General features: G+C 64.7%; 199 protein-coding genes. 80 read left to right on the top strand and 119 right to left on the bottom strand.

Annotated features, from left to right (window positions below; translation table 11 throughout):
- Positions 1 to 203 precede the first annotated feature (203 nt).
- The 6 genes from AC1RQP_RS35035 to hpaR form a co-directional block, all read right to left on the bottom strand.
- Entirely contained in the window at positions 204 to 1,511 is a 1,308-nt protein-coding gene (locus AC1RQP_RS35035; RefSeq protein WP_492941797.1) for a methyl-accepting chemotaxis protein, read from the bottom strand.
- Complete coding sequence (locus tag AC1RQP_RS35030; RefSeq protein ID WP_239622306.1) at positions 1,489 to 2,007, bottom strand: PAS domain-containing protein; 519 nt, start codon at positions 2,005 to 2,007, stop codon at positions 1,489 to 1,491. The genes AC1RQP_RS35035 and AC1RQP_RS35030 overlap by 23 nt, the downstream gene beginning before the upstream one ends.
- Positions 2,008 to 2,247: 240 nt before the next feature.
- Positions 2,248 to 3,771: a UxaA family hydrolase gene (locus AC1RQP_RS35025; RefSeq protein ID WP_492941795.1), complete on the bottom strand. Its 1,524-nt coding sequence runs from the start codon at positions 3,769 to 3,771 to the stop codon at positions 2,248 to 2,250.
- Between the two features lie 95 nt (positions 3,772 to 3,866).
- Positions 3,867 to 4,643: an HpcH/HpaI aldolase family protein gene (locus AC1RQP_RS35020; protein ID WP_239622304.1), complete on the bottom strand. Its 777-nt coding sequence runs from the start codon at positions 4,641 to 4,643 to the stop codon at positions 3,867 to 3,869.
- Between the two features lie 162 nt (positions 4,644 to 4,805).
- Complete coding sequence (locus tag AC1RQP_RS35015) at positions 4,806 to 5,891, bottom strand: malate/lactate/ureidoglycolate dehydrogenase (protein WP_492941793.1); 1,086 nt, start codon at positions 5,889 to 5,891, stop codon at positions 4,806 to 4,808.
- 117 nt (positions 5,892 to 6,008) lie between these two features.
- On the bottom strand, positions 6,009 to 6,539 hold the full coding sequence (hpaR, locus tag AC1RQP_RS35010; protein WP_239622302.1) for a homoprotocatechuate degradation operon regulator HpaR: 531 nt from the start codon (positions 6,537 to 6,539) through the stop codon (positions 6,009 to 6,011).
- A gap of 111 nt (positions 6,540 to 6,650) precedes the next feature.
- Here hpaR and hpaH point away from each other — a divergent pair, with 111 nt between their 5' ends.
- From hpaH to AC1RQP_RS34980, 6 genes are all read left to right on the top strand, one after another.
- Positions 6,651 to 7,457: a 2-oxo-hept-4-ene-1,7-dioate hydratase gene (gene hpaH, locus AC1RQP_RS35005; RefSeq protein ID WP_239622301.1), complete on the top strand. Its 807-nt coding sequence runs from the start codon at positions 6,651 to 6,653 to the stop codon at positions 7,455 to 7,457.
- Between the two features lie 30 nt (positions 7,458 to 7,487).
- The gene (locus AC1RQP_RS35000) at positions 7,488 to 7,886 is read left to right on the top strand and encodes a 5-carboxymethyl-2-hydroxymuconate Delta-isomerase (RefSeq protein ID WP_239622300.1); all 399 of its coding nucleotides are present in this window, start codon (positions 7,488 to 7,490) and stop codon (positions 7,884 to 7,886) included.
- Complete coding sequence (gene hpaE, locus AC1RQP_RS34995; RefSeq protein ID WP_492941790.1) at positions 7,879 to 9,417, top strand: 5-carboxymethyl-2-hydroxymuconate semialdehyde dehydrogenase; 1,539 nt, start codon at positions 7,879 to 7,881, stop codon at positions 9,415 to 9,417. The genes AC1RQP_RS35000 and hpaE overlap by 8 nt, the downstream gene beginning before the upstream one ends.
- A gap of 113 nt (positions 9,418 to 9,530) precedes the next feature.
- On the top strand, positions 9,531 to 10,514 hold the full coding sequence (gene hpaD / locus AC1RQP_RS34990; RefSeq protein ID WP_492941788.1) for a 3,4-dihydroxyphenylacetate 2,3-dioxygenase: 984 nt from the start codon (positions 9,531 to 9,533) through the stop codon (positions 10,512 to 10,514).
- Positions 10,514 to 11,383: a fumarylacetoacetate hydrolase family protein gene (locus AC1RQP_RS34985; RefSeq protein WP_492941786.1), complete on the top strand. Its 870-nt coding sequence runs from the start codon at positions 10,514 to 10,516 to the stop codon at positions 11,381 to 11,383. The genes hpaD and AC1RQP_RS34985 overlap by 1 nt, the downstream gene beginning before the upstream one ends.
- Before the next feature lie 25 nt (positions 11,384 to 11,408).
- The gene (locus AC1RQP_RS34980; protein ID WP_492941784.1) at positions 11,409 to 13,037 is read left to right on the top strand and encodes a thiamine pyrophosphate-dependent enzyme; all 1,629 of its coding nucleotides are present in this window, start codon (positions 11,409 to 11,411) and stop codon (positions 13,035 to 13,037) included.
- A gap of 122 nt (positions 13,038 to 13,159) precedes the next feature.
- On the opposite strand, the gene alkB is transcribed toward AC1RQP_RS34980, so the two are convergent.
- The 4 genes from alkB to AC1RQP_RS34960 form a co-directional block, all read right to left on the bottom strand.
- Entirely contained in the window at positions 13,160 to 13,813 is a 654-nt protein-coding gene (gene alkB / locus AC1RQP_RS34975; protein WP_492941782.1) for a DNA oxidative demethylase AlkB, read from the bottom strand.
- A gap of 9 nt (positions 13,814 to 13,822) precedes the next feature.
- Positions 13,823 to 14,569 (bottom strand): 2OG-Fe(II) oxygenase, encoded by a 747-nt coding sequence (locus tag AC1RQP_RS34970; protein ID WP_492941780.1) that lies wholly within the window; start codon positions 14,567 to 14,569, stop codon positions 13,823 to 13,825.
- Between the two features lie 311 nt (positions 14,570 to 14,880).
- Positions 14,881 to 15,567: a DUF2848 domain-containing protein gene (locus tag AC1RQP_RS34965; protein WP_492941778.1), complete on the bottom strand. Its 687-nt coding sequence runs from the start codon at positions 15,565 to 15,567 to the stop codon at positions 14,881 to 14,883.
- Positions 15,560 to 16,909, bottom strand: a complete 1,350-nt coding sequence (locus tag AC1RQP_RS34960; protein WP_492941776.1) for an amidase — start codon at positions 16,907 to 16,909, stop codon at positions 15,560 to 15,562. The genes AC1RQP_RS34965 and AC1RQP_RS34960 overlap by 8 nt, the downstream gene beginning before the upstream one ends.
- A gap of 178 nt (positions 16,910 to 17,087) precedes the next feature.
- Between AC1RQP_RS34960 and AC1RQP_RS34955 the strand changes: the two genes are divergently transcribed.
- From AC1RQP_RS34955 to AC1RQP_RS34940, 4 genes are all read left to right on the top strand, one after another.
- On the top strand, positions 17,088 to 17,501 hold the full coding sequence (locus AC1RQP_RS34955; RefSeq protein ID WP_197967125.1) for a Zn-ribbon domain-containing OB-fold protein: 414 nt from the start codon (positions 17,088 to 17,090) through the stop codon (positions 17,499 to 17,501).
- A 3-nt stretch (positions 17,502 to 17,504) separates the two neighbouring features.
- Positions 17,505 to 18,644, top strand: coding sequence for a thiolase C-terminal domain-containing protein (locus AC1RQP_RS34950; RefSeq protein WP_492941774.1), 1,140 nt, complete (start codon positions 17,505 to 17,507; stop codon positions 18,642 to 18,644).
- Positions 18,645 to 18,772: 128 nt separating this feature from the next.
- The gene (locus tag AC1RQP_RS34945) at positions 18,773 to 19,687 is read left to right on the top strand and encodes an SDR family NAD(P)-dependent oxidoreductase (protein ID WP_131867235.1); all 915 of its coding nucleotides are present in this window, start codon (positions 18,773 to 18,775) and stop codon (positions 19,685 to 19,687) included.
- Between the two features lie 115 nt (positions 19,688 to 19,802).
- Positions 19,803 to 20,921 (top strand): SMP-30/gluconolactonase/LRE family protein, encoded by a 1,119-nt coding sequence (locus AC1RQP_RS34940; protein WP_492941772.1) that lies wholly within the window; start codon positions 19,803 to 19,805, stop codon positions 20,919 to 20,921.
- A 97-nt stretch (positions 20,922 to 21,018) separates the two neighbouring features.
- Here the strand turns inward: AC1RQP_RS34940 and ppc are convergent, their stop codons facing one another.
- On the bottom strand, positions 21,019 to 23,814 hold the full coding sequence (gene ppc / locus AC1RQP_RS34935; protein WP_239622287.1) for a phosphoenolpyruvate carboxylase: 2,796 nt from the start codon (positions 23,812 to 23,814) through the stop codon (positions 21,019 to 21,021).
- A 999-nt stretch (positions 23,815 to 24,813) separates the two neighbouring features.
- Between ppc and AC1RQP_RS34930 the strand changes: the two genes are divergently transcribed.
- On the top strand, positions 24,814 to 25,263 hold the full coding sequence (locus tag AC1RQP_RS34930) for a hypothetical protein (RefSeq protein ID WP_492941769.1): 450 nt from the start codon (positions 24,814 to 24,816) through the stop codon (positions 25,261 to 25,263).
- 79 nt (positions 25,264 to 25,342) lie between these two features.
- Here the strand turns inward: AC1RQP_RS34930 and AC1RQP_RS34925 are convergent, their stop codons facing one another.
- The 5 genes from AC1RQP_RS34925 to AC1RQP_RS34905 all read right to left on the bottom strand — a co-directional run bounded on the left by AC1RQP_RS34925 (position 25,343) and on the right by AC1RQP_RS34905 (position 31,064).
- On the bottom strand, positions 25,343 to 26,350 hold the full coding sequence (locus AC1RQP_RS34925) for a SphA family protein (protein WP_492941768.1): 1,008 nt from the start codon (positions 26,348 to 26,350) through the stop codon (positions 25,343 to 25,345).
- Between the two features lie 201 nt (positions 26,351 to 26,551).
- Positions 26,552 to 27,991, bottom strand: a complete 1,440-nt coding sequence (locus AC1RQP_RS34920) for a DUF1254 domain-containing protein (RefSeq protein WP_492941766.1) — start codon at positions 27,989 to 27,991, stop codon at positions 26,552 to 26,554.
- 147 nt (positions 27,992 to 28,138) lie between these two features.
- On the bottom strand, positions 28,139 to 29,569 hold the full coding sequence (locus AC1RQP_RS34915; protein WP_492941764.1) for a DUF1254 domain-containing protein: 1,431 nt from the start codon (positions 29,567 to 29,569) through the stop codon (positions 28,139 to 28,141).
- Positions 29,570 to 29,664: 95 nt separating this feature from the next.
- The gene (locus AC1RQP_RS34910; RefSeq protein ID WP_492941762.1) at positions 29,665 to 30,324 is read right to left on the bottom strand and encodes a hypothetical protein; all 660 of its coding nucleotides are present in this window, start codon (positions 30,322 to 30,324) and stop codon (positions 29,665 to 29,667) included.
- Between the two features lie 203 nt (positions 30,325 to 30,527).
- Positions 30,528 to 31,064 (bottom strand): helix-turn-helix domain-containing protein, encoded by a 537-nt coding sequence (locus tag AC1RQP_RS34905; protein WP_239622283.1) that lies wholly within the window; start codon positions 31,062 to 31,064, stop codon positions 30,528 to 30,530.
- A gap of 129 nt (positions 31,065 to 31,193) precedes the next feature.
- Between AC1RQP_RS34905 and AC1RQP_RS34900 the strand changes: the two genes are divergently transcribed.
- On the top strand, positions 31,194 to 32,195 hold the full coding sequence (locus AC1RQP_RS34900; RefSeq protein ID WP_239622282.1) for a helix-turn-helix transcriptional regulator: 1,002 nt from the start codon (positions 31,194 to 31,196) through the stop codon (positions 32,193 to 32,195).
- A gap of 103 nt (positions 32,196 to 32,298) precedes the next feature.
- Here AC1RQP_RS34900 and AC1RQP_RS34895 read toward each other — a convergent pair whose 3' ends face one another.
- The 4 genes from AC1RQP_RS34895 to AC1RQP_RS34880 form a co-directional block, all read right to left on the bottom strand.
- Positions 32,299 to 32,703, bottom strand: a complete 405-nt coding sequence (locus tag AC1RQP_RS34895; RefSeq protein ID WP_239622281.1) for a YccF domain-containing protein — start codon at positions 32,701 to 32,703, stop codon at positions 32,299 to 32,301.
- A gap of 299 nt (positions 32,704 to 33,002) precedes the next feature.
- Complete coding sequence (locus AC1RQP_RS34890) at positions 33,003 to 33,812, bottom strand: enoyl-CoA hydratase/isomerase family protein (RefSeq protein WP_492941759.1); 810 nt, start codon at positions 33,810 to 33,812, stop codon at positions 33,003 to 33,005.
- A 101-nt stretch (positions 33,813 to 33,913) separates the two neighbouring features.
- Entirely contained in the window at positions 33,914 to 35,458 is a 1,545-nt protein-coding gene (locus AC1RQP_RS34885) for an acyl-CoA synthetase (protein WP_492941757.1), read from the bottom strand.
- Positions 35,459 to 35,569: 111 nt separating this feature from the next.
- Positions 35,570 to 36,379, bottom strand: a complete 810-nt coding sequence (locus tag AC1RQP_RS34880) for a crotonase/enoyl-CoA hydratase family protein (protein ID WP_492941755.1) — start codon at positions 36,377 to 36,379, stop codon at positions 35,570 to 35,572.
- A gap of 105 nt (positions 36,380 to 36,484) precedes the next feature.
- Here AC1RQP_RS34880 and AC1RQP_RS34875 point away from each other — a divergent pair, with 105 nt between their 5' ends.
- Both AC1RQP_RS34875 and AC1RQP_RS34870 read left to right on the top strand, forming a co-directional pair.
- A complete protein-coding gene (locus tag AC1RQP_RS34875) occupies positions 36,485 to 37,357 on the top strand; it encodes an SDR family oxidoreductase (protein WP_370114691.1) in 873 nt (290 codons plus the stop codon).
- Positions 37,358 to 37,509: 152 nt separating this feature from the next.
- Complete coding sequence (locus tag AC1RQP_RS34870; RefSeq protein WP_492941753.1) at positions 37,510 to 39,087, top strand: fatty acid--CoA ligase; 1,578 nt, start codon at positions 37,510 to 37,512, stop codon at positions 39,085 to 39,087.
- Between the two features lie 119 nt (positions 39,088 to 39,206).
- Here the strand turns inward: AC1RQP_RS34870 and AC1RQP_RS34865 are convergent, their stop codons facing one another.
- Positions 39,207 to 40,481: an acyl-CoA dehydrogenase family protein gene (locus tag AC1RQP_RS34865; RefSeq protein ID WP_448042299.1), complete on the bottom strand. Its 1,275-nt coding sequence runs from the start codon at positions 40,479 to 40,481 to the stop codon at positions 39,207 to 39,209.
- 213 nt (positions 40,482 to 40,694) lie between these two features.
- Between AC1RQP_RS34865 and AC1RQP_RS34860 the strand changes: the two genes are divergently transcribed.
- Positions 40,695 to 41,474 (top strand): enoyl-CoA hydratase-related protein, encoded by a 780-nt coding sequence (locus AC1RQP_RS34860; RefSeq protein ID WP_492941750.1) that lies wholly within the window; start codon positions 40,695 to 40,697, stop codon positions 41,472 to 41,474.
- A gap of 329 nt (positions 41,475 to 41,803) precedes the next feature.
- Here the strand turns inward: AC1RQP_RS34860 and AC1RQP_RS34855 are convergent, their stop codons facing one another.
- From AC1RQP_RS34855 to AC1RQP_RS34845, 3 genes are read right to left on the bottom strand one after another with little or no spacing between them, the layout of a single operon-like run.
- Positions 41,804 to 42,181, bottom strand: a complete 378-nt coding sequence (locus AC1RQP_RS34855; RefSeq protein ID WP_239622273.1) for a DUF6285 domain-containing protein — start codon at positions 42,179 to 42,181, stop codon at positions 41,804 to 41,806.
- A gap of 3 nt (positions 42,182 to 42,184) precedes the next feature.
- Positions 42,185 to 43,171: a phosphotransferase family protein gene (locus tag AC1RQP_RS34850; RefSeq protein WP_492941748.1), complete on the bottom strand. Its 987-nt coding sequence runs from the start codon at positions 43,169 to 43,171 to the stop codon at positions 42,185 to 42,187.
- Positions 43,168 to 43,956, bottom strand: a complete 789-nt coding sequence (locus AC1RQP_RS34845) for an enoyl-CoA hydratase/isomerase (protein WP_239622271.1) — start codon at positions 43,954 to 43,956, stop codon at positions 43,168 to 43,170. The genes AC1RQP_RS34850 and AC1RQP_RS34845 overlap by 4 nt, the downstream gene beginning before the upstream one ends.
- 179 nt (positions 43,957 to 44,135) lie before the next feature.
- Between AC1RQP_RS34845 and AC1RQP_RS34840 the strand changes: the two genes are divergently transcribed.
- The 4 genes from AC1RQP_RS34840 to AC1RQP_RS34825 all read left to right on the top strand — a co-directional run bounded on the left by AC1RQP_RS34840 (position 44,136) and on the right by AC1RQP_RS34825 (position 47,788).
- Positions 44,136 to 44,915, top strand: a complete 780-nt coding sequence (locus tag AC1RQP_RS34840) for an SDR family NAD(P)-dependent oxidoreductase (RefSeq protein ID WP_492941745.1) — start codon at positions 44,136 to 44,138, stop codon at positions 44,913 to 44,915.
- Positions 44,916 to 45,045: 130 nt separating this feature from the next.
- Positions 45,046 to 45,426 carry a VOC family protein gene (locus AC1RQP_RS34835; protein ID WP_492941743.1) on the top strand — a complete coding sequence of 127 codons (381 nt, stop codon included), beginning with the start codon at positions 45,046 to 45,048 and terminating at the stop codon, positions 45,424 to 45,426.
- A 318-nt stretch (positions 45,427 to 45,744) separates the two neighbouring features.
- Positions 45,745 to 47,022, top strand: a complete 1,278-nt coding sequence (locus tag AC1RQP_RS34830; RefSeq protein ID WP_239622268.1) for an acyl-CoA dehydrogenase family protein — start codon at positions 45,745 to 45,747, stop codon at positions 47,020 to 47,022.
- Between the two features lie 148 nt (positions 47,023 to 47,170).
- Positions 47,171 to 47,788, top strand: coding sequence for a flavin reductase family protein (locus AC1RQP_RS34825; RefSeq protein ID WP_492941741.1), 618 nt, complete (start codon positions 47,171 to 47,173; stop codon positions 47,786 to 47,788).
- Between the two features lie 277 nt (positions 47,789 to 48,065).
- Here AC1RQP_RS34825 and yghU read toward each other — a convergent pair whose 3' ends face one another.
- On the bottom strand, positions 48,066 to 48,941 hold the full coding sequence (gene yghU / locus AC1RQP_RS34820) for a glutathione-dependent disulfide-bond oxidoreductase (protein ID WP_492941739.1): 876 nt from the start codon (positions 48,939 to 48,941) through the stop codon (positions 48,066 to 48,068).
- Between the two features lie 181 nt (positions 48,942 to 49,122).
- Positions 49,123 to 50,778 (bottom strand): flavin-containing monooxygenase, encoded by a 1,656-nt coding sequence (locus tag AC1RQP_RS34815; protein ID WP_492941737.1) that lies wholly within the window; start codon positions 50,776 to 50,778, stop codon positions 49,123 to 49,125.
- Between the two features lie 249 nt (positions 50,779 to 51,027).
- Between AC1RQP_RS34815 and AC1RQP_RS34810 the strand changes: the two genes are divergently transcribed.
- Together AC1RQP_RS34810 and AC1RQP_RS34805 are read left to right on the top strand one after the other, a co-directional pair.
- A complete protein-coding gene (locus AC1RQP_RS34810) occupies positions 51,028 to 52,161 on the top strand; it encodes a nitronate monooxygenase (protein WP_492941735.1) in 1,134 nt (377 codons plus the stop codon).
- 115 nt (positions 52,162 to 52,276) lie between these two features.
- Positions 52,277 to 53,791 (top strand): acetyl-CoA acetyltransferase, encoded by a 1,515-nt coding sequence (locus AC1RQP_RS34805; RefSeq protein WP_492941733.1) that lies wholly within the window; start codon positions 52,277 to 52,279, stop codon positions 53,789 to 53,791.
- 147 nt (positions 53,792 to 53,938) lie between these two features.
- On the opposite strand, the gene AC1RQP_RS34800 is transcribed toward AC1RQP_RS34805, so the two are convergent.
- From AC1RQP_RS34800 to ltnD, 8 genes are all read right to left on the bottom strand, one after another.
- On the bottom strand, positions 53,939 to 55,135 hold the full coding sequence (locus tag AC1RQP_RS34800) for an efflux RND transporter periplasmic adaptor subunit (protein WP_492941731.1): 1,197 nt from the start codon (positions 55,133 to 55,135) through the stop codon (positions 53,939 to 53,941).
- Positions 55,122 to 58,301 (bottom strand): efflux RND transporter permease subunit, encoded by a 3,180-nt coding sequence (locus AC1RQP_RS34795; protein WP_492941729.1) that lies wholly within the window; start codon positions 58,299 to 58,301, stop codon positions 55,122 to 55,124. Before AC1RQP_RS34795 ends, AC1RQP_RS34800 begins: the two co-directional genes overlap by 14 nt.
- A 169-nt stretch (positions 58,302 to 58,470) precedes the next feature.
- Positions 58,471 to 60,165, bottom strand: coding sequence for a methyl-accepting chemotaxis protein (locus tag AC1RQP_RS34790; protein WP_492941727.1), 1,695 nt, complete (start codon positions 60,163 to 60,165; stop codon positions 58,471 to 58,473).
- Positions 60,166 to 60,397: 232 nt separating this feature from the next.
- The gene (locus AC1RQP_RS34785; protein ID WP_492941725.1) at positions 60,398 to 62,590 is read right to left on the bottom strand and encodes a methyl-accepting chemotaxis protein; all 2,193 of its coding nucleotides are present in this window, start codon (positions 62,588 to 62,590) and stop codon (positions 60,398 to 60,400) included.
- 170 nt (positions 62,591 to 62,760) lie between these two features.
- Entirely contained in the window at positions 62,761 to 64,452 is a 1,692-nt protein-coding gene (locus AC1RQP_RS34780) for a methyl-accepting chemotaxis protein (protein WP_239622257.1), read from the bottom strand.
- A gap of 168 nt (positions 64,453 to 64,620) precedes the next feature.
- Positions 64,621 to 65,892 (bottom strand): 3-oxo-tetronate kinase, encoded by a 1,272-nt coding sequence (otnK, locus tag AC1RQP_RS34775; protein WP_492941723.1) that lies wholly within the window; start codon positions 65,890 to 65,892, stop codon positions 64,621 to 64,623.
- Positions 65,889 to 66,671: a 2-oxo-tetronate isomerase gene (gene otnI, locus AC1RQP_RS34770; RefSeq protein WP_492941721.1), complete on the bottom strand. Its 783-nt coding sequence runs from the start codon at positions 66,669 to 66,671 to the stop codon at positions 65,889 to 65,891. Before otnI ends, otnK begins: the two co-directional genes overlap by 4 nt.
- Before the next feature lie 15 nt (positions 66,672 to 66,686).
- A complete protein-coding gene (gene ltnD / locus AC1RQP_RS34765) occupies positions 66,687 to 67,604 on the bottom strand; it encodes an L-threonate dehydrogenase (protein ID WP_492941719.1) in 918 nt (305 codons plus the stop codon).
- Positions 67,605 to 67,708: 104 nt separating this feature from the next.
- On the opposite strand from ltnD, the gene otnC reads away from it, so the two are divergent.
- The gene (gene otnC, locus AC1RQP_RS34760) at positions 67,709 to 68,383 is read left to right on the top strand and encodes a 3-oxo-tetronate 4-phosphate decarboxylase (RefSeq protein ID WP_492941717.1); all 675 of its coding nucleotides are present in this window, start codon (positions 67,709 to 67,711) and stop codon (positions 68,381 to 68,383) included.
- A gap of 190 nt (positions 68,384 to 68,573) precedes the next feature.
- Here the strand turns inward: otnC and AC1RQP_RS34755 are convergent, their stop codons facing one another.
- The 6 genes from AC1RQP_RS34755 to AC1RQP_RS34730 form a co-directional block, all read right to left on the bottom strand.
- Positions 68,574 to 69,278: an ABC transporter ATP-binding protein gene (locus tag AC1RQP_RS34755; protein WP_492941715.1), complete on the bottom strand. Its 705-nt coding sequence runs from the start codon at positions 69,276 to 69,278 to the stop codon at positions 68,574 to 68,576.
- Entirely contained in the window at positions 69,262 to 69,993 is a 732-nt protein-coding gene (locus AC1RQP_RS34750) for an ABC transporter ATP-binding protein (protein ID WP_028178355.1), read from the bottom strand. Before AC1RQP_RS34750 ends, AC1RQP_RS34755 begins: the two co-directional genes overlap by 17 nt.
- Positions 69,990 to 70,973: a branched-chain amino acid ABC transporter permease gene (locus AC1RQP_RS34745; protein ID WP_492941713.1), complete on the bottom strand. Its 984-nt coding sequence runs from the start codon at positions 70,971 to 70,973 to the stop codon at positions 69,990 to 69,992. The genes AC1RQP_RS34750 and AC1RQP_RS34745 overlap by 4 nt, the downstream gene beginning before the upstream one ends.
- Entirely contained in the window at positions 70,973 to 71,851 is an 879-nt protein-coding gene (locus tag AC1RQP_RS34740; protein ID WP_492941711.1) for a branched-chain amino acid ABC transporter permease, read from the bottom strand. Before AC1RQP_RS34740 ends, AC1RQP_RS34745 begins: the two co-directional genes overlap by 1 nt.
- A 167-nt stretch (positions 71,852 to 72,018) precedes the next feature.
- Positions 72,019 to 73,263, bottom strand: coding sequence for an ABC transporter substrate-binding protein (locus AC1RQP_RS34735; RefSeq protein ID WP_492941709.1), 1,245 nt, complete (start codon positions 73,261 to 73,263; stop codon positions 72,019 to 72,021).
- An 89-nt stretch (positions 73,264 to 73,352) separates the two neighbouring features.
- Complete coding sequence (locus tag AC1RQP_RS34730; RefSeq protein ID WP_239622248.1) at positions 73,353 to 74,168, bottom strand: putative hydro-lyase; 816 nt, start codon at positions 74,166 to 74,168, stop codon at positions 73,353 to 73,355.
- 120 nt (positions 74,169 to 74,288) lie between these two features.
- Between AC1RQP_RS34730 and AC1RQP_RS34725 the strand changes: the two genes are divergently transcribed.
- The 4 genes from AC1RQP_RS34725 (at position 74,289) to AC1RQP_RS34710 (ending at position 78,609) form a co-directional block, all read left to right on the top strand.
- Positions 74,289 to 75,206, top strand: coding sequence for a LysR family transcriptional regulator (locus AC1RQP_RS34725; RefSeq protein WP_035673265.1), 918 nt, complete (start codon positions 74,289 to 74,291; stop codon positions 75,204 to 75,206).
- Positions 75,207 to 75,348: 142 nt separating this feature from the next.
- Positions 75,349 to 76,599, top strand: a complete 1,251-nt coding sequence (locus AC1RQP_RS34720; protein ID WP_492941706.1) for a Zn-dependent hydrolase — start codon at positions 75,349 to 75,351, stop codon at positions 76,597 to 76,599.
- A gap of 12 nt (positions 76,600 to 76,611) precedes the next feature.
- Positions 76,612 to 77,523, top strand: a complete 912-nt coding sequence (locus AC1RQP_RS34715; protein ID WP_028178362.1) for an NAD(P)-dependent oxidoreductase — start codon at positions 76,612 to 76,614, stop codon at positions 77,521 to 77,523.
- A 12-nt stretch (positions 77,524 to 77,535) separates the two neighbouring features.
- Positions 77,536 to 78,609, top strand: coding sequence for a malate/lactate/ureidoglycolate dehydrogenase (locus AC1RQP_RS34710; protein ID WP_492941704.1), 1,074 nt, complete (start codon positions 77,536 to 77,538; stop codon positions 78,607 to 78,609).
- A gap of 117 nt (positions 78,610 to 78,726) precedes the next feature.
- Here the strand turns inward: AC1RQP_RS34710 and AC1RQP_RS34705 are convergent, their stop codons facing one another.
- On the bottom strand, positions 78,727 to 79,800 hold the full coding sequence (locus AC1RQP_RS34705) for a tartrate dehydrogenase (protein WP_492941702.1): 1,074 nt from the start codon (positions 79,798 to 79,800) through the stop codon (positions 78,727 to 78,729).
- Positions 79,801 to 79,953: 153 nt separating this feature from the next.
- On the opposite strand from AC1RQP_RS34705, the gene AC1RQP_RS34700 reads away from it, so the two are divergent.
- From AC1RQP_RS34700 to AC1RQP_RS34690, 3 genes are all read left to right on the top strand, one after another.
- Positions 79,954 to 80,730 (top strand): SDR family oxidoreductase, encoded by a 777-nt coding sequence (locus AC1RQP_RS34700; protein WP_492941700.1) that lies wholly within the window; start codon positions 79,954 to 79,956, stop codon positions 80,728 to 80,730.
- A 121-nt stretch (positions 80,731 to 80,851) separates the two neighbouring features.
- Positions 80,852 to 82,270, top strand: a complete 1,419-nt coding sequence (locus tag AC1RQP_RS34695) for an amidase (protein ID WP_492941698.1) — start codon at positions 80,852 to 80,854, stop codon at positions 82,268 to 82,270.
- Positions 82,271 to 82,280: 10 nt separating this feature from the next.
- Positions 82,281 to 82,931, top strand: coding sequence for an aspartate/glutamate racemase family protein (locus tag AC1RQP_RS34690; RefSeq protein WP_492941696.1), 651 nt, complete (start codon positions 82,281 to 82,283; stop codon positions 82,929 to 82,931).
- Here the strand turns inward: AC1RQP_RS34690 and AC1RQP_RS34685 are convergent.
- A complete protein-coding gene (locus AC1RQP_RS34685; protein WP_492941694.1) occupies positions 82,928 to 83,575 on the bottom strand; it encodes a TetR/AcrR family transcriptional regulator in 648 nt (215 codons plus the stop codon). The genes AC1RQP_RS34690 and AC1RQP_RS34685 overlap by 4 nt on opposite strands.
- A 137-nt stretch (positions 83,576 to 83,712) precedes the next feature.
- On the opposite strand from AC1RQP_RS34685, the gene AC1RQP_RS34680 reads away from it, so the two are divergent.
- From AC1RQP_RS34680 to AC1RQP_RS34660, 5 genes are read left to right on the top strand one after another with little or no spacing between them, the layout of a single operon-like run.
- Entirely contained in the window at positions 83,713 to 83,922 is a 210-nt protein-coding gene (locus AC1RQP_RS34680; RefSeq protein ID WP_239622240.1) for a ferredoxin, read from the top strand.
- A gap of 50 nt (positions 83,923 to 83,972) precedes the next feature.
- Positions 83,973 to 85,193 (top strand): cytochrome P450, encoded by a 1,221-nt coding sequence (locus AC1RQP_RS34675; protein ID WP_492941692.1) that lies wholly within the window; start codon positions 83,973 to 83,975, stop codon positions 85,191 to 85,193.
- Between the two features lie 34 nt (positions 85,194 to 85,227).
- Positions 85,228 to 86,550: an MFS transporter gene (locus AC1RQP_RS34670; RefSeq protein WP_239622238.1), complete on the top strand. Its 1,323-nt coding sequence runs from the start codon at positions 85,228 to 85,230 to the stop codon at positions 86,548 to 86,550.
- A 3-nt stretch (positions 86,551 to 86,553) separates the two neighbouring features.
- A complete protein-coding gene (locus AC1RQP_RS34665) occupies positions 86,554 to 87,213 on the top strand; it encodes a sulfite oxidase-like oxidoreductase (RefSeq protein WP_492941689.1) in 660 nt (219 codons plus the stop codon).
- Between the two features lie 25 nt (positions 87,214 to 87,238).
- Positions 87,239 to 88,462: a bifunctional alpha/beta hydrolase/OsmC family protein gene (locus tag AC1RQP_RS34660; RefSeq protein WP_492941687.1), complete on the top strand. Its 1,224-nt coding sequence runs from the start codon at positions 87,239 to 87,241 to the stop codon at positions 88,460 to 88,462.
- Between the two features lie 2 nt (positions 88,463 to 88,464).
- Here AC1RQP_RS34660 and AC1RQP_RS34655 read toward each other — a convergent pair whose 3' ends face one another.
- The 16 genes from AC1RQP_RS34655 to AC1RQP_RS34580 form a co-directional block, all read right to left on the bottom strand.
- On the bottom strand, positions 88,465 to 89,544 hold the full coding sequence (locus tag AC1RQP_RS34655; protein ID WP_492941685.1) for a YeeE/YedE family protein: 1,080 nt from the start codon (positions 89,542 to 89,544) through the stop codon (positions 88,465 to 88,467).
- Positions 89,545 to 89,659: 115 nt separating this feature from the next.
- The gene (locus AC1RQP_RS34650; protein ID WP_492941684.1) at positions 89,660 to 90,664 is read right to left on the bottom strand and encodes a quinone oxidoreductase family protein; all 1,005 of its coding nucleotides are present in this window, start codon (positions 90,662 to 90,664) and stop codon (positions 89,660 to 89,662) included.
- Between the two features lie 51 nt (positions 90,665 to 90,715).
- Positions 90,716 to 92,047 carry a phenylacetate--CoA ligase PaaK gene (gene paaK / locus AC1RQP_RS34645; RefSeq protein ID WP_239622233.1) on the bottom strand — a complete coding sequence of 444 codons (1,332 nt, stop codon included), beginning with the start codon at positions 92,045 to 92,047 and terminating at the stop codon, positions 90,716 to 90,718.
- 40 nt (positions 92,048 to 92,087) lie between these two features.
- The gene (gene paaI / locus AC1RQP_RS34640; RefSeq protein ID WP_239622232.1) at positions 92,088 to 92,537 is read right to left on the bottom strand and encodes a hydroxyphenylacetyl-CoA thioesterase PaaI; all 450 of its coding nucleotides are present in this window, start codon (positions 92,535 to 92,537) and stop codon (positions 92,088 to 92,090) included.
- 101 nt (positions 92,538 to 92,638) lie between these two features.
- Positions 92,639 to 93,721: a 1,2-phenylacetyl-CoA epoxidase subunit PaaE gene (gene paaE / locus AC1RQP_RS34635; RefSeq protein ID WP_239622231.1), complete on the bottom strand. Its 1,083-nt coding sequence runs from the start codon at positions 93,719 to 93,721 to the stop codon at positions 92,639 to 92,641.
- A 136-nt stretch (positions 93,722 to 93,857) separates the two neighbouring features.
- A complete protein-coding gene (gene paaD / locus AC1RQP_RS34630) occupies positions 93,858 to 94,361 on the bottom strand; it encodes a 1,2-phenylacetyl-CoA epoxidase subunit PaaD (RefSeq protein ID WP_239622230.1) in 504 nt (167 codons plus the stop codon).
- Positions 94,355 to 95,131, bottom strand: coding sequence for a 1,2-phenylacetyl-CoA epoxidase subunit PaaC (gene paaC / locus AC1RQP_RS34625; protein ID WP_492941681.1), 777 nt, complete (start codon positions 95,129 to 95,131; stop codon positions 94,355 to 94,357). Before paaC ends, paaD begins: the two co-directional genes overlap by 7 nt.
- Entirely contained in the window at positions 95,131 to 95,418 is a 288-nt protein-coding gene (gene paaB / locus AC1RQP_RS34620; protein ID WP_015687593.1) for a 1,2-phenylacetyl-CoA epoxidase subunit PaaB, read from the bottom strand. The genes paaC and paaB overlap by 1 nt, the downstream gene beginning before the upstream one ends.
- Positions 95,419 to 95,428: 10 nt before the next feature.
- Positions 95,429 to 96,421: a 1,2-phenylacetyl-CoA epoxidase subunit PaaA gene (paaA, locus tag AC1RQP_RS34615; RefSeq protein WP_492941678.1), complete on the bottom strand. Its 993-nt coding sequence runs from the start codon at positions 96,419 to 96,421 to the stop codon at positions 95,429 to 95,431.
- Positions 96,422 to 96,497: 76 nt separating this feature from the next.
- Complete coding sequence (gene paaX / locus AC1RQP_RS34610; RefSeq protein WP_492941676.1) at positions 96,498 to 97,364, bottom strand: phenylacetic acid degradation operon negative regulatory protein PaaX; 867 nt, start codon at positions 97,362 to 97,364, stop codon at positions 96,498 to 96,500.
- Between the two features lie 91 nt (positions 97,365 to 97,455).
- Positions 97,456 to 98,226, bottom strand: coding sequence for an esterase/lipase family protein (locus AC1RQP_RS34605; protein ID WP_492941674.1), 771 nt, complete (start codon positions 98,224 to 98,226; stop codon positions 97,456 to 97,458).
- A 202-nt stretch (positions 98,227 to 98,428) separates the two neighbouring features.
- Positions 98,429 to 99,715 (bottom strand): DUF445 domain-containing protein, encoded by a 1,287-nt coding sequence (locus AC1RQP_RS34600; RefSeq protein WP_492941805.1) that lies wholly within the window; start codon positions 99,713 to 99,715, stop codon positions 98,429 to 98,431.
- Positions 99,716 to 99,907: 192 nt separating this feature from the next.
- On the bottom strand, positions 99,908 to 100,363 hold the full coding sequence (locus AC1RQP_RS34595) for a phasin (RefSeq protein WP_492941672.1): 456 nt from the start codon (positions 100,361 to 100,363) through the stop codon (positions 99,908 to 99,910).
- Between the two features lie 222 nt (positions 100,364 to 100,585).
- Entirely contained in the window at positions 100,586 to 101,179 is a 594-nt protein-coding gene (locus tag AC1RQP_RS34590; RefSeq protein ID WP_492941670.1) for a GNAT family N-acetyltransferase, read from the bottom strand.
- Positions 101,176 to 102,258, bottom strand: a complete 1,083-nt coding sequence (locus tag AC1RQP_RS34585; protein ID WP_492941668.1) for a PHA/PHB synthase family protein — start codon at positions 102,256 to 102,258, stop codon at positions 101,176 to 101,178. The genes AC1RQP_RS34590 and AC1RQP_RS34585 overlap by 4 nt, the downstream gene beginning before the upstream one ends.
- Positions 102,255 to 102,635, bottom strand: a complete 381-nt coding sequence (locus tag AC1RQP_RS34580; protein WP_492941666.1) for a hypothetical protein — start codon at positions 102,633 to 102,635, stop codon at positions 102,255 to 102,257. The genes AC1RQP_RS34585 and AC1RQP_RS34580 overlap by 4 nt, the downstream gene beginning before the upstream one ends.
- A gap of 166 nt (positions 102,636 to 102,801) precedes the next feature.
- Between AC1RQP_RS34580 and AC1RQP_RS34575 the strand changes: the two genes are divergently transcribed.
- Positions 102,802 to 103,716, top strand: a complete 915-nt coding sequence (locus tag AC1RQP_RS34575) for an alpha/beta fold hydrolase (RefSeq protein ID WP_492941664.1) — start codon at positions 102,802 to 102,804, stop codon at positions 103,714 to 103,716.
- On the opposite strand, the gene AC1RQP_RS34570 is transcribed toward AC1RQP_RS34575, so the two are convergent.
- The 6 genes from AC1RQP_RS34570 to AC1RQP_RS34545 all read right to left on the bottom strand — a co-directional run bounded on the left by AC1RQP_RS34570 (position 103,713) and on the right by AC1RQP_RS34545 (position 111,468).
- Positions 103,713 to 104,387 carry a spermidine synthase gene (locus AC1RQP_RS34570; RefSeq protein WP_492941662.1) on the bottom strand — a complete coding sequence of 225 codons (675 nt, stop codon included), beginning with the start codon at positions 104,385 to 104,387 and terminating at the stop codon, positions 103,713 to 103,715. The genes AC1RQP_RS34575 and AC1RQP_RS34570 overlap by 4 nt on opposite strands.
- Before the next feature lie 30 nt (positions 104,388 to 104,417).
- Positions 104,418 to 107,654 carry a bifunctional cytochrome P450/NADPH--P450 reductase gene (locus tag AC1RQP_RS34565; protein ID WP_492941660.1) on the bottom strand — a complete coding sequence of 1,079 codons (3,237 nt, stop codon included), beginning with the start codon at positions 107,652 to 107,654 and terminating at the stop codon, positions 104,418 to 104,420.
- Positions 107,655 to 107,806: 152 nt separating this feature from the next.
- Positions 107,807 to 108,802, bottom strand: a complete 996-nt coding sequence (locus tag AC1RQP_RS34560; protein ID WP_492941658.1) for an alpha/beta fold hydrolase — start codon at positions 108,800 to 108,802, stop codon at positions 107,807 to 107,809.
- 10 nt (positions 108,803 to 108,812) lie between these two features.
- Complete coding sequence (locus AC1RQP_RS34555) at positions 108,813 to 110,363, bottom strand: WS/DGAT/MGAT family O-acyltransferase (RefSeq protein ID WP_492941656.1); 1,551 nt, start codon at positions 110,361 to 110,363, stop codon at positions 108,813 to 108,815.
- A gap of 47 nt (positions 110,364 to 110,410) precedes the next feature.
- Positions 110,411 to 111,211: an esterase/lipase family protein gene (locus tag AC1RQP_RS34550; RefSeq protein ID WP_492941654.1), complete on the bottom strand. Its 801-nt coding sequence runs from the start codon at positions 111,209 to 111,211 to the stop codon at positions 110,411 to 110,413.
- Positions 111,211 to 111,468: a DUF6489 family protein gene (locus tag AC1RQP_RS34545; RefSeq protein ID WP_239622214.1), complete on the bottom strand. Its 258-nt coding sequence runs from the start codon at positions 111,466 to 111,468 to the stop codon at positions 111,211 to 111,213. The genes AC1RQP_RS34550 and AC1RQP_RS34545 overlap by 1 nt, the downstream gene beginning before the upstream one ends.
- Positions 111,469 to 111,772: 304 nt before the next feature.
- Here AC1RQP_RS34545 and AC1RQP_RS34540 point away from each other — a divergent pair, with 304 nt between their 5' ends.
- From AC1RQP_RS34540 to AC1RQP_RS34485, 12 genes are all read left to right on the top strand, one after another.
- Positions 111,773 to 113,368, top strand: coding sequence for an ABC transporter substrate-binding protein (locus AC1RQP_RS34540; protein ID WP_239622213.1), 1,596 nt, complete (start codon positions 111,773 to 111,775; stop codon positions 113,366 to 113,368).
- Between the two features lie 104 nt (positions 113,369 to 113,472).
- Positions 113,473 to 114,453, top strand: a complete 981-nt coding sequence (locus AC1RQP_RS34535; protein ID WP_492941651.1) for an ABC transporter permease — start codon at positions 113,473 to 113,475, stop codon at positions 114,451 to 114,453.
- An 11-nt stretch (positions 114,454 to 114,464) separates the two neighbouring features.
- Positions 114,465 to 115,436 (top strand): ABC transporter permease, encoded by a 972-nt coding sequence (locus AC1RQP_RS34530; protein WP_492941649.1) that lies wholly within the window; start codon positions 114,465 to 114,467, stop codon positions 115,434 to 115,436.
- A 13-nt stretch (positions 115,437 to 115,449) separates the two neighbouring features.
- Entirely contained in the window at positions 115,450 to 116,436 is a 987-nt protein-coding gene (locus tag AC1RQP_RS34525) for an ABC transporter ATP-binding protein (protein ID WP_492941647.1), read from the top strand.
- Complete coding sequence (locus tag AC1RQP_RS34520) at positions 116,433 to 117,422, top strand: ABC transporter ATP-binding protein (protein WP_492941645.1); 990 nt, start codon at positions 116,433 to 116,435, stop codon at positions 117,420 to 117,422. The genes AC1RQP_RS34525 and AC1RQP_RS34520 overlap by 4 nt, the downstream gene beginning before the upstream one ends.
- 81 nt (positions 117,423 to 117,503) lie before the next feature.
- Complete coding sequence (locus AC1RQP_RS34515; RefSeq protein WP_492941643.1) at positions 117,504 to 119,309, top strand: gamma-glutamyltransferase family protein; 1,806 nt, start codon at positions 117,504 to 117,506, stop codon at positions 119,307 to 119,309.
- 9 nt (positions 119,310 to 119,318) lie between these two features.
- Positions 119,319 to 120,029: a DUF1028 domain-containing protein gene (locus AC1RQP_RS34510; protein WP_492941641.1), complete on the top strand. Its 711-nt coding sequence runs from the start codon at positions 119,319 to 119,321 to the stop codon at positions 120,027 to 120,029.
- On the top strand, positions 120,026 to 121,015 hold the full coding sequence (locus AC1RQP_RS34505) for an ABC transporter ATP-binding protein (protein ID WP_492941639.1): 990 nt from the start codon (positions 120,026 to 120,028) through the stop codon (positions 121,013 to 121,015). The genes AC1RQP_RS34510 and AC1RQP_RS34505 overlap by 4 nt, the downstream gene beginning before the upstream one ends.
- Positions 121,015 to 122,121 (top strand): ABC transporter ATP-binding protein, encoded by a 1,107-nt coding sequence (locus tag AC1RQP_RS34500; protein ID WP_492941637.1) that lies wholly within the window; start codon positions 121,015 to 121,017, stop codon positions 122,119 to 122,121. The genes AC1RQP_RS34505 and AC1RQP_RS34500 overlap by 1 nt, the downstream gene beginning before the upstream one ends.
- 17 nt (positions 122,122 to 122,138) lie before the next feature.
- Positions 122,139 to 123,650 carry an ABC transporter substrate-binding protein gene (locus tag AC1RQP_RS34495; protein ID WP_492941636.1) on the top strand — a complete coding sequence of 504 codons (1,512 nt, stop codon included), beginning with the start codon at positions 122,139 to 122,141 and terminating at the stop codon, positions 123,648 to 123,650.
- 31 nt (positions 123,651 to 123,681) lie between these two features.
- Positions 123,682 to 124,623, top strand: coding sequence for an ABC transporter permease (locus AC1RQP_RS34490; protein ID WP_492941634.1), 942 nt, complete (start codon positions 123,682 to 123,684; stop codon positions 124,621 to 124,623).
- Between the two features lie 3 nt (positions 124,624 to 124,626).
- Positions 124,627 to 125,514 (top strand): ABC transporter permease, encoded by an 888-nt coding sequence (locus AC1RQP_RS34485; RefSeq protein WP_492941632.1) that lies wholly within the window; start codon positions 124,627 to 124,629, stop codon positions 125,512 to 125,514.
- A gap of 1 nt (position 125,515) precedes the next feature.
- Here AC1RQP_RS34485 and cnbZ read toward each other — a convergent pair whose 3' ends face one another.
- From cnbZ to AC1RQP_RS34440, 9 genes are all read right to left on the bottom strand, one after another.
- Positions 125,516 to 126,262 (bottom strand): 2-amino-5-chloromuconate deaminase CnbZ, encoded by a 747-nt coding sequence (gene cnbZ, locus AC1RQP_RS34480; RefSeq protein ID WP_492941630.1) that lies wholly within the window; start codon positions 126,260 to 126,262, stop codon positions 125,516 to 125,518.
- 9 nt (positions 126,263 to 126,271) lie between these two features.
- Positions 126,272 to 127,522, bottom strand: a complete 1,251-nt coding sequence (locus AC1RQP_RS34475; RefSeq protein ID WP_492941628.1) for an adenylate/guanylate cyclase domain-containing protein — start codon at positions 127,520 to 127,522, stop codon at positions 126,272 to 126,274.
- Positions 127,519 to 127,908 (bottom strand): response regulator, encoded by a 390-nt coding sequence (locus tag AC1RQP_RS34470; RefSeq protein WP_024340065.1) that lies wholly within the window; start codon positions 127,906 to 127,908, stop codon positions 127,519 to 127,521. The genes AC1RQP_RS34475 and AC1RQP_RS34470 overlap by 4 nt, the downstream gene beginning before the upstream one ends.
- Positions 127,905 to 129,965 carry a sensor histidine kinase gene (locus tag AC1RQP_RS34465; protein ID WP_492941627.1) on the bottom strand — a complete coding sequence of 687 codons (2,061 nt, stop codon included), beginning with the start codon at positions 129,963 to 129,965 and terminating at the stop codon, positions 127,905 to 127,907. Before AC1RQP_RS34465 ends, AC1RQP_RS34470 begins: the two co-directional genes overlap by 4 nt.
- A gap of 129 nt (positions 129,966 to 130,094) precedes the next feature.
- Entirely contained in the window at positions 130,095 to 133,190 is a 3,096-nt protein-coding gene (locus AC1RQP_RS34460; protein ID WP_239622198.1) for a MexW/MexI family multidrug efflux RND transporter permease subunit, read from the bottom strand.
- Positions 133,191 to 133,271: 81 nt separating this feature from the next.
- The gene (locus AC1RQP_RS34455; protein WP_492941625.1) at positions 133,272 to 134,462 is read right to left on the bottom strand and encodes an efflux RND transporter periplasmic adaptor subunit; all 1,191 of its coding nucleotides are present in this window, start codon (positions 134,460 to 134,462) and stop codon (positions 133,272 to 133,274) included.
- A 1-nt stretch (position 134,463) separates the two neighbouring features.
- Positions 134,464 to 135,165: a TetR/AcrR family transcriptional regulator gene (locus AC1RQP_RS34450; RefSeq protein WP_061878200.1), complete on the bottom strand. Its 702-nt coding sequence runs from the start codon at positions 135,163 to 135,165 to the stop codon at positions 134,464 to 134,466.
- A 137-nt stretch (positions 135,166 to 135,302) separates the two neighbouring features.
- Positions 135,303 to 135,893, bottom strand: coding sequence for a thiamine pyrophosphate-dependent enzyme (locus AC1RQP_RS34445; RefSeq protein WP_492941623.1), 591 nt, complete (start codon positions 135,891 to 135,893; stop codon positions 135,303 to 135,305).
- Positions 135,890 to 136,432, bottom strand: a complete 543-nt coding sequence (locus tag AC1RQP_RS34440) for a phosphonopyruvate decarboxylase (protein WP_028178284.1) — start codon at positions 136,430 to 136,432, stop codon at positions 135,890 to 135,892. The genes AC1RQP_RS34445 and AC1RQP_RS34440 overlap by 4 nt, the downstream gene beginning before the upstream one ends.
- A gap of 105 nt (positions 136,433 to 136,537) precedes the next feature.
- Between AC1RQP_RS34440 and AC1RQP_RS34435 the strand changes: the two genes are divergently transcribed.
- Positions 136,538 to 137,758: a cytochrome P450 gene (locus AC1RQP_RS34435; RefSeq protein WP_492941621.1), complete on the top strand. Its 1,221-nt coding sequence runs from the start codon at positions 136,538 to 136,540 to the stop codon at positions 137,756 to 137,758.
- 226 nt (positions 137,759 to 137,984) lie between these two features.
- Positions 137,985 to 139,199 (top strand): ornithine--oxo-acid transaminase, encoded by a 1,215-nt coding sequence (gene rocD / locus AC1RQP_RS34430; RefSeq protein ID WP_492941619.1) that lies wholly within the window; start codon positions 137,985 to 137,987, stop codon positions 139,197 to 139,199.
- Positions 139,200 to 139,758: 559 nt separating this feature from the next.
- On the opposite strand, the gene AC1RQP_RS34425 is transcribed toward rocD, so the two are convergent.
- A complete protein-coding gene (locus AC1RQP_RS34425) occupies positions 139,759 to 140,214 on the bottom strand; it encodes a hypothetical protein (protein WP_492941617.1) in 456 nt (151 codons plus the stop codon).
- Positions 140,215 to 140,226: 12 nt separating this feature from the next.
- Between AC1RQP_RS34425 and AC1RQP_RS34420 the strand changes: the two genes are divergently transcribed.
- Entirely contained in the window at positions 140,227 to 141,159 is a 933-nt protein-coding gene (locus AC1RQP_RS34420) for a Spy/CpxP family protein refolding chaperone (RefSeq protein WP_492941615.1), read from the top strand.
- Between the two features lie 114 nt (positions 141,160 to 141,273).
- Here the strand turns inward: AC1RQP_RS34420 and AC1RQP_RS34415 are convergent, their stop codons facing one another.
- From AC1RQP_RS34415 to AC1RQP_RS34375, 9 genes are all read right to left on the bottom strand, one after another.
- Positions 141,274 to 142,137, bottom strand: a complete 864-nt coding sequence (locus AC1RQP_RS34415; RefSeq protein WP_492941613.1) for a sugar phosphate isomerase/epimerase family protein — start codon at positions 142,135 to 142,137, stop codon at positions 141,274 to 141,276.
- The gene (locus AC1RQP_RS34410; RefSeq protein ID WP_492941612.1) at positions 142,137 to 143,327 is read right to left on the bottom strand and encodes a dihydrodipicolinate synthase family protein; all 1,191 of its coding nucleotides are present in this window, start codon (positions 143,325 to 143,327) and stop codon (positions 142,137 to 142,139) included. Before AC1RQP_RS34410 ends, AC1RQP_RS34415 begins: the two co-directional genes overlap by 1 nt.
- Before the next feature lie 130 nt (positions 143,328 to 143,457).
- Entirely contained in the window at positions 143,458 to 144,609 is a 1,152-nt protein-coding gene (locus AC1RQP_RS34405) for a Gfo/Idh/MocA family protein (protein ID WP_492941610.1), read from the bottom strand.
- A complete protein-coding gene (locus tag AC1RQP_RS34400; RefSeq protein WP_492941608.1) occupies positions 144,606 to 146,003 on the bottom strand; it encodes a hypothetical protein in 1,398 nt (465 codons plus the stop codon). Before AC1RQP_RS34400 ends, AC1RQP_RS34405 begins: the two co-directional genes overlap by 4 nt.
- A gap of 200 nt (positions 146,004 to 146,203) precedes the next feature.
- The gene (locus AC1RQP_RS34395) at positions 146,204 to 147,046 is read right to left on the bottom strand and encodes an ABC transporter ATP-binding protein (RefSeq protein WP_492941606.1); all 843 of its coding nucleotides are present in this window, start codon (positions 147,044 to 147,046) and stop codon (positions 146,204 to 146,206) included.
- A gap of 133 nt (positions 147,047 to 147,179) precedes the next feature.
- Complete coding sequence (locus AC1RQP_RS34390) at positions 147,180 to 148,172, bottom strand: ABC transporter substrate-binding protein (protein WP_492941604.1); 993 nt, start codon at positions 148,170 to 148,172, stop codon at positions 147,180 to 147,182.
- 73 nt (positions 148,173 to 148,245) lie between these two features.
- A complete protein-coding gene (locus tag AC1RQP_RS34385) occupies positions 148,246 to 149,055 on the bottom strand; it encodes an ABC transporter permease (RefSeq protein WP_239622187.1) in 810 nt (269 codons plus the stop codon).
- A 353-nt stretch (positions 149,056 to 149,408) separates the two neighbouring features.
- Positions 149,409 to 150,068, bottom strand: coding sequence for a TetR/AcrR family transcriptional regulator (locus tag AC1RQP_RS34380; protein WP_239622186.1), 660 nt, complete (start codon positions 150,066 to 150,068; stop codon positions 149,409 to 149,411).
- A gap of 204 nt (positions 150,069 to 150,272) precedes the next feature.
- Entirely contained in the window at positions 150,273 to 151,121 is an 849-nt protein-coding gene (locus AC1RQP_RS34375; protein ID WP_239622185.1) for a VOC family protein, read from the bottom strand.
- A gap of 212 nt (positions 151,122 to 151,333) precedes the next feature.
- On the opposite strand from AC1RQP_RS34375, the gene AC1RQP_RS34370 reads away from it, so the two are divergent.
- The gene (locus tag AC1RQP_RS34370) at positions 151,334 to 152,227 is read left to right on the top strand and encodes a sugar kinase (protein ID WP_131866928.1); all 894 of its coding nucleotides are present in this window, start codon (positions 151,334 to 151,336) and stop codon (positions 152,225 to 152,227) included.
- 17 nt (positions 152,228 to 152,244) lie between these two features.
- Positions 152,245 to 153,159, top strand: a complete 915-nt coding sequence (rbsK, locus tag AC1RQP_RS34365) for a ribokinase (RefSeq protein ID WP_492941602.1) — start codon at positions 152,245 to 152,247, stop codon at positions 153,157 to 153,159.
- Positions 153,160 to 153,163: 4 nt separating this feature from the next.
- Here rbsK and AC1RQP_RS34360 read toward each other — a convergent pair whose 3' ends face one another.
- Positions 153,164 to 154,384, bottom strand: a complete 1,221-nt coding sequence (locus AC1RQP_RS34360; RefSeq protein ID WP_492941600.1) for an NAD(P)/FAD-dependent oxidoreductase — start codon at positions 154,382 to 154,384, stop codon at positions 153,164 to 153,166.
- 227 nt (positions 154,385 to 154,611) lie between these two features.
- On the opposite strand from AC1RQP_RS34360, the gene AC1RQP_RS34355 reads away from it, so the two are divergent.
- Both AC1RQP_RS34355 and AC1RQP_RS34350 read left to right on the top strand, forming a co-directional pair.
- On the top strand, positions 154,612 to 155,406 hold the full coding sequence (locus tag AC1RQP_RS34355; protein ID WP_492941598.1) for an enoyl-CoA hydratase/isomerase family protein: 795 nt from the start codon (positions 154,612 to 154,614) through the stop codon (positions 155,404 to 155,406).
- On the top strand, positions 155,403 to 155,978 hold the full coding sequence (locus tag AC1RQP_RS34350) for a histidine phosphatase family protein (RefSeq protein ID WP_492941596.1): 576 nt from the start codon (positions 155,403 to 155,405) through the stop codon (positions 155,976 to 155,978). The genes AC1RQP_RS34355 and AC1RQP_RS34350 overlap by 4 nt, the downstream gene beginning before the upstream one ends.
- A 67-nt stretch (positions 155,979 to 156,045) precedes the next feature.
- Here AC1RQP_RS34350 and AC1RQP_RS34345 read toward each other — a convergent pair whose 3' ends face one another.
- A complete protein-coding gene (locus tag AC1RQP_RS34345) occupies positions 156,046 to 157,764 on the bottom strand; it encodes an IlvD/Edd family dehydratase (RefSeq protein ID WP_492941594.1) in 1,719 nt (572 codons plus the stop codon).
- A gap of 222 nt (positions 157,765 to 157,986) precedes the next feature.
- Here AC1RQP_RS34345 and AC1RQP_RS34340 point away from each other — a divergent pair, with 222 nt between their 5' ends.
- Entirely contained in the window at positions 157,987 to 158,913 is a 927-nt protein-coding gene (locus tag AC1RQP_RS34340; RefSeq protein WP_492941592.1) for a hypothetical protein, read from the top strand.
- Between the two features lie 411 nt (positions 158,914 to 159,324).
- Entirely contained in the window at positions 159,325 to 160,293 is a 969-nt protein-coding gene (locus AC1RQP_RS34335; protein WP_492941590.1) for a DUF6662 family protein, read from the top strand.
- An 18-nt stretch (positions 160,294 to 160,311) separates the two neighbouring features.
- Here AC1RQP_RS34335 and AC1RQP_RS34330 read toward each other — a convergent pair whose 3' ends face one another.
- Complete coding sequence (locus AC1RQP_RS34330) at positions 160,312 to 161,439, bottom strand: LysR family transcriptional regulator (RefSeq protein ID WP_492941588.1); 1,128 nt, start codon at positions 161,437 to 161,439, stop codon at positions 160,312 to 160,314.
- Between AC1RQP_RS34330 and AC1RQP_RS34325 the strand changes: the two genes are divergently transcribed.
- From AC1RQP_RS34325 to AC1RQP_RS34305, 5 genes are read left to right on the top strand one after another with little or no spacing between them, the layout of a single operon-like run.
- Entirely contained in the window at positions 161,347 to 162,159 is an 813-nt protein-coding gene (locus AC1RQP_RS34325) for an SDR family NAD(P)-dependent oxidoreductase (RefSeq protein WP_492941586.1), read from the top strand. The two genes, AC1RQP_RS34330 and AC1RQP_RS34325, sit on opposite strands and share 93 nt — an antisense overlap.
- Positions 162,160 to 162,189: 30 nt before the next feature.
- Entirely contained in the window at positions 162,190 to 162,723 is a 534-nt protein-coding gene (locus tag AC1RQP_RS34320; RefSeq protein ID WP_239622175.1) for a YkgB family protein, read from the top strand.
- A 50-nt stretch (positions 162,724 to 162,773) separates the two neighbouring features.
- Positions 162,774 to 163,220, top strand: a complete 447-nt coding sequence (locus AC1RQP_RS34315; protein WP_239622174.1) for a cupin domain-containing protein — start codon at positions 162,774 to 162,776, stop codon at positions 163,218 to 163,220.
- The gene (locus tag AC1RQP_RS34310; RefSeq protein ID WP_492941584.1) at positions 163,213 to 163,668 is read left to right on the top strand and encodes a carboxymuconolactone decarboxylase family protein; all 456 of its coding nucleotides are present in this window, start codon (positions 163,213 to 163,215) and stop codon (positions 163,666 to 163,668) included. Before AC1RQP_RS34315 ends, AC1RQP_RS34310 begins: the two co-directional genes overlap by 8 nt.
- Positions 163,669 to 163,711: 43 nt before the next feature.
- Positions 163,712 to 164,122, top strand: coding sequence for a cupin domain-containing protein (locus AC1RQP_RS34305; protein ID WP_239622172.1), 411 nt, complete (start codon positions 163,712 to 163,714; stop codon positions 164,120 to 164,122).
- Between the two features lie 7 nt (positions 164,123 to 164,129).
- On the opposite strand, the gene AC1RQP_RS34300 is transcribed toward AC1RQP_RS34305, so the two are convergent.
- Positions 164,130 to 164,954 carry an NAD-dependent epimerase/dehydratase family protein gene (locus tag AC1RQP_RS34300; RefSeq protein WP_492941581.1) on the bottom strand — a complete coding sequence of 275 codons (825 nt, stop codon included), beginning with the start codon at positions 164,952 to 164,954 and terminating at the stop codon, positions 164,130 to 164,132.
- 91 nt (positions 164,955 to 165,045) lie between these two features.
- Here AC1RQP_RS34300 and AC1RQP_RS34295 point away from each other — a divergent pair, with 91 nt between their 5' ends.
- Positions 165,046 to 166,014, top strand: a complete 969-nt coding sequence (locus AC1RQP_RS34295; RefSeq protein ID WP_492941579.1) for an SMP-30/gluconolactonase/LRE family protein — start codon at positions 165,046 to 165,048, stop codon at positions 166,012 to 166,014.
- A gap of 163 nt (positions 166,015 to 166,177) precedes the next feature.
- Here AC1RQP_RS34295 and AC1RQP_RS34290 read toward each other — a convergent pair whose 3' ends face one another.
- Together AC1RQP_RS34290 and AC1RQP_RS34285 are read right to left on the bottom strand one after the other, a co-directional pair.
- On the bottom strand, positions 166,178 to 167,608 hold the full coding sequence (locus AC1RQP_RS34290) for an aldehyde dehydrogenase family protein (RefSeq protein ID WP_492941803.1): 1,431 nt from the start codon (positions 167,606 to 167,608) through the stop codon (positions 166,178 to 166,180).
- Between the two features lie 300 nt (positions 167,609 to 167,908).
- A complete protein-coding gene (locus tag AC1RQP_RS34285; RefSeq protein WP_492941578.1) occupies positions 167,909 to 170,272 on the bottom strand; it encodes a thiamine pyrophosphate-binding protein in 2,364 nt (787 codons plus the stop codon).
- A 132-nt stretch (positions 170,273 to 170,404) separates the two neighbouring features.
- On the opposite strand from AC1RQP_RS34285, the gene AC1RQP_RS34280 reads away from it, so the two are divergent.
- Positions 170,405 to 170,866, top strand: coding sequence for an Lrp/AsnC family transcriptional regulator (locus AC1RQP_RS34280; protein ID WP_131866897.1), 462 nt, complete (start codon positions 170,405 to 170,407; stop codon positions 170,864 to 170,866).
- Between the two features lie 91 nt (positions 170,867 to 170,957).
- The gene (gene ppk2 / locus AC1RQP_RS34275) at positions 170,958 to 171,878 is read left to right on the top strand and encodes a polyphosphate kinase 2 (protein WP_239622168.1); all 921 of its coding nucleotides are present in this window, start codon (positions 170,958 to 170,960) and stop codon (positions 171,876 to 171,878) included.
- Between the two features lie 160 nt (positions 171,879 to 172,038).
- Here the strand turns inward: ppk2 and AC1RQP_RS34270 are convergent, their stop codons facing one another.
- The 11 genes from AC1RQP_RS34270 to AC1RQP_RS34220 form a co-directional block, all read right to left on the bottom strand.
- Positions 172,039 to 173,118: a zinc-binding dehydrogenase gene (locus AC1RQP_RS34270; RefSeq protein ID WP_492941575.1), complete on the bottom strand. Its 1,080-nt coding sequence runs from the start codon at positions 173,116 to 173,118 to the stop codon at positions 172,039 to 172,041.
- Positions 173,119 to 173,178: 60 nt separating this feature from the next.
- Positions 173,179 to 174,120: a DMT family transporter gene (locus AC1RQP_RS34265; protein ID WP_492941801.1), complete on the bottom strand. Its 942-nt coding sequence runs from the start codon at positions 174,118 to 174,120 to the stop codon at positions 173,179 to 173,181.
- 184 nt (positions 174,121 to 174,304) lie between these two features.
- Complete coding sequence (locus tag AC1RQP_RS34260) at positions 174,305 to 175,144, bottom strand: aldo/keto reductase (RefSeq protein WP_239622166.1); 840 nt, start codon at positions 175,142 to 175,144, stop codon at positions 174,305 to 174,307.
- Positions 175,145 to 175,265: 121 nt separating this feature from the next.
- Positions 175,266 to 176,162, bottom strand: a complete 897-nt coding sequence (locus AC1RQP_RS34255; protein ID WP_239629631.1) for an SMP-30/gluconolactonase/LRE family protein — start codon at positions 176,160 to 176,162, stop codon at positions 175,266 to 175,268.
- A 374-nt stretch (positions 176,163 to 176,536) separates the two neighbouring features.
- A complete protein-coding gene (locus AC1RQP_RS34250; RefSeq protein ID WP_492941573.1) occupies positions 176,537 to 179,242 on the bottom strand; it encodes a nitrate reductase in 2,706 nt (901 codons plus the stop codon).
- Between the two features lie 15 nt (positions 179,243 to 179,257).
- On the bottom strand, positions 179,258 to 180,475 hold the full coding sequence (locus AC1RQP_RS34245; protein ID WP_492941571.1) for an NAD(P)/FAD-dependent oxidoreductase: 1,218 nt from the start codon (positions 180,473 to 180,475) through the stop codon (positions 179,258 to 179,260).
- A gap of 10 nt (positions 180,476 to 180,485) precedes the next feature.
- Positions 180,486 to 180,914 carry a globin family protein gene (locus AC1RQP_RS34240; protein ID WP_492941569.1) on the bottom strand — a complete coding sequence of 143 codons (429 nt, stop codon included), beginning with the start codon at positions 180,912 to 180,914 and terminating at the stop codon, positions 180,486 to 180,488.
- A 129-nt stretch (positions 180,915 to 181,043) separates the two neighbouring features.
- Entirely contained in the window at positions 181,044 to 182,423 is a 1,380-nt protein-coding gene (locus tag AC1RQP_RS34235) for an MFS transporter (RefSeq protein WP_492941567.1), read from the bottom strand.
- Positions 182,424 to 182,764: 341 nt separating this feature from the next.
- Positions 182,765 to 183,559 (bottom strand): ABC transporter ATP-binding protein, encoded by a 795-nt coding sequence (locus AC1RQP_RS34230; RefSeq protein ID WP_492941566.1) that lies wholly within the window; start codon positions 183,557 to 183,559, stop codon positions 182,765 to 182,767.
- Positions 183,560 to 183,572: 13 nt separating this feature from the next.
- A complete protein-coding gene (ntrB, locus tag AC1RQP_RS34225; RefSeq protein ID WP_492941564.1) occupies positions 183,573 to 184,469 on the bottom strand; it encodes a nitrate ABC transporter permease in 897 nt (298 codons plus the stop codon).
- Positions 184,470 to 184,529: 60 nt separating this feature from the next.
- Positions 184,530 to 185,852: a CmpA/NrtA family ABC transporter substrate-binding protein gene (locus AC1RQP_RS34220; RefSeq protein ID WP_492941562.1), complete on the bottom strand. Its 1,323-nt coding sequence runs from the start codon at positions 185,850 to 185,852 to the stop codon at positions 184,530 to 184,532.
- Between the two features lie 675 nt (positions 185,853 to 186,527).
- On the opposite strand from AC1RQP_RS34220, the gene AC1RQP_RS34215 reads away from it, so the two are divergent.
- The 3 genes from AC1RQP_RS34215 to AC1RQP_RS34205 all read left to right on the top strand — a co-directional run bounded on the left by AC1RQP_RS34215 (position 186,528) and on the right by AC1RQP_RS34205 (position 190,432).
- Positions 186,528 to 187,367, top strand: coding sequence for a formate/nitrite transporter family protein (locus AC1RQP_RS34215; RefSeq protein WP_492941560.1), 840 nt, complete (start codon positions 186,528 to 186,530; stop codon positions 187,365 to 187,367).
- A 60-nt stretch (positions 187,368 to 187,427) separates the two neighbouring features.
- Positions 187,428 to 189,164 (top strand): bifunctional protein-serine/threonine kinase/phosphatase, encoded by a 1,737-nt coding sequence (locus AC1RQP_RS34210; RefSeq protein WP_492941558.1) that lies wholly within the window; start codon positions 187,428 to 187,430, stop codon positions 189,162 to 189,164.
- A gap of 212 nt (positions 189,165 to 189,376) precedes the next feature.
- On the top strand, positions 189,377 to 190,432 hold the full coding sequence (locus tag AC1RQP_RS34205) for an acyltransferase family protein (RefSeq protein ID WP_492941556.1): 1,056 nt from the start codon (positions 189,377 to 189,379) through the stop codon (positions 190,430 to 190,432).
- Between the two features lie 81 nt (positions 190,433 to 190,513).
- Here AC1RQP_RS34205 and AC1RQP_RS34200 read toward each other — a convergent pair whose 3' ends face one another.
- Entirely contained in the window at positions 190,514 to 191,431 is a 918-nt protein-coding gene (locus AC1RQP_RS34200) for an intradiol ring-cleavage dioxygenase (protein WP_492941554.1), read from the bottom strand.
- A 163-nt stretch (positions 191,432 to 191,594) separates the two neighbouring features.
- On the opposite strand from AC1RQP_RS34200, the gene AC1RQP_RS34195 reads away from it, so the two are divergent.
- A complete protein-coding gene (locus AC1RQP_RS34195) occupies positions 191,595 to 192,869 on the top strand; it encodes a serine hydrolase domain-containing protein (protein WP_492941552.1) in 1,275 nt (424 codons plus the stop codon).
- A 64-nt stretch (positions 192,870 to 192,933) separates the two neighbouring features.
- Here AC1RQP_RS34195 and AC1RQP_RS34190 read toward each other — a convergent pair whose 3' ends face one another.
- The 3 genes from AC1RQP_RS34190 to AC1RQP_RS34180 form a co-directional block, all read right to left on the bottom strand.
- Complete coding sequence (locus AC1RQP_RS34190) at positions 192,934 to 194,253, bottom strand: TRAP transporter large permease (protein ID WP_239622154.1); 1,320 nt, start codon at positions 194,251 to 194,253, stop codon at positions 192,934 to 192,936.
- Complete coding sequence (locus tag AC1RQP_RS34185) at positions 194,250 to 194,765, bottom strand: TRAP transporter small permease (RefSeq protein ID WP_239622153.1); 516 nt, start codon at positions 194,763 to 194,765, stop codon at positions 194,250 to 194,252. Before AC1RQP_RS34185 ends, AC1RQP_RS34190 begins: the two co-directional genes overlap by 4 nt.
- A gap of 82 nt (positions 194,766 to 194,847) precedes the next feature.
- The gene (locus AC1RQP_RS34180; RefSeq protein WP_239622152.1) at positions 194,848 to 195,846 is read right to left on the bottom strand and encodes a TRAP transporter substrate-binding protein; all 999 of its coding nucleotides are present in this window, start codon (positions 195,844 to 195,846) and stop codon (positions 194,848 to 194,850) included.
- Between the two features lie 379 nt (positions 195,847 to 196,225).
- Here AC1RQP_RS34180 and AC1RQP_RS34175 point away from each other — a divergent pair, with 379 nt between their 5' ends.
- From AC1RQP_RS34175 to AC1RQP_RS34145, 7 genes are all read left to right on the top strand, one after another.
- Positions 196,226 to 197,683 (top strand): sensor histidine kinase, encoded by a 1,458-nt coding sequence (locus AC1RQP_RS34175; RefSeq protein WP_492941799.1) that lies wholly within the window; start codon positions 196,226 to 196,228, stop codon positions 197,681 to 197,683.
- A 172-nt stretch (positions 197,684 to 197,855) separates the two neighbouring features.
- Positions 197,856 to 198,677: a FadR/GntR family transcriptional regulator gene (locus tag AC1RQP_RS34170; RefSeq protein WP_492941550.1), complete on the top strand. Its 822-nt coding sequence runs from the start codon at positions 197,856 to 197,858 to the stop codon at positions 198,675 to 198,677.
- Between the two features lie 150 nt (positions 198,678 to 198,827).
- Positions 198,828 to 199,649, top strand: coding sequence for an ABC transporter permease (locus tag AC1RQP_RS34165; protein ID WP_035670422.1), 822 nt, complete (start codon positions 198,828 to 198,830; stop codon positions 199,647 to 199,649).
- Positions 199,646 to 200,452, top strand: coding sequence for an ABC transporter permease (locus tag AC1RQP_RS34160; protein WP_492941547.1), 807 nt, complete (start codon positions 199,646 to 199,648; stop codon positions 200,450 to 200,452). Before AC1RQP_RS34165 ends, AC1RQP_RS34160 begins: the two co-directional genes overlap by 4 nt.
- Complete coding sequence (locus AC1RQP_RS34155; RefSeq protein ID WP_028177800.1) at positions 200,449 to 201,207, top strand: ABC transporter ATP-binding protein; 759 nt, start codon at positions 200,449 to 200,451, stop codon at positions 201,205 to 201,207. Before AC1RQP_RS34160 ends, AC1RQP_RS34155 begins: the two co-directional genes overlap by 4 nt.
- On the top strand, positions 201,204 to 201,536 hold the full coding sequence (locus AC1RQP_RS34150; protein WP_492941545.1) for a hypothetical protein: 333 nt from the start codon (positions 201,204 to 201,206) through the stop codon (positions 201,534 to 201,536). Before AC1RQP_RS34155 ends, AC1RQP_RS34150 begins: the two co-directional genes overlap by 4 nt.
- A 4-nt stretch (positions 201,537 to 201,540) precedes the next feature.
- Entirely contained in the window at positions 201,541 to 202,596 is a 1,056-nt protein-coding gene (locus AC1RQP_RS34145; protein WP_492941543.1) for an ABC transporter substrate-binding protein, read from the top strand.
- A 54-nt stretch (positions 202,597 to 202,650) separates the two neighbouring features.
- On the opposite strand, the gene AC1RQP_RS34140 is transcribed toward AC1RQP_RS34145, so the two are convergent.
- The 4 genes from AC1RQP_RS34140 to AC1RQP_RS34125 all read right to left on the bottom strand — a co-directional run bounded on the left by AC1RQP_RS34140 (position 202,651) and on the right by AC1RQP_RS34125 (position 206,079).
- On the bottom strand, positions 202,651 to 204,198 hold the full coding sequence (locus AC1RQP_RS34140; RefSeq protein WP_492941541.1) for a peroxidase family protein: 1,548 nt from the start codon (positions 204,196 to 204,198) through the stop codon (positions 202,651 to 202,653).
- Between the two features lie 261 nt (positions 204,199 to 204,459).
- Positions 204,460 to 204,732 (bottom strand): hypothetical protein, encoded by a 273-nt coding sequence (locus tag AC1RQP_RS34135; protein ID WP_492941539.1) that lies wholly within the window; start codon positions 204,730 to 204,732, stop codon positions 204,460 to 204,462.
- A 141-nt stretch (positions 204,733 to 204,873) separates the two neighbouring features.
- On the bottom strand, positions 204,874 to 205,605 hold the full coding sequence (locus AC1RQP_RS34130; protein WP_239622146.1) for a cytochrome c biogenesis CcdA family protein: 732 nt from the start codon (positions 205,603 to 205,605) through the stop codon (positions 204,874 to 204,876).
- A gap of 207 nt (positions 205,606 to 205,812) precedes the next feature.
- The gene (locus AC1RQP_RS34125) at positions 205,813 to 206,079 is read right to left on the bottom strand and encodes a hypothetical protein (protein WP_239622145.1); all 267 of its coding nucleotides are present in this window, start codon (positions 206,077 to 206,079) and stop codon (positions 205,813 to 205,815) included.
- Positions 206,080 to 206,562: 483 nt separating this feature from the next.
- Here AC1RQP_RS34125 and AC1RQP_RS34120 point away from each other — a divergent pair, with 483 nt between their 5' ends.
- The 3 genes from AC1RQP_RS34120 (at position 206,563) to AC1RQP_RS34110 (ending at position 209,140) form a co-directional block, all read left to right on the top strand.
- The gene (locus AC1RQP_RS34120) at positions 206,563 to 207,612 is read left to right on the top strand and encodes a LysR family transcriptional regulator (protein WP_492941536.1); all 1,050 of its coding nucleotides are present in this window, start codon (positions 206,563 to 206,565) and stop codon (positions 207,610 to 207,612) included.
- Between the two features lie 28 nt (positions 207,613 to 207,640).
- Positions 207,641 to 208,012 (top strand): helix-turn-helix domain-containing protein, encoded by a 372-nt coding sequence (locus tag AC1RQP_RS34115; RefSeq protein WP_020608151.1) that lies wholly within the window; start codon positions 207,641 to 207,643, stop codon positions 208,010 to 208,012.
- Between the two features lie 306 nt (positions 208,013 to 208,318).
- Positions 208,319 to 209,140 carry an enoyl-CoA hydratase gene (locus AC1RQP_RS34110; protein ID WP_492941533.1) on the top strand — a complete coding sequence of 274 codons (822 nt, stop codon included), beginning with the start codon at positions 208,319 to 208,321 and terminating at the stop codon, positions 209,138 to 209,140.
- Between the two features lie 158 nt (positions 209,141 to 209,298).
- Here AC1RQP_RS34110 and AC1RQP_RS34105 read toward each other — a convergent pair whose 3' ends face one another.
- The 9 genes from AC1RQP_RS34105 to AC1RQP_RS34065 all read right to left on the bottom strand — a co-directional run bounded on the left by AC1RQP_RS34105 (position 209,299) and on the right by AC1RQP_RS34065 (position 218,713).
- Positions 209,299 to 209,706 carry an ASCH domain-containing protein gene (locus AC1RQP_RS34105; RefSeq protein ID WP_492941531.1) on the bottom strand — a complete coding sequence of 136 codons (408 nt, stop codon included), beginning with the start codon at positions 209,704 to 209,706 and terminating at the stop codon, positions 209,299 to 209,301.
- 9 nt (positions 209,707 to 209,715) lie between these two features.
- Positions 209,716 to 210,795 carry an isocitrate/isopropylmalate dehydrogenase family protein gene (locus AC1RQP_RS34100; protein WP_492941529.1) on the bottom strand — a complete coding sequence of 360 codons (1,080 nt, stop codon included), beginning with the start codon at positions 210,793 to 210,795 and terminating at the stop codon, positions 209,716 to 209,718.
- Positions 210,796 to 210,925: 130 nt separating this feature from the next.
- Positions 210,926 to 211,993 carry an alcohol dehydrogenase gene (locus AC1RQP_RS34095; RefSeq protein ID WP_239622141.1) on the bottom strand — a complete coding sequence of 356 codons (1,068 nt, stop codon included), beginning with the start codon at positions 211,991 to 211,993 and terminating at the stop codon, positions 210,926 to 210,928.
- A gap of 82 nt (positions 211,994 to 212,075) precedes the next feature.
- Entirely contained in the window at positions 212,076 to 213,047 is a 972-nt protein-coding gene (locus tag AC1RQP_RS34090) for an ABC transporter ATP-binding protein (protein WP_492941527.1), read from the bottom strand.
- Positions 213,044 to 214,036: an ABC transporter ATP-binding protein gene (locus AC1RQP_RS34085; protein WP_239622139.1), complete on the bottom strand. Its 993-nt coding sequence runs from the start codon at positions 214,034 to 214,036 to the stop codon at positions 213,044 to 213,046. The genes AC1RQP_RS34090 and AC1RQP_RS34085 overlap by 4 nt, the downstream gene beginning before the upstream one ends.
- The gene (locus AC1RQP_RS34080) at positions 214,033 to 214,905 is read right to left on the bottom strand and encodes an ABC transporter permease (RefSeq protein WP_492941525.1); all 873 of its coding nucleotides are present in this window, start codon (positions 214,903 to 214,905) and stop codon (positions 214,033 to 214,035) included. Before AC1RQP_RS34080 ends, AC1RQP_RS34085 begins: the two co-directional genes overlap by 4 nt.
- Positions 214,892 to 215,842: an ABC transporter permease gene (locus tag AC1RQP_RS34075; RefSeq protein WP_492941524.1), complete on the bottom strand. Its 951-nt coding sequence runs from the start codon at positions 215,840 to 215,842 to the stop codon at positions 214,892 to 214,894. The genes AC1RQP_RS34080 and AC1RQP_RS34075 overlap by 14 nt, the downstream gene beginning before the upstream one ends.
- 7 nt (positions 215,843 to 215,849) lie before the next feature.
- Positions 215,850 to 217,385: an ABC transporter substrate-binding protein gene (locus tag AC1RQP_RS34070; protein ID WP_492941522.1), complete on the bottom strand. Its 1,536-nt coding sequence runs from the start codon at positions 217,383 to 217,385 to the stop codon at positions 215,850 to 215,852.
- Between the two features lie 131 nt (positions 217,386 to 217,516).
- Positions 217,517 to 218,713, bottom strand: coding sequence for a CaiB/BaiF CoA transferase family protein (locus tag AC1RQP_RS34065; RefSeq protein WP_492941520.1), 1,197 nt, complete (start codon positions 218,711 to 218,713; stop codon positions 217,517 to 217,519).
- A gap of 192 nt (positions 218,714 to 218,905) precedes the next feature.
- Between AC1RQP_RS34065 and glgA the strand changes: the two genes are divergently transcribed.
- A complete protein-coding gene (gene glgA / locus AC1RQP_RS34060; protein ID WP_239622134.1) occupies positions 218,906 to 220,321 on the top strand; it encodes a glycogen synthase GlgA in 1,416 nt (471 codons plus the stop codon).
- A gap of 126 nt (positions 220,322 to 220,447) precedes the next feature.
- Here glgA and AC1RQP_RS34055 read toward each other — a convergent pair whose 3' ends face one another.
- Together AC1RQP_RS34055 and AC1RQP_RS34050 are read right to left on the bottom strand one after the other, a co-directional pair.
- Positions 220,448 to 221,398: an oxygenase MpaB family protein gene (locus AC1RQP_RS34055; protein WP_492941518.1), complete on the bottom strand. Its 951-nt coding sequence runs from the start codon at positions 221,396 to 221,398 to the stop codon at positions 220,448 to 220,450.
- 78 nt (positions 221,399 to 221,476) lie between these two features.
- Positions 221,477 to 222,613: a DUF3734 domain-containing protein gene (locus AC1RQP_RS34050; RefSeq protein ID WP_239622132.1), complete on the bottom strand. Its 1,137-nt coding sequence runs from the start codon at positions 222,611 to 222,613 to the stop codon at positions 221,477 to 221,479.
- Positions 222,614 to 222,813: 200 nt separating this feature from the next.
- Between AC1RQP_RS34050 and AC1RQP_RS34045 the strand changes: the two genes are divergently transcribed.
- Positions 222,814 to 223,701, top strand: coding sequence for a LysR family transcriptional regulator (locus AC1RQP_RS34045; RefSeq protein WP_492941516.1), 888 nt, complete (start codon positions 222,814 to 222,816; stop codon positions 223,699 to 223,701).
- Positions 223,702 to 223,989: the final 288 nt, after the last annotated feature.

The following is a 223,989-nucleotide window of genomic DNA, read 5'->3' as shown; positions in this document are numbered from 1 at the left end:
CGCCGCAGCGGACCGAACCATGAACGACTGTTACCTATCCATCCGGTCTGGTTTGTTACCCATCCATCCGCTGGACAAGCAGAGCTACGCAGTCAGCCGCTCGCTGGACCATTTCGAGAGGATAGAGACCCCTCACCCGGCTTCGCTTTCAGCGAAGCCACCCTCTCCCACAAGGGGTTGGCGGCGTGCCGTCGCCGAAAGCCCTACGCCGCCGAGGTCAGCCGCTGCAGGAACTGCGTCACCTCGCGCCGGAGCGTCTCGACCTCGCCGTGGACGCGTTCGGAGGCGCTGTTGACGCGGCTTGCCACACGGCCGGTGTCGGCGGCGGCTTCGCTGATGCCGGTGACGTTGGAAGACACCTGCGTGGTGCTGGCCGAGGCCTGCTGGACATTGTGGGCGATCTCGCGAGTGGCGAGACCCTGCTGCTCGATGGAGGTTGCGATCGCGGCGGTGATCGCGTCGATCTCGGCGATGGTCTGCGCGATCGCCTCGACCGCCGCGACCGAGTTGGTCGTCGATTGCTGCATCTCGCCGACCTTGGCGCTGATCTCCTCGGTCGCCTTCGCGGTCTGGTTGGCGAGACTCTTGACCTCGGAGGCCACCACCGCGAAACCGCGGCCGGCTTCCCCTGCCCGCGCCGCCTCGATGGTGGCGTTGAGCGCCAGCAGGTTGGTCTGCTCGGCGATCTCGCTGATCAGCCTGACGACGTCGCCGATCCGCAGCGCCGCGTCGGCGAGCGAACGGATCTCGCTGCCGGCGCGATTGGCCTCGTTCACCGCCCGTCCCGTGCTCGCGGTCGAGCCGGCCACCTGACGGCCGATCTCGGCGATCGATGACGCCAGCTCTTCTGCCGCGCTCGCCACCGTCGCGACGTTGCTGGAGGCTTGATCGGACGCGCTGCGCACGCCGGAGGTCTGACGGTTCGTCGTCTCGGCCGCCGCCGCCATCTGGCCGGCGTCGGATTCGAGATCGGTCGCGGCGCTCATCAGGCCGCCTGCGACCTCATCGAGGTGGGTGCCGAACTGCTTGGCGAGCTCGGCGATCTCGACGACGCGGCGGCCGAGGCTGTCGGTGCCCGAATTGATCACGGTGGCCGAACGGCGGAACGAGCCGGGCAGCCCGCGCGCCAGGATCTTGCGAAAATGCTTGCCGCGGCTGGCATAGTCCATCGACGCCGAGGCTTCGCGGACGAAGGCATCGGTGATGTCGAGCATGTCGTTGACCGATTTCTGGATCGTTCCGATGCGGCCGGGCTGCCGATCGCTGAACACGCGCGCTTCCAGATCGCCATGGGCGGCCTTGCGGCACACCTCCGCGGCTTCATCGATGGCAGCCAGCGAACGGCGCTGATTCCAGAGCGTGTAGCCGAGCAGCGCGACGATGACGCCGAGCAGCACGCCGCCCGGGGCAGCCGTCAGGGCGCCAGCCACCGACAATGCAAGGGCCGCGGCGGCGAGCAGACAGGCAAGGCCGGCAGCGGCTTGCGCCTTAGAGAGAGAGCACAAATTCATCGTAGGCGACACCGTTTTGCTTGAGCAGGCCGACCATCATCTCGAAGCTCGCGCGCATGCCGTCCTTGGCGTTGGCGTGGCGCGCCTCTTCGGCGCACAGAGCCTTGTAGATCGGCTTGATGCGCTCGATCTGCGCCGGATCGGGTTTGCGGCGGTTGGAATGATAGCCGACAATGTCGCCGCGATCGTCGAGCGTCGGGGTGACGTGAGCGAGCACCCAATAATGGCTGCCGTCCTTGGCGAGATTGACGACGTAGGCGAAGATTTCCTGCTTGGCCGCGAGCGTGTCCCACAACAGCTTGAAGACACAGCGCGGCATGTCCGGATGGCGGATCAGGCTGTGGGGCGCGCCCATCAGCTCCTTCCAGGAGAATTTCGCCATGCGGATGAAGACGTCGTTGGCGTAGGTAATGCGGCCTTTGAGATCTGTCTTCGATACGATCAGTTCTTCCTCACCGAGGAGATTTTCCACCCCAGTGGGACGTATCGCTTGCATCTGTTCGATCCTCGACAAAGGCCGGCCCGCAACGTCGCGGAGGCGCATCACAGCCTGTCTACGACAACAGTGTTAACCAGATGTAATCCCGGGAACTCCTGCGGGAGGCCTTGCCTCCGTATCACTACCTATCGCACGATCGTTGCACCTTGGACCATCGCACGCGTTGCGGACATCATCGCCGGCCTCTGTTTGAGCGGCCTTTGATTGCGCTCGCGCGACGGCGCTCGCCCAACGCGACTACATTGTCGCGCCGAGCACCCAGGGCGCGAACTCGGCGCCGCCGAAATCGAAGCTCTCGCTCTTGGTCGGCTGTCCCGAAGCGGTCTTGAGAATGAGATCGAAGATGCGCTGGCCGCACTGCGCGACGCTCTCCTCGCCTTCGAGGATGGTGCCGCAATTGACGTCCATGTCATCTTCCATTCGCTTGTACATGGGCGTGTTGGTGGCGAGCTTGATCGAGGGTGCCGGCTTGCAGCCGAACACGCTGCCGCGGCCCGTGGTGAAGCAGACCAGATTGGCGCCGCCGGCGACCTGCCCGGTCGCAGCCACCGGATCGTAGCCGGGCGTGTCCATGAAGACGAAGCCCTTCTTGGTAACGGGCTCGGCGTAGCGCAGTACCTCCACGAGGTTGGTGGTGCCGGCCTTCGCCATCGCGCCGAGCGACTTTTCCAGGATCGTGGTGAGACCGCCGGCCTTGTTGCCGGGGCTGGGATTGGCGTTCATCTCGGCGCCTTCGCGCGTCGTGTACTCGTCCCACCAGCGCATCAGATCCACCAGCTTCTGGCCGACCTCGCGGCTGACGGCGCGGCGCGTGAGCAGGTGCTCGGCGCCGTAGGTCTCCGGCGTCTCCGACAGGATCACGGTGCCGCCATGGCGCACGATGAGGTCGCTCGCCGCGCCGAGCGCGGGATTGGCGGATACGCCGGAATAGCCGTCCGAGCCGCCGCATTGCAGGGCCACGGTGAGCTCGCTGGCCGGCACCGTTTCCCGCCTGACCTTGTTGGCGTCAGCCAGCGCCTCGCGCACGAAGGCAATGCCCGCCTCCACCGTCTTGCGGGTGCCGCCGACCTCCTGAATGTCCATCGCGCGCAGGCGGCCGGCGAGCTTCTGCTCTTCCATCAGGCCGCCGATCTGGTTCACCTCGCAGCCGAGGCCGAGCACGATGACATGGGAGAAATTGACGTGCCGCGCATAGCCGCCGAGCGTGCGGCGGAGCAGCGCCAAGGGCTCGTTCTGCGTCATGCCGCAGCCGGTCTTGTGGGTCAGCGCGACCACGCCGTCGACGTTGGGGAAGTCGGCCAGCGGGTTGTCGCCGGTGAAGGGATTCTTCTTGAAGACGTCGGCGACGAGGCTCGCGACATGCGCGCTGCAATTCACCGAGGTGAGGATGCCGATATAGTTGCGCGTGGCGACGCGGCCGTCCGGGCGGCGGATCCCTTCGAAGGTCGCCGGCAGGTCGAAATTCGGCGTCGGCTTGACGTCGGCGCAATAGGCATAGTCCTTGGCGAAATCGCCCATGCCGCAATTGTGCACGTGCACGTGCTGGCCCGGCGCGATCGGCACCGTGGCAAAGCCGATGATCTGGCCGTAGCGCTTGATCGGCTCGCCCAACGCAATCGGCTTGATCGCGACCTTGTGGCCGGAGGGAATGCGATCGACCGTGGTCACGCCGTCAGCCACGCTTGTTCCAGGCGGCAGGCTCGCGCGCGCGATCACCACACCATCATCGGGATGCAGGCGGATGACGGGGCTGATGGTCATGGGAGTCTCCTTCGGAGGCGAATAGCGAACGGTGAGGAGCGAATGGAAAAGGGAGCGGCGCCATCGCCCCTCCCTATTTGCCATTCGCCCAGAGCTCAGGCCTTGCCGCCCGAATCCTTGCGGGTGGCGTTCACCTGCATCTTGGCGTAGGTCGTCATCAGGCCGACCTCGTTGGACAGCGTCACCAGCTTGAAGCCCATGTTGATGGCGCGCGCCGCGCCTTCCGCGCCGCTGCAATGGATGCCCGGGTTCAGACCGCGCTTGCCGCACTCCTTGATGATCTTGTCGTAGATCGCGAGGATCTCGGGTTCGGTACGATCGAGCTTGGGCTCCAGGCCGTAGGAGAAGCCGAGATCGGACGGGCCGATATAGACCCCGTCGATGCCTTCGACATCGAGGATCGCTTCCATGTTCTCGACCGCGGTCCGGGTCTCCATCATCGGCAGCAGCACGATCTCGTCGTTGGCCGTCTTCTGGTAGGAGCCAGCGGTGCCGTACATGCCGGCGCGGATCGGGCCGTTGGAGCGGACGCCCTTCGGCGGGTACTTCGAATACGAGACGAGGTTCCGGGCTTCCTGCGGCGTGTTGACCATCGGGCAGATCACGCCATAGGCGCCGCCGTCGAGCACCTTGCCGATGATGCCGGGCTCGTTCCAGGGCACGCGGACCATCGGCGTGATCGGATGCTTGTCCATGGCCTGGAAGCACTGCACCATCGACAGATAATCCTGTACGCCATGCTGCATGTCGACGGTGACGCTGTCGAAGCCGCACTGCGCGATCATCTCGGCCGAGAAGCCGGAGGGTATCGCAAGCCACGCGTTGACGACCGCCTTGCCCGACTTCCAGATCTCTTTGACTTTATTCGCCACGTTGCCTTCCTTCTTTGTTGATCTCACTCACTGTCGTTGCGAGCCACCGGGTCCGCGCGAAGCGCGGCCCGATGACGGGCTCCGCGAAGCAGTCCAGAATTTCTCCGCGATGACACTCTGGATTGCTCCGTCGCTGGCGCGCCTCGCAATGACGAAACGCGTCTAAGCCGTCGCCCTCTGGATGCTGACTTCGCTGACACCGACCTCACGGGCGGTGTTCACTATTGCCGCCCAGGTGTCATCCGGCAAGGGGATGCCGTTCCGGGTCCGCTCAGCGCGGGTCTTTCGCTCCGGATCGCCCGGAATCAGCACCTGATCGACCCCGGCCATCGGCTTGGTGGCGCGGATGAAATCGACATAGCGCGACACTTCGGCGTCGAAAAGGTTGGAGGTGTCGACGACTTTCGGATCGACATAGAACGCCAGCATGCCGTTGGCAAAGCGCCGCCCACCCGAGGTGGCGCCGGTTCCGGTCAGCGCGCCGCCCAGGAGCTCGCACATGAAGGCGAGGCCCGATCCCTTGTGCTCGCCGAAGGCACGGATCGCGCCCGTTCCCCTGGTGTGATCGCGCGGCCCGTCCGGCGTGTAGGGGCCGTAGAGCACGGCCGGATCCTCGCTCAAGGTCCCGTCGGAATCGACCAGTGCGCCCTTCGGCAGCTTCTTGCCGCCGCGGCTCGCGACCAGCACCTTGCCCTCGGCGACGACCGAGGTCGCAAAATCCAGCACGATCGGGTCCTGGCCCTCACGCGGGATGCCGACGCAATACGGCGCGGTCGACAGCCGCTTCTCGACGCCGCCGAACGGCGCGACCAGCAGCGAGCCCGCGGCATTGACGAAATGCACGGAGACGAGACCTTCGGCCGCCGCCATCTCGGCCCAATCGCCGACGCGGCCGATATGGCCGGCGTTGCGCAGTGCGACCGCGGCAAGCCCGGCCTTCCTGCATTTCTCGATACCGATCCTGACCGCCTGCGGCGTCACGGTCTGGCCGTAGCCGAACTTGCCGTCGACCACCGCGAGCGAGGGCGTGTCGAGCACGAGCTCCGCGTTCTGATTTGGGACGACCGATCCGGTCTTCTGCCAGCGGATATAGACGGGAACGCGGATCACGCCGTGGCTGTCATGGCCGGTCAGGTTCGCCGTGGTCAGATAGGTGGCGATACGCCTGGCCTCTTCCGACGAGGACTGCGCATGCGCGAAGACTTCGGTGACGAAGTCGATCAGCTTCTGGACCTGAATGGTGACCATGACGGCCTGTCTGCCTCTCCCCGGCGCCGACTTTGCAGCGATCGGCTTCGGCGGCACTTGAGCGAAAAAATGCGACCATGTCCATGGCCGCTGCCGCATGGGAGCGCATATCTGCTCTCACTCCTCGGGACTTGCTTCCTCGCTGGCGCCGAGCCCCGCGAGACTCCGTTCGAGCTCGCCGAGCATCTCCTGCAATTCGGCAAGCTTGCGTACGCCAAAGCGGCGCGTGATCTCCGCGTAGATCGCTTCGGACGTCGGCGCAACGGAGGCCATCAGCTTCACGCCGTCTTTCGAGATCGAGACCATGCTGCGGCGTTGATCCGTCTTGGCGGTCTTGCGCTCGATCAGGTTGCGCGCTTCGAGATCGCGCAGGATGCGCGACAGGCTTGGCCCGAGCAGGAACGCCGTGCGCGCGAGTTCCGTGACCTCGACCGCCTCGATGGAAGCGAGCGCGCGCAGGATGCGCCATTGCTGCTCGGTCAAGCCGTGCTCGCGCAGCGAGGGACGAAACTGCCGCATCACCGCCTCGCGGGCCCGCAGCAGCGACATCGGCAGCGAGCGCGAGAAGTCGCGCATCGGCACCTGTCTTGCGGCAGGTCCTGCGGCAGGCGCGCCTCCGTTGGCGGGATCGGCGGGTTTCTTCGTCATGACGCCCCTTCAAGCCGCAGAATGTTTGCAGTGCAGCAAGCCCGAATTGTGTTTGACGCATTCACTTAACATGTTAAGTATCTCCGGGCACCACGATTTGTCAGACTAAAGATGGCGCTTTCCAACGACGATATCCGAGCTTGCGCGAGGCGTCTGCACCAGGCGGAGAAGACCCGCACGCAGATCCGGCAGCTGTCGCAGGAATTCCCTGACATCACCATCGCCGATGCGTACGCGATTCAGAAGGCCTGGGTCGAGGTCAAGATCGCCGAAGGGCGCATCGTCAAGGGCCACAAGATCGGCCTGACCTCGAAGGCGATGCAGAGCGCGCTCAACATCGACGAGCCCGATTCCGGCGTACTGCTCGACGACATGTTCTTTGCCGATGGCGGGATCGTTCCGACCGAGCGCTTCATCGCGACGCGCGTCGAGGCCGAGCTCGCCTTCGTCATGAGCAGGCGGCTCTCAGGCCCCGACTGCACGATGTTCGACGTCCTCAACGCCACCGATTTCGTCGTGCCGGCGCTGGAGATCCTGGACACGCGGATCGAACGCGTCGATCCGACCACGAAAGCGACGCGAAAGATTTTCGACACCATCGCCGACAATGCCGCGAATGCCGGCATCGTGCTCGGAGGACGGCCGATCCGTCCGCTGGACGCGGACCTGCGCTGGATCGGCGCGCTCTGCTTCAAGAACGGCCAGCTGGAAGAGACGGGCCTTGCGGCCGGCGTACTCAATCATCCCGCCACAGCCGTGGCCTGGCTCGCCAACAAGATCGCGCCGCTCGGCCTTGCGCTGGAGCCCGGGCAGGTCGTGCTCGCGGGATCCTTCATCCGTCCGATCGAGACCCGCAAGGGCGACACAATTCAGGCCGATTATGGCGCCTACGGCTCGGTGAGTTGCTACTTCGCTTAGGCCAACAAGAAGACAGGGAGTGAAACGGCGATGCCGCATTTCACGATCGAATATTCGGCCAATCTCGACGGCCGTCTCGACATCGGCACGGTGTGTGAGGTCGTGCGCAAGGCAGCCAGCGAGACCGGCATCTTCCCGCTCGGCGGCATCCGCGTTCGCGCCATCCGCTGCGAGCACTATGCGATCGCGGACGCCCGCCAGGACTACGGCTTTCTCGACATGGTGCTGCGCATCGGCGAGGGCCGCGATCTCAAGACACGTCAGAACGCCGGCGAGCACGTCTTCCAGGCGCTCTCGAAACATCTCGATCCCGTCTTCGCCGCCAGCAGGTTCGCCCTGTCGTTCGACATGCAGATCAACGACAAGGACACCAGCTGGAAGCGCAACAACATCCACGACGCCCTGAAAGCGGAGGCCGCCCATGGATAAGCCCACGCCGAATGCCGATGTGTTCCAGGCCAACCGCGACCGCGTCGCACCGCTCTTGAAGACGTTGCGCGCCGATGGCATCGGCCACATGATCGACGGCAGGGTCGTCGCCTCGATCTCGGGCGAAACGTTCGAGACGAAATCCCCGGTCGATGGCGCCGTGCTCGCAAGCATTGCCCGCGGCAATGCGGAGGACATCGACGCTGCGGCAACCGCGGCTGCGCTTGCGTTCAAGTCCTGGCGCGACATGGGACCGGCGATGCGGCGCAAGCTGCTGAATCGCGTGGCCGATGCGATCGAAGACAATGCCGAGGACATCGCGGTGCTCGAATGCATCGACACCGGCCAGGCCTATCGTTTCATGGCCAAGGCCGCGATCCGCGCCGCCGAGAATTTCCGCTTCTTCGCCGACAAAAGCGCGGAGGCGCGCGACGGCCTCAACACGCCGAGCGACGAGCACTGGAACGTCTCGACGCGTGTGCCGATCGGACCGGTCGGCGTGATCACGCCGTGGAACACGCCTTTCATGCTCTCGACCTGGAAGATCGCGCCAGCCTTGGCCGCCGGCTGCACCGTCGTGCACAAGCCGGCCGAATGGTCGCCGGTGACGGCTTCCATTCTGGCGAAGCTCGTCAAGGAAGCCGGCGTGCCCGACGGCGTGCTCAATACCGTCCACGGCTTCGGTGAAGAGGCCGGCAAGGCGCTGACCGAGCATCCCGCCATCAAGGCGATCGGCTTCGTCGGCGAAAGCGCGACGGGCTCGGCCATCATGATGCAGGGTGCGCCGACCCTGAAGCGCGTGCATTTCGAGCTCGGCGGCAAGAACCCCGTCATCGTGTTCGACGACGCCGATCTCGACCGCGCGCTCGATGCGGTCGTGTTCATGATCTACTCGCTCAACGGCGAACGTTGCACCTCGTCGAGCCGCCTGCTGATCCAGCAGAGCATCGCCGAGAGATTCGTGGAGAAGCTGGCCGCGCGCGTGAAGGCGTTGAAGGTCGGCCATCCCCTCGATCCCGCCACCGAGATCGGGCCACTGATCCACGAGCGGCACCTCGCAAAAGTCTGCTCCTATTTCGACGTCGCGCGCCAGGACGGCGCGACGATCGCGGTCGGCGGCAAGGCTTATGACGGGCCCGGCGGCGGGCACTATGTCGAGCCGACGCTGGTGACCGGCGCGCATGGCAAGATGCGCGTGGCGCAGGAGGAGGTGTTCGGGCCGTTCCTCACCGTGCTGCCGTTCCGCGACGAGACGGACGCGATCGAGATCGCCAACGACATCCGCTACGGCCTCACCGGCTATGTCTGGACCAACGACATGGGCCGGGCGCTGCGCGTGGCCGATGCGCTGGAGGCCGGAATGATCTGGCTGAACTCGGAGAACGTCCGCCACCTGCCGACGCCGTTCGGCGGCATGAAGGCCTCGGGCATCGGCCGCGACGGCGGCGATTACTCGTTCGACTTCTACATGGAAACCAAGCACGTCTCGCTGGCGCGGGGCACGCACAAGATTCAGAGACTGGGAGCTTAGAACCGCCGTCGTTCCGGGACGATGCGAAGCATCGGACCCGGAACCTCGATATTCCGGGTTCGGCTCTTCGAGCCGCCCCGGAATGACGGGGGGCCTAACGAGGGGAAACGCACATGCCCGTACCGCAACACGTCTTCGAGCCGCCGTTCAACATCATCAGGTCCAGCCACGTCGTGCTCGACGTCACCGATCTGAAGCTGAGCCGGGAGTTCTACGAGACCATCGTCGGCCTGCATGTCGAGGATGCCGACGACAATGTCGTTTACCTGCGCGCGGCCGAGGAGCACCAGCATCACTCGCTGGTGCTGCGCAAGGCGGCAGCGCCGGCCTGCGCGCGGCTCGGCTTCAAGGTCGGCAACGACAAGGATCTCGACAAGGCAGCGGCCTTTCTCTCCGAGAACGGCCTGGCCTACGCCTTCGTCGATCAGCCGTTCCAGGCCCGCACATTGCAGTTCACCGATCCCTTCGGCTTCCAGATCGAGCTCTACGCCTCGATGGACCGGCGGCCGCATATGCTGCGCCGCTACGACCTCTACCGGGGCTGCCATCCGCAGCGGCTCGATCATTTCAACGTCTTCGCTGCCGAGGTGCAGGACACGATGGAATTCTACGCCCGGCTCGGCTTCCGCCTCACCGAATACGCCGAGGAGGACGGCCCGAACGGGCGCATCGCCGCGGCCTGGATGCATCGCAAGGGCAACGTCCATGATTTCGCCATCACCAACGGCAAGGGTCCGCGCCTGCACCATTTCGCCTACTGGACGCCGACGGCGATGAACATCATCCATCTCTGCGATGTCATGGCCTCGCAAGGTTTCGTGAAGAACATCGAGCGTGGGCCGGGACGCCACGGCATCTCGAACGCGTTCTTCCTTTATGTGCGCGATCCCGACGGACACCGCCTCGAGCTCTACACCAGCGACTACTTCACAGGGGATCACGACCACGCGCCGCTGCGCTGGTCGCTGCGTGATCCGCGCCGCCAGACGCTGTGGGGCGCGCCCGCCCCGCGCTCCTGGTTCGAGCAGGGCTCGCCGTTTTCGGGCCAGGCCGTGCGCGAGCCGAAATTCGTGGCCGACGTGCTGGTGGCGGACTGATGACCCTCCCTCGCCTCGCCACCTATTCCGTCAAGGGTGCAACCCGCTACGGCGCCGTCGTGGACGGCGGCCTCGTCGATCTCTCCGCGCGTTACGGCAAGGACTATCCGACACTGCGCGAGGTGATCGCAGCAGGCAAGCTCTTGAACCTTGCCGAGGAAGCCGCGGGGCGCGCACCTGATCACGCGCCCAGCGAGATCACCTGGCTGCCGCCGGTGCCCGCGCCGGAGAAAATCATCTGCATCGGCGTCAACTATCCCGACCGCAACGCCGAGTACAAGGACGGCCAGGACGCGCCGAAATATCCGAGCATGTTCATGCGCTCGCCGCGCTCCTTCGTCGGGCACGACACGCCGCTGGTGCGCCCGCGCGCGTCCGCGCAGCTCGACTATGAGGGCGAGATCGTGCTGGTGATCGGCAAGCAAGGCCGGCACATTCCGGAAAGCGCCGCGCTCGATCACATCGCCGCGCTGACGCTCTGTAACGAGGGCTCGGTACGCGACTGGCTGCGCCATGCCAAGTTCAACGTCACCCAGGGCAAGAACTTCGACTCCAGCGGCAGCCTCGGCCCGTGGCTCGTGCCCTACACATCAGAATCGCAGATTGCGGACATTCGCCTCACCACGCACGTCAACGGCGAACTCAGACAGGACGATCGCACCAGCCGGTTGATGTTTCCGTTCCGCTATCTCGTGAACTATATCTCGACCTTCGCAACCCTCGTCCCCGGCGATATCATCGTCACGGGCACGCCGACCGGCGCGGGCGCGCGGTTCGATCCGCCGCGGTACCTGAAGCCCGGCGACGTCGTCGAGGTCGAGGCCGAGGGCATCGGCCTCTTGCGCAACGGCGTCGTCGACGAAGCCTGAACAATCATCGAAGTGGAATAGCCAGATGACCACCCTCACCGGCGGCGAAGCGATCGTAAGCGGCCTGGTCGCCCATGGCGTCGACACAGTATTCGGCCTGCCCGGCGCGCAGGTCTACGGCCTGTTCGACGCCTTCCATCAGGCCCAGCTCAAGGTGATCGGCGCACGGCACGAGCAGGCCTGCGGCTACATGGCCTTCGGCTATGCGCGCTCCAGCGGCCGGCCCGGCGTGTTCAGCGTCGTGCCCGGCCCCGGCGTGCTCAATGCCAGCGCCGCCTTGCTCACGGCGTTCGGCTGCAACGAGCCGGTGCTGTGCGTCACCGGCCAGGTGCCGACGCAGTTCCTCGGCAAGGGCCGCGGTCATCTGCACGAGATGCCGGATCAGCTCGCGACCTTGCGCACCTATGTAAAATGGGCCGACCGGATCGAATATCCCGGCAACGCGCCGACGGTCGTGGCGCGTGCGTTCCAGGAGATGATGTCGGGACGGCGCGGCCCCGCCTCGGTCGAGATGCCCTGGGACGTCTTCACCCAGCGCGCGGATACGGCGGCTGCTCAAGTGCTGGAGCCGCTGCCCGCGCCGCGGCCCGATCCCGATCTGGTCAGGCTGGCGGCCGCGCTCATCAAGACCAGCAAGGCACCGATGATCTTCGTCGGCAGCGGCGCGATCGAGGCGGGCGAGGAGATCCTCGAGCTCGCCGAGATGATCGATGCGCCCGTGGTTGCCTTCCGCAGCGGCCGCGGCATCGTCTCCAACGCGCACGAACTCGGCCTGACCATGGCCGCGGCCTACAAGCTTTGGCCGACAACCGATCTGATGATCGCAATCGGCACGCGCGCTGAGCTGCCGGCCTCGGGCTTTCGCTGGCCTTATCAACCGAGTGGACTGAAATCCATTCGGATCGATATCGACCCGGTCGAGATGCGCCGGATCACCTCCGATGCGGCCATCGTCGCCGATGCCCAGGCCGGTACGGCCGATCTCGTCGCGGCCGTGAAGAAAGCCGGCTATGCGCGCACCCGTGGCCGGCGGGAGGCGATCCGCGAGGCCACGGCGTCAGCGCAAGCCGAGATCCAGCGCATCCAGCCGCAGATGGCCTATCTCGACATCCTGCGCGAGGTGCTGCCGGCGAACGCGATCGTCACCGATGAACTGTCGCAGGTCGGCTTCGCCTCCTGGTACGGCTTCCCGGTCTACCAGCCGCGCACCTTCATCACCTCGGGCTATCAGGGCACGCTCGGCTCGGGCTTTCCGACCGCGCTTGGTGCGAAGGTCGCCAATCCCGACAAGCCGGTGGTCGCCATCACTGGCGACGGCGGCTTCATGTTCGGCGTGCAGGAACTCTCGACCGCCGTGCAGTTCAACATCGGCGTGGTCACGCTGGTGTTCAACAACAACGCCTATGGCAACGTCCGCCGCGACCAGCGCGAACGTTTCGACGGCCGCGTGGTGGCATCGGACCTCGTCAATCCGGATTTCGTCAAGCTCGCGGAGTCCTTTGGCGTGGCGGCCGCGCGCGTCACCGCGCCGGATCAGTTCAGGGCCGTGCTGGAGAAGGCACTTGCCCATGGCGGGCCGTATCTGATCTCGGTCGAGGTGACCAGGGATTCGGAAGTGAGCCCCTGGACCTTCATCCACCCGCCGAAGTCGTAATCCTCATGGTGAGGAGGCGCGCCAGCGCCGTCTCGAACCATGAAGGCCCCCCCGCTGCTGCAGCTCGGCCTTCATCCTTCGAGACGCGCGCAAGAGCGCGCTCCTCAGGATGAGGAGATGGATCAGCGCGTCCTGCGAAACGTCAGATTGATCCGCTTGCGTCCGAGCAGCGGATGCTCGCCATCGGCGAGCGGCGCCACGCCGTGATAGGCGAGCCTGCTCGGCCCGCCCCAGACCACGACGTCGCCATGGACGAGCCGGAAGCGGCGCGGCTTGTCGCTGCGCGCCAGGCCGCCGAACAGGAAGGTCGCGGGCAGGCCGAGCGAGACCGAGACGATCGGCGCCGAATAGTCCAGCTCGTCCTTGTCCTGGTGCAGCGACAATCGGGTGCCGGGCTCGTAGCGGTTGACGAGACAGGCATCGGGCGCGAAGCCGGCGAAACCGCCCTGCTCCGCAGCGCGGCGGGCGAGATCCCGGAACACAGGCGGCATCTCCGGCCAGGGCGCTCCGGTGCGCGGGTCGACGGGATCGTAGCGATAGCCGGTGTGATCGGTGATCCAGCCGCGCTCGCCGCAATTGGTCATCGCCACCGACATCTGGTAGCCGCCGGGCGTGGTCATCCGCCGGAACGGAGATTGCGCCGCGATGGCGCGCACCGCTTCGATCAGCTCGCTCTCGATCGGCTTGACGAAGCCGCGCAGCAGCACGGCGCCGTCGGCGATCTCCTCGCGAGACGGCTGTGCTTCGGCAACACTGTCAAACAGATCACCCGTCAATCGCAGCGCTCATTTGGCATCATGAAAGATCACGCCCAGCGTGTGGCGCTGGCCGGACCTGATGCGGCTGACACCATGGCGCAGATTAACGCGATAGGTGCCGCGTGTCCCCTGCACCGGGCGGTGATGCACAGCGAAGGCGACCGCGTCGCCCTGCGCGAGCGGCACGACCTCGGCGCGGGACTGCATGCGCGGGCGCTGCTCGGTCAGCACGAACTCGCCACCGGTGAAATCGCGGCCGGGCTCGGAGAGCAGGATCGCGACCTGGAGCGGGAACACATGCTCGCCATAGAGGTCCTGGTGCAGGCAATTGTAGTCGCCGGCTTCGTATTGCAGCAGCAGCGGTGTCGGCCGCGCCTGTCCGGCCTCATGGCAGCGCTTCAGAAAGGCCGCATGGCTTTCGGGATAGCGGATGTCGATCCCCATCGCCTCGTTCCAGCGATTGGCGACGCCTTGCAGATGCGCGTAGAGCGCCGGGCGGAGCCGCGCGATCAGGTCGGGCAGCGGATAGGAGAAGTACTTGTACTCGCCGCGGCCAAAGCCGTGGCGGCCCATGACGATGCGGCTGCGGAAGTGCGCGTCATCGGGATAGAGCGCGGCGATGGCGCTGCATTGATCGGGCGTGAGCAGGCCCTTCAGGACGGCGCAGCCCTGGGAGTCGAGCTCGGCGGTGATTTGCGGCCAGTCGAGGGCGTCGATGTGGGCGACGAGGTTGGTGAACGGCGCTTGGGGCGATTTGCGTGCGGTCATTGTCATAACAATCACCTTTGCAGCTCGACGTTCACCCCGCCACCCGATTTCCGATGACTATCTCCCCCGTCATTGCGAGCGCAGCGAAGCAATCCAGAGTGCCACCGTGGAATCAGTCTGGATTGCTTCGTCGCAAGGGCTCCTCGCAATGACGTGGAGAGAGTTGCGCCCGCAACGCAGTTTCGTAGGGTGGGCAAAGGCGCTCTTGCGCCGTGCCCACACCTTCGCAAGACGTGGGCACGCTTCGCTTTGCCCACCCTACGGGACCGTCGCTTATGAACCAACGATCCTTCCCCGCCCCCCAGGTGTGAACCGAGCTATCCCCGCACCGGCAGCGTCACCACCTCGTAGCCGTGCTTGATCGTGCGCTTCAGCACGGGATCCTCCAGCTCGAAGTCGAAGCGGTCGGCGGGGCGGATGCCGCCTTTGGCGGCGAAGGTGCCGCCGAACATGGCGCAGCCGTCGGGGAACTTTCCGCCCGGAAAACCGCGCGCGATGAGGTCAGCGACCGGCAGCATCGCATCCAACGTGCCTTCCTGGTAGAGCACGCGCTCGCCCTTGATGGTGGCGTAGGAGCGCAGGATCATCTTGTCCCAGTGGCCGATGACGTCTTCGAGCTCCCACAGGGTGGAGGCGATGGGCTTGTCGCACATCTGCTTGGACACCGTGACGCTGTAGGCCTCGACCTTGCGGTCGGTGTGGTCGGAGCCGCAGCCGACGAAGATGCGGCCCTGCCAGCCGATCAGCACGAACTCGACCTCGCCACTGGAATCGCCGCCGGTGCATTCGATGCGGTCTTCCTGGGTCAGTCGCCGCGCCGAAGCGCGATAGTAGATCGGCGTCGAGGCCGGGCGTGCGATGCCGACCGCCTCGAGCTCGGCGATGTGCTTGTCGCGGGCGACGGGATCGCGGCCGGTCCAGCCGGCGATGACCATCTGGTCGATCGCCAGCGTCAGCGGCGTGGTGGTGTCCTGGGCATCGACGGTGAAAGTCAGGTCAAACACGAATTGCGGTCTCCATGCCGGCAGCAAGCTCGAAAATGCGACGGTCTGATCCGCCCGCCCCCGCCAGCATCAGGCCGACGGGGACGTCGCCCTGGCGATGCGCAGGGATCGAGATGGCGCAGCCATCGATCATGTTGATCAGGGTGCAGTTGCGCAGCGCGCGCAGGTTTTCGGTGGTGAAGGCCTTGTCGTCGGCGAGATCGGCGATCTTCGGCGGCGTGTTGGCGGTGGTCGGCAGCACCAGCGCGTCATAGGACGCAATGCGCGCATTGACGCGGGCGATCAGCGAGCGGCGCTCGTTGAGAAGATCGATGTAATCGGCCGCGCTCTGTGACTCGCCGCGCATGATGCGCACGGCGACCCTGGGATCATAGACATCGCCCTTCGCCGTAATGAGATAGCGATGCCAGGCATAGCTTTCAGAGGCCGCAAAACCGCCTTTGGCGTTCATCGGGCCGACATCGTGGAACTCGGCCATCTCGATGCGCTCGATGATGGCGCCGTGATCGGCAAGCGTCTTCAGGGCGCGCTCGAAGGTCTTGGCCACTTCCGCGTCCAGGTCGTCGAGCGCGATCATGGTGGGCACCGCGAGCCGCATGCCCAGGATCGGCCGCGGCTTCAGCGCGACGATCGGCTCGTTCGCGAGCACGGCGTCGAGTATGGCACAGCAGCTGACCGATCGTGCCAGCGGGCCGATGCTGTCGAGCGAGAACGAGAGCGGCACGGAGCCGTCGAGCGGCACGCGGCGCTGCGTCGGCTTGTAGCCGACGATGCCGTTGAAGGCAGCCGGAATCCGGCAGGAGCCGCCGGTGTCGGTGCCGAGCGCGCCATGCGCCATGCCATCCAGCACCGAAACGGCCGCACCCGAGGAGGAGCCGCCGGGCACGTGCCCCTCGCTCCGGTTCCAGGCGCCCTTCGGCGTGCCGTAATGTGGATTGATGCCGATGCCGGAATAGGCGAACTCGGTCATGTTGGTGCGGCCGATCACGACGAACCCGGCCCTGCGCAGCCGCGCCACCGTTGCGGCATCCTGCTCGGCCGGCGGGGAATCGTCGAGCGCGCGCGAGCCGGCGCGCGTCACCTGGCCCTTGATGTCGAAGAGATCCTTGATCGAGATCGGAATGCCGGCATAGCGCGACGGCGCCGCCTTGGCCTTGCGCAAGCCGTCCATTGCATCGGCCGCCGCCAGCGCGGCGTCCTTGTCGACATGGATGAAGGCGCGCTGGCCTTCGCCGGCGGGATCGGCGATCCTGGCGATGCACGCCTCGACCAGCTTGCGGGCGGTCGTGCGGCCGCTTTCGAGGTCTTCGGCGAGCTTCGCCAGTGTCGGAAAATCAGGCATGTCTGTCTCACGGAATATTGGCGCGCGCAATCTATAGCGCTGGCTCAGTTCGACACAAGCATTGTGCGCATGATGGCATGCATGCGTATTGCTGGACCGTTGACGCACCATAGTCGATTGTCGCATCAAGATCGAAACAGCCAGGCGGGAAGCCTGTCTTTTGGGAGGAGCCCCCAAGATGGCCGAACCGCAGCGCGCGCGACCGAAACCAACGCCGGAGACCCAGCATTTCTGGGACGGCACGAAAGCGGGCGAATTGCGGCTGCAGCGCTGCGACGCCTGCGCGCATGTCTACTTCCCGCCGCGCCCGTTCTGCCCCTCCTGCGCCTCGCGCAAGGTCAGCATCTTCAAGGCGAGCGGCAGGGGCTTTCTCTACAGCTACGTGATCAACCACCGCCCCGCCGCGCCGGGCTTCACGCCGCCTTACGCCATCGCCGTGGTCGAGCTCGACGAGGGCCCGCGGATGATGAGCAACATCATCGACTGCCCGCAGACGCCGGAGGCACTCGAGCTCGACATGAAGCTCGAGGTCGCCTTCCAGGAGCTCGACGACAAGATCACCCTCCCCGTCTTCCGTCCGGCGAAGGGATAAGCCATGCGCAAGAACCAGGTTGCCGTCGTCGGCGCGGCCGAGACAACCGAGCTCGGCGTCATCCCCAACGCTTCGCAGCTCCAGCTCCATGCGGACGCCGCACTCAACGCCATCGCGGATGCCGGGCTGAAGCTGTCCGACATCGACGGCTTCGCCACCGCGGTCGAGACGCCGCAGCAGGTCTGCCACTATCTCGGCATCAAGCCGACCTGGGTGGATGGCACCTCGGTCGGCGGCTGCTCGTTCATGCTCCACGTCCGCCATGCCGCCGCGGCGATCGAGGCGGGCCTTTGCAAGACCGTGCTGATCACCCATGCCGAGAGCGGCAAGTCGATGATCGGCAAGCTGCCGCGCTCGACCCCGCCGGACAGCCTCAACGGCCAATTCGAGGCGCCCTATGGCGTCTACGGTCCGCCCAGCATGTTTCCGATCCCCGTGCTGCGCTTCATGAAGACCTGGGGCATCACCCACGAGCAGCTGGCTTCGGTGGCGGTGGTGCAGCGGGAATGGGCGGCGAAGAATCCGCGCGCGATGATGAAGGAGCCGATCACGGTCGCCGACGTGCTCAACTCGCGCATGATCGCGTATCCGTTCCGCCTGCTCCAGTGCTGCCTCGTCACCGACGGCGGTGGTGCGCTGATCCTGACCTCGGCGGACCGCGCCAGGGACTTTCCGCGCAAGCCCGTCTACATCATGGGCACCGGCGAGAGCGTTGAGACGCCGATGGTCAGCCAGATGGAGACGTTCAATTCCTCGCGCGCGTTCAAGACCGCGGGGCCGCTGGCCTTCAAGGAAGCCGGCATTGCGCATGAGGACGTCGACCATCTCATGATCTACGATGCCTTCGCGCATCTGCCGCTGTTCGGGCTCGGCGATCTCGGCTTCATGCCGTACGAAGAAACCGGCCAGTTCATCGCGGACGGCAACACGCGGCCGGGCGGCAAGCTGCCGCTCAACACCAATGGTGGCGGATTGAGCTACATGCATTCGGGCATGTACGGCATGTACGCGCTGCAGGAGAGCGTCCGCCAGATGCGCGGCATCGCGCCGGCGCAGGTGCCGAACGCGAGGATTTCGGTGTGCCACGGCGTCGGCGGCATGTTCGCCGCAAGTGGCACGATCGTGTTTACGAACGAGAGGTAATTTCTCGTGGTTCCGGGATGGTCCGAAGGACCAGACCACAGGTGCGCAATTGCGCACCGGGGAACCTCGAGATTCCGGGTTCGTGCTTCGCACGCCCCGGAATGACAGAGACAACAGGAGGCATCCACATGACGAAATCACTGCAAGACAAAGTCATCATCGTCACCGGCGCAGGCCGCGGCATCGGGCGCGAGATCGCACTGCTGTGCGCGGCGGAGGGCGCCAAGGTCGTCGTCAACGATCCCGGCAGCGCCGCGGATGGCGCCGGCGCGAACGCTGCTCCGGCCGAAGAGGTGGTCGAGGAGATCAAGAAGCGCGGCGGCACGGCGGTCGCCAATTTCGAGTCGGTGGCGGAAGCGATCCCCGCCAGCAAGATCGTGAAGACCGCGACCGATCATTTCGGCCGGCTCGACGGCGTCGTCAACAATGCCGGCATCCTGCGCGACATGATCTTCCACAAGATGAGCGTGGAGGCGTTCGAGGCCGTCATCAAGGTGCACCTGATGGGCTCGTTCTATGTCAGCCACGCCGCGGCCCGCGTCTTCCGCGAGCAGGAGTCGGGCTCCTTCGTGCATTTCACCTCGACCTCGGGCCTGATCGGCAATTTTGGCCAGGCCAACTACGCCGCCGCCAAGCTCGGCATCGTCGGGCTCTCCAAGTCGATCGCGCTCGACATGGGCCGCTTCAACGTCCGCTCCAACTGCGTCTCGCCCTTCGCCTGGACCCGCATGATCGGAACCATCCCGACCGAGACCGAGGCCGAGAAGGCACGCGTCGAGAAGATCAAGCAGATGGGGCCGGAGAAGATCGCCCCGCTCTGCGGCTATCTGCTCGGCGATTCCGCCAAGGACGTCACCGGCCAGATCTTCGGCGTGCGCATGAACGAGATCTTCCTGTTCAGCCAGAACCGTCCGATCCGCTCGGTGCAGCGGAGCGAAGGCTGGACGCCGCAGTCGATCGCCGAACACGGCATGCCGGCACTCAAGGGTTCGTTCTACAAGCTCGACCGCTCCGCCGACATCTTCACCTGGGATCCGGTCTAGCTGCATTTCCGGCATCCCTGCCCTGCGATCTCTGGTTGTCTCCGCCTGAGATCGCCCCGCTTTACGCCTGAATGGGGGCGAATGGTATCCTCCCAACAAACTTTGGGAGGAAACCATGACAAGAATACTGACCATCTCCGACGAGACGACAGCAAGCGAGCGCGGCGGCCTCGGCCGACGCGACCTCCTCAAGGGCGCGGCAACCGTCGCCGCATCTGCCGTGCTGGCCTCACAAGCCGATGCCCGCGACTTCGGTGCCAATACCGAACCGCAGCGTTACCCCGACCCCGACATCGTCGTGATCGATCCCAAACGCTTCAAGGCCAAGGTCGGCAACACCGCCATCAAGCGGCTCTACACCGGCTGCCTCTGGGCGGAAGGGCCGGCGTGGAATGCTCAGGGGCAATATCTGGTCTGGAGCGACATTCCCGCCAACCGGCAGCTTCGCTATCTTGATGATGACGGCCATATCTCCGAGCAGTTCCACAAGCCGTCGAACGAATCCAACGGCAACTCGTTCGACACCGAGGGCCGCCAGCTCAGCGCCGAACGCACTCGCCTCGTCCGTTACGAGCACGACGGATCGGTCACAACCCTGGCCGAGCAGGCGGGTGGCAAGCCGCTCAACGGCCCCAACGACATGGTGGTCCATCCCAACGACAAGGCGATCTGGTTCACCGATCCCGGCTATGGCGCGATCAGCATCTACGAAGGCAAGCTCGCCAAGACGGGCTCGCTCCAGCCCCACCAGAAGGAAGCGGTCTATCGTCTCGACACCCAGACCGGCCAACTCGCGAAGGTCGCCGACGAGCCGTTCAAGCCGAACGGCATCGCCTTCAGCCACGACTACAAGAAGCTCTATGTCTGCGACACCGGCATCACGCATTACCCGCAAGCGGAGAACGTGGTGTGGTCCTATGACGTGGACGGCCCAAAGCTGTCGAACCCGAAGAAGCTGATCGACATGAAGCTCGACGGCAAGTCAGGCTTTCCGGACGGCCTTCGCGTCGACACCGAGGGCAATATCTGGGTCGGCGCCGGCTGGGTCGGCCCCGGCTATGACGGCGTGCAGGTGTTTGCGCCAAACGACGGCGCGCGGATCGGGCAGATCCTGCTGCCCGAGACCTGCGCCAATGTCTGCTTCGGCGGCAAGAAGCGCAACCGCCTGTTCATGACCGCGAGCCAGTCGCTCTATGCGGTCTATGTGGAAACGCAGGGCGCGCATTTCTGTTGAGTGAGGCGCCGTCATTCCGGGATGGTCCGAAGGACCAGACCCGGAATCTCGAGGTTCCGGGTTCGATGCTTCGCATCGCCCCGGAACGACGGATGGGTTAGCCCGTATTCCGCAATCCCGCCGAGATGCCGTTGATAGTCAGCTGAATGCCGCGCAGCACCTGCTCGTCCGGGTTCTGCGCGCGGTGCTCCTTGAGGAGCTCGACCTGCACGTGGTTGAGCGGGTCGAGATAGGGGAAGCGGTGGCGCACGGAGCGCTCCAGCAGCGGATTGCCCTGGAGCAGCCGGTCCTGGCCCATGATGTCGAGCAGCGTCTCGATGCAGGAATGCCATTCGCGGCGGATACGGCCGAAGATCTTCTCGCGCAAGGCTTCGTCGGGCACGAGCTCGGCATAGCGAGAGGCGATCGCGATCGAGCTTTTCGCCAGCACCATGTCCATGTTCGACAGCAGCATGCGGAAGAACGGCCATTCCTGATAGAGCTCCTTCAGGAACGGCATGCCCTTGTCGGGATGCTCGGCGATCCATTGCTCGACCGCGCTGCCGAAGCCGTACCAGCCCGGCAGCATCAGACGGCATTGCGCCCAGGAGAACACCCAGGGGATGGCGCGAAGGTCCTCGATGGCGCGGGTCTTCTTGCGCGAGGCGGGGCGGCTGCCGATGTTGAGCGTCGCGATCTCGTTGATGACGGTGGAAGCCCAGAAATAATCGACGAAGCCTTCCGTTTCGTAGACCAGGCCGCGATAGGCCTTGAACGCCAGATTGGAAAGCTCGTCCATCGCGACCAGATATTCGCGGCGCGGTGCGCTCTGGCGCGGATGCAGGAGGCTTGCTTCCAGCGTCGCCGCGGCGAGGATCTCCAGATTGTTGCGGCCGACCTCGGCATTGGAATATTTCGACGAGATGATCTCGCCCTGCTCGGTGATGCGGATCTGGCCGTTCACGGCGCCGCCGGGCTGCGCGATGATGGCGTCATAGCTCGGACCGCCGCCGCGGCCGACCGAGCCGCCGCGGCCGTGGAACAGGCGCAGCCGCACGTGGTGGCGCTCGAACACCTCGACGAGGCCGATCTCGGCCTTGTAGAGCTCCCAGCCCGAGGTGACGAAGCCGCCGTCCTTGTTCGAGTCGGAATAGCCGAGCATGACCTCCTGCACGCTGCCGCGGCTGTCGACCAGCCGGCGGTAGTCGTGCAGCGACAGCATGCGATCCATGATGCCGGATGAGGCCTGCAGATCCTCGATGGTCTCGAACAGCGGCACGATGTTCACGGCGCTGCGGCCGGAGGGATGGACGAGGCCGACCTCCTTGAGCAGCACGGCCACTTCCAGCATGTCCGACATGCCCTTGCACATCGAGATGATGCATTGGGGAATGGCGTCCGAGCCGAACTTCGCATGCGCTTCCGCGGCGGCATGGAAGAGGTTGAGCTCACCCATGGTCTCGTCGCTGTATTTGACGAAGGGCGAGACCAGCGCGCGCGTCGAGCGCAATTCGTTGGTGAGCAGCGAGATGCGCGCGTCCTCGCCGAGCGCGAGATAGGACATGCCGGGATTGGCGGCGTCCATCAGCTCGGCGATCGTGCGTTCGTGCACGGCCGAGTTCTGGCGGATGTCGAGCCGGGCGAGATGGAAGCCGAAGCAGTCCACCGCGCGTCGCAGCAGCCGCAGCCGGCCGCGGGCGATGACGCGGGCGTTGTTGGAGATCAGCGAGCGGTGCAGCACGTCGAGGTCGGCCTGCAGCTCCTTGACGCTGGCGTAAGGCGCCGCTTTGCCGACCGGCCGGCGTGTGATCTCGACCTCCAGCATTTCGGCCGTTGCGGCGAGCCGGGCATAGATGCCGGACACCGCGAGGCGATAAGGCTCGCCGCTCCGGTGCGGCGAGGTGTCCGGCGAGCGCTCCGCCAGGTTGCGCAGTTCCTCGGAGACATCGGCGAGATGAGCCGCGATCGACAGCTCGGAGCCGAGCACGTGCAGCTCGTTCAGATAGAACTGCATCACCCGGCTCGACTGCAGCCGCAGCGTGCCGCGCATGACGTCGGCGGTGACGAAGGGGTTGCCGTCACGGTCGCCGCCGATCCAGCTGCCCATGCGCAGGAACGAGGCGAGCTCGCCGGCAGCCTGTGCGCCGTCCTCCTCCAGCCGGTCTTCGAGCGCGTTTACGAGCCGCGGCACCTCGCGCAGGAAGGTGTAGTCGTAGAAGGACAGGCCGTTGGCGACCTCGTCGAGCACGGTCAGCTTGGTCCGGCGCAAGAGATTGGTCTGCCACAGCGTCAGCACCTCGCGGCGAAGCTGCTCGTCGCTGGCGGCCGCCTCCTCTGCGGTCAACGCGACCCGCTCGCGGCGATCGAGCAGGCCGGCGACCTCCATCTCGCGGTCCATGGTGCTCTTGCGTCGGACTTCGGTCGGATGCGCGGTCAGCACCGGGCTGACCAGCGCGGTCTTGAAGAAGTTGCGGAGCTGATCGGGACCAACGCCCGCCGCCTTGGCATGGGCCAGCGTGTCCGCCAGCACGCCGGAGCCGCTGCTTTTAGCAGCGCGCGCGCGCATCTGGCGAATGTTGTTCTGGTCCTCGGCAATGTTGGCAAGGTGCGAGAAATAGCTGAAGGCACGGACGATCCGCACCGTCTCGGAGGTCGACATGCTGTCGAGGATCTGCTCGAGCTCACGGCGGGCGAGCCGGTCCTCGTCGCGGTGGAACCGGATCGAGGTCTGCCGGATGCGCTCGACCAGGTCGAACACGTCGGCGCCCTCCTGGTCGCGCACGGTGTCGCCGAGGATGCGCCCGAGCAGGCGAATGTCGTCCCGCATGCGCGCGTCGGCCTCAAGCGCCTGGACGTCCTCAGGGCGGTTGGGGCGAGGTTCAGTGCTGTCGGATGGTACGGTCTGGAGGGACATGGCTCGCTCCTTGGTTCGAGCTCGCTTGGATGCCCGGCAACGGCGAGTGTGCGATATTTTTCCGCCGCAGTGCAAGATGAACTTGGTGGCGGCGCGGCAGGACTGGGGTGATGATCGCGTGTCCCGGACAAGCAGCAACGCCGCAAGCGTTGCTGCGCCGAGCCGGGACCCAGAAGCCACAGAGCACATTGCCGCAACATGGGCCCCGGCTCTGCAGCGCATCACGCCGCGAAGACGCGGCGCGCTGCGCTGCGTCCGGGGCACGAGAGATTGCTGCAATCTCACCAATGGACATAGTCTCGCGGTCTCGCGGCCGGTTTCGCCCGAGCTTTGCTGTCCGTTTCGCCCTCATCGAGATGAAGGGCGCAGGGAAGGCCGAAGGAAGGCCGGGCGCCGGCTGGCACCCAGGGTCCGCACGCGGAAAACGCACGCGGGGTGACCACAGGTGATGCCGGGACATCCCGGCCTTCCCTGCGCAATGGTTTTACGGCTTATGGCGTGCTCTCCCCGGGGAGCGATGCACTATTGCCCCCGTCGCCTTGCGGATGATCGTTGCGCGCGCCCGGTCGGGCCGCTTCACCACCGCAAGCCCTGACGCACAGACCCCGGGCGTCAGGACCACACGCTTTTGCCGTCCGCGGGCGTCCGTCCCTGATCAACGGAGGCTACGCGTGCTCGCCCCCGTGGCCGAAACGAGACGCTGTGACCGCGGCGTGTTTTGCCTCCGGGCACCGCGAGCGATTGAGGGGCTCGGCGCGTAGGATGGGTTGAGCCCTTGCGAAACCCATCACATCGCGTCATCGGCGGAGCTTGATGGGTTTCGCTTACGCTCTACCCATCCTACAGGCTGGTGAGCGGCGGCATTTTCGGCACGTGCAGGAGCATCGCCGACGTTAACCCTGTCGCGCAAATGATTCGTCGTGAGGCGGCAGCCGCCGACAAGTTGCCTTATTGCAGCGGAGAATTTTCAGCGGCACTAACCTAGGTTAGAGGCGCATTATGCTGAGAATGGCGTTGTTGGGCCTCCTCATCCTGTTGAGTGTAGGAATGCTCTCAGCAATGGAGCTGAGAGCTCCACCGCGTCGCGCGGTCGCGATCGAGCAAAACGCAGGCAAGTCTGCACATGACGCATTGGCGAAGGCCGATCGCCTTGACGTCGTCGCTGTGAGCAGCGAGATGCCGACACAGGCTGCTTTGGTCGAACCGCCCGTTGCTCCGCCGGAAGACATCCATCTCGGTTCGCACGAGCCGGAAACGATCACCCGTCATCGGCACCATTCGAAGAAGATCGCGACCGCTGAACGTCCCAAGCCAAAACCGAAGGCAGCCGCTATCAAGCGAACTGCCAATGTCCAGCGTTCAAAGGCCGCCAACAATACCGAGCCCTGTCGGCTCAAGGCGTTTGGTGGCTTGCGCAAGGCATTGAATCTGACCAGTTGCGAAATCTGAGGACGGTTCTGGCCCCTTGACCTGCATGTGGCGTGCTTTGCCCGACCGGGCAACGCGTGGGATTGTGTGCGACCACGGCCTATTTCGTCAGCATCCGTCGGGTCGGCGCTACGGTGCCGGCAGGAGCCATCGGCGAGATCGAGAACGTCAACCACGCGTTCCATCCTGCCGGCCGGTTCTCCGCCGCGAATTCGCCATATGCCTTCAGGTTGAGATAGCCTTGCATGTCTTCAACCGGAAACAGGTATCCGACCTGCGGACCTACGCCAACGACCCGTGACCGGAAACCACCGAGGATCGGGTGTTGTCCAAAGTCGTCGGTGATCTGCTGATAGCCGTACCCCACCAGTCCGACAAAAAGCTGCTTAGAGAGAAACTGGGAGGCGCCCCAGTCGAAGTGGAAGTCGATGCCATTCTGATATTGTGTGTCGTGGTTCTTGAAATTGTAGGTAAGTCCCGCGACAGCCGAAAACTCGTGGCCGGTCTGCGGATTGAAGTAGGTGTAGCCGCCGCCGCCGTCGATAGCAGCATGGCCGATACCGAGATTGGCAAGCCGGATTGGCGAATAGGCGCCGACCGGAATGTCCCCGGTCACATAGGTCATGAAATTGTGGACGCCGGCGTTCCACTTCAATGTCGCCTGCGGATAGAGGTCGCCGACCGATGTGATGGAGTCGGCAATGGTGCCGTTGCGCGTTATCACGAGCGGTCCGAGTGCCGTGGTCAGCGTCCCGCTCAGGTCGGCGCTCGAGCGCCCGAACAGGCCGGTTACGCCAATGGCCAATTGTCCTCCGAGCACCGGCGTTGCGAAGGTGTAGGTGGGATTGAGCAGAACGAGATCGCCCTGCGCATTGAGATGCAGATTGAGGCTGCTGTTCACCGTCGCGGGAAACCTGCCGATCTGGATTTCCTTCGCCGCGGCTGTGGCCCCGGATGCGGATACGGTCGTGTGATAATACACCGCCGCCATCGACCAGCCCGGCACCGCCGGGGCCGCCGCGAGGCTGCCGAACCGGCCGGGAAGCCAGTACGAAACCCCACCCTCATCGGCATATGCCGCTTCGGGCACGCAGCCGAGCAGCACCATGGCTGCGCCGAGACTCGTGCGGATGAACCAAACCCGAGATTCTTGCTTGGATCGCGTCATTCTCTGCCCCCGACACTCATTGTATCTGAACCCAAAATGGCCGTCGCTGAACTGCAACGGGTGGTCACGGTCCTCGCCAATGGTATGCGGCATACGATCTGCCCGGACCATTTGCCGAATCGATCTGCATTCAGACGACTGTCAAACCCGCTTGATGCCAGGCGGCTGCCAGCTCCCTTCGCCGGCCGGCAGGATCGAAGGTGCTTCGCTCTTCGGCCAGTACAAGCGCATGACAAGATAGATCGTGTCATTGGGCGCAGGCAGCCAGTTTGCTTCCTTGTCCGCGCCGGGGCTCTCCTTCTGGATGTACAGAGTGAGCGAGCCATCCTCATTCTTCTTCATGCCGGGCAACATCGGCGAGTTGATGAGGTAGCGGCTGATCGGGTTCTTGACCAGGAGTTGGCTCTTGCCGTCATACATCGTCACCGACCAGAAGGAGTTCACCGGTGGTAGTTGTCCCGCCGGGAAGGTCAGTGTGTAATTGTGCTTGCTGCCGTCGAGCGTCCGGCCGTCGCTGTCAACGCGCGTGAACGGATAGGTCGCTTCCGCCGGGTCATTGCCGTAAATGCCGGCCTGAGCGGCGACGGCTCGCTTCAACCAGTCGCCATTGTAGTGGGCGCTATCGCCTGGAAGGCCGCTAACGCGCCAGCCATTGATCGCCTTGCCGGCAGATGCGACGGCCTCGTCGACCTTCCGCTGGCCCTCCTTCATTCCGAGGCCAAGCTCCAGCTTGTGCTCCAGTGGCAGGTCCTTGAAGTTGAGGATCTTGCCCGGCCCGACCCCGATGCGTGCCAGCTTGGAGCGTATCTCCTTCTCATTATCCTGTGCCGGCGCGAATTGTAGCGCGAAGTCGAGATAATCGAAGAAGTTGGTCTTCACGAGTTCCTTGTCGATCTTGGGGAAGTCGATGGCTGGCGCGGCCGGCGGCGGCGTCTGTTTCAGATAAGCCGAGAGCATCTGCACCTTGTAGCCAGCTTGCACCTTCTTGACGTTGTCGAGATCATCCGGGCCGAAAAGCTGGGTGCGATAGCCCGCGAGGGATAACTGTGTGCTCGAACGAAACACCCGTCTGATCCCCGCCGGGGTATCGCCCTTCCAGCCGGGCCCGACCACCATGTAGTCGCCTGCCTCGCTCCCCGTGGCTCGGGTGCCGATATACCCGTAATTGTAGGTATTGCCGTCGCAGAGCATGACCGAGTAGTAGCGCTTCGGGTCGATTGCCGGCACCGAGAGTACCACCGGCTCCGCCCGCAAATCCAGCCACACGAAGGAATAGGGCGTGTCGCTGTTCGGCGTGACGATTGCCGTATCCTTGTAGGTGTAGACGTTGGGCTCGTTCTTGATCTGATTGAACGGCGCCTTGAACTGCCCCGAATTGCGATCGACCGCGTACTCGTACATGACTGCATAGTTCATCACGATTGGCAGGCCATAGATGAAACCTGCCTCGGCGAAGTCCTTGGCCTCAAACAGCCCGGGCCAATCGGCTTTGTTCTGCGCGATTGCCGGGGTGGACTTGGCCGTCGTGACGGCGAGCGCAGTCAGCGCAGCGGAGCGAAGCAGATCGCGTTTCGTCAACATGGGAGCTCTCCTTTGTTACCATTGTTCTTTTGTTCGACCGACGCCAGCGCCAAAGCGCTGGGCCTCGATGGCGGAGCGAATGAGGTCAAAGCCGCAGGCGGGACCAGCCGAGGTATTTGAAAGTTTGTGCTGTCGTATGCCTTCGGCTCACGTGATCTGCTTGACCGGCGGAATCTTCCAAGATCCATTGATGATCGAGGGGTTCCTCTCGTTCGGCCAATACAGCCGCATCATCAGGACAAAATCGCCTGACGGTGCGGGAAGCCAGTTGGATTCCTTGTCCTTCCCCGGCGAGTCCTTCTGGATGTAGAGTTCGGTGGAGCCGTCAGGATTCGATTTCAAATTCTGTCGCGCGCTGATCGAGTAGCGGTCGAGTGGATTGTTCACGAAGAAATAGTTCGCATCGTACATCGTCAGCGACCAGAACCCGAGCGCCGGCGGCAGCTGCCCCTTGGCAAATCGCAGCACGTATTTGTTGGCACCGTTGTATTTGCGGCCCTCAGCGTCTTTCAGCGAGGTCGGATATACGGCGTCCTGCGGCCGGTTGGCGCCGAGCCCGATGGCGGTCACCAGCGCGCGCATCAGATAGTCGGTACCGTAGATGCCGGTCTTGGTGGTGAAGCCCCAGCCGTTCTCGTCCTTCATGTCCTTGTTGATCTTGAACTGAAGCATGATGCGATCGAATCCGATCTCCGGAACTCGCTTGACGAAATCTGCCTTGAGCTTGCTTGCGTCGAAATCCTTCCCGGGCACGATTCCGATCCTCGCGAACTTGGCGAGTTGCCGCGCGTCGGCGGCCGCCGGCGGATTGTCTTTCATGAGCTTGCAGAGCAACGTGAAATAGGCCGTCGCATCCATGCGATTGACCTGATCACGAACAGCAGTCTTCATGTCGATGGAAGCATCGACCTTGCCTTCAGGCGGTGTGTAGGGCTTGCCATAGGAGCTCAGCGGGACCAGCTTGCATTCGTCCTGCAGCTTGTGCACCTCGGCGTAGTCCTCGGACGTGCCGGTGCAATAGATGCGGCCGAGCAGCCACACGATGCTGGTGGGCGACTTGTATTCCTTGACGCCGGACGGCAGCGTGCCCTTCCATCCGGGGCCCGTGATGGCGTAGGTCTGCGCGCCGGTGCCGGTCGTCCGCTTGCCCGGCACCTGGAATACCGTCGTCCATCCGTCCAGCATCGGGAAGAGTGCGTAACGGCCCTTCATGTCCGGGATGCTGAGCACCCACGGTTCCTTGCCGACGTCGAAGAACGCACTGGTGTAAAGCGTGTCTGCATTTGGTGCCGTCACGTCGCGGAAAGACGCATCAGGGTACTTGCGCAGCTTGATGATCTGGCCCATCGGCGCGCGCGTGCCGACCGGCTTTGCAACGTTGGTGATGACACGGCGCGTCATCTCCATCGTCACGAGCGGATAGCCGAAGATATAGGCGTCGGTGGCGAGTGCGAACTCCTCGAGTCCCTCGCCGGTGCCGAGAAGTTCGCCGAGCTCGGCGTGGCCCATTGTGCTTATCGAGGAACTAACGAGCAGGCTCATGCCGCCGATCGTTACGTTGCGACGGGTGACATCCATGATACGAACTCCGTTGAAATGAAGAACTTGAAATCTTTCGATGCGCTCGGTCGCTCAATTCACCGGGCTGAGGGAAAACCCGCTCCTCTCTCGTCTCAATAACAGGGCGGATACGGGTAATAGCCGCATGCCGGCCGCGCGTAGGGGTGATAGTACGCAGCCGCGCCATATGCGGCGCCTGCATACATCGCGCCGCGGAATGCGCTACGCCGGGCAACGCCGGCGAACGACAGCGGCGTGAACGGCCGCCCGATGATATCGATGAAGAGGGCAGCGCCACCGTCGGCGCCGGCAAGATCGCCTTCCAGAGTCTGGACATGGAAGGTGAGCTTGTCGCCCTCGAGCTTCGGGTTCTTGAGGACCACGACGGCGTCCTTGACCGAACCATCCTTGCCCAGCACGGAAACGGTCGCGTTCGGAGGATTTTTGGTGAAACTGTCGTCACCCGATCCCCACTCCGCGATCACGTCAGCGGTCGCCTGGTGGCCTGCGGAGCGTACTGGACGGTCGGCAAATATGATGGAGCTGGGCGACACGCCGGTCAAAGTGAGTGTATCCCCTTGCAACGTGGCGCCACGGGAGTTGAGCACGAACAGCGACGGCACGATCTCGGGTTTGGCTGAGGCTGCTGGCGTGCCGATAGTCTTCATGGAAGACGGTGCCGCCGCGTTCTGGGCGAGCGACGCACTGGCGCTACAAAACGTCATGGCCAGGGCGAGTATTGCGATAATCCGATCTAGTCCTGCGATCCGCATGTGACGTTCACTCCTGTTTGCCGCTCGTCTTTTTCGTTGGCTGTTGCCTGCCGAAACCCAATGGTTGACGGCAGGTATTCCAAATGCCTGCATGACGCGCTTCCCAGTTCACTGATCAATCAAGGCACGCTCGCACAGCGTGCAGAATGATCTCTCGATGTCGCCGCGTCTTGCCATTTCGCGCCAATCATTCCGAGGTCGAGTTAGTCATTTCGAGGTCCTGAGAAGCGCTTACCTGCCGGCTTTCGGGCAAAAGGACCGCATTTCGCGCCATTCGTCCGGTTTGACTGCTGTCGCCGATAGACGTTGGGTTGGATCTTCATCAAGCGCGCGAAGTTGCGGCTGAAGCTGCTGGCACCTGCGAAACCCAAACGCGCAGCGATGTCGGCGATGTTTTCGTCCGATTCCGCGAGCAGATGGCAGGCGGTGTCGAGCCGAACCTCCGCGACGAGCTCAGCGTAGGTGGTGCCCATCTCGGCAAGGCGGCGCTGCAGCGAGCGGGCACTGATGCCGAGCCGGTGCGCCGTTTGGGGGAGCACCGCACGGTCCTGGCGCAGCGACGCGGCGATGGCCGCTCGGACAGCGTATCGGGACGGCGTGGGGACTCGCTTCATGATGCGGCGCAAAACCTCCGCTCTTCCGACATATTCGCCAATGTTTACGCAGAAGACGCCGTTACGTATGGCCATCGCGCGCCAAAATGCGACTTCGCCGACCGTTGCGAAGGGTAGCACCGGCATGATGCCGCAGCGCAGCGTGGCAAGGTTGATCTTGAACTCAGTCTAAAGTAGCATCATGAGCAAAGCGCGCGGTTGCATCACCTTGGGAGGCCGGGACAGCGGAAAGCCGTGACGTCCCGGGGCACGACCATGAAGGCCATTGTCGTGGCGCGCTGCGCCCTGCTTGCACCTTTCGTTGAGGTTTTGAACGATGTCGGGGCCCCGGCTGAACGGATGCTGAGCAGGTTCGGCCTGCCAGCACATCCCGAACAGAAGCCCAATGACTATTTCCCACTCATTCCCGCACTTCAGTTCGCAACGATTGCACAGTCATCGCAGGGGATTACGGATCTTGGATTTCGAGCCGTCCAACGAATGCACTTTGGTCATATGAGTGACCAACTTCAAGCTGCGGTTCGCCACGCGCCGACCCTGTTTTCCGTCTTGGAGCAATGGTGTCAGCTTATCCAGATCGAAGACAACTTCGTCCGCTATTGGCTCGAGCGTCATGATGACCTCTTGAGGGTTTGCAACAGCATCTCCGGAACTGCTGGAACTCTGCATCTCGAGCATACGCAATGGCTGCAGAACGTGATGATGGTGTACGTCATCCGCCAGTTTGCAGGGCCGAATTGGGCGCCGGCGACCATCGCCTTTGAAGCTCGATACACGCCTGGTCCCGAGACCCAATCCCGGTGGCCTCACACCCGTTTCCTGTCGGGTCAGAAGGTTTCATGGATTGATGTGCCCATTTCACTGCTGAGCTTACCCAATCCGGTGAAGCCCGCGGCATCAGGCCCATCGGAGCGCGAGTTTCAGCGCATCGGCACCGATGCCATAACATCGCTCAAGATGATGCTTCCGTCGTACCTGGATGAGGGCCCCCTCGGCATCGCCGAGGTAGCCGAGATCGCCGGGACCAGCGTGAGAAGCCTTCAGCGCGGCCTCGCAAGCGCAGGACTGACATACTCTCGCTTGCTCGATCAGGTCCGGTTCGAGAAAGGTGCCGACTTGCTGCGCAAGACGGACGCCAGGATAATCGATGTTGCCTTGGCCACGGGTTACACCGACCCGGCTCACTTTGCCCGTGCGTTCCGCCGCATGGCGGGCATAACGCCGCGCGAGTTTCGAGAGAATTCGCCGCGAGCCTAGCGATGCGAAAGTCCTACAGGAGCGTCGATCGCCGCGAGGCTCCAAAGTCAGCTTCGCCGGAGCGCACCGGACCCCGCGACCGACATTGACGCGTCCGCGCGCCTCAAGCCGGCACGATCACCTTGCCGATCGGCCAGAGCGCGATGCCCGCGAGCTTGAGATGGGCCCATGCGAAGGGGATGCCGATGATTGTGATCGCGAGGACCAGCGCGGTCAGGACATGGCCGAGCGCCAGCCACCAGCCGGCGAGCACGAACCAGATGATGTTGCCGATCACCCCGAGCGGGCCGGTGCCGATATCGCTCATGCCGGTGACCTCGTCGCGGCGCACCGCCCGCGAGCCGAACGGCAGCAGCGTGTAGACGGCGATGTTGAACGCCGCCCGCGCCCAGGGCAGGCCGATGATGGTGATGGCCATGATGATGGCAGCCACCAGCCAGCCAAACGCCATCCAGGCGCCGCCGATCAGGATCCAGAGGATGTTGAGGAGAATGGAGACGGGGGCCATGGTTCTATCCGCAGGTCGATGACCCCGCCTATATAGGTGCGAAATCTGTCCCTGCTAAGACAGCGTAGCCCTGATGAAGCGAGTATCGCATTTTCCGCGAGCGGAGCGCGCGCCTCGTCCTTCGAGACGACCGCTTCGCGGTCTCCTCAGGATGAGGCTAAGCAGCATTGGCGCCCGTTGAAAGTGGCGCCGCACACCAGATCCTCATCCTGAGGGCCCGCCGACGGCGGGCGTCTCGAAGGATGGCCGCAGGCGAAATCGCTCTCACACGCGATTGCTCTGGGGCTACGGACAACCGGCTACCGCCCCTCGAATTTCGGCTCGCGCTTCTCCATGAAGGCCTTCATGCCCTCGGCCATGTCCTCCGTCCTGAACAGCGGCAGGAGCTGCAGATAGACGTGGTGGACGTGGTCGGAGAAGTTTTCGTTGAGGCCCATCCGCATCATGCGCTTGGAGGCCTGCACCGCCAGCGGCGCATTGGTGGCGATTTCGCGCGCGATCGTCATGGCGCGGCTCATCAGCTCGGCGTCCGGCACGACCTCGTTGGCGAGGCCCCATTCGAGGCACTCGCGCGCACTCAGCGTACGGCCCGTGAAGATCAGCTCGGAGGCCTTGGCCCAGCCGAGCATGCGCGGCAACAGCCAGGTGCCGCCGGACTCCGGCACCACGCCGCGCTTGACGAAGGCGGCGGCGAGCTTTGCCGACTCCGCCATGATGCGGATGTCGCAGCCGAGCGCGGTGTCCATGCCATAACCGGCGGCGCCGCCGTTGACCGCGCAGATGGTGGGCTTGTCCATCGCATGCAGGACCGTGGGCGGGGTATTGCGGAGATTGATCGTGGTCGGCGAGGACGCGGCGCTGAGACCGTTGCCGTCGCGCTCCTTGCGCAGGTCGAGGCCGGCGCAGAACGCCCTGCCCTTGCCGGTGAGGATCACGACGCGGACATTCCTGTCCTCATTGGCCTCGGTCAGCAGGCGGGCGAGATCGTTCAGCATCGGCCCGGAGATCGTGTTCATGCGCTCCGGCGCGTTCAGCGTGATGGTCGCGATGTGGTCGGCGACCGTGTAGAGGACTTCGCTTGTGATGTCCCCATCTGTCATGTCGCTCATGAAAGCCCCTCGGTCTCGTAGCCCGGATGAGCGCAGCGACATCCGGGACAGTGGTTGCTGGTCGTCCCGGGTATCGCTGCGCTCACCCGGGCTACGCACCGTCAGATCTTCCGTCCGGCCTGCTCCCAATAGGGATCGCGCAGGCGGCGCTTGAAGATCTTGCCGGAATCTTCGCGCGGCAGCCCGCTGCGGATCTCGATGTGCTTGGGCACCTTGTAGTCGGCGAGCGAGGTCTTCAGTCGCGCGCGGACGCCGGCTTCATCGAGCGTGATACCGGCCTGCGGCTCGACCACCGCCATCAGCGCTTCGCCGAACTCAGCGTCGGGGATCCCGAACACGGCGCAATCATGCACGCCGGGCACGGCGTGCAGCACGGATTCAATCTCGGCTGGGTAGATGTTGACGCCGCCCGAGATCACCATGTCGCGCTTGCGGTCGCAGATGAAGACGTAGCCGTCCTCGTCGATGTAGCCGACGTCGCCGGAGGTGATGAAGCCATCGCGGTCGATCTCGGCGCGCTTCTCCGGCTTGTTGTGATAGGTGAAGTCGGCCATCTCGGCCATGCGGGAATAGATCTCGCCGATCTCGCCGACGCCAAGCACGCGGCCGTCCTCGGCGATGAACCGCAGCTCGGCACCCGGCGAAATCCTGCCGACGGTGCCGGGCTTCTTCAGCGCGTCCTCCGACGTCGCGAAGGTGACCGCGCTGGATTCGGTCGAGCCGTAGAATTCGTAAATCACCGGCCCCCACCATTCGATCATGGCGCGCTTGACGTCGGCCGGACACGGCGCGGCGGCGTGGATGACATGGCGCAGCGAGGACACGTCGTACTTGTTGCGCACCGCCTCCGGCAGCTTCATCAGGCGGATGAACATGGTCGGCACCATGAAGATGGTGTCGATCTTGTATCGCTCGATCGCCTGCAGGAATTCCTCCGTCTCGAAGCGCGGCATCAGCACCAAGACGCCACCGAGCTTGCCGGCACGGATGCCGAATGAATTCGGCGCGGAGTGATAGAGCGGGCCCGGCAGCAGCGCCCGGGCGCCGGGCTTGAGCCCATAGATCATCGCGCGCATGCGCTCGCCGGCCGCCGCCTGCTCCGGCGTCGGCGCATATCGCCGCACGCCCTTGGGATGGCCCGTCGTGCCCGACGTGTAGATCATATTCATGGGCTGCGGCACCACCGGGCCGTCATAAGGCCGGTGCTGCGCGAGCCAGGATTCGAGACCGATCGCGAAGTCCGGCGTCGTCAGATGATCGGGATCGATCTTGTAGGTGGACAGGATCTCCGGCGGCGTCGGCACGCTGAGCACGGTGACACCCTTCGGTATCGCGTCGCGCAAGCCGTGCAGCATGTCGGCATGCGCGATCATGACTGCGGTGCCGGAGTCCTTGAGGATATAAGTGATCTCCTCCGGCTTGAAGTGCCAGTTGATCGGCACGCCATAGGCGCCGAGCCGCATCGCGGCGTAGGCGGCTTCGAGGAAGGCGATGTCGTTGCGCATCAGCATGCAGACGCAATCGCCAGGCTTGACGCCGAGCTTGGCGAGGCCGGCGGCGATGCGGTCGCTACGGTCTGCGACCTCGGCGTGGGCACGACGGCGCTCACCGGAGACGATGCCGAGGAACTCTGACGTTTCGCTCATTGTTGTTTTTCTTTGTTGTCGTGTTGTCATTCCGGGGCGATGCGCAGCATCGAACCCGGAATCTCGAGGTTCCGGGTTCGGTCCTGCGGACCGCCCCGGAATGACAGAAAGCTAATCCGCGAATCTCGGCGCGCGCTTCTCCAGATTGGCGCGCACTGCTTCGGTTTGGTTGGCGCTGCCGATCAGCTTCTGCTGCTCGACGGATTCGGCGAGCAGCGCCGGGCCCGGATCGACCGAGAGATTGTTGAGCATCCGCTTGGCCGCCCGGATCGCATCGGGGCTCTTGCCGGCGATCTCGCGCGCGGCTTCGAGGGCGCTCGCGCGCGGGTCGTCGCAGATGCGCGTGGCGAGGCCGTAGGCCATCGCCTCCTGGGCGGAGAAGATGCGGCCGGTGTAGGTGAGATCGCGCAAAATGTCGTCGCGCACGAGCGAGGCCAGGATTGGCGTGCCCGCCATGTCGGGCACGAGGCCCCATTTGATCTCCATGATCGACATCCGCGCGTCCGCCGAAAGAAAGCGCATATCGGCACCGAGCGAGAGCTGAAAGCCACCGCCGAAGGCGACGCCATGCACTGCCGCGATCACGGGCACTGGGAGTTGGCGCCAGCCCCACACGGCGGCCTGCGGAAAGTTGGCCTGGCCATGCGTGCGTTTGGTGAGATCACGATTTTCGCCACCCGGAATTCCGTTGCCGCCCTTCTCCTTCATGGCGGCAAAACGCCCCATGTCGAGGCCGGCGCAGAAGGCGCGGCCTTCGCCCGACAGCACGACAGCGCGTAGGCCTTTTTCCTTCGAAAGCCGCTCGGTTGCGGCGACAAGGGCCTCGAACATCGCCTGATCAAGGGCATTCATCTTGTCCGCGCGCACCAGCCGCACGTCGGCGACGCCTTCCGAGATCGAGATCGAGACGCGCTCTTCCATGGACGAATTCTCCCCTGTTCTTGTTCAGTGCCGCTTTACAGGACGCTGGCGGCCGGATTTAGTCAATCGACCAATTAACTGACAATCCCTACGGGGGAAACAGCCATGTTCAAGGAAAATCTTCTCGCCGGCCGGAGCATTCTCGTGACCGGCGGCGGCACGGGTCTCGGCAAGTCGATGGCGGCGCGCTTCCTCCAGCTCGGCGCCGACGTGCACATTTGCGGCCGCCGCAAGATCGTCTGCGACGAGACCGCGACCGAGCTGATGGATCGCCATGGCGGCCGCGTCACCAGCCACGGCGTCGACATCCGCAACGCGCTCGCGGTCGAGGAGATGGTGGAGAACATCTTCCGCGAGGCTCCGCTGACCGACCTCATCAACAACGCCGCCGGCAATTTCATCTCGCGCACCGAGGAGCTGTCGCCGCGCGGCTTCGACGCGGTCGCCAACATCGTCATGCACGGCACGTTCTACGTGACGCATGCCGTGGGCAAGCGCTGGATCGCTTTGAAGCAGCCCGGCAACGTCGTCTCCATCACCGTGACCTGGGTGCGCAACGGCTCGCCTTACGTGGTGCCGTCGGCGATGAGCAAGTCGGCGATCCACGCCATGACGATGTCGCTGGCGACCGAATGGGGCCGCTACGGCATCCGCCTCAACACCATCGCGCCCGGCGAGATCCCGACAGAGGGCATGAGCAAGCGCATCAAGCCGGGCGATGAAGCCGGCGCGCGCACCAAGGCGATGAACCCGATGGGCCGCGTTGGCACCATGGAGGAACTGCAGAACCTCGCGGTGTTCCTGATCTCCGGCGGCTGCGACTGGATCAACGGCGAGACCATCGCCATGGACGGCGCACAAGCGCTCGCCATGGGCGGCAATTTCTACCAGCTCCGCGACTGGAGCGACGACGACTGGAAGACCGCGCGCGAGAGCATCATGGCGCAGAACGAGAAGGACCGGGCGAAGCGGGGCTAGTCGCTGCCGCGTGCCCCCGGGGCGGCGGCGCATCACTTCGTGCTGCGCCGCGTCCGGGACACGAAGCCACAACTGCGCTCCTCCCCGTCTTGTCTTCACCCGCGGATGACGCCACACTCCCAGGCATAAGAACAAGACGTCACGGGAGAAACATGTCCACACAGCCATTGGCGAATCTCGCCGACATGGTGCGCGAGCGCGCGAAGAGCCGTGGTAACGCCATCGCCTATGAATTCGAAGGGCGCACTACCAGCTTTGCCGAGTTCGACGTCACGACCAACAAGGTCGCCAACGCCCTGATCGCGATGGGCGTGAAGAAGGGCGACCGTATCGCCTATCTCGGCAAGAACAGCGATGCCTATTTCGAGCTGCTGATGGGCGCGATGAAGGCCGGCGTCGTGATGGCGCCGGTGAACTGGCGGCTCGCGGGGCCCGAAGTCGCCTTCATCGTCGAAGACTGCAGGGCTCCGGTGCTGTTCGTCGGGCCGGAGTTCATCACACAGGTCCGCCAGATCAGGGACCGGCTGCCGGGCGTGCGCACCGTCATCACCACCGAAGGCGGCGCACCGGAATGGCAGGATTTTGCGGCCTGGCGCGATGCGCAGAGCGGCGATGATCCGAAGATGCCTATCGACACGAAAGACATTGCGATCCAGCTCTACACTTCGGGCACGACGGGCAAGCCGAAGGGCGCGATGCTGTCGCATGCAAACTTCCTCAACCTGGTGCAGACAGGCAATGCCGAGGACAAGCCCGAATGGAACCGGTGGTCGACCGACGACGTCTCGCTGGTCGCGATGCCGATCTTCCACATCGGCGGCTCCGGCTGGGGCGTGATGGGGCTCTATCATGGCGCCCGCGGCGTGATCGCGCGCGAATTCGATCCGACCAAGGTTCTGGATTTCTTCGAGCAGTCGGGCATTACGAAACTGTTCATGGTGCCGGCGGCGATGCAGTTCGTGGTGCGGCAGCCGCGCGCCAGGACGGTGGATTTCTCGCGACTGAAATACATGCTCTACGGCGCCTCCCCGATTCCCGCGGCGCTGCTGAAGGAGTGCATCGAGGTCTTCAAATGCGGCTTCGTGCAGATGTACGGCATGACCGAGACGACGGGAACGATCGTGGCGCTGCCGCCGGAGGATCACGTCGAGGGGCTCGAGCGGATGCGCTCGGCCGGCAAGGCGCTGCCGGGCGTCGAGATCGCCATCCTGGACGTGGACGGCAAGCCGCTGCCGCCGCGCCAGGTCGGCGAGATCGCGACGCGCTCGGGCTCGAACATGGCGGGCTACTGGAATTTGCCTGAAGCGACCGCTGCGACGCTGCGCAGCGACGGCTGGCTGCGCACCGGCGATGCCGGCTACATGGACGAGGACGGCTATCTCTACATCCACGACCGCATCAAGGACATGATCATCTCGGGCGGCGAGAACATCTACCCGGCCGAGGTCGAGAGCGCGCTGTGCGATCATCCTGACGTCGCCGAGGCCGCCGTGATCGGCGTGCCCGACGACAAGTGGGGCGAGGCGGTGAAGGCGGTGGTGGTGATGAAGCCCGGCAAGCAGGCGACCGCCACCGACATCATCAACTTCACCCGCGAGCGCATCGCCGGCTACAAGACGCCGAAGAGCGTGGAATTCCTGCCGGCGCTGCCGCGCAATCCCTCAGGCAAGATCCTGCGCCGGCAATTGCGCGAGCCGTATTGGGCGGGGAAGGATCGGCGGGTGAATTGATCCGCGATCTCGTAGGGTGTGCAAAGGCGCAAAGCGCCGTGCCCACCATTCTTTCATGATCGCGACAGAAATCGTGGGCACTCTTGCGCTTTGCCTACCCTACGAGAGCGCTGCAAGCCTTAGTGCTTCCCCGGTCCCATATAGCCGAACAGGAACCCCGCCACTTTCCGCATCTGGATCTCCTCGCTGCCTTCGGTGATGCGATATCTCCGGTGGTGGCGGTAGATGTGCTCGAACGGCTTGTGGCGTGAGTAGCCCATGCCACCGTGGACCTGCATGGCGCGATCGGCGGATTCGCAGCAAAGGCGGTTTGCCCAGTAGTTGCACATCGAGACGCGGTCGGAGAGCGTACGCTCGATCTGTTCCTCGGTGAGCTGATCCATCTCCCAGGCGGTCTTGCGGATCAGAAGGCGCAACATCTCGGCCTGGGTGGCGAGCTCGACCAGCGGGAACTGGATCGCCTGGTTCTCGGCCAGTGCCCTGCCGAACGGCTTGCGCTCGCGGGCATACTTCACGCTCTCGTTGATGCAGTAGACGGCGGCCCCCAGCGAGCTCGCAGCCTGGCGGATGCGGTTCTGGTGCACGAAGCACTGCGCCAGCGACAGGCCGCGGCCGACCTCGCCGAACAGCGCATCCTCCGGCACGAACACGTCGGTGAAGCTGACGCGCGGATGATCAGTCGGCATGTTGAAGGTCCACATGTATTCCTCGACCTTCACCCCGTGGCTCTTCGCGGGAACCAGGAAGCAGGTGATACCGCGAGCATCGCCGTCGTTTCCCGACGTTCGCGCGAACAGCGCGCAGTGGGTGGCGACATGCATGCCGGTGGTCCACATCTTCTCGCCGTTGATGATCCAGCCCTTGACGTTGTCGCGGGTCGCGGGTACCGCGCGCGTCTCCATATGGGTGGCGTCCGAGCCGTGATGCGGCTCGGTCAGGCCGAAGGTGATGCGGTACTTGCCCCTGATCGAACCGTCGATCATCGCCTTCTGGTCGTCGCGGCCGTAGCGGTCAAGCATGGTGACGACAGGAAAGTTGCCGACGATCGAGTGCTCGTTCTGGAGGTCGTTGTGCAGGCCGAGACCCTTTGCAGCAAAATGCTCGCGGATCACGGCCATCCAGAGGTTCGAGCCGTCCTTGCCGCCATATTGCTTCGGCACCGGAAAGCGCAGGTGCCCGGCGGCGTCGGCGAGATCCTTGGCCTTGCGCAGCAGCGCTTCCCATTCGTGGCGCGGCAGGCCGCCATTTTCGAAATCGGTGCGTGCCCATTCGCGGCGATGGTCGAAGAAGCGGATGTTGTCGTCGGCCTCCTCCAGCGGCTTGATCTCGCGTTCGATGAAGCGGTCGAGCTCTCCGAGATAGGCGACGAGATCGGCAGGCAATGAGAAATCCAAAGCTTCTCTCCCGGATTGATTTTGTCGTTTTGCGTTAAGGCGCTAGGCGCGCTCATGCTTCGCACGATTAAGGTGAGAAGAGCGCGCGCAAGTCAAGCAAGCCGAGGCGTGTGGCGCGCGCAAGGCGCACCAGCGCAATTCGATGGTGCTCCGCCGCCAGCGCGCGGTAGTATGCCGCCAATATTCCTTCACGAGAAAATGCGGGAGCGCGCGATGGAGCTGAAATTTTCCAAGGTGGAACGCAAGGGACCGATCACAATCGTCACGCTGTCGCGGCCCGAGGTCTACAACGCGCTGCATACCGATGCGCATTTTGAACTTCAGAAGGTGTTTGACGATTTCTCTGGCGACCCCGAGCAGTGGATCGCCATCGTCACGGGCAGTGGCGAAAAGGCGTTCTGCGCCGGCAACGACCTGAAGTGGCAGGCGGCGGGCGGCAAGCGCGGCTGGGACAAAGGCGGCTTTGCCGGCCTCACCTCGCGGTTCGACTGCGACAAGCCGATCATCGCTGCGGTGAATGGCGTCGCGATGGGCGGCGGCTTCGAGATCGCGCTGGCGTGCGACCTGATCATTGCGTCGGAGAACGCGACCTTCGCCCTGCCCGAGCCGCGCGTCGGCCTCGCCGCCCTCGCCGGCGGCCTGCACCGCCTGCCGCGGCAGATCGGGCTCAAGCGTGCCATGGGCATGATCCTCACCGCGCGCCATGTCAGCGCCAGGGAAGGCCAGGAGCTCGGCTTCGTCAACGAGGTGGTGCCGCAGGGCGAGGCGCTCGCGGCCGCGCTGCGCTGGGCCGAGATGATCGCCAAGAATTCGCCGATGTCGATCCGGGCCTCGAAGCAGGCGATCCAGAAGGGGCTTGGCGTGTCGCTGGAGCAGGCGATCGAGGACCAGCGTGAGTATCCGGCCGTGAAGGCGATGGTCGCCTCGCAGGACTACATCGAGGGCCCGAAGGCGTTCTCGGAGAAGCGGCCGCCGAAATGGGTGGGGAAGTAGGACGGTCTTTCTCTCGTCATTGCGAGCGCAGCGAAGCAATCCAGAATCCCTCCATGGAGACAGTCTGGATTGCTTCGTCGCAAGGGCTCCTCGCAATGACGGCGGAGAGAGTAGCGCAACTGCCTCAACATCATCGGTTTCATGCCCCGGCTTGCCGCCTTCGCTGAAGCTCCGGCGTGCCGAGCAACCCTGCGGGCCTCGGCGGAGCCTTGGCGGAGCCGGGACCGGGGCATCCAGTACGCCGCGGCCTCTCAGCATCTCGCTGCGTCTCTGGAATACTGGATCGTCCGGTCAAGCCGGACGATGACAGCGCAGCATGTAGCGCGGACCTATCCGCCCCGCTCCAACTCCCGCTTGTAGGACGCGTAGCTCGGCTGATCGACGGCGAGCTTGTCCATCGTGGTCGCCCAAAGATGCTCGGCGAGGCCTGGCGTTGCGAGATCGATCTCGCCTTTCGCGATCCGCTCGGCCAGCGCGCGGTTGAGCTCCCTCACCGAGCCGTCCATACCGAGCAGCGCACGCAACCGCTCCACTTCCGCGGCATCGCTCCCCTCCTCCCGCGTCAGCTGCCGCGTCACGAGGTCGAGGATGTTGATGGCAACGCGCAGCTTGAAGGCCTGGTGGCCCGAGATCAGCGGCGTGATGTCGTTGCGGAGGAAATCGGCGACCGCCTTGGTCAGCTCGATGGGTGTCGGCTCGTCCTGCATGCGTCAGCTCCCGCGCGGCGCCAGGAGCCGCAACAGATCGATCTCGGTCTCGGAGGCACGGCGGCCGATCATGGCCCGCTCCATGGAATGGACGGGGCCCTCGCGGAATCGCTGCATCATGCCGCCGCACATGATGCCCCAGCGCAGCGTGCCCATCACTTCCCAGAATTTCACGCGCACCGGATCGACCTTTCGGCCTGCGGCCTCGTAGCCGGCGAACAGCTCCTCGCGTGTGCCGAAACCGCCGACCGGCTTGTCGATCTCCCCGAAGCGCCAGGAGTTCACACAGACCCAGCCGAGGTCCTCCATGGGATCGCCGAGATGGGCGAGCTCCCAGTCGAGCACGGCACGGACGCCGTCGGCGCCGATGATGAGATTGCCGTTGCGGAAATCGCCATGCACCAGCGTGGTCTCGGCCGCGGGACCGGGATCGTGGTCGCGCAGCCAGCGCAGCGCCACTTCGAACACGGGCTTGGGCCAGTCCAGGCTGCGATAGTCGCGCTCGAACTCGCCGATCTCCTTTGTCGCCGTCATGTGCCGCAGTTCGGGCAGCTTGTTCCGCGGCAGCCTGTGCAGGCCAGCAAGTATGCCGCCGATCTGCCGCGCCAGAAGCGGCCGCGCCGTGGCGTATTCGTCATCGCGCAGGATCTTGCGCGCGATGGTCTCGCCCTCGACCCGCTGCATGATGAAGCCGGTGCCGAGATCGTCTTCCGGCGCCAGTACATGCATCACGCGCGGTGACGGCACACCGGCCTCATAGGCGAGCTGCATCAGCTGCGCTTCCGCGGCAAGACCCGCCGCGCGTGTCGGCGCCGCGCCATATCCCTTCGGCGAACGGCGCAGGATCGCGCCGATCGGTCCATCGGGATGCACGATGTCGAAGCGCCAGGTTTCCTGGCTGGCGCCGCCGGACAGCTTGGCCGCTCCGGCGACGCCGGTCGCGCCCGGGCACCAGCGCCTGACGCTGCGCGAGAGTTCGGCCTCGATCATTTGCCCTTGAACTGCGCGGGACGCTTCTCGAGAAACGCGCCGACGCCCTCGCGAAAATCCTGGGTGTCGCCGGCACGGAGCTGGCACTGGAACTCGAGATTGAGCTGATCCTCGAAGGAATTTTCCGGGCTGTCCCAATAGAGCTTGCGGATCAGCGACAAAGCGATCGTCGGGCCGCTGGCGAGCTCGCGCGCGAGCTTCATCGCCTCTTCCATCAGCACGCCGTCATCGTAGACGCGGTTCACGAGGCCCCATTCCAGCGCCTTCTCCGCCGGCAGCCGCTCGCCCATCAGCGACAATTCGATCGAGCGCGCCCGGCCGACGAGCCGCGGCAGGAGCCAGGTCGAGCCGCAATCCGGCACGAGCCCGATGCGACGGAAGGCTTGCAGGAAATAGGACGAGCGCGCGCACAGGATCATGTCGCCGAGCAGCGCGAAGCTCATGCCGGCGCCGGCGGCGGGACCGTTGACCGCGGTGACGATCGGGCAATGCAGATTGCGGATGCGGCGCAGGAAGGGGTGGAAGCCGGTTTCCAGCGTCAGGCCGGCCTTGGTCTTCTTCGACTGGTTGTTGCGGCCCTGGAGATTCGCACCGGTGCAGAACGCGCGGCCCGCGCCGGTCAGCACCACGCAGCGCACCTCGTCCTTCTTCTCCTCGATCGCATCGAGCGCCTCGGCGAGGCCGCCCAGCATGTCCACGGAGACCGCGTTCATCACCTCCTGATGGTCGAGCTTGAGGATCGCGACCGCGCCATCGAAATCGAGCGTGACGTGTTTGAACTGCATGGTTTCCTCGTCGGTTGCGGCCTGCGTCAGTTTCGCAGACCGGAATTACTTCTGCCGGGGCGCATATTTGATTTTTGTCGCGACCTTGTCCATGGTGATCGCAGCATAGCAAGCAATCTTGTGCGCAGCGGCTGATGCTGCCTCATGCCAGGACGTCTTGCCAAGAACAGGAAACGCGCATGAACCTTTTCGACCTCTCCGGCCGCGTCGCCGTGATCACCGGCGGCAATGGCGGCATCGGGCTCGGCATCGCCCAGGCGCTCGCGGCACAAGGCTGCAACGTCTCGATCTGGGGGCGCAATGCGGACAAGAACAAGGCTGCGGCCGCCAGCATGGCCGGCCTTGCCGGCAAGGTCGACACCCGCGTCTGCGACGTCACCGACCCGGCCTCGGTCAATTCCGCGATGAAGGCGACGCTCGACATTTTCGGCCGGGTCGACGGCTGCTTCGCCAATGCCGGCATCGGCGGCGGCGGCCGACGCTCCTTCATCGAGCGCACCGAGGAGGAATGGCGCACGATGTTCGCGACCAATCTCGACGGCGTGTTCCACGCCTTCCAGGCCGCGGCCAAGCACATGACCGAGCGCGCCAATGCCGGCGATCCCTTCGGCCGCCTCGTGGCGACTTCGAGCCTCGCCTCGATCTTCGGCACGGCGCGCAACGAGCATTACGCTGCGACGAAGGCCGCCATCAACGCGCTGGTGCGCGCGCTCGGCGTCGAGCTGGCGCGCCACGGAGTCACCGCCAACGCGATCCTGCCCGGCTGGATCAAGAGTGACATGACGGCAGGGCTCATGGCCAACGACAAGTTCGTCGCCAACGTCATGCCGCGGATTCCGATGCGGCGCTTCGGCGAGGCATCGGATTTCGGCGGCATCGCGGTGTATCTGATGAGCAAGGCGTCGTCGTATCACACCGCGGACACGTTCGTGATCGACGGCGGTTATACGGCGTTCTGACTCTCGTTGGGTGGGCAAAGCCGCACTTGCGGCGTGCCCGCCATGAGCATTTTCGATTATCGTGGTGGGCACGCTGCGCTTTGCCCATCCTACGGCATCTGATTTCAAAAGCGCAGAAGGGAATGGGCAAATGTTCTCGCACATCATGATCGGCACCAACGACCTCGACAAAGCCAAGACGTTCTACGACAATCTGCTGAGCACGCTCGAGGTCCGGCCGGCCAGGGTCGACGGCCATCGCATCTTCTACATCACCAAGACCGGCGTGTTCTCGGTCTCGAAGCCGATCAACGGCGAACCGGCGACCTGCGCGAATGGCGGCACGATCGGCTTTGCCTGCAGCTCCCCGGAGCAGGTCGACGCCTGGCACGCGGCTGGTGTCGCAGCCGGCGCAAAATCCATCGAGGATCCGCCAGGGGTGCGTCAGGGCCCTGGCGGCAAGCTCTATCTCGCCTATCTGCGCGACCTCGACGGCAACAAGATCTGCGCGATGCACCGGATGCCGGCGTGAGGCCGACCGGACTCTCCTCGTCATTGCGAGGAGCTCTTGCGACGAAGCAATCCAGACTGCCGCCGCGGTAAGATTCTGGATTGCTTCCGCCTTCGCCGAAGGCTTCGGCGGACAGGTCGCTGCGCTCGCAATGACGGAGTCCTGGGGATCTGACGGCGCTCCAGCCCACTCGCGCCGCCCCCCATTCAAACAACATTTCAAACGACCTCGCGATATTGCGTCGCGTGGCATGGCTCGCGTGACAAAAGCGCGCTCGCACTTTGGCGGCGCTGCGACTATTCTTGCGTTCGGCACAATGCTAGCGCTCCGGGAGGAACAATGACAAAACACGCCTACATTCCCCGCACCACCAACTACACTCTCAATCCCGGCGACGAGCTCAACGACCTCCGGATGTCGGAGCAGGTCCGGCCGCTCTATGACCACGTCAAGAAGTTCATCCGCGATACCGTCGAGCCGATGTCGATCGAGTTTGCCAAGGCGGGCGAAGGCAAGGAGGATCGCTGGAGCTTCACGCCGAAGCAGCTCGAGGTGCTGGAGAAGGCCAAGAACAAGGCCAAGCAGGAAGGTCTCTGGAACTTCTTCCTGCCCGATGACGAGACCGGCCAGGGCCTGAAGAATCTCGACTACGCCTATATCGCGGCCGAACTCGGCAAGAGCCCGCTGGCCTCCGAGACCATGAACTGCTCGGCGCCCGACACCGGCAACATGGAGGTGCTGGAGCGCGTCGGCACCAAGGAGCAGAAGGAGAAGTGGCTGAAGCCGCTGCTCAACGGCGAGATCCGCTCGGCCTATGTCATGACCGAGCCGAACGTCGCCTCCTCCGACGCCAAGAACATCTCGACCACGGCCAAGCTCGTCGGCGACGAATGGGTCATCAACGGCGAGAAATACTACATCTCAGGGGTCGGCGATCCCCGCTGCAAGATCCTGATCGTGATGGTGAAGACCAACCCGGATGCAGCGCCGAGCAAGCAGCAGTCGCAAATCCTGGTGCCGCGCGACACGCCCGGCGTCGAGGTTCTCGGCCCCATGTATGTGTTCGGCCAGGACCACGCCCCGCGCGGCCACATGCACATGCGCTTCAACAATGTGCGGGTGCCGAAGGAGAACATCCTGCTCGGCGAAGGCCGCGGCTTCGAGATCTCGCAGCTCCGCCTCGGACCGGGCCGCATCCATCACTGCATGCGCACGATCGGCAAGGCCGAGAAGGCGCTGGACCTCATGGTGCAGCGTGGCCTGACCCGCGAGGCCTTCGGCAAGAAGATCGCCCATCTCGGCGGCAACATGCAGATCATCGCGCAGGCGCGCTGCGAGATCGAGGCGATGCGGCTGATGGTGCTGAAGGCGGCGAAGGCCATGGACGTGCTCGGCAACAAGGAAGCCCGCGTCTGGGTCTCCATGGTCAAGGCCATGGTGCCGGAGCGCGCCTGCAAGATCATCGACCAGGCGATCCAGATGCACGGCGCCACCGGCATCTCGCACTGGACCCCGCTGGCCGAGATGTATCAGGACGTGCGCCATCTGCGCTTCGCCGACGGTCCCGACGAGGTGCATTGGATGGTGGTCGGCCGCCACGAGCTGAGCATGGCGTAGAGGCTTTGCCTCTGCCCGCGCGGGAAGGGCCGTAGGGCGGGCAAAGGCGCGCACTTCGCGCCGTGCCCACCGTCGCGATCTCGCAAGGAATGGTGGGCACGCTTTCGCTTTGCCCACCCTACGAGAGTCTTTTCCACCAGGAGCCATCATGGACTACGCCGCCAGCGACCTGACGCCACGCGAGCGCTACAAGGTGCTGACCTCCTTCATCTTGCCGCGGCCGATCGCATGGGTGACCTCGCTCGGGCCGACCGGTGTTGTCAACGCCGCCCCGTTCAGCTTCTTCAACGCCTTCTGCGAGGATCCACCGCTCTGCATGTTCGCGGCGAACCGCAAGCCGAACGGCGAGGACAAGGACACGTTCCTCAACATCCAGCGCACCGGCGAGTTCGTGGTCAACCTCGCCGACGAACCGCTGGCAAGAGCGATGCACGAGAGCAGCGGCGATTTTCCGCCCGAGATCGGCGAGCCCGATTATCTCGGCCTGAAGCTGGCGCCATCCACCAGCATCGCGGTGCCGCGGCTGGCCGACACGCCGTGGGCGATGGAGTGCAAGCTCTGGAAGCTGATCGACGTCAACGATGATCGCCGCCTGATCATGGGCGAAGGCATCCACTTTCACATCCGCGACGAGCTCTGGGATCCCGAGGCGATGCGGGTGCACATGGAGCGCTATCACCCGATCGGCCGCATGTTCGCCGACCGCTATTGCCGCACCGATGATCGCGTGGTGTTTCCGGCGGCGGAGGGTGTGAAGAGGAAGTAGCCTCACGCCGCGCACGAAGTGCGCTCCCTCGCCCCGCCTTGCGGCAGGGTTATCGCATATGAGTATTTGGCGCGGGCCTGAGCGCGCGCCTCGACCTTCGAGACGACCGCTTCACGGTCTGGATGAGGCTTCGTGGGATCGGTGCCGGCTGAAATTGCTGCCACGCGCTCGATCCTCATCCTGAGGGCCCGCCAAAGGCGGGCGTCTCGAAGGATGGCCGCAGGGAAAAGCCCTCAATGCGATGGCCTGCCGCAAGTGAGGAGAGGTAAGAAAGCAGCTACGTCGCAGGCGCGAGCTTGTCCTGTGTCCTGGTCTCGAAATCGCTGGCGTCGTGGCGTTCGTGGAGCTGGCTGGCGGGATCGCCGGAGATGCGGTTGACCATGCGGCCGCGCTTCACGGCCGGACGCTTGGCGATCTGGTCGGTCCAGCGCTGCACGTTCTTGTAGTCCTGCACCGAAAGGAATTCGCCGGCGCCATAGACCAGCCCCTTGGCGAGCGCGCCGTACCAGGGCCACACCGCGATGTCGGCGATGGTGTATTCCTTGCCCGCGAGATATTCGTTGTCGGCGAGGCGGCGGTCGAGCACGTCGAGCTGGCGTTTGACTTCCATCGCGAAACGGTCGATGGCGTATTCGATCTTGAACGGCGCGTACGCATAGAAATGGCCGAAGCCGCCGCCGAGATACGGCGCGCTGCCCATCTGCCAGAACAGCCAGGACATCGCCTCGGTGCGTGTCTTGATGTCCTGCGGCAGGAAGGCGCCGAACTTCTCGGCCAAGTAGAACAGGATCGAGCCGGACTCGAACACGCGGATCGGCTCCGGACCGGAGCGATCCATCAGCGCCGGGATTTTCGAGTTCGGATTGATATCGACGAAGCCGCTGCCGAACTGATCGCCGTTGCCGATCTTGATCAGCCAGGCGTCGTATTCAGCGCCCTTGTGGCCGAGCGCCAAGAGCTCCTCCAGCATCACCGTCACCTTCACCCCGTTCGGCGTCGCCAGCGAATAGAGCTGCAAGGGGTGCTTGCCGACCGGCAGTTCCTTCTCGTGGGTGGGGCCGGCGATCGGGCGATTGATGCTGGCGAACTGCCCGCCATTCTCCTTGTTCCAGGTCCAGACCTTGGGCGGCACGTAGGCGGGGGTGTCGGTCATGCGAGGGCTCCGGCGGAAAGATGCGTCTGCATTAATTAGCCCGCGACCGGCCGATGACAAGGCCTCGGAAATGCATTGCCCGGCGGGGCAACTCTACGTTTCGTCATGGCACCCCCTCCCCGACGTCATTCCGGGGCGCCCGGGTTCTCGCTTCCGCGAGCCCCGGAATGACGGGCGTCATCTAGGACGCCGCCGCCTGCGGCTGCTCCCCGTGCCCCATCACAAATCCTTCATATCCCTTCGCAGCGACCTCATCGCAGATCCGCCGGTAGACGCCGACGCCGCCGATATAGGGCATGAAGATGCGCGGCTTGCCGGGGATGTTGGCGCCCATGTACCAGGAATTGGCCTGCGGATAGAGCGTGTCCTGGGCGACCTCGTTGACGTGCGCGACCCATTTCTCCTCGGCCTCCCCGCTCGCCTCGATCGTCGTGAAGCCGCGCATGCGCATGTGGGTCAGGCACTCGGCGATCCAGTCGACATGCTGCTCGATCGACACGATCATGTTCGATAGCACCGACGGGCTGCCCGGCCCGGTGATGATGAAGAGGTTCGGAAAGCCCGCGCTCATCAGGCCGAGAAAGGTCTTGGGGCCTTCCGCCCATTTCTGGTTCAGCGTCTGCCCGCGCCGACCCAGAATGTCGATCCTGGCGACCGAGCCGGTCATGGCGTCGAAGCCGGTCGCCAGCACCAGCGCATCGACCTCGTGGTCCTTCCCGGCAACGCGCACGGCGTTTGCGGTGATCTCCTCGATCGGATTGGTCTTGATATCCAGCAGAGAAACATTGGGCCGGTTGAAGGTCGCGAAATAGTCGGTATCGACGCAGATGCGCTTGGTGCCGATCGGGTGGCTGTTCGGCTGAAGCAGCTTCGCGGTGTCAGGGTCCTTCACGATCTCGGCGACCTTGCCGCGCACGAAATCCGCCGCGGTGTCGTTCGCGGCCCGGTCGAGGCCGAGATTGTTATAGGCATACATGAAGGTGAGCCCGCCGTGCTCCCAGCGCGCCGAATACTTGGCGCGCCTGACGTCGTCATTGTCATCGAGAGCGCCACGATCCGGCTGCTCGGTATAGATGCCATTGCGGGCGACCTCGCGTGCGAAGCGACGGATCTCCGGATAGTTCTTGCGGAACGCGCTGCGTTCCTCATGCGTGAGCGCGGCGTTGCGGGCGGGAACGGAGAAATTCGCGGTGCGCTGGAACACCGTGAGATGTCTCGCCTGCTCGGCGATGACGGGAGCCGACTGGATACCTGATGATCCCGTACCGATCAGGCCAACGCGCAGGCCCGTGAAGTCGACCTCTTCATGCGGCCAGTTGCCGGTGTGGTAGACGGGCCCTTTGAAATTCTCCAGGCCCTTGATGTCCGGCTTGCGCGCGTTCGAGAGACAACCTGTGGCGAGCACGACGAATTTGGCTTCGACCGTCTTGCCGTCCGAGGTCGTCACCGACCAGCATGTCGCGCGCTCGTCGAACGCGGCGCGCTCGACGCGCGTGTTGAACTGGATGTCGCGGCGCAGATCAAAGCGGTCGGCGACGTGGTTGGCATATTTCAGGATCTCTGGCTGCGGCGCGTAGCGTTCGCTCCAGTCCCATTCCTGCTGCAGCTCTTCGGAGAACGAGTAGGAATATTGCATGCTCTCGACGTCGCAGCGCGCACCGGGATAGCGGTTCCAGTACCAGGTGCCGCCGACGCCGCCGCCCTGCTCGTAGACGCGTGCGGAGAAGCCGAGACCGCGCAGCCGGTGCAGCATGTATAGGCCGGCAAAGCCGGCGCCGACGACGACCACGTCGTAAGCCTCGGCGGCGCGAGCCGGGTTCGATTGCGCTGACGACATTGGCGCTCCCTGATTTTTCTGTTGTTGCGCGCCAGCATTTGCTGCCGCTCTCGAAAGCGCAAGAGGCAAATCGGGCGACTCTGGGCCGCTTATTTTGTACAGCGGAATGGCTCATCCACGTCGTGGCGCCTGCACGCAAGATGCGCCACCAAATCCGGCTTGGCATCGCGGATGGCGATGGGCTAGCGTCGAGCGCCTGCGCAAGCAAAGCAACAACAGCAACGCGAAGGCTGCTGCCGGGAGAGGGCCATGAAATCGCCGATCTGCGACATGCTGGGCATCGAGTTCCCGCTGCTCGCCTTCAGCCATTGCCGCGACGTCGTTGCCGCCGTCAGCCGCGCCGGCGGCTTCGGCGTGCTGGGCGCGACCGTGCACACGCCTGAGACGCTCGAACGCGAGCTGGCATGGATCGATGCGCATGTCGACGGCAAGCCCTACGGCATCGACGTGCTGATCCCCGAGAATATCTCGACCGCGGGCGAGAAGGACGTCACCTGGAAGAGCCTGGAAGCGCGGGTACCGCAAGAGCATCGCAACTATACGCGCGATCTCCTGAAGAAGTACGACATCGAACTGACCACCACCGAGGTCGCGGACGACCAGCCGCAGCCGTTCGATGCGAAGACGGCGCTTGAGCTGCTCGAAGTCTCTTTTCGTCATCCGATCCGCCTGATCGCCAATGCGCTGGGCGTGCCGCCGAAGGCGATGATCGAGATGGGCAGGAAACACGGCGTCCCCGTTGCGGCACTGGTCGGCGCCAAGGAGCACGCGCTGCGTCAGGTCGCAGCCGGCGTCGACATTCTCGTGGTGCAGGGCACCGAGGCCGGCGGCCATTGCGGCGAGGTCTCGACCATGGTGCTGGTGCCGGAGGTGATCAAGGCGATCAAGAAGATCCGCGATGTGCCGGTGCTGGCGGCCGGCGGCATCATGACGGGACGGCAGATGGCCGCCTGCATGGCGATGGGCGCGGCCGGCGCCTGGACCGGCTCGGTGTGGCTTGCGACCGTCGAGGCGGAGACCACGGAGATCTTTCGCAAGAAGATGATCGCGGCCTCCTCGCGCGACGCCGTGCGCTCGAAGGGTCGCACCGGCAAGCCGGCCCGGCAGCTCCGCTCGGTCTGGACGGATGCCTGGGACCGAGCGCCGGAGAGCCCCGGCGCGCTGCCGATGCCGCTACAAAGCATCATCAGCCGCGACGCCTTCCATTCGATCGACCGCGCGGCGGCGAGCGGGAATGCGAGGGCGCGCGATCTCGTGAGTTACTTCGTCGGCCAAGGTGTCGGCCTGGTCGACAGCGTGAAATCGGCAGGCGCGGTGGTGCAGGAGTTCAAGGAAGAGTTTGCCGAAGCCGTCGAGCACATGAATGCGCTGGTGGCGGAGTGATTGCTACACCGTCATTGCGAGCGAAGCGAAACAATCCAGACTGTCGCCCCGGAAGAATCCTGGATTGCTTCGCGTCGCTTGCAATGACGAAACAACTGACATCGTGAATTGAAGCATGAAATACAACAACATCCCCGAAGACCGCATCCCCGTCATCGTCGGCATCGGCGAGATCGTCGACCGCCCCAAGGAGATCACCGAGGGCCTCGAGCCGCTCGATCTGCTCGAACAGGCGCTCCGGCGCGCCGAGGCCGATGCGGGCGCGAAGCTGCTCGGCGAGGTGCAGTCGCTCGACGTCGTCAATTTCCTGAGCTGGCGCTATCGCGATCCGGAGAAGCTTCTGGCGCAACGGCTCGGGATCGCGCCCGCGCATTGCTATTACGGCCCGGTCGGCGGCGAGAGCCCGATCCGCTACATCCACGAGGCGGCAAAGCGCATCGCGCGCGGCGAGTGCAGCGTCGCGGCAGTCTGCGGGGCGGAGGCGCAATCGACCGCGACCAAGGCGGAACGTGCGAGCATCAGGCTGCCATGGACCCCGTTCGCGCATGACGTCGAGGAACCCAAGCGCGGCGCGGCGTTCCAGAAGCCGCTGGCGGTCAAGCTCGGCGTGTTCCGTCCCGTCACGGTCTATCCGTTCTATGAGGCGGCCTCCTCCGCGCATTGGGGCCAGACGCCGCGCGAGGCGATGGCTGAGTCCGGTGTGCTGTGGTCGCGTTATTCGGAAGCCGCCGCGCAAAATCCGAATGCCTGGCTCAAGCGGCGCTATGCGCCCGAGGAGATCACGACACCGACCGCCGACAACCGCCTGATCGCCTGGCCCTACAAAAAGCTCATGGTTGCCAACCCGAGCGTCAACATGGGCGGCGCCCTGCTGCTCACCAGCCTTGCCAAGGCGCGCGCGGCCGGGATTCCCGAGGACAGGCTGGTCTACCCGCTCGGCGGCGCCTCGGCCGAAGAACCGCGTGATTATCTCCTGCGCGACCAGTTCTACGAAAGCCATCCGCAGAACGCGGTGCTGAACGCCGTGATGAACCTCGCCGGCGGCGACGGCAGAAAGTTCGATGCGATCGAGCTCTATAGCTGCTTCCCCTGCGTGCCCAAGATGGCGCGGCGGACGCTTGGCTTGGGCGCGGACGTGCACCCGACCGTGACCGGCGGGCTCACCTTCTTCGGGGCGCCGCTCAACACCTACATGACGCATGCAGCCTGCGCGATGGTGCGGCGCTTGCGCAGCGGCGCCGGGCTCGGCCTGCTCTACGGCCAGGGCGGCTTCGTCACCAAGCACCACGCGCTGGTGGTCTCGAAGACGCCGCCGCGCGAGGCGCTGGCGCAGGAGACGAGCGTGCAGGCCGAGGCCGACCGCAACAAGCGCGCGGTGCCGGAGTTCGTCACCGAGGCCGGAGGCAAAGGCAAGGTCGAGAGCTTTACGGTGCTCTATGGCCGCGGCGGCGATGTCGAGCACGGCGTGGTGATGCTGCGCACGGATGATGACCGCCGCACGCTGGCGCGGATTCCGGCGATCGACGGCGCGACGCTGGCGCACCTCCTCAACATGGATCGCACGCCGGTCGGCTCAATCGGCGAGATCGCGATGGCCGCGGATGGCGTGCCGGAGTGGCGGGTGGCGTAAGCTCTCGTGTCCCGGACGCGGTGCGGCATGTAATGCCGCTCCGCAGAGCCGGGGCCCAGAAAGCCACACGGTACAGCGAGGAGAGAGGGGCCCCGGCTCTGCAACGCATCACTTCGTGCTGCGCTGCGTCCGGGGCACGAGACCGCCCTAGCTCCTCGGCGCTTGCTTCTCGGACGCCGTTGCAGGCTTGGCCTTGGCCCCGACGACGCGGACCGCGTCGCCATCCGACAGACCATCCGGCGGGGCGGTGATGACACGATCGTCCGCTGCGACGCCCGACGCGAGCTCGATTTCGCGTCCGAGATCGCGCGCGATGGTGACCGGCTTGAACAGCACCTTCTCGTCCGCACCGACCGTTGCAACGCGCAGGCCGCTGCCGTTGAAGATCAGGGCGCTGGCGGGGATGCTGAGCGGCGCGGAGTCACGCTGGAGGCTGAGCTTCACGCTGGCATAGCCGCCGGGCATCAACTCGCCTCTGGAATTGTCGAGCCCGAGCTGCATGCGCGTGGTGCCGGAGGCGACATCGACGGCCTGCGATGAAGCCTCCACCGTCGCCTGAAAGGTCCGGTTGGGATATTCCGGCAGCGTGATGATCGCCTTGGCCCCGATCTTGATCGCCGGCACGTAGTTCTGGGGCACGTTGACGTAGACGCGCAGCTTGGTGATGTCCGAGATCACGAACATCGCCGGGCCCGAGCCGCCGCCGGCATTGATGAGCGCGCCGACGTCGGTGTCGCGCGCGGTAACGACGCCGTCGAACGGCGCGGTGATCTTCTTGTAGCCGGCGAGCGCTTCCAGGCGCTCGACATTGGCCTGCCCCGAATTGACGGCCGCCTTCTTGTTGGAGAGGTCGGCGGTGCGCTCGTCGATCTCCTGCGCCGAGACGAAGTTGGAGGCGACCAGCGTCTTGCGCCGGTTCAGCGTTGCCTCCGACAGCCTGGCGCTGGCCTGCTGGCTGGCGAGGTCGGCGCGGGCTTGCAGCAACTGCTGATCGAGGTCGGGCGCCTCGATCTCGGCAATCACCTGGCCGGCCTTGACGCGCGCGCCGATGTCGGCGCTCCAGCTCTTCAAATAGCCCGACACGCGCGCGAAGATCGGAGCCCGGTAGTAGGCTTCCAGCCGGCCCGGCAGCTCGATGGTGGCATTGAGGTCCTTGGCATTGGGCAGCGTCACCGCCACGCTGGGAACGGCCTGGTCGTCGGTCCATTCCTTCAGCTTGGAGCCCTGCTCCTCGCGGGCACGGATGCCGGTGCCCACGACGAGGCCTGCCGCAATCAGCGCCACCACGCCGAAGATGCCCAGTTTCCGGTGCGACACCGGGGAGCGGGGTTCAGTGGGCGACATGCGGAGTCTCCAATGAGGCGGCGGCTTCGGCGCCTTGTTTCTTGTGAACCATGCTGAACACCACGGGAACAAACATCAGCGTGGCGAAGGTTGCAAAGATCAGGCCGCCGATCACGGCCCGGCCGAGCGGTGCATTCTGCTCGCCGCCCTCACCCAACCCGAGCGCCATCGGCGCCATGCCGATGATCATGGCGAGCGCGGTCATCAGCACCGGGCGGAACCGGACAAAGCCGGCTTCGAGCGCGGCGGCGATGGGATCGCCGAGCTCCTCGTAGCGCTCGCGGGCAAAGGAGATCACGAGCACACTGTTGGCGGTGGCAACGCCCATGCACATGATGGCGCCGGTGAGCGCCGGCACCGACAGCGTGGTCTCGGTCATGAACAGCATCCAGACGATGCCGGCGAGCGCGGCCGGCAGCGCTGTGATGATCACGAACGGGTCGGACCAGGACTGGAAGTTCACGACGATCAGGAAGTAGATCAGCACGACGGCCCCGAGCAGGCCGAACAGGAGGCCGGTGAAGGCGCTGTTCATGGTCTGGACCTGGCCGAGCAGCACCACGGAAGATCCCTTCGGCACCTCCCTGGCGGTGTCGGCGATCAGCTGGCGGATGTCGGCCGCAACCGCGCCGAGATCGCGGCCCGAGGTCGTGGCAAATATCTGCACCATGGACTGGATGTCGTATTGCGAGACCACCGCGCTCGACGTGGAGCGCGTGATGTCGGCGATGCCGCCGAGGATCGGCGACTGCGCATTGCTGGCCGCGGTGATCGGCAGGGTCTGCAGCGCACTGAGCGAGTCGATCTGGTATTGCGGCGTCTGCATCACGATCGAGTAGGACACGCCGTTGTCGGGATTGAGATAGTAGGTCGGCGCCACCTGCGAGGAGCCGGCGAGATTGACCACGAGGCTGTTGGTGACGTCGCGCTCGGTCAGGCCGACATATTGCGCGCGGGTGCGGTCGACATCGATGTTGAAGGTCGGGTTGTTCGGCGACTGCTGGATGCGCGCATCGGCAACGCCGGGAATCTTGCGGACCTTCGCCAGCAGGTTGTTGGCATAAGCGAAATTCGCACTGACATTGGCGCCGCGGATTTGCAGGTCGATCGGCGCCGGCGCGCCGAAATTCAGGATCTGGCTGACGATGTCGGCCGGCAGGAACGCAAAGCTCACGCCGGGGAACAGGCGCGGCAATTGCTCGCGCAGCATGCGGACATGCTCTTCGGTCGGCTTGTGGCCTTCCTTCAGCTTGATCTGAATGTCGCCGTCCTGCGGGCCGATCACACCGGTGTTGTTGTAGGTCATGTTGATGCCGGAGATCGGCATGCCGATATTGTCGGTCATGGTCTCGATCTCGCCCGGAATCAGCTTGCGCACTGCCTTCTGCACGTCGGCGAGCTGGTTCGCGGTCTCCTCGACGCGGGTGCCGACCTGGGTGCGGACATGCATCAGGATGTTGCCGGCATCGACGGCTGGGAAGAAGTTGCGGCCGAGGAACGGCACCAGCCCGAAGGACACGCCGACGATGCAGATGAAACCGATGACGAACACCGCCCGGTGCACCAGCGCCAGGCCAAGGAGGCCGCGATAACCACCGCGGATGCGCTCGAACCGCGCCTCGAAGCCGCGCTGGAACCAGACTAGCGGATTGCGCGACTTCGGCGGCCCGCCCTCGTGATGGACATGCGCCTTGAGCAGATAGTTCGCCATCGTCGGCACCAGCGTGCGCGACAGGATGAACGACCAGATCATCGCGAACATCACGGCTTCCGCCATCGGCACGAACAGGAAGCGCGCGACGCCAGTGAGGAAGAACATCGGCACGAACACGATGCAGATGCACAGCAGCGAAACGAAGGCCGGCGTCACGATCTGGTTGGCGCCGTCGAGGATGGACTGCTCGACTGGCTTGCCCTGCTCCAGATGGTAGTTGATGTTCTCGATCGTGACCGTGGCGTCGTCGACGAGGATGCCGACCGCGAGCGCGAGGCCGCCGAGCGTCATGATGTTCAGCGTCTCGCCGATCGCCGACAGCATGATGATGGCGCCCAGCACCGACAGCGGGATCGAGACCGCGATGATGATGGTCGAGCGCCAGCTGCCGAGGAACAGCAGGATCATGACGCTGGTGAGCAGCGCCGCGATCACACCCTCGAAGGCGACCCCCTGGATCGCGCCGCGGACGAACACCGACTGATCACCGATGAAGCCGATCTTCAGTGCGTCGGGCAGCTGATCCTTGACGTCGATCACCTTCTGCTTGATGCCGGCGATGATATCGAGCGTCGAGGTCGCGCCCGCCTTCAGCACCATCATCAGCACCGAGCGGTTGCCGTCGACATGAACGATGTTGGTCTGCGGCGGATTGCCGTCCCGCACGGTGGCGACGTCGCGCACATAGACCATGGCGCCGTTGACGGTCTTGATCGGCAGATTGCCGAGTTCCTCGATCCGGAGCGGCGAGTTGTTGAGCTGGATGTTGTACTCGAACTGGCCGATCTTCTGGGTGCCGACCGGTGTGATCAGGTTCTGGGCGGCCAGCGCATTGGCGACGTCCTGGCCCGAGAGGCCGCGGGCCTGGAGCGCGGTAGGATTGAGATCGATCTGGACCTGGCGCTGCTTGCCGCCGAACGGATAGGGAATCGCCGCGCCCGGCACCGTGACCAAGGGCGTACGAAGCTGGTTGATGCCGATATCGGCGAGATTCTGCTCGGTGAGCCCGTCGCCCGACAGCGCCACCTGAATGATCGGCACGGTGGACGCCGAGTAGTTCAGGATCAAGGGTGGCGTCGCGCCCGGCGGCATCTGCTTGAGCAGCGTCTGCGAGATCGCGGTGACCTGCGCGTTGGCGGTGCGGATGTCGACGTTGGGCTGGAAGAAGATCTTGATGATGCCAAAGCCGTTGTAGGAATTGGCGACGATATGCTCGATGTCGTTGACCGTGGTCGTCAGCGCGCGCTGGAACGGCGTGGTGATGCGGCCGGACATCTGGTCCGGCGGCAGGCCTGTGTACTGCCAGACCACGCCGATGACGGGAATACGGATATCCGGGAAGATGTCGGTCGGGGTTCGCAGCGCCGCGAGCGGTCCGATAATCAGCAGCAGCAGCGCCAGTACGACGAATGTATAAGGCCGGCTCAGGGCAATACGGACCAGAGCAATCATGCGCCAGGCAATTCCAGGTCAAGCGAGGATATGGAATCCGCCCCCACGGCGATCCCCTTCCCCCTTTACCTGAGCACCGCCGGAAACGCTAATCCCCGGCGGCTATCCCGCATTCACTTCCCTGCTACCGCACTGCGAAACCGACATCGCAGCCATGCGGCCGCGCGCCTCAGGCGGCGCGGACCGAGTTCAGGAACTTGCCGACCTCGAGCTTGAGGCGGTTGGAGTCGCGCGACAGCATCTGCGCCGCAGTCAGCACCTGCGACGACGCGGAACCGGTCTCGGAGGCGCCGCGCTGGACGTCGCCGACATTGGACGACACCTGCTGCGTTCCCCTGGCCGCCTCCTGAACATTGCGGGCGATCTCCTGGGTTGCGGCGCCCTGCTGCTCCACGGCCGCGGCGATCGCCGAGGCGATCTCCGACAGACGCGCGATGGTGCCGCTGATCTCGCCGATGGCGCCGACGGAATCCTGCGTCGCCGCCTGGATGCCGCCGATCTGCTGGCCGATCTCGCCGGTGGCTTTGGCCGTCTGCTCGGCCAGCGCCTTGACCTCGGAGGCCACCACCGCGAAGCCGCGACCGGCCTCGCCCGCCCGCGCCGCCTCGATCGTGGCATTGAGCGCCAGCAGGTTGGTCTGGCCGGCAATCGCGTTGATGAGCTCGACGACGTCGCCGATCCGCGATGCAGCCCGCGACAATTCGCTGACACGTTCGGTGGTCGCGTGGGCCTGACTGACCGCCTCGCTCGCGATCCGGGAGGAATCCTGCACCTGCCGGCCGATCTCGCGCACCGAGGACGACATCTCTTCGGCGGCCGAGGCCACCGAATGGACATTGGTCGACGCGGCTTCCGAGCCGGTTGCGACCGCCGTCGCCAATTCCTGCGCCCGGCCCGCGGTCGAGGACAGCGTCGAGGCCGAGGCCTCGAGCTCGGTTGCCGCCGACGACACGGTCTCGATGATCTCGCCGATCGCGGCCTCGAAGCCGCTGGCGAGCTTGGTCATGTCGTCCTTGCGTTGCGCCTCGGCACGGCGCTGCACCGCCTGCACCTCGTCGCGGCTGAAGCGGATGATGGTCTGCACGGTCTGAAGGTTGCGCAGCGCCTCGCCGATCTCGTCGTCGCGCTCGATCACGATGCGGTTGTCGAACTTGTCCTGCACGAGGTTGATCAAAGTGTCATTGAGCTGCCGCATCGGCCCCTGGATCGCTCGCATGGTTGCAAGGCCGGTGAAGCCGACGGTGGCGGCGCCGACGACAGCCAGCAGCGACAGGATCAGGCCGGCGGAACCGCCGGTGGAGAGGGCACCGCCGATGCCGAGTGCAAGCATGAACAGCGCCTGGAGCACCATCGCCGTGACCAGGCGCGCCTTCAGCGTCCCGGTGAAAATGCTGAAGCGGTCGAGCAGCGAGCGGCGACGGATGATACCGGCGTCGATGCGATAGCCGTGGGGCTTCTTCTCGCGGATTGCAGCGTAGACCTCCTCGGCGAGCTTGCGCTGGTCGGCCGGCAGCCTGGTGCGGATCGAGGTGTAGCCCTTGACCTGACCGTTCTCGCGGATCGGTGAGGCCGTCGCCAGCACCCAGTAGAAGTCGCCGTTCTTGCGGCGGTTCTTCACTGCGCCGAGCCAGGGCTTGCCGGCCTTCAGCGTGTCCCAGAGATTGTCGAACGCCTCCGGCGGCATGTCGGGGTGGCGGACGATGTTGTGCGGCTGGCCCATGAGTTCCGCCGACGTGAAGCCGGCAGCGGCAATGAAATCCTCATTGAAGTAGGTGAGCTTGCCCTTGAGATCGGTTCGCGAAACGATCAGCGTCTCGTCACTGACGGGATATTCGACGGCCGAGACCGGAAAATTCTTGCGCATCGGATCCCCCAAAAAGACCGGTTCAGCGTGAAATCATTCCAATGGGAACCTCGCCCCTTGCTGGGCCGCCCTCGCCCAACATTCGTAAATCCGGTTTAACCGTCCATGAAACGGCGCGCCCGTAAGATTACTGGGAAAGCCTCGGACGCTTCCTTCAAACGACATCATGCGACCGAAAAAAAATGAGCGGCGCTTACAGCGCCGCTCATGGGTTTGATGGATGGACCGCGCTTTACGCTGCGCGCACATTGGTCAGGAACTTGCTGACCTCGGCCTTGAGCCGGTTCGAGTCGTTCGACAACATCTGCGCCGCCGACAGCACCTGTGAGGAAGCCGTGCCGGTCTCGGTCGCGCCGCGCTGCACGTCGGTGATGTTCGACGACACCTGCTGCGTGCCCTGCGCGGCCTGCTGCACGTTGCGGGCGATTTCCTGCGTCGCCGCGCCCTGCTCCTCCACCGCCGCCGCGATCGCCGACGAGATCTCCGACAGACGCTCGATGGTCGAGGAGATCTCCTTGATGGCGCCGACCGAGTCGTTGGTCGCGGCCTGGATGCCGGAAATCTGCTGGCCTATCTCGCCGGTCGCCTTCGCGGTCTGCTCGGCGAGCGCCTTCACCTCGGAAGCGACCACGGCGAAGCCGCGGCCGGCTTCACCGGCACGTGCGGCTTCGATGGTGGCATTCAGCGCGAGCAGATTGGTCTGGCCGGCGATGGTGTTGATCAGCTCGACGACGTCGCCGATGCGCGAGGCGGCCTTGGAGAGCTCGCTGACGCGCTCGGTGGTGGCGCGGGCCTGGCCGACGGCATCGCCCGCCATCCGCGCCGATTCCTGCACCTGGCGGCTGATCTCGCCGACCGACGAAGCCATCTCCTCCGTCGCCGAGGCGACCGATTGCACGTTGCCGGACGCCTGGTCGGATGCGGCGGCCACGACGGAGGCGAGCTGTTGCGCCCGCTCGGCGGTTGAGCTCAGCGACGCGGCCGAACTTTCCAGCGCACCGGACGCGGCGGACACCGTCTCCACAATAGCGCCCGCGGAGGCTTCGAAACTGTCGGCGAGCTCGTTCATCGTGCGCTTGCGCTCGCGGTCGGCGACCGCCTGGTCTTGGGCGCGCTGCTCGATGCTGCATTTGAGGTCGCCTTGCATCGAGCTCAGCGACGCTGCGAGCCTGCCGACCTCGTCGGCCTGCTCAATTTCGAGTCGCTGATTGAAATCGCCCTTGGCGATGCCGTCGGCGAAATTGGCGCAATCCTGGATCGGCCGCGCGATCTCGCGTGCGGCGAATGAGATCAGGAAGATCGCCATCAGCACGATGACGAGGCCGACACCAAGCTGCCAGAACGTGCTGGACGTCGCACGGGCGCTGAGAGAGGCATCCAGTTGTCGTGCCGACGCCAGCACCACCTCGCGCGGGATCGAGATCAGGACCGACCACGCATTTTCGGTGAGCCCGAAGCGCATGGGCGCGTAGATGTCGATGTTGGCGAACTTGGGATCGTCCTGCACCGTGCTCTTGCCCGCCTTCACGATGGCGAAGCTTTCGCTCCAGCGCGGATCGGCCGCCGAGGCATTCTTGCCGATCACGTCCTGGTTGGCGCTGTTGGCGACGATCAGGCCGGTGTCGTTGAGGATCGCGACCTTGCCCTTGCCTTCGAACAGCGAGTTGTTGAGCTTGACGGCGAGCTTCTGCACGAAGTCGAGGTTGTAGTCGGCGCCGGCAACGCCGCGGAATCTGCCACCGATCATGACCGGCACCGACATAGTCGCCAGGAAGACCGACTTTCCCTGCACGATATAGGGCAGTGGGCCGAGGATGTTCTCCTTACCCGTCATGTTCGGATTGATGTACCAGGCCCCCTTCACGAGGCCGTTCGTGTGCCGTTCGCTGCTGTCATATTCGACGAGTGGCTGAACCGCGATGTCGCCGTTGGCGTTCCGTGTCCAATAGGGCAGGAAGCGGCCGGTGTTGTCCGATCCCATCTCCTTGCGTCCCTTGAACGCTGCATCGTCGCCATCGAGCGCACCGGGCTCCCAGGCCGAGTAAGTGCCGTTGAAGGCGGGGTTGAGCTCGAGCACGTGGCGAAGCAGCGCGTTGAACTGGGCGCGCCGGGCCGCAATCGGGGTGCCGGTCTTGTCGTCCGCCAGCGTCTCGAACGCATGCGCGATCGTACGCGCCGCGTCAAATCCGACCTCCAGCTCGGCCTTGATGGCGTTGGCTTCGTTGGAGGCGCGATTCATCAGGCTCTCCTTTGTCTGCTGGTCGACCAGCTGCATGACCTCGCGGGTCACGTACTGGTTCATGCTCTGCGTGGAGAAGAGACCGTAGCCGATCAGGACGACACACGTGACCGCGAGGCAAACGCCAGCGATCAGAGCGATTTTCAATTGGATGGAACGAATGGCGGCAAAGGAAAGCAGCTTCACGATGGAGTCTCCGAAACAACTGCGGAGAAAGCTAAAGTTCCCTCAGTTCGAAACCCGTAAAGATTTGGAACCGTAGAACCCACGTGAAGAATATGTCAGTGTCGGCACTTGCCTAAGAGGCAAAGGGCGACGCCGAAAGCGCCGCCCTTTGTAGATGAGGTGAGCGCGAACTACGCCGCGCGCACATTGGTCAGGAACTTGCTGACCTCGGTCTTGAGCCGGTTCGAGTCGTTCGACAGCATCTGTGCCGCCGACAGCACCTGCGAGGAGGCCGTGCCGGTCTCGGTCGCGCCGCGCTGCACGTCGGTGATGTTCGACGACACCTGCTGCGTGCCCTGCGCGGCCTGCTGCACGTTGCGGGCGATTTCCTGCGTCGCCGCGCCCTGCTCCTCCACCGCCGCCGCGATCGCCGACGAGATCTCCGACAGACGCTCGATGGTCGAGGAGATCTCCTTGATGGCGCCGACCGAGTCGTTGGTCGCGGCCTGGATGCCGGAAATCTGCTGGCCTATCTCGCCGGTCGCCTTCGCGGTCTGCTCGGCGAGCGCCTTCACCTCGGAAGCGACCACGGCGAAGCCGCGGCCGGCTTCACCGGCACGTGCGGCTTCGATGGTGGCATTCAGCGCGAGCAGATTGGTCTGGCCGGCGATGGTGTTGATCAGCTCGACGACGTCGCCGATGCGCGAGGCGGCCTTGGAGAGCTCGCTGACGCGCTCGGTGGTGGCGCGCGCCTGGCCGACGGCATCGCCCGCCATCCGCGCCGATTCCTGCACCTGGCGGCTGATCTCGCCGACCGACGAAGCCATCTCCTCCGTCGCCGAGGCGACCGATTGCACGTTGGTCGAGGCTTCCTCCGAAGCGGAGGCGACCGTGGTCGCCAGCCGCTGCGAGCGGTCCGCGGTCGCAGTCAGCGTCGAGGCGGAGGCTTCGAGCTGAGTCGAGGCCGACGACACGGTCTGGACGATCTCGCCGATCATCGTTTCGAATTCGCGGGTGACATTGTCGACACGGCGGCCACGCTCGATCTTGGCTTCGGCATCCGCCGCGGCGGCTTCGTCGGCGGCCTTCTTGGCGATCAGCGCCTCCTTGAATATCTGGAGCACGTCGGCCATGGCGCCGATCTCGGTCTTCTCGCCGCGGTGGGGGACCTCGGCGGAGAGGTCGCCCTTACCCAGCGCCTGCATCGGCTGGATGATCGAGTTGATGCCGCTGGATACGTCTCGGACGAGATAGAAGCTGAGCCCAAGGCCGATCACGACAGCGGCGCCGAGAATGACCGAAACCAGCATGAAGGCATAGGCGTAGCTGTCGGCAGCCTCCTGAGCGGCCCGTTCGCCGCCCTTCGTGTTGAGCTCGATGTCCTTGTTCAGGACCTCGTCGGCCTGGAGCCCGATCTTGTTGACGGTCTTGGAGTTGAGCTCCTGCGCCTCGCGCGGGAGCTTGCCGGCCTCCTTGCGCGACAATGCCATGACCTCCTCGGTGCCCTTCTTGTAGTCGTCCCAGAGCCTGGACCATTGGTTGTAGAGCGCCCGCTCTTCCGGGGAGCTGATCATGGCCTCGTACTTGGAGCGCACCTTGGCGAGCGCTTCGCTCACCGTGGCAGCGGTCTTCTCCGTCGCGAGCTTGTCGTCCAGCGACTCGGCAAGCATGTGCTGGCGAACCACGTTGCGATACGTGATGACGCTGGCGCGCAGATCGCCGATCACCCGCACGCTGGGCAGCCAGTTCGTGGTGATGTCGACGGTGTTGGCATTCATCGACCGCATCTTCATGACGGCGAGCAGGCCCATGCCGGCCATCGCGACCAGCAGGAATGCCACGACACTGATGATTTTGGTGCGGATGGAGAGTTTGGCAAACATAATCGGGTCTCGTTGTATTGGCGCCGGCGCGCGTCCGAAGTTCTACGAATCAATCAAAGGGAGCAGCGCCGACATCCAACACCAGAGCACTTGTGCAGACGTTAACGACGGCTCCGTGCGAGCACGGAGCCCGACAGAAATGAACAGGCAGCTAAAAATGCTCTGCGCTCAGCGCATGAGCCTGATTGCGTCGGAGAAAAACTCCGCTCCGCCGAAATTTCCGGACTTCAGAGCGAGCAGCATGTCGCTTTCGGCACCGACCGCGCGCAGCACCGGAACGCCTGCGGCAATTTCTACTCCCACGAGAAATCCGGGAATCTTCAACCGATCGACAACGGCCCCGGACGTCTCGCCGCCGGCAACGATCAGTCGCCGCACGCCCGATTTTACGAGGCTCTCCGCAATGTCGGCCATCGCCTGCTCGATGGCATGGCCGGCGGCGTCGCGACCGTGGCGTGCCTGCAACGCGGCGACCTGATCCGGTGTCGAGCTCGATGCGATCAGCACCGGACCCTCGGCCAGTCGTGGTGCTGCCCAGCCCAGCGCGCGCTGCACTTCGTCTGCCCCCGTAATGATACGGTCCGGATCGAGATGAAGCACCGGCATGATGCGTTCGGCATTGGCGATCTGCTGAAGCGTCGCCTGCGAGCAACTCCCGGCAAGGCATGCCGCCGGTCCGCCGACCGGCGCGCCTGCATCACTGGTTGCCGCTGCCTTGACCCTTCCAGTCGATACCAGAGCCCGTGCGAGTCCAAGGCCGATGCCCGAGGCGCCGACCGACAGCCGATGTTCGGCGGCGACGAGACCGATGGTCTCGAGATCACGGTCGAAGACGGCGTCGATGATCGCGGCGCCGATGCCCTTGCCCGCGAGCTCGGCCAATCGCGCCCGCACGGCCTCCGCGCCGCGCGTGACGGTGGCGAGATCGACGAGGCCGATCTGCGTGTTGCTCTGGCGCGCCAGCACGCGCACCAGGTTCGAATCGTGCATCGGGTTGAGCGGATGGTCCTTCAGCGGGCTCTCGTTGAGCGGCACGGCACCGACGAACAGGTTACCCTGGTAGACGGTGCGGCCGGTCTCGGGGAACGCCGGTGTCACCAGCACGACGGCTTCGCCGGAATCGGCGCGTAACGCGTCCATCACCGGGCCGATATTGCCGGCGTCGGTGGAATCGAAGGTCGAGCAGATCTTGAACAACACGTGGCCCGCGCCGCGGCCGCGCAGCCATGTCTCCGCCGCGCGCGAGCGCGACACCGCGAGGCCGGCTTCGATCGAGCGGCTCTTCAGCGACACCACGACGGCATCGACCTCAGGCAGCGCTAGATCGTCCGTGGGTACGCCGATGGTCTGCACGGTGCGCAGACCCGCGCGCGTCAGCGTGTTGGCGAGATCGGAGGCGCCGGTGTAGTCGTCGGCGATGCAGCCCAACGCAAGTGTCACGACTTCACTCCAGAGTAGGGCTTGAACCAGGCGAGCCCATCGGTGGTCTTGCCGCGCGGATTGTACTCGCAGCCGACGAAGCCGGCATAGCCGAGCCGGTCGAGCTCCGCGAACAGGAACGGATAGTTCAGCTCCTCGCCGTCGGGCTCGTTGCGCGAGGGGATGCTGGCGATCTGGATGTGGCCGATGATCGGCATCATCTCGCGCAGCCGCATGGTGACGTCGCCATGGATGATCTGGCAGTGATAGATGTCGAACTGGAGCTTCAGGTTCGCAAGCCTCAGCTCCTGGATCAGGTCGCGCGCGAAGCCGAAATCGTTGAGGAAATAGCCGGGCACGTTGCGCGCATTGATCGGCTCGATCACGACATCGATGCCGTGGGGTGCGAAGAACTCCGCGGCCCAGGCCACCGACTTGTAGAACGCCTCGATCGCCACACGTTCGCCGCGGTTGGCGATGCCGGCCATCAGGTGCAGGCGCTTGACGCCGGTCGCCCTGGCATAAGGCAGCGCCGTCTCCAGGCTCGCCTTGAGATCGTTGAACCGCGACGGCAGCGCCGCAAAGCCCTTCTCGCCGGCGTTCCAGTCGCCCGGCGGCAGATTGAACAGCGCCTGGGTCAGACCATTGCGCTCGAGCCGCTCGCCGATCGCTTCCGCCGGATGCTCGTAGGGAAAGAGAAACTCGACGGCGGTGAAGCCGGCCTGGGCTGCGGCGTCGAAGCGGTCGAGGAACGGCACCTCGGTGAACATCATCGAGAGATTTGCGGCGAAACGGGGCATCGGAGTTCCTCTTGCTTATTTGTCGCCGGGCAGCTTGACGCCGGTGACCTGCGCATACATCCGCGCCACGGAAGCATCGTCGTCACGGCCCATGCCGGCGGCTGATGTCATCAGAAACATCTGGAGCGCGGCGGCGGATACCGGCACGGGGAATCGGGCAGTGCGTGCCATGTCCTGAATGATGCCGAGGTCCTTGACGAAGATCTCGACCGCGCTACGCGGCGTGTAATCGCCATCGAGCACGTGCGGCATGCGATTCTCGAACATCCAGGAATTGCCGGCCGAAGCCGTGATCACCTCATAGACCTTGCGGATGTCGAGGCCCTGCTTCGCCGCGAACGCCATCGCTTCGCTGGCGGCGGCGATGTGCACGCCGGCGAGCAATTGATTGATCATCTTGAACGCAGCGCCCTGCCCGGCGGCATCGCCGAGCTCGTAGAGCTTTGCGGCCATGGCATCGAGCGCGGGCCGCGCCTTAGCAAAAGCGGCGGGACTGCCGGAGGCGAGGATCGTCAGCTCGCCTTGCGCGGCGCGCTGCGCCCCGCCGGAGATCGGCGCGTCCAGATAATGCCGTCCGGTCGCCTCAAGCTGCTTGGCCAGGCGCCGCGCCACGTCGGGATCCATGGTGGCCGAGGATACGAAGACGCTGTCCTTCGGCATGGTCTCGGCGGCCCCATCCTTGCCGAACAGGATCGCCTCCGTCTGCGCAGCATTGACGACGACGCTGACGACGACATCGGCCTCCCTGGCCGCTTCGGCCGGAGTCTTGGCCCCCGCGCCGCCATCCGTCACGAAGCGCGCCACCGCGTCAGCCGAGACGTCGCAGCCGGTCACGGCGTGGCCGGCGCGCTTCAGCGAGGTCGCCATGCCGTATCCCATCGAGCCGAGGCCGACGACGGCGATGCGCTGATTTTGAGAGCTGGAGGCGGACATACAACTGACCCTTGCGAACGTTTCCCGGACGGCTGCCCTTTGCGGCGGCTCAGCGAACCGATATCACGGCTTGGCCGCGCTGCCAAAGCGTGAGACAAGCGGGCATGACGGCCATGAGCAACGAAACACGGCTGCGTGAGGATATCTGCCGCTTCGGACGGTCCCTGTTCGAGCGCGGGCTGACGCCGGGCTCCTCCGGCAATATCAGCGTCAGGATGGACGACGGCGGCTGGCTGGTAACGCCGACCAACGCCTCGCTTGGCTTCCTCGATCCCGCAAAGCTGTCCCGGCTGGACGATCAGGGCCGGCAGGTGTCGGGCGATGCGCCGACCAAGGAAGTTCCGCTGCACACCGCGCTCTACGACACACGCGGAAGCGCACGGGCGATCGTGCATCTGCACTCCACCCATTCGGTCGCGCTCTCGATGCTCCCCGAGATCGACCCGCGGGCTGCGCTGCCGCCGATGACAGCCTATTACCTGATGAAATGCGGCGCCACCGCGCTCGTGCCCTATTACCGCCCCGGCGATCCCGCGGTTGCGGATGCGATCAAGGGACTGGCGGGGAAATATTCATCGGTGCTGCTCGCCAATCACGGCCCGGTCGTCGCCGGCGACACGCTGGAGGCCGCGGTGTTCGCGACGGAAGAGCTGGAGGAGACGGCGAAGCTGTACCTGCTGCTGCGCGGGATGAACCCGCGGTATTTGTCACCCGAGCAAGTGAAGGATCTGGTGAAGGTGTTTGGGGTGACGCTGCCGGAGCATGGGCACGGGCATTAGGCCCGCCTCCAACCACGTCATTGCGAGCGCAGCGAAGCAATCCAGAATTCCTCCGCGGAAAGACCCCTGGATTGCTTCGCTGCGCTCGCAATGACGGAGGATGTGGCGACGATCGTAGCCGGCATGAGCGCAGCGACATGCGGGACCACCTGCCCCGGATGTCGCTGCGCTCATCCGGGCTACGGCAGCATCACAGCCCCAGATACGCCTTGCGCACGTCCGGATTGCCCTTGATCTCGCTTGCTACGCCCTGCATCAGCACGCGGCCGGTCTGCAGGATGTAGGCGCGGTCGGCGATCTCCAGGCATTCGGCCATGCGCTGCTCGACGATCAACACGGTCATGCCGGCGTCGCGGATGCGTTTCACGGCCTGGAAGATTTCGTCCACGAGCTTTGGCATGATGCCCTGCGAGGGCTCGTCCAGCATCAGAAGCCGCGGGCGCGTCATCAGTGCGCGGCCGATGGCCAGCATCTGCTGCTCGCCGCCGGAGAGCGTCTCGGCGCGCTGCTCCAAACGTTCCTGAAGACGCGGGAACAGCTTGAAGACGAGATCGAGCGGCTCTTCGCGGTTGGCTTCGCCACGGTAGAGATAGCTGCCGAGACGCAGATTGTCGCGCACCGACAGCCGCGGAAACAGCCGGCGGTTCTCCGGCACGTAAGCGATGCCGGTCGCCGTGATGTGGTGTTGCGCCATGCCGTCGAGGCGCTTGCCGTCGAACGTCACCGTGCCCGAGCGCGGACGCTCGGCACCGGCGATGGATTTGAGCAGCGTCGACTTGCCCGCGCCGTTGGCGCCGGCGACGCAGACGATCTCGCCCTTCTGGACCTCGATCGAGACCGCGGAGATCGCGACGAGGCCCTGATAGGCGGTCGTGACTTCACGCACCGACAGCATGACGATCTCCCAGATATGCGCTGATCACCTTGGGATCGCGGACGACGTCTGCGGGCTTGCCCTCGACCAGCACCTTGCCGAGGTCGAGCACGATGGCGCGGTCGACCAGCGGCATCACGATCTCCATGACGTGCTCGACCATCAAGACGGTGATGCCGGCATCTCGCACCTTGCGCACCAAGGCAACGCCGGTCTGCGCCTCGGTCGGCGTGAGCCCGGTGAGGACTTCGTCGAGCAGCAGCAGCTTCGGTTCGGTCGCGAGCGCACGGGCAACTTCGAGACGGCGCTTCTCGGCCGGCACGAGGTCGCTGGCGAGCACGTCGGCGCGCGCGGCAAGACCGGTGAACTCCAGCACCTCGTGCGCCTTGCGGCGCGCCTCGCGCATCACGGTGTTGCGCACGAGCGCACCGACGATGACGTTGTCGATGACTGTCATGGTCTCGAAGCTCTTGACCACCTGGAAGGTCCGACCGATCCCGCGCTGGCAGCGTTCGGCAGCCGGCATGTGGGTGACGTCCTCGCCGTCGAATAGAATCGAGCCTTGGGTCGGCGGCAGCACGCCCGCGATGAGGTTGAACAGGGTCGACTTGCCGGCGCCGTTCGGGCCGATCAGGCCGACGATCTCGCCACGGCCGACCGAGATCGAGACGTCGCTGTTGGCGATGAGGCCGCCAAAACGCTGCCAGACGCCGCGGGTTTCAAGGAGCGCGGTCATCGCGTGGCTCCCTTTGCTTTCGAACGGGAGAACAGGCTCACCAGACCCTGCGGCAGCGCCAGCGAGATCAGCACGATCAGCATGCCGTACACGATGAGGTCGACGCCGCGCCCGGAGCCGCCGATATAGGAGCGCGTCAGCTCCGTCATCGGGATCAGGATGGCGGCTCCCAACACCGGCCCCCAGAGGGTGCCGATGCCGCCGAGCACGGCCGGCAGTGCCATCAGCAGCGAGAACTGGAAGCCCATCACGCTTTCAGGATCGATATAGGCGAGAAACTGCGCGTAGAAGGCACCGCCAATGGCGACGAGGAAGGCCGAGACGGCGGCCGCGCCCATCTTGGAGTTGAAGACGACGACGCCGAGGCTCTCGGCCGCTTCCGGATTGTCCTTCACCGCGCGCCACCAGAAGCCCCATTTGGAATCTTCCAGCCACCAGGTGACGAACCAGGCGAGACAGCACAGCCCCAGCGCGAAATAGAAGTACGGCAGCTTGGTGCGCAGGAACTGGAATTTCAGCCAGCTGTCGCCGCGGATCGGAATGGTGATGCCCATCGCGGCGCCCGCCCATTCCCAGTTCTGGAACAGGAGCAGACCGATCTCGGCGATGACGATGGTCGCGATCACGAAGTAATGGCCGCGCAGGCGGAAAAAGGGATAGCCGAGCCCCATCGCGATCAGCGCGGCGATCACGCCGCCGCCGAGCATGCCGAACCAGGGCAGCACGCCGAACTTGGTGAACAGCAGCTCGGTGGTGTAGGCGCCGATGCCGAAATAGAGCGCGTGTCCGAGCGAGATCTGTCCGCAATAGCCCGACAGGATGTTCCAGCTCTGAGACAGCGCCGCATACATCAGCGTCAGGATCAGGATGTTCTGGACGTAGACGTCCTTGACGAACAGCGGCGCCAGTGCGGCGATCCCGGCCAGTCCTGCGGCGATGATGAGGTCGCGGCGGCGCCGCGCTGCAAAATTCTTGTCCATCACATCGACCCGAACAGGCCGCGGGGCCGGATGAAGACCACGAGCAGGTAGACGGCGTAGATGCCGACGGATTTCAGCGAGGGCGGCAGCACCAAGGCCGTGACCGCCTCGACGAGACCGACGATGATGCCGCCGGCGAAGGCCCCGAACACGCTGCCGAAGCCGCCCAGCGCCACCGTGACATAGGCGATCAGCGCGAAGGACGCGCCGACATCGGGATAGATGTAGAAGAACACCGCCATGATCGCGCCGGCGAGACCAACCAGCGCGGCGCCGAGGCCCCAGCCGAACGCGAACACGCGGTTCTTGTCGATGCCGACGAGCGCCACCGCACCGGGATCTTCGCGGGTGGCCTCGATCGCGCGGCCGAAATCGGTACGGTGGATGAAGAAGTAGAGGCCGGCAAAGGCGAGAACCGAGACCAGCGCGCCGACCAGCTGCGGCTCCGGCAGGAAGATGCCGGCAATCGAGATAGTCTTACCGCCGAGCCAGGACTGCGGAATGCTGCGATAGTCAGGGGTGAAGAAGAACTGCGCGAGCCCGCGCATCACGATTGCGAGGCCGAAGGTGGTGAAGATCTGCACCATGCCGGCATTGGCCTTGGCCCGCATGGCGAAGCGAACAATGAGCAGGTAGATCACCGCTCCGAAAACGAAGAGCGCCGCGGCGACCAATGGCGCCGACAGCAAGGGGTCGATGGCGAAGAACGCGAACAAAAAGAAGGACAGGTACATCGCGAGCATCAGGAACTCGCCATGGGCGAAGTTCGTGACGTCCATCAGGCCGAAGATCAGCGCGAGGCCGACCGCGATCAGTCCGTAGAGCAGGCCCATGAGGAGGCCGCTCGCGAGACTTTGGATTATGGCTTGGGCTGTCAACTCTCGTCCCCCGTTCGAAAAGTCACCGTTTGCTCTGTCATTGCGAGCAAAGCGAAGCAATCCAGCATCCCACCACGGAGACCGCCTGGATTGCTTCGTCGCTTCGCTCCTCGCAATGACGAGGCTCGCGCGACGATCGCGATGTGCTCCCCTGCTCCCGCAGCGCCTTACTTCATCGGCCAGATCGCCTCGGCGATCGCGGCCTGCGGCGGGAAGATGGTGACGAACTTGCCGCCGACATATTGCAGCAGCACCGGATCGGCGTCGTTGTTCTGGCCCATCTCGTCGAACTTGACGCGCTTCCAGGGCATGATGGTCTGATCGCCCGGGATATCGGTCGCCGCCAGCGCGTCGCGGATCTTCTCGCCGTCGGTCGACTTGGCGCGGTTGATGGCGTCGGCGAGGATGATCAGGCCCATGAACTGGCGCGAGGTGAGATCGTTGAAATCCTTGCCCGACTTCGCCTTGAACATGTCGTTGATCTTGCCGACCATCGGGCGCTTCTGCGCGAGGTCGAGCGAGAAGGTGCCGCGCGAGATGACGCCTTCGAGCTTGTCGCCGACGGCATCATAGAGAGCCTTCTCGGAGAAGCCGGCGTCCTGCGCCACGATCGCATTCGGCTTGTAGCCGAGCTCGGCCATGGTCTTGACCAGGAGGATGCCGTCGGTGGTGTAGCTCGAGGGCATCAGCACGTCGGCATTGGCGGTCTTGAGCTGCTGCACCTCGGCCGAGAGCGAGGGCGAGTTGGCGCGATACTTGATGTCGGTGACGATCTTGTAGCCGCGCTCGCCGGCGATCTTGGTCTGGGCGTTGCCGGAGTCGGTGCCGAAGATGGTGTCCTCGTGGAACAGCGACAGCGTCTCGATCTTGGTGCCCTTCTTCTTCATGGCATCGAAGAAGTCGAACATCGCGGCCGAGTACATCTCGTCATGCGGCGCGGCGCGGAAGTAATATTTCAGGCCGCGGCGATGCAGGCTGGGCGAGGAATTGTCGGCGGACACGAACGGGACCTGGTAGCGTTCGCAGATCTGGCTGACGGTGACGGCGACGGCGCTCTGATAGGTGCCGATGATGGCGCAGACCTTCTCCTGCGTGATCAGGCGCTCGGCCTCGGCGCGCCCCTTCTGCGGGTCGGCCTGGTGGTCGGCGAACACGAGGCGGATCTTCGCGCCGCCGAGACCCGGCAGGCCTTCGCCTTTCGCCAGCGGCAGGTCGAAAGCGGTGTCCTTGTTGATGACTTCGAGTGCGGTCTCATAGGCCTTCTGCGCGTCGACGCCCTGCTGCGCGCTGCCGCCCGAGAACGGATAGATCACGCCGATCACGACTTCCGAGGTCTGTGCGCGCGCTGCCAGCGGCACGAGAGCGGCAGTGGCGGTGGCTCCCAACAACACGTCGCGGCGAGTGATCGTCATGGCAAAGTCCCCTGTTACTGAATTTCGGCTGATCGAATGAAGCGAATGATGGATGCGGTAAAGCCTGAAGAAGCAGCAGACGCTGCCCACTAAATCACGGCCATGTTTCTGTTCTTCAGATCCGTCACCAGCATGAGGCCGGGCGAATGCGTGATGGCGAACGGGAGTTTCGCGGCATTGATCACCGATTGCGGCGTCACCCCGCAGGCCCAGAACACCGGAATCTCGTCGTCGGCGACCGGCACCGGATCGCCATAGTCGGGCTTCGCAATGTCCTTGATGCCGATCAGATGCGGATGGCCGAGATGCACGGGCGCACCGTGCACGGCGGGATAGCGTGAGGTGATCTGCACCGCACGAATTGCGTCCGCCGGCTTGAACGGGCGCATCGACACGACCATCGGACCGGCGAACGGCCCGGCTTCGCCGCAAGGAATGTTGGTGCGATACATCGGCACGCGCACGTTCTTCTCGATGTGCCGGATCGGCATGCCTTCCTCGAGCAGAGCTTCTTCGAACGAGAAGGAGCAACCGAGCACGAAGGTCACGAGATCGTCGCGCCAATACTTCGTCACGTCGGTCGGCTCGTCCACGACTTCGCCGTCGCGCCAGACGCGGTAGCGCGGCACGTCGGTGCGGATGTCGAGATCGGCGCCGAGGGACGGGATGTGCGGGCTACCGACGTCAGACATGCCGATGATCGGGCATGGCTTCGGATTGAGTTGGCAGAAGCGGTGAAAGGCGCCCGCATATTCGGCAGGCAGGATCGCCAGATTGCCCTGGACGAAACCCGGAGCGACGCCGGCGGTGGAGGCAACCAGCCCCTCGCGGTAGGCGAGCCGGGCCTTGCGGCTCGGAAGGGCGTCGGGCGTTTCAGTTTGCTGCGCTGCCACCAAAACAGTCATGTGATCGACCTGCCTATAAACTCGACAAAGACAAGCCAACACCAAGCGTGCTATAAAGTCTAATCGTCGTTTCTAATCAATATCGATAAATATAATTTATCGATCGGGGAAATCCTTCCAATGCTGGACTTCAGGTCGATCGAGACGTTCCTCTGGGTTGTGAAGCTCGGCAGCTTCCGTGGCGCCGCCCAACGGCTCAACACCACCCAGCCGGCGATCTCGCAGCGCATTGCACAGCTCGAGCGCGAGATGGGCGTGAAGCTCCTGAACCGCGATCATCGCGTGGCCTCGCCCACCCCCAGCGGGCGACAGATGATGGTCTATGCCGAGAAGCTGATCGGCCTGCGCGCCGCGATGATGGCGGAGATCGGCGACCGGTCGGCGATGCGCGGCGTGATGCGGCTCGGCGTCGCCGAGACCATCGTGCACACCTGGCTGCCGCGGCTGGTGAAGAGCGTGAACGAGGTCTATCCGAACCTGTCGCTGGAGATCGAGGTCGACATCACGCCGAACCTCACCGGGCGCCTGCTCGCGCAGGAGATCGAGCTCGCTTTCGTCGTCGGGCCGTTGTCCGCCTCCGGCGTGCACAACCGCGTGCTCGCCGATTATCCGATCGGCTTTCTCGCAAGCCCCTCGCTGGGGCTCGGCAAGGGCCCGGTGACGCCGGCGGACCTCGCCCGGTTTCCGATCATCACCTTCCCGCGCAAGACCAAACCTTACGAGGTCGTGCGCGAGGTGTTCGACCGGCCGGAGCTGCCGCCGATCCGCCTGCATGCCTCCGCTTCGCTCGCGACGGTCATCCACATGGCGGTCGAGGGACTCGGCATCGCCGTGATCCCCGACGCCATCGTGGCGAACGAGCTCGCCGACGGACGGCTGCAACTGCTCGACACCGATCTTGCGATCGCGCCGCTGACGTTCACCGCGAGCTGGCTCGCCTCCCCCGACGTCGTCGCCGTGGAGCGCGTTGCCGAGCTTGCACGGCAGATTGCGCAGAGCAGCCTCGCGGTTGACGCGCCCGCGCAGGCGCGTCATTGAAAAGCGCCGGGTTTTCTACCGTCATTCCGGGGCTCGCACTGGACCGCGCTACGCGCGGCCCGGAGACGAGAACCCGGAATCTCGAGATTCCGGGTTCGCCCTTTGGGCGCCCCGGAGTGACAGCGATCAATGGAAGAGACGCATGAGCCGAGCCGCCACCAATCTGCAAATCGATTCCGCCCGCCTCTGGGGCTCCATCCACGAGACCGCGCAATTCGGCGCGACCGCCAAGGGCGGCGTGCGGCGGCTGACACTGAGCGCGGAAGACAAGCAGGTGCGCGACTGGTTCCGCAAGGCCTGCGAGGATGCCGGACTGGAAGTCCACGTCGACGCGCTCGGCTCCATGTTCGGCCTGCGCAAGGGCCGCGACATGTCGAAGCCACCCGTCGGCATCGGCTCGCATCTCGATACCCAGCCGACCGGCGGCAAATATGACGGCATCCTGGGGACGCTCGGCGCGCTGGAAGTGATCCGGACGCTGAACGACGCCGGCATCGAGACCGAGGCTCCGATCTGCGTCGTCAACTGGACCAACGAGGAAGGCTCGCGCTTCGCACCTGCGATGATGGCCTCCGCCGCCTATGTGGGCGACTTCACCACCGACGACATTCTGTCGCGCAAGGATGCCGAAGGCATGACCGTCGGCCAGGCGCTCGACGGCATCGGCTATCGCGGCGACAAGCCGGTCGGCTTCCAGAAGCTCGGATGCTTCGTCGAGCTGCACATCGAGCAGGGTCCCATTCTGGAAGCGGAAGGCAAGACCATCGGCGTGGTCGATTCCGGCCAGGGCGTGCTCTGGTACGACGGCAAGATTTCCGGCTTCGAGAGCCATGCGGGTTCGACCCCGATGCCGCTGCGGCGCGACGCGCTGGCGACGCTGTCGGAGATCGTGCTGGCGATGGAGGCCATCGCCAGGAAGCACGGGCCGAACGCGGTCGGCACCATCGGCGAGGCCGTGATCGCAAATCCCTCGCGCAACGTCATTCCCGGCGAGATCGCCTTCACCATGGACTGCCGCAGTGCCGACGGCGCCATCATGGATGCGCTCGATCGCGATCTTCGGGCGGCGATCGCCGAGATCGCCGCACGACGCAAGGTCGAGGTCAAGATCGACCTGGTCTGGCGCAAGCCGCCGACGCATTTCGATCCCAAGCTGATCGCGGCGGTTGAGACCGCAGCGAAGACGCTGGGCTATTCCTCCCGCCGCATCACCTCCGGCGCCGGCCATGACGCCTGCAATCTCAACACCGTTATGCCTGCGGCGATGGTGTTCGTACCCTGCAAGGACGGCATCAGTCACAACGAGCTGGAGGACGCCACGCAGACCGACTGCGCTGCGGGCACCAACGTCCTGATGCATACCGTGCTGGCGATTGCCGGCGTCGCGTCCTGATCGGAGAGAGCCATGCGCGGAGTTTTCGTCGACGCCAATGAAGCCCTCGCCGTGATCATGGAGCGGCTGGAGAAGCCCGGCGATCCCAAGGTGCGGATCCACAGGGATCCCGACATCAAGCCCGAGCAATATCCGGAAATCCTCGACGGCGCCGAGATCGCGATCGTCGACCACACCGCGCTTCCCACCGAGGTGGCGAGGAAATGCACGGGGCTGAAGCACGTCGTGTTCCTCGGCACCGGCGCACGCAGCTACATGAACCCGGAGGAGCTCGCCGAGCTCGGCATCTCCGTGCATCTGATCAAGGGCTATGGCGACACGGCAGTCGCCGAATCCGCGATCGCGCTGATGTGGGCTTCGGCCCGCGTCATCGCGATGATGGACCGCGAGATGCGGGCCGGCAACTGGCTGCGCGAGGACGGCATGCAGCTCACCGGCAAGACGCTCGGCCTGATCGGGTTCGGCGGCATTGCCGCCGAGGTTGCGCGCATCGCGACCGGCTCAGGCATGAAAGTGATCGCCTGGAATCGCTCGCCCAAAAGCTATCCTGGCGTCGAATTCACCGATCTCGATACGGTGCTGGCGAAGAGCGACGTCGTGTCGCTGCATCTGCTGCTCAACGACGAAACCCGCGGCATGATCACGCGCGAGAAGATCCTTGCGATGAAGCGTGGTGTCATCCTCATCAACACCGCGCGCGCCGCGGTCGTCGACGAAGCCGCCATGATCGACGCGCTGAAGTCCGGCCACATCCGCCATGCCGGCCTCGACGTCTTCAACATCGAGCCGCTGCCCGGCGATCATCCGCTGACGAAATTGCCGAATGTGACGCTGTCGGCGCATTCGGCCTTCCGCACGCCGGAGGCGAGCGAGAACCTGATTGAAGCGGCCTGGGTCCACTGCCGCCGGATCGTGAAGGGATAAGAGCGACAACAAATGGCTGACTATCGCACCATCAAGGCGGAAGCGCTCACCAGCGCCGTCCGCGCCATCGTCAAGGCCGGCGGGTCTACGGACCGCGAAGCCGAACTCGTCTCCACCAATCTGGTCGAGGCCAATCTTAGAGGGCATGACTCGCACGGTGTCGGCATGATCCCGCGCTATGTCCAGAGCGTCACCACAGGCGGCCTCGCCTTGAACCAGCACGTCAAGATCGTGCTCGACACCGGTCCGCTTCTCACCCTCGATGGCCTCACCGGCTACGGCCAGGTGATGGGCCATGAAGCGATGGAGCTGGCCGCCGAGCGCGCCAAGCGCAACGGCGTGTGTCTCGTCGGCCTTTCCAACGCGCATCACATCGGCCGCATCGGCCACTGGGCCGAGCAGTGCATCGACCATGGGCTGGTCTCGATCCATTTCGTCAACGTGATCTCGCGGCCGATCGTGGCGCCCTGGGGCGGCAGCGATGCTCGCCACGGCACCAACCCGTTCTGCGTCGGCATCCCGCGCAAAGGTAAGGACCCGATCGTGCTCGATTTCGCTACGAGCAGGATCGCACAAGGCAAGACCCGTGTTGCCCACAACAAGGGCGTCGAGCTCGAGCCCGGTACCATCATCGACAATGAAGGCAAACCCACCGTCAATCCGCGCTACACCGTGATCCCGCCGCACGGCGCGATCCTGCCATTCGGGGAGCATAAGGGCTCGGGGCTCGCGCTGGTGTGCGAAATCCTCGGCGGCGCGCTCTCAGGAGGGCAGGTGGTCAAGGGCCCGTCCGACGGCAAGTACAACGTCCTCAACGGCATGCTCTCGATCGTCATCGACCCGGGCAAGCTCGGCACCGGCGAGAACCTCGCGCGCGAAGTCGAAAGTTTCGTCGCCTGGCACACCGCCTCGCCGCCCGCTGCTGGCGTCGACAAGGTGAAGATCGCTGGCGAGCCCGAACGGGAGACCAAGAAGAAGCGCCTGGCCGAAGGCATTCCGGTCGATCCGACCACTTGGCAGGAGATTCTCGAAGCCGGGAAGACGTTCGGCCTGGATCGGGCCGCGATCGAGAAGATCGTCGGCTGATTGACCTGACGCAGATGTAGGGTGGGCAAAGCGAAGCGTGCCCACCACTTCTGATCGGTTCTTCCGCGATAGAAGAGGTGGGCACGGCGCTTCGCGCCTTTGCCCACCCTACGAAGGTCAATCCACCATATCCGCAACCGCTTTGCCGCAGGCCGTGGTGTCGGCGTTGCCGCCGAGATCCTTGGTGCGCAGCGTGCGTTCGGCCAGCGTGCGCTCGATCGCCTCGACAATCGACTTGCCGGCTTCCTTCTCGCCGAGATGCTCGAGCATCATCGCGCCGGACCAGATCGCGCCGATCGGGTTCGCAATCCCCTGCCCCGCAATATCGGGCGCCGAACCGTGCACCGGCTCGAACACCGAAGGGAAATCGCCCTCGGGGTTGATGTTGCCCGATGGCGCGATGCCGATGGTGCCGGTGCAGGCCGGGCCGAGATCGGAGAGAATGTCGCCGAACAGATTGGAGCCGACCACGACATCGAACCAGTCCGGATGCAGCACGAAGTTCGCCGTCAGGATGTCGATGTGGTACTTGTCCCACTTCACGCCCGGAAACTTCCTGGCCATCGCCTCCACGCGCTCGTCCCAATAGGGCATGGTGATGGAGATGCCGTTCGACTTCGTCGCCGAAGTCAAATGCTTCTTCGGCCGCGACTGCGCGAGTTCGAAAGCGAATTTCAGGATGCGATCAACGCCGATGCGGGTCATCACCGTCTGCTGGGTCACGAACTCGCGGTCGGTATCGGGGAACATGCGGCCGCCGACGGAGGAATATTCGCCTTCCGTGTTCTCGCGCACCACCCAGAAATCGATATCGCCGGGCTTACGGCCCGCCAGCGGCGACGGCACACCGGGCATCAGCCGCACCGGGCGAAGGTTGACGTACTGGTCGAACTCGCGGCGGAATTTGATCAGCGAGCCCCACAGCGAGACGTGATCCGGGATCTTGGCCGGCCAGCCGACCGCGCCGAAATAGATCGCATCGTGCTTGCCGATCTTCTCCTTCCAATCATCGGGCATCATCTGGCCGTGCTTCTCGTAATAGTCCCAGGACGAGAAGTCGAAATGGTCGAGATGCACGGAGACGCCGTGCTTCTTCGCCGCCGCCTCCAGAACGCGCAGGCCCTCCGGCATGACTTCCTTGCCGATGCCGTCGCCGGGAATGACCGCGATCCGGTATTGTTTCTTGCTCATCGAGAACGTCCCTTTTTGGTCCGGCAGCCGCCGCGTTTTGATCGCACTGCAATGGACCAAAGTCGCTGATGGTGCAACGCTGCACTGCAATGTTGACCATGGCGCGGCCGAGCGCCTACTGATTTGATCCTGTTCCCATCCCGCGAGTACCTCATGGATCTGCATCTGCGTGGCAAGCGCGTCCTGATCACCGGCGCGTCCAAGGGCATTGGCGCGGCCGCCGCCGAGGCGTTTGCCGAGGAAGGCGCGCATCTCCTGCTCGCCGCCCGCAGTGGCGAGGCGCTGAAGGCGCTGGCCGACCGCCTGCGCTCCGCACACCAGATCGACGCCGCAACGAGCATCGTCGATCTGCGCAAGGAGGAGGACGTGGCGCGGCTGGCGAAAGAAGCCGCCGACATTGACGTGCTCGTCAACAATGCCGGCGACATCCCCGGCGGCTCGATCGACACGATCGACGAGGCGACCTGGCGGCACGCCTGGGAATTGAAAGTGTTCGGCTACATCAACCTGACGCGGCATATCTATGCGCAGATGAAGGCGAAGGGCGGCGGCGTCATCGTCAATGACATCGGCGCGGCCGGCGAAAAATTCGACGCCAACTACATCTGCGGCAGCGCCGGCAACGCCGCGCTGATGGCGTTCACGCGCGCGCTCGGCGGCAAGAGCCTCGCCGACAACATCCGCGTCGTCGGCATCAATCCCGGGCCCGTCGGCACCGACCGCCACGTCACCCTGCTCAAGACGCGGGCGAGCCACCAGTTCGGCGACGAGAGCCGCTACAAGGAGTTCCAGAAGAGCCTGCCGCTCGGCCGCCCTGCGCATGCGCGCGAGATCGGCGACCTCATGGCGTTCCTGGCGTCGGATCGCTCCGGCTACACATCGGGCGTGATATATACGGTGGACGGCGGCATCAGCGCGGGGTGGGGTTAACTCGATCCTCGTCAATGCGAGCGCAGCGAAGCAATCCCGGAATGCATCCGTGGTGGGAAGTCTGGATTGCTTCGCTGCGCCCGCAATGACGAAACCAAGAATGGGCACAGGAGTAAGATAATTGTCTCAAGACCTGATCCGCGAAACCGCATGCGCGGTCGTCGACAAGCTGCGGTCCGGCGACGTCTCGCCGCTCGAACTCCTGGATGTGCTGGAAAAGCGCATCGGCGAGGTCGACGGCAAGGTCAACGCGCTGCCGATACTGTGCTTCGATCGCGCGAGGACCAACGCGAAAGCGCTGATGCAGAAGCCGGCCGGGGCGCGCGGGCTGCTCGCAGGCCTGCCGGTGCCGATCAAGGACCTCACCGACGTCGCGGGCGTGTTGAACACGCAGGGCTCGCCGATCTTCAAGGACAACATCCCCGCGAAATCCGACCTCATGGTCGAGAACCTCGAGGCGAACGGCGCGGTGGTCTACGCCAAATCCAACACGCCGGAATTCGGCGCCGGCGCCAACACCTTCAACGAGGTGTTCGGCGCGACGCTCAATCCGTGGGATACAACGAAATCGGCAGCGGGCTCCTCCGGCGGCGCGGCCGTGGCGCTGGCAACCGGCATGGCTTGGCTCGCGCAGGGCTCCGACATGGGGGGCAGCCTGCGCAACCCGGCGGCCTTCTGCGGCGTCGTCGGCATGCGGCCGAGCATCGGCCGCGTCGCGCATACCCCGAAGTCGGGTATCGATCGCAATCTCGGCGTGGTCGGCCCGATGGCGCGCAACGTCGAGGATCTCGCGCTGCTGCTGGATGCCATGAGCGGCGACTATGCGGACGATCCGCTGTCACTGTCCGCCCCCGCGACCTCGTTCCTCTCGGCGGCAGAGGCTGGCAAGAAGCCGAGGCGCATCGCCTATTCACCCGATCTCGGCATCACGCCGGTCGATCCCGAAGTGAAGGCGATCACGCGCAAGGCCGCGGAGCGCTTCGCGGAAGCCGGCGCGATCGTCGAGGAGGCCCATCCCGACTGGCGCGAGGCGCATGAATGCTTCCACGTGCTGCGCGCGTTCGATTTCGCGATCACCAAGGCCAACCTGCTGCGCACGAAACGCGACATGCTCAAGCCCGAGGTGATCTGGAACATCGAGGAAGGCCTCAAGCTCACCGTCGATCAGCTCGCGCGCGCCGAGGCGCAGCGCGTCGGCATGACTGCGCGGGCGGTCGAGTTCTTCAAGACCTACGATCTCCTGCTGGTGCCGACGACGATCGTGCCGCCCTTCCCGATCGAACACCGCTATGTCGCCGAATGCGCGGGCAAGAGATTCGAAAATTACGTCGAGTGGCTCGGCATCGTCTACGCCATCACGCTCGCCTGCTGTCCCGCGCTCTCGCTGCCGTGCGGCTTCACGGCGTCCGGCCTGCCGGTCGGCGTGCAAGTCGTCGGCGCACCGCGGGCCGACGCACAGGTGATCGCCGGCGCGAAGGTGCTGGAGGATATTCTGGGCCTGCGCGGCACGACCCCGATCGATCCGAAGGTGAGCAACTGACATATACCTGATGACGAAACCGCCTCGCATCGCCCTCATCCATGCGCTCAAGCACTCCATCGCGCCGATCGAAGCGGCATTCGCGAAGGCGTGGCCCGAGGCACGGCTGATGAACCTGCTCGACGACAGCCTGTCTGCGGATCTGGCGCGCGATGGCGCACTCACCGATGCCATGACCGAGCGCTTCCTCGCGCTCGGCGATTACGCAGCGGCGACAGGAGCGGATGGAATCCTGTTCACTTGTTCCGCGTTCGGCCCCTGCATCGAGGCAGTCGCGCGCGCACATGCGTCGATGCCGGTGCTGAAGCCGAACGAGGCCATGATCGAACGTGCCGTAACCATGGGTGAGCGCATCGGCCTGCTCTCGACCTTTCCGCCGACGCTGGCCTCGATGCCGCCAGAGTTCCCTGCCTCCGTCCAGATCGTCCCGAAACTGGCCGAGGGCGCGCTGGCCGCGCTCGATCGCGGCGACCGGGCCACGCACGACCGGCTGATCGCGGAAGCATCTCGCGATTTGCGCGACTGCGACGTCATCGCGCTCGCGCAATTCAGCATCGCCGCGACTGCGCCGCTGGTTGCGGAGGCCACTGGCCGCCCGGTCGTGTCGACGCCGGACAGTGCCGTCGACAAGATGATGAGTCTGCTGAAGGCGAAGGCTTAGGCGCCGGCCTTTGTCCGGCGCCGCGCATCCTTGATCGCGACGGCGAGCGCAGCCTTCGTCTCGTTGACGAAATCCTCGACCAATTCCTCACGCGTGGCATGCGCCGCCTCGCCGGTGAACAGGCCCTGCTCGGCCAGCATCACCACCCCATGCAGCGCGGCCCAGATCTTGAGCGCCTGCCGCTCGCGCAAGTAGCCGACCGCCGGGGCCTCCAGCGCCTCGATCACGAGCGCAAAGGTCTCCCGCGTCGCCTCGTGCAGCTCGCTGCCCTTGGCCGCGCAGGACACGGTGCGCGAGGCGAACATCAAGCGGTAGATGCCATTGCGGCGCAGGCCGAAATCGAGCGTCGCTTGCGCGAGGCGCGAGAGTTTCGACTGCTTCGACGGCTTTGCCATCGCCTCGCGCAGAATCGCGGAGAGTTGCCGGAATGCCTCCGCCGTGACCGCCGCGAGCAGCGCCTCGCGGTCGGCAAAATGCCGGTATGGCGCCGGCTGCGAGACACCGAGCTGCCTGGCAAGCGCCTTGATGCTGATCGCCTCGGCGCCGCCCTGCTCCGCCTCGTGCAGCGCGGCCCTGATCAAGGCATCGCGAAGATCGCCATGGTGGTAGGTCTTCTCGGGCTTGCGAGCGAGTTGTGAACGCATGTTGAGGCGAAGCCTATAAGTTTGCGCTTGACAGGGGAAGCCCGCCGCGAATGTAATAGGATATAACTTAGAACAATCCCAGATGAGGAAACGCGCCGCCCTTCGGGCCTTGCGCGTACACGACCAGGGAGGCCGCAATGGCAGAGCGATTGAAGGTTCACGTCGATCCCGACAAATGCCAGGGCCATGCCCGGTGCAAGGCCCTCGCGCCGGAGCTTTTCGAGCTCGACGAATATGGCAACGCGCACGAAGCCGGCGACGGCGCCGTCCCGCCGGGGCTCGAGGACAAGGCCTGGCTTGCGAAAGCCAACTGCCCGGAAATCGCAATCGATGTGATCGAGGAGTAGCGCGGCCGCCTGCGTGCTTTCAGCGAACACGAGCCGAGGGATTCCCTGCCATGTCCGACGTCAACCAGCCCACCGCACATCCGCCCGTGACCGACTGGGTCCATGATTTCGACCACACCGATCCGCAATGGACGGAGGATCCCTTCCCGATCTGGGACGAGCTGCGCGCCGCAAGTCCCGTGGTGCACACGAAGCGCTTCCTCGGCTGCTACCTGCCCACGACCTATGAAGCCGTGCGCGAGATCGCCAACGACACCGAGCACTTCTCCTCACGCCGCATCATCGTCCGCGATGTGCGCCCCGAGGTCGCGAGGAACGGAGCCCCGCCGATCACCTCGGATCCGCCCGAGCACAAGCCGGCCAAGCAATTGCTGCTGCCGCCTTTCACCCCGGATGCGATGAAGAAGCTCGAGCCGCGGGTCCGCGCCATCTGCAACGAGCTGATCGACGACTTCATCGCCGACGGCAAGGTCGACGCTGCCGCACGCTACAGCAAATACATCCCGGTTCGGGCGATCGCGCACATGCTCGGCATCCCCGAGGGCGACAGCGATCTCTTCATCAACTGGATTCACATGATCCTCGAGCTCGGCATCAAGGACGAGAGCAAGCTGCTCCAGGCCGTGCAGGAGATGACGGCCTATTTCAGCGGCCACATCGAAGCGCGCAAGAACAAGCCCGGCGACGACCTGATCTCCTATCTGATGAACGCCAGGGACAAGCAAGGCAATCCGCTCGAGGACTCCCACGTGCTGGGCTCGCTGCGCCTGCTGCTGATCGCCGGCATCGACACCACCTGGAGCGCGATCGGCTCCTCGCTCTGGCATCTTGCGAAGACGCCGGCCGACCGCGAGCGGCTGATCGCCGAGCCCGGGCTGATCCCGACCGCGGTGGAGGAGCTGCTGCGCGCCTATTCGCCGGTGACGATGGCGCGCGAGGTGGTCAAGGAAACCACGGTCTCGGGTTGTCCGGTGAAGCCCGGCAACATGGTGCTGTTGTCCTTCCCGGCCGCGAACCGTGACCCCAGGATGTTTCCGGACGCTGACAAAGTCGTGATCGACCGCCGCGAAAACCGCCACGCGGCCTTCGGCCTCGGTATCCATCGTTGCGTCGGTTCCAACCTTGCGCGAATGGAGATGCAGGTTGCGCTGGAGGAATGGCTCAAGCGGATTCCGGATTTTCGCCTTGATCCCGCAGGCACGGTGACCTGGTCACAGGGCACGGTGAGAGGCCCCCGGCAGTTGCCATTTTTGCTGGGAAAGGCGATGTAGGCCTTCCCAGACAAAAGGAAGCGGAAGGCCGGACGTGACAGAGCAAGCAATCCAACCGGCCTCCGAGACTTTTGACGTCGCCGACGCAGAGCGGCGGATCAAGGCGATCTTCATCGGCTCCATCGGCAATCTGGTCGAGTGGTACGATTTCTACGCCTATACGGCGTTCGCGCTCTACTTCGCTCCCGCATTCTTCCCCGGTAACGACCCCGTCGTCCAGCAATTGAACGTCGCTGTCGTATTCGCGGCGACCTTCCTGATGCGGCCTCTGGGCGGGTGGTTCTTCGGCTATCTCGCCGACCATTTCGGGCGCCGAATTTCGCTCACCCTGTCCGTCGTCTTCATGTGCTTCGGCTCGCTGATCATCGCGCTGACGCCGACCTATGCCACGATCGGCTTCGCCGCGCCGGTGATCCTCGCGCTCGCCCGCGTCATCGAGGGCCTGAGCCTCGGCGGCGAATACGGCGCCAGCGCCACGTATCTCAGCGAGGTCGCCGACCCCAAGCATCGCGGCTTCTATTCCAGCTTCCAGTACGTCACGCTGATCGGAGGCCAGCTCACCGCGATCATCGTGCTGCTGCTCCTGCAAAAGGTCTTCCTCACACCGGAAGAGCTGAAGGCCTGGGGCTGGCGCATCCCCTTCGCGATCGGCGCGTTGCTGGCGATCTTCGCCGCGGTGATGCGGCGCGGCCTGCACGAGACCGAGGCGTTCGAGGAGGCCAAGAAGGTAGTGAAGCCGACCGGCTCGATCACCAATCTGCTGCGCTATCCGCGCGAGCTCTTGCTGGTCGTCGGCCTCACCGCCGGCGGTACCGCGGCGTTCTACACTTTCACCACCTACATGCAGACCTTCGTCAAGCTTTCGGTCGGGCTGACCGAGGACCAGACCACCTTCGTGATCTTCGGCACGCTGATTTTCGCGACCATCCTCCAGCCGATCTACGGCGCGCTCTCCGACAAGATCGGCCGCAAGCCGCTGCTGATTTTCTTCGGCGTCGCCGGCACGCTCGCGACCGTTCCGCTGCTGATGGCGCTGAAGGAGACGAAGTCGCCCTTCATGGCGTTCATCTTGATCTGCGCCGCCTGGCTGTTCGTCGCCGGCTACACCTCGATCAACGCCGTGGTGAAGGCTGAATTGTTCCCGACCAATGTCCGCGCCCTCGGCGTCGGCCTGCCCTATGCCATCACGGTCTCGATCTTCGGCGGCACGGCGCCGGCGATCGCGCTCTATTTCAAGAGCATCGGGCACGAGGAATGGTTCTATTTCTATCTAAGTGGCATCATCTGCCTGTCGCTGATCATCTATTCAACCATGCGCGACACCAAGCACGCCTCCGCAATGCATCGGCACGAGTAGGCCATGACCGACGAGACGCCATCCGATAGCAAGCTGACGCGCTCGAAGGAGAAGTGGGCGCGCGAAGGCCGGTTCCTCACCGGCAAGATCACGCGGCCGGAAGATCAGCGCCTGCCGCCCGGTCAGCACCTCACCAAGGACTGGCCGGTGCTCGATCTGGGCGTCGTACCGCCGGTCTCGCGCGAGCGCTGGCGGCTCGACGTCTACGGCGCGATCGAAGCTCCCGTGTTCTGGACTTTCGACGAGTTCATTACACAGAAGCAGGAGCGGTTCACCTCCGATATCCACTGCGTGACGACCTGGTCGCGCTACGACAATGAATGGGAGGGGCTCGCGACGCGTGAGCTGCTCGCGGCCTGCCAGCCGCGCGAGGATGCGCGCTTCGTCGTGTTGCATTCCTATGACGGCTACACCACCAACCTCCCACTGGAGGACTTCGCCGCCGAGGACGCGCTGCTCGCCCATAGCTGGTCGGGCCAGCCCCTGAGCGAGGAGCATGGCGGCCCGGTGCGGGTGGTGGTGCCGCATCTGTATTTCTGGAAGAGCGCCAAATGGCTCCAGGCCATCGAATTCCTGACCGAGGACGCGCCGGGCTTCTGGGAAGTCCGCGGCTATCATAACCGCGGCGATCCCTGGACCGAACAGCGCTATTCGGGCGATTAGGTTCAAGCAAGGACAGGGGAAGCCCATGCCGACCGAACGCTTTCAATTCACCGGAGAAGGCGGCCATCAGCTCTCGGCCGCGCTGGAGCTGCCTGACGGCGAGGCCGCGGCGTTCGCGCTGTTCGCGCATTGCTTCACCTGCGGCAAGGACGCGCTGGCGGCCAAGCGCATTGCGGTCGCGCTCGCCGCCAAAGGCATTGCGGTGCTACGGTTCGACTTCACCGGGCTCGGCTCCAGCGAGGGCGACTTCGCCAATTCGACGTTCTCCTCCAACGTCGCCGATCTCCTGCGCGCGGCCGATCATCTGCGTAGCATCCGCAAGGCACCGTCCATCCTGATCGGCCACAGCCTCGGCGGTGCCGCGATCCTCGCGGCAGCAGGACAGATCCCCGAAGCCAAGGCGGTTGTTTCCATCGCGGCGCCGTCCGATCCCGCCCACGTCACCGGTCTGTTCAAGGAGCATATCGACAAGATCCGCACCGAGGGCGAGGTCGAAGTCTCGCTCGCGGGACGTCCGTTCCGGATCAGGCGTGAATTCCTCGACGACATCGCCGAGCACGAGCTGATGAAGGACGTCACCGGCCTGCACAAGGCGCTGCTGGTGATGCATTCGCCTGTCGACGACACCGTCGGCATCGACAATGCGACGAAGATCTTCGTTGCGGCGAAGCATCCCAAGAGCTTCATCTCGCTCGATCATGCCGATCATCTGCTGACGAAGCCTGCCGACGCGCTTTACGCGGCCGACGTGATCGCGGCCTGGGCGAGCCGTTACATTGACGCAGCAAAGCCCGCAAAAGCTATGGATCTACCCGAGGATCCGCGAAAGGTCGTGGTGCAGGAGACCCGCAAGAGCAAGTTCAACCAGATCATCGCCGTCGGCCCGCATCACCTGGTAGCCGACGAGCCGGTCGCGGCCGGCGGCGCCGATGCGGGGCCCGGCCCGTATGACTTCCTGCTCGCCGGCCTCGGCGCCTGTACCTCCATGACCATGCGCCTCTATGCCGACCGCAAGTCACTGCCGCTCGAGCGGGTGACCGTCACGCTGAAGCATTCCAAGATCTACGCAAAAGACTGCGAAGAATGCGAGACCCGCGACGGCATGCTCGACCAGATCGAGCGCGACATCACGATGGACGGCGCCCTCGATGCCGAGCAACGCAAGAAGCTGATGGAGATCGCCGACAAGTGCCCGGTGCACCGGACGCTGACGTCGGAGATCCGCATCGTGACGAAGGCGGTGGAGTAGCCTCAAGCCGCCGGCGAGCCCGCCTCTCTTGTCGGCTTGAGAGGATGCACCCGCAGCGCACCGCGCAGGCCCGCCGCGGTGCCGAGCAGGATGCCGGCGAGCGCCACGAACGAGCCAAGCGCGAGCGTCGATACGCCCGTGAGCCCCTGCCCAATCGAGCAGCCGAACGCCATCACGCCGCCGACGCCCATCAGCGCCGCGCCGCTGCCTGAGCGCAGCATGTGACGCGGTGAGGAATAGCCTTCGAGCTTGAACCGGCCCGTAGCGAGCGCCGTCACCAGACTGCCGGCGAAGACGCCGGCCACCGTCGCGATGCCGAAATTCAGCGTCAGACCGGTCGAGAGCATGGCGTATTGGAGAGTATCCGCGATCGGCGCAATGAAGGTGAGCGAGGTCACCGGGACGGGGTTGAAGTCGTCAGCGCCGAGACAGCCGGTGACGTACCAGCCGCCGGCGACGAGCAGGCCCACGACGACACCTGCCGCGATCTGACCCGGCGAGCGGCGAAACGTTGGGTGCGCGAAGGCGAACAGCATCAGCGCGACGACTGTCGCGGCGGCGGCAAGCGCGCGCGAAAGCGGTTCCGTGAGACCGAGCATCACCAGCACGGACGGCAGCGAATTTGCGCTGACGGTCGTTTGCGAGGCCTGGACCAGCGCGATACGCGCCGGCGCGATCAGGCCCTTCAGCGTCATCTGCGCGGCAATGGCGAGCACGATCACGACGACGAAGGAGCGGAGATTGCCGCGGCCGAGCAGGACCAGCGCCCGCGAGCCACAGCCGTTCGACAGCACCATGCCGTAGCCGAACAGCAGGCCGCCGAGGAAGAGCACAGGCACTGAGAATGACTGCTGCAGGTAGATCGACTTGCCGAGATCGACCACGCCGTTGCCGGCAAGGAACTGGCTCGCAGCGATCGCAACGGCGATCGCCAGCGCATAGCTCCGCACCAGCCGCCCGTCTCCCTCCGCCAGAAGGCCGCGCATGCTGCTCATCAGGCAGAAACCGCTGAGCAAGCCGACAGCGCCGTACACAAGCCCGATGACGAGACCGGCGAGGATGACGATCTGGGTAACTTCCATCGGCTGCTCTCAGATCTCTCGACACTCTGCGTCATTGCGAGCGCAGCGAAGCAATCCAGCCTGTCTCCGCGGATGCTTTTCTGGATTGCTTCGCTGCGCTCGCAATGACGGTGGGTTACGGCTTCAGGATGACCCGGTCGCGCGAGGAGCCGGCGACGGCGACATAGGCCTCCTTGGCGCGCTCGAGCGGATAGACGGCGCTCGCCTTGATCGGGAACGGTTTCAGATGTCCGCTCGCAAAGCCCGGACCAAGGTCGCGCAGCACCGCGCCTGTGGCAGTCGACGACAGGCCGAGCGTGTCGATGCCGACATAGGTGTGCTGGCCGCGATAGAATTCGAGGATGTTGAACTGCACGATGCGGTCGACCGCGGCGATCAGGATCTGGCGGCCGCGCAACGCAAGCGATTTGTGAGCGGCATGGAAGTAGGGATCGCCGACGGTGTTGAAGACGATGTCGGCGCCTTTGCTGCCGGTCAATTCGCGCACGCGCGTGGCAACGTCAACGGCAGAGGCGTCGATCACCTCGACCGGCGTGTTGCTGTGCCCCTCATAAGCTTCCGTCCTGCGCACCACGCCGATGACGCGCGCGCCCTGCCAGGTCGCGATCTGAACCGCGGCCTGTCCGACCTTGCCATTGACGCCCATCACCAGCACGGTCTCGCCGCTCTTCGGCACGCCTGCGCGGCGAAAGCCTTCCATCGCGGTGACGAAGGGCACGCCGATGCCGGCGGCCTCCTCCCAGGACACCGTCTTCGGTTTCTCCACGACGGCGTCGGCCTCGACGACGAGATGGCTGGCATGGGTGCCGTCGCGGCGGATGCCGAGATCGCCGGACGAGCCGAACACTTCGCGCCCGACCGTGCCGGCTGGCCCCTCGATCACCACGCCGGCGTAATCGCGGCCGGGAGTCCGGGGAAACACGGCATACGGCATCAGCCCGGTCGCGGCCTTGACGTCGGACGGATTGACGGCCGCGGCTTTCACCTCGATCAGCAGATCGTTCGGACCGCGCTTGAGTGTCAGGCGCTCCACGACTGGCGCAAGCGCGGCAGCGTTTTCAGCCTTTGAGGCAAGGCGCACACAGCGCGCTTCTACGGATTTGGCATCGGCTGGCGACATGAAAAGACCCGCGATTTCTCGCGGGCCTTGTCGCCTCTGGGCGCGGTCAAGTCAATCCTTGGGGCGCTTGTCGTAGAGCCGCCTGGCCTTGCCGAGCGAGCGTTCCAGCGTGGCGGGCGCGACCACCTGCACCCTGGAGCTGATCCCGATCGTGTTCTTGATGTGGGTCGAGATCCGGTCCGCATGGTCGAGCAGACCACGGCCGTCCCAGCTTTCGGGCCGCGCCTCCGCGATGATCGTCAGCTCGTCCATGCGGCCTTCGCGAGTCAGTTCCAGGATGAAGTGGCCGCCGCACCAGTCGGTCGCGAGGAGCACCTCCTCGATCTGGGTCGGGAACAAATTGACGCCGCGCAGGATGATCATGTCGTCGGAGCGGCCGGTCACCTTCTCCATCCGCCGCATGCCGGGCCGCGCCGTGCCCGGCAGCAGTCGTGTCAAATCGCGGGTGCGATAGCGGATCACCGGAAAGGCTTCCTTGGTGAGCGAGGTGAACACCAGCTCGCCCTTTTCCCCATCCGGCAGCACCGCGCCGGTCTCGGGGTCGATCACCTCGGGGTAGAAATGGTCCTCCCAGATGTGCAGGCCGTCCTTGGTCTCGATGCATTCCTGCGCGACGCCGGGGCCGATCACCTCGGAGAGACCGTAGATGTCGGTCGCGTCCATGTCGAACGCGTCCTCGATCTCGCCGCGCATGGCGTTGGTCCAGGGCTCGGCGCCGAAGATGCCAACCTTGAGTGAGCACTGGCGCGGATCGAGCTTCTGGCGCTTGAACTCGTCGAGGATCGCCAGCATATAACTCGGCGTCACCGTGATGATGTCGGGCCGGAAGTCGTTGATGAGCTGCACCTGCCGCTCGGTCATGCCGCCGGAGATCGGCACCACGGTGCAGCCGAGCTTCTCGGCGCCGTAGTGCACTCCCAATCCGCCGGTGAAGAGGCCGTAGCCATAGGCATTGTGGATGATCATGCCGGTGCGGCCGCCAGCGGCGCGGATCGAGCGCGCCATCACCTCCGACCATGTATCGATGTCACGCTGGGTATAACCGACCACGATGGGCTTGCCCGTGGTGCCGGACGAGGCATGCACGCGCACGAGCTTTTCGCGCGGCACGGCGAACATGTCGAAGGGATAGTTGTCGCGCAGATCGGTCTTCACCGTGAACGGAAACTTTGCGAGATCGGACAGCTCACGAAAGTCGGACGGATGCACGCCGGCCTTGTCGAAGGCCTTGCGATAATGCGCGACGTTGTCGAAGGCGTGCTTCAGCGACCAGGCCAGCCGCTGCTTCTGCAGCGCCATGATCTCATCGCGCGAGGCGCGCTCATGTGCGTCCATCTCGGCGCTATAGCTACTGGCACCTTCCTTGAGCCTCGTCAGAGCCATCCTCGTTTCCCCACATTGGTTTGTTCTTTTTTCTATGGTCTTATTGATCCTGCGCCGGCAGCCACGTGCCGGGAATGACGCGCGAATGTCCGCGGAATTCCGCGATGACGGTGTCGCCCGCGGTCACACGCACGTCGTAGATGCCGGAGCGGCCGCCGCGAGTGATCTCCCGCGCCGTCGCAACGAGACGGTCGCCGAGCTTGCCCGGCTTGATGAAGGTGATCTGTCCCTGCGCCGCGACAACGCGCTCGTTGTGCGAGTTGCAGGCGAACGCGAAGGCGGAATCGGCGAGGGTGAAGATGAAGCCGCCATGGGCGATGCGCTGGCCGTTGACCATGTCCGGCCGCACGGTCATCGCAAGCGTTGCCAAGCCCGGGCCGATCTCGACGATCTCCATCCCGAGACCCTTGGACGCATCGTCCTCCGCCCACATCGCGTCAGCGCAGGCGCGGGCAATATCCTCAGGCGACAGGGCGGCTTTGACGTTCACGCGCTTCTCCGGGCCAGATGCTCGCACATGATGTTCTGCTGGTTGGCTCAAGCTGTCAAATAATGCGACGCATTTGCATTCATGGGGTCTGATCTGCCCGATCAGACATGGTCATAATCGACCACGACACGCTCCGACGATGGCTTTGCCTGGCAGGTCAGGACGAAGCCGGCCTTCAGCTCCCACGGTTCCAGCGAATAGTTGATGTCCATCGGCGCCTCGCCCTCGACCAGCTTCGCGCGGCAGGTCGAGCACATGCCGCCCTTGCAGGCGAAGGGCAGATCGACCCCGGCGCGCAGCGCGGCATCGAGGATCGCCTCATCCTCTGCGACCGGCACGTCGCGCCGCTTGCCGTCGATGATCAGCGACGCGACCGCCTTCGGCGGCGCATCCGGCGCAACGGCTTTCTTCGGCCTCGGCTTTCCGCCGAATTCGGAGACGAAGCGCTCGACGTGGATGCGTTCGTCCGCGATGCCGAGATCGCGGCAGGTCGCCTCGATCTCTTCGCTCATGCCAAGCGGGCCGCAGATAAAGACGTGATCGACGCTCCCGGCCGGCACCAGCGAGCGCAGCAGCACCCTCACCTTGTCGCCGTCGAACCGGCCATGCAGGATCGGGATGTCCTGCTCTTCGCCGGAGATGACGTGGAAGAGCGAGAGGCGATCGATGAAGCGATCCTTCAGCTCCTCGAGCGCTTCGAGGAACATGATGTTGTCGGTGGTGCGATTGCCGTAGAACAGGAAGAAGCGGCTGTCCGGCTCGCGGGCAAGCACGCCCTTCACGATCGACAGGATCGGCGTGATGCCGGAGCCGGCGGCAAAGCCGACATGGATGCGCGCGCGATCTGCCGGCGGGACCACGCCGAAGCGGCCGGTCGGCGTCATCACATCGAGCTCATCGCCGCATTTCAGCTCGTCCGCCGCCCAGGTCGAGAACGCGCCGCCATCGACTTTCTTTACGGCGATGCGGATCTCGCCGTCGTCGGGACCGGAGCAGATCGAATAGGAGCGGCGCACCTCTTCGCCATCCAGCATCGTGCGGAGCGTGAGATACTGGCCGGGCGTGAAGGCGTAATCGCCGGCGAGTTCGCCGGGAATGGCGAAGGTCATCGAGACGGCGTCGAACGCCTCCCGCCGGAGATCGTTGACGGCAAGGCGATGGAAGCGCGGTGCGGCTGCTGACATCAGAAATACCCCAGCCTGGTCTCACCGCCGTCATTGCGAGGAGCCCTTGCGACGAAGCAATCCAGACTGCTTCCGCGGACGGATTCTGGATTGCTTCGCTTCGCTCGCAATGACGATGGAGTTGGCATCGTGATCCTCAATGACACTTGAAATAGTCAAAAGGTTCGCGGCAGGACTTGCAGCGCCACAGCGCCTTGCAGGAGGTCGAGCCGAATTCGGAGAGCAGCTCGGTGTTCTCAGAGCCGCATTGCGGGCAGGCCACGGCCTGCCCGCCGAACAGCGCGCGGCGCGAGCTCGACGCTTGCGGCGGCGCAATGCCGTAGGCGCGCAGCTTGCGGCGGCCCTCCTCGCTCATCCAGTCCGTCGTCCAGGCCGGTGACAGCACGGTGCGCACCTTGGGATGACGAAAGCCGGCGCGTTCCAGCGCGATCTCGATTTCGAGCGCGATCATGTTCATGGCGGGACAGCCCGAATAGGTCGGCGTGATCGCGACCTCGACATGATCGCCGTCGAGCGCAATCTCGCGCAGCACGCCGAGATCGGCGATGGTCAGCACCGGGATTTCGGGGTCGACCACGCTTGCCGCAGCGTCCCAGGCCCGTCGGCGCAGCTCGCTGTCGCGCTCCAGCACGCTCACCATGTCAACCCCGGGAAGGTGCGCTGCATCGATTGCAGTTCGGACAGGAGGTGGCCGAGATGTTCGCTGTGCCGGCCGGACCGGCCACCCTGCTGCATCCAGTCGTTCCGGGGCAGCTCGAGTGTGGCTTCGCCGACGACGTCGGACAGCGTCGTCAACCAACGACCGCGCAAGCTCGCAGGATCAATGGCGATGCCGGCCTGGATCAGGGCGCGCTCGCCGTCGTCGACCGAGAACATCTCGCCGGTGAAGGCCCAGAGATGATCGATCGCTGCTTGCGCCCGTCGACGGCTTTCGTCCGTGCCGTCCCCGAGCCTGATGATCCATTCCGAGGCGTGGCGCAGGTGATATGCGCTCTCCTTCTCCGATTTGGCGGCAATGGCGGCAAGCGTCGTATCGCGCGAGCTCATCATGGCACGCCAGTAAAGGTCGGCGAAGGCGGAATAGAAGAATTGCCTCACCAGCGTGTGGGCAAAGTCGCCATTCGGCTGCTCGACCAGCAGCAGATTGCGGTACTGCCTGACGTCACGCAAGTAAGCGAGCTTGTCCTCGTCATTGTCCTTGCCTTCGACCTTCGCGGCGTAGGTGTAGAGCTCGCGTGCCTGACCAATGAGGTCGAGCGCGATGTTGGAGAGTGCCATGTCCTCTTCCAGCATCGGCGCGTGCCCGCAACATTCCGACAGCCGGTGGCCGAGGATCAGCGCATCGTCGGCGCGGCGCAGCGCATGGAGCACCAGCGGTGTTTCGGAGATCTGGATGTTGGCGACGGCCATCACATGTGCCCCACTTCTTCCGGCACCTCGTAGAACGTCGGATGCCGGTAGATCTTCGACTCCGCCGGCTCGAACATCATGCCCTTCTCGGCGGGATCGCTCGCGGTGATCGCGCTCGATGGCACGACCCAGATCGACAGGCCCTCGCCGCGGCGGGTGTAGATGTCGCGGGCGGCTTGCAGCGCCATCGTCGCGTCGCTGGCATGCAGCGATCCCACATGCTTGTGCGCGAGCCCGTTGCGGCTGCGAATGAAGACCTCCCACAGCGGGGTGTTCGGCGTGGCCATCTTGATCTCCCTATTCTGCAGCCTGCGAGGTCTGACGCCGCGCGCGCTTGGCGGCATAGGCGGCTGCCGCCTCGCGCACCCAGGCGCCGTCCTCGTGCGCCTTGCGGCGCGCCGCCATGCGGTCGCGGTTGCAGGGGCCATTGCCGGCGAGCACCTGCTTGAATTCGGTCCAGTCGATCTCGCTGTAGCGCCAGTGTCCGTCCGCATCCTGCGTCATGCCGGGATCGGGAATGGTAAGGCCGAGATATTGCGCCTGCGGTACGGTGGCATCGACGAACTTCTGGCGCAGCTCGTCATTGGAGAAGCGCTTGATCTTCCACCGCGTCGAGGTGTCGCTGTGCTGGCTCGCGACATCCGGCGGGCCGAACATCATCAGCACCGGCCACCACCAGCGGTTCAGCGCGTCCTGAGCCATCGCCTTCTGCTCGTCGGAGCCGCGGCACAGCGTCACCATGATTTCGTAGCCCTGGCGCTGATGGAACGACTCCTCCTTGCAGACGCGGATCATCGCGCGTGCATAAGGACCGTAGGAGCATCGGCACAGCGGGATCTGGTTCATGATCGCCGCGCCGTCGACCAGCCAGCCGATCGTGCCGATGTCGGCCCAGGTCAGCGTCGGATAATTGAAGATCGAGGAATATTTCGCCTTGCCCGCGAGCATCGCGTCGACCAGCTCCTCGCGCGAGGTGCCGAGCGTCTCGGCCGCCGCGTAAAGATAGAGCCCGTGGCCGCACTCGTCCTGCACCTTGGCGAGCAGCGCGGCCTTGCGGCGCAACGTCGGCGCACGGGTGATCCAGTTGCCTTCGGGCAGCATGCCCACGATCTCGGAATGGGCGTGCTGCGAGATCTGGCGGGTGAGCGTCTTGCGATAGGCCGCCGGCATCCAGTCGTTCGGCTCGATGCGTTCCTCGGCATCGATGCGAGCCTGGAACTGCGCAGCCTTCACCGCGTCCTCGAGACCGCGATCGTCGGTCTCGGCCGTGTTCAGCGCCTGGGTATACATGCGCATCCTCCCGATTTATTGGGAGACAATATATAACAGAAATTACATCATGCAAGATATTTCTGTAACATAACAATCAGGAATCGAACCTCCGTTCCAGGAGCTTCCGGGCCGCCGGTAACGGCCCCTTCTCGTTGATTCCATGGCCGTCGAGCCATTGTTCCGATGCAGCGAGGAGCGCGCGATAGATCTCGCCGCAGAGCGCGCGGGCCGCCCTTCCCGGCCAATCCGCGGGCAACAGGCCTTCGGGCAGCAGCGGGTCGCGCAGCACGACACGGCGATAGTAGTGGATCAACAGGATCCGCGCGGTGAAGGCTTCGGCCTCGGACAATTCAGTACCGCGCGCGATCGCGGCGCGGAGCGGCTCGAACGTCTTCATGAATTTCAGATAGGCATCCGCGGTGCGATCGAGCGGCCAGCTCGCGCTGAGCAGGCGACGCCCGCTGTCATCCTCAGCCGAGACTTCGAGACGGATGGCGCCCGCAGCCTCGTCCGGTACCGGCACGCCCGACGGCGCGACCCAGACGCCCGGCAGCGGACTGCCGAAGCCGGCATTGCGCAGCGCCTCGCGTGAGGCGTCGCGGTCCTCGCCATTGCCGATCAGCAGCAGCTCGAAACGGCCGGTCCAGTCCGATGGCGGCGGATCGTAGATGTGGCGCGTGGCAGCTTCAAAGGTCTGCCTGCCCTTATCGGCCAGGCGATAGAAACTGTTTCGCCCGACCTTTTCGCGCGTCAGCCAGCCGTCGGCAGCAAGCCGCGACATCGCGGTGCGGACCACGCCGCTGTCGATATCCACGCTTTCGAAGAATTCCAGCAGCGTCCCCAGCCACACTGAGCCGCCGCGCGGCACGATGGCATCGCCGAACACGGTGATGACGATGGAGCCGGTGCGCGAGGGCTCGCGCTTGAGCTGGTCGATGATGCGGGAAAGCGGATGCGCCATGCGCGAGGCATAGCGCGTTTGGCGTGGCTGCGACAATGGACGGAAGCGACTCGCCTCTTCCATTCTCGTGCGAGACGAAGAGGAGAACGAGCTACCTATGCGGATCGGGATACGCCAGGCTGCGCCAGCCGCTGCGATCGAACGGGAGCCACTGGCCCTCCTTCTGCGCGAGCCGCTCGGCCACGGCATAGACGACGGCAGGATGATGGCCCATGCCGCAATGGCTGCTTTCCACCTCGATGCTCTCGGTCTGTGCGCCCGGTTTCTCCATGCAGCCCTGCCAGGCGCAAATGCCGTCGGTACGGCTGAAGATGGCGGTGGTCGGCACCGGCGGTGGAGCGGCAAGCTCTCCCCCGAAACGCGGATCGACCTCATCGGCCTTGTGCCCGCTGGCCCATTCGTAGACGCGCCAGGCGTTGGTCGAGCGCGGATCGCCGGCGAAGGGACTGCCGAGCGTGATCACCTGCCGCACGCGCTCCGGCATCATCTTGGCGAGCTGGCGGGCATAGAGACCGCCGAGGCTCCAGCCGACCAGGCTGATCTTGCGCGCGTGTTTGTCGCTGAGCTCCCGCACCAGATCGACCATTGCGTCCTGCACGCCTTCACGCAGGCCGTAATTGCGACCCTGACGCCAGCCGCTCACCGCATAGCCCTTGCTGGTCAAAAACGTGCGCAGCGCACGCGTGGACACGTCGGAGGCCACGAGGCCGGGGAGCACCAGCACCGGATGCCCATCACCGCGTGGCGCGAGGCTGAGGAGCGGCAGCGCGCCGAGGAATGCGCCGAACTCGTGAAGCGCGCGCCCCTCCAGAAACATCAGGGTACGGGACGGCGGACGCAGCGTCTGGGCGGTAGCGGTCATCGATGTTTCCCCTGGAAAGACTTCCTGGAAAGGACGCCGGCTGCGAAGCCGGCAAATTGGCTTGAATTCCAATGCACCAGCTTCTCGAACGTTCCGCAGCGCAACATGAATCAGCTAGGCGGCCGGTTCCTGACATTCAAGCGGGAGAGATGCGCGGCGGCAATAGGCCCGCGCGGTAATGCTAACGGCCGTGACGCGAAAGTCACAGCAATCGAAGCAGGAATTCTGCGGAGTAGAGCGCGAGACCGGCGAGACCGCCGATCAGCGAACCATTGAAGCGGATGTATTGCAGGTCCCGGCCGATATTGATTTCGATCAGCGAGATCAGCTGCGTCATATTCCACGCCTTGACCTGATCAGAGATGAAGGTGGAGACGCCCTTCTTCTGGTCGGCAACGAAGCTGCGCAGCACCCTCACCAGGCCCTTGTTGATCTCGCCGCGCAGTTCGGCATCGCCGGCGAGCGCGTCGCCGGCCGCGACGAACATCCCGACGAGATGATGCTGCAGCACCTGCGTCTCGCCGCTCGCGCTGCGCTCGATGAAGGAGCGCGTGTTGGCCCAGACGGTGCGGGCGAGTTCGGCAAGCTCGGGACGCGCAAGCAGATCGCGCTTCAAGCCGTCGATGCGATCGACATAGGCCTGATCGGTGCCGAGCCGATCGACGAAGCTCAGCACCATGCGATCGAACTCGCCGCGGAACGGATGCTTGGGATCGCTGCGCACCTCGTTGAAGAAAGCGGTGGCTGAGGCCACGATCTTGTTCACCAGAAACTTGTCGGCGCGATAGAGCCTGAGCAGGGTCGGCAACTCCGCGCGCACCTTCTCGCGGATCATCGCCATCGTTTCCTTCTGGTTCAGCGTGTCGTGCATCACACGCAGGAGATCGTCGAACAGGATCTGATGCCGTCCCTCCGCGACGAAGCCGCGCAGCGTGCCGGCCGCGAGCGGCGCCAGATCGATCGCCTGGAGCTGCGATGACATGCGGCGGATGACGAAGCTCATCAGACCGGAGCTTTCGGTGGCGGAAACGGCCTCCGGGAGCAGGCGCAGCGCGAACCGCGCCAGATCATCGCTACGCTTGCGGTCACGCAGCCAGTCCGCAACGAAGGAGCCGAAATCGATCTCCTTCAGCTTGGCCTCGACGGGGCCGGCTTCGAGGAAATGCACCTGGATGAATTCGCCGAGCTTGTCGGCGATACGGGCCTGATTGCTCTGGATGATCGCCGTGTGCGGGATCGGCAGGCCGAGCGGCCGCTTGAACAGCGCGACCACCGCATACCAATCGGCGAGACCACCGATGGTCGCCGCTTCCGCGAAGGCTGCGACGAAGCCGAACACGGGATGCACTGGAAGAAGCCATTTCGCGACGATGAAGAGCAGAAGCGTCGAGGCCAGCACCAGCGTCGCCAGGGTTTTCACGCGGCGCAGCTCGGCCGCGCGTTCGGCATCGCCGGGGGTATCGAAGGAGAAGGTGGCGGGTGGAGTCATGACGGTTTGAGAGTACGTCATTCCGGGGCGGTCCGCAGGACCGAACTATGGTGCGCAATTGCGCACCTGAGAATCTCGAGATTCCGGGTTCGATGCTTCGCATCGCCCGGAATGACGGTTGAGGCGACGAAGCCGACAAACAAAAGGCCCGCCGGAGCGGGCCTCAAATTCAGTTTCGACTCAGGCGTCAAATCAGGCGGTCTTGTTGTAGACCTTGGCGAAATTGTCCTGAGCGGACTTCGCGCCGTTGGCGGCGAGGTTGCCGAAATAGTCGGCGGTCGCCTTTGCACGCGAGACGAACACTTCGCCGCGGGCACGGAGCAGGCTCGACTGGATCTCGACGGCTTCGCTGATCGATTTTGCCGACGCCAGCTTGTCGATGCCCGAGAAGAACGCCTCGGCGTCCTCGTAGATCGCCTGCTGGATATTGCGGCTGATCTTGCCGGCCTCGGCGACGGATTCGGCCACTGCGTTCTCGACAGCGGCGGTCACCCGCTCGGAGCCGGCGAAGGCCTCCGCGGCACGGTCCTTGGCAGTGTTGGCAGTCTTCTTGACGAATTCGCGGGCGGCCTCGGGAACTTCCAGATTCTGGATGTTCTTGAAAGCGTCCTTGAAGCCCTCGAACGCGGTGTTGGTTTCAGTGGTCATGGGGTTCTCTCCATCCTCATTGATCTGAGCTATGGGCTCACCCCGTCCTCATTGGCCCGGGGCAGCCATCTGTATGGCATAGTTAATTGTGCGATGCAACATACATATTGCGACGCACCATCACAAAAGTGTGACAAGCCTCGGCAAGAGGCATCATGATGCCTCTTTAGCCAACCGGTGCGATGATGGGCCCGATTTGAACCGAATGCTGAGCGGGCGCTCCTAGTGCTGGACAGCGCCCGGCACCCCATACGCCTCCATCTGGGCCTGGACCTGCGCGATGTTGTGACCGAGCACGACGATGTCGTGGGTCTTGCCGTCGACATCCCGGACATGGTCGCGCAGCAGCGCCTCGGCCTTGAAGCCGAGGCTTTCGAACAGGGCGATCGCCGCCGGCTGATCGACGGTCATCTGGACCGAGAGCTTCTCCAGGCCGGCGCCGAGCGCGAGTGCAAAGGTCTCCTGCGAGAGCGCCTTGCCCACTCCCTTGCCGCGGACATCGGGCGATACCACCATCCGGATCTCGCCGACATGCGGCGACCAGGAATGCGGATCGCGCACCAGCGTGCCGCAACCGACCACCCTGCCCTCTCTCACCGCAAGCAGACTCTGGATCGCGCCGCGCTCGATCTCCTTGACCCACGCCGACAGGACCTTCGGCTCGCTGATGTTGCGGGGGAGGAACAGCAGATCGTGGGTCGGCAGGCCCTTGCCGAAGGCCAGCACGGCGGCCTCGTCCGCAGGCGACATCAAGCGGATCTCGATGGCGCCGGCCTCGGTGTCGACCTGACGCGGGTAGGAACGCTGCTCACTCATGTCGATCTCTTCCCCAGCCAGGAATCCAGTTTCGGCCACAGTCGCTTCACCGCGTTGGCGCCCGCGACGAGAGAGACGTGACCACCCTTCAGGATCACCTCCTCCTTGTCCGCCGAGCCGACCTTGGCGATCAGATGTTTGGCGGCCTCATACGGCACGATGTGGTCGTGCTCGGCGACCGCATGCAGGATCGGTACCGTGATATCTTCCAGCCTCGCCGCCCGGCCGCCAACCGACATGGTGTCGTTGAACAGCTTGTTGTCCCACATCAGGTCCTTGGTGATGGCGCGGAAATACTCGCCTGCCAGCGGCAGCGTGTCGGTCGCCCAGCGGTCGAACATGCGGTAGGACTTGACGAACTCGTCGTTCCAGATGTTCTCCCAAAGCTGGATCTGGCTCGCCGTGCGCGAGGCCGGGCGCAGCATCTCGAACGAGGACAGGATCATCTCCGGCGGCACGTTTCCCACGCTGTCGACGAGACGATCGACGTCGAAATAGCGGCGGTCGGAGAAATTCGAAAACAACTTCATCTCGCGGAAGTCGATCGGCGTGGTGAAGCAGATCAAATTCTTCATCGGCCCGTCCTTGTGGATCGAGCCGTAGAGCAACGACAGCACGCCGCCGAAGCAATAGCCGATGACGGAGACGTCCTGCTCGCCGGAATCGGCTTGCACGCGGCGGATGCAGTCCGGGATGAAGTCGAGGACATAGTCCTCCATGCGCAGGTTTCTTTCCTCAGGCCGCGGCGCGCTCCAGTCCAGCATGTAGACGTCGTAGCCGCGCCTCAGCAGGAACTCGATGAAGCTCTGGCCGGGCACGAGGTCGAGGATGTAGCCGCGGTTGGTCGTCGCCATCACGATCAGCACCGGCACGCGGTAGATCTCGTCCGACATCGGCCGATAGTGGTAGAGGCTCATGGTTCCGCGCGAATGCAGCACGTCCTTCGGTGTCGAGCCGAGCGAAGGGCCCGAGGTCGAGAAATACTCGACGCCCTTGATGCTGCGCTGGATCGCGCGCTGCACTTCGGACTGGATGCGCTCCGGGATGGACGCGAAATCAAGTCCCGTCGGCGCGTTCATTTTTGCTCTCCGCCTTCGGACGGCGGACGTTTCGTCCGCGGCGGACGCGGAGCGACGCCGCCCTGCTGCGCACCCGAACTGGCCGACATCTGGCTCAGCATCGACTTGATTTCGCCGAGTTGCCCTTCAATCGACTGAAGCCGCTCCGCGATACCGGTCATCTGCTCGCGGCTCGGCAGGTTCATGGAGAGCAGGTATTTCTCCATGAGATCGCCAAATTGCTTCTGAGCACCTGCAGCAACGCCGCCGGCGCGGTTCACGGCTTGCGAGAACTCGGGCGTCTCCATCGCCTTGGTCGCGAAAGAGTTGAAACCCTTCTCCATCTCGCCGACCATCTTCTGCCACAAGGCGACCGGATCCGTGATCTTGTCGGTCATCAGCGTCCTCCCATGTAGAGGGCTTTGCACCCTTCTTTTCTCGCCATACCACACCGTTGCGAGATGCCGGTCAACCGGCAAGCAGCGGGCGCGGTGTCGCGCTCGCGGCTTCTTCGCGGAACGAAACCGTGCGATACAGCATCGACCAGCAGGAGGGACCGCGCCCGTGACCGCCCATCAGCCGCCCCACACCGTCCGCGCCAATGGCATCGACATCTGCTACGAGATTTTCGGCAACGACAATGCCGAGCCGTTGCTGCTGATCATGGGGCTCGGGGCGCAGATGATCCATTGGGACGATGCGTTCTGCGAGCAGCTCGCCGCGCGCGGCTTCCGCGTCATCCGCTTCGACAACAGGGACATCGGCAAGTCGAGCCATCTCACGGGCGGCAAGCGCCTGACCCCGCTCGAGCTGCTGAAGCTGCGTTTCCTTAGGATTCCCGTGGCCGCAACCTACAAGCTGATCGACATGGCCAAGGACACGGTCGGCTTGATGGACGCACTCGGCATCAAGTCGGCGCATCTGGTCGGCGCCTCCATGGGCGGCATGATCGCACAGGAGGTGGCGCTGTCGTTTCCGCACAGCGTGCGTTCGCTGACATCGATCATGTCGACCACGGGTAATCCGCGTATACCGCCGCCGACCCGCGAGGCCGCCGCGATGCTGATGGCGCCGCCGCCACGCAGCAAGGAGGAGTTCATCGTCCGCTTCGGCCAGACCTGGAAGATTTTGCGCGCCGGTTCTTTTCCGGAAGAGGAAGCGCTCGACCTCGAACGTGCCGAGCGCGTGTTCGCGCGCGGGCTCAATCCGGCCGGCGTCGGCCGGCAACTCCGTGCCGTGCTGGCCTCCGGCAGCCGCAAGGAGCGCCTGCATAGCGTGAAGACGCCGACGCTGGTGATCCACGGCACGGTCGATCCGCTGGTCCATCCCGAAGGCGGCAAGGACACGGCGGCGTCAATCCCGAATGCCAAGCTGCTGATGATCGAAGGCATGGGTCATGCCCTGCCGATGCGGTTCTGGGCCGAAATCATCGACGCCATCGACAAGCATGCGCACGGGGCGGCGGCGCAGGCGGCTTAGGTCTTCCGCGCGATCCAGATCACGTGGCGCGCGCCGCCACCTCTGCCGGTGGCACGGATGTTGACCTCGTTGACGCCGAAGCCGGCAGTACGGAGCCGCTTGGTGAAGGCCGCGTTGGGGCCGGACGACCACACCGCCAGCACACCGCCAGGCCGCAGCGCCGTCTTAGCCGCCTTCAACCCGCTCGCATCATAGAGGGCATCATTGCCTTTCCGGGTCAGCCCTTCCGGCCCGTTATCGACGTCGAGGAGAATGGCATCGAACGCAGAGCGCTGCGCGCGGATAATCTCGCCGACGTCAGTTTCGCGGATGCTCACCCTGGCATCATCGAGACTGTCGCCAAAGACCTCCGCCATCGGACCTCGCGCCCAGGCCACAACCGCGGGCACGAGCTCGGCGACAATGATCTTCGCCTTGCTTCCGAGCACAGCGAGCGCCGCGCGCAGTGTAAACCCCATGCCGAGGCCACCAATGAGGATGACGGGTTTTGCGACTTGCTCGATCTGCTTCGCCGCGAGCGTCGCGAGCGCGGCCTCCGAGCCCGACAGGCGATTGTTCATCAGCTCGTTGCTGCCGAGCTTGATGGAAAACTCCTTGCCCCGTCGCATCAGGCGGAGTTCCTCGTCGGAGCCGGGGATTTTGGCGGTGTCGATCTTTTCCCAGGGAATCATGCCAGACGTTTAGCACGATCGGGCGGGCCGTCACCCACCCGCCCAGACATCCAGCACATAGCGGTTCTTCGCGCCCATCTCCTCGATCCAGCGCGCAGCCGTGGCGGCGTCGCGGCCGGTCTTCTCGCGCTGGATCGCAACCAGCGCCGCCTTCACATCGGGCTCCATCCTGCCGCCGTCGCCGCAGACATAGATGATCGCGCCCTGCTCGATCAATGGCCAGACCTTGTCCTTCTGGGCGGCGAGCACATGCTGCACATAGGTCTTCGGTCCATCCGCGCGCGAGAATGCCGTGAAGAGCTCGGTGATGCCGCCGGCCGCCAGTGCCTTCAGCTCGTCGGCATAGAGAAAATCCTGATCGGGATGGCGGCAGCCGAAGAACAGCATGGATGGCCCGAGCACCGCGCCCTTGGCCTTGCGCGCGGCACGCTCCTGGAGAAAGCCGCGAAACGGCGCCAGGCCCGTGCCCGGGCCGATCATGATGATCGGCACGGAGGGATCATCGGGCAGCCGGAAACCGGCCTTGGTCTCACGCACGGTGGCGTAGATCACATCGCCGGCACGTCGATTGGCGAGGTAGCTCGAGCAGATGCCTTTATAGACGCCACGGCCCGAGGCGGCCGGCCCTTCGACCACGCCGACCGTGATGCTGCAACGCGCCGGATCGACCGACGGCGAGGAGGAGATCGAGTAATAGCGCGGCGCCAGCAGCGAAAGCATTTCAAGGTAGACGTGGAACGGCAATTCGCAGGCCGGATAGTCGAGCAGCAGGTCGAACACCGATTTGCGTCTGGCCAGGATCTCGGTGCGGTAGCGCTCGAGCGGCTCCGCCTCCTCGCCGACGAACGCCAGCAGCTTCGGCTTGGTGACGGGGCAGCGGGTGTGCTCCGCCATGATCTGAATCTGCTTGCGCGTCGCGACCTGCTGGAGTTCGACGAACTCGCTGAGCAGACGGCCGACCGACACGGCCTCGCCGACCGGCAATTGCGCACGACGGCCTTCGGCGACCTGCAATCTGATCTGGTCGGCCGGCAGGAAACCGAAGCGGCGGGCCACCGAATCCACCAGCCTCGGATCGTTGCGCGGAACCACGCTCAAATGATCGCCGACGCGATAGGTGATGTCGGACGGCAACTGCACCTCGATGTGGCGCGTCGAGCGCTCCGACGGATGCGGGCCACTCTTGTTCTGGAGCTCGTCATTGACCCGCACCTTCATCGCCACCGCGCCGCCCTGGGCGACGATGGTGTTGACGGCGGTCACCGCCACCGGCTCGATCGCGTAGAGCGGATCGTCCTCCGCCGTGCGGGTGAAGTTCCAGTCGATACCGAACTCCTTGGTCGCGACCTCGGCCGCCGCCGGGAACCATTTCTGAAACTGGCCGTCGAGATCGCTACGCGCATCGCCCTCGCCGCGCGGATAGACCGCCCGCGCACCGTGGGCCGACAATTGCTCATCGATGAAGCGCGGCACGGATTGATAGGTCGCCGCCCAATCGCTGTTGCCGCAGCCGAACACGGCGTAACGCACCTTGGCAAAGGTATCCTTCGGCAGGTCGCCGCCGAGCCATTTGACGAACTGCGTCGCATTGTCAGGCGGTGCGCCGTTATAGGAAGCGCAGATGATCAGCACGCCGCCCTCCTGCGGCAACTTGCCGACATAGTCGTCGAGCGGGCCAAGATGCACGGCAAAGCCGTTGATCTCGGCGAGGTCCGCCATGCGCGTCGCCAGCTCTTCGGCGGTGCCGAGATTGGAGCCGTAGAGCACCAGCATCGGCGTGTTATGGCCGGGCCGCGTCGTCGGCTGCCGAGGCGCCTTCGGCGCCGAAGCCGCCGCAGCGACCGGCCCGCCATAGGCGCCGCGCTCGCGATCGGCGCGCGGACGCACCTTGATCTTGAAGCCTTCCGGCTTGATCGTCAGCGTTTCCTTCAGGTGCATCTGGTAGCGCTGGTGGTCGATCAGCTTGAAGCGCTGCAGGATCATGCCAAGCGCGAGCGCAGCCTCGTGGATGGCGAAGCCACGGCCGATGCAGGCGCGCTGGCCGTTGCCGAACGGCTTCCACGCATTGATCGGCCGTTTCGCTTCCGCCTCGCGGCTGAAATTCTCGGGATCGAACACGTCCGGGTTCGGCCCCCAGACAGAGGGATCGCGATGCAGCGCGGTCACCAGGATGGTGGTGAAGGTGCCCTTTCTGAGCTTGTACCTGCCGCCACCGATGGTCTCGTCCCTGAGCGGCGAGATGCCGTAGGCCGGCGCCGGCGGCCACAGCCGCAGCGCCTCCTTCAGGATCTGCGTGATGTAGGTGAGCTGCGTCACCTGCTGATAGGTTGGCTTCGCATTGACATCGGGGCCGAAGACGCGGTCGACCTCGTCATAGGCCTTCTTGAGAATGTCAGGGTGCTTGAGCAGCGCATAGAGCGTGTAGGACAGCAGGCCGCTGGTGGTCTCGTGGCCCGCGATCAGGAACGTGTTGATCTGGTAGCGGATATTGACGTCGTCGAGTTGCTCGCCGGTCGCGCGGTCGACACCGGTCATCATCGCGGCAAGCATGTCCTTCTTGTCATCGATGCCCTCCGCGATCTTGCGACGCTCGGCGATGATCTCGTCGACCATCTTGTTCATGAAGGCGACGTCTTCGGCAAGCGTCCTGCGGCGCTTCTGCATCCAGAGCTGCTCGAACGGCAGGCCGCGCGTCATCATGATGGTTTCGAGCGAGCGCACGAGCGACTCGACGAAGGGATGGTAGTCGCGCCGGTAGAACGAATTGAAGCGATAGTCGAAGCCGCACAGGCCGATCGTGTCCAGCGTCAGCGCCGTCATGTCGTGGACGACGTCGATCTCGTCGTCGGCGTTGAGCCGCTCCCATTTCTGGACCAGCTGCTCGGCGATATCGACCATGCTTCCGTGGTAAGACTGCATGGCGCGGTTGCCGAAGGGCTGAAGCAGGATGTTGTGCGCCTTGCTCCAGTTCGGCTCGTTGGTGTCAGCCGTGAACAGGCCGTCGCCGCCGACCGCGCGCACGCGCCGCAGCGCACCGCGCACCGTCTTGTCGAACCGCTTCTCGTCGGAGAGCTCGTCGACGAGATCGTGGCCGGAGACGACGACGATCGGCGAGCCCATCATGTCGAGCCAGAAGATCGGACCCAGTTCCTTGGCGAGCCGCGTCAGGTGCTGCACGGGGGCGGACGAATCCAGCGACAGCATGTTGCCGACCACCGGCTTGGTCGGCGGATGCGGAATCGGGTCCAGACGGTTCTTGGATGACATTTGAAGCGCTTCCCCCTCTTGCCGTCATTCCGGGGCGATGCGCAGCATCGAGCCCCGGAATCTCGCGATTCTCAGGTGCGCAATTGCGCACCATAGTCCGGTCCTTCGGCCCGTCCCGGAATGACGTCTGACTTACGTGGACGACCGGATCCTCACCTAAACCGCCTTCTACGCCATTCGATCAGCTTGGCGCTGACCTCTTCCGGCTTCTCCTGCTGCGTCCAATGGCCGCTGTCCTTGACGAGATACTTCTCGAGGTCGGCGATCAGCCTTTCCATGCCGTCGGCCGCCGAGGGCGGCAGCACCGCGTCGTTCTCGGCCATGATCATCAACGACGGGACGTGGATGTGATGATCCAATCCCTCCGCGCGCTCCCAATTGCGCGTGAAATTGCGATACCAGTTGATGCCGCCCGTGAAGCCAGTTTTCGTGAACGTGTCGACGAACACTTTCTTCTCCTCCGCCGACAGGATCGGCGTGCGCGGATCGACCTTGGCATCATAGGCCGCGATCATCTGCGGAAACGCCAGATTGGTCTTTGACGAAGCGCCGACACCCGCGATCGGCGGCTCCGCCGGTTTGGCCGCCGGCCGCGGCAGCGGCTTGCGCATGAAGGCGTCGAAGGTCTGTTCGACGCGGCTGCCAAAGATCCTGTCCGGCTCGCGTGCGGGGTCCTGGAACTGGACGATGTACATCTGGTCGCCGAAGCGCTGGCGAAACAGCGCGATCGGGTCGATCGGCGCGCGGTCCCAATGCGGCGTGTTGACGCCGACGACGCCGGCGACGCGCGAGGGGTGACGCAGCGGCATCTGCCAGACGACGAAGCCGCCCCAGTCGTGGCCCACGAAGATCGCCTTGTCGATATTCAGGTGATCGAGCAGACCGACGAGATCGCCGGTCAAATGCTCCATGTCATAATCCTCGACCGCCTCGGGCCGGTCGGTCGCGCCATAGCCGCGCTGGTCCGGCGCGATTACCCGGATGCCGGCCTCGCTCAGTGCCTTGATCTGGTGGCGCCAGGAGAAGGCGAGCTCAGGCCAGCCGTGACACAGCACGAGCGGTGGCTTGTCATCGGTCGGGCCCGCCTCGTAATAGCCCATGCGGATTCCGTTCGTCTGCGCGAACTTGAGCGGCGGCATTTCAATCATCGTGGATTCCTTATTCCGCCGCGCCCTTCATATCGGCGGCCGGCCGCGCATAGGCGGCCTCCAGCGCGGCAAACTCCTCCGGCAACATATCGCACATCACCTGCACATGCGGAATGATGTTGGCGCCGACGATGAAACCGAAATCGAGCTGGTCGCGATAGCTCTGCACGGTGATGTTGAGGGCCTGCCCGTGCGTCGAGATCGACACCGGGAAGATATGCAACAGCTCGGCACCGGCGGCATAGAGCGTCTGCCGCGGCCCGGGCACGTTGGACACCGTGATGTTGGCGGCGGGCGGCAGCACGTCGGAGAGATTCGAGCGGCTGTAGAGCAGCGCCAGGATCTGCACCATGATCGGCGCGCCCAGCATCGAGATGTTGGAGACCTGCGGCATCAGGGCGCGCAAGGGATGCGACATCTCCTTGGACTTGGTCGATTGCGCGATGATGGCCTCCAGCCGCGCCTTGGGATCCTCGAGGTTGGTCGCGATCGCGCAGATCATGCCAAACACCTGGTTGTTGGCCTCGGTGTTGCCTTCCTCGCGCAGCGAGATCGGCACGGCGGCAGTCAAGGATTTCGCCGGCAGCGTGCCATATTGCAGGAGGTAGCGCCGGACCACGCCGGAGGCGAGCGCCAGCACCACGTCGTTGAGCTTGCCGCCGGCCTGCTTGGCCAGGGCCTTCGCCCGCGACAGCGGGATCGACACGCCGGCAAAGCTCCGCTCCGACGAGATCGTCTTGTTGAGCATGGTCGGCGGCGACACCATGCTGGCGAGGCTCTCGCGCGACTTGGGATCGGCGACCTTGCCGAGCACGTCGGAGACGCTCTTCAGCACGGTCGGGATGTTGCCGGCGAAGCGCACGGCGCTCTCGATCTGGTACATCGCGTTGTCGAACAGGATCGAGCCGATGTCGCTCTTGCCGGTGCGCGGCAATTGCAGGTTCTTCGCGGTCTGCGAAGCGTCGAGCGGTTGAGAGAAGAGCTGCTGATAGGAATCGAGCAGGTTCGCGGCGATGTCACGCGGCTCCTGAGCGGGCTTCGCTCCTCGCCTCGGCGGCTCGACCTTCCGCGGAATCGGCGAGATATCATAGATCATGTTGGTCAGGGCAGCGCCGGCGCCGCCGTCGATCGCGGCATGATGCATCTTGGAATAGAGCCCGACCTCATTGTCCTTCATGCCCTCGAACACGTAGAACTCCCAGAGCGGGCGGGCGCGGTTCAGGAGCTTGGCGTGCATCCAGCCGACGATACGTTCGAGCGTGGCGCGGTCGCGCGGTTGCGGCAGGCTGGCGCGGAAGATGTGACGGTCGATGTCGAACTGGTCGTCCTCGACCCAGGAGGGATGATCGATGTCGAGCGGCGCCTTCTCCAGCCGCGCCTTGAGGATCGGCGCCATGTGCAGGCGCGAGACGATCATTGCCTTGAAGTCTTCGAAGAAGTCACCCTTGTAATCGTCGGGCAGGCGGAAGATCGCCATGCTGCCGACATGCATCGGCATCTCCGGCGTTTCCAGATAGAGAAACGACGCGTCCAGCGACGACAGCTTCTTCCCGTCGGCCATGGTTCCCTCCCGCAAGATCTGACGGGCGCCTTGGACGGCGCTTCTCGTCAGGCCGATACTGCCTGTTCCGGCGGGGCATATGCAATGGCAAACGGCCCTGCCCGGTCAAATGGCCGGAACTCCCCCTCCGGCTGCGCCAGGCGATCTGCCACGGCCCATAGCGCCGCGGGGTTCACCCCGAGCCCGATGTGGCTCGCCAAATGCACCTCGATGTTCTCGGCACGCGCGGAGGGACGAAGCAGGCAGGTCTGCCAGTTCACGACGCCGTCGGCGCGCGAATAGATCGACGTCGTCGGCACCGGCAGATCACCAGCGATCGCCTCGCGCGCTTCGGGAAAATCCTCGACCCGCTCGCCGGACAGCGCCTCGTAAAGCCGCGTGGCGTTGGTCGCCCGCACGTCGTTGGCGAAAGGGCTGCCGAGCGTGATGACGTAACGGACCTTGTCGGGTGCCCAAAGCGCGAGATCGCGGGCATAGACGCCGCCGAGGCTCCACCCGACCAGGCTGACCTTGCGTTCGCTCGCGGCATGGATTTCGGCCAGGCGAGTGCGCAGCGAATCCCGCATCCGCCCGAGCCCGCCGAGATTGCGGCCCATCCGCCAGGCATGTGCCTCATAACCGAGCTCGCTGAGATAGCGCCGCATCGGCACCATCGACAGGTCGCTGGCGAGAAAGCCCGGCAGCGCCAGCACCGGATGGCCGTCGCCCTTCGGCGCGCGCATCAGGAGCGGCGACAGCAGCAGGCTCGCATTCAATTCGAACAGTCCACGGGCTTCGGCCAGCAGCAGGCCGAGACCTGGCGGACGAAGCCGGCCCGACTCCAGCGTCCCGTCCGGTCCGGTCGACACTATTTCTTCTTGTCGCCGCCGCGCGTGCCGCCAAGCCCGGCCATCGCGACGAACATGTCCTGAAACCGCTCGGCGATCTTGGGATCGAAGGTGAACCAGCTCTGGATCAGGGACTCCGGCGAGACCTTCTCGATGTTGCTGAGAACCTGCTGCTGCAACTTGTCCATCACCGCCGCCTGCATCGGCGCCACGTCCGGCAGACCGAAGAACTGGCGAGCCTCGAGGGGGGTGCAGTCGATTTCGATGTTAACCTTCATGTCCCCTCCAGATGAGATTCGAGCGGCCTGTCTGAGTATCGCCGCGAGTTGTGGTGCAACGCAAGCGACCTGATGCCGGCGCGACATGCTCGGTCCGGCAATCCGCCCGCATGGTCAACCAAAGTCGAAAGACATGGTCGTCCATACCGGGCGACACGGTCAGCATTGCTGCACAGCGGTGCAACTTGGCGCGTTCCTTGCTGGAATGGCGCTTGCACGGGTCGAGAACTCTGGGCAACATGGATCAGTCAACCCCGCCGAACAATCAAAAATCACCGGCGTGGCAGTGCGGAGAGGGTCAAGAATGTCAATCGGTCAAAGTCTGTGTGCGGCGGCGCTCGCCGGTGCGCTTGCGTTGGCGGTCTCGCCGGCGTCAAGCCAGACGCTACGTTATGCCAATCAGGGTGACCTGAAGTCGCTCGATCCCTACACCCTGAACGAGAGCACCACCCACGCCCATCTTGGCCACGTCTATCAGGGCCTCACCGCGCGCGACAAGGACCTCAAGATCATTCCGGCACTGGCCGAAAGCTGGGAAACGCCGGAGCCGACCCGCTGGCGCTTCCATCTGCGTAAGGGCGTGAAATTCCACAACGGCGATCCCTTCACCGCCGACGACGTGCTGTTCTCCGCCGACCGCGTCCGCAAGAAGGGGTCCAACATGCAGACCCGCCTTGCGCCCGACGTCAAGGTGGTCAAGGTCGACGACTACACCGTCGATTTCATCCTGCCCTCGCCCAATCCCATCCTGCATTCGTCGTGGGATGTCTGGTACATCATGGACAAGAAGTGGGCCGAGGCGAACAACGTCGTCGATCCGACCCCGGTGGCGGCGACCACGCCGAGCTACGCCTCGCTGCACGAGAACGGCACCGGTCCCTTCATCATCGAAAGCCATCAACCCGGCGTGAAGACGGTGTTCAAAGCCAACCCGAACTACTGGGGCAAGGTCGAAGGCAATTTGAAGGAAATCATCTTCACCCCGATCGCCTCCGACGCCACCCGCGTCGCCGCGCTGCTTTCGGGCGAAGTCGACGTCATCGAGCCGGTGCCGATCCAGGACATCTCCCGCGTCGATTCCAGCCCGAACGCCCAGGTGCTGAAGGGACCGGAGCTGCGCACCATCTTCATCGGCTTCGACCAGACTCGCGACGAGCTGCTCTACTCCAACATCAAGGGCAAGAACCCCTTCAAGGATGCCCGCGTCCGCGAAGCCTTCTACAAGGCCATCGACATCGAGCTGATCAAGACGCGCGTGATGCGCGGCCTGTCGACGCCGTCGGCTCTGATGATCGCGCCGGAACTGTTCGCGCTCTCCAAGGAGTTCACGCGGCCGAAATTCGATCCTGACGGCGCCAAGAAGCTCCTGACCGAGGCCGGTTACCCCGACGGTTTCGAGGTCACCATGGACTGCCCGAACGATCGTTACGTCAACGACGCCGCGATCTGCCAGGCCGTCGTCGGCATGCTCGCGCGCATCGGCGTCAAGATCAATCTGCTGGCGCAGCCGAAGGCGCAGTACTTCGCCAAGGTGCTCAAGCAAGGCGGCTACCAGACCTCGTTCTACCTGCTGGGCTGGACGCCGAGCACCATGGATTCCCACAACGTGCTCTACGACATCATGGGCTGCCGCGACGATGCCAAATCCTCGCGCGGCGAGGCCAATCTCGGCGGCTACTGCAACAAGGAGTTCGACGCCATCACCGACAAGGTGCTGGTCGAGACCGACACCGCCAAGCGCAACCAGCTGATCAAGCAGGCCTACGAAATCGGTATGAAGGACTGGGCCTACATTCCGCTGCACCAGCAGGCGCTGGCATGGGGCGTATCGAAAAAGGTCAACCTGCCGCAACGCGCCGACAATCTGGTCATGTTCCACTGGGCGACCAAGAAGGAATAGCGTCAGTTGAACACAGGGTCCCGGTCGCGTGAGGCGTCCGGGACCATTCCTTTTCCGGCCGGCAAAGACGTCAGCCGCACGCACACCCAAGGACAGTGGAAGGCATGCTCGCTTTCACTCTTCGCCGCGCCGTTCAGGCCATCGGCGTCATGTTCGCCGTCGGCATCATCGCGTTCTCGATGTTCCGCTTCGCCGGCGACCCCGTCAACCAGATCGTCTCGATCGACACCTCGGCGGCCGAGCGCGCGGTCGTGCGCAAATCGCTCGGCCTCGACGATCCCGTGCCGGTACAGTTCGCGCGCTATTTCGCCGATGCCGCGCAGTTCAAGTTCGGCGTTTCCTACCAGTTCCGCCAGCCGGTCTCGGCGCTGTTGATGGAGCGTATGCCCGCGACACTGGAGCTTGCGATCTGCGCGACCGTCTTCGCGATGGTGTTCGGCATCCTGATGGGCGTCTATTCGGCGCTCAAACGCGACACCGTGCTGGCCAAACTGTTCCAGGCAGTTTCGCTTGTAGGCATCTCGCTGCCGACTTTCCTGATCGGCATTCTCCTGATCTATCTGTTCGCGGTGACATTGGGCTGGTTGCCCTCGTTCGGCCGCGGCGAGGTGGTCAAGCTCGGCTGGTGGACGACGGGCCTGCTCACGCTGTCCGGACTGAAGGCACTGATCATGCCCTCGATCACACTCGGCCTGTTCCAGATGACCTTGATCATGCGGCTGGTGCGCGCGGAGATGCTGGAAGTGCTGCGGACCGACTATATCCGCTTCGCACGTGCCCGGGGACTGACCACCCGTGCCATCCATTTCGGCCACGCGCTGAAGAACACGCTGATTCCGGTGATCACGGTGGCCGGACTTCAGTTTGGCTCGGTTATTGCATTTTCCATCATCACCGAAACCGTGTTCCAGTGGCCGGGCATGGGACTTCTGTTCGTCCAGGCCGTGCAAAATGTCGATATCCCGATCATGGCCGCCTACCTGCTGATGGTCTCGCTGATCTTCGTCACCATCAATCTGGTGGTCGACATTCTCTATACCGTGGTCGATCCGCGCCTGCGCTCGACCATCGGTCGCGCCGCATAAGGCAGCCCCGCATGTCCGACGCAGCCGTCTCCAGTTCCGACAAGCAGGGCGCGCAGCCGGCACCTGCCGCCCAGAACTGGTTCAGGCGCGGGCTCGACAGCGATCTCTTTTATTCTTTCCGGCGTTCCAAGCTCACCATGGTGGCGGCGACCATCACGGTCTTGTTCTTCCTGCTCGCGATCTTTGCATCCGTGCTTGCGGTGCAGAATCCGTTCGATCCGGCGCAGCTGCAATTGATGAATTCGCGGATCTCGCCGCTGTGGACCGCCGACGGTCAGAGCCCGTTCCTGCTCGGCACCGACGAGCAGGGCCGCGACGTGTTCTCTGCCATTCTCTATGGCATGCGCATCTCGCTCGCCGTCGGCGTCGCCGGGGTGATCTTCGCCGGCGCGCTCGGCATCGCGCTCGGCCTGATCGCCGGCTATTTCGGCGGCGCAGTCGACGGCGTGATCATGCGGATCGCCGACGTACAACTCACCTTCCCCGCCATTCTGATCGCGCTGCTGGTCAACGGCATCGCGAAATCGATCCTCGGCAACCGGCTCGACGCCACCAGCATGCTGGTGGTGCTGGTGATCTCGATCGGCCTGAGCTTCTGGGTGGGGTACGCGCGGACGGTGCGCGGCTCCGTGATGGTCGAGAAGAACAAGGACTACGTGGCTGCCGCGCAGCTGATCGGCCTGCCTGCGCCGAAGATCATGCTGCGGCATGTGCTGCCGAACACGATGGGCCCGATCCTGGTCATCGCCACGATCAACCTTGCGCTCGCCATCATCACCGAGGCGACGCTCTCCTTCCTCGGCGTCGGTCTGCCCGACACCATGCCATCGCTCGGCACGCTGATCCGCATCGGCAACAACTATCTGTTCGCCGGCGAATGGTGGATCGTCGCTTTCCCCGGTTTTGCGCTCGCCGCCCTGATCCTCTCCATCAACCTGCTTGGCGACTGGCTGCGCGACGCGCTCAACCCGAAGCTTCGATGAGTACGCCTCGCCCATGACCGAACCCGTTCTCTCCGTGCGCAACCTCCAGGTGGAGTTCGCCTCCCGCCGAGGCACGTTGCGCGCCATCGACGACGTCTCCTTCGACATCGCCAAGGGCGAGGTGCTCGGCGTCGTCGGCGAGTCGGGCGCCGGCAAGTCCGTCACCGGCCTCTCGGTAATCGGCCTGATCGATCCGCCCGGCCGCATCGCCGGCGGCGAGATTCGTCTCGCGGGCCTGCGCATCGACAATCTGCCGCCGGAGCAGATGCGCCGGATCAGGGGCAAGCGCATCGGGATGATCTTCCAGGATCCCCTCACCTCGCTCAATCCGCTGTACAGGGTCGGCGACCAGATCGTGGAGACGATCCGGACGCATCTTAATCTGTCGGAGCAGGCGGCGCGCCGCCGCGCCATCGACCTGCTCGCCGAGGTCGGCATTCCCGCACCCGAAAAGCGGATCGACGGCTATCCGCATGAGTTCTCCGGCGGCATGCGCCAGCGCGTGGTGATTGCCCTTGCGATCTGCGCCGAGCCGGAGCTGATCATCGCGGACGAGCCGACCACCGCGCTCGACGTTTCCGTGCAGGCCCAGATCATCTCGCTGATCAAGCGGCTCGGGCGCGACCACGGCACTGCGGTCATGCTGGTGACCCACGACATGGGCGTGATCGCGGAGACCTCGGACCGCGTCGCGGTGATGTATGCCGGCCGCATCGCGGAGATCGGCCCGGTGCAGGATGTCGTGAGAAACCCGCTGCATCCCTACGCCAAGGGCCTGATGGGCGCGATCCCGACGCTTGCGGGCGAGGACAAGCGCCTCGTGCAGATTCCGGGCTCCATGCCGCGGCTGTCGGCGATCCCGCGTGGTTGCTCGTTCAATCCGCGCTGCGCCTTCGCCTTCGATCGCTGCCGCGTGGAGCGGCCGGAGCCGCAGGCGCACGGCGCGCAATCGGTCGCCTGCCATCTCTATGACAATGTGCCGGCGGAGAGCGCGGCATGAGCGCTCCCTTCGTCCAGGCCACGAATCTGCGCCGCGTTTTCGACGTCTCGAAACCCTGGCTCAACCGCGTGCTCGAAGGTGGTCACCTCGAATACCTCAAGGCGGTGGATGGCGTCACTTTCGACATCAGAAAGGGCGAGACGTTTGCTCTGGTCGGAGAGTCCGGCTCCGGCAAGACCACGGTGGCGCGGATGGTTGTCGGCCTCCTGCCGCCAAGTTCCGGCGATGTCCTGATCGACGGCGTCTCGATGACCGATCCGCGGCAGGCGCCGGCGCGGCGTAAGCTGCGTCGCCGTATTCAGATGATCTTCCAGGATCCCTATGCAAGCCTGAACCCGCGCTTCCGCGTGGATGCCATCATCTCCGAGCCGATCCGTGCCTTCGACCTGATCCAGGGCGAGCGTGACATCCAGGCCCGCGTCGGCGAGCTGCTCAGCCTCGTCGGCCTGCATCCCGACGACCGGCTGAAATTTCCGCATGAGTTTTCCGGTGGCCAGCGCCAGCGCATCGCGATCGCGCGCGCGCTCGCCTCCGACGCCGAGTTCATCGTCTGCGACGAGCCGACATCGGCGCTCGACGTCTCGGTGCAGGCGCAGATCCTGAACCTGATGCGCGACCTCCAGGACAAGTTCGGCCTGACCTACATGTTCATCAGCCACAATCTCGCCGTGGTCCGCCACATGGCGAGCCGCGTCGGCGTGATGTATCTCGGCCGGATCGTCGAGATCGCGGAAGGACGCGAGCTGTTTGCCCGCCCGCGCATGCCCTACACCAAGATGCTGCTGGGCGCGGTGCCCGATCTCGCCATGAGCGGCCGCCAGCGCATTCCGGTCAAGGGCGAGATCCCGAACCCGATCAATCCACCCTCCGGCTGCGCCTTCAATCCACGCTGTCCGCTCGCGTTCGATCTCTGCCGCAAGGAGATCCCGGAACTGATCGACGGCGTCGCCTGCCACGCCGTCAACACCGCACCGGTCCCGGCGTGACGCGCGCGTGCCATGCAGCCTTCGCATTTGGCGGCAGCGTGGCCCTGTGATCAATTGCGCGCGCCGCAAATAAGGTAGCCTATGACAAGCAAGATCAATCCCGATCCATTCACGACGAGGCCCGAGATCGAAGGCACGTTCGGCGTCGTCGCCACCACGCACTGGATCGCGACAGCCGTCGGCATGGCCATCCTGGAAAAGGGCGGGAATGCCTTCGATGCCGGCGTTGCCACCGCCTTCACGCTCCAGGTGGTCGAACCGCATTTGAACGGTCCCGGCGGCGACGTACCCGTCATCGTCCACGACGTGAAGCGCGGCCGCACTGAGGTGATCTGCGGTCAGGGCCCGGCGCCCGCGCGCGCCACCATCGCACATTACAGAAGCGAAGGCCTCGACATGGTGCCCGGCACCGGCCTGCTCGCGGCCTGCGTTCCCGGCACTTTCGAATCCTGGATGATGATGCTACGAGACTACGGCACGATGCGCGTGCGCGACGTGCTGGGGCCCGCGATCTCCTACGCCCGCGACGGCTATCCGCTGGTCGAACGCGCCTGCGCCACGATCCAGACCGTCGAGCAGCTGTTCCGTCAGCATTGGCCGACCTCGGCCGCGGTGTATCTTCCAAACGGTGAGGTGCCGAAGCCCGGCACGCTCTTCACCAACAAGACGCTGGCCGCAACCTACGCCCGCATCCTCAGCGAAGCCGAGAGCGGCGGTGGCGGCCGCGACGCCGAGATCGAACGCGCGCGCAAAGCCTGGTCGCAAGGCTTCGTCGCGGAGGCCATCGACAAGTTCTGCCGGACGCAGGAGGTGATGGACGTCAGCGGCTCGCCTCATCGCGGCGTGCTCTCGGCCGACGACATGGCGCGCTGGCAGCCGACGGTCGAGGCGCCGCTCACTTACGACTATGGCCGCTACACCGTCTGCAAGGCCGGCGTCTGGAGCCAGGGCCCCGTCACGCTCCAGCAGCTCGCGCTGCTCAAGGGCTTTGCGCTCGACGGGCTCGATCCGACCGGGCCGGAGTTCATCCATCTCCAGATCGAATGCGCCAAGCTTGCCTTCGCCGACCGCGAGAAATTCTATGGCGATCCCAAGTTCACCGAGATTCCGATCGGGACGCTGTTGTCGGATGCCTACAATGACGAGCGGCGCAAGCTCATCACCGACAAGGCTTCGCTCGATCTCCTCCCCGGCTCGGTCGAAGGCTTTGGTGGCGAGGTCAAGCTGCGCCGCGCCGAGGGCCAGCGCGAGGCCGTCGGCGCGCTCGGTGCCGGCGAGCCGACGGTGGGGCGCTTCGGCGAGGTTCGCGGCGACACCGTGCATTTCGACATCATCGACAAGGCCGGCAACATGGTGTCCTCGACGCCATCGGGCGGATGGCTGCAATCCTCGCCAATCATTCCGGAGCTCGGCTTCTGCCTCGGCAGCCGCGCCCAGATGTTCTGGCTGGAGGAAGGCCATCCCGCTGCGCTTGCGCCGGGCAAACGGCCACGCACGACGCTGTCGCCGACCATGGCATTGCGCGATGGCGAGCCGTACCTCGCCTGGGGCTCGCCCGGCGGCGACCAGCAGGACCAGTGGATCACGCAGTTCTTCCTGCGCCACGTTCATTGCAATCTGAATCTCCAGGAGGCGATCGACGCGCCGGCCTGGCACTCCGAGCACTTCCCGATCTCGTTCTGGCCGCGCACCGCGCGTCCCGGCGTGCTCGTCGTCGAGAACCGCGTCCCGAAGGCGACGATCGAGAACCTGCGCGATCGTGGGCATATCGTCGAGGTCGGTCCCGACTGGTCGGAAGGCCGCCTCACCGCCGCCTCGCGCGTCGGCGTGCGCCGCCGCGCCGCCGCCAACCCGCGCGGCATGCAGGGTTACGCCGCAGGACGCTGAAGGCAGCACATGACCTGGTCGATCATCGCGCGAGACCCTGCCACCGGCCAGCTTGGCATTGCGGTAGCGACCCGCTTCTTCGCCGTCGGCGCGCGGGTCCCCTACATTGCCGCCGGCATCGGCGCCATCGCAACGCAGGCCTTCGTCAACCCCTATTACGGCATCGACGGCGTCAAGCTGCTGCGCGAAGGTTTGAACGCGCACGACGTGCTCGCCACCCTGCTCGCGACCGACGACGGCCGCGAAAGCCGCCAGATCCACATCATGGACGCCAGCGGCGAGATCGCCGCGCATACGGGGCGCGATTGTGTCGACTGGTGCGGCCACATCGCAGGCAGCGGCTTCTCGATCGCGGGCAACATGCTCGCCTGCGCCGACGTGCTCGACGAGACCGCAAAGACCTACATCGCCAATGACAGCTTGTCCTTCCCGCGCCGCCTGCTCGCGGCGATGCGCGCGGGTGAAGCCGCCGGCGGGGACAAGCGCGGCAAGCAGTCCGCCGCGCTGCTGATCCACGGCGAGGAGGAATGGCCGACACTCGACATTCGCACCGACGATCATCCCGATCCGCTGGGAGAGCTCGAACGTCTGGAGCAGGTCAGCCACGAGCTCTGGGTACACTTCCGCGCCTCCATGCCGACGCGGCAGAACCCGGCCGGCAACACCGATCGCAGCGTCATCGACGCCAGCATCGCAGCAGCGCGGGCAAGGCGGTCATGAGCACGAGCCCCCTCATCGAGATCAGGGATCTGCGCATCCGCTTTCACGGCGACGACGGCCGCGTCACCCACGCCGTCGACAGCGTCGATCTCAGTGTCGCCCATGGCGCCACGCTCGGCCTCGTCGGCGAATCCGGCTGCGGCAAGAGCGTGACCTCGCTGGCCATCATGGGCCTCTTGCCGAAGCAGAGCGCGGAGATATCAGGCGCGATCCGCTTCGACGGTTTCGACCTGCTGAAGACCCCGGACCAGACGCTGCGCGACCTCCGCGGCAACCGGCTGGCGATGATCTTCCAGGAACCGATGACCTCGCTCAACCCGAGTTTCACGATCGGCGATCAGATCATCGAAACGATCCTGCGCCATCGCGGCGGCTCGCGGAAGAGTGCGCGGAACCGCGCAATCGAGCTGCTGCGCCGCGTCCACATCCCATCGCCCGAGCGGCGCATCGACGAGTATCCGCACAAGCTCTCCGGCGGCATGCGCCAGCGCGTCATGATCGCGATGGCGCTGGCCTGCGACCCGCGCCTCCTTATCGCCGACGAGCCGACGACCGCGCTCGACGTCACTCTGCAGGCTCAGATCCTGGAGTTGATGCGCGAGCTGAAAGCGGCGAGCGGCGCCGCGATCATCCTGATCACTCACGATCTTGGCGTCGTCGCCGAGGTTTGCGACGAGGTGGCGGTCATGTATGCCGGCGAGATCGTCGAGCGTGCGCCGGTGGACGAGCTGTTCTCGGCGCCGCAGCATCCTTATACGGTCGGTCTGCTCGGCTCGATCCCGCGGCTCGACCATCGGGCCGAGCAGCTTGCGACGATCGAAGGCATGGTTCCGAACATGGCGCAGCCGCCCGCCGGTTGCCGCTTCGCCGCGCGCTGTCCCTTCATGCTCGATGCCTGTACGAAGGCGCCGCCGCCGCTGCTGGAAGTCGGCCCCGGTCACCTCTCGCGCTGCATCCGCGCGCCGCTCGAACTGTTGGTGTCGTGATGGCCCTGCTCGAGGTCGAAGGCCTGGTCAAGCATTTCGTCGCCGAGCGCTCGCTGTTCGGCCGCGCATTGGCGCACGTCAAGGCCGTCGATGGCGTTTCGTTCTCGCTCGACGCCGGCAAGACGCTGGCCCTCGTCGGCGAATCCGGATGCGGCAAGTCCACCGTCAGCCGCCTGGTGCTGCGGCTGATCGAGCCGGATGCGGGCGCGGTCCGCTTCGACGGCCGCGACCTGCTCTCGCTCGACGCCAACGGCTTGCGCGCCTTCCGTCGTGAAGCCCAGATCATCTTCCAGGATCCCTACGCCTCGCTCAATCCGCGCATGACGGTCGGCCAGATCCTGACCGAGCCGCTGGCGCTGCACGATCTCGTTCCGGCGCCGCGACGATCCGAGCGCGTTGCCGAGTTGCTGCGGCTGGTCGGGCTCGAGCCGCGGCTGGCCCGGCGCTATCCGCATGAATTCTCGGGCGGTCAGCGCCAGCGCATCGCCATCGCACGCGCGCTCGCGGTCGAGCCGAAGCTGATCATCTGCGACGAGCCGGTCTCGGCGCTCGACGTCTCGATCCGCTCGCAGATCCTGAACTTGCTGAGCGAGCTGCAGGACCGGCTTGGCCTCGCCTACATTTTCGTTTCGCACGACCTCGCCGTGGTCAAGCACATCGCCGACCACGTCGCGGTGATGAATCTCGGCCAGATCGTCGAGACCGCGGAGGCGGACGCGCTGTTCGCCGCGCCGCGCCATCCCTACAGCCGGGCGCTGCTGTCCGCGATCCCCGTGCCTAAACCGCGGGCAAAGAGCAGCCGGATTGTGCTGCAGGGAGAGATCCCCAGCGCGCTCAATCCGCCGTCGGGATGCCGCTTCCACACCCGCTGTCCCTATGTCATCGAACGCTGCCGCAGCGAAATGCCCCAGCTCATGCCGGATGGCATCGGACATGCAACGGCCTGCCACCGAACATCGGAACTGCCCTCCTCGGAGGCGATCGTCCCCATGGACGGCGGCTTCTCGCCCGTCCTGGAAAAACTGGTCGCAGCCTTCAGCGGTGGGCCGGAAGCAGCACGCGGCGGCGGGGTTCGTTCATTGGGGGCGGCCCCCACAACGCCGTGAAACAGAGGTTGAGAGCGATGAGCTGTATGCGTTTGACAATCCTGGCGTCGGCATTGCTGACGTCGCTCGCGGGCACCACCCAGGCGCAGACCACGCTTCGCATCGGCATCGCCGAAGACCCCGACATCCTCGATCCCAGCATCGGCCGCACTTATGTCGGCCGCATCGTCTTCTCCGCGTTCTGTGACAAGCTGTTCGACATCGACGAGAAGCTCAACATCGTGCCACAGCTGGCGTTGTCCTACGAGACATCGGCCGACGGCAAGGCCATGACGATCAAGCTTCGGCCAGGCGTCAAATTCCACGACGGCGAACCGCTGGACGCGGAAGCCGCGAAATTCTCGATCGAGCGTCACATGACGCTGCCGACCTCGTTCCGCAAGTCCGAGCTCGCCAGCGTCGACCACGTCGAGGTGGTCGATCCCCTCACCATCAAGCTGGTGCTGAAGACGCCCTATTCGCCGCTGATCGCCCAGCTCACCGACCGCTCCGGCATGATGGTCTCGCCCAAGGCTGCGAAGGAGGCCGGTGACAAGTTCGGCCTGCATCCGGTCTGCGCCGGTCCCTACAAATTCGTCGAGCGCGTCCAGCAGGACCGCATGGTGTTCGAGAAATTCGCCGACTACTGGAACAAGGACAACATCCACATCGACCGCGTCGTGTTCCAGCCGATCGTCGACGCCACCGTACGCCTCGCCAATCTGAAATCCGGCGCGCTCGACCTGATCGAACGCGTGCTGGCCACCGACATCAAGGACGTCCGCGCCGATTCCCGGCTCGTATTGTCGACCGCGCCGGAGCTTGGCTATCTCGGCCTGACCATCAACATCGGTAACGACAAGAACAAGGGCCCGCTGAGCCAGTCGGCCAAAGTCCGGCAGGCGCTCGATCTGTCCATCGATCGCGAGGCTCTCAACCAGGTCGTGTTCAACGGAGAGTTCACCCCGGGCAATCAATGGGTCAGCCCGACGCATCCCTATTACCAGAAGGCATTCCCGGTTCGCGGCCGCGACGTTGCCAAGGCCAAGGCGCTGCTGAAGGAAGCGGGTGTCACCCTGCCGGTGACGGTGGACTACATGATCCCGAAGGGCGCAGAGAACGAGGCCGTCGCCCAGGTCGTCCAGTCGATGGCGGCGGAAGCCGGCTTCGACATCAAGATCCGCGCGGTCGAATTTGCGACCACCTTCAAGCAGGCCCAGGCCGGCGAGTTCCAGGTCTTCCAGATCAACTGGAGCGGCCGGATCGATCCGGACGGCAATTCCTACATCTTCATGCGCAGCAAGGCGCCGCAGAATGACGGAGGTTATTCCAACCCCGAGGCGGACAAGCTGATGGAAGAGGGGCGAGCGACAGCGAACGTCGACGAGCGCAAGGCGATCTACGCCAAGCTGGCCAGGATCCTGCTCGACGACCTGCCGATCATCTACATCTATCACCGCACGCTTCTGATCGCGCACACCAAGAAGCTCGACGGTTACCGGCAGATGCCCGATGGCCTCGTGCGCGTGGTCGGGCTGAAGTTCAAGTGATCGCGACAGCGCCCACGGAGCGCTCGGCACCATGCTGAACTTCCTCGCCCGCCGGATCGCGCAGATCGTACCGACGCTGTTCTTCGTGTCGGTTCTGATCTTCTCGCTGCAGCAATTGCTGCCGGGGGATCCCGCGCTGGTGATGGCCGGCGAGGAGCGCGATCCCGCGGTGATCGAGCAGATCCGCCAGCAGTACAAGCTCGATCAGCCGATCCCGGTCCAGTACGTCTACTGGCTCAAGGGCGTCCTGACAGGAAATTTCGGCGAGTCGCTGCGCAACAAGATGCCGGTGCGCGAGCTGATCGCACAGAAACTGCCGGTGACGCTGCAGCTCGGCTCGATGGCGATCCTGATCGCGTTTTGCATCGGCATTCCCGCCGGGATCGTCTCCGCGGTGAAGAAGGGCACGGCCTGGGACTATGGCGCCAATCTGTTCGCGCTGTGGGGTATCTCGACGCCGAATTTCTGGCTCGGAATCCTCCTGATCTTCCTGTTCTCGATCAAGCTCGGCTGGCTGCCGGCCTCGGGCTATGTGCCGCTGACCGAGAACTGGCGCGCGAGTCTCGCCGCCACCATCATGCCGGCCTTCGTGCTCGGCAACGCGATTTCCGCGATCCTGATGCGACACACCCGCAGCGCCATGCTCCAGGTGCTGGAGAGCGACTATGTCCGCACCGCTCGCGCGAAGGGTCTTTCCGAGCGCTCGGTCATCCTCAAGCACGCCATGCGCAATGCGCTGACGCCGATCATCACGCTCGGCGCGCTCGAGCTCGGCACGCTGCTGTCGGGCGCGGTGCTGACCGAACAGATCTTCTCCATCCCCGGTTTCGGCAAGCTGATCGTGGACGCCGTGTTCAATCGCGACTACGCCGTGGTGCAGGGCGTGGTGCTGGTGACGGCCACGGTTTACATTACCTTGAACCTCGTCGCCGACGTCGCCTATGTCCTCGTCAATCCGCGGCTGAGGGGCTAGGCGATGACCGACACTGCGCTGCCCGCCAGCCCCGCCGCCCAAGCCTACGAGCTGGACAGCCCGGCCCGTCGCGCCCGGCGGCGGCTGTTCAAGCGCAAGGCGGCCGTGTTCGGGCTTGTCGTGATCACGGTATTCATCCTCCTTGCGGCGCTCGCGCCACTCGTCGTTCCCTACGATCCCATCGCGACGAGCTGGGGCCTGGTGCGCAAGCCGCCGACGGCGGCGCACTGGTTCGGCACCGACGAGCTCGGCCGCGACATCCTGAGCCGCGTCGTCTACGGCGCGCGCGCCTCCCTCCTCGCGGGTCTCATCTCGGTCGCGATCGCGCTCGGCATCGGCGTGCCGCTCGGCCTTCTTGCCGGCTATCGCGGCGGCTTCACCGACGCGCTGATCAGCCGGATCACCGATGCGATGCTGGCCTGCCCGTTCCTGATCCTGGCGATTGCGCTCGCGGCATTCCTCGGGCCGAGCCTCGGCAACGCCATGATCGCGATCGGCATCTCGGCGACCCCGATCTTCATCCGCCTGACCCGCGGCCAGGTGCTCGTCGTCAAGGCCGAGGACTATGTCGAGGCCGCGCGGGCGCTCGGCAATCCGCCATGGCGGATCGCGTTCTCCCATATCCTGCCGAACATCCTGCCGTCGCTGCTGGTGCAGGCGACACTCTCGATCGCCGCCGCCATCATCGCCGAGGCCGCATTGTCGTTCCTGGGCCTCGGCCAGCAGCCGCCCGCTCCGTCCTGGGGCAGCATGCTCAACGCCGCGCAACGCTTCCTGACGCAGGCGCCCTGGATGGCGATCTGGCCGGGCCTCGCGATCTTCCTCGTGGTTCTGTCGCTGAACCTGCTCGGCGACGGCCTTCGCGATGCGCTCGATCCGCGGCAGCGCTAGACTAGATCACAACCTCGCGCATCACGCGGCGGCAGTCCATCTCATATTCGAGATCGACCACCGGCGGACGCGCGAAGTGCCAGGTCAGGCCGGAGCGCAAGGCGCCGCGGCGAACCAGTTCGTCGACCAGCGCGTGGTGGAAGTCGTGCACGGAATAGGCCTGCACGCCGGTCGTGTCCTTCCAGCCGAAGCCGAAGGCGGCCATCCGGCTCTCCATTTGCGAGGTCGTGGTGAAGCGAACCTTTTCCCGCAAACCTTCCGGACTGAGGTCGCGGTAGCGCACGGTGCGCTCGACATAGGTACCGCTCCCCTCGCGTGCCTCGGCGCCGCCGGCGATGACGAAGCTGGGTGCGTTTGATCGCGTCGGTCGCGTGAACGAGAATGCGTAGAAGGACGGCTCTGACGGCGGATCGATCTCCGGACAGACATTGCTGCGCGCCACCGGATTGGTGGTGCCGTCGAAGATGCCCCACTCGGACAACGTCTTCACATAGTGCAGGTTGAACGCACGAAAGCCCTCCTCGCTGAAGGCCGCCGGCGAGCGCAGCTCGCAGGCACAGAACGCCGTCAACGGACGCCCCGCCTCCCGGATGAACCTTGCGGCCAGCGCAAATCCTTCCGCGAGCGGCACCAGGCGGTCGAACCGGACGCGTTCGATCTCATACCCCTCGTCCGCGGCGGCGCCGGCGGAATACTGGAACACGGATGGAATGAAACGATAGTTGCCGGCGGAGAATTCGCGCGTCATGACGGACTCCTATTCCAATTGCATGCGAGTGCCCTTGGCGCCGTTGAGCAGACGCCTCAGGTGAAAACCGGCCAGCGGATCGTCGGCATGCATCCCGACCAGCGCGGCAAAGGCCGGCATGGCGGCGGCTTCGCCTGCCTCCATCTTGGCAAAAGCTTCGGAATATTGCGCCGTCGCCGGGGCTTCGAATTTCGGCTGGAGCAGCGGTTCGAACGCACGCAGCGGCTCGCTGCGCCCGCGCAGCATCAGGTCGCCCACGGGCCGACCATGGAAGTTCGCAGCCCCCTTGGCCACGCTGGCACTGACGCAGATGCGCGTTCCCAGATACTTGTTGGCCGCCTCCAGCCGCGCTGCCGTATTGACGGTATCGCCATAGGCCGTGTAGTCGAAGAAGCGGTTGCCGCCGAAATTGCCGACCAGCGCGGGGCCAGCATGGGCACCGATGCGGGTGGTCCCGAAATTCACGCCCCTCGCCTTCCAGCGCGCCGAAAAGTCCTCCGCCCAGGCGTCGAGGTCATGGGCACAGGCGACTGCACGCGTCGCATAGTCCGGCTGGTCGCCGGGTGCATTGAACAGCACCTGGATCGCATCGCCGATGATCTTGGCGACCGTCCCTTCATGAGCGAAGACAATCTCGGTCATGCCGCCGAAATATTCGTTGAGAAGCTCGCCCAGTGTCTGCGGGGCCGCGGACTCGACCAGGGAGGTGAAGCCGGTGATGTCGGTGAAGAGGGTGGCGATATCGCGCCAGTGCACCTCCATGCCGTCACCCTCGACATCCGCCGCCAAGCGCCTTGCGATCTCCGGCGAGAAGAAACGCGACAGCGAGGCATAAGCGCGCTCGGCTTCCATCTGGCGCCGCCGCACGTCGCGCAGCATCTCCACATGACGAATGGTCTTCTCGATCGTGGTCTCCAGATCGGCGAAGTCGATCGGCTTGGTCAGGAAGTCGAAAGCGCCGCGGTTCATGGCGATGCGGATATTGCTCATGTCGCCATAAGCCGAGACGATGATGGTCGACTTCTTGTCCTCGGCCTCCTGGAGCTTCGCCAGCAGCGACAGGCCGTCCATCCGCGGCATGTTGATGTCGGAAACCACCATGTCGACATGCGGGTTCAGCTCGAGCGACTCCAGCGCCTCCAGGCCGTCGCGCGCGAATATGAGAGCGAGCTTCCCATCGCGAATCTGCCTGCGGAATTTCTGCAGGATCAGCGCCTCGAGGTCAGGCTCGTCGTCGACGAAGAGGATGGTCGCAGTCATGCGGCTTGCTCAAGCCTCGTGTCGATCTCCTGTCGCAGCAGCGCGAAGTCGATCGGCTTGGTGAGAAGCCCGACGGCACCGCGCTCGATCGCCTTTCGGCGCGTCTCGGCGTCGCCATAGGCCGTGATCATGATGACGGGCACATCCGGATGCGCGGCGCGCACCTTCGGCAGCATGTCGAGCCCGCTCATGCCGGGCATGTTGATGTCAGACAGGATCAGGATCAGCGAGGGATCGCGAACCTCGGCGGCGCGCTTCAGCGCCTCGGGGGCCGAGAGCGCGAACTCCATCTGGAAGCGGCCGGCGCGCAGGTCGCGCCGGAACTGTTGCCGGAACAGCGCCTCGACGTCGGGCTCGTCATCGACGACCAGGATGTAAACGTTCAAGACTTGCCTCCGGGTGTACTGCCAGTCGTGCTGCCTGTTGCCATCGCCCGCGGCAGGGTGATGATGAACTCGGTGAATACACCGGGCTCGGTGTTCACGTCGATCGTGCCGCCGTGCTGCTTCACGATGATATCATGGCTCATGGACAGACCGAGCCCCGTCCCCTCGCCGGCCGGCTTGGTGGTGAAGAAGGGGTTGAACATCCTCTCCTTCACCTCGGGCGGAATCCCGGTGCCGTTGTCGCGGATCCGGATTTCGACGTTGCCGCCGAGATCCTTCGTTGTCGCGCTCAAGGTGGGCGCGAAGCTGTCCCCCTCGCTCTCCTTGCGCTTGGCCGCCGCGTAGAAGCCGTTCGAGATCAGGTTGAGGAAGACGCGCGTGATCTCCTGCGGATAAATGTCGACCATGCCGGCAGCGGGATCGAACGCGCGCTCGAGCGTGACGTTGAATGCCGGCCTTTCGGCACGCGCGCCGTGATAGGCCAGATTGAGGCTTTCCTCCACGACGGCATTGATGTCGACGGCGCGATGCTCGCCGGAACCTTCGCGCGAATGCAGCAGCATGTTCCGCACGATGGAATCGGCGCGCCTGCCGTGCTGCACCACCTTCTCGAGGTTGCCCCTGAGCATGCCGGTCAACTCCTCGACCTCCTCCTTCGTCTTGCCGTCGAGAGCGGCGGATCGCAACGTTTCGTTGAGCTCGTCGATCAGCTCCGTCGACACTGCGGAGAAATTATTGACGAAGTTGAGCGGGTTCTTGATCTCGTGAGCGATGCCGGCGGTGAGTTGGCCGAGAGACGCAAGCTTCTCGGTCTGGATCAGGCGGTTCTGCGCTGTGCGCAGATCGTTGAGGGATTGGCGGAGTTCCGCGGTGCGCTGCTCGACCTTGTTCTCGAGGTCGGCATAGGATTCCTGCAAGCGTGCGCCCATGTCGTTGAACTGGTCGGCGAGCCCTTCAAGCTCGTCGCCGGTTTTAATCGAGATGCGCTGGGAGAAATCGCCGCCCCCGATCCGCTCGGCACCGCTGCGCAACGCCTGGATCGGCACGACCATGCGGCGCGCCAGGAAGATCCCGGCGAGCACCGCGAAGATCGATGCTGCGAGCAGCACGATCGCAAGCCGCTGCAATGAAGCATAGAGCGCGGCATAGGCCTCCTCGACCGGCAGCTCGACGAACATGGTCCAGTGCAGCGGTTCGATCGGGGCCGATGCGGTCAGCACCTGCTGGCCCTGGATGTTGCGAGCTTCGGAAAGCGCGCCGGCGCCGGTACCGCTCCCGGCCAGCGCGGCACGTACCTGCGCCAGGTTCGACATGTCGGTATTGCGCAGGACGAGGCTGATGTCGGGATGCGCGATCAGTCGTCCCTCCGGACCGACCACGTAGGCGTGTCCGTGCTCGCCGACCTTGATCTGGGACACAACGTCCCAGATCAGCTTGAGATTGACCTCCGCGATGCTGACGCCGGCATCCTTGCGGGCGCCGGCCAGCGCCAGCGTCATGTAGGGCTCGGACTCCCGGCGGAAATAAACCGGGCCGTAATAGACCTTGTGCGCGACCGCCTCGGTGAACTTCGGGTCGGCCGACAGGTCGATTCCGCTGTCGAGCGCGTCCATCGCCAGCCGCGAGACCCGCAACCGCTCCTTGCCGGTCGAATCCACCTGGGCAAGTTCGGTGATGGCAGGCACCTGGCGCAGGAGCCGCAGCGCATCGAACCGGCGCTGCTCGATCGAACCTCCGGACCAAGGCAGTTGCGTGGTCCAGCCGAGCTGGCTCTCGATCTCCTTGACGAACTGGCCGATCTTGGCAGCGGCCGCCTCGGCCTGCTCGTGCTGGACCCTGATCAGCGAAGCCTTGTGCTCGCGATAATAGAAGAAGACCTCGAACAAGCCATTGGCGAGCAGAGCGATGGCGACGACGGCCACGAACAGCGCGACGTATTTGGTAAACAGCCGCGACCTGATTCCGCGGCCCGCCCTTCCGCCGGACGCTGCCTTGCCTGAGGCCGCGCTCGGCAGCGTCCCGGCTCGAGGTGTGTCGGAGTGGAGGGAAAGGCTCATCCCGCGGAACCTAGCAAGAAGACCGGACCTTGTCTCTCGCAAGCGCAGGAACGGGCTTCCCCAGGACACAACGAAAAAGGGCGGCAGCGGATGACCGCTGCCGCCCTTGGACTGGCTTGCCTTGCGGCCTCAGGTCGGCCGCAGCGCCTTGGAGCCGAGGTCGAGCTCGTTGACCTGCTTGTTCCGCTCCGAATCGGCCGCCGCGCGATGGTCGGTCGCAAGCACCACATAGACCGCCGGCAGCACGAACAGCGTGAACAGCGTGCCGATCGACATGCCGGCTACGACGACCAGACCGATCGAGAAGCGGCTAGCCGCGCCTGCGCCGGTCGCGGTCAAGAGCGGGATCAGGCCGGTGACCATGGCTGCCGTCGTCATCAGGATCGGCCGCAAGCGGATGCGGGCCGACATTTCGATGGCGGAGCGGCGGTCGAGCCGCTCTTTGACCTGGAGCTCGTTGGCGAACTCCACCATCAGGATGCCGTGCTTGGTGATCAGGCCGACCAGGGTGAGCAGACCGACCTGGGTATAGATGTTCATGGTCGCCGCGCCGAAGAACAGCGGGATCAGCGCGCCGACGATCGCCATCGGCACCGAGATCATGATCACCAGCGGGTCGCGGAGGCTCTCGAACTGCGCGGCCAGCACCAGGAAGATGATGATCAGCGCGAAGCCGAAGGTGATCGCGAGCTGATTGCCTTCCTGCACATATTGCCGGGAGTCGGCCAGATAGTCGTGGCTGAAGCCCTGCGGCAGCTTCTTGGCCTCGCCTTCGAGGAAGTCCACCGCCGCACCGACGGTCACACCCGGCATCGGCACGGCCGAGAACGTCGCCGAATTGAGCTGGTTGAAGTGAGTCAGCGAATTCGGGTCGGTCTTGGTTTCAATGGACACCACCGTCGACAGCGGCAGCTGCTGGCCGGTATTGGTCGTCACGTAGTAGCCGCCGAGCGATTCCGGCGACAGCCGCTTGGCGCGCGGCACCTGCGGGATCACCTGGTAGGACCGGCCCTCGAGATTGAAGCGGTTGATGTAGTTGCCGCCGAGCAGCACAGCGAGCGTAGCGCCCAGGTTCTGCATGTTGACGCCGAGGTCCTGTGCCTTGGTGCGGTCGATCGTCACCTTCACGTTCGGCTGGTTGTAGGCGAGGTCGCTGTCGGAGACGATGAACATGCCGCTCTTGCGCGCAGCTTCCTTCAGCTTCTCCATCTGCTCATAGACCGTCTGGAACCCGGCGGTGGAGTTGATCACCATCTGGATCGGCAGGCCACCCGGGCCGCCCGGCAGCGGCGGCAGGTTGAAGGCGAAGGCCTGCACGCCCTCGATCTTGGAGAGCTCGGCCTGCACCAGCGGCTTCAGCTGGATCGACGAACGCGTGCGCTCGTCCCAGGGCTTGAGCAGCATGCCGGCGATGCCGCCCTGCGGGCCGTTGATGCCGTTCAGCACGAAGCGCAGGTCGGTCTCGGGGAATTTCGCGAATTCCTTGTCGAGCTTCTCGCCGTAGAAATCGAGATAATCGATGTTGGCGTATTTCGGGGCCTTGGTCACTGCGAACACGATGCCCTGGTCTTCCTCGGGCGCCAGCTCCTTGGAGGTGTGCATATAAAGGAAACCGACGAGGCCGAGGATCGTGATCGCAAACAGGCCGGTGATGGCCTTGTAGTCGAGCGAGCGATCGAGCTTGCGGCCGTACCAGCGCGTCATCGCGCCGAACACCCGGTTCACGAGCTTTGCGAAGCGGCCTTCCTCGGTGTTCTTCAGCAGCATCGAGCACATCATCGGCGACAGCGTCAGCGCGATCACGCCCGACACGATCACCGAGCCCGCGAGGGTGAAGGCGAATTCGCGGAACAGCGAGCCGGTGAGGCCGCCGAGGAAGCCGATCGGCGCATACACCGCCGCGAGCGTGATCGTCATCGAGATGACGGGACCCACGATCTCGCGCGCACCTTGCAGCGAGGCCTGAACCGGTGTCTTGCCCTCCTCAAGGTGGCGATGGATGTTCTCCACCACGACGATGGCGTCGTCGACGACGAGGCCGATCGCCAGCACCATCGCAAGCAGGGTCAGGAGGTTGAAGCTGAAGCCCAGCGCCAGCATCAGGGTGCAGACACCGATCATCGACAGCGGGATGGTGACGACGGGAATGATGACCGAGCGCAGCGAGGCCAGGAACAGGAAGATGACCACGATCACGATGATCACGGCTTCGCCCAGCGTCTTCTCCACCTCGTCGATCGAGGACTGGATGAACTTGGTCGAGTCGTAGGCGACCTTCATCTTCATCGATGGCGGCAGATTGCGCTCGAGCTCGGGGAACAGCGCGCGCACGCCCTTGACCAGCGTCAGCGGGTTGCCCTGCGGCGTTGCCTGCACGCCGATGAAGATCGCGTGCTCGCCGTTGAAGGCAACACTGGCGTCCGTGCTCTGGGCGGCAAGCTCGACGGTGGCGATATCCTCCATCCGCACGAAGCCGCCGTCCTTGGCCTTGACGATCATCTTCTTGAATTGGTTGACGTCGGTGAGGCCGGTATTCGTCGAGACGTTCGAGACGATGAGATAGCCCTTGGTCTGGCCCGCCGCGGACTGGAAGTTGTTGGCGGTGATTGCCGCGGCGACGTCGGCCGGCGACACGTTGCGGCCGGCCATCTTCACGGGATCGAGCCAAAGACGCATCGCGAAGGTCTGGCCGCCGAGAATGTCGGCCGAGGCGACGCCGTCGACGGTCGACAGCACCGGCTGCACCACGCGCGTCAGATAGTCGGAGATCGCCGAGCCGGACAGCTCCTCGGACGAGAAGCCGAGATACATCACGGCCGTGGTCTGGCCGGTGGTCTTGGTGACGATCGGGTCGTTGGATTCCTTCGGGATCAGGTACTTCACCGAGTTCGTCTTGGCCAGCACCTCGGTGAGCGCCTGGTTCGGATCGAAATTCAGCTTGATGTAAACCTGAATCGTCGACGTGCCGAGCACGGAGGACGAGGTGATGTAGTCGACGCCCTCGGCGGAGGCGACTGCCTGCTCGATCGGCGTGGTGATGAAGCCCTGGATCAGGTCCGCGGACGCGCCGGGATAGACGGTCGTGATGTTGATGACCGTGTTCGACAGCTTCGGATATTGCCGGATCGGCAGCACCATCGCCGCGCGCAGGCCGATCAGCAGGATCAGCAGGCTGACGACGACCGACAGAACCGGGCGCTTGATGAAAATATCGGTAAGGGCCATCGCGGCGATCTCGATTTCCGATCTGGATTTCTTTGTCTCAAGAGACGTGATCCGGCCGGGCCGGATCACGTGAGGATGTTGTCAGTAGCGCGGCGGCTGCGCCGGGATCGGCGGAGCCGGGTCGGTCGAAATCGATACCGGTGCACCCGATTGCAGCTTGAGCTGGCCGAGGGCGACGACCTTGTCGCCCGCTTTCAGGCCCTTGAGGATCTCGACGCGACCCTCGACCCGGTTACCAGTCTGCACGAAGGTGCGCACCGCCGAGAGGCTGGTCTTGCCGTCCGCTTCCTTTTTCTCGGCGATCACGAATACCGAGTCGCCGTACAGGGTGTAGTCGACAGCCGTCTCAGGCACGGTGATCACGGCCGGCTTGTCCGGCAGCACCACCGTGGTGGTCACGAACATGCCGGGCTTGAGGATCTTCTCCGGATTGGCGATCGTCGCCTGCACGCGGATGTTGCGGGTGTCGGTCGCGATCTGCGGCTCGATCGTGGTGATCTTGCCCTCGAAGGTGCGGCCCGGATAGGCATCGACCTTCAGCCGGACGGTCTGGCCGACCTTGAGGTTGCCGGAATCCTTTTCCGTCACCGTGAAGTTGGCCCACAGCTCCGACAGATCGGTCAACGACACGATCGCCGTACCTGCCGTCAGGTATTGGCCAACCTCGACCTTGCGCATGCCGAGATCGCCTGAGAACGGCGCGCGCACCAGCTTCTGCGAGATCAACGCCTCGGTCTTGGCGATGCCGGCCTGCGCCTGGTCGTAGGAGGCCTGCGCGGCATCGACGGTCGCCTGCGGACCGAACTGGCGCGCGGCCAGTTGCTTGGCGCGGTCAAGCGACAGCTGCGCGACGGTCGCCTGCGCCTTGTAATTGGCGAGGTCGCCCTGCTCCGGCGCGTCGAACAGCTGCACCAGCGGCGTGCCGGCCTCGACACGCGTACCCGGCTCGAACTTGATCTCCGTGACGCGGCCGTTGACGTCGGCGCTGACGTCGACCTGATGCACGGCGACAAGGCTGCCGACAGCGGTGAGCAGGTTCGGCACCACCTCGGACTTCGCCTCGGCCGCGCTGACGGCCGTCGGCGGCGGCTTGTTGTTGGCGAAGAACTGCTGGATCATCTGGCCGCGGAAATAGTTGAACCAGACGAGACCACCGACGAGCGCGGCCAGAAGCGTGCCGACGATGATGAACCAGAGCACCGGCCGAACCGGACGCTTGGGAGCCTTGTCGATCGGTTCGCCCGAAATCTTGTGTTCGGTTACGATGTTCATGTCATGCACTTTCTGCAATCGCCGCCTTGCCGGCATCCGCGGCCTGATCGCGGCCCAGATGCGAAGCAATTGCGGCGTCGTTAAGTCCTATACCCCTCAGGAGAAACTCACAGAGCTGCCGCTCCAGGTCGTTCGCCTTGCCGTAAGCGAGACAAGGCGTGGCCGGCAGCCTGGTCAGCGCCGCGGTCATCACCGCATGATGCGCAAACCAGAACAGGTTGAGCGGATCGCCAGCGTAGGGCCGCGCATCCCCGGCGGCCACGGCGCGCTCGAGCGAGCCGACGAAAGCCGCCCCAATCAGTGTCTCGATCTTGGCATATAGCAAACGCGCGAATTCACCGTCATCCAGATGGCTCGTGGCCATCAGTCGCAGGCGCTGCGCCTCTTCCTGATCGGGGCCGTCAGCAATGTGCAGGAAATGCCCGACCATCCTGCGGATCACCTCGACCAGCGTGGCGGTCGAGGGCTCCCGCTCGAGAAGCTCGATGAACGCCGGATCCGCTTCGCATTCGTCGCTGAGAATTTCTGCATAGAGCGCGGCCTTGGACGGGAAATGCTTGAACAGCAGCGCCTCGGAAATGGCAGCGGCGGCCGCCACGCTCTTCGTCGTGGTGCCGGTGTAGCCATGTCGGGCAAAGCAGCGCTTTGCGGCACCGAGGATCAATTGACGCCTCAGGTCGCTCGTCATACGCAATGAGCTCATGGTGGTGAGTAAACACTCACCCACGCAGAAGTCAAGCACTATGTTGCATCGCAACCTGAATGCGTTGCAAACTCAGGGGAAATTCGTCCCACCACTCGGGCTGCTTGCAGGGCGCCGCCTCTGAGAGCCGCGCCCGGCTAGATAGGCTGGAAGCCGAGGTCGCCGCGGATCCGGTTGAGGATGTAGGTCCCATCCCGGCTTGGCAGGATCCGCTCCAGGCTGGCGCTGTCGATCTTCACATTGGCAAAGCGCGGCCCGGCGGAAACGTCGTGGACGGCTTTGGCAAAGGCCTCGACCTCGGCCATGGTCGTGACGGCCCGGCTGTCCGCAATGCCACATGCCTTGGCGACGCCGACAAGGTCGGCGGCGGCCGAGGTATGGCTGGTCTGCCCGCCGGTCTCGCCATAGGCCTCGTTGTCGAGCACTGCGATCGACAGATTGGGCGGCCTTTGCAGGCCGATGGTGGCAAGGCTGCCGATCCCCATCAGCATTTCACCGTCGCCGGTGATGACCAGCACCGGCAGCGTCGGCTGCGCCAGAGCGAGGCCGAGCCCGATCATCGCGGCGCCGCCCATGCCACCCCACAGGTAGAAATTGCGGGCATGGTCGCCGGCGGCGCACATGTCGTTGGTGGAGGCACCCAGGCCCCCGATCGCGACCACGTCCTTGCGGTCCGCGAGCAGCGTCGACACCACCTGGCGGCGGTCGAGGAGATTGGCCTTGCTCATTTGGTGAAAACCTTGGCGCCGATCAGGCGCTGCGACAGAAGGACGGCAGTCGGGGTGAGCGCGTTGTAGGCCTGCGCCGCGGCCGCTTCGAGCACAGCCGGCACCTCGGCGGCATTCGAGGCGCGCAGCACCTTGACGCCGGAGAGCTCGAACACACCCTGCGTGGTCGATCCCATCGGCACCTGCCACGGATTGAACTCGCCCCACTCGCCGCGCATGGTGACCAGCGTGAGGAACGGAAAGCGCAGGATCGGGATCAGCGACAGCATGTTGATGCAATTGCCGACGCCGCTCGACTGCATCAGCAGTACGCCACGCTGTCCGCCGGCCCAGGCGCCGGCGAGCAGCGCCACCCCTTCCTCCTCCGTCGTCAGCGGAATGCCGCGCATGGTGGAGGAGTCCAGCACGCGCTGGATCAGCCTGGAATGACCAGCGTCGGGGACATACGGCACCTGCCGGACGTCGAAGCGCTGCAATGTCGCGAAGATATCGTCGGGCCAGTTCGGGGCCGTGTCGGCAGCGTCAGCGCGTGCGTGCATTTTCCTGTCCGGTCGGCTAGCAAGGTGCAACGACTGTAGACGCATGCATGCGCCGACCAGAACAACAAAAACGGCATATCGGCTTTAACCGGCGAGTATAACGGGATGAACGCAGATGCGAAGGCGCTGGCGGCCAGCTTCGACCTCGAGAAGCTGACGCCGGAGTTCTACGACGACCCCTATCCGACTTATCGTGCACTGCGGGAGAACGAGCCGGTCAAGCGCCTGCCGAACGGCACCGTGTTCCTGACCCGCTACGACGACCTCGTCACCACCTACAAGAACACCAAGTCGTTCAGCTCGGACAAGAAGCGCGAGTTCGCACCGAAATACGGCGACACCCCGCTCTACGAACACCACACCACCAGCCTCGTCTTCAACGACCCGCCGTCCCATACCCGTGTGCGCCGCCTGATCATGGGGGCGCTGTCGCCACGGGCGATCGCGGGCATGGAGGGCGACCTCATCAAGCTGGTCGACGGCCTGCTCGACGCCATCGCCGCCAAGGGCGCGTGCGAGCTAATCGAGGATTTCGCGGCCTCCATTCCCATCGAGGTGATCGGCAATCTGCTCGACGTTCCCCATGACGAGCGCACACCGCTGCGTGGCTGGTCGCTGGCGATCCTGGGCGCCCTCGAACCCGTGGTGTCGCCCGAGGCGGCGGCGCGCGGCAACAAGGCGGTGACGGATTTCCTCGCCTATCTCGAAACGCTGGTGGCGCGACGGCGCGCCAAGCCGGGCAATCCCGAGCGCGACGTGCTGACGCGGCTGATCCAGGGAGAGGAGAACGGCGAGCGGCTGAGCGAGAAGGAGCTGCTGCACAATTGTATCTTCCTGCTCAACGCCGGGCACGAGACCACCACCAATTTGATAGGTAACGGCCTCGTGGCGCTGGACCGTCATCCCGACCAGAAGCAGCGGCTGATCGACAACCCCGACATGATCAAGACGGCGGTCGAGGAGATGCTGCGCTATGAAAGCTCGAACCAGCTCGGCAATCGCATGACCACGGAGCGTGTCGAGCTCGGCGGCGTCGTGCTCGATGCCGGCACGTCGGTGACGCTGTGCATTGGTGCTGCCAACCGCGATCCCGCGCAGTTTCCAGACCCGGAACGCTTCGATATCGCGCGCGCGCCGAACCGGCATCTCGCCTTCGCCACCGGCGCGCATCAATGCGCCGGCATGGCGCTGGCGCGGCTGGAAGGCGCGATCGCGATCTCGCGCTTCCTAGCGCGCTTCCCGAACTATGCCGTGAGCGGGCAGCCGGTGCGGGGCGGACGGGTGCGGTTCCGCGGGTTCTTGAGCGTGCCCTGCGCGATCGACTGAGGGTCCAGGACAAAAATGTCGAAAACAACCCCATGCACAGTAGAGAGCGTGTCGGCGAACGAGGCCCTGTGGTTCCGCAGAACCATCTGACATTTCGAGCAGATCGGGCCCCACCACGCGATCGGGCGCATGAAGGCTTCCAAGACGGCAGAGCGATACCCAGATCAAGTTGAGGGCCGCCGGAGCGGTCGGTTGACGCCGGCGCGCAGCAATGGAGTGACGACAGATGAGCGCGTCGGTCATTGATCTCATCGCAACGGAAGCACGCTTTGGCGCCCATAATTACGCGCCGATCGGGGTCGTTCTGTCGCGCGGCGAAGGTGTCTGGGTCTGGGATACCGAAGGCAACCGCTATCTCGATTGCCTTTCGGCCTATTCGGCGGTCAGCCAGGGCCACTGCCACCCCAAGATCCTGGCGGCAATGGTCGAACAGGCGCACAGGCTGACGCTCACCTCGAGGGCCTTCCACAACGACCAGCTGGCCTTGTTCTACGAGGAGATCGCCGCGCTCACCGGTTCCCACAAGGTGCTGCCGATGAACAGCGGCGCCGAGGCGGTCGAAAGCGCGATCAAGGCGGTTCGCAAATGGGGCTATGAGGTGAAGGGTGTGCCGGACGATGCGGCCGAGATCATCGTCTGCGCCAACAATTTTCACGGGCGCACGCTTGCCATCGTCGGCTTTTCAACCGACCCCGAGACACGCACACATTTCGGGCCGTTCGCGCCGGGCTTCAGGATCATCCCGTTCGGCGACGCTGCGGCGTTGCGAGACGCAATCACCCCAAACACGGTCGCCTTTCTGGTCGAGCCGATCCAGGGCGAAGCCGGTGTCATCATTCCTCCAGCCGGCTATTTCACTGAGGTGCGCCAGCTCTGCACCGCCAACAACGTGATGCTCGTGCTCGACGAGATCCAGACCGGCCTCGGCCGCACCGGCAAGCTGCTCGCCGAGCAGCACGAGGGAATCGAGGCCGACGTGACGCTGCTCGGCAAGGCCCTGTCCGGCGGCTTCTATCCGGTGTCGGCCGTGCTCTCGAACAACGACGTGCTCGGGACTTTGAGACCCGGGCAGCATGGTTCGACCTTCGGCGGTAACCCGCTTGCCTGCGCAGTGGCGCGCGCGGCGATGCGCGTGCTGGTCGAGGAAGGCATGATCGAGAACGCGGCCAGGCAGGGCGAGCGCTTTCTCGAAGGCTTGAAAAACATTCGTGCCAATACGATCCGCGAAGTGCGCGGGCGCGGCTTGATGCTGGCGGTCGAGCTGCATCCCGAGGCCGGCCGCGCGCGCCGCTACTGCGAGGCGCTTCAGGGCAAGGGCATCCTCGCCAAGGATACCCATGAGCAAACGATCCGGATCGCTCCGCCGCTGGTGATCACAAGCGACGAGGTCGACTGGGCGCTGGAGCGGCTCGCCACCACCCTGACGCAGGACTTCTCCTGAGACTGCCTGCGTCCGAAGATCGCATGCCGGCCGCCGCCAGCAACGAACGATTCCGCAACATGCGCGTTGAAACATCGTGGGCGATTATGAGCTGGGAGCTAAGATCATGCTTCCGCGTGGCGTTTGCCTTACCTCTGTTCTAGCTGGTGTCTCGATGCTGGCGGCGAGCGTCGGCGCGTTCGGCCAGGGACATGGAAGGGGCGGGCCACCGGGTCCAGCCGCAGCGCCGGCAGCACGGCCAGCAGCTCCACCGGCCATGGCACGCCCGGCGGCGCCGCCTGCGATGGCACGTCCCGCCGCGCCGGCATCCCATCCTCCTTCCATGCCGCAGCGACCGGCCATGGCGCCACGTCCGGCGCCGCATGTCGCCTCGCCGCCACCGCGTCCGACCCCACATGTCGCTGCGCCGCCGCGAGCGGCCCCGCACGTGGCGGCGCCACGGCCTGAAGTCCATCGCCCGCCGGCAGCACCGCAACGTCCGGCCACGGCACCGCGGCCGACGCCGCACATCGCCGCTCCATCGCGGCCCAGCGCACCGCCGGCCGCGAGCGAGCGGCTGTCACGGCGCGATCAGATCGAACAGCGTGCGCAGCAGCATCAGCAGCAGATCCAGCAGCGCCAGCAAATGGTGCAGCAGCGACAGCGCGAGACGCTGTCGCGCCAGACGACGGAGCGCCAGACCCGCATCGATCGCCTGCAGCAGCGCGTTCAGCAATTGCAATCGCAAAAGGTGGAAGGCGCGCGAGCGCAACGCGAGCAGCAACGGATGCTCCAGACCCAGAACCGCTTGCTCGGCCGTGAGCAGCGCGCGCAGCAACTTGACCTGGCTCGCCAGCAGCGGCTTGGACTGCAGGCTCCGGCCGGGCGCGCCGCGGCGACTGCGGCCGCCGTGCAGGCTGCCGAGCGCGGGCGGTTCGCGGCGCGCTTCCGCGAGCAGGTCACTTCGCAGACCCAGGCGGCCCTCGTCGCTCGCCAGAGCGCCTGGGCGCCCCGGCAAGCCTGGCGTCACCGTCATCCCGCAGTGTTCGTGGCATGGCTTGGGCCGGTGTTCTGGCCTTACGCTTATTCTGACATTTTCAACTACACGTTCTGGTCCTATGCCTACGAGCCCGGCTATTGGGCCTACGCCTATGACGATTTCGTCGATACCGTGTTCTGGGGTGGTGATAGCCCCTATTCCGCCTATGCCAGCACCAACCCGTATGACTATCCGCAAGCCCGCGGCGACCGCGCGCGTCCACGCGCCAGCGTGAGCCGACAAACGCTCCAGCAATTGTGCGGCGCACCGGACAAGGGCGTGACCGCGTGGCCGCTTGCCGATATCGCGAAAGCAGTGCAGCCGACGCCGGAGCAACGCGCACTGCTCGACGAGTTGAAGACCGCGGCGGCCGACGCTGCCGGCGTGTTCAAGGACTCCTGCGCGGAGACCTATGCACTGACGCCCCCTGGGCGCTTGCGCGCGATGATGAACCGCATCGGCGCAACGCTGGAAGCCGTCAAGATCGTGCGACTGGCACTGGAGAATTTCTACAACTCGCTCAGTGACGAACAGCAGGCCCGCTTCAACGCGCTTGGCCCCAATGTCGGCGAACGATCATCACAGCCGCAGGAAGCCAGTGCCCAGGAAACCAGTGCCGAGGGCTGCGGCGATCCGAAGTCCGGCCTGACGCAGCTGCCGATCCAGAGGATCGAGGCTGTACTCCACCCCGCAGGCAAGCAGAAGGAGGCGCTCGACCGCCTCGGCGAAGCGACGGCGAAGGGCCTTCAGGACCTGCAGGCGGCCTGTCCGAACGATGTGCCGCTGACGCCGGTTGGACGGCTCGAAGCGATGCAGCGCCGGCTCGAGGCCATGCTGACGGCCGCCAAGCTGGTCGAACCCGCCCTGGACGAGTTCTACGCCACGCTGAGCAGCGAGCAGAAGGCGCGCTTCAACACGCTGCAACAGGTCGCAAGCCCATAGGGCGCGCGCGCCTGACCTAGACCACGATGAAATTTGGCTCGGTCGGTTGTTCCAGGTTCACCTCTCCCCAGCGGGGAGAGGTGCTAGCATCGATTCAACCCAACTCATACCGCATTAGACCACCGTCCTGTGCCGCGCGATGCAGGTGCGCAGCACCTCGTCCATCGGCTTGCCCCACCAGTCGTTGGAAAAGATCTCGATCTCGGAATAGCCGGCAAAGCCCTGCGCTTCGACGACTTGACGCACCGATTTGATGTCGATGACGCCATCGCCCATCATGCCGCGGTCGTTGAGGATGTCTTTCGTCGGCACCAGCCAGTCACAGACATGGAACGCGAGCAGGCGATCCTTGCCGGCGCGCGCGATCTGGCCCATCAGCTCCGGATCCCACCAGATGTGATAGACGTCGAGCGCGACGCCGAGCATGCCGGTGCAGCCGGGGTCGAGCCGGTCGCAAATGTCGAGCGCCTGTTTCGTGGTGTTCACGCAGGCGCGGTCGGCTGCATAGGCCGGATGCAGCGGTTCGATCGCCAGCGGCAGCTTCGCCTGTCGGGCGTAGTCGAGCATCTCGGCAAGCGCGTCCTCGACCTGTCCGCGCGCGGCCGCGATGTCCTTCGAGGCTTCGCTGCCCGGCCGCGAATATTGCGGCAGGCCGCCGACGACGAGGACGATGCAGGGCGCGCCCAGCGCCTTGGCTTCATCGACGCAGCGCCTGTTGTCGTCCCGCACCTCGCCCCGGCGCGAGGCGTCCGAGGTGAACATGCCGCCGCGGCAATAGCCCGACAGTTCGAGGCCGGCCTCGCGCACTGCACGCGCGGCGCGCTCGAGACCGACGGCAGCGACCTGGTCGCGCCAGGGATCGATGGCACGGATGCCGTGCTTCGCACAGGCAGCGATGATCGCGACGAGGTCACCCTGCTTGCGGACCGTCGCCGTATTCAACGACAGCCAGCGGTGATCGGACGAGAAGTCGCGCATCAGGATTCGATACCGTGGGTAGCGAGCACGGTCTTCATCCGCCGCGTCGCGAGTTCAGGGTTGGCGAGCAGGCCGGCCTTGTCAGCCAGACGGAACAGCTCGGCCAGGTGCAGCGTGGAGCGCGTGCTCTCCTGGCCGCCGACCATGGTGAAATGATCCTGATGGCCGTTGAGATACGCCATGAACACGACGCCGGTCTTGTAGAAGCGCGTCGGCGCCTTGAAGATGTGACGCGACAGCGGTACCGTCGGCCCGAGCACGTCGTGGAAGCCGGCTTCGTCGCCGACCGCCAGCCGCGACAACGCGTAGGACGCCGCCGGCGCGATCGCATCGAAGATGCCGAGCAGCGCGTGCGAAAAACCCTGCTCGTCGCCGGCGATCAGCTCGGCGTAGTTGAAGTCGTCGCCGGTATACATCTTGATGCACTTGTCGAGACGACGGCGCATGTCGATCTCGCGCTGCTTGTCGAGCAGCGAGACTTTCACGCCGTCGACCTTGGCGGCGTTGCCATTGATGATGGCAACCGCCGTGTTCATCGCCTGATCGATATCCTTGGTGCCCCAATATCCCGTCAGGGCCGGATCGAACATGTCGCCGAGCCAGTGGATGATCACGGGCTCGCGAACCTGCGACAGCACGCGGTCATAGACCTTAGCATAATCGTCGGCGTTGCGCCCGAGCTTGGCCAGCGCGCGCGACGCCATCAGGATGATGCGGCCGCCGACCTTCTCGACTGCCGCAATCTGCTCCTCATAGGCGCGGATCACGTCATCGAGGCTCTTGGCATCATCGACTGCAAGATGGTCCGTGCCCGCGCCGGAGAACACCAGCGCATTGCGGCGCTTTGCGGCACCGACCGAACGCGTGATCAGCTCCAGCGAAGTCGGCCAGTCCAGACCCATGCCGCGTTGCGCGGTGTCCATCGCTTCGGCAACGCCGAGCCCGAGATCCCAGACGTGCTCGCGAAAGGCGATGGTCTTGTCCCAGTCGACGGCGGCCGAGAGCCAGGGATCGTTGTCCGCGAAGGGATCGGCGACGGTGTGCACGGCCGAGAACGCGATGCGGTTCAGCGGTCCCCCGAGCTTTGCGGGAAAGGTGCGCGAATCCGCGAGCCGGTAGGTCTCGATCGAGCGATCGGCCTTCGGCAGCTTGAGCGACAATGACGACATCGGCTGGACGGGTTTATTCATGGCTCAGACCTCTCCTCCGTCATTGCGAGGAGCGAAGCGACGAAGCAATCCAGACTGTTACCGCGGAGGAACACTGGATTGCTTCGCTTCGCTCGCAATGACGGCTTGGCAAACATCGAACTTGTTCAACTCACGCCTTGATCGGGGCGACGTCGATCCAGCGCCGCTCCTTCCAGCTCTTCAGTGCGCATTCGGCGAGCTGCACGCCCTTGGCGCCTTCGAGCAGCGTGAACTTGTAGGGCGCATCCTCGTAGACATGGCGGATGAACATCTCCCACTGCTCCTTGAAGCCGTTGTCGTAGGTGACGTTGTCGGGCAGCTTCTGCCAGTCGCCGTAGAAATCGTGCAGACGCTTCTCGTCGGGATTCCAGACCGGCCTCGGGGTAGCCTGCCGCGCCTGGATCATGCAGTCGGTGAGGCCTGCGACCGCCGAGCCGTGGGTGCCGTCGACCTGGAAGGTGACGAGGTCGTCGCGATAGACGCGCGTCACCCAGGACATGTTGATGTGGGCGATGATGCCGCCTTCGAGCTGGAACGTCGCGTAGGCGGAATCGTCCGCGGTCGCCTTGTACTTCTTGCCCTGCTCGTCGTAGCGCTCCGGGATGTCGGTACTGCCGATGCAGACCACGCTCTGGACGTTGCCGAAGAGGTTGTCGAGCACGTAGCGCCAGTGGCAGACCATGTCCAGGATGATGCCGCCGCCGTCCTCGTCGCGGTAATTCCACGACGGTCGCTGCGCCTCCTGCCAGCCGCCTTCGAACACCCAATAGCCGAACTCGCCGCGCACCGAGAGGATGCGACCGAAGAAGCCGGAGTCGCGCAGGAAGGCGATCTTCTTCAGGCCCGGCAGGAACAGCTTGTCCTGCACCGTGCCGTGCTTGACGCCCTTGGAATTGGCGAGCTTCACGACCTCGACGGCCTCCTCGAAATTCGTCGCGATCGGCTTTTCGCAATAGACATGCTTGCCGGCGTTGATGGCCTGGGTCAGCAGGCCGGGCCTTGCCTGCGTGGTCGCGGCATCGAAGAACATCGTATCGTTCTTGTCGGCGAGCGCGGCGTCGAGATCAGTGGTCCAGCGCGTGATGTTGAAGCGCCTGGCGAGCGCCTCGACCTTCTCGGCGCTGCGGCCGACCAGGATCGGATCGGGCATGACGCGATCGCCGTTCTTCAGGCGGACGCCGCCCTGGTCGCGGATCGCGACGATCGAGCGGATCAGATGCTGGTTGAGCCCCATGCGTCCGGTGACGCCGTTCATGATGAGGCCGAGGCGTTGGGTGGTCATGCCAGATACTCCTGAAGTGATTTTGGCTGTTGGAGCGGGCGGAGCGCCGACCAGTCCGGATGGACCGAGGTCGCAAAGCCCGCAGCATGAAGCGATCCGGTCAGGAGATCGCCGTCGTGAATGCAAAGGCGGACGCCTTGTCCGGCATCGGAATAGAGATCGGAATGCGCGACTGCGAAGGCTTGTGCTTCCGCGGCCGGCGTCTCGCCAAAGCCGTCGACATAGTGGTGGCCGTTGCGCTCGGCATGGGTGACGTCGATGAAGGCGCCGAGTGCGAGGTCCTGCTGCACGGCAAGCCCTGCCTGGCAGGTGAGGTCTTCGGCGGTGACGAAGAACCTCTCGCCGTCCGCGCTCCATTTTGCGGCGCGCGTCGCGTTGATGATGGATTTGTAGAGACCCTTGCAGGATTTCGAGGAGATGCCGCGATAGCCGAGGGCCCGGGCCGCCGGAAAGGCATCGTAGGAATCGTCCGCTTCGTCGATGATGAAATCACGGGCGCGGAGCGAGCCGAGCGGCGATTGCCGCGTGATGTCGCGCGGCATCGGCTGTTCGATATAGAGCAGGCGCGAAGCGATCGGGCGCAATGTGGGATCGTGATCGAGCCGGTCCATCAGCGCCTGTAGCGCGGCGAGGTCGGCATATTGCTCGTTGGCGTCGAGCGTTACCCTGGTGTCGCGACCGAGCGTATCGAGCTCCTTGCCGATCCGCGCCAGGCGCGCGGCATCGGCTGCGGGATCGCCCGACAGCTTGAGCTTGAAGTAGCGTGCACCAGCGTTCCCGCGCGGATCGGCAACGCCGCCTTCGCCCTCAACGACATCATCAAGGCCGACCGTATGCCTGATGGCAACGCGCTGCAGCGGCATCCGGCCGGAGAGAAACGTCCTGATGTCCCTCTCGCTCAGGTCAGGAGAAAGCCGGGCATCGATGCCGGCGATGTTCGCAGCCATGCCGTCGAAGAAGCTTGCCTCGACGCCGCGCAGCAGCGCATCGAGGATCGCCTTGTCGATTTCCGCGGGGCCGTAAGCCGCGGCAAGCGCCGGGATGTTCTTCTTCGCGCAGGTCGCGATCTGCGCCCCGATGCACGAGGCATGCAGATCGAACGCGGTCTGAAATCCGGTCCGCGCCAAATAAAGTCCGCGGGCGATCTCCAGCGAGCGGCGCAAGCCATCGACCGTCTGCGCCGGCGACAGCTCCGGCCGCTTGTCGAACCATTTCGGGACCAGCAGTTCGGCGCTGGCGCCGACCGCAACGCCCCTGCCTTCGACCTCGATCTCCACCCGCACGAACAGCTGCGGCGTCGCGTTGATGGTGATCGCGCCGAAGCGAAACGGCCGCGCGAACTGCACGGGACGTTCGAAGAAGGCGATGTCTCGCAGCTTCAGGCGCGGTGGCATGGTGTTAGTTCGTCCCACAAAGCTGGCCGCGGAGGCGGTGCACCTCTCCCGCTTGCGGGAGAGGTCGGCACGAAGTGCCGGGTGAGGGTTCTATCCTCTTGGGGAGTCTTTCCAGCGGAGACACCCTCTCCCCTGCCCTCCCCCGCAAGCGGGGGAGGGAGCGCACCGTGCATGTGGTGGCTTCAGAGAACAGCATCGTCCTAATCCAGCGCCCCTTGCGAGAAGAAGTGCTTGCGGATGCGCTGCACGAGTTCGGTGAAGACAGGATCGGCCATCGCGTCGAGCGAGCGCGGGCGCGGCAGCGGCACGTCGTAGATCGCGGCGACCGCACCGGGGCGCTCGGTCATGACCAGCACGCGATCGGCAAGGAACACGGCCTCGGGAATCGAATGCGTGATCAACAGCACCGTCTTCTTCGTCTCGCGCTGGATGCGCATCAATTCGACATTCATGCGTTCGCGCGTCAACGCATCGAGCGCGCCGAACGGCTCGTCCATCAGCATGATCCTGGGATCGTGCACCAGCGCGCGGCAGATCGAGGCACGCTGCTGCATGCCGCCGGAGAGCTGCCAGGGCAGCTTCTTCTCGAAGCCTTCGAGCCCGACCAGCTTCAAGAGCGACTTGGCGCGCGCGAGATATTCCTGCCGCGGCAGCCGCTTCATGTCGATCGGCAGCATCACGTTGCCGAGGACGTTGCGCCATGGCAGCAGCAGCGCGTTCTGGAAGACGATGCCGACATTGCCGTGCGGCCTCGTCACCTTCTCGCCTTCGACCAGGATTTCGCCCGTCGTCGGCGGCAGCAGGCCCGAGATCAGCTTGAGCAGCGTGGACTTGCCGCAGCCGCTCGGACCGACCACGACGAAGAACTCGCCGTCGTTGATGTGGAAGTCGAGCGGCCGCAGCGACGGCACGTCGCCGTCGCGCGTCCGGTAGGTCTTCGACACGCCTGACAGCTTGATGCCCGACGCATCGCCCGCCCGGTCGTTCACCAGTCTCAGATGCGCGGCAGGCTGATCCGCAACTGACTTTATCGCTGATTGCATGCTGTTCGGTCCAGTTGAACGCAGCTGGTGCAGCCCGTCATTGCGAGCGAAGCGAAGCAATCCATGCCTCTCCAAGTGGGGAGATGGATTGCTTCGTCGCTATCGCTCCTCGCAATGACGGACGTTGTTGGTTTCACGTGCCGCTCTTCGGCAGATAGTCGTTGGTGTAGAAGGCCTTCGGGTTGTCCTTGGCCTTGGCGTCGAGACCGCCATATTCGACCATCAGATTGACGGAGTCCGTCATGTTCTGGTCGGTGACCTGGAACGGCCGCTTGCCCTTGGTCTCCGCAGTCCGGTAGAGCGGAATGGTCAGCTCGAAACCTTGCGTCAGCGTATCGATCTTGCCGCCCTTGGGGTTGGCATCGAGGATCGCCTGCGCCGCAGCCTTCGGCTCCTTCTCGGCGGCTTCGACGGCGTTGGTCGTCGCCGACATGAAGCGGCGGACGAGATCGGCATTGGCCTTCACATAGTCGGAATTGGCGATGATGCCCGACGACACCATGTTGATGCCGTAGTCGGCGAACTTGATCGGATAGACGTCCTTGCCGGTGGCGTCCTTGATCTTCATCGACTGGTCCATGACGTAACCGAGCAAAAGGTCGGCCTGGCCATTGATGACGGCGTTGAGCTTGGTCTGGCCGTCGCCGGCGACGGTCTTGAAGTCGCTCTCCTTCAGGCCGGTCTTCTTCAGGAACAGCGGCCAAATCTGGGTCATGGAGTCGGCCGGCGTGATCGCCACCGTCTTGCCCTTGATGTCCTCGGGCTTCCTGATGTTCTTGTCGGCGAAACCCATCGCGGACATGGGGCTGGTCTGGAGCAGAACGCCGGTCGCAACCACGGGCGCGCCCTTGATCGCGGCGCGCATCATGGTGGGAACGTCGACATAGCCGAAATCGGCGGTCTTGGCGGCGACGGCCTGCGTGGTCGCCGCCGAGCCGCGGCCTTCCTGGATCTCGAGCTCGATGCCTTCGGCGGCATAGATGCCCTTGGCCTTGCCGTAATAGAACGGCGCGTGCTCGCCATAGACGTACCAGTTGAGCATCAGCACGACCTTGTCGGCCGCCTGGGCCGGCATGGCCGCAAAGGTCATCAGCACCGCCGAGACGGCCCCAATCAAGCGTTTCATCGTCACTCTCCCTTGCCCTTGTTGCGTCGGCCGTTGGTGGCCGTTCGTTGCGTCACTTCAGAGCCGCAAACACTCAAGCGGCGAAAATCACGTCCTCGCGCTGGCTGACATGCCAGGGAATGACCAGCTTCTCGATCCGGTCCACGATCCAGAACAAGATCACGCCGAGCAGCGCGAGGATCACCAGCGCCGCAAACATCGTCGGCAGGTCGAACGTGCCGATCGAGCGCTGCATGACGTAGCCGATGCCGGAATTGGAGCCGACGAACTCGCCGACGACGGCGCCGACCACGGCGAGCGTCACCGACACTTTGAGGCCAGAGAAGATCGCCGGCAGCGCATGCGGCAGGTTCACCGCGCGGAACACCTGGAAACGGCTGCCCTGCATGGCGCGGGCGAGATCGACCATGTCAGGATCGACCGATTTGAAGCCCTGCACGGCGGACACCACCACGGGAAAGAAGCCGAGCAGGAAGGCCGAAATGACTTTGGGAATGATGCCGAAGCCGAACCAAACCACGAACAGCGGTGCGATCGCGATCTTGGGCACGGACTGCGAGAACACCAGCAGCGGATAGACGTAGCTCTCCACCGTCCTGGAGCCCGCGATCAGCATCGCCACGGGAATGCCGAACAGCGCCGAGAGCAGGAAGCCGCAGACGGTCGCATAGGTGGTCGGCCAGGACTGGCGCAGCAGTTCCGGCCATTCGGTGCGAAGCACGGCAACGACATCGAGCGGCGACGGGATCTGGTAGGCGGGGATCTTGAACAGACGGATCGCCAGATCCCAGGCGACGACGATGAAGACGAGGAACAAGAACGGCCGAACCCAGGCCGCATTCAGCATCTTGGACACCGCATTTTGCGGCTTCAGCTCGGCCAATTTTCACTCCCGGCATCTTCTTCGTTGCGGGCAGAAATTAACCCGTTGGATAAATACTGTCCAGAGCTTTCCCTGTGACGTTTTGCGCCGGGTTCCGGGGCTGTGTGGGGGAACGCACTATCGCCTCCGTGTCCCGGACGCGCTGCGCGAAGCGTTGCTGCGCTGCGTACGGGGCACGAGACCGGCCCACCCTCGGTGTCATTCCCCGCGCAGGCGGGGAATCCAGTACGCCGCGGCTTCTCCGTATCCCGCCGACGCCTCTGGAATACTGGATCGCCCGCCTGCGCGGGCAATGACGGCGGAGATTGAGGAAAAGGCGGATACCAAATCCGCCAAAGCCTGCGACTCGCAGACTACGCCGTCTGCACCACGCTGCCGCGGGCCTTCGCCGGCTTCGCGATCTCGAACAGTGCCACGGACTGCCCCGTCAGCGCGGCGAGCACGAGGCCGACCATATGGGCCAGCCGCTCGTCCTTGGCCTTCTTGTCCAGGAGATCGCGGCCGAAGATCACGCTGAGCGTCGCCGAGTTGGAGAGATAGAAGAAGCTCAGCGCCGCGATGGAGATGTAGAGCTGCACCGGATCGACCGCGACCTGGAAGTCGCCGCTGTCGACGCCGCGCCGCACCACGGTGCGGATCATCTCGACGAAGGGCGAATGCATCGACTTGACCTTGGTCGATTTCTTCAGGTGCTTGGCGCGCGCGAGGTTCTCGGTCTGGAGCAGCGACAGGAACTCGGGATTGCGCAGGAAGTAATTCCAGGTGAACTCTATCAGGCGGCGGATCGCCTCGGGCGGATCGAGATGCTCGAGATCGAGCCCGCGCTCCTCGCTGCGGATCTTGTCATAGGCGCCTTCGAGCACCGCGAGATAGAGCTCGTCCTTGTTGCCGACGTGATAGTACAGCATGCGCTTGTTGGCGCCGGCCTTGGCTGCGATGCGGTCGACGCGCGCGCCGGCGAGCCCATGGGCGGAGAACTCCTGCTTGGCAGCTTCGAGAATGCGCAGCCGCATCCCCTCGGGATCGCGCTGCCATTTCAGAGTTCGCTTTGCCTTCGCCTTCGCCAAACCGGGTGCTCGCTGGAGGTTCTCGGGTCAGCGTGTAACACGAGGAAGCCGTCATTGCGAGGAGCCCTTGCGACGAAGCAATCCAGACTGCCACCGCGGAGGGATTCTGGATTGCTTCGCTGCGCTCGCAATGACGGAGGACAGACTGCCCTATTCCACCGGCTTCGGCGAGCGCTCCAAGAGCACAGTCTGAATCCCGCAGGTCCCGTTCCGCACCGTCATGATCCGCGTGCCCGGCTTGCGGCCGTTGCGGACTTCGCTGACGTCGAGGCCGGCAGCGATCAGGCGGGCGCGGGTGGCGTCGATGTCGGCGACCCGCCAGCTCAGGCCCCAGAGCCGGTCATGCGTGAGGTCACTGCCGGCGACAGGGCGGCGCACCACCTCGACAATGAGGTCGCCGCAGCGGAAGAACATCAGCTGGCCCCAGTCCTGGTGCGAGCGGTCGAGCGCAAGATCGAGCCCGAGCCGCGCACCGTAGAGTGCGGCGGCGCGCTCGGAATCCTCGGTGGTGATGACGACGTGGTCGAGCGCATCGATCGGCGCGACGTCGGTCGCGACCGACTTCGGACGCTCGTCGGCCAGCTCGAGGAAGAACATGCGCACGCCGCGCGTGAGCTCCGTGGCGGCACGCGTGCGCTTCCAGTGCAGCACGGCATCGCTGACCGCATCGCTGCTTTCGACCTCCGCAACAGGGTCCGGCCTCAAGGCCACCCGGTCCAGCCGCCGGTGCATCTTGCCGATGTCCGCGACCCGAAAGCACAGGCTGGCGAGCATGCCCTCCTGGTCCTCGAGCAGTGCGCGCATGCGGTCGGCGGTGACGCTGAAACCGCTCGGTGCCATCAGCTCGATCGTCATGTTGTCGAGGGTGAACAGCACCCGGTCAGCGCCCTCGCCGGAGTTCTGCCAGGCCGGCGCGCGGGCCAGCAGCGTCTGATAGGCCGCCTTGGCCGCACCGATATCGCTCACGAGAACGACGATGTGATCGAGGCCGGTGATCATCCTGCACCCTTTTGATAGACTTGGAACCCATGGACCGACAGACGGCGTTTGTCCGGGCTTGGCATTGGGCCGACATGGTCGTATTCCGGCACCATGCTGACCTCAAGCGCTTCGGGCGGCAGTTTTGCGAATAAATTCAGCGTCCCTCCGGAGCGGAACCGGTGCTAGAGTAATCCCGCCGGCCGGGACCACAAGCGCATCACGGACAAGCAATGCAGGCTCTCTTCATCGGACAGACCTATATCGACGTCGTCTTCATCACCGACCACATGCCGACCGGCGACGAGAAGCACGTGGCCTCGGACTACGCGGTCTCCTTCGGCGGCAATGCGGTGACGGCGGCCTTCTGCTGCGCCAAGCTCGGCATCGTGCCCGATCTCATCGCCACGGCGGCCAACGACTGGCTGGGGCGCATGTTCCAGGACATGTGCGCCAAGTACGGCATCTCGCTGCATGGGCGCAAGGTCAACCAGTCCTCGCTCTCCTTCATCATGCCCAAGGACGGCAAGCGCGCCATCGTCCGCTGCCGCGACGACGAGCACATCCACCCCTTCCCGATGCTCAATCTCGGCGGCTGCCGCGCGCTGCATGTCGACGGCCACCAGCCGGACGCCGCGATCCACTATGCCAAGGTGTGCCGCGAGGCCGGCATCCTGACCTCGCTCGACGGCGGCGGCCTGCGCACCAACACGCATGAACTGCTCGAATATATCGACGTCGCCATCGTCGCCGAACGCCTGTGCGAGCAGATGGACCTGACGCCGGAGAAGATGCTCGACTACCTCAAGGGCCGCGGCTGCAGGATCGGCGGCGTCACCATGGGCGAGAAGGGCCTCTTCTGGTACGACGAGACCGGAACGGTGCAGGTGATGCCGGCGATGCCGATCCCGCGCGAGCGCGTCATCGACACCAACGGCGCCGGCGACGTCTTCCACGGCGCCTATGTCTATTCCTACCTCGCCCATCCCGGCAAAAGCTGGCGCGAGCATTTCGATTTCGCGCGCGCCGCCTCGACCTTCAAGATCCAGCGCCTCGGCAACGAGGCCGGCCTGCCGACACTGGTCGACATCGCCAAGGTCAGGCACGAGTTCGAGGTCAGGGTCTAACAGTCGCAGGGATCAGGATGGGGCGCGTCTTCGTCGCCGGCAGCATCAACATGGATGTGGTGGCGACCGCCGATCGCCATCCGAAGGTCGGCGAGACCGTCGCCGGCCGCCAGGTGCTGTATTTTCCGGGCGGCAAGGGTGCCAACCAGGCGGTCGCGGCGTCACGGCTTGGCGCGCGGACCACGCTGATCGGGCGGCTGGGTAAGGATTCGTTCGGAGGCGAGCTGAAGGCCTTTCTCGGCGAGCAGGGCATCGATCTCGGCTACGTCCAGGAGACGGCGGAGGCCCACACCGGGACGGCCATCATCACGGTGGCGGAGGCCGACAACACCATCGTCGTCATTCCCGGGGCGAACGGGCTGGTCGGCGCCGAAGACGTCGAGGTCGTGCCGCTGCTGGCGGGCGACGTCGCCGTCAGCCAGTTCGAGATTCCGCTGCCGGCGATCGCCGCGTTCTTCCGGCGCGCCCGCGCCGCCGGGGCCACGACGGTGCTCAACCCGGCACCGGCGCAGGCCATGTCCCGCGAACTGCTCGCGCTCGTCGACATCCTCGTGCTGAACGAGACCGAGCTCGGCTTCCTCACAGGCAGCGAGCTCTCCGAGAGCGACGAGGCGGCAAGGATCATTGCCGTGGCGCGGCAGCTTCAAGCGCGGGAGGACCAGGCCATCTGCGTCACGCTCGGCAAGCGCGGCGTGCTCGCGCTGGCGGAGCGCGAGGAGATTGCCGTGCCCGGCCGCGTGGTCAGGGCGCTCGACACCACGGGCGCCGGCGACTGCTTCGTCGGCGCGCTGGCCGCGCAACTGGCCGACGATGTGCCCTTGCGCGCCGCCCTCGCCTTCGCCAATGCCGCCGCCTCGATCAGCGTGCAGCGGATGGGCGCCGGGCCGTCGATGCCGACGGCCGCGGAGGTGGCGGCGGTCATGCAGCGCTAAGCGCTCACGCCAGCGCGCCCTTCAGGTCGAAGCTCTCGTCCGCGGCCTGCTCCGGCGTGATCGAGCGGTCCATGCCCTGCAGGCGGCGGCCGAACATGTGATCGCCGGCGCGGTTGATGGATTCGATGCCGAGCAGCTTGTCGCCCTTGTAGCAGAACGCCGAGAACGCCTTCTTGGCGGAGTCTCCGCGCAGCACGACGCGGTCGTAGCCGGTGGTGAGCCCTGCGATCTGGAGCTTGTCGTCGCCCTGGTCGCTCCAGAACCAGGGATGGCTGTCGTAGGGCTTCCTGTCGCCGGTCAGGCGCGCCGCAAGGCAGCGGGCATGATCGGTGGCGTTCTGCACCGATTCCAGCCGCAGCGATCCGCCGAAGCGCGGGCTTGCGAACAGCGCGCAATCGCCGATCGCGGAAATGTCTGGATCGGCCGTCGAAAGATATTCGTCGACGATGATGCCGGCGGCGACCGGCAGCCCCGCCTCCGCCGCGAGCTCGATGTTCGGCAGCACGCCGACGCCGACCACGACGAGGTCGGCGGGCAGATGCCGTCCGTCGCTCAAGGACACGCCGGTGACCTTGCCGTTCTCGGCTTCGATCGAGGTCGCCTGCACGCCGAGATGGATGCGGATGCCGGCCTCGCGATGCCGCGCCTGGAAATATTCCGACACCTCCGCCGTCACCGCCCGCGCCATCACGCGCGGGGCGAGCTCGAGCACGTCGACCTCGAGGCCCTTGATGCGCGCGGTGGCGGCGAATTCGAGGCCGATGAAACCGGCGCCGATGATCACGGCGCGCGTCTTCGAGGGCATGATCTGGCGCAGCGCCTCGCTCTCGTCGAGGATGCGCAAGTACTTCACGTCGGGCAGATTGGCATTCGGCAAATCGAGCAGGCGATTGCGCGCGCCGGTCGCCAGCACGAGGTGGCCGTAAGCCAGCGTCTCGCCGGAGGCGAGCAGGACCTTGCGCGCCGCGCGGTCGATCGAGACGGCGCGGCCCGCGATCAGGTCGATCTTCTGGTCATGATAGAACTTCTCCGGCCGGAACATCAGGCTCTCCGGTCCGGCAGAGCCCTTGATGTAGGCCTTCGACAGCGGCGGCCGCTGATAGGGCAGATGCGCCTCGTCGTTGATCAGGCAGATGCGCTCCGAAAAGCCTGCCTGGCGCAGCGATGCCGCGACCTGGTAGCCGCCATGGCCGGCGCCGACGATGATCACCGGACCGCCCGTCATTGGACAGCCCATTTCCGGAAGACACGAGCGTAACCCATGCCGGCTCCTCTCTCGCTGATTTTGGTTTGCTGGCCGCGGAGGAGCCGGCGCTCGTGTCCGTTCCCTGGCGAAGGCGGCCCCATTTGAGCCTATCGTTCCGCCCGGCGCAAGGGCGGCGGCCGGGGATTGTCACCCCTCGCCTTCTGCGATTTAGTTCGAGCCTCGACCTCCTGCCGGAGATTCTCCAAATGTCCGCTCCCGTCTCAAAGCCCGATGATCCCGCCCTGCTGCGGATCGACGGCCCGATCGCGACCATCACGCTGAACCGCCCTGCTGCATTCAACGCGATCAACCTTGCGATTGCCCAGAAGCTCGAACAGCTCGCGGCCTATATCGAAGGCGCGGACGACATCCGCGTCGTCGTCCTCGAAGGCGAAGGCCGCGCGTTCTGCGCCGGCGGCGATCTGCAGACGATCGGGGCTGCCGCCGAAGCCGGCACGGTGACGCCCGTCGTCGGCGAGCTGCTCAGGCACTATCATGCCTTCATCGAGACCGTCAGGCGCATGCCGAAGATCTCGCTGTCCAGCGTGCACGGCTCGGCCGCCGGCGCCGGCATGGGCCTCGCCTTCGTGACCGATCTCTGCATCGCCGCGGAGGACGCCAAGTTCACGCCGGCCTATGCCAAGATCGGGGTGTCGCCGGACGGCGGCTCGACGGTCGGCATCGTCGGCACGGTCGGCTCGCGCCGCGCGCTGCAGATTTTTCTCGCCGAGGACAATTTTAGCGCGCAGCAGGCCTATGAATGGGGCCTGGTCGCCAAGACCGTTCCCGCAACCGAGCTGAAGGCGGCGACGCGGCAGCTTGCCGAACGGCTGGCGCAGAATCCGCCGGCGGCGATCGCCGGCACCAAGCAGCTGGTCTACCAGGCCGCGACCACGCCGGTGAAGCAGCAGCTCGATGCCGAGGAGCACAAGATCATCATGGCGATGAACACGGAGGCGTTCCGCACCGCCGTGAAGAAGTTCACGAGCAAGTCGAAGTGACGAGGCCCGCGCGCACGTTCTACGGCCTCCGTCACGGTGCGACCGACTGGAATCGCGAGGGGCGATTTCAGGGCCGCACCGACAATCCGCTGAACGACGATGGCCTGCGACAAGCGCGCGAGGCCGCGCACGTGCTGCGCGGCGTCGGCATCAGCCGCATCGTCGCAAGCCCCCTGGTACGCGCGGCGCGGACGGCCGAAATCATCGCGGACGTGATCGCGGTGCCGCTCGCGATAGACGATGGCATCATCGAGTTCGATTTCGGCAGCTTTGAAGGCCTCCCCGTCCGCGACCTCATGATCAAGCACGGCGTCAAATCCGCGACGGGTCTCGTGTCGATCCTGCCGGCCGACGGCGAAAGCTGGGACGCCATGGCCGGACGGTCGCTGGCCCGCGTCTCGGGGTGGCTCGCGCGCCATCCCGACGACAATCTCCTGTTCGTCTGCCACGACGCCGTGATGCAAGCCATGGCAAACGCACTATGTGGCAGCTATTTCAAGAACAGCCACGGCACGCCGTTCCGCTACCTGCACGAAGACGCGCAGTGGCGGATCGAGCAGGTCGTTACCTAGGACAGATGCAGCCTGTCTCCGCCGGCAATTTGAAGCAGCCGATCCGAGCGTTCGTTCGCGCGGCCGATCAATGCTTCTCCGTCTGTTTCCCGGTCCTCTGCATGAAATCGAAGTCGCAGCCCTCGTCGGCCTGCATGATGGTCTCGTTGAACAGCCAGGCGTAGCCGCGCCGCATTTCCCCGGGGACGGCGGCCGGCTTCAGCGCGGCGCGGCGCCGCTCCAGCTCGGCGGCATCGACCAGCAGCTCGATGCTGCGCTTTTCGACGTCGAGGCGGATCATGTCGCCGTTCTCGACCAGCGCCAGCGGCCCGCCGACGGCGGATTCCGGCGTGATATGCAGCACGATGGTGCCGAACGCGGTGCCGCTCATGCGCGCATCCGAGATGCGCACCATGTCCTTGGTGCCGCCGCGCGCGAGCTTCTTCGGGATCGGCAGATAGCCGGCTTCCGGCATGCCCGGCGCGCCCTTCGGGCCGGCATTGCGCAGCACCAGCACGTCGTCGGCGGTGACGTCGAGATCGGGATCGTCGACCCGCAAGGTCATGTCCTCGACCGACTCGAAAACGACTGCCCGCCCGGTGTGCCGCAACAGTTTCGGGCTCGCGGCCGATTGCTTGATGACGGCGCCGCGCGGCGCGAGATTGCCGTGCAGGATGGCGAGGCCGCCTTCCTTCTTGATCGGGTTGTCACGCGGACGAATCGCGTCCTGCCCAGGCACCTCCTCCGCATTCGCTACGACATCGCGTAGCGTCTGGCCCGAGATGGTCCTGACATCGAGATCGATGAGATCGCCGAGCTGCGCCAGCAGTTTCGGCACGCCGCCGGCATGATGGAAATGCTCCATGTAATGCTCGCCCGACGGCTTCAGATCGACCAGCACCGGCACCTCGCGGCCGATCCGGTCGAACACTTCGAGATCGAGCCGATGCGGCGAGCGATGCGCCATCGCGGTCAGATGGATCAGGCCATTGGTCGAGCCGCCGATCGCCTGGAGCACGACCTGCGCATTCTTGAACGAGGCCGGCGTCAGCAACTCGCTGGGCTTCGGCCCCTTCGTCTTCGCCATCTTGGCGGCCACCTTGCCGCTCGCCTCGGCGAGACGGAAGCGCTCGGCATGCGGCGCCGGGATCGTTGCGCTCATCGGCAGCGACAGGCCCATGGCTTCGATCATGCAGGCCATGGTCGAGGCCGTACCCATCACCATGCAGGTGCCGACCGACGGTGCGAGGCGGCCATTCACCGCCTCGATCTCGGCATCGTTCATGTCGCCGGCGCGATATTTGGCCCATAGCCGGCGGCAGTCGGTGCAGGCGCCCAGCACCTCGCCCTTGTGATGGCCGACCACCATGGGCCCGACCGGGATCACCACCGTCGGCAGATCCGCACTGATCGCGGCCATCACCTGCGCCGGCAGCGTCTTGTCGCAGCCGCCGATCACGATCACCGCATCCATCGGCTGGGCGCGGATCATCTCCTCGGTGTCCATTGCCATCAGATTGCGCAGGTACATCGAGGTCGGATGCGCAAAGCTCTCGGCGATCGAGATGGTGGGGAATACGAACGGCATCGCGCCGGACAGCATCACGCCGCGCTTCGCCGCTTCGATGATCTGCGGGACGTTGCCGTGGCACGGATTGTAGTCGCTATAGGTGTTGGTGATGCCGACGATCGGGCGCTCCAGCGCGTCGTCGGAATAGCCCATGGCCTTGATGAACGCCTTGCGCAGGAACAGCGAGAAGCCGGCATCGCCATAGCTCGTCAAACCCTTGCGCAAGCCACTCGTCATCAGGTTGCTCCGTCCATTTTGCCATGGTGGTACCGCCTCGCCCCGCATTGTCAACAAGGCGCACGCATGGATCCGGCGGAGCTCATCCCTTCCCGAGGACCATCGTCTGGTAGATTCTCTGCGACCTCACAACCGATTAACGACTTGTTAGAAGACTCTAGCGCAAATGGTTTTTGAAACAAATAACAACCATGCCGGGTTCCTTTACCCGGAGAAATTCCCATGAATGTACCCGGTGTCCTGATCGCAGCGGCTTTCGGCGCAGCATTTTTCGCCGTGGAGTATGTGTGGTACTACCAGCCCGAATTGATCAATCCTGACGTCCTGATCAGCGCGCTCTCCTCCGAACACACGAGAGCTCGCGCAGCTGTTCGACATGCGCTGATCGATCCAGGGACGGCCACATTCGGCGCGTTGCGTTCAGTCGAAGCCGGTGCGGCGAGGTATGTTTGCGGCGGTGTCAAGGCAAGGGACAAGTCCGGCCAGGTCATCGACGCCGCTTTCGTCTACACCGTGGCCATTGATCTTGCCCGCATCGATGATGACGGACGCATCACGCGTCAGCGTTCGGGATACCGGCCCTGCCCCACCGAGGACGACAAGGTCGCGCAACAGCGGCCGGCTCTGTCACCCGGCGCGTCGGCGGTCGTCAAGACCGTTCAGAAGATTGCCCCCGAGGTGCAGACGTCGATTGCACCCGTCCTGACAGCGCCGACGCCATCGGCGGGCGGATCGTCGTCTGGCGGGACGATGGAGCAGCAGATTCGCGAACTGGCAGGCCGGACCGTTCCGCCTGATGCTGCCGATGGACAGGCAAGTCCGCCCGCGAAGCGCGAGGCAGCCAAGGAAGGCGAGTGGCGAGCCGATCGGCCTCCCACCGCCTGGCCCACATTCCCTCTGGGTCACGCATTGGCGAAGCCAACCCGGAAGCGAACCCCGTCGGAAGCATTGGCCCTGGCGAAAGAGGTCGAGGACCGCTGGAAGGGGGCGGAGTCATCGGGCGACATCTCCATGCGTCCTTCAGCGGACGACATCAACGAGGCCTGCCGCGCGCTCCTCACGATCGATTCAAGAGACGCCCAATATCCAAACGCGTGGGCCGCCTTTGCACGATTGCAGAAGATAAGCCGGGACATCGCCAGAGGTTGATTTCGATTAGCTTGACTGGCTGGGCAGACGTCCTGTCGCAGCCTCTTGCCGGCAGCGCGGTCAATGCCTCCGGTCGGTACGCTGGGGCTCACAAGCGCGCAAGGACCGCTCGATCGTCCCAGCCGCTCGCGATCCGCACTGGTCTCGCAAGGTAGGTACGGCCACTTGGTTTTGCGTCAATTTGGGCCTGACCCGCGCGAATTCCCGGGCGCACCTCGGCCGCCCCACCCAGGCGATGGCGCTGGAGCTCAGTCCAGCTGCGACACTTGAACGCAACTAAGAATGAGTCGCAATAATTGCATCGGCGACGATTGCGTGGAATATTTTGCGAATGACTTGCATTTGCATGGGTCAACGCATGCCTGAGACCTTCCGTCCATCAGCGAGTCTCGGCTTAGAGGTGAATTGTTGGTGTCTGGAATATTGAGCTTCCCGCGCGCCGTAGCGGCGGCAACGATCGTGGCCAGTCAGCTGGCGAGCTGTGCCTTGGCCTTCGCCGACGACAAGCCGGGGCGCACATATGGTACGCCTCGCGACCCGCTCAGCCACGCCGCCTCGAAGCCTGCGCAGAACCTGCCGTCAGCCCACGCGGAGATCGACACCGAGCACATTTTCGGCTTCAGCATGGGCTCCGACATCGGCAAGCCCGGCGAAATCGAGATCGAATTCGAGAATGTCGGCGCGTTCGGCAAGCGCTCCGGCAGCTACGCGGCCTGGGCCAATCTCAATCAGATCAAGTACACGGTCTCGGACAATTTCCGGATCGCACCCGGATTTGCACTGAGCGGACAGCGCATCAGCGGCGTTCCGGGACTTGCCGATCATTCGGACGTCGCTTTCGGTGGGGCCGCGCTCGAACTGCGCTACAAGCTTGTCGATCGCGCCGTCGCGCCCTTTGGGCTCACCCTCCACGCGCAGCCCGGCTGGAGCCGGATCGACGACGCCAGCGGCATGCCTATCCAGCAATATGGCGCAGAGTTTGCCGCGCTGTTCGATCGCGAGCTGGTCAAGGACAGGCTGTTTGCGGCCTTCAACGTCTGGTACGGGACCGGCGGAACCCGCGAGATCGCGACCAATCTTTGGCGACACGATTCCGAGATGCAGCTCCAGGCAGCGATCTCGTACGCGGTGCAGCCCGAACTCGTGCTCGGCCTCGGCGTTCGCTACGCGCGGGCGTATGACGGCGGCGCACTCGACCGTTTCGTCGGCGATGCGGTCTTCGCCGGCCCGACCTTCTCCTACACCATCTCGAAGGAAGTCGGCATTTCCGGTACCTGGCAGATGCAGGTTGCAGGCAGCGCGGTCGGCGACAGCCGCAGCCTCAACCTGGAGCAGTTCGAACGGCACCAGGCGCTGTTGCGTCTCAACCTGCATTTCTGATGTCCGCGCGCGACGCAGTCACGCCCGTTGCTTCCGCGACGGCACGTCCCGGGGCATGTCGGCCAAGCGCGCCCTCAGGCGCGGTACTGCAAAATCGAGAAAGGCTCGCAGTTTGGCCGGCATGAAGCGGTTGGGCGAATAGACGAAGTTGACCGGCTGCGGCGGCGGCTGAAAGTCCTGCAGAAGCGCGACCAGCTCTTCGGACCGCAGCGGGGCGGCGACGAGGTATGAGAACGCGATGGTGACTCCTATGCCTGCACGTGCGGCATCGAAGGCCGATTCGAGATTGCTCGCAATGAAGCGCGACCGCACGGGGACCGCATACTCGGTCTGCCCTCGTTTGAACCTCCAGACGTTCGGCGACTGAAGCGGAGGATAGCTGATGCAGTCATGCGCAGAGAGGTCGTCGGGAGACTGCGGTATCCCGCGTAATTCCAGATAGGCCGGACTGGCGCATGCCACGCGGTGAATGTCTCCCACGCGCACGGCGATCAGGCCGCTGTCTGCGAGATCGCCGACGCGAAGCGCGACGTCAATGTGCTCATCCAGGAGATTGAGCGTCCGGTCCTGCAAGTTGAGCTGAACGTCGACCTCCGGGAAGGCTGCAAGGAACTCGGCCAGAATCGGCTGCAGGCAGAGGCGACCGAGAGCGACGAGCGTCGTGACACTCAGATCTCCGCGCGGCGTGGTGTATTCGCCGGAGGCAACCCGCTCGGCCTCGGCGAGATCGGCAAGAATTCGCTTGGCTGCGGCGATATAGGAGCGCCCGGCGTCGGTGGGAACGAGGACGCGGCTCGATCGGTGAAACAGCTTGGTGCGCAGGTGCTCCTCGAGCTCCGAGACCTTCCGGCTCACCGTTGCCAGCGGCATTTTCTGGCGGCGTGCGGCGGCGGACAGGCTGCCGGCCTCCGCCACCGCCAAAACCACCGACATGCTTTCGAGACGATCCATCTGGATACTTCCATATTCTGGAAGGATAGATCCCAAATTTGCCAGATACCGGTCATTTCCGGAAGTGCCTATTCCTCTCCGCACCGAAACGGAGAGACGAAAATGACCCAGACCAGAAAAGGCACTGCCCTCATCACCGGCGCTTCGACCGGAATCGGCGCGATCTATGCCGACCGCCTGGCGAAGCGCGGCCACGACCTCATCCTCGTTGCGCGCAACAGGCAGCGGCTCGCATCGCTGGCGCGCCGGCTCACCAATGAAAGCGGCCGCAAGGTGGAGACGGTGCAAGCCGATCTCACATCCCCGTCCGACCTGCGCCATGTCGAGCAACTCCTCAGAACCGAGCCCGGCATCTCGGTGCTGGTCAACAACGCCGGCGTCGGCGCCTCGGCACCGCTGATCGCCTCCGACATCGACAAGATGGAGGACATGATCCGCCTCAACGTCGGCGCGCTCACGCGCCTAACCTACGCGGCGGTCCCCGGATTCATCGACCGCGGCCACGGCACGATCATCAACATCGCCTCCATCGCCGCGATCGCGCCGGAACTGCTGAACGGCGTCTACGGCGGCTCGAAAGCCTTCGTGCTCGCCTTCACCCAGTCACTCGTTCACGAACTCGCCGGCAAGGGCATCCGCGTGCAAGCCGTGCTGCCGGGCGCCACTGCGACCGAGTTCTGGGATGTCGCCGGTACACCGGTTCACCAACTGCCCGCAGAGATCGTCATGTCGGCCGACGACATGGTCGACGCGGCACTCGCGGGTCTCGACCTCGGCGAGGTCGTGACGATCCCGGCGCTGGCCGACCAGTCCGCGTGGGATCGCCACGAGAGCACGCGGCTCGCCATGACGAATAAGCTCTCGAGCGCCATTCCCGCCCCTCGCTACAACCTGCACACGCACGTGAATGCGTGAGCGATACCCAGCATCAAAACGGAGACAACCATGTCACGCATCATCAGCCACTCGTCCACCTCACCCATCGCGCTGAGCCGCACCATCAGCTGGCGCGATCAGTCTGAACGCCTGCTCGCCTACGCCGAACCGGTCAGCCGGATCGGTCTCTATGCGTCGCTTGCAATCATCTATGCCTGGTTCGGCGGGATGAAGTTCACCGATTACGAAGCCCAGGGGCTGGTTCCTCTGGTGGAGAACAGCCCACTGTTGCGCTGGTTCTACGCGCTGTTTTCGGTCCGCGGCTTCTCCACCTTTCTCGGCTTCGTCGAACTGAGCATCGGGTTCTTGATCGCGCTCCGGCTGGCAAGCCCGATCTATTCCGCAGCCGGCGGCCTTCTCTCGGCCGGACTGTTCGTCACGACGCTGAGCTTCATGATCTCGACGCCTGGCGTCGTCGTGCCGGAGCTCGGGGCGCCCGCGATCACCGTCGCGCCGGGGCAGTTCCTGCTGAAGGACGTCGGCCTGTTGGCTGCTTCCTTCTGGGTGTTCACGGACTCGCTGAAGGCCGTCATCCGCAGGTGAACAGGCGGGCCACAACACAACAGAGACGAATTCGAAACAGGAGAACTTCCATGAAAGTGCCATCCATCCTCGGTGCGGCTTGCGCTGCCATTGTTATTGCGGGTGCGGCGCCCAGCGCCGCCCACGGCATCGGCGAAACGGTCACGCCGCATTTCGAGCAATCGATCCCCAATATCCCGGGCAAGTCAGTCGTGGCCCTGGTTGTGAACTATGCACCTGGCGGAGCGTCGCCTTCGCACATCCACGCAAAGTCCGCCTTCATCTTCGGTTACGTGCTGTCAGGCGCAGTCGAGTCTCAGGTGAACGACGGACCCAGACGGGTATATCGTGCCGGCGAGAGCTTTTACGAGCCGCCGGGCTCCCGTCATCCCGTCAGTCGCAATGCGAGCCAGTCCAAGCCCGCAAGCCTGCTCGCAGTGTTCGTCGTCGACAGCGGCGAGAAGGATCTGACCACTGCCTCCGAGCAGGATCATCATCAAGGAGAGGAACATGAGTAAGCGTCTCGACTACAACCAGATCGCGCCGGCAGGCATCAAGGCGCTCGGCGGCGTCTACGGCTACATCCTGCAGAGCCGCCTTTCCGCCACGCTGATCGAGCTGATCTATCTGCGGATCTCCCAGATCAACAATTGCGCCTACTGCCTCGACATGCACACGCGCGACCTGCTCAAGAAGGGAGAGAAGGTCGAGAAGATCGCGCTGCTGCAGGCCTGGCGCGAGGCCGGCAATCTCTTCGACGAACGCGAGCGGGCCGCCCTGGCGTGGGCGGAAACCGTGACGCGGGTTGCCGAGACCGGCGTCCCTGACGAGGCCTACCAGGCCGCACGCGCCGTATTCGAGGAGCGTGAGCTTGTGGACCTCACGATCGCCATCAGCCTGATGAATGCCTACAACCGCATGGCCATCAGCTTTCGCGCAACACCCGCGACAGCGGCCGCCGCCTGATCGACACCCGCGCAACCTCGCGCACAACCGAAAGGCCATTCACATGAAGAGACATGGAATCATCGTTGCGGCGGCGCTGATCGCCGCAACCAGCCTGACTTCGCTCGCCGCACGATCCGAAGAGCCACGGCTGGGAGACATCAAGCGCACACATCTCATGAAGGAAGCTCTGAGCGTTCCCGGACGCGAGGTCATCCAGGTCCGCGTCGATTTTCCTCCGGGCGTTGTCGCCGTCAGGCACAATCACCCGGGCGAAGAGCTCGTCTATCTGATCGAAGGCGAGCTGGAATATCGGCTCGACGGCAGGCCGCCGGTGATCCTGAAGGCCGGCGACGTGCTGCTCATTCCTCACGGAGTACATCATGCAGTAACGAACGTCGGCAGCGGCAACGCGGCGGAGCTTGCGACCTACATCGTCGAGACAGGCAAGCCGCTGTTGACGCTCGGCAGGTGAACCGCTTCTAACGCTTGGTCCAGTCGATCACGCGGCCTGGGTCGGCATCGAACTCCATGCTGCAGAACGTGCCGCCCTGGAAATAATCGCCGACGGGATCCGGCTTGAGCTTGGCCTGCTCCGCCATCGCGTGCTCACGGAAATCTTCGGCGCGGCCGGTCGGACGATAGCCGAGCTCGTAGGCTCGGTGATTGTCCCACCAGGCGCGCTCGTTGAAAGAGGCGCCGTAGAAGACCTCGAAATGGATGTCGGGATGTTCGAGCCCGATGCGGCAGAGCTGCACCAGATCATCGGGCTTGAGCCAGATCGCGAGCCGGCGCTGGTCGAGCGGCATGTCGCCGAAATTGCCGATGCGCAGGCAAGTCACCTTGAGGCCATGCTTGTCGGCATAGAGCGCGCCGACGGCCTCGCCGAACACCTTGCTGACGCCGTAGCGGCTGTCGGGCCGCGCAGTGACGTCCGTGCCGATCTTGTGGTGGCGCGGATAGAAGCCGACGGCGTGGTTCGACGAGGCGAACACCACGCGCTTGACGCCCTTGCGATACGCGGCCTCGAACAGATTGTAGCCGCCGATGATGTTGGCCTGGAGGATTTGATCCCAGGTGCCTTCGACCGAATAGCCGCCGAAATGGAGGATGCCGTCGACGCCCTCGCAAATCGCCTCGCACTGCGCGAGATCGGCGAGGTCCGCCGCCTTGAACTGCTCACTCGCCCCGAGGTCGTTCGGCGGTCGGATGTCGCTGAGCAGCAGATCGGGATAGATCGGCGGCAGGAGTTTCCGGAGGCGCGTTCCGATTCCGCCCGAAGCCCCCGTCATCAAAATACGCGGCATGTCTTCCCTCGCCTGTGGTGACCGATTTGCGGCCATGGATATCTGATGCTAGCAGACTTGGACAGAGGGAACGCAACGACGAGAACCGCGCATGAACGATGCATCGTCCCATAATCAAGGCTGGCGGCCGGCGACCTGTTATCCCGACCCGGCGATCAAGGCACTCGATCCCCGCTTCGAAAAATACTGGCTGAAACTTTCGGCGGTGGAGCGGCTGGCGACCGGCCTGCGCTGGGCCGAGGGTCCGGTGTGGTTCGGCGACGGGCGCTATCTCTTGTGCAGCGACATTCCGAACCAGCGCATCCTCAAATGGGAGGAAGAGACCGGCGCCGTCAGCGTGTTCCGCAAGCCGTCGAATTTCGCCAACGGCAACACCCGCGACCGGCAGGGACGGCTCATCACCTGCGAGCATGGCGGGCGGCGCGTCGTTCGCACCGAATATGACGGCAGCATCACCGTGCTGATCGACTCGTTCGACGGCAAGCGGCTGAACTCGCCGAACGACGTCGTGGTGAAGTCCGACGGCTCGATCTGGTTCACCGATCCCACCTTTGGCCTGCTCGGCAACTACGAAGGCTACAAGGCGGAGCCCGAGATCGAGCCTAACGTCTACCGGCTCGATCCCGCGACCGGCAAGGCAACGATCGTCGCCGAAGGCGTGCTCGGTCCAAACGGGCTGTGCTTCTCGCCGGACGAGACAATCCTCTACGTCGTGGAGTCGCGCGGGGTGCCGAACCGCAAGATCCTCGCCTATGACGTCTCGGCCGACGGCACCACGATTTCCAACAAGCGCGTCCACATCGATGCAGGTCCCGGCACGCCCGACGGCATGCGCTGCGACATCGACGGCAATCTCTGGTGCGGCTGGGGCATGGGCGATCCCGAGCTCGACGGCGTGGTGGTGTTCGCACCGGACGGAGTCATGATCGGCCGCATCGCGCTGCCCGAGCGCTGCGCCAATCTCTGCTTCGGCGGCGTCAAGCGCAACCGCCTGTTCATGGCCGCGAGCCAGTCGATCTACGCGCTGTACGTCAACACGCAAGGTGCGGTGGGGGGATAGGCGCTTCGTGTTGCCTCCGTCATTGCGAGGAGCACTTGCGACGAAGCAATCCAGACTGCCTCCGCGGAGAGATTCTGGATTGCTTCGCTGCGCTCGCAATGACAAAGCGAAAACGCCGGAGCGGTTGCCCGCTCCGGCGTCGTATTCGTTCACGCGATGATGCTTACGCCGCGTTGAAGCCCGCGACGGCCTTCACTTCGAGGAAGTCCTCGAGGCCGAATTTGCCCCACTCGCGGCCGTTGCCGGACTGCTTGTAGCCGCCGAACGGCGCGGTACGGTCGTTGGGCACGCCCTGGAGGTTGACGTTGCCGGCGCGGATCTGACGGCCGACACGTTTGGCGTCCTCGACCGACGGACCGTAGACATAGCCCGCGAGGCCATACGGCGTATCGTTCGCGATCTTCACCGCATCGGCTTCGTCCTTGGCGCCGATGATGGTCAGCACCGGTCCGAAGATCTCTTCGCGTGCGATCGTCATGTCGGGAGTGACGTCGGCGAAGATGGTCGGACGGACATAGAAGCCCTTGTTGACACCCTCGGGCAGGCCCGGACCGCCCGCGACGAGGGTAGCGCCCTCGTCGATGCCCTTCTTGATCAGGCCCTGGATCTTGTCCCACTGGCCGCGGTTGACGACGGGGCCGATGGTGGTGCCTTCGGCGCGGGGATCGCCGGCCTTGGTCTTGTCGGCGACGGCCTTCGCGATCGCGGCAACTTCCCTCATCTTCGACAGCGGCACGATCATGCGCGAGGGCGCGTTGCAGGACTGGCCGGAGTTGTTGAACATGTGCATCACGCCGCCGGTCACCGCCTTCGTGAGGTCGGCGCCTTCGAGGATGACGTTCGGCGACTTGCCGCCGAGCTCCTGGCTGACGCGCTTCACGGTCGGCGCCGCGCGCTTGGCCACGTCGATGCCGGCGCGGGTCGAGCCGGTGAACGAGATCATGTCGATATCAGGGTGCTCGCTCATGGCGGCGCCGACCTCGGGGCCGAGACCGTTGACGAGGTTGAACACGCCCTTCGGCACGCCGGCTTCATGCAGGATCTCGGCGAAGATCAGCGCTGAGGTCGGGGTGAACTCGCTGGGCTTGAGGATCATGGTGCAGCCGGCGGCGAGCGCGGGCGCGACCTTGCAGGCAATCTGGTTCAGCGGCCAGTTCCAGGGCGTGATCATGCCGACCACGCCGATCGGCTCGCGCAGCACCATGGCGGTGCCGACCGGCTCCTCGAAATGATAGTTCTTGAGCACGTCGAGCGTGGTCATGAGATGGCCGAGGCCGGCGCCGGCCTGGAGCTTTTCCGCCATCGGCAGCGGCGCACCCATCTCGTCGGAGACGGCAGCACCGATCTCCTTGAGACGGCCCTTGTAGACCTCAATGACCTTCGACAGCAGCGCGACGCGCTCCTCGCGGCTGGTCTGGGAGAAGGTGGCAAAGGCGCGCTTGGCGGCAGCAACCGCCTTGTCCACGTCGGCCTTGGAGCCCAGCGCAACCTCGTACATCGCCTCTTCCGTCGCCGGATTGACCACGGCGGTGGACTTCTTGACGGCGGGATCGACCCAGGCGCCGTCGATGTAGAATTGCATGCGATTGACCATCATTAACCTCTTCTTGGAGCTTGGAGGGGGCGTTTCGGCAGGCATCCTTGCACGAAAGCGCCGGCAATTGAACCCGCCATATGCGGGGCCAGCGTTGCGGCGAGCGCGCGGAATATGGGACGCGATTTGAAGCGAGGCAAGCGGCTCTGGGTCCCGGCTCGGCGTCGCGACATTTCATGTCGCGCCTTGTCCGGGACACGAGATTGGAGCGAGTGCAAACACACTCGTGCCCCGGACGCAGCGCAGCACTTCTTCAGTGATGCGCTGCAGAGCCGGGGCCCATGCGCGTGGTTACCCCGACTACACCGCCATCTTCCGGTGCAACACCGGCGCACCGGTGGTGAGGCTTTCGGCCGCATCGATGATGGCGTTGGCATCGATGCCGTAGTGCCGATAAAGGTCCGCGATGCTGCCCGTCTGGCCGAATTGCTCGACGCCAAGCGCCTCGACGCGGTGGCCGCGGACGCTGCCGAGCCAGCCGAGCGCGGAGGGATGGCCATCGATCACGGTGACGATGCCGCAGTCGCGCGGCAGCGGCGCCAGCAGTTTTTCGATGTGGCTGAGATGCTGGACGCCGCGGCGGTCGCGCCGCAATTTCCGCGCGGCGGTCCAACCGGCGTGGAGACGATCCGCCGAGGTGATCGCGAGCAGGCCGACGTCGCGGCGGCTCTCGCCGATGAAGCCGGTGGCCTCGATCGCTTCCGGCGCGACTGCGCCGGTATAGGCGATCACGACTTCGGCATTCGGGCCCGGCTTGCGCAGCCAATAAGCGCCATCGGTGATGCCCTGCCTCAGCTCCGGCGTCATGATCCGCTGCGCCTGCTCGATGCTGCGCGTGGAAAGCCGCAAATAGACCGAGCCGCCCTCGCCCGCCTCACGCTGCATGTGCTCAAAACCGAACGCCATGATCACGGCGAGCTCGTCGACGAAGGCCGGCTCGAATGAAGCGAGCCCGTCCTGCGCCATGCCTATCAGCGGCGTCGCGATCGACTGGTGCGCGCCGCCCTCCGGCGCGAGCGTGATGCCGGACGGCGTCGCCGCCACCATGAAGCGGGCGTCCTGGTAGCAGGCATAGTTCAGCGCGTCGAGGCCGCGCTCGATGAAGGGATCGTAGAGCGTGCCGACCGGCAGCAGCCGCTCGCCGTTGATCTGGTGCGACAGGCCGAGCGCGGACAGCATGATGAACAGGTTCATCTCGGCAATGCCGAGCTCGAGATGCTGGCCCCTGGGCGAGGCGTCCCAGTTGTAGGTCGAGGGAATTTTCTCGCTGCGGAATAAGTCCGCCTTCTCGGCGCGCGCGAACAGCCCGCGGCGGTTGACCCAGGGGCCGAGATTGGTGGAGACGGTGACGTCGGGCGAGGTCGTCACGATGCGCCTCGCCAACTCGCTGTCGCTGCGCGCGATCTCGTTGAGCACCAGGCCAAAGCCCTGCTGGGTCGACATCTGCGGCGACGGCTTGAAGGCGAGCTGCTGGGGCACCTCGACGACGGGAGCCGTCAGCCGGCGGCCGTCCTGGTTGAACGGCACCCGAGCGAGGAAAGCTTCCAGTTCGGCCGCATCCTGCGTCAGCCCTTCGAACTTGTCCCATTCGTGTCCGGGCCGGATGTTCTGGCCGTCGCGGTACTTCTCCATCTGTGCGACCGTCATCAGGCCGGCGTGGTTGTCCTTGTGGCCCTGGAACGGCAGGCCGACACCCTTGATGGTGTAGGCGATGAAGCAGACCGGGCGATCATGATCGATGGAGTCGAACGCCTCGAGCATGCTCGCCATGTCGTGGCCGCCGAGATTCGACATCAGCGCGAGCAGCTCCTCGTCGCTGCGCCTGTCGATCAGCTTCGTGATCGGGCCCTGGTCGCCGATCTCGTCGTGCAGATGCTTGCGGAAGGCCGCGCCGCCCTGGAAGCACAGCGCCGCGTAGAGCGCGTTCGGGCAGTTGTCGATCCAGCGCTTCAAGGCTTCGCCGCCGGGCTCGGCAAAGGCATCGCGCATCAGCCGGCCGTATTTCACGATCACCACGTCCCAGCCGAAATTGCGGAACATGGTCTCGAACTTTTCCCAGAGCCCCTCGCGCACGACGGCGTCGAGCGACTGACGGTTATAATCGACCACCCACCAGGTGTTGCGCAGGCCGTGCTTCCAGCCCTCTGCCAGAGCCTCGAAGATGTTTCCCTCGTCCATCTCGGCGTCGCCGACGAGGGCGATCATCCGGCCTTCGCGGCGGTCCTTCATCCAGCCATGCGCCTTGACGTAGTCCTGCACCAGCGAAGAGAACAGCGTCTGCGCGACGCCGAGGCCGACCGAGCCGGTGGAGAAATCGACGTCGTCGACGTCCTTGGTGCGCGACGGATAGGACTGCGCGCCCTTGAACCCGCGAAAATTCTCCAGCTTTTCGCGGGTCTGGCGGCCGAACAGATACTGGATGGCGTGGAACACCGGGCTCGCATGCGGCTTCACCGCGACGCGATCCTCGGGGCGCAGCACGTGGAAGTACAGCGCGGACATGATGGTCGCGAGCGAGGCGGAGGAGGCCTGGTGGCCGCCGACCTTGAGGCCGTCCGCATTGGCGCGGATGTGGTTGGCGTGGTGGATGGTCCAGGACGACAGCCACAGCGCCTTGCGGGCCAGCGCGGTCAGGGTGTCGAGGCGAGCGGGATCAACGGGCATGGCGATGCTCCGGGAAATAAGCACCGATCATACGCCTGCGGGCCGCGCCAAACTTCTCAATTTTTCGCGCCATACCGGACGATATTGGGATATTTTACCAATCAGACGCCTCCTGACCCAGGTTCCATCCCAATGCCAGAGCTCGACGCCATCGACCGGAAAATCCTCGGCCATCTCCAGAACGACAGCCGGATGACCATGCAGGAGCTCGCCGACAAGGTCGGACTCTCCGTCTCGCCCTGCCACCGCCGGGTCAAGCTGCTGGAGGAGCGCGGCGTGATCTCGCGCTATATCGCGACCGTGGACCAGAAGGCGCTGGGACTGCATGTCAGCGTCTTCATCTCGATCAAGCTGGCGCGGCAGAAGGAGGAGGACCTCAACCGCTTCGCCCGCGCGATCTCGAAATGGGACGAGGTCCTGGAGTGCTATCTGATGACCGGCAACCGCGACTATCTGCTCCGCGTCGTCGCCGCCGACCTCGCCTCCTACGAGACGTTCCTCAAGACCAAGCTGACCCGGCTCGACGGCATCGCCTCGATCGAGTCCAGCTTCGCGCTCAGCCAGGTGAAATATTCGATCGCGCTGCCGGTGTGACCTGCGTCAGCGGGATCGCAGGTTGTCACATGGCCGCAACAAACCCCGCCGATGGTCGTTGTGACTGGTATCCGAGCCGAGAGAAGCACCCATGACCGCATCCGACCGCAAATCCCAGATCTCCAAGCGCGAGCGCATCATCCAGGAAATGGCCGACGATCTCGACGAGGAACTGGAGATGGAGCTGGATGATACCCGTCTCGACGAGCTCCTTGACGAGGCCGGAACGCTGAAACCGACGGTCGATCGCAGGCTCTATTTCCGGGAACTGCTTCGCCTCCAGGGCGAGCTCGTCAAGCTCCAGGACTGGGTGCAGAGCGAGAAGAAAAAGGTCGTGGTGCTGTTCGAGGGCCGCGACTCCGCCGGCAAGGGCGGCGTGATCAAGCGCATCACCCAGCGCCTCAATCCCCGCATCTGCCGCGTCGCGGCGCTTCCGGCGCCGAACGAGCGCGAGCGCACGCAATGGTATTTCCAGCGCTACGTCGCGCACCTGCCGGCCGGTGGCGAGATCGTGCTGTTCGACCGTAGCTGGTACAACCGCGCCGGCGTCGAGCGCGTGATGGGCTTTTGCTCGGAGGACGAGTATCAGGAGTTCTTCAAGTCCGTGCCGGAATTCGAGCGCATGCTGATCCGCTCCGGCATCATCCTGGTCAAGTACTGGTTCTCGATCACTGACGACGAGCAGCAGTTCCGCTTCACCATGCGGATCAAGGATCCCCTCAAGCAGTGGAAGCTGAGCCCAATGGACGTCGAGTCCCGCAGTCGCTGGGAGGCGTACACCAAGGCCAAGGAGACGATGCTGGAGCACACGCATCTGCCGGATAGCCCATGGTGGATTGTCGATGCCGTGGACAAGAAGCGCGCCCGGCTCAACTGCATCGCGCATCTATTGACTCAGATCCCGTACCGGGAGGTCGCGCGGGCTCCGGTGACGCTGCCGCCGCGCGTGCGCAACCCCGACTATCAGCGAGGCCCGGTCCCGCCGGAGATGTATGTGCCGGCGAAATATTGACGGTGGTCTCGCCGTTAACCTCTCCCGCTTGCGGGAGAGGTCGCGCCGCAGGCGCGGGTGAGGGCTTTCTCCTCGAAGGGAATCCCAATGCGGAGACACCCTCTCCCCACCCCTCTCCCGCAAGCGGGAGAGGGAGCGCATCGCCGTCGCGGCGGCGCTTTCACCGCCATGGCTGCACGATGATCTTGGTGTGCATCTCGGGATTGGCGAGATCGGCGAACGCCTTGGCGACGCCGTCGATGCCGACCTCGGCGGTCACCATCGCGGCGGCATCCACCTGCCCTTCCGCGATCAGGCGCAGTGAGCTGGCGAATTCGTCCGGCGTGTAGCCGAGCACGTACTGGACGCTCAGCTCCTTCATGATACCGAGCATGGGCTCGCTTCTGTCGGCTTCCATGCAGACGCCGACCACGATGATGCGCGCATCGCGCGGCGCGCCTTCGAACACCTGCTGCAGCAGGCCGGGTATGCCGACACATTCGAAGATGATCGCCGGCTTCAGCGCCGGCAGCATGGCCCGGAACGGTGGTCGCGCCGCCTTCTCCGCCTCCGACATCTGCGCGTGCTCGGCCCAGGTCGCATAGGGCTGCGATACCTTGGGATCGACCACGACGTCCGCGCCCAGCTTCGCCGCGAGCGCGCGCCGGGCCGGCGAATAGTCCGCGGCGACGATCGGATGCAGGCCCCTGAGCTTCAGCGCGGCGATCACCGCGAGGCCGACCGGGCCGCAGCCGATCACGAGCGGCACCTCGCCGCCGCTGATATTGGCTTTCGCCACGGCGTGGACGCCGACCGCCAGCGGCTCGGTGAGCGCGGCATGCTCCGGCGCAAGCCCGTTGGGCACTTCAAGCAGCAGCGCTTCGCTCAGCAGCATCGCCTCGGCGTAGCCGCCGACATTGTCGTTGGAATAGCCGATGCCTTCGATACCCTGCGGCGTCAGCAGCGCCGGCAGCGAGCAGACGCGGGTGCCGGGCTTGAGCTTGCGTTCGGTTCCGGTGCCGTAGTCGACGATTTCGCAGCAGAATTCGTGGCCGAACACGACGTCGCGGGAGAGATCCATCGGCTTGCGCCCGACCTTCCGCGCCATCTCCACCATGCGGTGGGCGTGCTGGCGCGCGTGCAGGTCGGAGCCGCAGATGCCGCAGGCGAGCGTCCTGACCAGCACCTGGCCGGGGCCCGGCTTCGGCTCGGCGATCCGGTCGACGACGATCTCTCCGTTCCTGAAAATCGCGGCCCGCATCCGGCTCCTCCCGTCTTGTTTGGAGCGCTGATACCACGAAGCACGAGGGGCGAACTTGCGTCAGGCGTTCGGGGAACGCTCTTCCAGCACCAGGAGCTGGGCGCGGCGGACACGCTCGCGATGGGCGATGTAGAGGCCGCTGGCGACGATGAAGGCCGCGCCGGTGATGGTCCAGATGTCGGGCACTTCGCCGAAGATGAAGAAGCCCAGAATACTGACCCAGAGCAGCTGCGTGTAGGAGAAGGGCGCCAGCACCGAAGCATCGCCGTAGCGATAGGCGAGCACGACGATCCACTGGCCTGCGGTCGAGGCGACGCCGATGAAGATGCCGAGCGCGACCGCGGTCCAGGATGGCGTGACCCAGACGAACGGCACCAGCGCGGTCAGGATCGCAAGGCCCGTCAGCGAGGAATAGGCCATGGTGGTGACGACAGCTTCCCGCCCACTCATCATGCGCGTCAGGATCAAGGTGCCGGCCCAGCATGCCGCCGAGACCAATGGAAAGAATGCGGCGGGGTGAAACGCGCTTGTGCCCGGGCGCAGGATGATCAGCACGCCGATCAGGCCGAGCGCGGTCGCGAGCCAGCGGCGCATGCCGACCTTCTCGCCGAGGAAGACGATCGAAAGCGCAGTGACGAACAGCGGCGCAACGAAGCCGGTGGCGGATGCCTCCGCGATCGGCAGGAAGCCGAGACCCGTGATGAAGAACAGCGAGGAGCCAAGCAGCGCCGCCCCGCGCATCACGTGAAGGCCGGGACGCTTGGTGCGCATCGCATAGAGCCGCGAGACGGGCAGCATCACCGGCGTGAACAGCAGCGTGAAGGTGAGGAAGCGGATCCAGGTGATCTCGATCGACGGCAGGCTGGTCGACAGATATTTCGCAGTGACGTCGGAGCAGCCGAGGAACACCGTCGAGAGCAGGATCAGTACGATGCCTTTGAAGGGATGATCGACGCGCGCGGGTGCGCGGCGGCCGACATGCTTCGTCTCGGGCACGGGCATGGAAATACTGTCGAGCCTTGCGGCTGCGGCTGGCGGCGGGGTCACGGCTGGAACTCGGGAAAAATGCGAATCGAGCGCCCTAAAAAACGACAAATGTGCCGCGTTCACAACTTCCGAAAACAGGATGCCGATATGCGCAGGCCGCCGCGCGCGTCAATGCTCCGTTAATATTGCGCGTTGTGCATTACAGCATGGGCAGGCCGCGCGGCTTCGGCCCGCGCGGAAACGCCGCGTCAAGCGCCGCAATCTCGTCTTTCGTCAGCACGATATCGCCTGCGGCCGCATTTTCGCCGGCGTGTTCCGGGGACGAGGCCTTCGGGATCGCGAACACCGTGGTCGCACGGGTGAGGAAGCTCAGCGCGACCTGACGCGGCGTCGCGCGACGCGTCTCCGCGATGCGCGCCAGCACCGCGCCGCCCTTGCTGCTGCTCGCCGGGAAATCGTCGTGCCCGAACGGCGAGTAGGCAACGACGGCGACACCGTGCCGCTCGCACCACGGGATCACCGCATGCTCGATCGCACGCTCCTTCAGATGATAGAGCACCTGGTTGCACGCGATCCGGCCTTCGCCGGCGACCTCGAGAATCTCGTCGAGATCGTCCGCGTCGAAATTGGAGACGCCCCAGGACCTGATCTTGCCTGATTTCACCAGCTCCTCGAACGCAGCGACGGTGTCCTCCAGCGGATAGGAGCCGCGCCAGTGCAAGAGATAGCAGTCGAGCCGGTCGGTCTTAAGCCGCTTCAGCGAGCGCTCGCAAGCGGTGATGGTTCCGCGGCGCGAGGCGTTGCTGGGCAGCACTTTCGAAACGAGGAACACCTCGTCGCGCCGGCTCGCGATCGCATCCGCGATGACGAGTTCGGCATCGCCATACATCTCGGCGGTGTCGATATGGGTCATGCCGAGATCGAGCCCGCGCTGAAGCGCCGCGATCGCGCGCTTGCGGTCGCCGTGATCGAGGTACCAGGTGCCCTGCCCGATGATCGAGACGTTGGCGCCGGTCCGGCCGAAGGGGTGCGTGTTCATGTTTACTCCTTCAGATGCTCTACAGCATGATCCGGAAAAATTGTGCAGCGGTTCTCCGAAAAGATCATGCTCAAACAATGACCTCAAGCGCGATGGCGATTCATCCTGATCGCATCGCGCTTTAGAGATCGCTGATGTCGGCAACCAGCACGCTGCCCGTCGCCGACTCCGTGACATAGAGCCGATCCTTCTTCGCGCCACCGATCGCGACATTGGTGCAGTTCGGCCCCGCGCAGGACTTGATCCGCGCGATCAGTTCGCCATTCGGCGCGAACACGAAGACATGGCCGAGCGAGGCATGACCGACGAACAGGCGGCCTTTGGCATCCATGGTCATGCCGTCAGGACCACTGGTGCCGAACAGCGAGCAGAAGCGGCCGACCTTGGACACGCTGCCGTCCTTCATGAAGGGCAACCGCCACACGGCGTTGTCGCGCGTCATCGCGACGAACAGCACGGTCTCGGTCGGGTCGAGCACGAGACCATTCGGGCTGATGCCGGTGTCGATCAGGCAATCGAGCCGGCCGTTCGACGCGAGACGATAGACCCGGCCGCTGGGATCGTGCAGGCCGGTCTGGCCCTGATCGGTGAAATAGACGTCGCCATTGCTGGCGAGGTGGAGATCGTTGCAGCCGCGGAACGATTCCGAATTGCGCGAGGTCAGCACCGGTTTGATCCGCCCGGCCTTCGCGTCAAGCTCCATGAGCCCGTGCATGTAATCGGCGACCAGGATGCGGCCGTCGGATGCGATCTTCAGCCCGTTCGGCCAGCCCTCGTATTCGATGACCTGCGACCACTCGCCGTCACGCGCGATACGGAAGATGCGGCCGAAGGGAATGTCGACGACATAGAGGTTGCCAACCTTGTCGAATGAAGGACCTTCGATGAAGCTGTCGGTCGGCACTCCCGGCCGGTTGGCATCAGCCCAATCGGTCCGCTCGCCCTTGCGGCGGAACTTGTCGGGCATGGCGGAGAAGACTTTTGTCTCGATCAGACGCGGCGGCGTTTCCAGGTACATCATTGTTGTTGTGGCTGTGGAGGAGGAGCGCGCGGCACCATAGGGGACAATTGAAGCCGCGTCGATTGGGCGGAGGTCATCGTTGCGTTACGAGCACGAGTACCAGCCCACGCCACTCTCGTGTCCCGGACGCGCTGCAACGCCCCAGCGTTGCGGCGCAGAGCCGGGACCTAGAAGGCCAAACGCTCCGCTGCTAGATGGGCCCCGGCTCTGCAGCGCATCACTTCGTGCTGCGCTGCGTCCGGGGCACGGGACCACAATTTGGCATACCGGCATCAACATCGTCACCGCGAGCGTAGCAATCCAAAAATCCCTCCGTGGAAAGGTTCTGAATTGCTTCGCGACGCTCGCGGTGACGTTGGAGAGAGCCAGCCCTACCCCGCCGCGCCAGCGACCTTCACCTGCTTCGCCGGCGCCACCTCGGTCGTCGCGATCAGGCGCTTCATCTCGGGGATGCAGGAGCCGCAATTGGTGCCGGCCTTGAGCTTGGCGCCGATCTCGGCGGCGGTGCGTGCGCCGCCGGCTATGGTGTCGCAGATGGTGCCGCGGCCGACGCCGAAGCAGGCGCAGACGATCGGCCCGGTCGACGCGGCGCCCTCGATCGACTTGCCGGACAGCAGCATACGGCGCTGCTCGTCGGTCACCTGGTCGGCGGCAAATGCGCTCTTCACCACCTCCCAATCGCCGGCGTCGTGCGCGGGTCCGACGAACAGGCAGGTCTCGATGCGGTCGCCCGCGAACGAGGCGGCGCGATAGACCCCGCCGCCGAAGTCGCGGTACTCGGCAACATCCTCGCCCGCGACGTTCTCGAGCCAGGCGGGCCAGCGCGAAAGATCGCCGTTGTCCGCGAAGAGATAACCGAAGCCGCCGGCGACCGTGACGCGGGTCCACAACAGGTTCTCCGGCAGGTCGATCTGCTTTCGCGACAGCGCGAAGCCGCGGAAGACGAATTCGTAAGGAGCGATCGCGGCCGGCGTCGCCTTCGCCTCCGGCTGGCCCGAGAACGGATCGGTGAAGGACTGCACCAGCGCGCCGACGCGGCCGTGCGAGGTGTTCATCGCACTCCAGTGGATCGGCACGAACAGGGTGCCGCGCTGCTGCCGTTCGCTCACGACGGCCTTCAGGATGCACTTACCGTAATCGGTGGTGATGCGGGCATAGCTGTCATGGGCGATGCCGTATTTGCTGGCGTCGTCGGGATGAATCTCGACGAAGGGCTCCGGCAAATGCGCGCCCAGCCGCTGGCTGAGCCCCGTGCGTGTCATGGTGTGCCACTGGTCGCGGATGCGCCCGGTGTTGAGCCGCAAGGGGCGCGACGGACCGGTCTCGCCGCGCAGCGCCGGCACCTCCGGCGCGACGAAGCGGCCCTTGCCGTCATTGGTGAAGAAGCCGCCTTGCGCGAAGAAGCGCTCGCCGGGCGTCTGCCCCTCGCGCGCGGGCCACTGCACCGGCTCCAAGGCGTCGAAGGCGTCGTCCGACAGCGAGGTCAGCGCGCCGATGTCGAAATCACGGCTGCCACCGTTCTCGAAAGCCGAGAGCGCCGCATGCTCGCGAAAGATGTCGGCGGCGGATCTGTAGTTGAAGCTGTCGCCGAAGCCGAAGCGCTTTGCGATCTCGCTCAGCATCCACCAATCGGGGCGCGCCTCGCCCGGCGCCGGCAGGAACGAGCGCTGACGCGAGATACGCCGCTCGGAATTGGTCACCGTGCCGGACTTCTCGCCCCAGGCCAGCGCCGGCAGCAGCACATGCGGACCGGCCTCGACCGTATCGTTGGAGAGCACGTTCTCGGAGACCACGAACAGCTCGAGCTTCTTCAGGGCATCGCGGACCATGTCGGCATCCGGCAGCGACACCGCCGGGTTGGTGCCCATCACCCACAGCGCCTTGACCTCGCCGCGGTTGATGGCCTCGAACAATTGCACCGCCTTCAGCCCCTCATGGGTGGCGATGCGCGGCGCCTTCCAGAACCGCCTGACGCGATCGATATCGGGCGGCGTGAAGCCCATATGGGCGGCAAGCATGTTGGCGAGGCCGCCGACCTCGCGACCGCCCATCGCATTGGGCTGGCCGGTGAGCGAGAACGGCGCGGCACCGGGCTTGCCGATGCGCCCCGTCGCAAGATGGCAGTTCAGGATGGCATTGACCTTGTCGGTACCCTGCGCCGACTGGTTGACGCCTTGCGAATAGAGCGTGACGACCTTCTCGGTGTCACGGAACATCCTGAAGAAGGTGGCGACGTCCTGCTCGGAGAGGCCCGTGGCAAGCGCGGTCGCAGTGACACTGCCGGCGATGTTGCGCGCGCGCGCCAGCGCGTCATCGAATCCCGACGTGTTGGTGGCGATGTAGTCCCGATCCAACGCACCATTGTCGGCAAGATGAACGAAGAGGCCGGAGAACAGCGCCGTGTCGGTGCCGGGCTTGAGGCCGAGGAAGAGATCGACATCGCCGGCGGTGTCGGTACGGCGCGGATCGATCACGATCATGCGCGCGCCGCGCTCCTGCCGGTTCTTCAGCATGCGCTGGAACAGGACGGGATGGCACCAGGCCGCATTCGAGCCGACGAAGACGAGCAGGTCTGCCTGCTCGAGATCCTCGTAGCAGCCGGGCACGGTGTCGGCGCCGAAAGCACGGCGGTGACCGGCGACCGAGGAGGACATGCAGAGCCGCGAATTGGTGTCGACATTCGCCGTGCCGACAAACCCCTTCATCAGCTTGTTGGCGACGTAATAGTCCTCGGTGAGGAGCTGGCCAGAGAGATAGAAGGCGACCGCGTCGGCGCCGTCGCGCGCCACGATGTGCTGCATGCGATGGGCGACATGATCGAGCGCATCGCTCCAGGCGACACGCTCCAGCACGCCCTTGCAGCGGATCATCGGGTAGAGCAGCCGGCCTTCGAGCCCGACGGTTTCGCCGAGCGCGGAGCCCTTCGAGCACAGCCGGCCGAAATTGGCGGGGTGGTCGGGATCACCGGCAATAGCCGCCCCGCCCCTGCCGTCGGGTGTCGCCAACACGCCGCAGCCGACGCCGCAATAGGGGCACGTCGTCTTGGTGGTGTGGAGCGCGGGATCGATCGCCGTCATCGTCAAACAGCCTTGTCAAGCAGCCTTGGAGGGGTGCGTCACCGCGCGGCCGAACATCATGTCTGTACGGATCGCCGCAACCTTGTCGCGGTTGCGGATCAGCTCGAGGTACCAGAGCGCATCGACGGTATCGCCGATCAGCACGGCGCCGGTGAGCCGGCCGTCGGCGATCACGAGCTTCTTGTAGGTGCCGCGGCTGCGGTCCGACAGCACGAGGCTCTCGCTGCCCTCCCCGCCCATGAAGTCGCCGGCGGAGAACACGCTGACGCCGGAGACCTTCAGATTGGTCGAGACCACGCTGCCCTGATAGGCGGCGGGGCGGCCGGAAAGATGCCGCGCCAGCACGCGCGCCTGCTCATAAGCGGGTTCGACAAGGCCATAGCAGGTGCCGCGATGCTCGGCGCATTCGCCGAGCGCGAAGATGTCGGCTGAGGAGGTCTGCATGACGTCGTTGACGACGATGCCGCGATTGACCGCGATCCCCGCATCTTTCGCCAGCACGACGTTCGGCTTGATGCCGGCCGCGAAAATCACGGCGTCGGCCTCGATGCGACTGCCGCCGGCCAGCTCGACGGCCTCGACATGACCGTCGCCATGGATGCACTTCGTGCTGGCGTTGAGCAGGATGCGGATGCCCTTGCGCTCGACCAGCGTCTTGAGCAGGTCGGCGGCGGGCGGATCGAGCTGGCGCTCCATCAGCCGGTCCATCAGATGCAGCAGCGTCACGGGGGCACCGGCCTTGGCGAGACCGTAGGCCGCTTCAAGGCCAAGCAGGCCGCCGCCGACCACGACGACGCGCTTCTTCGCCGCCGCAAGCGTCAGCAGCAGGTCGACGTCGCGGGTGTCGCGAAAGGTGTGCACGCCGGCCAGATCGGCACCCGGCACGTTGAGCCGCAGCGGCGTCGAGCCGGTAGCGAGGACGAGCTTGGAGTACTCCATGCTCTCCTCGCCTTCGATCTTCAGCTCGCGGCGGCCGGTGTCGATCTCGGTGACGCGATAGCCGTAGCGCACCGTGACGCCGCGGTGGCGCCACCACTCGGCGGGCCGGAGCTCGATCTCGTGCGAGCCGGTCTCGCCGGCCAGCACGGAGGAGAGCAGCACGCGGTTGTAAGCGAGCCGCGGCTCTTCGCCGATCACGGCGACGGCGTAGCGGCCGAGCGCGGTCTTCGCGAGTTCGTCGACCAGACGCGCGGCCGCCATACCGTTACCGACGATGACCAGCGGTTCACTCACGAGGCATCTCCTATTCGGCGGCCTGCGCTTGTGCGCCATAGGCCTCGGATATCATGTAGCCGGACAGCACGCCGTAGGCGTCGGTCCAGGCCGTGGCGAGTTCGGGCGTCCAGGCTTCGCCAAGCCCCTTCTCCAGGGTCCACAGCAAGGTCGCGCCGACCACGGGGTAGTGCTCGGCCTTGGCGCCGTAGGCGACGTGACGCTTGGCGAGGGCGGAGGCCGCGGGAAGAATCGACTCCAGGTTCGACAGGCCGCCGACCACGGCAGCGAGCATGCCCATCAGCTTCTTGCGCTGCTCGGTCATGTCCTCGGGAAACATCGCACGCACGGACGGCGCCACCTCGAACAGGCGATCGTAGAACAGCACCGCGGCCTGCTCCGATATCGGCGCGACCTTGGCGAAACTCTGTTGAATGATGGTGACCTGTTCTGGCGTCATGATGTTCTCCTGTCTGTTTCGGTCTGCCTTCGTCCGCGCCGTTGCGGAAAAAGTTCATGGGTCAAACGTCATCAGAGAGACTTCTCCCCGCGTACGGGGAGAAGCGACATTCGTGCCAAGTGCTCGCGCTCACACACGTGCCTCGGCGAGGCTTGGCGCGCCTTCACCCTGCGGGCTGCGACGCAGGTAGAACCACCAGGTCAGAGCGAGGCAGGAGGCGTAGAAGGCGAGATAGATCGCGAGCGCGAGCTGCGGCCCGCCGGTCATGGCGATCGATTTGCCGAAGCCGCTCGGGATCAGATAGCCGCCGACAGCACCGATCGCGCCGATGAAGCCGACCGCCGCGCCGCTTTCGATGCTCGCGGTCTTCAGCGCGGCCGCACGCGCGACATCGCCCTTGCCGCGCACTTTGAACAGGTTCTCCTCGCGGAAGATCGAGGGGATCATGCGGTAGGTCGAGCCGTTGCCGATGCCCGTCGTCACGAACAAGACCAGGAACATCGACAGGAAGCCCGTGAAATCCTTGTGCCCGACGAAGTAGAGCACGCCGACCGTGGCGCCCGCCATCGCGATGAAGTTCCAGAAGGTGATGATGGAGCCGCCGACCCGATCTGCGAGCCAGCCGCCGAGCGGACGCGACAGCGAGCCGACCAGCGGGCCCAGGAAGGCGATCGAGATCGTCACGGTGGGGAATTGCGTCTTGATCAGAAGCGGAAACGCCGCGGAGTAGCCGATGAAAGACCCGAACGTGCCGATGTAGAGATACGCCATGATCCAGGTGTGCTTGCGCTTGACGATCGCAAGCTGGTTCTTCACCGACGATTTCGCCGTGGTGAGATTGTTCATGAAGAACACCGCGCCGAACACCGCGATCGCGATCGGCAGCACCCACATGAGTCCGGCATTCTGCAGGAAGATGCCGTCGACAGGCGTTGCCTGGAACAGGTTGAAGACGGCGAGCGTCATCAGGATCGGGGTCAAGAGCTGCACGCTGGAGACACCGATATTGCCGCCGGCCGCGTTGAGGCCGAGCGCCCATCCCTTCATCCGGTCGGGGAAGAAGAAGGAGATGTTGGTCATGCTGGAGGCGAAATTGCCGCCGCCGAGACCCGCGGTCGAGGCGATCAGCAGCATCAGCCAGAACGGCGTGTCGGGCTGGCTCACGAAATAGGCAAGCGACAAGGTCGGAATGAACAGGATCGCCGCGCTGAAGATGGTCCAGTTGCGGCCGCCGAAGGTCGTCACTGCGAAGGTGTAGGGAAAGCGCATCAAGGCGCCGATCAGCCCCGGCACGGCGACGAGCTGGAACAGCTGGTCGGTGGTGTAGTGGAAGCCGGCCTGCGGCAGCTTGGTCGTGACGATGCTCCAGATCAGCCAGACCGAGAAGCCGATATGCTCGGCTACGATCGACCAGATCAGGTTGCGCCGCGCGATCGTCTTGCCGGTCGCGTTCCAGAACGCCTCATCTTCGGGGCGCCAGTCAGAAATCCAAGTGGGACTCTTCGTCATTGCATATCCCTTCCAGTCTCACCGCTGCGTCGTTGCAGGCTCAGCCTCCAGGCAGGGAGGCGCGCTCCGAGGCTTCACCCCGGTGGCGAGTTCACGATGCTGATTGATGATGTTGAGGGACGTCGTCGTTGGCGTCGCGCAAAGACGCTTCAATTTCCGTGCCAGTTGCGCGCATCCAGGAAATGCAGGGATTTCAGGATGTTGTTCGTGTCGCCCGAAATGTTCGCAGGGCTTTTTCGCACGCTTGGTTTGCGATTCGCTCAATCCTTGTGCGACGCACAAGGATTGAGCGAGCTGTCGATTATTTGGGCGCGCGCATGTTGTTGCGTTGAACTCTTCGCTTACGCGGCCTCGACGAAGCGGTGGCGCTCGTAGAGGAATTCGAGCACGCGTTGGCGGCACTTCAGATAGGTGGCGTTGGTCGCGAGCTCGAGCCGCTTGCGCGGCCGCGCCAGCGGCACCTCCAGCACCTCCCCGATGTGCGCGCTCGGCCCGTTCGTCATCATCACGATGCGGTCGGACAGCAGCACCGCCTCGTCGACGTCGTGGGTGATCATCAGAATGGTGTTGCCGAGCTTCTGATGCAGCGCCATGACCGAGTCCTGCAGATGCGCGCGGGTCAGCGCGTCGAGCGCGCCGAACGGCTCGTCCAGCAGCAGCACCTTGGGCTCCATGGCGAGCGCCCTCGCGATGCCGACGCGCTGCTTCATGCCGCCGGAGATTTCGGAAGGACGCTTGTCCCTGGCATGAGCCATCTGCACGAGGTTGAGATTGTGCATCACCCAGGCGTCGCGCTCGGCGCGGGACTTGGTCCTGGCGAAGACCTTGTCGACGCCGAGCCTGACGTTCTCGTAGACGGTGAGCCACGGCAGCAGGCTGTGGTTCTGGAACACAACGGCGCGGTCGGGCCCCGGCGAGTTCACCTCCCGGTTTTCCAGCAGCACGCCGCCGGTGGTGGCGCCGGTCAGCCCTGCGATGATGTTGAGCAGGGTCGACTTGCCGCAGCCGGAATGGCCGATGATCGAAACGTACTCGCCCTTCTCGATCGTGAGGTTGATGTCCTTCAGCACCTCCGTGGTGGCGGCGCCGCGGGTGAAGACCTTGTCGATGTGGTCGAGTTTCAGATAAGCGGTCATGTGCCCTCTCTTCTCAGTTCTGCGCGGTGCCGCGGGTGACGAACTTGCCGAGGCCCGCGATCAGGCGGTCCAGCACGAAGCCGATGATGCCGACATAGAACAGCGCCAGGATGATCTCGCTGATATGCGAGGAGTTCCAGGCGTCCCAGATGAAGAAGCCGATGCCGACGCCGCCGATCAGCATTTCCGCCGCGACGATCGCAAGCCACGACAGGCCGATGCCGATGCGAAGGCCGGTGAAGATGTAGGGCGCGGCCGCCGGGATCATGATCTTTGCGAAGAACTCGAGCGGATTGAGCTGCACGACGGCCGCGACGTTGCGATAGTCCTGCGGAATGTTGCGGATGCCGACAGCGGTGTTGATGATGATCGGCCAGATCGAGGTGATGAAGATGACGAAGATCGCGGAGGGCTGGCCGTCGCGGAATGCCGCGAGCGACAACGGCAGCCAGGCGAGCGGCGGAATGGTACGCAGCACCTGGAACAACGGATCGAGCCCGCGCATGGCCCAGACCGACTGCCCGACCAGCACCCCGAGCGCGATGCCCGCGATCGCCGAGAGCGAGTAGCCGAAGGCGACGCGCTGGAGACTGGCGGAAAGATGCCAGAACAGGCCCTTGTCGATGCCGCCATGGTCGAAAAACGGATCGAGGATCAGCTCCTTGGTGTCCGTGAACACCTTCGACGGCGGCGGCAGTGCCGAGCCGGCGCGGCGGCAGACCAACTCCCACACCAGCGTGAGCAGCGCGATCACGACCAGCGGCGGGATCACGCGCACGGCCGTCTCTCGTGCCATGCGTGCGTAAACTTCGGTGCGCGGGGGACGCCTCGGCGTCATCGCGACGACCGGCGCGGAGCTGGCCGCAGGCGTCGCGGTTTCAATCTCGATCTTGGCGGCAGGCATGTTCATCGCAATCTCTCTCCGGCTTCAAGGGACGATGCGGCCGCCAAAGGGCGGCCGCTGGCTCCATCAGACTTCGACGCGCTTGATCGCGAGCGACTTCAGATAGGCGGCCGGATTCTCCGGATCGAACACCTTGCCGTCGAAGAAGGTCTCCTTGCCGCGCGAGGTTGAGGCCGGAATGTCGGCAGCCGCGACGCCGAGGGTCTTGGCGGCGGCCTTCCAGAGGTCCTCGCGGTTGACCTTGGCAATCAGCGCCTTGGTGTCGAAGTTCGGCTCGTACTTGCCCCAGCGGATGTCCTCCGTGAGGAACCAGAGATCGTGGCTCTGGAACGGATAGGAGGCATGATCGCGCCAGTACTTCATGATGTGCGGCGAGTTCTCGACCACCTTGCCGGGGATGCCGTAGTCGAACTTGCCGGCGGTGCGGTCGAGCACGTCCTCGACAGGACAGTTCATCCACTGCCGCTTGCCCATGATGGCGGCGAGCTCGGCCTTGTTCTCGGCCTTGTCGGCCCATTGCTGGGCTTCCATCACCGCCATCAGCAACGCTTTCGCCGCCTTTGGATATTTGTCGACGAAGGCGGCGCGCATGCCGAAGGATTTCTCCGGATGCTTGTTCCAGAGTTCGCCGGTGTTGACCGCGGTATAGCCGATCTTCTGATGGATCAGCTGCAGGTTCCAGGGCTCGCCGACGCAGAAGCAGTCCATGGTGCCGACCTTCATGTTGGCCACCATCTGCGGCGGCGGCACCACGATGGTCTCGATATCCTTGTCGGGATCGATGCCGCCGGCGGCGAGCCAATAGCGTATCCAGAGATCGTGGGTGCCGCCGGGGAATGTCATCGCGGCCTTCACGGCCTTGCCCGAGGCCTTCTTCTTCTCCAGCGCGGCCTTGAACGGCGCGGCATCGACGCCGAGCTTCAGGTCGGCATATTCGCTCGCGACGGAGATGCACTGGCTGTCGAGATTGAGCCGCGCCAGGATGTACATCGGCGTCGGCTGGTTGTTCTGCGTCACCTTGCCGGCCGAGATCAGATACGGCATCGGGGTGAGGATATGGGCGCCGTCGATGCCGTTGCCTTCTGAGCCGAGCACGAGGTTGTCGCGCGTCGTTCCCCACGACGCCTGCTTCTGCACATCGGTGTCGGGCATGCCATATTTGGCGAACAGCCCCTTGTCCTTGGCGACGAAGAGCGGGCCGGCATCGCTGAGTGCAATGAAGCCGAGCTTGGCGCCCTTGACCTCAGGGCCTGCGTCCTGCGCGAAGGCGCCGGCAGGGAAGTTCAGTTTTGCGGCGGCGAGAAGTGCCGCGGTCGAGCCGGTGGCCTTCAACAATTGACGGCGGCTGAGGCCAGTCGTTTCGGAGGGCCGGCGGGTGCGCTTGGTCATAGGCTGTGTCGTCCTTTGCGTCTTTGCGGAATGATTTGCGGCTGTGCGCGCGAGCGGCCCGTCCGTCCGGTGGCGCCGTATTCGGCGCATGCGAACGCGTGACGGGGAGGACCCCCGGTCTGGTGGCGTCAGCAAATCGGATGAGAATTCTCGCGGGACGGCTTCAATGGCGTCGGCTGGAACCATTCAAGCTTCATGCCAAGCATGGCGCCACAAGAAGAATAAGTAAATCAATGCGTTATATCGGTAGCGCCAGACTGTCGCAGGTCGGTTCCGCTTGCGAGATTTGCGATCTGCACATTGCTTGTGCGGCGCACAAATCTTGTGCAACAGCTTAAGGAAAAGGCCGAGGCGACGTCAGAATCAGATCGAGCCGAGCGGCACCGCTTTGAAATTGCTAGATATTTTTGACAGCACGCGCCGGCACGCAACTTGCTTTTCTTTCGCCGTCAACGAAGACTGCGGCTTGCCGCATTGATGCAGCCTCTGGCGGCCGCATCCCGGAAGCTCAACTGCTTCGCGGCCCTCCCGGCTCAAAGTCCTCGTGACGCGATTCCCAAAGCTTCCAGATTTTCCATAGCCCTCGTGCGCGGCAGGCCAGCCCGCACGGCCGATCACGTTCAGCCGCGCTCTCCGGAGCGTGTCGATCTCCCTTACGAAGCAAAGGAACCATTGATGTCGTATCTCGCGCCTTCGGAATTCGTCACCAAGATGGTGGATGCGGGCGAGTCCAAGATCTTCATGTCCACCCGGGATACCATCATCCGAGCCTACATGGCGGGCGCCATCCTGGCGCTGGCGGCCTGGTTCGCCGTGACGATCAACGTCAACACGGGCCAGCCGCTGATCGGCGCGCTGCTGTTTCCGGTCGGCTTCGTCATGCTCTATCTGCTGGGCTTCGATCTCCTCACCGGCGTCTTCGTGCTTTCCCCGCTCGCCCTGATCGACAAGCGTCCGGGCGTCACCCTCGGCGGCGTGCTGCGCAATTGGGGCCTCGTATTCGTCGGCAACTTCGCCGGCGCTTTCACCGTGGCCTTCATGATGGCCTTCGTCACGACGTTCGGCTTCACCCAGGCGCCGGACAAGGTCGGCGCCGCCATCGGCAATATCGGCGAAGGGCGAACCCTCGGCTACGCCGCGCACGGCGCGGCCGGCATGGCGACGCTGTTCTTGCGCGGCATGCTCTGCAACTGGATGGTCTCGACCGGCGTCGTCGGCGCCATGATCTCGACCTCGGTCCCCGGCAAGGTCATCGCGATGTGGATGCCGATCCTGGTGTTCTTCTACATGGTGTTCGAGCATTCCGTCGTGAACATGTTCCTGTTCCCGTCCGGGCTGCTGCTCGGCGCGAAGTTCTCGATCATGGATTATCTGATCTGGAACGAGATCCCGACCGTGCTCGGCAACCTCGTCGGCGGCCTCGCCTTCACCGGCATGACGCTCTATGCAACGCACGTCATGACCCTGCCCAAGCGCCAGGCCGTCAAGGCTGCGAAGCCCCGCGTTGCGGCCTGATCGGATCCATCTCGACAGGGGAGCCTCGCCCGATCAGGGTGAGGCTCCGCTTTGCAGGTTATGACGATGACCCGCGGACTCCAGATCTCGGTCGGCCAGCATTCCGACAAGGGCCGCAAGTCCGTCAACCAGGACTTTCACGGCGTCCTGATTCCGGAAGAGCCGCTGCTCAGCCTGAAGGGCATCGCGGCTGTCCTCGCCGACGGCATCTCCTCCAGCGCGGTGAGCCAGATCGCCAGCGAGTCGGCGGTCAAGAGCTTCCTGATGGACTATTACTGCACGTCCGAATCCTGGACGGTGAAGACCTCCGCCCGCCGCGTGCTTGACGCGACCAATTCCTGGCTGCACGCGCAGACGCGCAAGAGCCAATACGCCTATGACCGGGACAAGGGCTATGTCTGCACCCTCAGCGCCATGGTCATCAAGGCGACCACCGCGCACATCTTTCATGTCGGCGACTGCCGCGTCTACCGCGTCGCCGGCAAGGCGCTCGAACAGCTGACCGACGATCACCGCATCATCGTGTCGTCCGAGCAGACCTATCTGGGCCGCGCGCTCGGCATCAATCCGCAGCTCGAGATCGACTATCAGGCGTTCGAGGTCGAGGCCGGCGACATCTTTCTGCTGGCAACCGACGGCGCTTACGAATTCGTCGACGCACGCTTCGTCACGAGCGCGCTGAATGAGCATGCGGGCGATCTCGACGCGGCGGCGAAGGCCATCGTCGAGGAAGCCTACCGGCGCGGCAGCGACGACAACATCACCGTCCAGATCATTCGCATCGATGCGGTGCCGCAGCGCGAGCCGGCCGGCATCTTCAATCAGACCGCACAATTGCCGCTGCCTTCGCTGCCGGAACCGCGCGCGATCTTCGACGGCTACCGGATCGTCCGCGAGATTCACGGCAGCAGCCGCAGCCACATCTATCTTGCCGTCGATGTGGAGACCGGGGAGCCGGTCGCGCTCAAGCTGCCGTCGGTCGACCTGCGCGACAATGCCGCGTACCTGAAGCGCTTTTTGATGGAGGAGTGGATCGCGCGCCGCATCGACAGCCCGCACGTGCTGAAGCCGCTGTCACAGTCGAGGCGGCGCAGCTGCCTCTACGTCGCGACTGAATTCGTCGAGGGCCAGACCCTGAAGCAGTGGATGATCGACAATCCGCGCCCCGATCTCGAAACCGTCCGCGGGCTGATCGAGCAGATCGCGGCGGGCCTGCGCGCCTTCCACCGCATGGAGATGCTGCATCAGGACCTCAGACCCGACAACATCCTGATCGACAAGACCGGCACCGCCAAGATCATCGACTTCGGATCGGTCAGGGTCGCCGGCGTCGCCGAGGCCGGGCCACCGGACGAGGCCGACGAAATCCTGGGAACGGTCCAGTATACGGCGCCGGAGTATTTTCTCGGGCAAGGCGGCTCACCGCGCTCCGACATGTTTTCGCTAGCCGTGATCTGCTACCAGATGCTGACGGGAAAGCTGCCTTACGGTGCCCAGGTCGCCAGGATCCGCCGCAAGGCGGATGCGCGGAGGCTCCAGTATAGCCCGGCGGACGAGGACCGCAACGTGCCGGCCTGGGTCGATGGCGCGCTCAGGCGCGCGCTCCATCCCGATCCCTACAAGCGACACGAGGACCTGTCCGAATTCGTCCACGAGCTTCGCACGCCCAACCCGGCCTATCTCGACACGCGAATGACGCCGCTCCTGGAGCGCAACCCGCTGATGTTCTGGAAGGTGACGTCGGCGGCGCTCGCCTGCGCGGTCATCGTGCTGCTGGCTATGCTGCACGCGCGCTAGAGTGTGTGCTCATGAAGCGCAGACGTGAGCTTCTGGCGGCTACACGGACATCTGCGGCTGTTCGGCGCACAGTCACTCCTTAGCTCCGTGCGGTCATGGCAAGGTGCCGTCCCGCCCCAGCCCACTTAATACATCCTAGCGTAGAGTTTCTCGACCATACGCAACCATTTATTAGTATCCTTGCGTGCAGATAGATTTCAACTTGTAATTGATTGTGCAGGGGCGTTTTGCGCGTCTTCGCGGGTGTAGAGGCAATGCGCGGCGTTGCTGCGCTGTCGGTGGTCTGCGGACACGCGGTCAGCGCGCGACCCGACATGGTCGGCCCGGCCGTTGCCGAAGGCGTCCTCACCATTCTTGCAAGCGGCGTTGACATCTTCTTTGTCATTTCCGGCTTCATCATCGCAACCACGGCGGCGGCGCACCGCGACCCGTTGAGCTTCGTCTTCAGACGAGCGGTTCGAATTTATCCGGTCTACTGGCTTGTGTTGCTGGCGGCGTTCGCCAGCTCGTCCTGGATCGATCTGTCGCCGGAGAAACGTCCGCCGCTCGACCTTGGCCTCATCTTCGCGTGGACATATCCGAACTGGTACCTTGGCCCGGCCTGGTCGATTGCTTTCGAATTGCATTTCTATGCCGCAGTTGCGGCCATCCTCGCCATCGCGCCGAACCGGTTGTTCGAACTGCTGTTCGCGGGGCTCGGCATGGTCGTTATTGCCCTCGTACTCCGCCTGCAGCTCGGCATCTATTCCCATCCGCTGGTCCTGGAATTCGGCGCCGGCGTCGGCATCGCCTATCTCCACAGGAACGGTCGATTGCTCTTTTCGCGCCATGTTCTGGCAACTTCAGCCGGCCTGTTCGCTGTCGGCTGGTACTGGATATTCGTGTCCGGATCGGCCGACCCGCAATTCGCGCGCGTGCCAACCTATGGCGTCGCTGCGGGATTGCTCATCCATGCCGTGGTGTCTGCCGAGATCGAAGGGCGGTCGTTTTCGCCGATCCTGCAATGGTTCGGCAAGATTTCGTACTCGCTGTATATCGTCCATTACCTGGTGATACGATGGATGATCAACTTTACCGAGGTGTGGCTGTTATCGACGGCCGCGACAATCGTAGCCAGCATTCTGCTCTCCATCGGCCTCGCCTGGGTCTTGTACATCATCATTGAGGCGCCGCTCATCGGATGGGGCCGCAGGTGGAGCGCCGACCAACGGACCTCGGATGCCCCGAGACGAGAGAAGGCCGTGGATATCCCTGCACGGGTCGACTAAGCACTCCGCGCCGGTTCACGCGAGCGGCGATTGCCGCTCTTGGGCCGCCAGCTTGCTGTCACGCACCGCCGGCGGGAGCCGTCACGCCGGCTCTGCCGCCTTCGTCCCCAGCGGCTTCGGTGCCATGCCGCCGCCGGGCTTGAGGTGGAATTCGTAGGTCATCAGGTGCCACGGCCCGTTCGCCTTGCTGCCGTCGGGCATCGCCGAGTCATTGCGCGGCTCGACCTTGGCGATCAGGTCGTCCTTGACGCCGAACACCACGTCGGAATCCAGATATTTGTCGCCACCGATGAAGACGTGCGTGATCAGCGGCTCATAGCCCTTCGCATTGACCAGGAAGTGCACATGTGCCGGGCGCATCGGGTGGCGACCCGTCTGCACGATCATCTCGCCCACCGGCCCGTCAGTCGGGATCGGGTAGCTGCACGGCAGGATGGTGCCGAAGAAGAAGCGGCCGTCGCTGTCCGTGATGAAGCGCGCCCGCGCCGAGGCGCCGATCTCATCATAGTTCGGCTTCTGGGAATCGTAGAAGCCGTCATCGTCGGCATGCCAGACGTCCACGGGAACGTTCGCGAGCGGCTTGCCCTTGAGATCGGTGACGCGGCTCTGCACGAACATCTTCTCACCGGTGAGATTGTGCGGCGAGATGTCGGTGCCGTGCGCGGTCACCTTGTGCTCGCCGACATAGAACGGACCGAGCACCGTGGTCTGTGTGGCGCCCTCGCGGTCGCGGTGGTTAACGGCGTCGACCAGCATGGAGACGCCGAGCACGTCGGACAACAGGATGAACTCCTGGCGCGTGTCGGTGCATTTCTGCCCCGTCCGGGTCAGGAAATCGATGGCGTATTCCCATTCCTCGAAGGTCAGGCCGGTCTTGCTCACGTAATCGTGCAGCGACTTCACCAATTCCTGCAGCAGGAATTTTGCCCGCGGGTTCGGCGTCTGGTCGAAGCTCCGAACGACGGCTTCGGTGAGTTCGGTCTCGTTGAACTGCGTCATGATGCGTTGCCCTCGCGTTTTTCTCGTTGGCCCGGGTGGGCTCCCTGGAGGCGTTCCGCCGCCGAGCCTACACCAGTCGGCCCGGCTGCGTTAAGCGCAACCGACTTGGAATGGGGCCGCCATTTCGGTATCAACTTTCCGACAAAACGCCCCGGAGGAACTGATGCTCGCCCCCACCCCCGCCTCGCCCGAATCCGTCGGCATGTCCAAGGCCGCGCTCGACCGCGTCGATGCCCATCTGAAGAACCGGTACATCGATGCCGGCCGTTTCCCCGGCACGCAGCTCCTGGTCTATCGCCGCGGCAAGATCGCTCACAGCTCGGTGCAGGGCTTCGCCGACCTCGAACGCAAGGCGCCGGTGAAGGATGACACCATCTACCGCATCTATTCCATGACCAAGCCGCTCACCAGCGTCGCCTTCATGATGCTGGTCGAGCAAGGCCTCGTCGCCATCGACGAGCCCGTCGCCAAATACATTCCGGAATGGAAGGATCTCGGCGTATTCGTCGCCGGCACCTACCCGGCCTTCCTGGCCCGGCCGCCGTCGCGGCCGATGCTGATCGTCGACCTGCTGCGCCACACCTCCGGCCTCACCTACGGCTTCCAGCAGCGCTCCAATGTCGATGCCGCCTATCGCAGCGAGAAGATCGGCGAGGTCGAGAAGTCAGGCACGCTCCAGACCATGATCGAGGGCCTGGCAAAGATCCCGCTGGAGTTTTCGCCGGGCGAATCCTGGAACTACTCCGTGGCGACCGACGTGATCGGCTACCTCGTCGGCAAGATCTCGGGGATGCCTTTCGAGCAGTTTCTCAAGCAGCGGATTCTCGATCCGCTCGGCATGACCGACACCGATTTCCACGTGCCGGCCTCGAAGGCGCATCGCTTCGCCGCCTGCTACTCGGCGGACCCCGGCGGCGGCATGACGTTCCATGCCGGACAACGCCGCGAGGGCCTCACTCTTCAGGACGATCCGACGACGAGCTCGTTCCTGTCACCCCCCTCCTTCATCTCCGGCGGCGGCGGGCTGTGCTCGACGGTCGCCGACTATCTCACCTTCTGCCGCGCCCTGCTCAATGGTGGTGAGCTCGGCGGTGTCAGGCTGATCGGGCCGAAGACGCTGGCGCTGATGACGACGAATCACATCCCGGGCGGACGCGCGCTGCCGGAGGTGTCGCGCTCGCTGTTCTCCGAAGCCACCTATAACGGCATCGGCTTCGGCCTCGGCTTCGCCGTCACCATGCGCCCGGCCGAGACGCTGATCGCCGGCAGCCCCGGCGAATACAATTGGGGCGGCGCGGCCACGACCTCGTTCTGGATCGATCCGGCCGAGGAGCTGATCACGATCTTCATGACGCAGGTGCTGCCGTCGAGCGCCTATCCGATCCGCCGCGAGCTGCGCAGCATGGTCTACGCGGCCATCACCGAGAGCAATCTGTAAGCGGTGGAATCGATCCCGCGGCCGCGCCGCGGGATCGCACTCTCAGAAGCTCACTTGCAGACTCTCATTTCAGCATCTCCGGCACGATCAGACGCGGCAGGAACAGCGACACGCTGGGCCAGACGATGACCGCCGCCAGCACCAGCAGCATCGGTATCAGCATGATCATCGTGTCCTTCAGGGCATAGCGCAGTCGCACGCCGGCGATCGAGCAGGCGATCATCAGACACAGGCCGTAGGGTGGCGTCACCAGTCCGAAGGCGAGCGATACGATGGAAATGATCGCGAACTGGACCGGATGGAGATCGACCGACTTGGCGAGCGGCTCCAGCACGGTGCCGACGATGATGATCGCCGGGATGGCGTCGAGGAAGCAGCCCACGACCAGAAAGCAGAAGGAGATGAAGAAGCCGGCCGCAACGGCGCCCATGCCCCAGGTCGAGACGTTGGCCAGCAGCTCTTGCGGGATCTTGTAATAGGCGAGCAGCCAGCCGAACGCACTTGCGGTGCCGACACAGAACAGCGCCACGCCGGCAAGGCGCCCGGTGTCGAGCAAGGCCTTGTACAATTCGCGTGGCCCCGTCTCGCGGTAGAAGAATGTCGAGAGCGCTACGGAATAGAGCACCGCGACGCAGGCGGACTCGGTCGCGGTGAACCAGCCGAGCAGAATACCGCCGACGACGATGAACGGCGTCATCAGCGCCGGTATCGACCGCCAGATGGCGGATCCCATCTCGACCCAGGTCGATTTCGGATAGGTGGGGTAGCCCCGGCGCACGGCATAGATGTGCACCGTCACCATCTGCGCGCCCGCGATCAGCAGGCCCGGCACGATGCCGGCCAGATACATCGCCGCAATCGAGGTCGAGATCAGCCCACCCCACACGATCATCAGGATCGACGGCGGAATGATGACTGCAAGCACCGCCGACACCGCGGTGATGGCGATGGAGAACGAAAGGTCGTAGCCTTCCTTGTTCTGCGCATCGATGAAGATCTTGGACTGGCTCGCCGCATCGGCGGTGGAGGAGCCCGAGATGCCGGCAAAGAACACCGACAGCACGACGTTGATCTGCGCCAGGGATCCCGGCCAGTGCCCGACCATCGAGCGCGACAGCGTCACGAGGCGATCGGTGATGCCGCCGATGCTCATCAGGTTCGCCGTCAGCAGGAAGAACGGCACCGCGAGCAGGATGAATGAATTGTACGCATTGAAGGTCTCCTGCGCGAGCGTCATCAGCGACAGGTGCGGCTCGATCAGCAGGATCGGCACACAGGCAAGACCGAGCGCGAAAGCGACCGGCACGCGCGCGATGAGCAGGCCGATGAAGACCCCGAACAGCAGCATGGCAGCCTGTCCGGCAGAAAGTACGGTGCCGCTCATCTCTGTGCCCCGGCCAGAACGCGCAGTTCATCGATGATCTGTTCACCCGCAAAGACGATCCACGTCAGACCGGCCACCGGCCAGGCGACATGGATCAGCCAGAGCGGCAGATCGGCCAATTCCGACGTTCTATTCCAGGCAAAACGGGTGAACTCGATGCCGGCGGTTACGAACACCAGCGCCAGCGCAAGCACGCCGAGTCGCGCGAGGATCCGCACCGCGGCCTCCGACCTCCGCGACAGGTCGGGCCACACGTCGACCTCGAAATGCTGCGCCTCCCTGATGCCGACCATGGCACCGATCATGATCGTCCAGATGAACAGGAAGCGCGCCATTTCCTCCGTCCAGATGTAGGACGGAATGAACGGCGTGTAGCGTGAGATGATTTGCAGCGTGACCGGAATAACGAGGATGCCGACGCAGGCGGCCAGCAGGAATTCCAGCAATTTCGCATAGGCCGCGGTGACGCGACGCCACAGCGACGGTGTGGACGGGACGTGCATGTCGGACATTGGGACTCCGTACGGCGCTCATCCGCCACGTCCGGGCAGGAAGCGGGGCCTGCCCGGACGATCGCCGGCGGACGCAACGACCTCAGACGACGTTGATCTTCTCGAAAATGCCTTCCGCGCCGATCTCCTTGGCGTAGGTGGCGATCACGGGGTCGGCGAGCTTCTTCATGGCGTCCCGCTCTTCGAACGGAACGCGCTTGAGCTTGCCGGCCTTCTCAAGCGTGTCGAGCTTGACGACCTCTTCGCTCGACTCCAGCTGGCGGCCGTAGTCGCCGGCCTCCTTGCCGGCCTTCATGATCGCGTCCTGCAAATCCTTCGGCAAGGTCTTCAGCGTCTTTACCGAGAAGCAGATCGGCCGGATCGACACGGCGTGCTGGGTCAGATTGAGATGCGGAGCCACTTCGTAGAACTTCATCGCCTCGACGCCGGCCGCCTCATTCTCGCCGGCCGAGATCACCCCGTTCTGGATCGCGTTGTAGATTTCGTTATAGGCGATCACGGTCGGGCTCATACCGACGGCCGCGAACGTCTTCGACCAGATCGGCGCGCCCTGCACGCGGACCTTGAGCCCCTTGAGGTCGGCGAGGTTCTTGAGCGGCTTGTTGGCGAAGATGTTGCGGATGCCGCCGCCGGCATAACCGATCAGAACGACCTCGGCCTTCGCCGCGACCTCGTCGGCGATCGGCGCCAGGATGTTGGCTTCGACGACCTTGTTCATGTGATCGATGCCCTTGAATACGAAGGGCGCATCGATGAACGGGGCCGCCTTGGCGAAGGTCGACATGTGAGCCGGCGAGACGATGCCGTAATCGACAGCCTTGCCCTGCGACATGTACTCGAAATACTGCTTCTCGAGGCCGAGCGAGGAGTTCTTGTGCAGGGTGAAATTGACTGGCTTGCCGTAGTATTTCTTCACCAGCTCCTCGAATCGGATCAGCGCCCGATTGAAGGCATGGTCGTCATTGAACTGGACCGCGCCGTTCAGCGTGATCGGGGCTTGCGCCCTGAGGATCGACGGCATGCCGAGCGTAGCCGCCGCAGTGGTCGCACCGATACCAGCGAGAAATGACCTTCGCTTCATCGTCTCCCCTCCCTTTGATGCTCCGCCCCTGTCGCCGGGCCGTGAGCGCAGCCGCTATGCGGCTTGCATTCATGGAGCGTATGAAAAACTACGGCGGGACGGAAGTCATTTCGCTTGGGCTGGACGTCCTCTTCGTCGCAGAGCTCCGCCGGTGCCGCCTGCTGCACTGCCGCGATCGCGATGATCTGACGCCACTCCAGACTGGGTCACAGCGTCTTTCGCGGGATCGCACCGGCCGTGAAAATCGTGGCACCGGGCAAGTACTGCCCTTATGGTCCTCCCAAAATCATGATCCGGCGCCGCTGCGCTGGAACCGGGACGCCCACGCTTGTCAAAGCTTACCCTGCCGGTCCGGCTCGCCCTCCTGGTCGCGGGAACGATGTTGCCGCTGATCGTCTTTGCCGTCGGCCTCGCCTATTCCAACTATCGCCAGGATCGCAGCGAGGTAACGCGCCGGGTGCTGGAGACCGTGCGAAGCATGCGCCTCGTGCTCGACTCCGAGGTGCAGCGGATGACGGGCGGCTTGCAGGTGCTCGCGCTCGGCGATTCCCTGCAAAGCGGCGATTTCAACGGCTTCCGCCGGCTGGCGGTCGAATTCACGAGCCAGTATGGCGGCGACAGTGTCCTGCTGCTGGCCGACAGATCCGGCCGGCAGCTGTTTTCGACCGTGACGACGGAAACAGCGAGCCTGCCACCGCGCAACAATCGAGAGATCGTCGAGCGGGTGTTTGCAAGCAAGGCGCCGCAATATTCCGACCTGTTCGTCGGTTCGACCGAGAAACGGCCGATCGTGACCGTGGAAGTTCCCGTGCTTCGCAATGGCGAAGTGGCCTATGCGCTCTCCTTCAGTCCGCCGATCGCGATATTCCAGAAATTGGTCGAGCAGCAGCGGCCAAACGATCAATGGACGGTGTCGCTGCTGGATACCAAGGCTCGCGTGTTCGCGCGTACACCCAACCCTGCCGAGACGTTCGGCAAGCAGGCTTCCGGCGCACTCCACGATGCGATGTCGCACACACCGGAGGCAGCGCTTTCGACCGTTTCGCTCGACGGCGTCGCGCTATCCTCCGCCTTCACCCGATCGCAGCTGACCGGCTGGACGGTCGTGGCCGGCGTCAGCGAGAGCTCGCTGATCGCGCCGCTCTGGCGCGACATCGCGATCACCAGCCTGATCGGCGGCATCCTGCTGCTGGTCGGCCTCACCTTTGCAGTCAGGATGGCGACCACGATCGCGCGCGGCGAGATGCTGCACGATCTCCTGATCGAGGAGCTCAACCATCGCGTCAAGAACACGCTGGCCCTGATGCAGGCGATCGCTGTGCAGACCTTCCGCAGCGCCAGCCGGGACGAGCGGACCAAGTTCGAGGGACGGCTCGGCGCGCTGGCCGAGGCGCATAATCTCCTGAGCCAGGAGAAATGGGCGGGATCGGAGCTCCGGGACGTGATCGCCCGCGCGCTCCAACCGTTCCTGCTGAGCAATCACGACCGCATCCGCATGACCGGCCCGGCCGTGCCGCTGTCGCCGCGGCTCGCCGTGGTGCTGTCGATGATCGTGCACGAGATCGCCACCAACGCCGCGAAATACGGCGCGCTGTCCAACGAGACCGGCCGGGTGACGCTGGACTGGGACGTCATCGCTGATGCGCCGAAGCCGCGACTGCGGCTGATCTGGACCGAGACCGGCGGCCCGCCGGTGACGGCGCCGGTGCAACGCGGCTTCGGCTCGCGCCTGATCGAGCGCAGCGCGCGCGACCAGCTCGACGGTGAGGCAACCGTCGACTTCCTGCCGCGCGGCGTGGTCTGCACGGTGATCTGCACGCTGGACGAGGCGCCCTGATCCAACGGCCTCCCCCAGCGCATATCGCAACGCAGCACAATCATGCTGCGACAATTGCGCTTGCCCGCACCCAATCATCCGATGTTAAACATCGGATGATTGTGAAGCTGCCGGGCGTGGCAGCCAAGACAAATGAACCGGCCGCGACAGGCCGGACGGGAGAAACGTACGAGTGGCACGAGCGCGCCCGAGCCCCGTCGACAAACTGGTCAAGCCCGGCCGCATTCGCGCCGTGCTGACGACGCTCGGCCGCGAGATCGCCCAGGATCTCATTCCCGTCGGGACGACCCTGCCGCCGGAGCCTGAGCTCGAAACCCGTTTCGGCGTCGGGCGCGGCGTGGTGCGCGAGGCCATCAAGACGCTTGCCGCCAAGGGCCTCGTCAGCGTGCGGCCGCGCCACGGCACGCAGGTGCTGCCGCGCCACGAATGGAGCCTGCTCGACCGCGACGTGCTGAGCTGGCTCGTCGGCCAGGACGAGCCCGACCGCGACCTCCTGCTGGCGATCCAGGAGGTGCGCTCGATCATCGAACCTGCAGCCGCAGCTCTCGCCGCCCAACGCGCCACCAGGAACGATTGCTGGCGGATCGACACGGCCTTGGCTGCGATGCAGACTGCAAAGGACCAGGCCAGCGCCCTTGCCGCCGACAAGGCATTCCATCTTGCCATCCTGGACGCGACCCACAACCCGGTCCTCCAGGGCTTTCGCGGCGCGATCGACACCATCCTGAGCACCGTCTTCACCGTCGCCGTCGTCAGCACCGGCGGCTGGTTCAGGGATAATCTGCCGAACCACGTGGCGGCGGCGCGAGCCATCGAGAGCGGCAACCCGGAGAAGGCGCGCGCCGCGATGGAACGCCTGCTGGGCTACACCCGATTGAAACTTTCGAACCGGAAGACGGCTATCGCCGCGGCGACCCGTAAAACGGTCGGATCGGCCGTGCGCTCGCCCAGGAAAACGAAGTTCAAGAACAAGAGAAAACGCCATGGACCGTGACACGAAGGGCTCGGCCCAGATCCTCGCTCCGCCGGGATTCGCGAGGCTCACAAACCGACGGAGATATGCCATCGCGCGAGACGCGGTTACGATGTCGGGAAGATCAGCGTGAAATGCCGACACAGGCATAGCTGAGCGCAGGGAGGTCACATGCAGGTGACGGGCAGTCTGAAGGGGCGATCGTCGCGGCTGATGCGCAGCGTCAATTCGCTGGCGGGAGCCGCGATGTTCGTCGCGCCGCTGCTTGCGCTGGTCGCGATCTGGGCCATCGTCGTGCCGCTGTTCAACGTCAATCCGCGCGTGTTTCCCTCGGTCGGTGCGGTCGGCGCGGCCGCGCTGGACTCGATCCGCGACGGCACGTTGTTCGCCCATGTCGGCGCCAGCCTCTTGCGTGTCGGCCTGGGCACGCTGATCGGGATCGCAACCGCCGTGCCGCTCGGCATCGCCATGGGCGTCAGCCCGACGGTCGCGGCCTTCCTGACGCCGCTGTTCCGCTTCTTCTCGGTGCTCGCCGGCATTGCCTGGATTCCGATCGCGACGCTGTGGTTCGGCTACGGTTTCGGCGCGATCGTCTTCGTGATTTTCAACGCCGTGTTCTTCGTCGTCGCCTACAACACCCTGCTCGGCGTCAGGACCATTCCACACACGCTGCGCAATGCCGCCGCCTCGCTCGGCGCCGGCCGCTGGGCGCTGCTGACCGAAGTGCTGCTTCCGGGCGCGCTCCCCAACATCGTCACCGGCATTCGGACCGGCCTTGGCTTCGCCTGGCGCGGGCTGATCGCCGCCGAGATGATCGCGACCAATGTCGGGCTCGGCTACATGCTGTTCGTCGCGCGCGACTTCTACCGCACCGAGGTGATCGTGTTCGGCATGATCGTGATCGGCGTTCTCTGGCTTCTGATCGACCGCCTGCTGCTGGTCCCGCTGGAACGCGCGACCATCGAGCGCTGGGGCATGGTGAGGCGCGCATGAATCTGATGCTGCAAATCTGGGCCGGCTATACCCGCCTGACCCGGCGCTGGCCGGGGCTCGCCGCGATCATTTCCTTCATCCCGGTGCTGGCGCTGTGGACCGCGGTGAGCGAGGCCGGATTGTTTCCGCGCGCGTTCTTTCCAGGCCCGGCCGACGTCATGCGCGCGTTCTTCACCCTCACCTACAGGGGCATCCTGCCCGACTATCTCCAGGACAGCCTGATCCGGCTCGCGACCGGCGCCGCGGTCGGCATGGCGCTCGGCATTCCCCTGGGAGTCCTGATCGGCACCAGTCGCTGGGCGCACCGCATCTGCTGGCCGGTGCTGCTGTTCTTCCAGGCCATCGGCGACATCGCCTGGCTGCCGATCCTCCTGATCTGGTTCGGCTTCGGATTGACGACGATGACCTTCGTCATCGTCTACACCGTGCTGTTTCCTGTGGTGCTCAACACCGTGCTCGGCGTCGAATCCGTGCCGCGCGACCTCTCGCGCGCCGCCTTGAGCCTCGGGGCCTCGCGCGCGCGCGTCTTGTGGGAGGTGACGCTGCCGGGCGCGCTGCCCAACATCATCACGGGCCTGCGCAACGGGCTAGGCTATGGCTGGCGCGCGCTGATCGCAGTCGAGATGATCGTCGGCACCTCGGGCATCGGCTTCATGATGTTCGACGCCCGCCGCGCCGGCTCGACCGTCGAGATCCTGCTCGGCATGATCATTCTCGGATTGCTCTGGTACATCGTGGACGCCTGGATCCTCGCGCCGCTCGAGCGCGCGACCGGCCAGCGTTGGGGATTGGTGACATCATGAAGACGCTCTCGCTGCGCAATCTCGGCAAGACCTATTTCGATCCCTATGCGGGCGCGCATGTCACCGCCGTCCACGATGTCTCGCTCGACGTCGAGCCCGGCGAATTCATCTCGGTGGTCGGTCCCTCCGGCTGCGGCAAGACGACGATCCTGAACATGATCGCCGGCTTCATCCCCTATTCGAAGGGCGACATCCTGCTCGACGGCAAGCCGGTGCACGGGCCCGGCCCCGAGCGTGGCGTCGTGTTCCAGTCTTTCGCGCTGTTTCCCTGGAAGACGGTGCTCGACAATGTCGGCTTCGGCCCGAAGATGCGCGGCGTGCCGAAGGCCGAGCGCGACCGCATCGCGCGCGAATATCTGGCGCTTGCCGGGCTCTCGCATGCGGCGCACCGCTATCCCAACGAGCTCTCCGGCGGCATGCAGCAGCGCGTCGGCGTGGTGCGCGCGCTCGCCAACAACCCCGACGTCCTGCTGATGGACGAGCCCTTCGCCAGCGTCGACGCGCAGACGCGCATGACGCTCCAGGAGGAACTGACCCGCATCTGGCAGGAGCGCAAGCCGACGGTGATCTTCATCACCCACGACGTGGCGGAAGCGGTGTTTCTCGCCAACCGCGTCGTCGTGCTGTCGAAGGGACGCGTGCTCGACGAGATCGCGGTCGACCTGCCGCGCCCCCGGGTCTGGGACGACCTCGTCAAGGACGACCGCTTCAAGCAGCTCTCGGCGCGCGTGCTGCAGATGGTGCGCGCAGCATGAGCATCGCCTCCGAGGTCCTGCGCTCGCCCAAGGGCCGCATCGTGCTCGGCACGATCGCCGCATGGGCGCTGTTTCAGCTCTGGCTGACGATCGCGGCGCCGGGCAAGATTTCGCCGGAGCTCTCCGGCACATCGGAAAAGGTCAACGTGCAGATCGAGCTGCCGTTCGTGCCGGAGCGCTTCCACGTGCTCGCGTTCCAGCAATACGGACGCGTCTCGGGCACGGACGAGCACTCGATCGAACTGCGCGGTGTCAAAAGAACGGACCTCAACGCCGTGGCCCGGCCTTACTGGGTCACGGCGGTGGGGCCGATAAAAGAGGGAGGCTGAGGACATGAAACGACTCTTGCTGCTTGCGATCGCGCTTCTAGCCGGCATGGTGCCGGCGAGCGCCCAGACCTTGACGAAAGTGAAGGCCGGCATGGTCACCGGCATCGACCAGATCGGCCTGCCGATCGCGCTCGAGCGGGGCTTCTTCGAGAAGTACGGGCTCGACGTCACGATCGCGCGCCCCTACGCCACCGGCGTCGACGCGCTCAACGCGCTGCAGGCCGGCGAGAGCGAGATCGTGCAGGTCGGCGTGCCCATGATCGGCGCCGTGCTGCGCGGCATGGACCTCGTCGCGCTCGGCAATTACAGCGGCAACGCTACCAAGGCCGGCTCCGACGCGACGATGGCGATCATCGCGCGCGAAGGTTCAGGCATCGTCAAGGGCGACCTGTCGACGCTGAAGGGCAAGAAGATCGCGGCGTCCTTCGGCACGATCAACCATCTCTACATCCTGGCAACGCTGGAGAAGGCCGGGCTGAAGCCCGACGACGTGACGCTGGTCAACACGCCGCCGCCGGACATGACCGTCGCCCTGCTCGCCAAGGGGATCGATGCGTTCTCGGGCTGGGACCCCTGGCCGATCGTCGCCGGCAAGGATGTGCCGGGCGCGGTCGAGATCATCCGCGGCGGCGACGTGATCTCCTATATCGGCTTCAACGTCGCGCTTCGCCCCTGGGTGCAGGCCAATGGCGAGACCATCGAGAAATTCCTCGCCGCCGTCTCCGAGGCCGACCAATGGATGCGCAAGAACCCGAAGCTGGCGGCGCAAGTCGCCACGCGCTGGATTCCGGGGCTCAAGCAGGACGTCGCCGAGGCTGCGATGCAGTTCAACATCCAGCAGGCGGACCGCCGGCTGTCGGCGAACAACTACCGCGCGCTGTGGAGCGCCGAGGACCGGCTCTCCCGCCTCGGCATCCTCAAATCGACCTTCGACGTCAATGCGCATATCGAGCCGAAGCACATTCTCAAGGTCATGAAGGACCGTCCCGAGCTGTTCGCCGATCTGCCGCCGATTCCGGAGACGGCGGCGATCACGCCGGGCTACGTGTTCAAGCCCTGAGCACGTCCAGACCGGCGCGCTACGCGCGCCGGTCCGGCCAAGTCTTATCGCGCTTTAGACGGTCGCGATGCCGTCGATCGGGCTGATATCGCCGACGAAGCGCAGCAGATCGGCCATCGTGAATTCGCCCGGCACTTGCGATGCAAGCGTCGGCTTCCAGCTCTTGCCCTTGAGCCAAAGGTAGGACTGGTGATCGCCATGGACGAGGCCGACGAAGACCTCGGCGAGCAGCGTCGCGCCGACCGGCCCGAGCCGTTCACCGTTGCCTCGTTGCTCCGCCTCCTTGAGGATGTAGTACCAGAGCGGGGTGTGTTGGTGCAGGCCATGCTTCTTCGCCACGGCACCGTCGCTCCCCTTGGAGATTTCTTCCGGAGACAGTGGATTCTTGATCTTCATGGCCTTGGCGACGTCCTGCCCTGACGGCAATCCCAGCAACACGCCGCGCTTGAGATTGCGGAACGGCAGGCTGCCGCCGTCACCGGGCAGTGTGTGGAGTTGCGGCACGATGAAAGGATCGATCTTGCGCGACGGATTGAGCGTCACGCCCGCAGGATTGTTCGGCAGCACTTGGAAGTAGCGCCGCCAGTCGATGATCCAGTTGCTTGAAAGCACCGGAAGCGGGAGCGGCGGCGTTATCGGGTTCGGCGCCAGGTCGCCGATGATTCCTCCCGAAAGCCCGGTGAACCTAAACAGCAAATCGAGAGTTGCAGGAATACCGCCCGGGCCGGGCGTGAAGATCCTGTTGTGGCTATAGACCTGGCGAACCATGCTGTGACCGAGACGATAGACCGCCCCTGAAAACTCGACAGGCATGTAGGGAATCTTCTTGAAGCGATAGAAGCGCCGACCCTGCTCGAGGATCTTTGCGACGATGCCCTTCTCGGTGATCCGCTCCACGAAATCGTGCAGGACCATCCATTGGTAGTGCCAGGTCACGATGCGGCGCGCTTCCTCGAAGATCTCGCCCGCCGGCTTGCCCGACGCTGCGAGCTGATCGCAGACCTTGTTGTGAAACTTCAGCATCGCGAGATGGGTTTGCGCGACGAGCAGGTTCTCGTCGTTGCGGTGATCGCCGATCAGCGCAAACCCCTCGGGATTGCGCGCCAGGTCGTTGCGATGATCGCCGGTGATGGCGTCGACGTTGACGGTCTTGCCGATCAGCAGCTTGGGGCCCGGTGTCTTGCCGTTGTCGCTCGCCGAATTGCGCGCGTACAGATGACGGCTTCCATCGGGACCAAGACCATAGATGCTGTCGAGATCGAGTGCGGGCGTGCGAAAATTGGTGACCGCCATCGGATCGGCTTCCTTCTCGCCGAAGGAGGTCAGATCGAGCGTGATATCATGGTCGATGAATTGCCCGAGATAAGTAAAACCGGCGGGGACGTTGAGATTGTTTCCCGCGGCGTCGCCGGGGGCGAGATCCTTCATCGCGTCGGCGAGCTCATGCAGCGGACCGTCATCGACAGCCAGCGGCTCCAGGGTCGGAAACATCCGGCCAAACATGCCCGGATCGTCGTGTCCGGAAAGCGTATCCAGAAATTGTCGCGTCGGTTGACGTCCGGCCTTGCCATGACCGGGATGAACATTCACGTCGGTTCCCATCGCTTGCTCCTGCTCAGAATGCTTAAGGGAGAGGGGCGCCGAAGATGTCGCTTGGTCTAAAATTCTCGTTTCAGTATATGTTCTGAAGAATTGCCCCTCAGGGTGCAGTACGACGAAATATTACTACAGATTGCATTCTGTCGGTGAGTCCCACCGGCGAGGCTTTTTGCCCCACCAACGACACAGGCTTTTGATTGCCTGGAGCTCGAGCAGGAAAGACTAAGGCGCGATCGACGAGCCCCGCTCAATCTTCTTCGCGCGTCAGCGTTTGGCTGCGTACCGCGACCAGATCTCGGCGTCCGTGTAGAAGTCCACGCCGCCATCGAGATCTCTCACCAGCCACTCGCCGAGATAGACGATCTGGGTGCCGCTGCGCCGCTCGTGCCGAAGCTCGAATTTTCCATCGGCATCCTTCTGCAGCGAGCAATTCGACTGAACCCAGCTCGGCCACTCCTGCAACGGCTGCCCCAAAAATTGCCAGGCAACCAGAGCAGCGTTGTCCGACAAGGGCTCTATGCGCAGTGTCTTGTTCACGAGATCTCCACCATGCGATTTGTCCCCCGATGCAACGCCTCGGGATTGGAAAGGTTTGGCATCGTCGTTCCGTGACAGCATGCCTGACGGATTTCAACGGTTCCTCTACTTTCTTGTCCGTGAAAACCCGGTCTCCGCGCCCTAACCGATCGTCTGCAGCGCCGGAAACGTCTCGAGCAGCCAGATGCTCACATTCGAGACCGCGCCGGTGAGAAAGCCGATGCCGGTGATCACCATCAAGACGCCCATGGCGCGCTCGACATTGACGAGGTGGCCCTTCATGCGCGCGAACAACGCGGAGAACTGTTCGATCATCAGCGCGGCGATCAGGAAGGGAATGCCGAGGCCCGCGGAATAGACCGCGAGCAGGCCGGCGCCCTTCGTCACCGTGGCTTCGGCCGCGGCGATCGAGAGGATCGCGGCGAGGATCGGGCCGATACAGGGCGTCCAGCCGAAGGCGAAAGCGAGGCCCATGATATAGGCGCCCCAGAGGCCGACCGGCTTGGGGATCGGCAGCCGTCCCTCGCGCATCAGCAGGCCGATGCGCGTCAGGCCGAGGAAATGCAGGCCCATGATGATGATGACGATGCCGGCGAGAATCGACAGCTCCGCCGACCAGGCTCGGATCAGCCCGCCGACCAGCGAAGCGCTGGCGCCGAGCGCCACGAACACCGTGGAAAAGCCAAGCACGAACAGAAGCGCCGACATCATGATCGCGCGCTTGGAGGCCGCGACCGGCTCGTCGCTCTCGACATGCTCGATCGTGGCGCCCGTCAGGTAGACCAGATAGGGCGGAACCAGAGGCAGGACGCAAGGCGAGAGGAAGCTGACGAGTCCGGCAATCAGCGCCGCCGGGATCGAAACATTTTGCATGATGCAATCGAAGCCATCTCAGGCACCGGTACGGCGCGCAAGGAATGCGCCCGGCCCGGAGCCGAACCGGCTCTGGTGTAGCCGATGGCTGAGAATGCGCAACAGACGCGCACGAAAACCAGGGCTCCTCCCGATGCCATCCGTGATCACAGATGCGGCATCGGGACGCGCACAAACCTCGCCAAAAAGCGAGATTCGGCGGCGCGGCTACTTCACCACGCGGAGCAGCGGACGCCGGGGCTGGTCCTGCGTCTGCTTGGAAGGGGTCGGCGGCTCGCTCGCAGCGCTCCGCAGCATTTCGTCGCACAGCGCCTTGAGATCGGCGCTGTCAATTCCTTTCAGCTTCATCCGCACGTCGAGGATGACAATGGACAGCATCTCGGCCGACTCACGGTTGTTGCACTCGTTGAGAGCCCTGCGGCACTCCTCGAGCGTTTCCAGCACCGACTGCAACTGTTCGTCTGAATGCGACACTTGCGTTCTTTCCGTTAATTCGGCCTGCGAGACGTATTTGTGGCGCCCCCTTTGGCCCGCATGGACGACCAAAGATAGCACGAGGCTACTGCGCCTCCGAACCTGATTTCAGTGTGTTTCTGCCGTGAGACCGTGGTTCCGGCCGCAGTCGCCCCGCAGCAGCATTGGCGATCGCCGAACTGGTCCGGGAGCAAACGTCTTGCGCGGTGCGATCGATCCATCGCGTGAGACGGCATTTGCCTTCGCGCATGAATTTCCATCACGGACAGCGCCGGCAATCCCGCAGCCATTTCGCGGCCCGCAACGGAACTCACGCCACATTCCCCTCAGCCGGGCGATAGCCTGCCCAATCCCACCCCAAGACAGCACCCCAATACCGCCCACAAGTTGATAAGGATGACGTTCAAAACTCGTCATTCCCCAACCCGCCGTGGTTGTGGTTTGCGTCAGATTCTGCCACTTTAGCTACCTGAAGGAAATTGTATGCACTCCTTGGCGGAAAGGGGCGTTCCGCTGGAAGAACGCCTAAAAGCAAATATCAGCGGCCTCTCCGATTGGGATGCGGCCCGCATTTTCCTGGAAGTCGTCCGATGCGGAAGTTTCCGCTCGGCGGCCGAACGTCTGTCGCTGTCGATCAACGCCGTCCGCCGCCGAATCGATGATTTCGAGCGTCAGACCGGCACCACCCTGTTCACCCGCGACGTTCACGGCACCCATCTGACCGACGAAGGTGCGATGGTGGTCTCCGCCGTCGAGCGCATGGAGGCCGCGGCCTTCGACGTGCTGCGGACCAGCGATTCGACCGCCAACGTCCTGTCCGGCGAGGTCCGCGTCGCCGTCACCGAAGGCCTCGGGACGTTCTGGCTCGCCCCGCGGCTGGTCGAATTCCAGCAGGCCTATCCGAAGATCCTGGTCGACCTGCATTGCGCGATGCGCTCGGCCGACGTCTCCCGCCACGAGGCCGACGTAGCAATCCATCTGTCGCGTCCCTCTGCGCTCGACGTCAAGCTGGTGCGGCTCGGCCGCATGCATCTGATGTTCTGGGCCTCCGAGAAATACATCGCAAAGCATGGCGCGCCGCGCTCGGCGGCGGAATTGATCAAGCACCGCCTGGTGCTGCAATTCGCCGACCAGCTTGCCGCCAAGGAGACATTCGAGAGCTTCTTCCCCGGCGTTTCGGAACGCGACCTCCTGGTCATGAAGACCAACGTCTCGAGCGCCAACTACTGGGCGGTCGCGAATGGCGCCGGCATCGGCGTATTCCCGAGCTATGCTATTGCGCTTGGCGGGAAGTTGATTCCACTGGAGGTCGAGCTGAACCGACCGCTGGATATCTGGCTGTCCTACCATCCCGGTAGCGGCCGCATTCCCCGCGTGCGGCACATGATTGACTGGCTGATCGACGCTTTCAATCCGGCTCGCTTCCCGTGGTTTAAGGAAGAGTTCGTGCACCCGCATGAATTCAAGGACTCGTATATGGGCGAACCCCTGACCCAGCTCTTCGGGGGATTTTCAACCGAAGAACAAAGGTGAGACGAATATGAAAGCAGCGGCAAAAAGAATGAAGCAGCGCAGTGCCGGCAAGCCGGATATTGAGCTTGGCAAGCGGATCCGTCTGCGGCGCGTCGAGATGAAGATCTCGCAGGCCGAGCTCGGCGAGAAGCTGGGTGTCAGCTTCCAGCAGGTTCAGAAATACGAGAAGGGCGTCAATCGCGTCGGCGCGGCTCGGCTTCAGCAGATCGCCTCCGCCCTCGATGTGCCCGTGACCTTCTTCTACGACGGCGACAACAAGGCCCGCGAAGTCGAGAGCCTGCTCTTCCTCGACAGCGCCTTCAGCCTCCGCCTGCTGCGCGCCTACAGCAAGATCAAGGACCAGACGGTGCAGCGTCAGCTCGTCTCGCTGATGGAATCGATCGCGGCGAACGAGAGCTGAGATCGGTCGGCGCTCTGGCTTTTACGGCCGATGTTCAATCCGCCGCGTCACGGGGGCGCGGCCGGATTGAACGAGAGCCGACGAGATATGCCTGCGCCCGCGCGCTTGCGCGAGGTCCGTCTTGGTGTGGCCTGTCTCGGGGCGGCGTTGCCGCCCTTTCTTCTTGGCGGTTTGCCGCCATTTGCCGAACTTCGCGCGCCATGCAATCGCAGCACAGGCGGATGCAAGCTCTCCTCCCCTGCGCCGGTTGACCACGGCAGCGGCGACGCCGCACATTGCGCTCGGCCACAGACAAGCGAGCGCACGATGCCCGACATTTCCAGCACGACCGGAACTCCTTACGCCGGCGGCAAGATCCTCAAGCACGCGGCCGATGGTGTCGGCGTGGTCACCTTCAACAATCCCGACAAGCGCAATGCGATGTCGCTGGAGATGTGGGAGGGATTTGGCGAGGCGCTGGCGGCCTTGCGCGACGACGACACCGTGCGCGTCGTGATCCTGCGCGGCGCCGGCGGCAAGGCGTTCGTCTCGGGCGCCGACATCAGCCAGTTCGAGAAGGTCAGGCACAATGCGGCGGCGTCCGAGGAGTACGCCAGGCGCAGCGCCGCCCAGCGCGCGCTGCTCGCCGACTATCCGAAGCCGACCATCGCCTGCATCGACGGCTATTGCCTTGGCGGCGGCATGCAGGTCGCGATGCTCGCCGACATCCGCCTCGCCTCGCACGGCAGCCAGTTCGGCATTCCCGCAGCCAGGCTCGGCATCGCCTACGGCTATGACGGCTTGCGGCATCTGGTGTCGCTGGTCGGCCCAGCCTGGGCGCGGCTTCTGATGTACACGGGCATGCGGATCGATTCCGCCGAGGCGCTACGCATCGGTCTCGTCGAGCGCCTGTTCCCGGCGGGCGAGCTCTGGGGCGAGACCATGACGATTGCCGCGACGATCGCGCAGAACGCCCCGCTCGCGATCAAGGCCGCCAAGATCACCATCGCGCAAGTGCTGAAGGACGAAAGCGCGCGCGACATGGAGGCGATCAAGGCAATCGGCAATGCCTGCATGGACTCGGAGGATTTCCGCGAGGGCCGGCAGGCCTTCATGGAGAAGCGCAAACCGCAGTTCCGGGGTCGCTGAGGCTGAACCGGCGTTCAGGTAGATTAAATTCCTCGTGCAACTTTACGCAGTCGCAACCACTCGATGTCGCGAAAGTTCTCCCGCCACCAACGAGGGAGATTACGATGACACTGAAATTTGCTGTTCTTGGTCTGGCTGCCATGGGCGGAGTCGCGACGCTACCGAGGGCCGTCGTCGAACACCTCGACCAGACGGAAGCGCTCGCACATCAGCATCATGTCTTCGCTGAACCGTCCGAGCCGGCCGAAATAGATCCGGTGGGCGCTGCGCCAATAAGCCAGGCTCCGATCGCCTTCGCCCTCCTCGTAAGCGAAGGCGGCATCGACATCGTTGAAACGTCGATAAGCGATCTCGGTGGTCTCGATGACACAGCGCGGCTCGCCCCGTCCGTTGAGCACGACCCAGCGCTCACCGGGCGTCGAAACATTGGGTTCGTCTTCCGTGCTGCACGTTGCTGTCTTGACTCCCCTGACGACGAGCTCAAGCAATTCGTCCGCGAGCTCGGGACCGTCGCCGAACGCAAACGTCCGCAAGTGCCGATACCGTTCCGGGACTGGCTTACTCATGATCAAGCTCTATAGCGCCCCCAGCACGGCCTTCGTGATGTCCGCCGTGCCGTTGTTGCCGCCGAACTCCATCGGCTTGATGCCGCCGGCATAGACCTGGTCCACCGCGCGCTCGATGGTCTCGCCCGCCTCCGCCGCACTCTCGATGCCGTGCTTGTCGGCGAGCCAGTCCAGCATCATCGCCGCAGACAGGATCATGCCGGTCGGATTGGCCTTGCCCTGCCCCATGATGTCGGGCGCGGTGCCGTGGCACGGCTGGAACACCGCATACTTGTCGCCGATGTCGGCCGAGGGCGCCATGCCGAGGCCGCCGATCAGGCTGGCGGTGATGTCGGAGACGATGTCGCCGAACATGTTCTCCATCACCATCACGTCGAAATCCCAGGGACGCTTCACCAGCATCGCCGAGCAGGCATCGACATAGAGGCGGTCGGTCTTCACCTCGGGATGCTTCTTGGCGATCTCGTCGAAGATGCCGCGGAAGAAGGCAAACGCCTTGAACACGTTCGCCTTGTCGACGCAGGTGAGCATTCCCGGCTTGCCCCGGGCCCTGCGCCGCTCGGCCAGGCGAAACGAGAACTCGAACAGGCGCTCGGACGTCTTGCGGGTAATCACCATGGTCTCGCGCGCGTCCTCATGGGTGACGACGCCCTTGCCCATCGAGGCGAACAGGCCTTCGGTCGATTCCCTGATGACGACGAGATCGATGCCGCGCTGGTCGGCACCGACGATCGGGCTCGGCACGCCCGGAATGAGCCGCGCCGGACGCACGCCGGCATAGAGATCGAAGATGAAGCGCAGCTCGATCTGCGGCGCGATTTCGGTGTTGTCGGGATAGCGCACCGACGGCAGCCCGCAGGCCCCGAGCAGAATCGCATCCGCCTCCTCGCACAGCTTGATCGTGGTGTCAGGCATCGACTTGCCGGTGGCGAGATAATTGTTGGCGCCGGCCGGCGCCTCGGTGAAGCGGAAACGCAGGCCGGATTTTTCGCCGACCTTGCGCAGCACCTCGAGCGCCGGCGCCATGACTTCGGGACCGATGCCGTCACCAGCGAGCACGGCAATGTGGAAGGCGTTGTTTGCGGACATGGGTTTCCCAAAAAGTAGATGTCATTCCGGGGCGGTCCGCAGGACCGAACCCGGAATCTCGAGATTCCGGGTTCGATGCTCCGGGCCGCGCGTCGCGGTCCCGTCGCATCGCCGCGGAACGACAACTCAATTACGGCGTCAGCACCGTGCGTCCGACCACCGCGCCCTGCTGCAACTGCACCAGCGCGTCATTGGCCTTGGCGAGCGGTTGCCGCGTCACCGGAATCGGCGGCACCTTCTTCGTTCGCACGAGCTCGAGCAATTCCTGCGTCTCGCGCAGATTGCCGACATAGCTGCCCTGGATCGTCACCGCCTTGATCGGAATCAGCGGCAGCGCCCAGGTCGCGCCGCCGCCGAACAGGCCGACGATGACGAGCTTGCCGCCCTTGGTCAGGCAGTCGAAGCCGAGCTGCGTCGTCGCGGCATTGCCGACCAGATCGATCACCGCGCGGATCGGACCGCCCGCCTTCTTGGCGAGTTGCTCGAGCGCATCCGGCGCCTTGGGATCGACGGTCGCCAGCGCGCCGGCCTTCTCGGCCGCCTCGCGCTTCTTCGCGTCGATGTCGACCATGATCGCACCCTTGCCGCCCATGGCCTTGAGCAGCGACAGCGCCATCAGGCCGAGGCCGCCGGCGCCGAACATCACGATCGGCGTGTCGAAATGCTGCTCGACCTTCTTCAACGCGCTGTAGGTCGTGACGCCCGAGCAGGCGTAAGGCGCGGTCGTCGCGGGATCGAGCCCTTTCAGATTGAGAAGATAGCGCGGATGCGGCACCAGCATGTGATCGGAATAGCCGCCGTCGCAATAGACGCCGAGCGAGCGCGGCGTCAGGCACATGTTCTCATCGCCGGCCAGACACGTGGCGCATTTGCCGCAGCCGATCCAGGGATAGACCAGGCCGACGTCGCCGAGCTTGAGATCGCCCTGATCGGTCGGCTTCACGTCGGGACCGAACGCCAGGATTTCACCGACGGTCTCGTGACCCATCGTCAGCGGCAGGTTGATGCCGCGGTCCTTCAGGGACAGCGGCTTGCGGCCGTGGCCGAGATCGTAGCCGCCTTCCCAGATGTGGAGATCGCTGTGGCAGACGCCGGCGGCCTTCACCTTGATCAGCACCTGCGTGCCCGACGGCTGCGGCGTCGCCTCATCGACCTCCTGCAGCGGCGCCTTGAAATCGGCAACCTTGAAACTCTTCATTGGCGTCCTCCCGGAATGCTTCTCGTTCTTGCGCAGCATGCCATGACCGGCGAGACGAGACAAACCCGGGAGCGGTCTTAGTTCAGGCCAACGGATAATGGCAAGCCACGAACTGGCCGGGTCCGATCTGGCGCAACTCCGGTATCTCCGCGCTGCATCGCTGATCGGCGCGCGGGCAGCGGGTGCGGAAGCGGCAGCCGGACGGAGGTGCAATCGGCGATGGTGGCTCGCCGGTCGCCACGCTCTCGGCGGGACGAACGTCCGGATCTGGCACCGGGATCGCCTGCAACAACAGCCCGGTATAGGGATGTGCGGGTCTTGCGAACAATTGCTCCGACGGCCCGACCTCGCAGAGCCGGCCGAGATACATGACCGCGACGCGATCGCTGACCGCTTTGACCACCGCGAGGTCATGCGCGATGAACAGCAGCGTCAGACCGAAGCGCGCCTTCATCTCCTCGAGCAGGTTGAGGATCTGCGCGCGGATTGAGACGTCCAGCGCCGACACCGGCTCGTCGCAGACGATGAACTCCGGGTTGAGCACCAGTGCTCGCGCGATGCAGATGCGCTGGCATTGACCGCCGGAGAATTCGTGCGGCAGACGGCCCGCCACGATATCGGGATCGAGCCCGACCGCGGAGAGCACCTCGTGGACCCGTCGCTTGCGCTCGGCGGCATCCTTGACGCCGGCGATGATCAACGGCTCGGCAATGATATCGCCGATGCGACGGCGCGGATTGAGCGAGGCGATCGGATCCTGGAAGATGAGCTGCACCCGGCGGCGCATCCTGCGCAGCGCCTCGCCCTCCATGGCCGTGAGATCCTCGCCGTCGAACAGCACACGGCCGGATCTGGCGCGGCGCAATTGCAGCACCGCCCGCCCGAGCGTCGACTTGCCGCAGCCGGATTCGCCGACCAGCCCCAGCGTCTCGCCGCGCGCGACCTGAAAACTGACGCCGGAGACGGCATGCACCGTCTTGTTGCCGAGACCATATTCGACGACGAGCTTGTCGACATTCAGAAGCGGCTCGAGGCGCACGGCAAGCTGCATCATGCGCCGATCCCTTCCGTCATCCGGATCGGATGGAAGCAGGCATAGAGATGTCCAGGCGCCTCCGCGTCCTTCAACTCGGGCTTGGCCTCGTGACAGCGTCCTGCGGCATAGCGGCAGCGCGGCGCGAAGGAGCAGCCACGAAGCGGCCGTGTCGGATCGGGCGGGCGGCCGGAGATGGCAGGCAGCGGCGTATGCGGCGCGGTCTCCAGCTTCGGGATCGCGGCCAGCAGCGCCTCGGTGTAGGGCATGTGCATGCGCTTGAACAGGGCCTGTGTCGGCGCGCGCTCCACCACCCTGCCCGCATACATCACGGCGACCTCGTCGGCACGGCCGGCGACGACGCCGAGATCGTGGGTGATGATGATCATCGCCATGTGCCGGCGGCGCTGCTCGCGCGCCAGCAGATCGAGAATCTGCGCCTGGATGGTGACGTCGAGGGCAGTGGTGGGCTCGTCCGCGATCAAAAGCTTCGGCTCGCAGGACAACGCGATCGCGATCGCGATGCGCTGGCGCATCCCGCCGGAACATTGGTGCGGATATTGCGCGAGCCGCTGCTCCGGCGCGGGAATGCCGACGGCCGCGAGCAGCTCGATGCTGCGCTTGCGCGCCGCCGGCGCATCCAGCTCCAAATGCTCCTGAATCGTCTCCATCAGTTGCGTGCCGATGGTCAGCACCGGATTGAGCGAGGTCATGGGATCCTGGAATACCACCGCGAGGTCGCGCCCGCGCAGGCGACGCAGGCTGTCAGGCGCGAGCCGCACCAGATCCTGGCCGTCGAACATCACGCGCCCCGTCAGCTTTGCCTTCTTCGGCAGCAGCTGAAGCACCGCGCGCGACAGCATGGTCTTGCCACAGCCGGACTCGCCGACGATGCCGAGCGTCCGGCCGGCCTCCAGCGACAGATCGACATGATCCACGGCGCGCAGATTGCCGCGCGGGGTCGGCAGCTCGACCGCGACGTCCTCGATCGTCAGCAGCGGAGCGTTCACAGCGCCCCCTGACGCGGATCGGTCAGTGCCCGCAAGGTGTCGCCGACGAGGTTGAACGCCAGCACGGTCACGAACAGGGCCGCGGCCGGCAGGAAGGCGAGCCGCGGCGCGACGTCGAGGCTCTCGCGGCCCTCGCCGATCATGCTGCCCCAACTCGCCATCGGCGGCGGCACGCCGAGACCGAGGAAGGACAGCGCCCCCTCGACCACGATGGTGACGGCGACACCGAGCAGGAAGAAGGCGAGCAGCGGCAGGATCACGTTGGGCAGCAGCTCGCGCAGGAGGATACGCGCGTGGCTGGCGCCGAGCGCTTCGGCGGCGATCACAAACTCGCGCCGCGCCAGGGTCAGCGTCGCAGCGCGCGCCACGCGCATGAAGGCGGGAATGCCGAGCACGCCGAGGATCAAGGTGAGATTGGGAATAGACTGGCCCAGATAGGCCGTCACGGCGAGCGCGAAGATCAGCGGCGGAAAGGCGAGCAGCACGTCCATGCTGCCGACCACCAGCGTCTCGAACCTGCCGCGGAAATAGCCGGCGAGCAGCCCGAGCGCGCCGCCGACGACGAGGCCGATCATCGGCGCGATCAGCCCGACGGTCAGCGACACGCGCGCACCAAAGATCAGGCGGGCAAGCTCGTCGCGGCCGAGCCCGTCGGTGCCGAGCCAGTGCTCCCCGGAGAACGCGGCGCGGCGCTCCAGCATGTCCATGTCGGTCGGGTTCTGCAGCGGCAGCACCGGCGCGAGGAATGCGAGCGCAAGAATGATCGCCACCCAACCGCTCGCGAGCCAGAACAGGACGCCGAGCTTGCGCCTGCCGCGAACGGGCGCGGACGCTGCCTCGTCCTGAATTGACAGCTCAAGCGTGGCCATGGCGGATCCTCGGGTCGAGCACGGCGTAGAGCATGTCGACGATGAAATTGACGATGACGAAGCCGCAGGCGACCAGCAGCACCACGCCCTGGAGGATGACGAGGTCGCGAGTGTAGATCGCACCGACCAGCAGCCGGCCGATGCCGGGCAGCGCGAAGATCGATTCCACGATCAGCGTGCCGCCGAGCAGACGGCCGATATTGATGCCTGTCACCGTCACCAGGGTCAGCGACGAAGGCTTGAGCGCATGCACGAACAGGATGCGGGATGGCTTGAGGCCCTTTGCTTTCGCGAGCGCGATATAGTCCTCCTGCAGGGTCGCGATCATGTCGGAGCGCAGCACCCGCATGATGCCCGGCCATTCCGCGAGCGCGAGCGTCAGGGCCGGCAGCACGAAGAAGCGCAGATTGCTGAGCGGCTCCTCGGTGAACGGCACATAGCCGGTCGCGGGCAGCCAATGCAGCTCGACCGCGAACAGATAGATCAGCAGGATCGCGGTGAGAAAAGAAGGCATCGACAGCATGGCGAAGGCGCTGCCGGTCATGAAGCGGTCGAAGGCGCCGCCGGCGCGCGCGGCGCAGGCGATCGCAACGGGAACGCCGATCATGAGGCCGATGAATTCGGCCATCAGCATCAGTTGAAGCGAGACCGGGATGCGCTCGGCAACTGCCTGCAACACCGTCTGCCCGGTGCGGAACGAACGGCCGAGATCGCCCTGCAACACGTGGCCGAGCCAGCTCAGGTAGCGCCACCACAGCGGCTGATCCAGCCCCATGTCACGCCGCAGCGCCGCCACATTCTCCGGCGTCGCCTGATCGCCGAGGATGACGAAGGCGAGATCGCCCGGCAGCAGCGAGGCGATCAGGAAGGTGAGCAGGGAGACGGCCAGCAGAACCGGCAGGATGGCAAGGAGCCGCCGAACGACGAAGTTCAGCATCGCGTGGTCATTCCAGCCAGGTGTTCGAGACGTCGATCACGCCGTTGTAGATCTTCGGAAAGCCCTTCAGCTTCGCGCTCGACAGCGCGTAATAGGTGTTCTGGAAGGTCCAGAACCAGATCGCCTCCTTGTTGATCAGGCGGCTGATGGCGCAGTAATCCTCGGTACGCTGGCCGAGATCGGCGGTGACGCGCGCGTGGTCCAGAAGCTTGTCGAGCTCGGGATTCGAGTAGCCGGCGAGTGCCAGCGGGCTGCCGCTGCGGAAATTCGCGTACATCTGCGGATCGGGATCGGCGAGATCGACGATGCGCCACGGCGTCAGCTGGAACTGGCGGGTGAAGGCGCGCGACGGAATGGTGGCCTGATCGACCTGCTCGATCTCCATGTTGGCGCCGACGCGCTTCCAGAACTGCTGGAGCACCTGGCCGACCACGCGGCCGCGGGGCGTCGCGGTCACCAGCATCTTGAACTCGACCGGCTTGCCATAGTCCTTGATCAGCGCCTTGGCCTTCTCGACGTCGAAGGGCAGCGCACCGTCGTCCTTGCACTTGACCCAGGAGCCGTCGCCGTAGGGATTGCTCGCGGGCCGGCTCAGGCCGTTGCTGATCGCCTGCGACATCTTCGGACGATCGATCGCCATCACCAGCGCTTGGCGCACGCGGACGTCGTCGAACGGCGCGACCTTGGTGTTGAAGGCGTAGACCTGCGCGCCCGAGCCCTTATAGGTGTGAACGGTGAGCTTGGGGTCCTTCTGCGCCTTCATGATGTTGTCGGCATCGTTCTCGTCGTCCCAGATGATGTCGGCCTCGCCCGATTGCAGCGAGGCGAAGCGCGACTGCGCGTCAGGCAGCGGCTTCAGGATGATGCGGTCGAGATAGGGACGGCTCTTGTCCCAGTAACTGGGATTCTTCTCCAGCACCATGCGGTCGCCCGCGGTCCAGGATTTGAGGATATAGGGACCGGTGCCCACGGGATTTCGATTGTAGTCGTCACCCCTGGTCTTCCAGGCGGTCGGAGAATGCACCGCATTGTTCTGGCTCTGGATGGTGATCACCGCCGGCAGGTTCACGGAGGGGTCGGTGAGTTTGTAGACGACGGTATGCTCGTCCGGCGCCAGCACCTCCTTGACGTTGGTGATGTAGAAGGCGCAGCGGCACTTGTTGGCGGGGTCCTTCTGCCGGTCGAAGTTCTCCTTGAAGGCTTGCGCGTTGAACGGCGTGCCGTCGTGGAATTTCACGCCCTCGCGGAGCTTGAAGGTCCAGCTCTTGTAGTCGTCGGAATGGGTCCAGGACACCGCGAGCTTTGGCGCGGCCTCGCCCTTGTCGTCGAGGGTGGTCAGCGTGTCGAAGATCGCGGCGGCGGCGGTGAAGGTCGAGGTGTCGTAGACGCCGACCTTGAGGGGATCGAAGCCCGGGATATCCAGCTCCTGGCCGACCGTGATGCTGCCTCCCGGCTTCTGCGCCTGGGCGGGCCCGGCCAGTGCCAACGCCGCAACGAGGAAAATCGGCACGTGCTTGCGCACTGCGGCAGCAATGTTCGTCATGGTTCCTCCCGGGATCCCGCGTCCGATGTTTCGGATCGCTGAACGACTTGAGGGCGAGATTGGCGACAAATGCTCGCCACCGCAAGAGGAACGCACGGGAGTTCAAACGCCGCATGCGGCGGCGATGTTGCTCAAGATGTCGCGGCTGTTTTGCCTGGCGGAATTTGCCCATCGCCTGCGAGGCCGATCTCGTCGCGCAGCGCATCCGTGTGCTCGCCAAGCGTGGCCATCGTCTTGCCCGGTGTGGTATCGGCGCCGGACATCCGGAACGGCAGATTGAGTACCCGGAAGGAGCCACCCTCGTCCTGCACTTCGGAGAGCGCCTGCCGATGCGCGAGTTGCGGATCGGCCAGGGCCTCGGACACGGTGCGATAGGCCGAGGCCGGTACGCCGGCAGCACCAAGCGCGAGGAGGCATGCGTCGGTCGCGAGCTGACGCGACCAGACTTCGACGCCATCCATCAAATCCGCCCAGTTCTCGCGGCGCGCGGCGTAGGTGGCGAAGCGTGGATCGGAGATCCATTCGGGGCGTCCGATCACGCCCATCAATCCCTGAAACGTCTTCTCGCTGGCGACCGTGATCATGACATAGCCGTTTGCCGTCTCGGTCGGGCCGAACATCGTGCGCGGCGGCGGCTTCACCGCGAATTGCGCGCTCTGCAGTTCGATCACAGTCAAGGTCAGCATCGATTCCAGCATGGAGACGTCGATGTGCTGGCCAAGCCCGGTGACCGTGCGCTGATAGAGCGCCGAGGCGATCGCGCCGAAGCCGTAGACGCCGGTGACGACGTCGGCATGGTAGATGCCGCAATAATCGGGACGGTTGCGGCCCGGCTGGTAGGCCAGATGCGCCATGTCGTAGCCGGAGGCCGCATGGATCACGGGCGCGTAGGCCGGCAGCTCGGCCGAGGGGCCGGTCTGGCCGTAGCCGGAGATCGAGCAGTAGATCAGCCTCGGATTGACCGGGCGCAGCCTGTCATAGTCGAGCCGCAGCCGGTGCATCACGCCAGGACGGAAATTCTCCACCAGAATGTCGGCCGTCGCCGCCAGCCGGCTCACCGCCTCCCTGCCGTCCTCGGACTTGAGGTCGAGGACCACGCTCTTCTTGCCGACATTGAGCTGGCCGAACACGGTGCTGCACCCCTTGCGCAGCGGTGGCCGGGTCCGCATCGTCTCTCCGCCGTCGGTCTCGATCTTGATGACCTCGGCGCCCATGTCGGCGAGCATCCGCGTGCAATGGGGGCCGGCGATGGTGGTCGAGAAATCCAGGACCCGCAAACCTGCCATGACCTTTGTCAACGTCCCCTCATGCTTATCTGATAACTGCATGCCTGCTCACGCCTTGGGTCTCTTAGGAACCAACGAAGTGCTTTGTTGTTGATGCGGCGACCCTAGAGGGCGGCGGCCGAGTAGGAAAGTGGTTACCGCACGGACGCGTCGCGTGGGCGGGCTTGGGAATTCCAGGACAACTGGACCCGTTCTTGCATAGCAGCAAGCGGGATCGGAAGAGGGCAGCTGTTCTTGAGGGTCTTGTTCGTCACCACTGAGATGGATGACTTCATCCGCGTTGGCGGACTGGGCGCCGTTTCCGCCGCTCTTCCCCGTGCGCTTCGCTCCTTCGCCGATATCCGGATCATGCTGCCCGGCTATCGCGACATCATCGAGCAACTCACTCATATTCAGATCGTTGGCCGCTGCCCTGCATTCGCGGAGATGCCGGCCTGCTCGCTCGGCCGGGCCGCGACCAAGGACGGCCTGCCGGTCTATGTGCTGTTGTGCTCACAGCTCTACGACCGGCCCGGCAATCCCTATGGCGACGAGGCCGGACGCGACTGGCCCGACAACGACATCCGCTTCGCGCGCTTTGCCTCCGCGGCGGCTGAGCTCGCCATGGGCAAGCTGGACAAGAATTGGGCAGCGGACCTGATCCATGCCAATGACTGGCCGGCCTCGCTCGTGCCGGCGTACCTTGCCTGGCGCGGTGCCAAGCTGCCGTCGATCCTGACCATTCACAACCTCGCCTATCAGGGCCTCTTCCCGAAGGACTCGCTGCGGCGGATCGGCGCACCGGAGAGCTCCTTCCACATCGACGGCGTCGAGTTCTACGACCAGGTCTCCTTTCTCAAGGCCGGGCTGGTCTACGCCTCGCACCTCACCACCGTCAGCGGCACCTACGCGCGGGAGATCACCACGGCCGAATTCGGCTGCGGCCTCGAAGGCCTGCTTCGCCTGCGCTCGGATGCGGCCGAGCTCACCGGCATCCTCAACGGCATCGACGAGAGCTGGGACCCGCGCTCCTGCGCCCAGCTCGCCCAGCAGTTCAGCGCCGGCGACTGGGTCGGCAAGAGGGCCAATGCGGATTACGTGCGCAAGCAGTTCGGGCTTGCGGTCTCGCGCGGCCCGATGTTCGGCATCGTCGCGCGGCTCGTGCACCAGAAGGGCATCGACCTCGTGCTGTCGGCGGCCGACGAGATCGTCGACGCCGGCGGGCAGATCGTGGTCACCGGCTCCGGGGAGCCGGCGCTCGAGCAGGCCCTGATCGACGCGCACCGCCGCCGCCCCGACGCCATCGGGGTCGCGATCGGCTTCAACGACGCCCAGGCTCGCCGCATCTTCGCCGGCAGCGACTTCACGCTGATGCCGTCGCGCTTCGAGCCGTGCGGCCTCAGCCAGATGTACGCCCAGCGCTTCGGCTCGCTGCCGATCGGGCACCAGACCGGCGGCCTCGCCGAGACCATCACCGACGGCGAGACCGGCTTCCTGTTCTCGCGGCCCTCGCGCGAATCTTTCCTCGGCGGCGTCCGTCGGGCCTTCTCGGCCTTCATGGCGCACGACCAGCTCGATACCATGCGCCGCAGCGCCATGGGACGATCGTTCTCCTGGAGCATCTCGGCCGGCAGCTACAGCGCACTGTACCGGAAGCTGGCGTCGGTGTGAGCGAACGTCTCCCCGTACTCCGTCATTGCGAGCGAGCAATCCAGACTGTCTCCGCGAAGGGGGTCTGGATGGCTTCGTCGCTAACGCTCCTCGCGATGACGATGCTTGTGGCAGCAGCGGAGATCTTCACCCCTTCCCGCGCAGGTCCATCTGCGGCCGTCCGATCCAGGCGCGGTTGAGACAGCGGGTCATCCAGTCGGGCTGCGTCTCGCCCCGCAGCCGCGCCTGCGCCTCCTGGTAGGGGCCGACATAGCGCAGCCTATCGGGCAATTTCGGATAGACGCGCCTGATCCACCGCAGTGCGTTGTCGGCGGATCGGATTTCGCGCGCGTCAAGCTCGAAACCAAAGCCGGCGCGCAAGCGCTCTGGCAGCATTCTTGCCGTGAGCGCGCGATACCATCGCGGTGGCCGCAACCAGGGTCGCGCGCCCGTGAAGATCTGCGTGGCGATCTCGCGCGCCGCCGTGCTGACCGTCAGCGTGTCCGACTGCGCCATCGCCGCGGTGTAGTCGGCGAAGCCGGCCCAGTCCGCGGGCAGGTCATTCCCTGTCAGCCCGAACAGGGCACCGAACATCCGGCTCTCGGCCCAATAGCGCTCGCGCTCTTCCGCGGAGAGCGGTGCCAGAACGAGGTCATGCGCCATCAACGCGGTCTCGACCAGCGTGGCGTGGACCCAGCGCAGCGACGGAACGTCATTGGCGCAGTAGCGCGAGCCTGCCGCGAACGGGCCGACAGTCTCGGGCATCTCGCCGACGATCATGCCGTGGCGCCGGTGCAGCTGCCGCGACGACAGTAGCGCCCGGTCGAGCGAGCCGAACACCATGGCGAACACGATGCCAAAGGTGCGATGGAAGCGCCCGATCGGATCGGCAAAGGTCTTGGAATGCTCGGTGATCGCAGCAGCGACCCAGGGGTGGGCCAGCTGCAGCAACAGCGCGCGGCCCGCGCCGAGAAAGATCACGGCCTCGCGGTCGATCCGCCAGGTGACGGTGTCGGGGCCGAACACGCCGGCAACCGATCCCGCCGCATGAGCGCGGACCTGATCGAGGGACAGTTCCAGATCGCTCCCGGACACCAATTGCGATAACTTTCGACTGCGGGGCCAATACCGACGATCGCAAGGCCTGTGACAATTTGATGAAAAGGGACGCCGCCCCTACTCCGCCGCCATCGGCATCTCGTCCACATGCTCGTGCAGCACCACGCCGGCGAGCGGATCGAACTCGCCGATCCACGGCTTGCGCGCCAGCACGGCCTTCGTGTGGGCATAGCCGGCATGCCACCGCCGCGTGATCCCGGACGGACTGAAATCGATGTCCTTGGTATGCGTCTCGCGCTCGAGCTGCGGCGCCAGCAGCCGCACCACATGCATGCGTGTCGGGCAACCGTAGCTCGTCAGCTCACGCACGGCGGGGTCGTTGCGCTCGCTCTCGGGTAGCCGCGCCGCAAGCTGGTTGATCACATGGCGCAGGCGATGGGCCTGCTGCTGTCGCACGATCTGGCTCGCGATGCGGCTGGAATATTGCACGTCCTTGTGCCGGTTCAGCACCTCCGCCATCGTGGTCGGTTCGGGTCCGACGGGATTCCACAGATGCACGGAGAAGATCAGCGAATCCTTGCGTGGATTGTCGTCGAACACCGCTTCCGTCGGCGTGTTCGACAGGATGCCTCCGTCCCAATAGAGCTCACCGTCGATGCGCACGGCCGGGAAAGCCGGCGGCAGCGCGCCCGAAGCCATCACATGCTTCACCGTCAGCTCGCCGTCGCGGCTGTCGAAATAGCGCATTTCGCTGGTGCCGACATGGGCCGCACCGACCGTCAGGCGCGGCGCGCAGCGATTGGCCAGGTCGAAATCGACGAGCTCGCTGAGCGTCTTCTCCAGCGGAGCGGTCGAATAATAGCCGGCGTGATCGGCCCCCAGCGGAAAGGAATCTCCGGCATGCGCCAGCGGATTGGGCCGGAAGAAGCCTGGAATGCCGTGGGTGACGGTCGACCAATAGGCCAGCTTTTCGTTGAAGCCGGGAAATCCGGCGCGCCAGTCCCAGACCGGCTGCTGCTCCATCCGCTTCCAGAACGCCCTCAAGCGCGCGAGCCGTTGCTCCGGCGCGTTGCCCGCGATCAGGCTCGCATTGATGGCGCCGATCGAGGTGCCGATGACCCAGTCCGGCTCTATGCCGGCCTCGTGCAGCGCCTGGTAAACGCCCGCCTGGTACGAGCCGAGCGCGCCGCCGCCCTGGAGCACCAGCACGACCTGACCCGGAATATCCGCACCTGTGCCCTTGATGCCGTTCATGCTACGCTCCTGGTGAGCCTGCACCGGTCGAATTTCGTCGGACGCGGCGGTGTTGTTACGCGCTATCATTCTAAGAGATCGCGGGGTCTTTTGGAATGCCGGTTGGCTTCCGAGTCCATACGTCCGCGCTATCGTGCCGAGCGTGTCATTTCGCGGCCCAATCGGCTAGATTTGAAGCCGATCCTGCTGGGAGCCGATCCATGGAAATGCACCAGGTCCGCTATTTCCTCGCGGTGGCGCAGCTCTTGAATTTCACGCGCGCGGCCGAGGAGTGCAACGTCACGCAGCCGTCGCTGACGCGCGCGATCAAGCAGCTCGAGGCCGAGCTCGGCGGCGACCTGTTCCGCCGCGAACGGCCGGCGGCGCAATTGACCGAGCTCGGTCAACGCATGCATCCGCTTCTGAAGCAGTGCTATGACGCCGCCGCCGGCGCACGTTCGCTCGCCTCCTCGTTCAAGAGCGGCGAGATCGGTGCGCTCTGCATTGCGCTGACGCATTCGATCGACCTCGCCCTGCTCATTCCGCATCTCAACGAGATCAGGCGGCAGTTCAACCGGCTCGAATTCCGCTTCCTGCGCGGCTCGAACCGGGAGGTCGGCGATTTCCTGAAGAAGGGCGAAGCCGAGCTCGGCATCGCCGCGGAGATCGACGAGGCCTGGGAGCGGCTCGACGTCTGGCCGCTGTTCACCGAGAATTTCGAGCTCGTGGTCGGCGACGGACACCGGCTGGCCGGCCGCGCCAGCGTCGATCTGGACGATTTGCGATCCGAGCAGCTGCTGAGCCGAACCTTCTGCGAGCACTCGCGCCGCATCTCCGCGAGCCTGCGCGAACACGGCATCGACATCGAACATGGCCATGAGGTCTCCAACGAGCGCGATCTGATCGAGCTGGTCGAGGCCGAGATGGGCGTCGCCATGGTGCCGCACACCTCACCCGTGCCGGAGCGGCTGACCCGCGCCGCGGTCGCAGGGCTGGACGCCCGCCGTACCGTCAACCTTTATGGGGTCGCGGGCCGGCAACGCACGGCCGTAGGCAATGCCGTGATGCGCATGCTGCGCGGCGCCGATTGGCGGGAGATCGCGGGGTAGCTGGGGAAGCATTCTCGCACCAGGCGAGATGCACATTGCTGCGCCCTCGCCCCTTGTGGGAGAGGGCAGCGAGGCTGCCAGAAGCGAACTCACTTGGGTGAGGGGTATATCTCCACGGACATCAGTGTATGGGACGAGATACCCCTCATCCGGCGCCATAGCCGAAGCTTCGCTTCGGCGTTCTTGAGAACGGCGGCCGAGGGCCGCCTAGTGTCCAGCGGATGGATGGGTAACAAACCAGACCGGATGGATAGGTAACAGTCGTTCATGGTTCGGTCCGCTGCGGCG

Source organism: Bradyrhizobium sp. GW821-FHT13H06, assembly GCF_058803975.1.
The sequence above is the reverse complement of the archived record's forward strand: the minus strand, read 5'-3'. Positions and strand labels throughout refer to the sequence as shown.

What these genes read in the sequence shown, in the direction of transcription:
- AC1RQP_RS35000 (WP_239622300.1), top strand. Translation starts at nt 7,488, where the DNA reads ATGCCGCATTTCACGATCGAATATTCGGCCAATCTCGACGGCCGTCTC.
- AC1RQP_RS34405 (WP_492941610.1), bottom strand. Translation starts at nt 144,609, where the DNA reads ATGACCACCCAACGCCTCGGCCTCATCATGAACGGCGTCACCGGACGC.
- AC1RQP_RS34355 (WP_492941598.1), top strand. Translation starts at nt 154,612, where the DNA reads ATGTCCGCTCCCGTCTCAAAGCCCGATGATCCCGCCCTGCTGCGGATC.
- AC1RQP_RS34870 (WP_492941753.1), top strand. Translation starts at nt 37,510, where the DNA reads ATGTCCACACAGCCATTGGCGAATCTCGCCGACATGGTGCGCGAGCGC.
- AC1RQP_RS34915 (WP_492941764.1), bottom strand. Translation starts at nt 29,569, where the DNA reads ATGGATGTCACCCGTCGCAACGTAACGATCGGCGGCATGAGCCTGCTC.
- AC1RQP_RS34160 (WP_492941547.1), top strand. Translation starts at nt 199,646, where the DNA reads ATGAATCTGATGCTGCAAATCTGGGCCGGCTATACCCGCCTGACCCGG.
- AC1RQP_RS34805 (WP_492941733.1), top strand. Translation starts at nt 52,277, where the DNA reads ATGAAATACAACAACATCCCCGAAGACCGCATCCCCGTCATCGTCGGC.
- AC1RQP_RS34260 (WP_239622166.1), bottom strand. Translation starts at nt 175,144, where the DNA reads ATGAACACGCACCCCTTCGGCCGGACCGGCGCCAACGTCTCGATCATC.
- AC1RQP_RS34380 (WP_239622186.1), bottom strand. Translation starts at nt 150,068, where the DNA reads ATGCGGCTGCGCATTCTCGAAGCTGCCAAGCAGGAGTTCTCCGCCCAT.
- AC1RQP_RS34045 (WP_492941516.1), top strand. Translation starts at nt 222,814, where the DNA reads ATGGAAATGCACCAGGTCCGCTATTTCCTCGCGGTGGCGCAGCTCTTG.
- AC1RQP_RS34250 (WP_492941573.1), bottom strand. Translation starts at nt 179,242, where the DNA reads ATGACGGCGATCGATCCCGCGCTCCACACCACCAAGACGACGTGCCCC.
- AC1RQP_RS34570 (WP_492941662.1), bottom strand. Translation starts at nt 104,387, where the DNA reads ATGATTCCCTGGGAAAAGATCGACACCGCCAAAATCCCCGGCTCCGAC.
- AC1RQP_RS34905 (WP_239622283.1), bottom strand. Translation starts at nt 31,064, where the DNA reads ATGCCGGTGCTACCCTTCGCAACGGTCGGCGAAGTCGCATTTTGGCGC.
- AC1RQP_RS34840 (WP_492941745.1), top strand. Translation starts at nt 44,136, where the DNA reads ATGAACCTTTTCGACCTCTCCGGCCGCGTCGCCGTGATCACCGGCGGC.
- otnC (WP_492941717.1), top strand. Translation starts at nt 67,709, where the DNA reads ATGACGGCCATGAGCAACGAAACACGGCTGCGTGAGGATATCTGCCGC.
- AC1RQP_RS34140 (WP_492941541.1), bottom strand. Translation starts at nt 204,198, where the DNA reads ATGGGAACCGACGTGAATGTTCATCCCGGTCATGGCAAGGCCGGACGT.
- AC1RQP_RS34065 (WP_492941520.1), bottom strand. Translation starts at nt 218,713, where the DNA reads ATGCAGTTATCAGATAAGCATGAGGGGACGTTGACAAAGGTCATGGCA.
- AC1RQP_RS34920 (WP_492941766.1), bottom strand. Translation starts at nt 27,991, where the DNA reads ATGTTGACGAAACGCGATCTGCTTCGCTCCGCTGCGCTGACTGCGCTC.
- AC1RQP_RS34590 (WP_492941670.1), bottom strand. Translation starts at nt 101,179, where the DNA reads ATGAGTGAGCAGCGTTCCTACCCGCGTCAGGTCGACACCGAGGCCGGC.
- AC1RQP_RS34400 (WP_492941608.1), bottom strand. Translation starts at nt 146,003, where the DNA reads ATGCCACCGCGCCTGAAGCTGCGAGACATCGCCTTCTTCGAACGTCCC.
- AC1RQP_RS34735 (WP_492941709.1), bottom strand. Translation starts at nt 73,263, where the DNA reads ATGACGATCACTCGCCGCGACGTGTTGTTGGGAGCCACCGCCACTGCC.
- AC1RQP_RS34850 (WP_492941748.1), bottom strand. Translation starts at nt 43,171, where the DNA reads ATGATCGAGGCCGAACTCTCGCGCAGCGTCAGGCGCTGGTGCCCGGGC.
- paaA (WP_492941678.1), bottom strand. Translation starts at nt 96,421, where the DNA reads ATGTATACCCAGGCGCTGAACACGGCCGAGACCGACGATCGCGGTCTC.
- AC1RQP_RS34580 (WP_492941666.1), bottom strand. Translation starts at nt 102,635, where the DNA reads ATGACCGACAAGATCACGGATCCGGTCGCCTTGTGGCAGAAGATGGTC.
- hpaR (WP_239622302.1), bottom strand. Translation starts at nt 6,539, where the DNA reads ATGACGAAGAAACCCGCCGATCCCGCCAACGGAGGCGCGCCTGCCGCA.
- AC1RQP_RS35035 (WP_492941797.1), bottom strand. Translation starts at nt 1,511, where the DNA reads ATGAATTTGTGCTCTCTCTCTAAGGCGCAAGCCGCTGCCGGCCTTGCC.
- AC1RQP_RS34980 (WP_492941784.1), top strand. Translation starts at nt 11,409, where the DNA reads ATGACCACCCTCACCGGCGGCGAAGCGATCGTAAGCGGCCTGGTCGCC.
- AC1RQP_RS34505 (WP_492941639.1), top strand. Translation starts at nt 120,026, where the DNA reads ATGAGCACGAGCCCCCTCATCGAGATCAGGGATCTGCGCATCCGCTTT.
- AC1RQP_RS34835 (WP_492941743.1), top strand. Translation starts at nt 45,046, where the DNA reads ATGTTCTCGCACATCATGATCGGCACCAACGACCTCGACAAAGCCAAG.
- AC1RQP_RS34605 (WP_492941674.1), bottom strand. Translation starts at nt 98,226, where the DNA reads ATGACCGCTACCGCCCAGACGCTGCGTCCGCCGTCCCGTACCCTGATG.
- yghU (WP_492941739.1), bottom strand. Translation starts at nt 48,941, where the DNA reads ATGACCGACACCCCCGCCTACGTGCCGCCCAAGGTCTGGACCTGGAAC.
- AC1RQP_RS34265 (WP_492941801.1), bottom strand. Translation starts at nt 174,120, where the DNA reads ATGCCCGTGCCCGAGACGAAGCATGTCGGCCGCCGCGCACCCGCGCGC.
- AC1RQP_RS34425 (WP_492941617.1), bottom strand. Translation starts at nt 140,214, where the DNA reads ATGACGGTGACGCCAGGCTTGCCGGGGCGCCCAGGCGCTCTGGCGAGC.
- AC1RQP_RS34985 (WP_492941786.1), top strand. Translation starts at nt 10,514, where the DNA reads ATGACCCTCCCTCGCCTCGCCACCTATTCCGTCAAGGGTGCAACCCGC.
- AC1RQP_RS34960 (WP_492941776.1), bottom strand. Translation starts at nt 16,909, where the DNA reads ATGCCTGATTTTCCGACACTGGCGAAGCTCGCCGAAGACCTCGAAAGC.
- AC1RQP_RS34240 (WP_492941569.1), bottom strand. Translation starts at nt 180,914, where the DNA reads ATGACGCCAGAACAGGTCACCATCATTCAACAGAGTTTCGCCAAGGTC.
- AC1RQP_RS34510 (WP_492941641.1), top strand. Translation starts at nt 119,319, where the DNA reads ATGACCTGGTCGATCATCGCGCGAGACCCTGCCACCGGCCAGCTTGGC.
- AC1RQP_RS34675 (WP_492941692.1), top strand. Translation starts at nt 83,973, where the DNA reads ATGTCCGACGTCAACCAGCCCACCGCACATCCGCCCGTGACCGACTGG.
- AC1RQP_RS34810 (WP_492941735.1), top strand. Translation starts at nt 51,028, where the DNA reads ATGAAATCGCCGATCTGCGACATGCTGGGCATCGAGTTCCCGCTGCTC.
- AC1RQP_RS34680 (WP_239622240.1), top strand. Translation starts at nt 83,713, where the DNA reads ATGGCAGAGCGATTGAAGGTTCACGTCGATCCCGACAAATGCCAGGGC.
- AC1RQP_RS34925 (WP_492941768.1), bottom strand. Translation starts at nt 26,350, where the DNA reads ATGGTGCTGCTCGGCTGCGTGCCCGAAGCGGCATATGCCGATGAGGGT.
- ppk2 (WP_239622168.1), top strand. Translation starts at nt 170,958, where the DNA reads ATGACCGCATCCGACCGCAAATCCCAGATCTCCAAGCGCGAGCGCATC.
- AC1RQP_RS34075 (WP_492941524.1), bottom strand. Translation starts at nt 215,842, where the DNA reads ATGCTGAACTTCGTCGTTCGGCGGCTCCTTGCCATCCTGCCGGTTCTG.
- AC1RQP_RS34715 (WP_028178362.1), top strand. Translation starts at nt 76,612, where the DNA reads ATGCGCGGAGTTTTCGTCGACGCCAATGAAGCCCTCGCCGTGATCATG.
- AC1RQP_RS34750 (WP_028178355.1), bottom strand. Translation starts at nt 69,993, where the DNA reads ATGACCGCGCTCCTTGAAACCCGCGGCGTCTGGCAGCGTTTTGGCGGC.
- AC1RQP_RS34455 (WP_492941625.1), bottom strand. Translation starts at nt 134,462, where the DNA reads ATGAACATCGTAACCGAACACAAGATTTCGGGCGAACCGATCGACAAG.
- AC1RQP_RS34540 (WP_239622213.1), top strand. Translation starts at nt 111,773, where the DNA reads ATGTCAATCGGTCAAAGTCTGTGTGCGGCGGCGCTCGCCGGTGCGCTT.
- AC1RQP_RS34930 (WP_492941769.1), top strand. Translation starts at nt 24,814, where the DNA reads ATGCTGAGAATGGCGTTGTTGGGCCTCCTCATCCTGTTGAGTGTAGGA.
- AC1RQP_RS34100 (WP_492941529.1), bottom strand. Translation starts at nt 210,795, where the DNA reads ATGTCCGCAAACAACGCCTTCCACATTGCCGTGCTCGCTGGTGACGGC.
- AC1RQP_RS34705 (WP_492941702.1), bottom strand. Translation starts at nt 79,800, where the DNA reads ATGAGCAAGAAACAATACCGGATCGCGGTCATTCCCGGCGACGGCATC.
- AC1RQP_RS34280 (WP_131866897.1), top strand. Translation starts at nt 170,405, where the DNA reads ATGCCAGAGCTCGACGCCATCGACCGGAAAATCCTCGGCCATCTCCAG.
- AC1RQP_RS34880 (WP_492941755.1), bottom strand. Translation starts at nt 36,379, where the DNA reads ATGGAAGAGCGCGTCTCGATCTCGATCTCGGAAGGCGTCGCCGACGTG.
- AC1RQP_RS34325 (WP_492941586.1), top strand. Translation starts at nt 161,347, where the DNA reads ATGACCCAGACCAGAAAAGGCACTGCCCTCATCACCGGCGCTTCGACC.
- AC1RQP_RS34900 (WP_239622282.1), top strand. Translation starts at nt 31,194, where the DNA reads ATGAAGGCCATTGTCGTGGCGCGCTGCGCCCTGCTTGCACCTTTCGTT.
- AC1RQP_RS34725 (WP_035673265.1), top strand. Translation starts at nt 74,289, where the DNA reads ATGCTGGACTTCAGGTCGATCGAGACGTTCCTCTGGGTTGTGAAGCTC.
- AC1RQP_RS34940 (WP_492941772.1), top strand. Translation starts at nt 19,803, where the DNA reads ATGACAAGAATACTGACCATCTCCGACGAGACGACAGCAAGCGAGCGC.
- AC1RQP_RS34270 (WP_492941575.1), bottom strand. Translation starts at nt 173,118, where the DNA reads ATGCGGGCCGCGATTTTCAGGAACGGAGAGATCGTCGTCGACCGGATC.
- AC1RQP_RS34945 (WP_131867235.1), top strand. Translation starts at nt 18,773, where the DNA reads ATGACGAAATCACTGCAAGACAAAGTCATCATCGTCACCGGCGCAGGC.
- AC1RQP_RS34560 (WP_492941658.1), bottom strand. Translation starts at nt 108,802, where the DNA reads ATGATTGAAATGCCGCCGCTCAAGTTCGCGCAGACGAACGGAATCCGC.
- AC1RQP_RS34180 (WP_239622152.1), bottom strand. Translation starts at nt 195,846, where the DNA reads ATGAAGCGAAGGTCATTTCTCGCTGGTATCGGTGCGACCACTGCGGCG.
- AC1RQP_RS34435 (WP_492941621.1), top strand. Translation starts at nt 136,538, where the DNA reads ATGAACGCAGATGCGAAGGCGCTGGCGGCCAGCTTCGACCTCGAGAAG.
- AC1RQP_RS34825 (WP_492941741.1), top strand. Translation starts at nt 47,171, where the DNA reads ATGGACTACGCCGCCAGCGACCTGACGCCACGCGAGCGCTACAAGGTG.
- AC1RQP_RS34660 (WP_492941687.1), top strand. Translation starts at nt 87,239, where the DNA reads ATGCCGACCGAACGCTTTCAATTCACCGGAGAAGGCGGCCATCAGCTC.
- AC1RQP_RS34890 (WP_492941759.1), bottom strand. Translation starts at nt 33,812, where the DNA reads ATGAGCGACATGACAGATGGGGACATCACAAGCGAAGTCCTCTACACG.
- AC1RQP_RS34305 (WP_239622172.1), top strand. Translation starts at nt 163,712, where the DNA reads ATGAAGAGACATGGAATCATCGTTGCGGCGGCGCTGATCGCCGCAACC.
- AC1RQP_RS34095 (WP_239622141.1), bottom strand. Translation starts at nt 211,993, where the DNA reads ATGAAGAGTTTCAAGGTTGCCGATTTCAAGGCGCCGCTGCAGGAGGTC.
- AC1RQP_RS34730 (WP_239622248.1), bottom strand. Translation starts at nt 74,168, where the DNA reads ATGACTGTTTTGGTGGCAGCGCAGCAAACTGAAACGCCCGACGCCCTT.
- AC1RQP_RS34855 (WP_239622273.1), bottom strand. Translation starts at nt 42,181, where the DNA reads ATGCAGGACGAGCCGACACCCATCGAGCTGACCAAGGCGGTCGCCGAT.
- AC1RQP_RS34155 (WP_028177800.1), top strand. Translation starts at nt 200,449, where the DNA reads ATGAAGACGCTCTCGCTGCGCAATCTCGGCAAGACCTATTTCGATCCC.
- AC1RQP_RS34650 (WP_492941684.1), bottom strand. Translation starts at nt 90,664, where the DNA reads ATGTCGCCAGCCGATGCCAAATCCGTAGAAGCGCGCTGTGTGCGCCTT.
- hpaE (WP_492941790.1), top strand. Translation starts at nt 7,879, where the DNA reads ATGGATAAGCCCACGCCGAATGCCGATGTGTTCCAGGCCAACCGCGAC.
- AC1RQP_RS34815 (WP_492941737.1), bottom strand. Translation starts at nt 50,778, where the DNA reads ATGTCGTCAGCGCAATCGAACCCGGCTCGCGCCGCCGAGGCTTACGAC.
- paaX (WP_492941676.1), bottom strand. Translation starts at nt 97,364, where the DNA reads ATGGCGCATCCGCTTTCCCGCATCATCGACCAGCTCAAGCGCGAGCCC.
- AC1RQP_RS34285 (WP_492941578.1), bottom strand. Translation starts at nt 170,272, where the DNA reads ATGCCCGTTGATCCCGCTCGCCTCGACACCCTGACCGCGCTGGCCCGC.
- paaD (WP_239622230.1), bottom strand. Translation starts at nt 94,361, where the DNA reads ATGGTGAGCGTGCTGGAGCGCGACAGCGAGCTGCGCCGACGGGCCTGG.
- AC1RQP_RS34415 (WP_492941613.1), bottom strand. Translation starts at nt 142,137, where the DNA reads ATGCGCGACTTCTCGTCCGATCACCGCTGGCTGTCGTTGAATACGGCG.
- AC1RQP_RS34185 (WP_239622153.1), bottom strand. Translation starts at nt 194,765, where the DNA reads ATGTCCGACATGCACGTCCCGTCCACACCGTCGCTGTGGCGTCGCGTC.
- AC1RQP_RS34440 (WP_028178284.1), bottom strand. Translation starts at nt 136,432, where the DNA reads ATGCACGCACGCGCTGACGCTGCCGACACGGCCCCGAACTGGCCCGAC.
- AC1RQP_RS34495 (WP_492941636.1), top strand. Translation starts at nt 122,139, where the DNA reads ATGAGCTGTATGCGTTTGACAATCCTGGCGTCGGCATTGCTGACGTCG.
- paaC (WP_492941681.1), bottom strand. Translation starts at nt 95,131, where the DNA reads ATGGCCGTCGCCAACATCCAGATCTCCGAAACACCGCTGGTGCTCCAT.
- AC1RQP_RS34955 (WP_197967125.1), top strand. Translation starts at nt 17,088, where the DNA reads ATGGCCGAACCGCAGCGCGCGCGACCGAAACCAACGCCGGAGACCCAG.
- otnI (WP_492941721.1), bottom strand. Translation starts at nt 66,671, where the DNA reads ATGCCCCGTTTCGCCGCAAATCTCTCGATGATGTTCACCGAGGTGCCG.
- AC1RQP_RS34655 (WP_492941685.1), bottom strand. Translation starts at nt 89,544, where the DNA reads ATGGAAGTTACCCAGATCGTCATCCTCGCCGGTCTCGTCATCGGGCTT.
- AC1RQP_RS34220 (WP_492941562.1), bottom strand. Translation starts at nt 185,852, where the DNA reads ATGACCAAGCGCACCCGCCGGCCCTCCGAAACGACTGGCCTCAGCCGC.
- AC1RQP_RS34910 (WP_492941762.1), bottom strand. Translation starts at nt 30,324, where the DNA reads ATGCGGATCGCAGGACTAGATCGGATTATCGCAATACTCGCCCTGGCC.
- AC1RQP_RS34145 (WP_492941543.1), top strand. Translation starts at nt 201,541, where the DNA reads ATGAAACGACTCTTGCTGCTTGCGATCGCGCTTCTAGCCGGCATGGTG.
- AC1RQP_RS34460 (WP_239622198.1), bottom strand. Translation starts at nt 133,190, where the DNA reads ATGGCCCTTACCGATATTTTCATCAAGCGCCCGGTTCTGTCGGTCGTC.
- AC1RQP_RS34410 (WP_492941612.1), bottom strand. Translation starts at nt 143,327, where the DNA reads ATGAATAAACCCGTCCAGCCGATGTCGTCATTGTCGCTCAAGCTGCCG.
- AC1RQP_RS34050 (WP_239622132.1), bottom strand. Translation starts at nt 222,613, where the DNA reads ATGAACGGCATCAAGGGCACAGGTGCGGATATTCCGGGTCAGGTCGTG.
- AC1RQP_RS34210 (WP_492941558.1), top strand. Translation starts at nt 187,428, where the DNA reads ATGACGATGACCCGCGGACTCCAGATCTCGGTCGGCCAGCATTCCGAC.
- AC1RQP_RS34565 (WP_492941660.1), bottom strand. Translation starts at nt 107,654, where the DNA reads ATGTCATCCAAGAACCGTCTGGACCCGATTCCGCATCCGCCGACCAAG.
- AC1RQP_RS34885 (WP_492941757.1), bottom strand. Translation starts at nt 35,458, where the DNA reads ATGAGCGAAACGTCAGAGTTCCTCGGCATCGTCTCCGGTGAGCGCCGT.
- rocD (WP_492941619.1), top strand. Translation starts at nt 137,985, where the DNA reads ATGAGCGCGTCGGTCATTGATCTCATCGCAACGGAAGCACGCTTTGGC.
- AC1RQP_RS34370 (WP_131866928.1), top strand. Translation starts at nt 151,334, where the DNA reads ATGCAGGCTCTCTTCATCGGACAGACCTATATCGACGTCGTCTTCATC.
- AC1RQP_RS34595 (WP_492941672.1), bottom strand. Translation starts at nt 100,363, where the DNA reads ATGACCACTGAAACCAACACCGCGTTCGAGGGCTTCAAGGACGCTTTC.
- AC1RQP_RS34340 (WP_492941592.1), top strand. Translation starts at nt 157,987, where the DNA reads ATGAATGTACCCGGTGTCCTGATCGCAGCGGCTTTCGGCGCAGCATTT.
- AC1RQP_RS34515 (WP_492941643.1), top strand. Translation starts at nt 117,504, where the DNA reads ATGACAAGCAAGATCAATCCCGATCCATTCACGACGAGGCCCGAGATC.
- AC1RQP_RS34130 (WP_239622146.1), bottom strand. Translation starts at nt 205,605, where the DNA reads ATGCAAAATGTTTCGATCCCGGCGGCGCTGATTGCCGGACTCGTCAGC.
- AC1RQP_RS34320 (WP_239622175.1), top strand. Translation starts at nt 162,190, where the DNA reads ATGTCACGCATCATCAGCCACTCGTCCACCTCACCCATCGCGCTGAGC.
- AC1RQP_RS34215 (WP_492941560.1), top strand. Translation starts at nt 186,528, where the DNA reads ATGTCGTATCTCGCGCCTTCGGAATTCGTCACCAAGATGGTGGATGCG.
- hpaH (WP_239622301.1), top strand. Translation starts at nt 6,651, where the DNA reads ATGGCGCTTTCCAACGACGATATCCGAGCTTGCGCGAGGCGTCTGCAC.
- AC1RQP_RS34360 (WP_492941600.1), bottom strand. Translation starts at nt 154,384, where the DNA reads ATGACGGGCGGTCCGGTGATCATCGTCGGCGCCGGCCATGGCGGCTAC.
- AC1RQP_RS34485 (WP_492941632.1), top strand. Translation starts at nt 124,627, where the DNA reads ATGACCGACACTGCGCTGCCCGCCAGCCCCGCCGCCCAAGCCTACGAG.
- AC1RQP_RS34235 (WP_492941567.1), bottom strand. Translation starts at nt 182,423, where the DNA reads ATGACGAAGAGTCCCACTTGGATTTCTGACTGGCGCCCCGAAGATGAG.
- ntrB (WP_492941564.1), bottom strand. Translation starts at nt 184,469, where the DNA reads ATGAACATGCCTGCCGCCAAGATCGAGATTGAAACCGCGACGCCTGCG.
- AC1RQP_RS34530 (WP_492941649.1), top strand. Translation starts at nt 114,465, where the DNA reads ATGTCCGACGCAGCCGTCTCCAGTTCCGACAAGCAGGGCGCGCAGCCG.
- ltnD (WP_492941719.1), bottom strand. Translation starts at nt 67,604, where the DNA reads ATGTCCGCCTCCAGCTCTCAAAATCAGCGCATCGCCGTCGTCGGCCTC.
- AC1RQP_RS34745 (WP_492941713.1), bottom strand. Translation starts at nt 70,973, where the DNA reads ATGGACAAGAATTTTGCAGCGCGGCGCCGCCGCGACCTCATCATCGCC.
- AC1RQP_RS34795 (WP_492941729.1), bottom strand. Translation starts at nt 58,301, where the DNA reads ATGATTGCTCTGGTCCGTATTGCCCTGAGCCGGCCTTATACATTCGTC.
- AC1RQP_RS34780 (WP_239622257.1), bottom strand. Translation starts at nt 64,452, where the DNA reads ATGTTTGCCAAACTCTCCATCCGCACCAAAATCATCAGTGTCGTGGCA.
- AC1RQP_RS34165 (WP_035670422.1), top strand. Translation starts at nt 198,828, where the DNA reads ATGCAGGTGACGGGCAGTCTGAAGGGGCGATCGTCGCGGCTGATGCGC.
- hpaD (WP_492941788.1), top strand. Translation starts at nt 9,531, where the DNA reads ATGCCCGTACCGCAACACGTCTTCGAGCCGCCGTTCAACATCATCAGG.
- AC1RQP_RS34190 (WP_239622154.1), bottom strand. Translation starts at nt 194,253, where the DNA reads ATGAGCGGCACCGTACTTTCTGCCGGACAGGCTGCCATGCTGCTGTTC.
- paaK (WP_239622233.1), bottom strand. Translation starts at nt 92,047, where the DNA reads ATGGCTCTGACGAGGCTCAAGGAAGGTGCCAGTAGCTATAGCGCCGAG.
- AC1RQP_RS34105 (WP_492941531.1), bottom strand. Translation starts at nt 209,706, where the DNA reads ATGAGTAAGCCAGTCCCGGAACGGTATCGGCACTTGCGGACGTTTGCG.
- AC1RQP_RS34115 (WP_020608151.1), top strand. Translation starts at nt 207,641, where the DNA reads ATGAAGCAGCGCAGTGCCGGCAAGCCGGATATTGAGCTTGGCAAGCGG.
- cnbZ (WP_492941630.1), bottom strand. Translation starts at nt 126,262, where the DNA reads ATGACGCGCGAATTCTCCGCCGGCAACTATCGTTTCATTCCATCCGTG.
- AC1RQP_RS34520 (WP_492941645.1), top strand. Translation starts at nt 116,433, where the DNA reads ATGAGCGCTCCCTTCGTCCAGGCCACGAATCTGCGCCGCGTTTTCGAC.
- AC1RQP_RS34445 (WP_492941623.1), bottom strand. Translation starts at nt 135,893, where the DNA reads ATGAGCAAGGCCAATCTCCTCGACCGCCGCCAGGTGGTGTCGACGCTG.
- AC1RQP_RS34970 (WP_492941780.1), bottom strand. Translation starts at nt 14,569, where the DNA reads ATGACAATGACCGCACGCAAATCGCCCCAAGCGCCGTTCACCAACCTC.
- paaB (WP_015687593.1), bottom strand. Translation starts at nt 95,418, where the DNA reads ATGGCCACGCCGAACACCCCGCTGTGGGAGGTCTTCATTCGCAGCCGC.
- AC1RQP_RS34685 (WP_492941694.1), bottom strand. Translation starts at nt 83,575, where the DNA reads ATGCGTTCACAACTCGCTCGCAAGCCCGAGAAGACCTACCACCATGGC.
- AC1RQP_RS34300 (WP_492941581.1), bottom strand. Translation starts at nt 164,954, where the DNA reads ATGCCGCGTATTTTGATGACGGGGGCTTCGGGCGGAATCGGAACGCGC.
- AC1RQP_RS34860 (WP_492941750.1), top strand. Translation starts at nt 40,695, where the DNA reads ATGGAGCTGAAATTTTCCAAGGTGGAACGCAAGGGACCGATCACAATC.
- AC1RQP_RS34295 (WP_492941579.1), top strand. Translation starts at nt 165,046, where the DNA reads ATGAACGATGCATCGTCCCATAATCAAGGCTGGCGGCCGGCGACCTGT.
- AC1RQP_RS34175 (WP_492941799.1), top strand. Translation starts at nt 196,226, where the DNA reads ATGTTGCCGCTGATCGTCTTTGCCGTCGGCCTCGCCTATTCCAACTAT.
- AC1RQP_RS34800 (WP_492941731.1), bottom strand. Translation starts at nt 55,135, where the DNA reads ATGTCGCCCACTGAACCCCGCTCCCCGGTGTCGCACCGGAAACTGGGC.
- AC1RQP_RS35025 (WP_492941795.1), bottom strand. Translation starts at nt 3,771, where the DNA reads ATGACCATCAGCCCCGTCATCCGCCTGCATCCCGATGATGGTGTGGTG.
- AC1RQP_RS34790 (WP_492941727.1), bottom strand. Translation starts at nt 60,165, where the DNA reads ATGCGCAAGAATTTTCCGGTCTCGGCCGTCGAATATCCCGTCAGTGAC.
- AC1RQP_RS34545 (WP_239622214.1), bottom strand. Translation starts at nt 111,468, where the DNA reads ATGAAGGTTAACATCGAAATCGACTGCACCCCCCTCGAGGCTCGCCAG.
- AC1RQP_RS34585 (WP_492941668.1), bottom strand. Translation starts at nt 102,258, where the DNA reads ATGAACGCGCCGACGGGACTTGATTTCGCGTCCATCCCGGAGCGCATC.
- AC1RQP_RS34450 (WP_061878200.1), bottom strand. Translation starts at nt 135,165, where the DNA reads ATGAGCTCATTGCGTATGACGAGCGACCTGAGGCGTCAATTGATCCTC.
- AC1RQP_RS34110 (WP_492941533.1), top strand. Translation starts at nt 208,319, where the DNA reads ATGCCCGACATTTCCAGCACGACCGGAACTCCTTACGCCGGCGGCAAG.
- AC1RQP_RS34475 (WP_492941628.1), bottom strand. Translation starts at nt 127,522, where the DNA reads ATGACTGCGACCATCCTCTTCGTCGACGACGAGCCTGACCTCGAGGCG.
- AC1RQP_RS34720 (WP_492941706.1), top strand. Translation starts at nt 75,349, where the DNA reads ATGAGCCGAGCCGCCACCAATCTGCAAATCGATTCCGCCCGCCTCTGG.
- AC1RQP_RS34315 (WP_239622174.1), top strand. Translation starts at nt 162,774, where the DNA reads ATGAAAGTGCCATCCATCCTCGGTGCGGCTTGCGCTGCCATTGTTATT.
- AC1RQP_RS34875 (WP_370114691.1), top strand. Translation starts at nt 36,485, where the DNA reads ATGTTCAAGGAAAATCTTCTCGCCGGCCGGAGCATTCTCGTGACCGGC.
- AC1RQP_RS34755 (WP_492941715.1), bottom strand. Translation starts at nt 69,278, where the DNA reads ATGCTGTCGGTGCGTGAAGTCACGACCGCCTATCAGGGCCTCGTCGCG.
- ppc (WP_239622287.1), bottom strand. Translation starts at nt 23,814, where the DNA reads ATGTCCCTCCAGACCGTACCATCCGACAGCACTGAACCTCGCCCCAAC.
- AC1RQP_RS34310 (WP_492941584.1), top strand. Translation starts at nt 163,213, where the DNA reads ATGAGTAAGCGTCTCGACTACAACCAGATCGCGCCGGCAGGCATCAAG.
- AC1RQP_RS34200 (WP_492941554.1), bottom strand. Translation starts at nt 191,431, where the DNA reads ATGACGCAGTTCAACGAGACCGAACTCACCGAAGCCGTCGTTCGGAGC.
- AC1RQP_RS34490 (WP_492941634.1), top strand. Translation starts at nt 123,682, where the DNA reads ATGCTGAACTTCCTCGCCCGCCGGATCGCGCAGATCGTACCGACGCTG.
- AC1RQP_RS34345 (WP_492941594.1), bottom strand. Translation starts at nt 157,764, where the DNA reads ATGACGAGTGGCTTGCGCAAGGGTTTGACGAGCTATGGCGATGCCGGC.
- AC1RQP_RS34395 (WP_492941606.1), bottom strand. Translation starts at nt 147,046, where the DNA reads ATGCAATCAGCGATAAAGTCAGTTGCGGATCAGCCTGCCGCGCATCTG.
- AC1RQP_RS34710 (WP_492941704.1), top strand. Translation starts at nt 77,536, where the DNA reads ATGGCTGACTATCGCACCATCAAGGCGGAAGCGCTCACCAGCGCCGTC.
- AC1RQP_RS34895 (WP_239622281.1), bottom strand. Translation starts at nt 32,703, where the DNA reads ATGGCCCCCGTCTCCATTCTCCTCAACATCCTCTGGATCCTGATCGGC.
- AC1RQP_RS34535 (WP_492941651.1), top strand. Translation starts at nt 113,473, where the DNA reads ATGCTCGCTTTCACTCTTCGCCGCGCCGTTCAGGCCATCGGCGTCATG.
- AC1RQP_RS34070 (WP_492941522.1), bottom strand. Translation starts at nt 217,385, where the DNA reads ATGACGAACATTGCTGCCGCAGTGCGCAAGCACGTGCCGATTTTCCTC.
- AC1RQP_RS34845 (WP_239622271.1), bottom strand. Translation starts at nt 43,956, where the DNA reads ATGCAGTTCAAACACGTCACGCTCGATTTCGATGGCGCGGTCGCGATC.
- AC1RQP_RS34120 (WP_492941536.1), top strand. Translation starts at nt 206,563, where the DNA reads ATGCACTCCTTGGCGGAAAGGGGCGTTCCGCTGGAAGAACGCCTAAAA.
- AC1RQP_RS34290 (WP_492941803.1), bottom strand. Translation starts at nt 167,608, where the DNA reads ATGGTCAATCGCATGCAATTCTACATCGACGGCGCCTGGGTCGATCCC.
- AC1RQP_RS35030 (WP_239622306.1), bottom strand. Translation starts at nt 2,007, where the DNA reads ATGCAAGCGATACGTCCCACTGGGGTGGAAAATCTCCTCGGTGAGGAA.
- AC1RQP_RS34390 (WP_492941604.1), bottom strand. Translation starts at nt 148,172, where the DNA reads ATGAAACGCTTGATTGGGGCCGTCTCGGCGGTGCTGATGACCTTTGCG.
- paaE (WP_239622231.1), bottom strand. Translation starts at nt 93,721, where the DNA reads ATGTCAGCAGCCGCACCGCGCTTCCATCGCCTTGCCGTCAACGATCTC.
- AC1RQP_RS34830 (WP_239622268.1), top strand. Translation starts at nt 45,745, where the DNA reads ATGACAAAACACGCCTACATTCCCCGCACCACCAACTACACTCTCAAT.
- AC1RQP_RS34090 (WP_492941527.1), bottom strand. Translation starts at nt 213,047, where the DNA reads ATGATGCAGCTTGCCGTGCGCCTCGAGCCGCTTCTGAATGTCGACAAG.
- AC1RQP_RS34375 (WP_239622185.1), bottom strand. Translation starts at nt 151,121, where the DNA reads ATGATCACCGGCCTCGATCACATCGTCGTTCTCGTGAGCGATATCGGT.
- AC1RQP_RS34230 (WP_492941566.1), bottom strand. Translation starts at nt 183,559, where the DNA reads ATGACCGCTTATCTGAAACTCGACCACATCGACAAGGTCTTCACCCGC.
- AC1RQP_RS34150 (WP_492941545.1), top strand. Translation starts at nt 201,204, where the DNA reads ATGAGCATCGCCTCCGAGGTCCTGCGCTCGCCCAAGGGCCGCATCGTG.
- AC1RQP_RS34555 (WP_492941656.1), bottom strand. Translation starts at nt 110,363, where the DNA reads ATGGCCGACGGGAAGAAGCTGTCGTCGCTGGACGCGTCGTTTCTCTAT.
- AC1RQP_RS34950 (WP_492941774.1), top strand. Translation starts at nt 17,505, where the DNA reads ATGCGCAAGAACCAGGTTGCCGTCGTCGGCGCGGCCGAGACAACCGAG.
- AC1RQP_RS34600 (WP_492941805.1), bottom strand. Translation starts at nt 99,715, where the DNA reads ATGACTCCACCCGCCACCTTCTCCTTCGATACCCCCGGCGATGCCGAA.
- AC1RQP_RS34195 (WP_492941552.1), top strand. Translation starts at nt 191,595, where the DNA reads ATGCTCGCCCCCACCCCCGCCTCGCCCGAATCCGTCGGCATGTCCAAG.
- AC1RQP_RS34700 (WP_492941700.1), top strand. Translation starts at nt 79,954, where the DNA reads ATGGATCTGCATCTGCGTGGCAAGCGCGTCCTGATCACCGGCGCGTCC.
- AC1RQP_RS34255 (WP_239629631.1), bottom strand. Translation starts at nt 176,162, where the DNA reads ATGTACCTGGAAACGCCGCCGCGTCTGATCGAGACAAAAGTCTTCTCC.
- rbsK (WP_492941602.1), top strand. Translation starts at nt 152,245, where the DNA reads ATGGGGCGCGTCTTCGTCGCCGGCAGCATCAACATGGATGTGGTGGCG.
- AC1RQP_RS35015 (WP_492941793.1), bottom strand. Translation starts at nt 5,891, where the DNA reads ATGGTCACCATTCAGGTCCAGAAGCTGATCGACTTCGTCACCGAAGTC.
- AC1RQP_RS34690 (WP_492941696.1), top strand. Translation starts at nt 82,281, where the DNA reads ATGACGAAACCGCCTCGCATCGCCCTCATCCATGCGCTCAAGCACTCC.
- AC1RQP_RS34465 (WP_492941627.1), bottom strand. Translation starts at nt 129,965, where the DNA reads ATGAGCCTTTCCCTCCACTCCGACACACCTCGAGCCGGGACGCTGCCG.
- AC1RQP_RS34080 (WP_492941525.1), bottom strand. Translation starts at nt 214,905, where the DNA reads ATGGCCACGCTTGAGCTGTCAATTCAGGACGAGGCAGCGTCCGCGCCC.
- AC1RQP_RS34525 (WP_492941647.1), top strand. Translation starts at nt 115,450, where the DNA reads ATGACCGAACCCGTTCTCTCCGTGCGCAACCTCCAGGTGGAGTTCGCC.
- AC1RQP_RS34665 (WP_492941689.1), top strand. Translation starts at nt 86,554, where the DNA reads ATGACCGACGAGACGCCATCCGATAGCAAGCTGACGCGCTCGAAGGAG.
- AC1RQP_RS34500 (WP_492941637.1), top strand. Translation starts at nt 121,015, where the DNA reads ATGGCCCTGCTCGAGGTCGAAGGCCTGGTCAAGCATTTCGTCGCCGAG.